Annotated in this window: 150 protein-coding genes, 8 tRNA genes and 4 pseudogenes (1 of these 162 cut by a window edge); 80 read left to right on the top strand and 82 right to left on the bottom strand. The window is 74.1% G+C overall.

Annotated elements, in window-relative coordinates; all coding sequences use genetic code 11:
• The 3 genes from AC067J_RS24720 to AC067J_RS24730 all read left to right on the top strand — a co-directional run.
• On the top strand, positions 1 to 408 hold the 3' end of the coding sequence (locus AC067J_RS24720; protein ID WP_478302597.1) for a benzoate/H(+) symporter BenE family transporter. It extends 828 nt beyond the left edge of the window; only the last 408 of its 1236 coding nucleotides appear in the window; the start codon falls outside the window, past its left edge; its stop codon occupies positions 406 to 408.
• A 184-nt stretch (positions 409 to 592) separates the two neighbouring features.
• Complete coding sequence (locus AC067J_RS24725; protein ID WP_478302600.1) at positions 593 to 1825, top strand: M64 family metallopeptidase; 1233 nt, start codon at positions 593 to 595, stop codon at positions 1823 to 1825.
• A gap of 131 nt (positions 1826 to 1956) precedes the next feature.
• Positions 1957 to 3366 carry an MFS transporter gene (locus tag AC067J_RS24730; protein WP_478302602.1) on the top strand — a complete coding sequence of 470 codons (1410 nt, stop codon included), beginning with the start codon at positions 1957 to 1959 and terminating at the stop codon, positions 3364 to 3366.
• Positions 3367 to 3618: 252 nt separating this feature from the next.
• Here AC067J_RS24730 and AC067J_RS24735 read toward each other — a convergent pair whose 3' ends face one another.
• The 3 genes from AC067J_RS24735 to AC067J_RS24745 all read right to left on the bottom strand — a co-directional run bounded on the left by AC067J_RS24735 (position 3619) and on the right by AC067J_RS24745 (position 5290).
• On the bottom strand, positions 3619 to 3990 hold the full coding sequence (locus AC067J_RS24735) for a hypothetical protein (protein ID WP_478302604.1): 372 nt from the start codon (positions 3988 to 3990) through the stop codon (positions 3619 to 3621).
• Positions 3987 to 4304 carry a BRO-N domain-containing protein gene (locus tag AC067J_RS24740; protein WP_478302605.1) on the bottom strand — a complete coding sequence of 106 codons (318 nt, stop codon included), beginning with the start codon at positions 4302 to 4304 and terminating at the stop codon, positions 3987 to 3989. The genes AC067J_RS24735 and AC067J_RS24740 overlap by 4 nt, the downstream gene beginning before the upstream one ends.
• A 164-nt stretch (positions 4305 to 4468) precedes the next feature.
• A complete protein-coding gene (locus AC067J_RS24745) occupies positions 4469 to 5290 on the bottom strand; it encodes a maleylpyruvate isomerase family mycothiol-dependent enzyme (RefSeq protein WP_478302607.1) in 822 nt (273 codons plus the stop codon).
• A gap of 173 nt (positions 5291 to 5463) precedes the next feature.
• Here AC067J_RS24745 and AC067J_RS24750 point away from each other — a divergent pair, with 173 nt between their 5' ends.
• From AC067J_RS24750 to AC067J_RS24760, 3 genes are all read left to right on the top strand, one after another.
• On the top strand, positions 5464 to 6261 hold the full coding sequence (locus tag AC067J_RS24750; RefSeq protein WP_478302609.1) for a carbon-nitrogen family hydrolase: 798 nt from the start codon (positions 5464 to 5466) through the stop codon (positions 6259 to 6261).
• Positions 6262 to 6419: 158 nt separating this feature from the next.
• Entirely contained in the window at positions 6420 to 7577 is a 1158-nt protein-coding gene (locus AC067J_RS24755) for a GntR family transcriptional regulator (RefSeq protein ID WP_478302611.1), read from the top strand.
• A gap of 120 nt (positions 7578 to 7697) precedes the next feature.
• Positions 7698 to 8345: a hypothetical protein gene (locus AC067J_RS24760; RefSeq protein WP_327678959.1), complete on the top strand. Its 648-nt coding sequence runs from the start codon at positions 7698 to 7700 to the stop codon at positions 8343 to 8345.
• A 117-nt stretch (positions 8346 to 8462) separates the two neighbouring features.
• Here the strand turns inward: AC067J_RS24760 and AC067J_RS24765 are convergent, their stop codons facing one another.
• Positions 8463 to 9248, bottom strand: coding sequence for an SLATT domain-containing protein (locus AC067J_RS24765; protein ID WP_478302613.1), 786 nt, complete (start codon positions 9246 to 9248; stop codon positions 8463 to 8465).
• A gap of 461 nt (positions 9249 to 9709) precedes the next feature.
• Here AC067J_RS24765 and purD point away from each other — a divergent pair, with 461 nt between their 5' ends.
• The 4 genes from purD (at position 9710) to AC067J_RS24785 (ending at position 15934) form a co-directional block, all read left to right on the top strand.
• A complete protein-coding gene (gene purD / locus AC067J_RS24770; protein ID WP_478302615.1) occupies positions 9710 to 10957 on the top strand; it encodes a phosphoribosylamine--glycine ligase in 1248 nt (415 codons plus the stop codon).
• Positions 10958 to 11587: 630 nt separating this feature from the next.
• Positions 11588 to 13159, top strand: a complete 1572-nt coding sequence (locus tag AC067J_RS24775; RefSeq protein WP_478302616.1) for a M48 family metalloprotease — start codon at positions 11588 to 11590, stop codon at positions 13157 to 13159.
• A 227-nt stretch (positions 13160 to 13386) separates the two neighbouring features.
• On the top strand, positions 13387 to 14928 hold the full coding sequence (locus AC067J_RS24780; RefSeq protein ID WP_478302618.1) for a N,N-dimethylformamidase beta subunit family domain-containing protein: 1542 nt from the start codon (positions 13387 to 13389) through the stop codon (positions 14926 to 14928).
• Between the two features lie 106 nt (positions 14929 to 15034).
• The gene (locus tag AC067J_RS24785; RefSeq protein ID WP_478302620.1) at positions 15035 to 15934 is read left to right on the top strand and encodes a phosphoribosylaminoimidazolesuccinocarboxamide synthase; all 900 of its coding nucleotides are present in this window, start codon (positions 15035 to 15037) and stop codon (positions 15932 to 15934) included.
• A gap of 43 nt (positions 15935 to 15977) precedes the next feature.
• On the opposite strand, the gene AC067J_RS24790 is transcribed toward AC067J_RS24785, so the two are convergent.
• The 7 genes from AC067J_RS24790 to AC067J_RS24820 all read right to left on the bottom strand — a co-directional run bounded on the left by AC067J_RS24790 (position 15978) and on the right by AC067J_RS24820 (position 20586).
• Positions 15978 to 16598 (bottom strand): response regulator, encoded by a 621-nt coding sequence (locus AC067J_RS24790; protein ID WP_478302622.1) that lies wholly within the window; start codon positions 16596 to 16598, stop codon positions 15978 to 15980.
• Between the two features lie 23 nt (positions 16599 to 16621).
• The gene (locus AC067J_RS24795; RefSeq protein WP_478302624.1) at positions 16622 to 17845 is read right to left on the bottom strand and encodes a sensor histidine kinase; all 1224 of its coding nucleotides are present in this window, start codon (positions 17843 to 17845) and stop codon (positions 16622 to 16624) included.
• Between the two features lie 92 nt (positions 17846 to 17937).
• Positions 17938 to 18771 carry an ABC transporter permease gene (locus tag AC067J_RS24800; RefSeq protein ID WP_478302626.1) on the bottom strand — a complete coding sequence of 278 codons (834 nt, stop codon included), beginning with the start codon at positions 18769 to 18771 and terminating at the stop codon, positions 17938 to 17940.
• Positions 18768 to 19769 (bottom strand): ABC transporter ATP-binding protein, encoded by a 1002-nt coding sequence (locus AC067J_RS24805; RefSeq protein ID WP_478302627.1) that lies wholly within the window; start codon positions 19767 to 19769, stop codon positions 18768 to 18770. The genes AC067J_RS24800 and AC067J_RS24805 overlap by 4 nt, the downstream gene beginning before the upstream one ends.
• 176 nt (positions 19770 to 19945) lie before the next feature.
• Positions 19946 to 20021 (bottom strand) — tRNA-Gly (locus AC067J_RS24810).
• 43 nt (positions 20022 to 20064) lie between these two features.
• Positions 20065 to 20137: transfer RNA gene (locus AC067J_RS24815), tRNA-Gly, on the bottom strand.
• 131 nt (positions 20138 to 20268) lie between these two features.
• A complete protein-coding gene (locus AC067J_RS24820) occupies positions 20269 to 20586 on the bottom strand; it encodes a histone-like nucleoid-structuring protein Lsr2 (protein ID WP_030304494.1) in 318 nt (105 codons plus the stop codon).
• Between the two features lie 465 nt (positions 20587 to 21051).
• On the opposite strand from AC067J_RS24820, the gene purS reads away from it, so the two are divergent.
• The 4 genes from purS to AC067J_RS24840 all read left to right on the top strand — a co-directional run bounded on the left by purS (position 21052) and on the right by AC067J_RS24840 (position 25128).
• Positions 21052 to 21306: a phosphoribosylformylglycinamidine synthase subunit PurS gene (purS, locus tag AC067J_RS24825; protein ID WP_327678937.1), complete on the top strand. Its 255-nt coding sequence runs from the start codon at positions 21052 to 21054 to the stop codon at positions 21304 to 21306.
• Positions 21303 to 21980 carry a phosphoribosylformylglycinamidine synthase subunit PurQ gene (gene purQ, locus AC067J_RS24830; protein ID WP_478302629.1) on the top strand — a complete coding sequence of 226 codons (678 nt, stop codon included), beginning with the start codon at positions 21303 to 21305 and terminating at the stop codon, positions 21978 to 21980. The genes purS and purQ overlap by 4 nt, the downstream gene beginning before the upstream one ends.
• Entirely contained in the window at positions 21980 to 24235 is a 2256-nt protein-coding gene (gene purL / locus AC067J_RS24835; protein WP_478302631.1) for a phosphoribosylformylglycinamidine synthase subunit PurL, read from the top strand. Before purQ ends, purL begins: the two co-directional genes overlap by 1 nt.
• A gap of 65 nt (positions 24236 to 24300) precedes the next feature.
• Positions 24301 to 25128, top strand: a complete 828-nt coding sequence (locus AC067J_RS24840; RefSeq protein WP_478302632.1) for a maleylpyruvate isomerase family mycothiol-dependent enzyme — start codon at positions 24301 to 24303, stop codon at positions 25126 to 25128.
• 137 nt (positions 25129 to 25265) lie between these two features.
• Here the strand turns inward: AC067J_RS24840 and AC067J_RS24845 are convergent, their stop codons facing one another.
• The 4 genes from AC067J_RS24845 to fbaA all read right to left on the bottom strand — a co-directional run bounded on the left by AC067J_RS24845 (position 25266) and on the right by fbaA (position 28948).
• Positions 25266 to 26072 carry a hypothetical protein gene (locus AC067J_RS24845; protein WP_478302634.1) on the bottom strand — a complete coding sequence of 269 codons (807 nt, stop codon included), beginning with the start codon at positions 26070 to 26072 and terminating at the stop codon, positions 25266 to 25268.
• A gap of 75 nt (positions 26073 to 26147) precedes the next feature.
• Positions 26148 to 26960, bottom strand: coding sequence for a DUF3152 domain-containing protein (locus AC067J_RS24850; RefSeq protein ID WP_478302636.1), 813 nt, complete (start codon positions 26958 to 26960; stop codon positions 26148 to 26150).
• Between the two features lie 494 nt (positions 26961 to 27454).
• Entirely contained in the window at positions 27455 to 27868 is a 414-nt protein-coding gene (locus AC067J_RS24855; RefSeq protein WP_478302638.1) for a DUF3151 domain-containing protein, read from the bottom strand.
• Between the two features lie 57 nt (positions 27869 to 27925).
• Positions 27926 to 28948: a class II fructose-bisphosphate aldolase gene (fbaA, locus tag AC067J_RS24860; protein WP_478302640.1), complete on the bottom strand. Its 1023-nt coding sequence runs from the start codon at positions 28946 to 28948 to the stop codon at positions 27926 to 27928.
• A gap of 435 nt (positions 28949 to 29383) precedes the next feature.
• On the opposite strand from fbaA, the gene AC067J_RS24865 reads away from it, so the two are divergent.
• Positions 29384 to 30103 carry a DedA family protein gene (locus AC067J_RS24865; RefSeq protein WP_478302642.1) on the top strand — a complete coding sequence of 240 codons (720 nt, stop codon included), beginning with the start codon at positions 29384 to 29386 and terminating at the stop codon, positions 30101 to 30103.
• Between the two features lie 130 nt (positions 30104 to 30233).
• Here AC067J_RS24865 and pyrE read toward each other — a convergent pair whose 3' ends face one another.
• The 8 genes and pseudogenes from pyrE to AC067J_RS24905 form a co-directional block, all read right to left on the bottom strand.
• Entirely contained in the window at positions 30234 to 30770 is a 537-nt protein-coding gene (gene pyrE, locus AC067J_RS24870; protein ID WP_478302644.1) for an orotate phosphoribosyltransferase, read from the bottom strand.
• 41 nt (positions 30771 to 30811) lie between these two features.
• Entirely contained in the window at positions 30812 to 32053 is a 1242-nt protein-coding gene (locus AC067J_RS24875) for an SRPBCC family protein (RefSeq protein WP_478302646.1), read from the bottom strand.
• Between the two features lie 194 nt (positions 32054 to 32247).
• Positions 32248 to 33894 carry a polyamine aminopropyltransferase gene (locus AC067J_RS24880; RefSeq protein WP_478302648.1) on the bottom strand — a complete coding sequence of 549 codons (1647 nt, stop codon included), beginning with the start codon at positions 33892 to 33894 and terminating at the stop codon, positions 32248 to 32250.
• A gap of 136 nt (positions 33895 to 34030) precedes the next feature.
• Positions 34031 to 34558 carry a DUF2617 family protein gene (locus AC067J_RS24885; protein ID WP_478302650.1) on the bottom strand — a complete coding sequence of 176 codons (528 nt, stop codon included), beginning with the start codon at positions 34556 to 34558 and terminating at the stop codon, positions 34031 to 34033.
• A 475-nt stretch (positions 34559 to 35033) separates the two neighbouring features.
• Positions 35034 to 36194 (bottom strand): pyridoxal phosphate-dependent aminotransferase, encoded by a 1161-nt coding sequence (locus tag AC067J_RS24890; RefSeq protein ID WP_478302652.1) that lies wholly within the window; start codon positions 36192 to 36194, stop codon positions 35034 to 35036.
• Positions 36195 to 36335: 141 nt separating this feature from the next.
• Positions 36336 to 36899: a type III secretion system chaperone family protein gene (locus AC067J_RS24895; RefSeq protein ID WP_478302654.1), complete on the bottom strand. Its 564-nt coding sequence runs from the start codon at positions 36897 to 36899 to the stop codon at positions 36336 to 36338.
• A gap of 275 nt (positions 36900 to 37174) precedes the next feature.
• A complete protein-coding gene (clpB, locus tag AC067J_RS24900; protein ID WP_478302656.1) occupies positions 37175 to 39781 on the bottom strand; it encodes an ATP-dependent chaperone ClpB in 2607 nt (868 codons plus the stop codon).
• Positions 39782 to 40078: 297 nt separating this feature from the next.
• Positions 40079 to 40984, bottom strand: a pseudogene (locus AC067J_RS24905) (LysR family transcriptional regulator); the annotation flags it as partial.
• Positions 40985 to 41055: 71 nt separating this feature from the next.
• Between AC067J_RS24905 and AC067J_RS24910 the strand changes: the two are divergent.
• The 5 genes from AC067J_RS24910 (at position 41056) to AC067J_RS24930 (ending at position 46864) form a co-directional block, all read left to right on the top strand.
• Positions 41056 to 42198, top strand: coding sequence for a TDT family transporter (locus AC067J_RS24910; protein ID WP_478302658.1), 1143 nt, complete (start codon positions 41056 to 41058; stop codon positions 42196 to 42198).
• A 748-nt stretch (positions 42199 to 42946) separates the two neighbouring features.
• Positions 42947 to 43990 carry a LuxR C-terminal-related transcriptional regulator gene (locus tag AC067J_RS24915; protein ID WP_478302660.1) on the top strand — a complete coding sequence of 348 codons (1044 nt, stop codon included), beginning with the start codon at positions 42947 to 42949 and terminating at the stop codon, positions 43988 to 43990.
• Positions 43977 to 44912: a LuxR C-terminal-related transcriptional regulator gene (locus AC067J_RS24920; RefSeq protein ID WP_478302662.1), complete on the top strand. Its 936-nt coding sequence runs from the start codon at positions 43977 to 43979 to the stop codon at positions 44910 to 44912. Before AC067J_RS24915 ends, AC067J_RS24920 begins: the two co-directional genes overlap by 14 nt.
• A complete protein-coding gene (locus AC067J_RS24925; RefSeq protein ID WP_478302664.1) occupies positions 44905 to 45873 on the top strand; it encodes a LuxR C-terminal-related transcriptional regulator in 969 nt (322 codons plus the stop codon). The genes AC067J_RS24920 and AC067J_RS24925 overlap by 8 nt, the downstream gene beginning before the upstream one ends.
• Positions 45866 to 46864, top strand: coding sequence for a LuxR C-terminal-related transcriptional regulator (locus tag AC067J_RS24930; protein WP_478302666.1), 999 nt, complete (start codon positions 45866 to 45868; stop codon positions 46862 to 46864). The genes AC067J_RS24925 and AC067J_RS24930 overlap by 8 nt, the downstream gene beginning before the upstream one ends.
• A 7-nt stretch (positions 46865 to 46871) precedes the next feature.
• Here AC067J_RS24930 and AC067J_RS24935 read toward each other — a convergent pair whose 3' ends face one another.
• The 6 genes from AC067J_RS24935 to dnaK form a co-directional block, all read right to left on the bottom strand.
• Positions 46872 to 47498: a TIR domain-containing protein gene (locus AC067J_RS24935; RefSeq protein ID WP_093861139.1), complete on the bottom strand. Its 627-nt coding sequence runs from the start codon at positions 47496 to 47498 to the stop codon at positions 46872 to 46874.
• 511 nt (positions 47499 to 48009) lie between these two features.
• Positions 48010 to 49014, bottom strand: a complete 1005-nt coding sequence (locus tag AC067J_RS24940; RefSeq protein ID WP_478302668.1) for a hypothetical protein — start codon at positions 49012 to 49014, stop codon at positions 48010 to 48012.
• A gap of 195 nt (positions 49015 to 49209) precedes the next feature.
• Positions 49210 to 49737: a heat shock protein transcriptional repressor HspR gene (locus tag AC067J_RS24945; RefSeq protein WP_478302670.1), complete on the bottom strand. Its 528-nt coding sequence runs from the start codon at positions 49735 to 49737 to the stop codon at positions 49210 to 49212.
• A 7-nt stretch (positions 49738 to 49744) separates the two neighbouring features.
• A complete protein-coding gene (gene dnaJ, locus AC067J_RS24950; RefSeq protein ID WP_478302672.1) occupies positions 49745 to 50899 on the bottom strand; it encodes a molecular chaperone DnaJ in 1155 nt (384 codons plus the stop codon).
• A 143-nt stretch (positions 50900 to 51042) separates the two neighbouring features.
• Complete coding sequence (gene grpE / locus AC067J_RS24955) at positions 51043 to 51681, bottom strand: nucleotide exchange factor GrpE (protein ID WP_478302674.1); 639 nt, start codon at positions 51679 to 51681, stop codon at positions 51043 to 51045.
• A complete protein-coding gene (gene dnaK / locus AC067J_RS24960) occupies positions 51678 to 53516 on the bottom strand; it encodes a molecular chaperone DnaK (protein ID WP_478302676.1) in 1839 nt (612 codons plus the stop codon). Before dnaK ends, grpE begins: the two co-directional genes overlap by 4 nt.
• 347 nt (positions 53517 to 53863) lie before the next feature.
• Between dnaK and AC067J_RS24965 the strand changes: the two genes are divergently transcribed.
• The 4 genes and pseudogenes from AC067J_RS24965 (at position 53864) to AC067J_RS24980 (ending at position 59814) form a co-directional block, all read left to right on the top strand.
• Positions 53864 to 56083, top strand: coding sequence for a (Fe-S)-binding protein (locus AC067J_RS24965; protein WP_478302678.1), 2220 nt, complete (start codon positions 53864 to 53866; stop codon positions 56081 to 56083).
• Positions 56084 to 56394: 311 nt separating this feature from the next.
• A pseudogene (gene manB, locus AC067J_RS24970) lies at positions 56395 to 57468 on the top strand (mannose-1-phosphate guanylyltransferase); the annotation flags it as partial.
• Positions 57469 to 57712: 244 nt separating this feature from the next.
• Positions 57713 to 58738: a Yip1 family protein gene (locus AC067J_RS24975; RefSeq protein WP_478302680.1), complete on the top strand. Its 1026-nt coding sequence runs from the start codon at positions 57713 to 57715 to the stop codon at positions 58736 to 58738.
• Positions 58739 to 58923: 185 nt separating this feature from the next.
• Complete coding sequence (locus tag AC067J_RS24980; protein WP_478302682.1) at positions 58924 to 59814, top strand: alanyl-tRNA editing protein; 891 nt, start codon at positions 58924 to 58926, stop codon at positions 59812 to 59814.
• A 110-nt stretch (positions 59815 to 59924) separates the two neighbouring features.
• Here the strand turns inward: AC067J_RS24980 and dcd are convergent, their stop codons facing one another.
• Together dcd and AC067J_RS24990 are read right to left on the bottom strand one after the other, a co-directional pair.
• Positions 59925 to 60500: a dCTP deaminase gene (gene dcd / locus AC067J_RS24985; protein ID WP_478302684.1), complete on the bottom strand. Its 576-nt coding sequence runs from the start codon at positions 60498 to 60500 to the stop codon at positions 59925 to 59927.
• 82 nt (positions 60501 to 60582) lie between these two features.
• Entirely contained in the window at positions 60583 to 60819 is a 237-nt protein-coding gene (locus AC067J_RS24990; RefSeq protein WP_327678876.1) for a hypothetical protein, read from the bottom strand.
• Positions 60820 to 61086: 267 nt separating this feature from the next.
• On the opposite strand from AC067J_RS24990, the gene AC067J_RS24995 reads away from it, so the two are divergent.
• Positions 61087 to 61160 (top strand) — tRNA-Gly (locus AC067J_RS24995).
• A gap of 84 nt (positions 61161 to 61244) precedes the next feature.
• On the opposite strand, the gene AC067J_RS25000 is transcribed toward AC067J_RS24995, so the two are convergent.
• Entirely contained in the window at positions 61245 to 62153 is a 909-nt protein-coding gene (locus AC067J_RS25000) for a GlxA family transcriptional regulator (RefSeq protein ID WP_478302854.1), read from the bottom strand.
• A 144-nt stretch (positions 62154 to 62297) separates the two neighbouring features.
• Between AC067J_RS25000 and AC067J_RS25005 the strand changes: the two genes are divergently transcribed.
• Positions 62298 to 62891: an MBL fold metallo-hydrolase gene (locus tag AC067J_RS25005; RefSeq protein ID WP_478302686.1), complete on the top strand. Its 594-nt coding sequence runs from the start codon at positions 62298 to 62300 to the stop codon at positions 62889 to 62891.
• Between the two features lie 156 nt (positions 62892 to 63047).
• Positions 63048 to 65222: a sensor histidine kinase gene (locus AC067J_RS25010; protein ID WP_478302687.1), complete on the top strand. Its 2175-nt coding sequence runs from the start codon at positions 63048 to 63050 to the stop codon at positions 65220 to 65222.
• A gap of 116 nt (positions 65223 to 65338) precedes the next feature.
• On the opposite strand, the gene AC067J_RS25015 is transcribed toward AC067J_RS25010, so the two are convergent.
• The gene (locus AC067J_RS25015) at positions 65339 to 65947 is read right to left on the bottom strand and encodes a response regulator transcription factor (RefSeq protein WP_478302688.1); all 609 of its coding nucleotides are present in this window, start codon (positions 65945 to 65947) and stop codon (positions 65339 to 65341) included.
• An 86-nt stretch (positions 65948 to 66033) separates the two neighbouring features.
• Between AC067J_RS25015 and AC067J_RS25020 the strand changes: the two genes are divergently transcribed.
• Positions 66034 to 66768, top strand: coding sequence for an ABC transporter ATP-binding protein (locus tag AC067J_RS25020; protein WP_478302689.1), 735 nt, complete (start codon positions 66034 to 66036; stop codon positions 66766 to 66768).
• A complete protein-coding gene (locus tag AC067J_RS25025; protein WP_478302856.1) occupies positions 66765 to 69251 on the top strand; it encodes an ABC transporter permease in 2487 nt (828 codons plus the stop codon). The genes AC067J_RS25020 and AC067J_RS25025 overlap by 4 nt, the downstream gene beginning before the upstream one ends.
• Before the next feature lie 179 nt (positions 69252 to 69430).
• Here the strand turns inward: AC067J_RS25025 and AC067J_RS25030 are convergent, their stop codons facing one another.
• From AC067J_RS25030 to AC067J_RS25040, 3 genes are all read right to left on the bottom strand, one after another.
• Positions 69431 to 70102 (bottom strand): TetR/AcrR family transcriptional regulator, encoded by a 672-nt coding sequence (locus AC067J_RS25030; protein WP_478302691.1) that lies wholly within the window; start codon positions 70100 to 70102, stop codon positions 69431 to 69433.
• 588 nt (positions 70103 to 70690) lie between these two features.
• Positions 70691 to 71335, bottom strand: a complete 645-nt coding sequence (locus AC067J_RS25035) for a response regulator (protein ID WP_478302692.1) — start codon at positions 71333 to 71335, stop codon at positions 70691 to 70693.
• Positions 71332 to 72726 carry a sensor histidine kinase gene (locus tag AC067J_RS25040; RefSeq protein WP_478302694.1) on the bottom strand — a complete coding sequence of 465 codons (1395 nt, stop codon included), beginning with the start codon at positions 72724 to 72726 and terminating at the stop codon, positions 71332 to 71334. The genes AC067J_RS25035 and AC067J_RS25040 overlap by 4 nt, the downstream gene beginning before the upstream one ends.
• A 258-nt stretch (positions 72727 to 72984) precedes the next feature.
• On the opposite strand from AC067J_RS25040, the gene AC067J_RS25045 reads away from it, so the two are divergent.
• From AC067J_RS25045 to AC067J_RS25080, 8 genes are all read left to right on the top strand, one after another.
• Positions 72985 to 73545, top strand: coding sequence for a GlcG/HbpS family heme-binding protein (locus tag AC067J_RS25045; protein WP_478302695.1), 561 nt, complete (start codon positions 72985 to 72987; stop codon positions 73543 to 73545).
• 195 nt (positions 73546 to 73740) lie between these two features.
• Complete coding sequence (locus AC067J_RS25050; protein WP_478302858.1) at positions 73741 to 74157, top strand: PPOX class F420-dependent oxidoreductase; 417 nt, start codon at positions 73741 to 73743, stop codon at positions 74155 to 74157.
• 43 nt (positions 74158 to 74200) lie between these two features.
• Entirely contained in the window at positions 74201 to 74626 is a 426-nt protein-coding gene (locus tag AC067J_RS25055; protein ID WP_327678850.1) for a YunG family protein, read from the top strand.
• A gap of 166 nt (positions 74627 to 74792) precedes the next feature.
• Complete coding sequence (locus AC067J_RS25060) at positions 74793 to 75677, top strand: NAD(P)-dependent oxidoreductase (RefSeq protein ID WP_478302698.1); 885 nt, start codon at positions 74793 to 74795, stop codon at positions 75675 to 75677.
• Between the two features lie 190 nt (positions 75678 to 75867).
• Positions 75868 to 76452 carry a flavodoxin family protein gene (locus AC067J_RS25065; RefSeq protein WP_478302699.1) on the top strand — a complete coding sequence of 195 codons (585 nt, stop codon included), beginning with the start codon at positions 75868 to 75870 and terminating at the stop codon, positions 76450 to 76452.
• Between the two features lie 354 nt (positions 76453 to 76806).
• Positions 76807 to 78141 (top strand): LPXTG cell wall anchor domain-containing protein, encoded by a 1335-nt coding sequence (locus tag AC067J_RS25070; protein WP_478302701.1) that lies wholly within the window; start codon positions 76807 to 76809, stop codon positions 78139 to 78141.
• A 256-nt stretch (positions 78142 to 78397) separates the two neighbouring features.
• The gene (locus AC067J_RS25075; protein WP_478302860.1) at positions 78398 to 79567 is read left to right on the top strand and encodes a hypothetical protein; all 1170 of its coding nucleotides are present in this window, start codon (positions 78398 to 78400) and stop codon (positions 79565 to 79567) included.
• Positions 79568 to 79882: 315 nt separating this feature from the next.
• The gene (locus AC067J_RS25080; RefSeq protein ID WP_478302703.1) at positions 79883 to 80680 is read left to right on the top strand and encodes a MerR family transcriptional regulator; all 798 of its coding nucleotides are present in this window, start codon (positions 79883 to 79885) and stop codon (positions 80678 to 80680) included.
• A gap of 99 nt (positions 80681 to 80779) precedes the next feature.
• On the opposite strand, the gene AC067J_RS25085 is transcribed toward AC067J_RS25080, so the two are convergent.
• Positions 80780 to 81817 (bottom strand): DJ-1/PfpI family protein, encoded by a 1038-nt coding sequence (locus AC067J_RS25085; RefSeq protein ID WP_478302705.1) that lies wholly within the window; start codon positions 81815 to 81817, stop codon positions 80780 to 80782.
• A 399-nt stretch (positions 81818 to 82216) separates the two neighbouring features.
• On the opposite strand from AC067J_RS25085, the gene AC067J_RS25090 reads away from it, so the two are divergent.
• Positions 82217 to 82750 carry a SigE family RNA polymerase sigma factor gene (locus AC067J_RS25090; RefSeq protein ID WP_478302862.1) on the top strand — a complete coding sequence of 178 codons (534 nt, stop codon included), beginning with the start codon at positions 82217 to 82219 and terminating at the stop codon, positions 82748 to 82750.
• On the top strand, positions 82747 to 84267 hold the full coding sequence (locus tag AC067J_RS25095; RefSeq protein WP_478302707.1) for a hypothetical protein: 1521 nt from the start codon (positions 82747 to 82749) through the stop codon (positions 84265 to 84267). The genes AC067J_RS25090 and AC067J_RS25095 overlap by 4 nt, the downstream gene beginning before the upstream one ends.
• Before the next feature lie 136 nt (positions 84268 to 84403).
• Here the strand turns inward: AC067J_RS25095 and AC067J_RS25100 are convergent, their stop codons facing one another.
• A complete protein-coding gene (locus tag AC067J_RS25100) occupies positions 84404 to 85906 on the bottom strand; it encodes an aminopeptidase P family protein (RefSeq protein WP_478302709.1) in 1503 nt (500 codons plus the stop codon).
• Between the two features lie 274 nt (positions 85907 to 86180).
• On the bottom strand, positions 86181 to 87812 hold the full coding sequence (locus AC067J_RS25105; protein ID WP_478302711.1) for a PP2C family protein-serine/threonine phosphatase: 1632 nt from the start codon (positions 87810 to 87812) through the stop codon (positions 86181 to 86183).
• Between the two features lie 792 nt (positions 87813 to 88604).
• On the opposite strand from AC067J_RS25105, the gene AC067J_RS25110 reads away from it, so the two are divergent.
• Complete coding sequence (locus tag AC067J_RS25110) at positions 88605 to 89258, top strand: bifunctional DNA primase/polymerase (protein ID WP_478302713.1); 654 nt, start codon at positions 88605 to 88607, stop codon at positions 89256 to 89258.
• A gap of 226 nt (positions 89259 to 89484) precedes the next feature.
• Here the strand turns inward: AC067J_RS25110 and AC067J_RS25115 are convergent, their stop codons facing one another.
• The 4 genes from AC067J_RS25115 to AC067J_RS25130 all read right to left on the bottom strand — a co-directional run bounded on the left by AC067J_RS25115 (position 89485) and on the right by AC067J_RS25130 (position 94236).
• A complete protein-coding gene (locus AC067J_RS25115; RefSeq protein WP_478302714.1) occupies positions 89485 to 90471 on the bottom strand; it encodes a DUF5926 family protein in 987 nt (328 codons plus the stop codon).
• Positions 90472 to 90839: 368 nt separating this feature from the next.
• Positions 90840 to 91433: an ATP-binding protein gene (locus AC067J_RS25120; RefSeq protein ID WP_478302716.1), complete on the bottom strand. Its 594-nt coding sequence runs from the start codon at positions 91431 to 91433 to the stop codon at positions 90840 to 90842.
• A 336-nt stretch (positions 91434 to 91769) separates the two neighbouring features.
• On the bottom strand, positions 91770 to 92594 hold the full coding sequence (locus AC067J_RS25125; protein ID WP_478302717.1) for a glycerophosphodiester phosphodiesterase family protein: 825 nt from the start codon (positions 92592 to 92594) through the stop codon (positions 91770 to 91772).
• Between the two features lie 169 nt (positions 92595 to 92763).
• Positions 92764 to 94236, bottom strand: coding sequence for a purine-cytosine permease family protein (locus AC067J_RS25130; protein WP_478302719.1), 1473 nt, complete (start codon positions 94234 to 94236; stop codon positions 92764 to 92766).
• Between the two features lie 430 nt (positions 94237 to 94666).
• Between AC067J_RS25130 and AC067J_RS25135 the strand changes: the two genes are divergently transcribed.
• From AC067J_RS25135 to AC067J_RS25170, 8 genes are all read left to right on the top strand, one after another.
• Positions 94667 to 96397: a S1C family serine protease gene (locus AC067J_RS25135; RefSeq protein ID WP_478302721.1), complete on the top strand. Its 1731-nt coding sequence runs from the start codon at positions 94667 to 94669 to the stop codon at positions 96395 to 96397.
• A 67-nt stretch (positions 96398 to 96464) separates the two neighbouring features.
• Positions 96465 to 96552 (top strand) — tRNA-Ser (locus tag AC067J_RS25140).
• 221 nt (positions 96553 to 96773) lie between these two features.
• A complete protein-coding gene (locus AC067J_RS25145) occupies positions 96774 to 97883 on the top strand; it encodes a peptidoglycan-binding protein (RefSeq protein ID WP_478302722.1) in 1110 nt (369 codons plus the stop codon).
• Between the two features lie 127 nt (positions 97884 to 98010).
• Positions 98011 to 98841: a MerR family transcriptional regulator gene (locus tag AC067J_RS25150; protein ID WP_478302724.1), complete on the top strand. Its 831-nt coding sequence runs from the start codon at positions 98011 to 98013 to the stop codon at positions 98839 to 98841.
• Between the two features lie 58 nt (positions 98842 to 98899).
• Positions 98900 to 100294 (top strand): MFS transporter, encoded by a 1395-nt coding sequence (locus AC067J_RS25155; RefSeq protein WP_478302726.1) that lies wholly within the window; start codon positions 98900 to 98902, stop codon positions 100292 to 100294.
• 342 nt (positions 100295 to 100636) lie between these two features.
• Positions 100637 to 102001: an FAD-binding oxidoreductase gene (locus AC067J_RS25160; RefSeq protein WP_478302728.1), complete on the top strand. Its 1365-nt coding sequence runs from the start codon at positions 100637 to 100639 to the stop codon at positions 101999 to 102001.
• Between the two features lie 427 nt (positions 102002 to 102428).
• Complete coding sequence (locus AC067J_RS25165; protein ID WP_478302730.1) at positions 102429 to 102758, top strand: hypothetical protein; 330 nt, start codon at positions 102429 to 102431, stop codon at positions 102756 to 102758.
• Between the two features lie 490 nt (positions 102759 to 103248).
• Complete coding sequence (locus AC067J_RS25170) at positions 103249 to 104031, top strand: pyridoxine/pyridoxamine 5'-phosphate oxidase (protein ID WP_478302732.1); 783 nt, start codon at positions 103249 to 103251, stop codon at positions 104029 to 104031.
• A gap of 218 nt (positions 104032 to 104249) precedes the next feature.
• Here AC067J_RS25170 and AC067J_RS25175 read toward each other — a convergent pair whose 3' ends face one another.
• Complete coding sequence (locus AC067J_RS25175) at positions 104250 to 105323, bottom strand: EamA family transporter (protein ID WP_478302734.1); 1074 nt, start codon at positions 105321 to 105323, stop codon at positions 104250 to 104252.
• A gap of 152 nt (positions 105324 to 105475) precedes the next feature.
• Here AC067J_RS25175 and AC067J_RS25180 point away from each other — a divergent pair, with 152 nt between their 5' ends.
• Positions 105476 to 106354, top strand: coding sequence for a DUF1906 domain-containing protein (locus AC067J_RS25180; protein ID WP_478302736.1), 879 nt, complete (start codon positions 105476 to 105478; stop codon positions 106352 to 106354).
• Between the two features lie 544 nt (positions 106355 to 106898).
• Positions 106899 to 108560, top strand: coding sequence for a long-chain fatty acid--CoA ligase (locus tag AC067J_RS25185; protein WP_478302737.1), 1662 nt, complete (start codon positions 106899 to 106901; stop codon positions 108558 to 108560).
• Between the two features lie 153 nt (positions 108561 to 108713).
• On the opposite strand, the gene AC067J_RS25190 is transcribed toward AC067J_RS25185, so the two are convergent.
• The gene (locus tag AC067J_RS25190; RefSeq protein WP_478302738.1) at positions 108714 to 112502 is read right to left on the bottom strand and encodes a response regulator; all 3789 of its coding nucleotides are present in this window, start codon (positions 112500 to 112502) and stop codon (positions 108714 to 108716) included.
• A gap of 179 nt (positions 112503 to 112681) precedes the next feature.
• Between AC067J_RS25190 and AC067J_RS25195 the strand changes: the two genes are divergently transcribed.
• The 3 genes from AC067J_RS25195 (at position 112682) to AC067J_RS25205 (ending at position 113237) form a co-directional block, all read left to right on the top strand.
• A tRNA-Ser gene (locus tag AC067J_RS25195) sits at positions 112682 to 112772 on the top strand.
• Positions 112773 to 113054: 282 nt separating this feature from the next.
• Positions 113055 to 113130: transfer RNA gene (locus tag AC067J_RS25200), tRNA-Arg, on the top strand.
• Positions 113131 to 113161: 31 nt separating this feature from the next.
• A tRNA-Arg gene (locus AC067J_RS25205) sits at positions 113162 to 113237 on the top strand.
• A 72-nt stretch (positions 113238 to 113309) separates the two neighbouring features.
• Here AC067J_RS25205 and AC067J_RS25210 read toward each other — a convergent pair.
• Together AC067J_RS25210 and AC067J_RS25215 are read right to left on the bottom strand one after the other, a co-directional pair.
• A complete protein-coding gene (locus AC067J_RS25210; RefSeq protein WP_478302740.1) occupies positions 113310 to 114512 on the bottom strand; it encodes a globin domain-containing protein in 1203 nt (400 codons plus the stop codon).
• A gap of 11 nt (positions 114513 to 114523) precedes the next feature.
• Complete coding sequence (locus tag AC067J_RS25215; protein ID WP_478302742.1) at positions 114524 to 114940, bottom strand: globin domain-containing protein; 417 nt, start codon at positions 114938 to 114940, stop codon at positions 114524 to 114526.
• A gap of 323 nt (positions 114941 to 115263) precedes the next feature.
• On the opposite strand from AC067J_RS25215, the gene AC067J_RS25220 reads away from it, so the two are divergent.
• The 3 genes from AC067J_RS25220 (at position 115264) to AC067J_RS25230 (ending at position 121431) form a co-directional block, all read left to right on the top strand.
• Positions 115264 to 118869, top strand: coding sequence for an Ig-like domain-containing protein (locus tag AC067J_RS25220; RefSeq protein WP_478302744.1), 3606 nt, complete (start codon positions 115264 to 115266; stop codon positions 118867 to 118869).
• 184 nt (positions 118870 to 119053) lie between these two features.
• Positions 119054 to 120328, top strand: a complete 1275-nt coding sequence (locus AC067J_RS25225; protein WP_478302746.1) for an SPFH domain-containing protein — start codon at positions 119054 to 119056, stop codon at positions 120326 to 120328.
• Entirely contained in the window at positions 120325 to 121431 is a 1107-nt protein-coding gene (locus AC067J_RS25230) for a C40 family peptidase (RefSeq protein ID WP_478302748.1), read from the top strand. The genes AC067J_RS25225 and AC067J_RS25230 overlap by 4 nt, the downstream gene beginning before the upstream one ends.
• Positions 121432 to 121519: 88 nt before the next feature.
• Here the strand turns inward: AC067J_RS25230 and AC067J_RS25235 are convergent, their stop codons facing one another.
• Positions 121520 to 122485, bottom strand: a complete 966-nt coding sequence (locus AC067J_RS25235) for an aldo/keto reductase (RefSeq protein ID WP_478302750.1) — start codon at positions 122483 to 122485, stop codon at positions 121520 to 121522.
• Between the two features lie 221 nt (positions 122486 to 122706).
• On the opposite strand from AC067J_RS25235, the gene AC067J_RS25240 reads away from it, so the two are divergent.
• Entirely contained in the window at positions 122707 to 122901 is a 195-nt protein-coding gene (locus AC067J_RS25240; RefSeq protein ID WP_478302752.1) for a hypothetical protein, read from the top strand.
• Between the two features lie 42 nt (positions 122902 to 122943).
• Here AC067J_RS25240 and AC067J_RS25245 read toward each other — a convergent pair whose 3' ends face one another.
• The 8 genes and pseudogenes from AC067J_RS25245 to AC067J_RS25280 form a co-directional block, all read right to left on the bottom strand.
• Entirely contained in the window at positions 122944 to 123984 is a 1041-nt protein-coding gene (locus tag AC067J_RS25245) for an endo alpha-1,4 polygalactosaminidase (RefSeq protein ID WP_478302864.1), read from the bottom strand.
• A 213-nt stretch (positions 123985 to 124197) separates the two neighbouring features.
• Positions 124198 to 124899, bottom strand: coding sequence for a spherulation-specific family 4 protein (locus AC067J_RS25250; RefSeq protein WP_478302753.1), 702 nt, complete (start codon positions 124897 to 124899; stop codon positions 124198 to 124200).
• Entirely contained in the window at positions 124896 to 125801 is a 906-nt protein-coding gene (locus tag AC067J_RS25255; RefSeq protein WP_478302755.1) for an NAD-dependent epimerase/dehydratase family protein, read from the bottom strand. Before AC067J_RS25255 ends, AC067J_RS25250 begins: the two co-directional genes overlap by 4 nt.
• Before the next feature lie 137 nt (positions 125802 to 125938).
• Positions 125939 to 126646 (bottom strand): annotated as a pseudogene (locus AC067J_RS25260) (nucleotidyltransferase family protein); the annotation flags it as partial.
• A 71-nt stretch (positions 126647 to 126717) separates the two neighbouring features.
• Positions 126718 to 127710 (bottom strand): SDR family NAD(P)-dependent oxidoreductase, encoded by a 993-nt coding sequence (locus AC067J_RS25265; RefSeq protein WP_478302757.1) that lies wholly within the window; start codon positions 127708 to 127710, stop codon positions 126718 to 126720.
• A gap of 87 nt (positions 127711 to 127797) precedes the next feature.
• Positions 127798 to 129330 (bottom strand): hypothetical protein, encoded by a 1533-nt coding sequence (locus AC067J_RS25270; RefSeq protein ID WP_478302759.1) that lies wholly within the window; start codon positions 129328 to 129330, stop codon positions 127798 to 127800.
• Positions 129331 to 129367: 37 nt separating this feature from the next.
• A complete protein-coding gene (pelF, locus tag AC067J_RS25275; RefSeq protein ID WP_478302761.1) occupies positions 129368 to 130873 on the bottom strand; it encodes a GT4 family glycosyltransferase PelF in 1506 nt (501 codons plus the stop codon).
• Between the two features lie 105 nt (positions 130874 to 130978).
• Positions 130979 to 133366, bottom strand: coding sequence for a hypothetical protein (locus tag AC067J_RS25280; RefSeq protein WP_478302763.1), 2388 nt, complete (start codon positions 133364 to 133366; stop codon positions 130979 to 130981).
• A 415-nt stretch (positions 133367 to 133781) separates the two neighbouring features.
• Here AC067J_RS25280 and AC067J_RS25285 point away from each other — a divergent pair, with 415 nt between their 5' ends.
• Entirely contained in the window at positions 133782 to 134690 is a 909-nt protein-coding gene (locus AC067J_RS25285) for a tyrosine-protein phosphatase (RefSeq protein ID WP_478302765.1), read from the top strand.
• A gap of 65 nt (positions 134691 to 134755) precedes the next feature.
• On the opposite strand, the gene AC067J_RS25290 is transcribed toward AC067J_RS25285, so the two are convergent.
• The 8 genes from AC067J_RS25290 to AC067J_RS25325 all read right to left on the bottom strand — a co-directional run bounded on the left by AC067J_RS25290 (position 134756) and on the right by AC067J_RS25325 (position 139904).
• Entirely contained in the window at positions 134756 to 135748 is a 993-nt protein-coding gene (locus AC067J_RS25290; protein WP_478302767.1) for an RNA polymerase sigma factor SigF, read from the bottom strand.
• A gap of 191 nt (positions 135749 to 135939) precedes the next feature.
• A complete protein-coding gene (locus tag AC067J_RS25295; protein ID WP_478302865.1) occupies positions 135940 to 136722 on the bottom strand; it encodes an RNA polymerase sigma factor SigF in 783 nt (260 codons plus the stop codon).
• 380 nt (positions 136723 to 137102) lie between these two features.
• Positions 137103 to 137396, bottom strand: coding sequence for a Dabb family protein (locus tag AC067J_RS25300; protein ID WP_478302769.1), 294 nt, complete (start codon positions 137394 to 137396; stop codon positions 137103 to 137105).
• Between the two features lie 61 nt (positions 137397 to 137457).
• Positions 137458 to 137598 (bottom strand): hypothetical protein, encoded by a 141-nt coding sequence (locus tag AC067J_RS25305; RefSeq protein ID WP_199839657.1) that lies wholly within the window; start codon positions 137596 to 137598, stop codon positions 137458 to 137460.
• 483 nt (positions 137599 to 138081) lie between these two features.
• Positions 138082 to 138171: transfer RNA gene (locus AC067J_RS25310), tRNA-Ser, on the bottom strand.
• Positions 138172 to 138308: 137 nt separating this feature from the next.
• A complete protein-coding gene (tadA, locus tag AC067J_RS25315; protein ID WP_478302771.1) occupies positions 138309 to 138818 on the bottom strand; it encodes a tRNA adenosine(34) deaminase TadA in 510 nt (169 codons plus the stop codon).
• A 57-nt stretch (positions 138819 to 138875) separates the two neighbouring features.
• Positions 138876 to 139376 (bottom strand): tRNA adenosine deaminase-associated protein, encoded by a 501-nt coding sequence (locus tag AC067J_RS25320; protein WP_478302773.1) that lies wholly within the window; start codon positions 139374 to 139376, stop codon positions 138876 to 138878.
• 291 nt (positions 139377 to 139667) lie between these two features.
• A complete protein-coding gene (locus tag AC067J_RS25325; protein ID WP_478302775.1) occupies positions 139668 to 139904 on the bottom strand; it encodes a hypothetical protein in 237 nt (78 codons plus the stop codon).
• 173 nt (positions 139905 to 140077) lie between these two features.
• Between AC067J_RS25325 and upp the strand changes: the two genes are divergently transcribed.
• Positions 140078 to 140713: a uracil phosphoribosyltransferase gene (gene upp, locus AC067J_RS25330; protein WP_327678765.1), complete on the top strand. Its 636-nt coding sequence runs from the start codon at positions 140078 to 140080 to the stop codon at positions 140711 to 140713.
• A 74-nt stretch (positions 140714 to 140787) separates the two neighbouring features.
• Here the strand turns inward: upp and AC067J_RS25335 are convergent, their stop codons facing one another.
• Both AC067J_RS25335 and AC067J_RS25340 read right to left on the bottom strand, forming a co-directional pair.
• Complete coding sequence (locus AC067J_RS25335) at positions 140788 to 141459, bottom strand: LytR C-terminal domain-containing protein (RefSeq protein WP_478302777.1); 672 nt, start codon at positions 141457 to 141459, stop codon at positions 140788 to 140790.
• A gap of 266 nt (positions 141460 to 141725) precedes the next feature.
• Positions 141726 to 142022, bottom strand: a complete 297-nt coding sequence (locus AC067J_RS25340) for a type II toxin-antitoxin system VapB family antitoxin (RefSeq protein ID WP_030061387.1) — start codon at positions 142020 to 142022, stop codon at positions 141726 to 141728.
• Positions 142023 to 142328: 306 nt separating this feature from the next.
• Here AC067J_RS25340 and AC067J_RS25345 point away from each other — a divergent pair, with 306 nt between their 5' ends.
• Positions 142329 to 143945, top strand: coding sequence for a helicase HerA-like domain-containing protein (locus AC067J_RS25345; protein WP_478302779.1), 1617 nt, complete (start codon positions 142329 to 142331; stop codon positions 143943 to 143945).
• 213 nt (positions 143946 to 144158) lie between these two features.
• Here the strand turns inward: AC067J_RS25345 and AC067J_RS25350 are convergent, their stop codons facing one another.
• Together AC067J_RS25350 and AC067J_RS25355 are read right to left on the bottom strand one after the other, a co-directional pair.
• Positions 144159 to 145322, bottom strand: coding sequence for a hypothetical protein (locus tag AC067J_RS25350; protein ID WP_478302781.1), 1164 nt, complete (start codon positions 145320 to 145322; stop codon positions 144159 to 144161).
• A gap of 129 nt (positions 145323 to 145451) precedes the next feature.
• Entirely contained in the window at positions 145452 to 146117 is a 666-nt protein-coding gene (locus AC067J_RS25355; RefSeq protein WP_478302783.1) for a rhomboid family intramembrane serine protease, read from the bottom strand.
• 115 nt (positions 146118 to 146232) lie between these two features.
• Between AC067J_RS25355 and AC067J_RS25360 the strand changes: the two genes are divergently transcribed.
• A complete protein-coding gene (locus AC067J_RS25360) occupies positions 146233 to 146751 on the top strand; it encodes a YbhB/YbcL family Raf kinase inhibitor-like protein (protein ID WP_478302785.1) in 519 nt (172 codons plus the stop codon).
• Between the two features lie 217 nt (positions 146752 to 146968).
• On the opposite strand, the gene AC067J_RS25365 is transcribed toward AC067J_RS25360, so the two are convergent.
• Positions 146969 to 147937 carry a helix-turn-helix transcriptional regulator gene (locus tag AC067J_RS25365; RefSeq protein WP_478302787.1) on the bottom strand — a complete coding sequence of 323 codons (969 nt, stop codon included), beginning with the start codon at positions 147935 to 147937 and terminating at the stop codon, positions 146969 to 146971.
• 155 nt (positions 147938 to 148092) lie between these two features.
• Here AC067J_RS25365 and AC067J_RS25370 point away from each other — a divergent pair, with 155 nt between their 5' ends.
• Positions 148093 to 149562: an MFS transporter gene (locus tag AC067J_RS25370; RefSeq protein WP_478302866.1), complete on the top strand. Its 1470-nt coding sequence runs from the start codon at positions 148093 to 148095 to the stop codon at positions 149560 to 149562.
• Between the two features lie 173 nt (positions 149563 to 149735).
• On the opposite strand, the pseudogene AC067J_RS25375 reads toward AC067J_RS25370, so the two are convergent.
• A pseudogene (locus AC067J_RS25375) lies at positions 149736 to 149924 on the bottom strand (TetR/AcrR family transcriptional regulator); the annotation flags it as partial.
• Positions 149925 to 149989: 65 nt separating this feature from the next.
• On the opposite strand from AC067J_RS25375, the gene AC067J_RS25380 reads away from it, so the two are divergent.
• Positions 149990 to 150172, top strand: a complete 183-nt coding sequence (locus tag AC067J_RS25380) for a DUF4345 family protein (RefSeq protein WP_478302789.1) — start codon at positions 149990 to 149992, stop codon at positions 150170 to 150172.
• A 199-nt stretch (positions 150173 to 150371) separates the two neighbouring features.
• Positions 150372 to 150710, top strand: a complete 339-nt coding sequence (locus AC067J_RS25385; protein ID WP_478302791.1) for a DoxX family protein — start codon at positions 150372 to 150374, stop codon at positions 150708 to 150710.
• Between the two features lie 78 nt (positions 150711 to 150788).
• Here the strand turns inward: AC067J_RS25385 and AC067J_RS25390 are convergent, their stop codons facing one another.
• The 3 genes from AC067J_RS25390 to AC067J_RS25400 form a co-directional block, all read right to left on the bottom strand.
• Positions 150789 to 151403, bottom strand: a complete 615-nt coding sequence (locus tag AC067J_RS25390) for an HhH-GPD-type base excision DNA repair protein (RefSeq protein ID WP_478302793.1) — start codon at positions 151401 to 151403, stop codon at positions 150789 to 150791.
• 366 nt (positions 151404 to 151769) lie between these two features.
• Positions 151770 to 152324 (bottom strand): class IV adenylate cyclase, encoded by a 555-nt coding sequence (cyaB, locus tag AC067J_RS25395; protein WP_478302795.1) that lies wholly within the window; start codon positions 152322 to 152324, stop codon positions 151770 to 151772.
• 73 nt (positions 152325 to 152397) lie between these two features.
• Positions 152398 to 153231 carry a TetR/AcrR family transcriptional regulator gene (locus AC067J_RS25400; protein ID WP_478302797.1) on the bottom strand — a complete coding sequence of 278 codons (834 nt, stop codon included), beginning with the start codon at positions 153229 to 153231 and terminating at the stop codon, positions 152398 to 152400.
• Positions 153232 to 153399: 168 nt separating this feature from the next.
• Here AC067J_RS25400 and AC067J_RS25405 point away from each other — a divergent pair, with 168 nt between their 5' ends.
• The 4 genes from AC067J_RS25405 to AC067J_RS25420 all read left to right on the top strand — a co-directional run bounded on the left by AC067J_RS25405 (position 153400) and on the right by AC067J_RS25420 (position 158521).
• Positions 153400 to 154101 carry an NAD(P)-dependent oxidoreductase gene (locus tag AC067J_RS25405; RefSeq protein ID WP_478302799.1) on the top strand — a complete coding sequence of 234 codons (702 nt, stop codon included), beginning with the start codon at positions 153400 to 153402 and terminating at the stop codon, positions 154099 to 154101.
• A 250-nt stretch (positions 154102 to 154351) separates the two neighbouring features.
• The gene (locus tag AC067J_RS25410; RefSeq protein WP_478302801.1) at positions 154352 to 156967 is read left to right on the top strand and encodes a terpene synthase family protein; all 2616 of its coding nucleotides are present in this window, start codon (positions 154352 to 154354) and stop codon (positions 156965 to 156967) included.
• A gap of 256 nt (positions 156968 to 157223) precedes the next feature.
• Positions 157224 to 158030 (top strand): VOC family protein, encoded by an 807-nt coding sequence (locus tag AC067J_RS25415; RefSeq protein ID WP_478302803.1) that lies wholly within the window; start codon positions 157224 to 157226, stop codon positions 158028 to 158030.
• Complete coding sequence (locus tag AC067J_RS25420; protein ID WP_478302805.1) at positions 158027 to 158521, top strand: DinB family protein; 495 nt, start codon at positions 158027 to 158029, stop codon at positions 158519 to 158521. The genes AC067J_RS25415 and AC067J_RS25420 overlap by 4 nt, the downstream gene beginning before the upstream one ends.
• On the opposite strand, the gene AC067J_RS25425 is transcribed toward AC067J_RS25420, so the two are convergent.
• Complete coding sequence (locus tag AC067J_RS25425) at positions 158484 to 159230, bottom strand: ArsR/SmtB family transcription factor (protein WP_478302807.1); 747 nt, start codon at positions 159228 to 159230, stop codon at positions 158484 to 158486. The genes AC067J_RS25420 and AC067J_RS25425 overlap by 38 nt on opposite strands.
• A 65-nt stretch (positions 159231 to 159295) precedes the next feature.
• Here AC067J_RS25425 and AC067J_RS25430 point away from each other — a divergent pair, with 65 nt between their 5' ends.
• The 4 genes from AC067J_RS25430 to AC067J_RS25445 all read left to right on the top strand — a co-directional run bounded on the left by AC067J_RS25430 (position 159296) and on the right by AC067J_RS25445 (position 164316).
• Positions 159296 to 160876, top strand: coding sequence for a cytochrome P450 family protein (locus tag AC067J_RS25430; RefSeq protein WP_478302809.1), 1581 nt, complete (start codon positions 159296 to 159298; stop codon positions 160874 to 160876).
• Positions 160873 to 161709 carry an isocitrate lyase/PEP mutase family protein gene (locus AC067J_RS25435; RefSeq protein ID WP_478302811.1) on the top strand — a complete coding sequence of 279 codons (837 nt, stop codon included), beginning with the start codon at positions 160873 to 160875 and terminating at the stop codon, positions 161707 to 161709. Before AC067J_RS25430 ends, AC067J_RS25435 begins: the two co-directional genes overlap by 4 nt.
• 300 nt (positions 161710 to 162009) lie before the next feature.
• A complete protein-coding gene (gene dacB / locus AC067J_RS25440; RefSeq protein WP_478302813.1) occupies positions 162010 to 163614 on the top strand; it encodes a D-alanyl-D-alanine carboxypeptidase/D-alanyl-D-alanine endopeptidase in 1605 nt (534 codons plus the stop codon).
• 237 nt (positions 163615 to 163851) lie between these two features.
• Positions 163852 to 164316, top strand: a complete 465-nt coding sequence (locus AC067J_RS25445; protein ID WP_478302815.1) for a MarR family winged helix-turn-helix transcriptional regulator — start codon at positions 163852 to 163854, stop codon at positions 164314 to 164316.
• Positions 164317 to 164417: 101 nt separating this feature from the next.
• On the opposite strand, the gene AC067J_RS25450 is transcribed toward AC067J_RS25445, so the two are convergent.
• Positions 164418 to 164819, bottom strand: coding sequence for a hypothetical protein (locus AC067J_RS25450; RefSeq protein WP_478302817.1), 402 nt, complete (start codon positions 164817 to 164819; stop codon positions 164418 to 164420).
• A 134-nt stretch (positions 164820 to 164953) separates the two neighbouring features.
• On the opposite strand from AC067J_RS25450, the gene AC067J_RS25455 reads away from it, so the two are divergent.
• Complete coding sequence (locus AC067J_RS25455; RefSeq protein ID WP_478302819.1) at positions 164954 to 165982, top strand: sigma-70 family RNA polymerase sigma factor; 1029 nt, start codon at positions 164954 to 164956, stop codon at positions 165980 to 165982.
• A 115-nt stretch (positions 165983 to 166097) separates the two neighbouring features.
• Here AC067J_RS25455 and AC067J_RS25460 read toward each other — a convergent pair whose 3' ends face one another.
• From AC067J_RS25460 to AC067J_RS25470, 3 genes are read right to left on the bottom strand one after another with little or no spacing between them, the layout of a single operon-like run.
• A complete protein-coding gene (locus tag AC067J_RS25460) occupies positions 166098 to 166805 on the bottom strand; it encodes a response regulator (protein WP_478302821.1) in 708 nt (235 codons plus the stop codon).
• Positions 166802 to 168007, bottom strand: coding sequence for a sensor histidine kinase (locus tag AC067J_RS25465; protein WP_478302823.1), 1206 nt, complete (start codon positions 168005 to 168007; stop codon positions 166802 to 166804). Before AC067J_RS25465 ends, AC067J_RS25460 begins: the two co-directional genes overlap by 4 nt.
• Before the next feature lie 17 nt (positions 168008 to 168024).
• Positions 168025 to 168804, bottom strand: a complete 780-nt coding sequence (locus AC067J_RS25470) for a hypothetical protein (protein ID WP_478302825.1) — start codon at positions 168802 to 168804, stop codon at positions 168025 to 168027.
• A 198-nt stretch (positions 168805 to 169002) separates the two neighbouring features.
• Here AC067J_RS25470 and AC067J_RS25475 point away from each other — a divergent pair, with 198 nt between their 5' ends.
• Both AC067J_RS25475 and AC067J_RS25480 read left to right on the top strand, forming a co-directional pair.
• Positions 169003 to 169842, top strand: coding sequence for an NmrA family NAD(P)-binding protein (locus tag AC067J_RS25475; protein WP_478302827.1), 840 nt, complete (start codon positions 169003 to 169005; stop codon positions 169840 to 169842).
• A 171-nt stretch (positions 169843 to 170013) separates the two neighbouring features.
• The gene (locus AC067J_RS25480; protein WP_478302829.1) at positions 170014 to 170937 is read left to right on the top strand and encodes an APH(6)-I family aminoglycoside O-phosphotransferase; all 924 of its coding nucleotides are present in this window, start codon (positions 170014 to 170016) and stop codon (positions 170935 to 170937) included.
• 106 nt (positions 170938 to 171043) lie between these two features.
• Here the strand turns inward: AC067J_RS25480 and AC067J_RS25485 are convergent, their stop codons facing one another.
• The 3 genes from AC067J_RS25485 to AC067J_RS25495 all read right to left on the bottom strand — a co-directional run bounded on the left by AC067J_RS25485 (position 171044) and on the right by AC067J_RS25495 (position 173783).
• The gene (locus AC067J_RS25485) at positions 171044 to 171736 is read right to left on the bottom strand and encodes a DUF6882 domain-containing protein (protein WP_478302831.1); all 693 of its coding nucleotides are present in this window, start codon (positions 171734 to 171736) and stop codon (positions 171044 to 171046) included.
• Positions 171737 to 171987: 251 nt separating this feature from the next.
• On the bottom strand, positions 171988 to 172656 hold the full coding sequence (locus AC067J_RS25490; protein WP_478302833.1) for a response regulator: 669 nt from the start codon (positions 172654 to 172656) through the stop codon (positions 171988 to 171990).
• Positions 172653 to 173783, bottom strand: coding sequence for a sensor histidine kinase (locus AC067J_RS25495; RefSeq protein WP_478302835.1), 1131 nt, complete (start codon positions 173781 to 173783; stop codon positions 172653 to 172655). Before AC067J_RS25495 ends, AC067J_RS25490 begins: the two co-directional genes overlap by 4 nt.
• A 120-nt stretch (positions 173784 to 173903) precedes the next feature.
• On the opposite strand from AC067J_RS25495, the gene AC067J_RS25500 reads away from it, so the two are divergent.
• From AC067J_RS25500 to AC067J_RS25520, 5 genes are all read left to right on the top strand, one after another.
• A complete protein-coding gene (locus AC067J_RS25500; RefSeq protein ID WP_478302837.1) occupies positions 173904 to 174089 on the top strand; it encodes a hypothetical protein in 186 nt (61 codons plus the stop codon).
• A 16-nt stretch (positions 174090 to 174105) separates the two neighbouring features.
• Positions 174106 to 175092 carry an ABC transporter ATP-binding protein gene (locus AC067J_RS25505; RefSeq protein WP_478302839.1) on the top strand — a complete coding sequence of 329 codons (987 nt, stop codon included), beginning with the start codon at positions 174106 to 174108 and terminating at the stop codon, positions 175090 to 175092.
• Positions 175089 to 176081, top strand: coding sequence for a hypothetical protein (locus AC067J_RS25510; protein ID WP_478302841.1), 993 nt, complete (start codon positions 175089 to 175091; stop codon positions 176079 to 176081). Before AC067J_RS25505 ends, AC067J_RS25510 begins: the two co-directional genes overlap by 4 nt.
• A gap of 317 nt (positions 176082 to 176398) precedes the next feature.
• Positions 176399 to 177604 (top strand): PP2C family protein-serine/threonine phosphatase, encoded by a 1206-nt coding sequence (locus AC067J_RS25515; RefSeq protein WP_478302842.1) that lies wholly within the window; start codon positions 176399 to 176401, stop codon positions 177602 to 177604.
• Between the two features lie 228 nt (positions 177605 to 177832).
• Positions 177833 to 178078: a hypothetical protein gene (locus tag AC067J_RS25520; RefSeq protein WP_400664596.1), complete on the top strand. Its 246-nt coding sequence runs from the start codon at positions 177833 to 177835 to the stop codon at positions 178076 to 178078.
• Between the two features lie 446 nt (positions 178079 to 178524).
• Here the strand turns inward: AC067J_RS25520 and AC067J_RS25525 are convergent.
• Positions 178525 to 178746: hypothetical protein (locus AC067J_RS25525; protein WP_478302844.1), on the bottom strand; the 222-nt coding region annotated here is incomplete at its 5' end.

Below are 178746 nucleotides of genomic sequence, written 5' to 3' on the forward strand. Positions count from 1 at the left end.
CTGCTGGCGCCGTTCGGCTCACCCGGCATCAACCTGGCGGCCATCACCGCCGCCATCTGCGCCGGCCCGGAGAGCCACCCCGACCCCCGGCGTCGTTATGTCGCCGGGATGTCGGCGGGCCTGCTCTACCTGCTGGTGGGCAGCTTCGGCGGCGTCCTGGTGAGCCTGTTCACCGGGCTGCCGAAGGAGCTCGTCGCGGTGGTCGCGGGGGTGGCGCTGCTGGCCTCGCTGCAGGGCAGCCTGGCGGCGGCGGTGGCCGAGGAGCGCGGCCGGGACGCGGCGGTGGTGACCTTCCTGGCCACCGCCTCCGGGATGAGCCTGTACGGCATCGGCTCGGCGTTCTGGGGGCTGCTGTTCGGCCTCGCCACCCACCTGGTGCTGGAGGTGCGGCCGGGCCGGGCCGGCTGAGGTCACGGCCGGTGGTGATCATCCACCTGACAAGACTCATAGGTATGACTGGTGAGGTCCTCGTCGTTCGGCCAGGTCGGTGACTTTTGCGCTGATCGGTGAGGGCGACACGCCGGTCCGGGTACGTCTTCGCGTCCACCACCCGGGCGACGCCGGGTGACCGGAACGTCGAGGACGCACCCGTATGCCGCCTGGCAACCCTGGCCGGATCGTCCGGAGTCTGGCCGCGCTCGTGCTGGTGTCCACCGCCGTGCTCCCGGCGGCACTGGAACTGGTCGGCCCCTCACCGTTCGGGGTGATCGGACCCGGCGCCCCCGCCGACCGGGCGGTGCCGCCGCATGCCGCGCTCCGGGCCGACGCGCGCGCCGCCGGCACCGCGCCGACCGTCGACATACGGCGGACCGGTGACCCCGCCAACCGGATCACCCTCGTCCTGCTCGGCGACGGCTACACCACGGAGGAACAGGAGCTGTTCCGCGAACAGGCGGACCGCGCCTGGCACGCGCTGATGGAGATCGAGCCGTTCCGCAGCTACCAGGGGTTCTTCAACATAAGGCGGGTCGAGGTCGTCTCCCCGGTCTCCGGCATCGCCGAGACGGAGAACCGCGGCCGCCGGCCCGCCACCCCTCTCGGCATGCACTTCTGGTGCGAGGGCACCGCCCGGCTGCTCTGCGCCGACGAGGACGCCACCGCCCGCTACGCCGGCCGGGGCGACGGGCCGCAGTACCTGATCGCGCTCGCCAACTCCGGCGAGTACGGCGGCGCCGGCGGCACCGGGGTGACCACCCTGGCCGGCGGCAGCCCGGACGCGGGCCGGATCATCCAGCACGAGATAGGGCACACCGTCGGCGACCTCGGCGACGAGTACGACAGCGCGCCGGACGACGCCGACTACCCCAACCTCTCCGCCGAGGACGCCGAGGAGATGCGCCGCAAGCAGGTCAAGTGGTGGCGCTGGCTGGGCGCGGAGTCCCCGGACGGCGCCGGGACGATCGGGGCGTACCGCAGCGCCAACGGCGTCTACCGGCCCACGCCGGACTCCGTGATGCGGACCCTCGGCGGCGCGTACAACCTGCCCTCGCGGGAGGCGATCATCGAGGAGATCTACCGCCGGATCAGGCCGACGGACACCCCGGTGCCGCTCCCGGGCGACGTCACCGGGCGGCCCCGGCTGGACGTCCGGCCGCTGCCGCTGACCGGGGCCCGGCAGCTCCGGGTCGACTGGACGGTGGACGGGGTGGCGGTCGAGCCGCAGGCACCGGACCGCAGCTGGCTCGACACGGCGGTGCTGGCGCTGGAGCCGGGGCACAGCGCCACCGTCACCGCCACCGTCCGGGACACCACGGACTGGGTCCGCGACGAGGCCTTCCGGGACCGGTACATGACGCGGTCGGTCTCCTGGACGGTGGTCGGGTGAGGGCAGGTGAGGGCAGGTGAGGCCGGGTGAGGTGGGCCGGGCAGGAGTTGGCCGGATCAGGATGGTTCGTGTCCGTCCCTGCCGACCCCGGTCTGGGCGTCCAATGATGGGATGACTACGCTGGGCCCACTATGACCGTGGAGCCCGCCAGTTCAGCCCGCCCCCTGTCAGCCACCGCTCCCCGAGCCACCGCCGCCGCACCCCCGGCCGCCGCCCACCCGCCGGGCGGACGGGCCGCCTGGCTGGCCTGGTCCATCGGCGTCAGCGTCTACGTCCTCGCCGTCATCCACCGCACCAGCCTCGGCGTGGCCGGACTGGACGCCGCCGACCGCTTCGGCATCGGCGCCTCCGCGCTCTCCACCTTCTCGATCCTCCAGGTCCTGGTCTACGCGGCCATGCAGATACCCGTCGGCCTGCTGGTCGACCGGTTCGGACCGCGCCGCGTGCTGCTGCTCGGCGTCCTGCTGCTCAGCACCGGACAGCTCGCCTTCGCCTTCTCCGACGCCTTCGCCCCCGCACTCGCCTCCCGGGCGGTGCTGGGCTGCGGCGACGCGATGACCTTCATCAGCGTGCTGCGGATCGCCGCCCGCTGGTTCCCGGCCGCCAAGAACCCGTTCGTCGCCCAGCTGACCGGCCTCGCCGGGATGGGCGGCAACCTCGTCACCACCGTGGTCCTCGCCCAGGCCCTGCACAGCAAGGGCTGGACACCCACCTTCACCGCCATCGCCCTGCTCGGCATCGCGGTCTTCGCCCTGGTCGCGCTCTTCCTCCGGGAGGCGCCGGGCGCCGCCGGGCCGACGGCTGTGGCTGCTGTGCCGACCGGGTCCACCGGGTCAGCCGGGGCCGCCGGGTCCGCCGGGTCCGCTGTGTCCACCGGGGCCGCCGGGTCCCGGCCCGGCATCGGGCGGCAGGTCCGGGAAGCCTGGCAGGAGCCGGGCACCCGGCTCGGGCTCTGGGTCCACTTCACCACCCAGTTCCCCGGCAACGCCTTCGGCCTGCTCTGGGGCCTGCCCTACCTCGTCGAGGCACAGGGCATGACCCGCACCGAGGCCGGCGGCCTGCTCACCGTGCTGGTGCTCGCCAACATGAGCTTCGGCTTCCTCTTCGGCCGGCTCCTCTCCCGCACCGCCCGCGCCCGGCTGCCGATCGTGTTCACCGCCATCGGTGCCACCGCCGTGCTCTGGGCCGTCGTCCTCGCCTGGCCCGGCGGCCACCCGCCGCTCTGGCTGCTGGTCGCGGTGATCCTGGTGATGGGCACCAACGGCCCGGCCTCCCTGGTCGGCCTCGACTACGCCCGCGCCCGCAACCCCGTCGAACGCCTCGGCACCGCCTCCGGCATCGTCAACATGGGCGGCTTCATCGGCACGATGATCACGCTCCTCGGCATCGGCGTCCTGCTCGACACCCTCAGCCCCTCCGGCGCCGACACCTACTCCGCGACGGCCTTCCGCTGGGCGTTCTGCTGGCAGTACGTGCCCCTCGTGGTCGGCACGCTGATGATCCTGCGGCTCCGCCGAAAGCTGACGGCGGCGGAGGCGTAGGGTCTCCGACCTGCGGAAACGCGATTAACCTAACTTCCAGCAAGGGTATTCGGGCGCTACTCCCGGCTGGGCCAGGGGTGGCACCCGAACGCCCGTCGGGTCACTTCCCGTGTTCGCGCATCAGCTCGGCGATCTGCGAGGGCGAGCCGTAGACGCGGTTGATGCGGCCGCTGTCGACCTCCGCGTACATGAGTCCCCGATCAGGCTGCGGCGCAGTGGCGGGCTCCGTTCGGACGTCGTCCCGCAGGCGGATCAGGTCCGCCAGCCCCAGCCTCGGGCAGCCCGGGACCACCCGGCTTCCCCGGATGCCGACCCGCCCCCTCCGGGGCAGGCGAAGTGCGCCCCGAAGGGCGGCCCGCTGTCGTCCTCGGCACCGGGCAGGTGGAGGAGCATCTCCCCGTGCCGGCAGTGGACCGTCCCGTCCGAGCGGACGGCCAGGCCCGGCCAGTCCTCGTGCTCGATCTCGGCGACGACGTACACCTGCTGCCCGATCGCCTCGCCCAGGGTCTCCCCCATCCGCCGCTGCTGCGCGGGGACGTCGGTGTCACCGCGGCGGACGGAGGGGAGCAGGTCCTCGGCGACCCACTTCCGGAACGGTCGGGCGCTGCTCTTGTCCGACCTCATGAGCAGGCCGTAGAGCCTGCCTCGCTCACCACACCGAGCAGCGGGTTGCCCCGTTGATAGGCTTTCTGACCTGCGGAAACGCCAAATGCCTCGTTCGGCCCGACGGTTACCGCCCGCAGATCGAGGGTTCGGTGCTGGTGCGGTTCCAGCACCTTCACCGCATCGGTCGGGTTGCCCCGCCCGAGGATCCGGCACACGTCAGCCGTGACGAACCACGGCTCTCCGTCGATCATCACGACCCTGATCGGCTGCCCCGTGACCGGGAAGCTCGACCGCACCATCACCATCTCGGTTCCCGTCTGTTCGTCGTCCATCCGGACGCCCCTCCTTCTTCCGGTTGTCGGCTGACCGGAACAACGAGGCCGAACGCGTGCGGTACTGGTGCCAAGGTGACGTACGGGAGCACGAGGCGCGCGGGCCCGGCGCACACGGTGCGTGTACGCCGGGCGGGTGACGGCGGGGCTACAGGGCTACGGGGCTACGGGGTGACGGCGAAGTTGGCGAGGACGCGGTCGGCGAGCTCCTTGTCGCCCTCGACGGTGACCGGCCCGGGGCGGCCGCGGCCGCAGGCGAGGCGGACGTAGGTCTCCCAGTCGAGGGTGAGCTGCACGTCCGGGGCCAGGCTGATGGACTCGTCGACGGTGCCGCGGCCGGCGGAGTCGACCCGGACGGTGCGCAGGAACTCGACGCGGCCGGTGACGTCGACGACCAGCGCGGTGCCGGCCGGGGCGCCGGCCTGGTGGGCGACCGCCTTCGGCAGGGCCTCCAGCAGGACGTCGCGGGCGATCAGCGCGGCCGGGGAGTCCAGGTTGCCGGGCAGGTCGAGGGCGCGCCGGAGGTCCTGCTCGTGCACCCAGACGTCGAAGGCCCGCAGGCGCAGCAGCTCGTGGTACGGCACCTCGCCGCCGTGCGTGCCGCCCGGCCGGCGGACCCGCTCGGAGGGGGTCTGCTTGGCGTTCCGCAGCGCGCGGGAGCGGCGGATGATCGTGTACTCCAGCTCGCTGGTCATCTCCAGCGCCGTGTGGCAGCGGCGCTTGTCGACCGGCAGTTCGATGTAGCGGGCGTACTCGGTGGTGACGTGGCGGAGGTCGCGGGGGAGCGAGTGGATCGGACGGGGGTCGCCGAGCAGTTCGGACTCGACGGCGATGACGTGCGAGACGATGTCCCGGACGGACCAGCCGGGGCATTCGGTGGCCCGGTTCCAGGAGCCCTCCGGCAGCGGGCTCACCAGCTCGGATATCGCCTCGATGGACTGCGTCCACGCGTCGGTGTACGCCTGCACGGTCTGGTTGTCCGTCACGGGAATCTCCGGCCCTCCGTCAGCTGCCTTGCCACGCGTGCCCCGGGTTCGGGGTCGGCCGGGAAGGTCCGGCTTCCGGGCGCACACGCTAACCGCACGTTACGCTGCCCGGTGAGAGCAGGGCAGCGCTTTCGGGTGACGATCGTAGGACTCTTGCCGTGGACGGTGGTACTGTGCGCGCTTCATTGATCCAACTCGGGGTATCCGACGCCGAGCCGCCCGCCGAGCGGCGGGCCCGCGCGGCCGCGCTGGTCAGGGCCCAGCAGGGGGCCGACCTGGTCGTCCTGCCGGAGCTGTGGCCGCTCGGCGGTTTCGCCTACGACCTCTGGTCGGACGGCGCGGAGGCCCTGGACGGGCCGACCTCGGACGCGATGGCGGCGGCCGCGAGAGCGGCCGGTGTCTGGCTGCACGCCGGTTCGATCGTCGAGCGCGATCCGGACGGGCCGATCTACAACACCTCGCTGCTGTTCGCCCCGGACGGCGAGCTGGTGCACACCTACCGCAAGATCCACCGCTTCGGCTTCGACAGCGGTGAGGCGGTGGTGATGGGTGCCGGGCAGGAGATCGTGACCGCCGCGACGGACGTCGGCACGCTGGGCCTGGCGACCTGTTACGACCTGCGCTTCCCGGAGCTGTTCCGGGCGCTGCTGGACGCGGGTGCGCAGCTGCTGGTGATCCCGGCGGCCTGGCCGGCGCGGCGGCGGGAGCACTGGACGCTGCTGAACCGGGCCCGTGCGGTGGAGGAGCAGGCGTACGTGCTGGCCTGCAACACGGCGGGGACGCACGGCGGGGTCGAGCAGGCGGGGCACAGCATCGTGGTGGACCCGTGGGGCCGGGTGCTGGCCGAGGCGGGGGCGGGGGAGGAGGTGCTGACGGTGGAGTTCGACCCGGCGGAGGTGGCCAAGGCGCGCGCGGAGTTCCCGGTGCACCGGGACCGGCTGCTGGGCATTCCGGCGCCCGTCCAGCGGTAGCCGGGGGCCGGGGGCGCGCACGGGGGCGCGCCCGGCTTATGGGGGGCTTGTACGCGACGGTGTCCTTTTTGAGAAGATGAGGCTTCGTCGTGTTACCAGCTGTTCCACCGCCGGTCTGTCCCCGTCAGGCCGTCCAGCCCGCCGAGGAGGTCGCGCGCGTGTTCGGCACCGGCCCAGGCGACGCCCGCCCCGTGATCCAGCGGAACAGCCTGCGCGAGCAGATCGCCGGGGCGCTGCGCGAGGAGATGATGGCCGGCCGGCTGGAGGCCGGGCGCAACTTCACCGTCAAGGAGATCGCCGAGCTGTACGGGGTCTCCGCGACCCCGGCCAGGGAGGCGCTGGTCGACCTGTCCGCGCAGGGGCTGCTCCGGGCCGAGCACCACCGCGGCTTCACGGTGCCCGAGTTCGGCTGGGGCGACTTCCTGGAGATCTTCGAGTCCCGGGTGCTGATCACCGACAGCTACTTCCGGCAGCTGGCCGCGCGCCCCGGCCGGGCGGACGAGAGCCGGCTGCCCTCGCTGCGCCGCCGGGCGGACGCGGCGGTGCGGGCGGCCCGGGCCGGGAACCTCGACGTGATGGTGGGGTGCGACCGCCGGTTCTGGCAGGAGGTCGCCGGGCTGCTCGGCAACCGCCGGATCGCCGACTACCTGGACTGGCTGCGGGTGCAGTCCTGGATGTTCGCCGCGCCGCACCTGCGGGCGATGTCCAAGCTGGCCGGGGTGTGCTGGGACAGCCACGTCGAGCTGGTGGACGCGATCGAGGCGCGGGACCTGGCGGGCGCGCACCGGATCGTCTGCGAGTACAACCTCTTCACCGTCCGGCTGCTGGCCGGGCTGACCGGCCAGGCGGTGGAGACGGTGGGCGTGCTGGCCCTGCTGGCCGGCCGGCCGGGTCCGGTCGGGGACGTCGCGCCGGACGACCGCCTCACCGGCGGCACCGCGCCCGGCGGCGCCGGTCCGGTCGGTGCCCTGCCCGGCGGCGCCGGCGCGGGCACCCCGGACGGCCCGGGGACCGCCGTCCCGGTGGAGCCCCCGTCCGGCGGCGGGGCGGGCCCGGGGGAGCCGGAGCACGACGCCGCCGCGCCCCGCCCGGGCGAGGCGGTCCGCGGTCCCGGTCCGTCCCGGCCGCCCGGCGGCGCCCGGAGCCGGGAGCACGAGCTGGGCCGGGAGCTGGGCCGCGAACTGGGCCTGGGCCTCGGCCTGGTGCCGCAGCCCCGCTCCGTCCCGTACGGGCGGTTCGGCCGCCGGCTGCCCGAGTCCTCGCCCGGCCAACTGCCCGAGGGGCGGCCCGGTCCGCATCGCGCGCCGGGCCGGTAGGGTGGGCGGTCGTCCGCCCCGGCCGGTCCTCGTACGGACCGCCCGGTCGGCGACCCGCCCATCCGCCGTCCGCCGCCCCGCGCGGCCGGCCCCCGCCGCCCGGAGAGGAAGAGCCGGCCCATGGCCTGCGACCTCTGGCTCGTCCCGCTGGTGGACGTGCTGAGCCACAGCCCCGACAACCCCTTCCGGGACGACCTCGCGCTCTACAACCACGTGCTGGCCTCGTACGGCCTGCCCGAGGTCCCGGTGTACCAGTACGTACCGGGTCTCAGCGGGGCGGTCGAGCCGATAGCCGCCTTCGACTACGACTCGCTGCACTTCCTGCGCCGGGCCTACCTGCTGGGCCTGACCGGTCTGGACATCACGCCGGTCGACGAGCTCGGCGGCGACTACGAGCAGCTGCTGGAGATGTTCGAGAGCAGCGCCGAGCAGTCGCACCTGGTCTGGCACTTCGACCACGCCGGCGCGTACGTGCCGATCGAGTTCGCCGTCCCGCTGGTGGACGAGGCGCTGCTCGCCTCCGGCGGCCCGCTCGGCTCCAGCCACGGGCTGCTGCGCGAGCTCCAGGCCGTCGCCCCGGCGCTGGGCATCGACCCGCTCGACCCGCCGGCCCCGACCCGGCCGCTCGGGCCGACCGGCCTGGAGCAGCCGTTCGGCCCGCCGCTGGACGACCTGCACCCGTTCGCCCGGGAGCGGCACGCCTGGGCGGGCCTGTACGCGGCGGCGGCCCGCAGCCTGCACCAGGGCTCGATGATCGTCTTCGCCTGACCGCACGGCGCGGGCCCGTCCGCCTCCCGGCGGGTGCCGGGCCGGATCCGCAGGACCCGCCCGTGCGGCCCGCCGTCCCGGACCGGACGCGCCGCCCGCGGACCGCGCCGGGGGCCGCTACCGCAGCGGCCCCTCCGGCGGCCGCTGGCGCGGCATGGTCGGCCGGGTGCCCGGCGGCGGCAGCACCCGCACCTGGGCGCCGACGCCCGGCTCGGTGCGCCCGCCCCAGCTGCCGGCGGCCTGGGTGGGTAGCTGGGTCATCCCGGCCCGGAACTCCAGCATCCACTCCGAGGTCTCGGTGCGGACCATGTCCGAGATGTCCTCGCAGAACCGCCGCAGCACCCCGAGGCACCGCTCGGCGGCCTCGCCCGCGGTGCCCTCGGTGGGGCCGAGCACCTCCCGCACGCACTCCGACGCCCAGTCGAACTGGAAGGCCTCCAGGCGGCGTTGCAGCGCCTGCGCGGTGGACACGTCCCGCATCCAGCCGGAGGTCAGGCCGAACACCCGGTCGGCGCCGTAGCAGGCGGCGGCCAGCGCCAGCCCGACGTAGCCCCAGCTGCTGGCGTGCGCGACCGTCCCGGTCAGGTCGACCAGCGGGGCGGTCACCCCGCCGATCGCGAAGCCGGCGGTGCCGAACCGCAGCACCCGGGCCCAGCGGCGCTTCCAGACCCGGTCCCGGCGGTACCACTCGATCGCCTCGACCGCCCGCTCCTCGGACCAGCGGTAGAGCTCCTCCAGCCGCTCGGCGGGCTCGCCCCAGTCCCCGAGCGGGAACTGTCGGGTGCTCAGATCGGACCGGCCGCGGGTGGAGGCGCGGCGCGCGACGGTCGCGGTCGGCGGGTCCTCCTCGCCGACCTCCTTGCCCCAGGCACTCTCCTCGGGCTGCATTTCCGGCTGGCTCACCTGTGGGGCTCCCTGTGGCGGGCGGACTGCTGGGTCTGACTGTGCGCCGCCTGACGTGTCATCGGCCTGACGGCCGGTGGAACACCGGACGGCGCGTCGGACACGCGTCGGTCCGGGGCGGGATCGGATGCCCCGGGGCGGCGCCACCGGCCGGCTGCCGGTGGTGGTCCAACAGCACTTCTTACCGCCAAATGGCTGACCATGTGGGTGCTTCGCCAATGATCGTTACCGGATTCGGCCACCGGATCCCGAGGTGGGAGGGTTGCGGCGGGCGGCGAGATTTCACCCTTCCGAGCGAGGCGCCGGTGACCCGCTGTCCTGACTCGGACACCCCGGGCTCACCGTCCGGGCCGCGCACTGGAGGATCCTCCGATGCCGTGCGTGTACCGGCACCCTCCGGTTGTGCCTTCGGACGGGACCGGAGAGCGGCCCGAACCGGCCACCGGCTACCCTTGCGCAGCGTGAAGGTCCTCGTCATCGGCGGCGGCGCCCGCGAACACGCCCTGTGCCGCTCTCTGTCCCAAGATCCCGCCGTGACCGAGCTGCACTGTGCCCCGGGCAACGCCGGGATCGCGCAGGTGGCGACGGTCCACCCGGTCGACCAGCTGGACGGCGCGCAGGTCGCGGCGCTCGCCCGGCAGCTCGGCTCCGACCTGGTCGTGGTCGGCCCGGAGGCCCCGCTGGTCGCGGGCGTCTCCGACGCCGTGCGCGCGGCCGGCATCCCGGTCTTCGGCCCGTCCCGGGAGGCCGCCCTGCTGGAGGGCTCCAAGGCCTTCGCCAAGGACGTGATGGCCGCCGCCGGCGTGCCCACCGCCCGCTCCTACGTCTGCACCACCGCGGAGGAGGCGGCCGAGGCGCTGGACGCCTTCGGCGCGCCCTACGTGGTCAAGGACGACGGCCTGGCCGCCGGCAAGGGCGTCGTGGTCACCTCCGACCGCGAGGCCGCGCTGGCCCACGCCACCGCCTGCGAGCGGGTGGTCATCGAGGAGTTCCTGGACGGCCCCGAGGTGTCGCTGTTCGCGATCACCGACGGCACCACCGTCCTCCCGCTCCAGCCGGCCCAGGACTTCAAGCGCGCGCTGGACGGCGACGAGGGCCCCAACACCGGCGGCATGGGTGCCTACTCGCCGCTGCCGTGGGCCCCCGAGGGCCTGGTCGAGGAGGTCCTGGAGACCGTCCTGCAGCCGACCGTGGACGAGCTGCGCCGCCGGGGCACCCCGTTCTCCGGCCTGCTCTACGCCGGCCTGGCGCTGACCTCGCGCGGCACCCGGGTGATCGAGTTCAACGCCCGGTTCGGCGACCCGGAGACCCAGGTCGTGCTGGCCCGGCTGCGCACCCCGCTGGCGGACGTCCTGCACGCCTCGGCCACCGGCACGCTGGACCAGCTGGAGCCGCTGCGCTGGGACGAGGGCGCCGCGGTCACCGTGGTGATCGCCTCCGAGGGCTACCCGGCGGCGCCGCGCACCGGCGACCCGATCGAGGGCCTGGCCGAGGCGGAGGCCGCCGACGGCACCGCGTACGTGCTGCACGCGGGGACGAAGCTGGACGAGGACGGCCGGGTGCTCAGCGCCGGCGGCCGGGTCCTCTCGGTCACCGCCACCGGCACCGGCCTCGCCGAGGCGCGGGACCGGGCGTACCGGGCGCTCGACCGGATCTCGCTCAAGGGCGGCCAGCACCGGACCGACATCGCGCTGAAGGCCGCGGGCTGACGCCTCCCCCTTCCGCACCCCCTGGGCCCCCGGCGAGCGACCGCCGGGGGCCCGGGCGTTCCCCGGCGCGGGTTCCCCGGCACGCGTGCCGAGCACGCGTCCCCGGCGGGGCGGAAAGGGGCGCGGGACAACCCCCATGGACGCAGCACCGACCGGCGTTTCGGGGGCGGGAGGGGCCGGAGTGGTTCCGGTGGCCGACGCACCGTTCGGCGGCCGGATTCCAGCCCATCGAGTGACAGCGTCCGCATCCGGCTGACGTAACCGTGCGCCCGGCCTTATGGTGCGCTGGATCGCAGCGCCCCGGGCCGCGCCGCTCCCGGCCGCCGCCGGGTAGCGGCGGTCGCGCGGGGAGATGCTGGACGGCGTCCGGCCGGGTCACAGGCCCGGGGCGCTTCGCACGCCGCCCGGTGCGGTCGTCCGGAATCCGGACGGCGTCACCGGGAAGAGTGGAAACCGGGGCGATCCGGAACACCCACCCGGACACGGGCGTCGAGAATGTCAGAAGCGCCACGCAGCATGCACTACCGGGGATCGGACGTCACCGTCCCCCGGTCGGAACTGATCGTTTTCGAGTCGGCTCAGGCTCCCGTCACCGGGCGCCCGAGGGCTCCGAAGGGGGTGCCGCACCGTATGGCCGTTGTCGACACCGCGCGCGCTCACGCCCAAGCGGTCCTGCGGATCCGAGGTCTGGCCCTGGCGGCCGCCGCACTGCCCGCCGCCGCCGCGGCGGTGCTGCTCGCGGGCCGGTTCACCGGTCGGCTCGGCGCCCCCGGTTCCCCGGACGCCGCCGGGTGGGACGCCGCCCGCTGGGTGCTCTGCGCGGTGGCCGCGCTCACCCTGCTGGTGGCCGGGCTGGCCGCCCGGACCTACCGCAGGGCCGTGCCGCCGCAGACCCCGGCCGTCCCGCTCGACCGGAGGCAGGCACCCGAGCTGTACCGGCTGATCGACGAGCTGGCCGACCGCCTGGAGGTCCCCGCGCCCTCCGCCATCGCGCTCACCCCGGACTGCGACAGCTGGCTGGAGGACGTCCAGGCGCCCCGCCCGGCCGGCCGCCGGTCCCGCCGGGCCGACCACGGTCACCCCGCGCCGGTCCTGGTGATCGGCTCGCCGTTCCTCTGGTGGATGCGGGCCGGCGAACTGCGCGCCCTGCTCGCCCCGGTGGTGGCCGGCACCGCGCCCGCCGCCGACCCCGAGATCGCCGCCGCCCGCCGGTTCCTGCGCGCCCTGGACGCCAGCCTGGACGCCGCCCCCGCCTCCGGCCTGGCCTGCGCCCCGGCGCCCGACGGCCCCCGCCCGGCCCGGCGCGGCCCGGCCGGGCTCACCGACCGGATCACCCGCCGGCTGCTCGGCGCCTGCCGGGGCCACGCCGCCGAGCTGGAGCGGGCCGTCGCCGGCTGGGCCTCCGAGCAGGCCCGCGGCGTCGACTACGGCCTGCGGATCGCCGCCCAGGAGCAGGTCGGCCTCGCCTACGCGGGCTGGGACCGGCTGCTCACCCGGGTCGCCCTGCCCGCCTGGCGGCTCGGCCGGCACCCCGCCCACCTCAACGCCGGCGTGGTCGCCGCGCTCACCGAGCTGTCCCGGCGCGACCGGCTGGCCGACGGCTACGGCAGCCGGCTCGGCGACCGCCCCGCCTGCGACCTGCTGGAGGAGCCCGGCGCGGTGGACGCGGCGGTCTCCAGGCTCGCCGCCGAGCTGTTCTTCGGCCGACCCGCCTCCGGCGCCTGGCGCGAGCTGGAGTGGGTCGACTACCCGGTCGACGTGGTGGACGCCGGCTGGCGCGCCCGGGCCGCCGACCTGCAGTCCGCGCTGGACCGGCTCGCCCCGCAGTCCCGCCCCGGCGCCCCGACCCTGACCCGCCTGCTGGTCCGGCTCGCCGAGGGCGACGGCGAGCGGCTGGCCGCCGCGCTCACCGCCCAGCTGGCCCGCACCACCGCCCCCGTGCCGCTGCTCGAACCCGTCCGCACCGGGCGGGACGTGCTGGTCGACCACGTCACCGCGATGGTCTGCTGCGCCTCCGTGGACACCGCCGGGGCCGTTCCCGGGCTGGACTGGCTGGACGGTCCGGTCCTGCAGCTGGGCGGGGTCCGCCGCACCGACCTGGCCGAGCCGGTCGCGCAGGCCGTCGAGCAGGGCCAGGACGGGCCGCTGCGGGCCTGGCTGGACGCCGCGGGCGTCCGGCTGGAGAAGCCGGTCCGGCTCTGACCGACCGGCACCCGGGGGCGCGTGCCCCCGGGGTGAGCGCCCCCGGACCGACCGGCCGCCCCGGGTCTTCGCAGGCCGGAGGCCCTCCGGCCGCCGGACCGGGAGATTCACCACCACTAGTTGCTACCGTAGGGTGACGCAGCGCCAGCACTGTGTGGTGTATTAGACCGCACGCACATCCGGGAGGCACATGCCAACCGGCGGAGGTGCACCTGGGAGGGGCGCGCGTGGGGACCGAACTCAACCGCCGCTGGGAGTCCGGGACGCACGCGCACAGCGTCTCCGACCCCTTCGGCCAGGGCCCGCTGCCCTGGCTGCGCAGCCCGGACCAGTACCTCGCGGGCGCCGAGGGCGCCGTCCCCTGGTACGTGTCGGTGGACGCCCCCGGACAGCGGCCGCTGTCCGCCGGCCTCAGGGGCAAGCCGCCGGTCGGCACCCCGCTCGGCTCCAACGACGAGGAGCAGCAGATCAAGGGCTTCGCCTCGGCCGGCGTGGTCCGCCCCGGCGGCTCGGTGGACTTCCGGGTCACCGTCAACCCGCCCCGCGAGTTCACCGTCGACGTCTACCGGATCGGCCACTACGCCGGTGACGGCGCCCACCACATGACCTCCAGTCCGCTGATCGCGGGCATGGTCCAGCCCGCCCCGCTGGTCGCCGGGCGGACCGTCTCCTGCCACCACTGGTGGCACACCTGGCGCCTGCAGATCCCGGCCCACTGGCGGCCCGGCGCCTACGTCGCCGTGCTCACCACCGCCGACATGCTGCACCGCAGCCACATCCCGTTCACGGTCCGGGACTTCGAGGACCAGGCGCGCGCCGCCGAACTGCTGCTGGTGGTCCCCGACGTGACCTGGCAGGCGTACAACCTCTTCCCCGAGGACGGCCGCAGCGGCGCCAGCCTCTACCACGCCTGGGACGACGGGGGCCGGCTGGTCGGCGAGCCCGAGGCGGCCGTCACGGTCTCCTTCGACCGCCCGCACGCCACCGCCGGGCTGCCGCTGCACGTCGGCCACGCCTACGACTTCATCCGCTGGGCCGAGCGGTACGGCTACGACCTCTCCTACGCCACCGCCACCGACCTGCACGCCGGGCTGGTCGACCCCTCCCGGCACAAGGCGCTGGTCTTCCCCGGCCACGACGAGTACTGGTCCGAGCCGATGCGCCGGGCCGCCGAACGGGCCAGGGACGGCGGCACCTCGCTGGTCTTCCTCTCCGCCAACACCATGTACTGGCGGGTCGAGCTGAGCGCCGCGCCCTCGGGCGAGCCCAACCGGCTGCTCAACTGCCGCAAGCGGCAGAAGGTCCAGCCCGGCAGTCCGGCCACCGGGGTCCCCGGCGCCGCCAGCGCGCTCTGGCGGGACGCCGGCGAGCCCGAACAGCACCTGCTGGGCCTGCAGTACTCCGGACGGGTCGCCGCGCCCGTCCCGCTGGTCGCCAGACACACCGGCCACTGGCTCTGGGAGGGCACCGGCGTGCAGGAGGGCGACGAGCTGCCCGGCCTGGTGGCCGGCGAGGCCGACCGCTACTACCCCAAGGTCGCGCTGCCCGCCCACGGCGAACGGGTGCTGCTCGCGCACTCCCCGTACCGGGACCCGGCCGGCCGCACCCGCTACCAGGAGACCTCGCTCTACCGGGCGCCCAGCGGCGCCTACGTGTTCGCCTCCGGCACCTTCGCCTGGTCGCCCGCGCTGGACCGCCCGGGGCTCACGGACGAGCGGATCCAGCGGGCCACCGCCAACCTGCTCGACCGTCTCTGCAAGAACGGCTGAGCCGCCCGGGCAGCGGTCCGCGCGGGCGGTCGTGACAGACTCGGTCCCAGTGACCTCCCCTTTCGCGCCCCACGCCCGCGAACGACCCCTGAGGACTGAGACGACCTTGAGCGGATTTGTCACCAAGCCCGAGCCGGTCCAGGTGCCCGGCCTGGTCCACCTGCACACCGGCAAGGTGCGCGACCTCTACCGGGCCGAGTCCGGCGAGCTGGTGATGGTCGCCAGCGACCGCACCTCCGCCTACGACTGGGTGCTGCCCAACGAGATCCCGGACAAGGGCCGCATCCTGACCCAGCTCTCGCTGTGGTGGTTCGACCGGATCGCCGACCTGGTGCCCAACCACGTGATCTCCACCGAGGTCCCGGCCGGAGCCCCCGCCGACTGGAAGGGCCGCACCCTGGTCTGCCGCGGCCTGGACATGATCCCGGTCGAGTGCGTCGCCCGCGGCTACCTGGCCGGCTCCGGTCTGGAGGAGTACCGCGACTCCCGCACGGTCTGCGGGATCGCCCTGCCCGAGGGCCTGGAGGACGGCTCGGAGCTGCCCGCCCCGATCTACACCCCGGCGCTCAAGGCCGAGGTCGGCGAGCACGACGAGAACGTCCCGTACGAGGAGACCGCCCGCCGGATCGGCGCCGACCTGGCCGCCCAGCTGCGGCAGACCACCCTGGCCGTCTACTCCCGGGCCCGGGACATCGCCCGCGAGCGCGGCATCATCCTGGCGGACACCAAGTTCGAGTTCGGGCTGCTCGACGGCGAGCTGGTGATCGGCGACGAGGTGCTCACCCCGGACTCCTCGCGGTTCTGGCCGGCCGACCAGTGGGAGCCGGGCCGTGCCCAGCCCTCCTACGACAAGCAGATCATCCGCGACTGGCTGACCTCTCCGGCCTCCGGCTGGGACCGGAAGAGCGAGCAGCCGCCGCCGCAGCTGCCCGCCGAGGTGGTCGAGAAGGTCAGCGCCAAGTACGTCGAGGCCTACGAGCGGCTGACCGGCCTCAGCTGGGCCTGACCCCGTCCGGCTGCGCCCGCGGGTGCGGCGGATCGGCTCCGGCTCAGATCCAGCCGTGCTCGCGGGCGATCCGCACCGCCGCGTGGCGGTTCTCGGCGCCCAGCTTGGCGGCCGCCGAGGAGAGGTAGTTGCGGACGGTGCCCTGGGAGAGCGACGCGCGCTCGGCGATCTCCGCGATCGAGGTGCCGTCGGCGGCCAGCTCCAGGACGTCCGTCTCGCGCGGGGTCAGCGGGGTCTCCCCGGCGGCGATCGCGTCCGCCGCCAGCTCCGGGTCCACGTACCGGCCGCCGGCCCGCACCGTGCGGATGATGCCGGCCAGGTCGGCCGCCGAGACGGTCTTCGGCAGGAAGCCCCGGATCCCGACCTCCAGCGCCCGCTTCAGGTAGCCCGGCCGGCCGTGGCCGGTGACGATCATGCAGCGGCAGTCGGGCAGCAGGGCGCGCAGCCGGGTGGCCACCTCGATGCCGTCCAGCCCGGGCATCTGCAGGTCCAGCACCGCGACGTCCGGCCGGTGCGCCTCGGCCATCGCCAGCGCCTCCGGCCCGGAGGCCGCCTGGGCGACCACCGCGATGTCCTCCTCCAGCGCGAGCAGCGCGGCCAGCGCGCCCCGGATCAGGTGCTCGTCGTCGGCGAGCAGGACGCGGACGGGCGCGGTGTCGGTCATCGGTGGTGCCTTCCGGGAGCGGTTCAGATCGGGACGCTGGCGAGCAGCCGGAAGCCGCCCGGCGCGGCGTCCGGCAGGGTCAGCTCGCCGTCGTGGGCGGCGAGCCGCTCGCGCAGGCCGCGCAGCCCGGTGCCGCTGCCCTGGGAGGGCAGCGGGACGGCCGGCACCCCGTCATTCTCCAGCTCCAGCACCGCCCGGTGGTCCTCTCGGCGCAGCCGGATCGAGCAGCGGGCCGCCTCGCTGTGCCGCAGCACGTTGGTGGTGGCCTCGCGGATCACCCAGCCGAGCACCGACTGGACCGCGGCCGGCAGCTCGTGGGCGTGCTCGCCGAGGTCGATCTCGCAGGCCACGTCGGCCGCGCGGAGCACCGCGCGGGCGCCGATCGCCTCCGCGTGCAGGTCCGCCGTGCGGTAGCCGCGGATCACGTCCCGGACCTCGCGCTGGGACTCCTGGGCGATCTTCTGCACCTCGGCCATCTGCTCGGCGGCCTCCGCGCGGCCGCGCCGGGCCAGCTGGACGGCCAGCTCGCTCTTCAGCGCGATGGTGGTGAGGTTGCGGCCCATCACGTCGTGCAGGTCGCGGGAGAACCGCAGCCGCTCCTCGGCGACGGCCAGCTGGGCCTGGGCCTCGCGGGCCGTGTCCAGCTCCCAGACCACCGACTGCAGCCAGGCGAAGCTGCGGCAGCTGCAGCCCATGAAGACCATGACGGCCGCGGTGGACACCAGCATCCCGCAGGTGGTCGGCAGGTCCACGCCGGCCAGCATGAGCGCGGGGGCGACGGCCAGGAGTGCGGCGAGTCCGCCGAGGGCCGCCGTGCGAGGCGGCAGTCCGACGGCGGCCGGACCGAAGGAGGAGAAGAGCATGGCGACCACGATGGGGGCGGTGAAGGGCGTGCTGTCCTGGACGTCGCCGGTCCGGGGGCCGATCAGCATGACCGCCCATGAGCCGGCCACCGCGACGCCTCCGGTGATCAGGAGCCAGCGGGGGTGGTCGGCGGGCCGCTTCAGGTAGTGGTCCAGCGAGGTGCGGTAGGCGCGGAGGGTGACCAGGACGAGGGCGAGGCCGACGACCAGGCTGACCTGGATCGAGGCCGGGTAGCGCCGGTTCTCCGGGGCGGAGGTGGTGCTCAGCAGGGCGGCCGGCAGCGGGGCGAGCGCCATCAGGTAGAGCGACCAGCGGAGGTAGAGCTCGGAGCGCTGGGGCTTGCCGAGGCCCCGCCACTTGCGCACCGGGTTCACGACGTCCATCTGTTCCCCTCCCCGTTCGACCATGATCGTGCTGCTGTCTTCTTATCAGAGGTGGAGCGGGGAGCGGGCCTTCGGTTCCGGGTACCCGCCGCTCAGCGGCGCGGCTCCCAGCGGAAGTACCGGACGGCGCCCCAGGCCGCGAGGGCCAGCCAGACCGAGCCGGTGACCAGGTGCGGGGCGGCGGTGGACCAGGAGCCGGCGAAGCCGGTGGCGGCGGCCGAGCCGTCGGTGCCGAACCAGCCGACCCGGATCAGCTGGAAGGCCGGGGTGGTGGGCAGCAGCCGGCAGACGTCGGCGAGCCGGTCGGGCATGACCTCCAGCGGGAAGAACAGGCCGGAGCCGAACTGCGAGACCAGCAGGACCGGCATGGTGGTGATGCCGGCGCTCTCCACGGTCCTGGTGAAGGCGCTGGAGACGGCGGCCAGGGCCATCAGGGTGCCGACGGCCAGGACCAGGCCGACGACCAGCAGCAGCGGGTTGACCGGCACGGTCAGGTTCAGCACCGAGGCGCCGGCGACGGCGACCACCGAGCACATCAGCAGGGCCAGGGCGACGGAGGGGACGGCGGTGCCGGCCAGGATCTCGATGTCCCGGGCCTCGCCGGTGCGCAGCCGCTTGAGCACCAGCTCGCCGCGGCGGGCCACGTAGGCGGCGGTCAGGTTGTAGTAGACGACGAAGGCCAGCACCATCCCGACGGCGCCGTTGATCAGCAGGGAGTCGACGTCGAGGCCGGGGTTGGTCTCGGCCTGCTGGTCGAGCACGTTCTTCAGCCCGCCGATCAGCAGCAGGGGCAGCAGCAGGGCGGTGAACAGGGCGGTCCGGTTGCGCAGCAGCAGGATCCCCTCGGCCCGGCCGAGGGCCAGCAGTCGGCGGGTGACGGTGCTGCGGGGGCCGGCGGCGGTGGCGGGGACGGTGGCGGTGGTCATCGGGCGAGTCCCATCAGGCGGCGGCGGGCGGTGGGGGCGGCGGGGGCGTCGGCCTGGGGCCGCTGGGCGGCCTCGGAGGCGATGGCGAGGAAGGCCTCCTCCAGGGAGGCGCTGCGGGCGTCGAGCGCGCCCAGCTCGATGCCGTGGTGGTTGGCCCAGCCGAGCAGGTCGGTGAGGGTCGCCTGGAGGCGCGGGGTCTGGACGGTGATCTTCCGGCCGTCGGCGGTCAGGGTGGCGCCGGCCAGCTGCGGCAGCGAGGTGCCGGAGTACTCGGGGAGCTGGAAGGAGATCCGGGACGGCCGCCCGGCGATCACCTCGGCCACCGTGCCGGTGGTGACGACCTGGCCGCCGTGCATGATCGCCAGCCGGTCGGCCAGCTCCTCGGCCTCCTCCAGGTAGTGCGTGGTGAGCAGCACCGTGGTGCCCTGGGCGCGCAGCTCGCGGACCAGCCGCCAGACGGCGACCCGGGCCTCCGGGTCGAGGCCGGTGCTCGGCTCGTCCAGGAAGAGCACCTCGGGCCGGCCGAGCAGGGCCATCGCCAGGTCGAGCCGGCGGCGCTCGCCGCCGGAGAGCTGCTTGACCCGGACGTTGCGGCGGTGGGTGAGGTCGACCAGGTCCAGCGCCTCGTCCAGCGGGCGGGCGTTGCTGGTCATCCCGGCCCAGGAGCGGCCGGTCTCGGCGACGGTGAGGTCGCCGGGGAAGCCGCCCTCCTGGAGCATGATGCCGATCCGGGGCCGGACGGCGTTCCGCTCGCGGTGCGGGTCGTGGCCGAGCACCCGGACCGTGCCCTCGCTCGGGGCGGCGAGGCCCTCGATCAGCTCCATGGTGGAGGTCTTGCCGGCCCCGTTGGTACCCAGCAGGGCGAACAGCTCGCCGCGGCCGACGGTCAGGTCGACGCCGCGGACCGCGTGGTAGCGGGAGGTTCCGGTGCCGTAGTGACGGTGGAGGTCGGTGACCTCGATCACGTGGTCGCCGTGGAGGGGCTGGCTGGTTTCCATGTTCCAAGCCTCCCGTCGCCGGGGCGCCGCGGGCAGTGCGCGGCTTCACGGGAACGGGGTGCGGATCCACGGGTCGGCCATGACAAATGTCATCGGCCGGAGCCGGCGCCCCGGAAGCGGACCGGGGAATGCCGGAAACGCCGAAAGGCCCTCTCGACCGAGAGGACCCTTCGTACTGGAGCGGACGACGAGATTCGAACTCGCGACCCTCACCTTGGCAAGGTGATGCTCTACCAACTGAGCCACGTCCGCAGGATGGAGATATCGAGTTGTTGTGCTGTGCTCGCGCACTGCGAGCGGACGACGAGATTCGAACTCGCGACCCTCACCTTGGCAAGGTGATGCTCTACCAACTGAGCCACGTCCGCACGGTGCCTGGTGGGGCACCGGCCGCCTCTCCGGATCTCTCCGTTGCGGCGACGAGGAATACTCTACAGCATCCGTCGGGGTGGTCGCCCCACCCTTTGGGTTCGGGCGGGACGACCGGGTACCGCGGTGGTCAGTTCGCCTCGGCGAACGCCTCGTACACATGCTTCGGGATGCGGCCGCGGGCGGGCAGCTCCATGCCGCGGGACTGGGCCCAGGCGCGGACGGCGGCGGGGTCCGGGGTGAGCGCGGTGCGCCGGAAGGACTTCCCGGTACGGCTCTGGCGGCGGCCGGCCGCGACGAACGGGGCGAGGGCCTCCCGCAGCTTTTCCGCGTTGTCCACGGACAAATCGATCTCGTACGACTTCCCGTCGACGCCGAAGTGGACGGTTTCCGCGGCTGCGCCGCCGTCCAGGTCGTCGGAGAGCGTGACAACTACACGCTGAGCCATGGGTGTCAATCCTCTCGGGCAATTCGGCCGCCGGGCGCGGGCGCGCTCCGGGGCCTTGTGTGCACCGCTAGCGCAAGCGCATACGGGCAGGCCCGATGGCATGCCGGATACGCAGCACTTGCCGCAGCAGGTGGCCCTATTCTGCACCCGAAGCGGGGAGAAATCGAAGAGTCCGGCTTTCTTTTCCGGATATTCACGTGTCTTCGCCGTCGCGCCGGATACCCGGGCACTCGGCTGGGGGATCTGTCCCGGACTGGCGGTATTCGGGTGCTCTTCGGCTGTTCTCGCTGGGGCCCGGGAATCCGGCGAAATGGGACGGTGTGCGGGGGGTGTCCCGGGGGCGGAGCCCTTGCGGCGTAAGGGTCTCGGGTCTACGCGCGTCGCCCTCCCCGGCCAGCAATCCCGCCCGAAACCCCCGGTAGTCTGGAGTTCCCCCGCCTCACGAAGACACCACCGGGAGTGCCAGTGGCACGCGTCGTAGTCGACGTCATGCTCAAGCCGGAGATCCTCGACCCCCAGGGACAGGCGGTGCAGCGCGCACTGCCCCGTCTCGGATTCACCGGGATCGCCGACGTCCGCCAGGGCAAGCGTTTCGAGCTGGAGCTGGAGGGCCCGGTCGACGACGCCGCGCTCGCCCGTATCCGCGAAGCCGCCGAGACCTTTCTCGCCAACACCGTGATCGAGGACTACACAGTCCGCGTCGAGGAGGAGGCGAAGTGACCACCCGCGTCGGCGTCGTCACTTTCCCCGGCTCCCTCGACGACCGCGACGCCCAGCGTGCGGTCCGCCTGGCCGGCGCCGAGCCGGTCGCCCTCTGGCACCGTGACAAGGATCTCCACCAGGTCGACGCCGTCGTCCTGCCGGGCGGATTCAGTTACGGCGACTATCTGCGCTGCGGCGCGATCTCCCGCTTCTCGCCGGTGATGGACACCATCATCGAGCAGGCGAAGCTGGGAATGCCCGTTCTCGGTATCTGCAACGGCTTCCAGGTGCTCTGCGAATCGCACCTGCTGCCCGGTGCCCTCACCCGCAACGACTCGCTGCACTTCGTCTGCCGCGACCAGAAGCTGCGGATCGAGAACAACGGCACTGCCTGGACCCGGGATTACGCGGTCGGCCAGGAAATCGTCGTGCCGCTGAAGAACGGTGAGGGCCGCTTCGTCGCCGACGGGCACGTCCTGGACGAACTGGAGGCCGAGGGCCGGGTGGTGGCCCGTTACCTGGACCTCAACCCCAACGGTTCGTACCGCGACATCGCGGGCATCAGCAACGCCGCCGGCAATGTCGTCGGCCTGATGCCGCACCCCGAGCACGCCGTGGAGCCGCTCACCGGTCCCACCACCGAGGGCCTGGGCTTCTTCACTTCCGTCCTGAAGCAGCTGGTGAACGCCTGATGAGCCTCGACACCGTCAAGAACGCCGAGCAGACCCCGGACGCCGGTCAGCCCTGGGCCGAACTCGGCCTCAAGGAGGACGAGTACGCGCGGATCCGGGAGATCCTCGGCCGCCGCCCGACCGGCGCGGAACTCGCCATGTACTCGGTCATGTGGTCCGAGCACTGTTCGTACAAGAGCTCCAAGGTCCACCTGAAGCAGTTCAGCGAGAAGAAGCCGCAGACCGACGCGATGCTCGTCGGCATCGGCGAGAACGCCGGTGTGGTCGACGTCGGCCAGGGCTACGCGGTCACCTTCAAGGTCGAGTCGCACAACCACCCGTCGTACATCGAGCCCTACCAGGGCGCGGCCACCGGCATCGGCGGCATCGTCCGCGACATCCTGGCGATGGGCGCCCGCCCGGTCGCCGTGATGGACCCGCTGCGGTTCGGTGCGGCCGACCACCCGGACACCCGGCGCGTGCTGCCCGGGATCGTCGCGGGCATCGGCGGCTACGGCAACTGCCTGGGCCTGCCGAACATCGGCGGCGAGGTCGTCTTCGACTCCTGCTACCAGGGCAACCCGCTGGTCAACGCCCTGTGCGTGGGCGTCATGAAGCACGAGGACATCCACCTCGCGCAGGCCTCCGGCGCCGGCAACAAGGTCATCCTGTACGGCGCCCGGACCGGCGGCGACGGCATCGGCGGTGTCTCGGTGCTCGCCTCCGAGACCTTCGACGCCACCGGCCCGGCCAAGCGCCCGGCCGTCCAGGTCGGCGACCCGTTCCAGGAGAAGCTCCTCATCGAGTGCACCCTGGAGATCTTCCGGGAGAAGCTGGTCAAGGGCATCCAGGACCTCGGTGGCGCCGGCCTGTCCTGCGCCACCAGCGAGCTGGCCTCGGCCGGCTCCGGCGGCATGCGGATCGAGCTCGACACCGTCCCGCTGCGCGACCACACGCTCTCGCCCGAGGAGATCCTCATGAGCGAGTCGCAGGAGCGCATGTGCGCCATCGTCGAGCCCGAGAAGGTCGACCGCTTCCTGGAGATCTGCGAGAAGTGGGACGTCATCGCCACCGTCATCGGTGAGGTGACCGACGGCGAGCGCCTGGAGATCTTCTGGCACGGCGAGCTCGTCGTCGACGTGCCGCCGCGCACCGTCGCCCACGAGGGCCCGACCTACCACCGCCCGTACGCCCGTCCGAGCTGGCAGGACGCGCTGCAGGCCGACGCCCCGACCGGCGAGCGGCTGGCCCGCCCGACCACCGGCGAGGGCCTCAAGGCCGACCTGCTGAAGGTCGCCTCGCACCCGAACCAGGCCTCCAAGTCCTGGATCACCGACCAGTACGACCGCTACGTGCTCGGCAACACCGTGCTCTCGGTCGGCGAGGACTCGGGCATGATCCGGATCGACGAGGAGACCAACCTCGGCGTCTCGGTCGCCACCGACGGCAACGGCCGGTTCGCCAAGCTGGACCCGTACACCGGTGCCCAGCTGGCCCTCGCCGAGGCGTACCGGAACGTCGCGGCCGGCGGAGCCAAGCCGCTCGCCGTCTCCGACTGCCTCAACTTCGGCTCCCCCGAGGACCCGGACGTGATGTGGCAGTTCGCCGAGGCCACCCGCGGCCTGGCCGACGCCTGCCTGGCGCTCGGCACCCCGGTGACCGGCGGCAACGTCTCGCTCTACAACCAGACCGGCGACGTCGCCGTCCACCCGACCCCGGTGGTCGCGGTGCTCGGCGTCATCGACGACGTCACCCGCCGCACCCCGGTGGCCTTCGCCGAGGAAGGGCAGCTGCTCTACCTGCTCGGCGACACCGAGGACGAGCTGGGCGGCTCGGCCTGGTCCGAGGCGGTCCACGCGCACCTGGGCGGCCTGCCGCCCAAGGTCGACCTGGACCGCGAGCGCCTGCTCGGCGAGATCCTGATCGCCGCCTCGCGCGACGGCATGATCGACGCCGCGCACGACCTCTCCGACGGCGGCCTGGGCCAGGCGCTGGTGGAGAGCTGCCTCAAGGGCGGCCACGGTGCCCGGATCATCGTGCCCGAGGGCCAGGACCCGTTCGTGTTCCTGTTCTCCGAGTCGGCCGGCCGCGCTGTCGTCGCGGTGCCGCGCAGCGAGGAGCTCCGGTTCAACGACATGTGCACCGCACGCGGCCTGCCGGCCACCCGGATCGGCGTGGTCGACGGCGATGTGCTGGACGTCCAGGGGCAGTTCACCGTCTCGCTGGCCGAGCTGAAGGACGCCCACACCGGCGTCATCGAGGCCCTGCTCGCCTGATGCGGCTGCCCCGAGGGGCGGACGGTTCCGCGGAACCGTCCGCCCCTCGGCGTATGTTGGGGCGCATGCCTGCCAAGTCCCGTACGTACCAGCACCCCAAGGTCAGCGCGGCGCTCGCGGAGCAGACCGCCGCGCTGCGAGCCGCCGTCCGGGACCTCTGCGCCCGCCCGGACGCGGCGGAGCTGCTCGCCCGGCCGACCCGGCTGGGGGAGTGGACGGTGCGCGAGCTGGTCGCGCACCTCGCCGTGCAGATCGACTGGGTGCCCGCGCACCTCGGCGACCCGCTGGAGGGCCGGCCCCCGCTGGACCTGCTGCAGTGGGTCGCCCGGGTCGGCACGGTCGCGCCGCTGCTCGACGCCCAGGCCCGGGAGAAGGCGGCCGGCGACTTCGGCGGGGACCCGGCCTCGGTGGCGGAGGCCTTCGACCGGGCCGCGGACGGTCTGGTCGCCGCGCTGGCCGGGGAGGACGCCCGCACCCCGGGCCGGCGGTTCGAGATCCGGCTGGGCTCGATGACGCTCACCGACATGCTGGTGACCCGGCTGGTCGAGACGGTCGTGCACGCCGACGACCTGGCCGACGCGCTCGGCCGGCCCGACTTCCCGCACGCCCGGCAGGCGGTGGCCGCCGTCACCCGGCTGCTGGCCGACGCCTTCGCCGACCGTGCACCCGGCGGCGCGGTGGAGCTGCGGGTGCCGCCGTTCGCGGTGGTGCAGGCCGTGGAGGGCCCGCGGCACACCCGCGGCACCCCGCCGAACGTGGTCGAGACCGACCCGCTGACCTGGATCCGGCTGGCCACCGGCCGCACCGGCTGGGCGGACGCGGTGGACGCCGCGGCGGTGTCGGCCAGCGGCGAGCGCAGCGACCTGCGGGGCCACCTGCCGGTGCTGGGCTGATCCTGCCGCCCGCCCGCTGTTCGTCGCCTGCCGCCTGCTGCCTGCCACTCGCTGCCTGCCGCCTGCTGCCTGCCACTCGCTGCCTGCCACCTGCCGCCTGCCACTCGCCGCCTGCCGCCCGCCCGCCGGCCGATCGCTCAGGGGCGCAGCTGTGCGGCGAGCCGCTCGGTGGCCTTGCGCAGCGGTTCGCCGGTCAGGGCGGACTCGGTCGGGGCGTCGTGGGTGTCCTGGGTGAGGGTGAGCGCGAGGTCGCCCCTGCCCTGGACGGCCGGGCGGGCGACACCGACCAGGCCCGCCCCCGGGGTGACCTTGGTCTGCCCGGTGGTGGGCTGCGCGTCGGCGAAGCCCTGGAGCTGGTCCACGCCGAGGTTCCCGAAGCGCTGGATGTGCGGGAGCATCATGGCGATCGCGGGGCCGTGGTCCGCGACGGCGATCAGGTCGATCCGGACCGGGGTGGCGCCGACCGTGTAGTGGCAGGTCACCCGGGCCTGTGCGGGTGTGGCCGGCATCGTGGGCATCGACGGCGGCGGGGTGGCCCTGGAGGGCCAGGGCTGCCCCGGGACCTCCTCGGCGAGGTCGGCCTCGGCCGTCGGCCGGTCCTTGGCCCCGGCGCTGACCGGGCGGTCGATGCCGGCCCCCTTGAGGGCCGCCGCGAGGTCCAGGCCGAACGGGCAGGGGCCGGAGTCGTGGAGGTCGCGGGCGGTGGCCCGGGCCTGGTCGTAGGAGAGTCGGCCCGCCCCGGCCGTACCGGTGCCGCCGTCGGAGCCGCCGTCGGAGCCGCAGGCGGACGCGCCGAGCAGGATCCCGGCGGCGCCCGCGAGGGCGAGCATCCGGTGGCGGCCGGACACGGGGCGTCCCGGGGCGGGGCTCCCCGTCGCGGCGCGGTCGGACGCGGTGCTGGTGGTCGCGGGTCGGTCGGCGGTCGGGTCGGTCGCGCTGGTCATGCCGGTCAGCCTAGGAGAGGTGCCGTCCCGGTCGTACGCTGACCGGGTATCAACTCCGTACCGAATCGAGGGGGTTCAGGGGACCGCCGGTCCGCCCAGGTAGCTGCCCTCGGCGCTGTACGGCCAGGCGTTGGGCACGCAGCCCTTGAGGCCGTAGATCTGCTGCATCATGGCCGGCGCGGGCTTGCCCTGGCCCGGGCAGGTCTCGTGCCCGTGGCCGATCCGGTGCCCGACCTCGTGATTGACGATCAGCGCCCGGTACTCGTCGATCGGGCCGCTGAACTGGGGGGAACCGATCGTCCAGCGCTTGACGTTGACCAGCACCTGGTTGCCGACGTTGCAGTTCACCTCGCCGTGGGTGTCCAGCCCGGCGGCGCCGCAGATCCTGTCCACGGTGGCGGGCGAGGCGATCTTCACGGTGAAGTCGTAGGCGCCGCCGGCGACCAGCTGGAAGCCGTTCTTGCGGTCGCTGGTCCAGCCGCGCTTGTCGGCGAGGATCGCCTGGACCTGTGCGGCGGCGGCGGGCGGGTCGATCCCGATGCCGTCCTCGACCTCGACCCGGTAGCGGCGGACGGTGCCCTTGCCGACCGGGGCGGCGGAGCCCTGGGCGATGGTGAAGGTGCCCGCGCCCTTGGTGGGGCCCGGGTCCGGGGCGGTCTGCTCCGGGGTGGGTGTGACGGTCGGTGTCGGGGTGGGCGTGGGGGTGGGCGTCGGAGTGGGTGTCGGGGTGGGGGTGACGGGGGCCGCGGTCGGGGCCGGGGCGGTGCCGTCGGCCGGGGCGACCCGGCCCTGGGCGGTCCGGTCGGCGCCGGGCAGGGCGTCGGGGCGGTTCAGCACGAACAGCGTGCCGCCGAGTATCGCCAGCGCGGCGACCAGCGCGGCGATCATGCCGGGTCCGAGCCGGCGGCGCGGTCTGCGGCGGCGGCGCGAGGACGACCGGGAGCGGGAACCTGCCCTGCCGGCCCGTGCGGCGCCGGGCCCGGCGGTACGGGAGGTGCGGGCACCCGGTCGGGCGCCGTTCGCACCGGAGCCGCGCGGACGGTTGCCGCGGGGGGCAGGGCTGGCTGCTGGCACGCTGGGGCTTCCTGTCGACCGGTGGGGCCGCAGTGGCTCGAACTGATGTGTGCCCCCTCGCGGGCCCACCCTGGCACGGCGGACCGGCGGGTGTCCACATACCGGGTATGCAGGGCGGGACAAAAGCCGCCCCCGCTGCCGTTCCGGGCAGCGGGGGCGGGGGTCCCGGGCACGAGCCCGGCGCGGGCCTGCGCGCGACCGGCGACGGACGGCGACGGGCAGCGACGGGTGGTGTCGGACGGTGTCGGGCGTCCGTGGACAGGAGCCGGGGCCGGGACCGGGACCGGGGCTGGGACCGGGGTCGGACGTCAGCCGAGCGTGGCGGCGGCGGTCGGCGAGCTGTCCCGGAGGAACTGCGAGCAGCGCTCCGCCTCCTCCTTCTCCTCGATCGCGGCGGCGGCCCGGCCGAGCGCGTGCAGCGCCCGCAGGAAGCCCCGGTTCGGCTCGTGCTCCCACGGCACCGGGCCGTGGCCCTTCCAGCCCGCCCGGCGCAGCGAGTCCAGCCCGCGGTGGTACCCGGTGCGGGCGTACGCGTAGGACTCGACGGTGCGGCCGGCGGCGAAGGCGTCGTCGGCGAGCTGGGCCCAGGCCAGCGAGGAGGTCGGGTACTTCGCCGCGACCTCGGCCGGGGAGGCGCCGCCGGCCAGCAGCTCCAGCGGAGCGGGCTCGGCGGGCAGGTGCGTCGGGGGCGGACCCCCGAGGAGGTTCTGGTGAATGGTCATGCCCCCCAGTGAACCACTGGGGGGCATGACCGCAGACCCTGCCGTGGGGCGGGGACCTTACTTCAGGCGGTTGCCGGCCGAGCGCAGCTGCTGCGCGGCCTCCAGCACGCGGGCGGCCATGCCGGCCTCGGCGAGCTTGCCCCAGGTGCGCGGGTCGTAGGTGTTCTTCTTGCCGACCTCGCCGTCGACCTTCAGGACGCCGTCGTAGTTGCGGAACATGTGGTCCACGACCGGGCGGGTGAAGGCGTACTGGGTGTCGGTGTCGAGGTTCATCTTCACGACGCCGTTCTCCAGCGCGGTGGCGATCTCCTCGGCGGTGGAGCCCGAGCCGCCGTGGAAGACGAAGTCGAACGGGTCCGACTTGCCGTACTGCTTGCCGATCGCGTCCTGCAGCTCGCGCAGCAGCTCCGGCTTCAGCACGACGTTGCCCGGCTTGTAGACGCCGTGCACGTTGCCGAACGAGGCGGCCAGCAGGTAGCGGCCCTTGTCGCCCAGGCCCAGCGCCTCGGCGGTGCGGACGGCGTCGTTGACGGTGGTGTACAGCTCGTCGTTGATCTCGTGGGTGACGCCGTCCTCCTCGCCGCCGGTCGGGGTGATCTCGACCTCAAGGATGATCTTGGCGGCGACGGCCTGGGCCAGCAGCTCCTCGGCGATGGCCAGGTTGTCGTTCAGGGTCTCGGCCGAGCCGTCCCACATGTGCGACTGGAAGAGCGGGTTCCGGCCCTGGGCGACGCGCTCGGCGGACAGCGCCAGCAGCGGGCGGACGTAGCCGTCCAGCTTGTCCTTCGGGCAGTGGTCGGTGTGCAGCGCGACGGTGATGTCGTACTTGGCGGCGACGATGTGCGCGAACTCGGCGAGCGCGACGGCGCCGGTCACCATGTCCTTGTTGTGCTGGCCGCCCAGGAACTCCGCACCACCGGTCGAGATCTGGATGATGCCGTCACTCTCGGCCTCGGCGAAGCCGCGCAGCGCGGCGTGCAGGGTCTGCGAGGAGGTCACGTTGATCGCCGGGTAGGCGAACTTGCCCGCCTTGGCCCGGTCCAGCATCTCGTTGTAGACCTCGGGAGTTGCGATGGGCATGCGAATCCGCTCCTGTCGGGTTTTTCGGCGTACGGACGGTGCTGTCCGACGCTGTGTACGCCTGGTGACGACTCCGGGGTACCGGGGCAGCTGCGCGGCTCTGCGGTGCGGCCTGCCGGTACCAAGGTTCGAGGCAACCGCCGCGGGTCGGCCATGAGGGTGGTGCCACCGCGGACCGGGCGCCCGTGCCATCTTCCCAGAACGCCCACCGGCTCCACCATGTGGCCCGCCAGTCGGGACGGCGGGCTTCCCCGGACGCCCCCCGGTGGGCGCCGCAGGCCGTACGGGAGCCGTCCTGAAGCCGTCCGGAGGCCGTCCGGCGGCGCCCCGGCGGCGCCGGACGGCGGGTGCGGCGCGGTGTACGACGAAGGGATGAGGGCCCGCTCGACCCCGGGGGCGAAGCTTTGGTAAAGACAAGCCCGCTATTCTGCGCCCGTGGACTACAACCAGCTGGCCGTCAATCTGCTCGACGCCAAATCACTGATCTCGTCCCTCGGTGCCATCGGGCTGATCGCGATCATCTTCGCGGAGACCGGCCTCCTGGTCGGGTTCTTCTTCCCGGGTGACTCGCTGCTCATCATCGCCGGTGTCGCCGCTTCGGACGCCGCCTCGTCGGTCCTCGGCGACGGTGCGAAGCTGCCGATCGCGACCCTGCTGATCGGGGCCCCGATCGCCGCCATCGTCGGCGCCCAGCTCGGGCACCAGATCGGTGTGAAGGTCGGGCCGAAGATGTTCGACAAGCCCGAGTCGAAGATCTTCCGCCGCGAGTACGTGCTCAAGGCCGAGGAGTACTTCAACAAGTTCGGGCCGGGCAAGGCCGTCGTGCTGGCCCGCTTCATGCCGATCGTCCGCACCTTCCTGAACCCCGTCGCGGGCACCCTGGAGATGCCGGCGAAGACCTTCTTCCTGTGGAACGTGATCGGCGGTGTGCTCTGGACCGAGTCGATGCTGCTGATCGGCTACTTCTTCGGTGACGCACTCGCCCCGGTGATCGACAAGTACCTGATCCCGGCGGTGCTGCTGATCGTGCTGCTCTCGGTCTCGCCGATCCTGGTCGAGATCGTCCGCGAGCGCCGGAAGAAGAAGGCCGGCGGCGACGTGGCCGAGGACGACGAGGCCGTCCAGGCGGGCGGCGGGCGGCACCGGCGCGGCTGAGGACGCGGCCGGACGACGAACGGACGGAGAACGGCCGGGGCCGGTCCTGTTTCACGTGAAACAGGACCGGCCCCGGCCGTTCCGTTGCGGTGGGGGCGACGCCGGGCCGCGGGAGGCGGCGGCCGGGGGCTCAGAGGCCCAGGTCGTCCAGGGTGTACGCGGTGACGTACGGCAGGCCGGCGGCCTCGATCGCGGGGGCGGCACCGCGCTCGACGATCACCGCGACGCCGACCACCTCGGCGCCCGCCTCGCGCAGCGCCTCGACGGCGGTCAGCACCGAGCCGCCGGTGGTGGAGGTGTCCTCGACCGCCAGCACCCGGCGGCCCTTGACCTCCGGGCCCTCGATACGGCGCTGCAGACCGTGCGCCTTGCCGGCCTTGCGGACCACGAAGGCGTCCAGCTCACGCCCGCGCGCGGCGGCGGCGTGCAGCATCGAGGCGGCCACCGGGTCGGCGCCGAGGGTCAGCCCGCCGACGGCGTCGTACTCCAGGTGGGAGGTGGCGTCCAGCATCACCCGGCCGACCAGCGGGGCGGCCTGGCCGTCCAGCGTGATCCGGCGCAGGTCGACGTAGTAGTCGGCCTCCTTGCCGGAGGAAAGGGTGACCTTGCCGTGGACGACGGCCTTGTCCTTGATCTGTGCCAGCAGGGCGTCGCGGTCGTTGCTCATGAGCGTCCAGTCTAGGGCCTGCCTCCCGGGGCCGCTCCCGGCTAGCGGCGGCGCAGGGCCCTGACCAGCACCACGGCGCCGCCCAGCAGGGCCACACCGCCGCCGATCACCCACGGCACCGCGCTGCGGCCGCCGACACCCGGCACCACGATCCCGCCGGCGTCGCCGCCCCAGCGGGAGGCCGCCCGGGCCCTGGCGCTGCGGGCCGGCAGGGCGGGTGCGTACGGGCCGCGCGGCGGGGCGTGGTCGACCTCCTCGGCGGAGCGGCCGACGATGCTGCGGCGGACCGGGCCGCCGAGCACGGGGTCCTGCTCGTACTCGAAGGGCAGCTCGGTGGGCAGGTCGGCGGAGACGGCCTCCTCGGCGGCGGCCGCGGCGGCGTCGGTGTCCTCGGGCTCGTCGACGTCGCCGATGGGGAGGCCGAAGCGCTCGGCGTCGGCGTCCGAGAAGGCGATCAGGTCGGAGAGGTCGTCGTCGAGGTCGTCACCGGGCTCGTCCTGGCGGTCCTCCTGGTGGTCCTCCAGGAAGACCACGGTCGCGGTGCCCGACTGCTCCTCGGCGGGCTCGTCGGCGGCCTCGTCGGCGGGCTCCTCGCCGGCCTCGTCCTCGGTGGCCTCGGCGGCGGTCCCGTCTTCGGCGGCCTCGTCCGCAGGCTCCTCGCCGGCCTCGTCCGCAGGCTCCTCGCCGGCCTCGTCGCCGGGCTCCCGGGCCGCGTCCGCGCCCGTGTCCTCGGCGGCGTCGGCTTCCTCGGCGGAGTCCGCCGCTGCCTCCGGAGCCTCGTCCGCGTCCGTGTCCGTGTCCGCGCCCGTGTCCTCGTCCGGGCCGGTCTCCGCCGCGCCGTCGGGGGAGGCGAGGGCGGCGGCGAAGCGGTCCAGCAGCCGGCGGCCGGCCGCGGCGAGCGTCTCGCCGTCGAACTCGGTGAGCCGCCCGGTGGCGGTCAGGTCGCCGGTGAAGCGGACCACCGCGGTGCCGTCCTCGGCGCCGTCGGCGACGCTGACCCGGACGGTGGCGGTGGCCTCGCCGCTGCCGCGCGCCTCCTGGCCCTCGGCGAAGGCGGTCAGCACGCCCTCGCGGCCCTCGATCAGCGACAGCACGCCCTTGTAGGTGATGGTGGAGGTGCCGATCCGCAGCTTCAGACGCCCGCCGATCTCGTCGGCCGGGCCGCTGCCGACGGCGGCCGGTTCGGTGCTCAGCCCAGGCACGGAACGCGCCAGCAGCGCCGGATCCTGCAGGGCCTGCCGGACCAGCCCGGCCGGCATCGGGACGACAACCTCATGCTCCATGCCACGGAGCCTACCGACCGAACCCGTTCCCGGCCCCGCCCCGTCCCCTACCTGTCGCACGAGCCCCGCGCCGGCCCCGGCCGGGCCGTGTCCGGTCACCCCGCGGACGCCCCCCGCGCGCGCCCGGAAGGAACCCGGCCCGACGGCGCCGCCGCAGGGGCCCGCCGGCGCCGGAACGGGGCCGGTGCCCGGGCTCAGCGGGGGCCGAGCAGGGTGAGGGCGGCCGGCGGGCGGGCCGGCCGGGCGGCGGTGAGACGGGCGGCGGAGGCGCGGAGGGCGTCGGGGGTGAGGGCGCGCGGCGGCGGCGCGTCGGGGCCGAGGGAGAGCGGCGGCTGGGCGGCCGCGGCGAGCAGGAAGGTCTGGCCGCCCTCCGGTCCGGGCCGGCAGCTGGCGGTGGCGCTGCCCGCGACCGCGTACGGGACGGTCCGCAGCCCGGCGGCGCGCAGGCCCGACTCGACCTGCCAGAGGCCCTGCCGGCCGTTCTGCTCGTCGCCGCCCCGGACGGCGAGCCGCCCGCCGGGGGCGAGCAGCCGGGTGGCGAGGCCGTAGAACTCCTGGGAGTGGAACTTCGCCGGGCCGCCGTCGGCGGGGGCGGGCAGGTCGGCGAGGACCACGTCGAAGGCCGGGCCGGGAGCGGGGCGGACGCTGCGCAGCCACTCCAGCGGGTCGGCCTCGGCGGTGCGGACCCGGGGGTCGTCCAGCGAGCGTCCGGAGAGCGCGGCGAGGCCCGGGTCGGTCCGGGCCAGCCGGGGGAGCGCCGGGTCGGGGTCGACGACCAGCACCGAGCGGACCCCGCTGTGCCGCAGCACCTCCCGCAGGGCCAGCCCGTCGCCGCCGCCGAGCAGCAGTACCCGGCCGTCCGGGCCGGCTCCCATCGCCGGGTGGACGAGCGCCTCGCTGCCCCGGTACTCGTCCGGTCCGCAGACCGCCAGCCGGCCGTCCAGGTAGAGCCGGAGCGGGCCCTCGGCCGGGCCGGTGAGCACGATCTCCTGGTACCGGCCGTGGGCGTACCGCACCTGGCCGCCGTACAGCGCCTGCCGGGCGGCGCGTTCGACCGCGCCGGACCAGGCGGCGGCCGCGGCGAGCACCGCCAGCACCAGGGCGCAGCCGCCCCAGAGCAGCAGCCGGACCCGGGGGGCCGGCTCCTCGCGGAACAGCCAGAGCACGACGGCGGAGCCGGCGACGGCGTTGACGGCGCCGGTGACCAGGGCGCCGCTGCCGGGGCCGAGGGCGGGCAGGATCAGGAACGGGAAGGCGAGCCCGCCGATCAGCGCGCCCACGTAGTCGGCGGCGAAGAGGTCGGCGGCGGCCCGTCCGGCGTCCTCCCGCCGGATCCGTTGGATGAGCGTCATCAGCAGGGGGATCTCGGCGCCGATCAGCACTCCGATCAGGCAGGTCATCCCGACCATGGCGGCCTGGTAGCGGCCGATCCAGGCCCAGCAGGAGTAGAGCGCCAGGACGGAGAGGCCGCCGGTGAGCGCGAGCGCGCACTCGACCAGGGCGAAGGCGGTGGCCGGGCGGCGGGTGAACCGCTTGGCGAGCAGGGAGCCGAGGCCCATCGCGAACACCATGACGGAGAGCACGACGGAGGTTTGGGTGACCGAGTCGCCGAGCAGGTAGTCGCCGAGTGCCACGAGTTCCAGCTCGTAGACGAGTCCGCAGGCCGCGCAGACGAACGCGGCCAGCAGGACGGCCAGCCGGGCGAGCTTGGGGCGGGCACGCAGCCGGGACCGACGGCGGGCGGGCAGGGGGGTCAGGCTCCGCCCGAGCCGTGGTGGGCTGCCGTCGTCGAGGTCGAGGCCCGGCTGTGCGGGGGGCGGACCGGCCGGATGGTTGATCACGAACAAACGCTAGGCGACGTTCGGGACGGACGGCTGCGCCCATTCGACGGACAGCTGAACACGACAGGTTGACGAATCGTTCCTGCGTACGAATGAAGGATCTCGACCGGGGCTATGGAGGGTTCGGCCGTCTCGGTCACCGGGACACCACCAGCGAGGACCGGGTGCAGACCAGCTGCCCCTCCTGCGGGTAGGCGTGCCAGGTGCGCCAGAGCAGCCGGTCCGCGCCGCCCTGGGTGACCAGCGCGGTGAAGGCGCTCGGGTCGCCGGGGAAGACGCCGGCCAGGCCGCGCGGGTGCCCCTCGACCAGTGCCAGCAACTCCTGGGCGCGGGCGGCGAAGTCGTGCGGCGGCAACGCCTCGATCCGGGCCGCGAACTCGTACTCCCACCCGTCCACCTGTTTGGCGACCCGGGCCGGCAGTGGTGTTCTGCGGCCGGGCAGGCAGGCGACGGTCTCCAGGCAGTGGCCCGGGCCCGCGGTGATCACCACCTGGTGCGAGGCGCCCAGCAGTCGCAGCTGGAGGGTGCCGGGCGGTCCGGGGTGGCCGGGGCCGTCGAGTCTCAGGTCGCGGACCGCGAGAGCGGGCAGCGGGTCGCCGCCCAGGCACCAGGCCAGGTCACCCGCGCGGGTGTCCGTGTAGGAGGTCTGCAAAGTGGTGAGCATGCTCGGCTCCGCGTTTCAGCTCCGTGCGCGCCCGCCGAGCAGCAGCGAGTTGGCCTAGGCAAGGGCGAGGCTGTTCGTGGCTGTACGGTCCAGGGCGCGGCCGACCGTGGAAGGAAGGATTCCGGCTGGAGATTCAGCAGCAGAGAAGCACGAATACGCCGGGTCCGTCGGTGATTTACCCAACTTTGTCAAGCATTCACCGTTTCGAGCACATCTGCTTCCCTGCTCTGATCGACCCGGTGTGCGACTATGCACCGCGCGCGCCCCTCGCCCCGGATCGCACGCCGTGTGCGCTGGTCATGCGCTGTCCGCACGACCTGTACGCCCCTGACCCGGACGCGCCCGGCGCACGGTACCCGGACCGGGCCGCGGATTGCCGCCAGGGCACGCCGGATTGCCTGGTGAGCATCGAACGGCCGTGTCCACCAGGTGAGTTGACGAATCGTCGGAGCGTGCGAGAGATCCCGCAGATCGGTCAGAGCCGGGCCAGCCGGGTGACCGCCTCCTCCAGTACCTCGACCTTCTTGCAGAAGGTGAAGCGGACGAGCGGCCGGCCCGCGTCGGCGTCGTCGTAGAACACCGCGTTGGGGATCGCCACCACCCCGCACCGCTCGGGCAGGGTGCGGCAGAACTCGATGCCGTCCTTCTCGCCCAGCGGAGTGATGTCGGTGGTGATGAAGTAGGTGCCCTCGGGGACGAAGACGCGGAAGCCGGCGGCGGCCAGCCCGTCCGCCAGCAGGTCGCGCTTGCGCAGCAGGTCGGCGCGGAAGCCGGCGAAGTAGTCGTCGGGCAGGCGCAGGGCCTCGGCGACGGCGTACTGGAACGGTCCGGCGCTGACGTAGGTGAGGTACTGCTTGGCGGTGCGCACGGCCGCCACCAGGGGCGCCGGGGCGGTCACCCAGCCGACCTTCCAGCCGGTGAACGAGAAGGTCTTGCCGGCCGAGGAGATGGAGACGGTGCGCTCGCGCATGCCGGGGAGGGCGGCGATCGGGTGGTGGGCGCCGCCGAACACCAGGTGCTCGTAGACCTCGTCGGTGACCACCAGGAGGTCGCGCTCGACGGCGAGTTCGGCGATCGCGCGCAGTTCCCCGGGGGTGAGCACCAGGCCGGTGGGGTTGTGCGGCGAGTTGAGCAGCAGCAGCCGGGTACGCGGGGTGACCAGGCCGCGTAGCCGGTCCAGGTCGGGGCGGAAGTCGGGGGCACGCAGCGTGAGCGGGACGCGGACGGCGCCCGCCATCGCGATGCAGGCGGCGTACGAGTCGTAGAACGGCTCCAGGGCGATCACCTCGTCGCCCGGCTCCAGCAGCGCCAGCAGCGTGGCGGCGATCGCCTCGGTGGCACCCGCGGTGACCAGCACCTCGCCGTCGGGGTCGTACGCGAGGCCGTAGAAGCGCTGCTGGTGCCCGGCGATCGCGGCGCGCAGTTCGGGGACGCCGGGGCCGGGCGGGTACTGGTTGCCGAGCCCCTCGCGCAGTGCGCGGACGGCGGCCTCCCGCACCTCCTCCGGTCCGTCGGTGTCGGGGAACCCCTGGCCGAGGTTGATCGAGCCGGTGGCCACGGCCAGCGCGGACATCTCCGCGAAGATCGTCGTGCCGAGTCCCTCCAGCCGACGGTTCAGCAGCGGCCTCTCACCCATCACGGCTCCTCACGCCTCGGTGGTCGGCCCCCATCCTCGGTCCAGGGGAGGGCCCGGGACAAGGACCGCCCGCCGGGAACCGCGGCGGCCCGCCACCGGAGTGCCGGTGGCGGGCCGAGGGGTGGCCGGGAGGGCGCGGGCTCAGGCCTCGTCGGTGCCCTCGGAGGGCTTCTCCTCGCCGTCCTCGCCCTCGATCTCCTTCTGCAGGCCGAGGCGCTCGACGATCCACTGCTCGAAGCCCACCGCGGCCTGGGTCCAGTTGGCGGTGGTGGTGACGAAGTAGTCCAGGTTGACGCCGGTGCCGACGATCATCTGGGCCTCGCCGATCAGGCGGACCACGCCGTCCTCGTGGGTGTGGGTGTACACCTTCGGCCAGAGGGTCTCGCGGTTCCACTCGTCGATCAGGTCGAGGATCTCGGCCTTGTCCTCGAGCGGGTAGGCGCGGTCGTAGAACGCGCGGACGGCGAAGAGCTCCTTCTGCTCACCGCGGAACATGTAGTAGACGCGGAAGCCCTCCCAGGGAGCGGTGAGGTCGCCCTCCTCGTCGACGACGTGCTTGAGCTGCATCTGGTCGAGGAGCTGGCCCACCAGGGCCTGGTCCGGGACGATGATCGGCGGCGGGCCGGCCGGGCGGCCGCCCTGGCCGCCGGGCTGTCCGCCCTGGGGCACACCGAACGACGGGATGGACGACGGGTCGATGCTCATGGGGTCCTCTTCCTCAGTGCACGTGGTGGTCGGCAATGAGAGGCCGCCCTTCCACCTCCCATCCTGCCTCATCGGGGCCCTGCCTCACAGGGGCGACCGCGGTCCGGCCGGGCATGGCCGGATCAAGGTGGCGCCCGGTGACCGGGCCCGGTCACCGGGGGTGCACAAGGGCCGGTCACGGGGGGTGTCCGGGGGTCGGCAACCGGGAGCGCCGGAGGTCGGCCGCCCTGGTCGGGGGGCCTCCTCCGGCGCTGTTTCCGGTGCCGTTCCCGGCGCTACTTCTCCAGCGGGCCGCGGGCCCGGACGGTGAGGCGGTCGGCGTCCTCGTCCCGCTCGACCAGGACGGTGTCGCCGTCGTGCACCTGGCCGGCCAGGATCGCCTTGGCCAGCTGGTCGCCGATCGCCGACTGCACCAGCCGGCGCAGCGGCCGCGCGCCGTACGCCGGGTCGTAGCCGGTGAGTGCCAGCCAGTCGCGGGCGGCCGCCGAGACCTCCAGGGTGAGCCTCCGCTCGCGCAGCCGGTCGCCGAGCCGGGCCACCTGGAGATCGACGATCCTGGTCAGTTCGGCGGTGCCGAGCGGGTCGAAGACCACGATGTCGTCGAGCCGGTTGAGGAACTCCGGCTTGAAGGCGGCCCGCACCGACTCCAGGACCAGGTCCTTCTTCCGCGCCTCCGGGGTGGCCGGGTCGACCAGGAACTGGCTGCCCAGGTTGGAGGTGAGGATCAGGATCGCGTTGCGGAAGTCCACCGTGCGGCCCTGGCCGTCGGTGAGCCGGCCGTCGTCCAGCACCTGGAGCAGGACGTCGAAGACCTCGGGGTGGGCCTTCTCCACCTCGTCCAGCAGCACCACGCTGTACGGGCGGCGGCGGACCGCCTCGGTGAGCTGGCCGCCCTCCTCGTAGCCGATGTACCCGGGCGGGGCGCCGACCAGGCGGGAGACGGAGTGCTTCTCGCCGTACTCGCTCATGTCGATGCGGACCATGGCCCGCTGGTCGTCGAAGAGGAAGTCGGCCAGGGCCTTGGCGAGTTCGGTCTTGCCGACGCCGGTGGGGCCGAGGAAGAGGAAGGAGCCGGTCGGCCGGTCCGGGTCGGCGATGCCCGAGCGGGTGCGCCGGACGGCGTCCGAGACGGCCTGGACGGCCTCCGCCTGGCCGATCAGGCGGCGGCCCAACTCCTCCTCCATGCGCAGGAGTTTGGCGCTCTCGCCCTCCAGCAGGCGGCCGGCCGGGATGCCCGTCCAGGAGGCGACCACGTCGGCCACGTCGTCCGGGCCGACCTCCTCCTTGACCATCGAGGCGGAGGCGTCCTGGCCGGCGGCACGCTCCTGGGCGTCGCTGAGCTCCTTCTCGGCGGCCGGGATCTCGGCGTACATCAGCTTGGAGGCACGCTCGAAGTCGCCGTCCCGCTGGGCGCGTTCGAGCGCACCGTGCAGGTCGTCCAGCCGTTCCTTGAGCTCGCCGACCCGGTTCAGGCTCTTCTTCTCCTGCTCCCACCGGGCGGTGAGGACGCTCAACTGCTCGTTCTTGTCGGCGAGATCACGGCGCAGCTTGGCCAGCCGGTCGACCGAGGCGGCGTCCGACTCCTTCTCCAGTGCCAGCTCCTCCATCCGCAACCGGTCGACGGAGCGCTGGAGTTCGTCGATCTCGACGGGGGAGGAGTCGATCTCCATCCGGAGCCGGGAGGCCGCCTCGTCGACCAGGTCGATCGCCTTGTCGGGGAGGAAGCGGGAGGTGATGTACCGGTTGGAGAGCGTCGCCGCGGCGACCAGCGCGGCGTCCGCGATCTGCACCTTGTGGTGCGCCTCGTACCGGCCCTTGAGGCCGCGCAGGATGGCGATCGAGTCCTCGACGCTGGGCTCGCCGACCAGCACCTGCTGGAACCGTCGCTCCAGGGCCGGGTCCTTCTCGATCCGCTCGCGGTACTCGTCCAGCGTGGTGGCGCCGACCATCCGCAGCTCGCCGCGGGCCAGCATCGGCTTGAGCATGTTGCCGGCGTCCATCGCGGAGTCGCCGCCGGCGCCCGCGCCGACCATGGTGTGCAGCTCGTCGATGAAGGTGACGACCTGGCCGTCGCTCTGCTTGATGTCGTTCAGGACGGCCTTCAGCCGCTCCTCGAACTCGCCGCGGTACTTGGCGCCGGCCACCATCGCGCCGAGGTCCAGGGCGACCAGGCGCTTGCCGCGCAGCGACTCCGGCACGTCGCCGGCCACGATCCGCTGCGCCAGGCCCTCGACGACGGCGGTCTTGCCGACGCCGGGCTCGCCGATCAGCACCGGGTTGTTCTTGGTCCGGCGGGAGAGCACCTGGACCACCCGGCGGATCTCCTGGTCCCGGCCGATCACCGGGTCGAGCTTGCCGTCCCGGGCCGCCTGGGTGAGGTCGGTGCCGTACTTCTCCAGCGCCTTGTAGGTGCCCTCCGGGTCCGGCGAGGTGACCTTCCCGCTGCCCCGGACGTCCTTGAACGCGGCCAGCAGCGCCTTGGGGGAGGCGCCCTGCCGGACCAGCAGCTCGGCGACCGGCCCGCCCTCGGCGGCCAGGCCGACCAGCAGGTGCTCGGTGGAGACGTACTGGTCGTCGAGGTCGTCGGCGCGCTTGCCGGCCTCGGTCAGCACCGCCAGGGTGTCGCGGGCCAGCTGCGGCGCCGCGACGGTCGAGCCCATCGCGCTGGGGAGCCCGGCCAGCAGGCGGCGGGCCTCGGCCTCGACCCGCGGCACGTCCGCGCCGACCGCCTCCAGGAGCGGCCTGGCGATGCCCTCGGGCTGTTCCAGCAGGGCGATCAGGATGTGCACCGGCTTGACGTCCGGGTTGCCCGCGCCCCCGGCCTGCCGGATCGCGGCGGACAGGGCGTCCTGCGTCTTGGTGGTGAACTTGCTGGCGTCCACTGCTGGGGTGTCCTCCCTTGTCGTGCGTCGAATCTGCTGTCTACAGCATGCACTAAGTTGAGTCTATTCCGCTCAACTTTCAGATGAACGGTCGGGGCGGGCGCTCGGAGCGGGCTTCCGGGCCCCCGTCGCAGGGGCCCCGGCGGCCGGCGGCACCGCCGAGCGCGCACCGGCCTCCGGCTGCGCACCGGCCTCCGAGCGCGCACCGGCCGCCTGTCGGGCGGCGGCAGTCTGCCGCGACCCCGTGGCCAGGCGCGGGCCCGTCGCCAGCCGCGCCCCCGCCGACCGCCTCGGGCCGGCCGTCCGCCGGGTCAGCGTCAGCAGCTCCCGGGCCGGTCCGCTCGGCCGGCGGCCGGCCGGCCAGACCGCCCGCAGCGGACGCCGCAGGTCCAGCCCGTCCGCCAGCGGCACCTCCACCAGCCGCCGGGTCGCCAGCTCCTCCACCACCGCCAGCTCGCTCAGGCAGACCGGCCCCGCGCCGGTCATCGCCGCCGCCTTCAGCGCCGTCGACGAGGCCAGCTCCAGCCGGGGCCGCGCCGCGCCCCCGTACGGCGCCAGCGCCATCTCCAGCACCTCCCTGGTCCCCGACCCGGGCTCCCGCAGCACCAGCGGCGTCTGCGCCAGCTCCGCCGCGGTCAGCGGGGAGCGGCGGCGCGCCCAGGGGTGGTCCGGCGCGACCACGACCACCAGCCGGTCCGCCGCCACCACCGCGCCGGCCAGCCCGGGCGGGGCGGACGGCCCCTCGACGAACCCGAGGTCCGCGTCCCCGGCCAGCACGTGCCCGGCCACGTCCGCCGAGTTGGCGGTGCGCAGCGTCACGGCCGTCCCCGGACTCGCCTCGTGCAGGGCCAGCAGCCAGCCGGGCATCAGGTACTCGGCGACGGTCAGGCTGGCCACCACGGTCAGCCGGGCGTCCCGGCGCTCCCGGAGCGCGTCGATCCCGGCGTCCAGCGCCTGCGCGGCCTCCACGACCTGCCGCGCCCACTCGACCACCAGCCGGCCCGCCTCGGTCGGCCGGGAGCCGCGCGGGGAGCGGTCCAGCAGCGGGACGCCGATCTGCCGCTCCATGCCCTTGATCCGGGCGCTGGCGGTCGGCTGGCTCACCCCCAGTTCGGCCGCGGCCCGGCCGACGCTGCCGAGCCGGGCCACTGCGAGCAGCAGCTCCAGTGCACCGAGTTCGGGGACGCGCGGGGAGAGGGCCATAGATTCAGGCTATGTCCTCATAGAGCGTGCGGCGCTACCGGCCGGGGGCGCCCCGGGAGACGGTTGGTGCCATGGCCACCCTGATCAGCCCCCGTCCCAGTCCCAGCCCCCGCCCGCGACCCCGTCCCCGGCTCCGCCCGTCGGACCGCGCCCGCCGCCTCGACCTCGCGCAGCTCGGGCCCAACTGGTACGCGGTGGTCATGGGGACGGCGATCATCGGCAACGGCGCGGCCGCCCTCCCGGTCCGGCTGCCCGGCCTGATCGGCTTCGGCGAGCTGATGTGGGCGCTCGGACTGGCCGGCCTGCTGCTGCTCGGATCCGCCCGGCTGGTCCACCTGACCCGCCACCGGGAGGCCGCCCGCGCCCAGCTGCTGGACAACCCGGCCACCGCCGTCTTCTACGGCTGTCCGCCGATGGCGCTGCTCTCGGTCGGGCTCGGCACCCTGACCATCGGCTCGCGCGTCATCGGCACCGGCCCGGCCGTCGCCCTCGACGCCGTGCTCTGGACGGCGGGCACCGGGTACGCGCTGCTGGTCGCGGTCGGCATCCCGTACCTGATGATCACCCGGCACGCCGTCTCCCCGCTGGAGGCCAACCCGACCTGGCTGCTGCCGGTGGTCGCCCCGCTGGTCGCCTCCGCGAGCGGTCCCGCGCTGATCCCGCACCTGCCCGCCGGCACCGCCCAGCAGGCTCTGCTGTACGGCTGCTGCGCGCTGTTCGGGGTCGGGCTGCTCGCGACGCTGGCGCTGCTGCCGGTGGTGCTCACCGGCCTGGTGCACACCAAGCTGCCCACCCTGGTGCTCACCCCCTCGCTGTTCCTGGTGCTCGGCCCGCTCGGCCAGTCCACCACCGCCGTCCACCAACTCGCCGACGCCGCCCGCCCGGTGACCCCCGCGGTCGCGCCCGTCGCGCTGGCCCTCGCCGAGCTGTACGGGGTGGCGGTGCTCGGCGTCGCGATGCTCTGGCTGGCCCTCGCCGTGGCCGCCAACCTGCGGGCCCGGCGGGCCGGCATGCCGTTCGCGATGACCTGGTGGGCGTACACCTTCCCGGTGGGCACCTGCGTCACCGGGGCCGCCGCGCTCGCCCGGCACACCGGCTTCCCCGGGTTCACCGGGCTCGCCACCGGCCTGTTCGTGCTGCTGCTCGCCCTCTGGGCCCTCGCCGCCGCCGGGACGGCGGCCGGACTGGCCGGCGGCCGGCTGCTGGCCCGCTGAGCCGGGGGCCCGCCGAGCCGGAGCCCGCTGAGTCGGAGCTCGCTGAGTCGGAGCTCGCTGAGCCGGAGCTCGCCGAGCCAGGGGACCGGCGGCGGGCTCCGGCTCGTCCCCACGCGGCTCCGGCTCCTCCCCACTCGGCTTCGCAGCGTTCCCGTCCGGCTCCGGCCGGTTACCGAGCGAACACGGCCGGACCGGACGACGGTCGTCCGTCACCGACCGGCCGACCGGTTGAGTTTCCGCCGTCGCACCGCGCTGACCTGCGCATTCGCAGAAACCGGAAGCGGTCGCCCGCACATCCGGCCGCACCGGCGGTGCAGGTTTCTGCAATTGCGAGAACATGCAGTCGGGCGGCACTTGTTCACCGGCCGTCACGCTGTGAGGGTGGAGTCACGCCAGGTCGCCCGGGCATCCGCAGCCCGATGACGGCGACTTGCTCTTCATTACTGGATGCGACCGGTACGTCCGCACGTGCCTGCATATCGGGGGGAAGAGCGCCGGCCGGGACGCCATGTGTGGTGATGGCACCCGGGACCGGAGCCGGCGAGGCGTTGCTGCTCCGCCTCGCAGGAAGCGCTGTGACCGTGGCGTACGACCGGCGGCCCCCCGGGCCCGCGTGCGACGGCACCCGGAGTCCGGGGGCCCGCCGGTCCCCAGTACCGTGATCACGCCCGGCGGACGCGCGCGGCGAACGCGCGCGGCGTGCGAGGAGCACACACATCCGCGAGACATCCGGCAGGGAGCGTTCGACGTGACGTTCGAGGGGACGGCGGATCCGGCGACCGCTCCGGAGACCGGCACCGAGGCGGACCCCGCCCCCGGCCCGGCCGCGTCCGGCGGCGAGCCCGACGAGGCCGCCCGCCGGCTCTACCTCGCCATCCTGGCCGACGGCGGCCGCGTCCCCGTCGCCGACGTCCCCGAACCGGACCGGCCCGCCATGCGCCAGCTCGTCGCCATCGGCCTGCTGATGCCCAACCCGATCGACGCCTGCTACACCGCCGTCAGCCCGCGCTCGGTCAGCGACCGCCTCGGCGCCGAACTCCGCAGCGAGGCCACCCGCCTGCTGGTCCGCGCCGAGAACCTGCCCGGCGCCCTCGACGCCCTCACCCGCGCGTACGACGCGATGCCCCGCCCGCCCCAGCGCTCCGGCGGCGCCGTCTACATCGAGGGCCACACCCACATCCGGCACCGCATCTCCCAGCTGGTGTCGGACTGCCGCACCGAGGTCCTCACCGCCCAGCCCGGCCACCGGCCCGCCGACGCGCTCCAGGGCGCACTCGTCCAGGACGTCCAGCTCCTGCAGCGCGGCTGCACCCTGCGGACCATCTACCAGCCCGTCGCGCTCTCCGAAACCGCCGCTCTCGCCTACGCCGAGGAGGTCACCCGGCACGGCTCGCTGATCCGGACCCTGGACGAGCCCTTCCAGCGCCTGATGATCTTCGACCGCTCGGTCGCGGTGATCTCCGCGAGCGACGACCACAGCACCGCGGCCTTCATCACCGACCGCGCCGCGATCGCCTTCATCGTCAACGCCTTCGAACGCGACTGGGCCCGCGCCGACGCCACCGACTGGACCGCCGCGCTCACCCACGGCCCCGCCCACAACACCCACAACGCCCCCGACCGGGTCGGCCGGCTGCTCGCCCGCGGTCTCACCCAGCGAGCCGTCGCCACCCGTCTCGGCCTCAGCGAGCGGACCGTCGCCGCCCACATCTCCCGTCTGCGCGACCGGTACGGGGCGCAGACCCTGTTCCAGCTCGGCTGGCTGATGCGGGGCGGCCGTGGCGACGGATGAGCCCACCGCGGCCGAACGCTCCCTCTACCTGACCGCCGTCGCCAACGGCGGCCGCCTCGCCCCCGGCGACCTGGTCCACGCGGACCCGGCCGTCCTGGACCGGCTGCTCCTCCTCGGCCTGCTCTCCCGCACGGCCACCGGGTACACGGCCGTCAGCCCGCGCTCGGTCGGCGACCGCCTCGGCGCCGAACTGCGCACCGAGGCCACCCGCCTGCTCGTCCGCGCCGAACGGCTCCCCGCCGCCCTCGCGGCCCTCACCGACGCCTTCGACGCCGTGCACGACCCCGCCCCGGCCGCCACCGAGGCCACCCGCGTCGAGGGCCGGGACGCCATCCGGCACCGCATCTCCCTCCTCCTCGCCGACTGCCGGCAGGAACTCCTCACCGCCCAGCCGGGCCTGCGCCTGGCCTCCACCCTGCAACTGGCCCTGCGCCAGGAGCTGCCCCTCCTGAAGACCGGCCGCAGCATCCGGACCGTCTACCAGCCCGCGGCCTGCCACCAGCCGGCCGCGATCGAGTACGCGGAGGCGGTCACCCGCCACGGCTCGCAGATCCGTGTCCTGGACGAACCGTTCGACCGCATGATCATCGTCGACCGGGAGGCGGCGGTCGTCTCCGTCGATCCGGATCACGGCGTCGCCGCGTTCATCACCGACCCGGCCACCGTCGCGTCCCTGGTGGCCGTCTTCGAACGCGACTGGGTCCGCGCCACCGCCGTGGAATGGTCCGGTCCCGGCCCCCACCCCACCACGACCCGCGTCGGCCGCCTGCTCGTCCAGGGGCTGACCCAGCGCGCCGTCGCCACCCGGCTCGGCCTCAGCGAGCGGACGGTGGCCGCTCACATCTCCCGCCTCCGGAACCGCCACGGCGCCCGGAACCTCTTCCAACTCGGTTGGCAGATGCGAGGGGAGCGCCATGGCTGAAGACGACATCCGACTGCCGGGCGAGGCCGCCCGCGAGCTGTACCGGACGATCCTGCGCGAGGGCGGCCGCGTGCGGATCGCCGACGTGGGGGAGGAGGACGCCGACGGTGTGCGGCAGTTGGTCGACACCGGCCTGCTCCACCTGCGCGTCGCGGACGGCATCTACAGCGCGGTGAACCCCCGCGCCGTCGGCGAACGGATCGGCGCCGAACTGCGCCACGAGAGCACCCGGCTGCTCGCCCGGGCCGCGGCCGTCCCGGACCTGCTCGACGACCTGACCCAGGCCTACGACGCCGCTCCCCGCCGCTACGACCTCGTGGGCGGGGTCCGGCGGATCGCCGGGATGGAACAGATCCGGCACCTCGTCTCACAGCTCATCGAGGACCATCCGCACGAGAGTTGGGCCGCCCAGCCCGGCGGAGCGCGGCCCCGCGAGCACCTGAAGGACTCCCTGGAGCACACCCGCCGCTTCGCCGCGCGCGGAGGCGTCATCCGCACCATCTACGAACCGGCCGCGCGCCAGGACCAGGCGACCGCCGAGTACGCGGCGCGGTCGACGGAACTGGGCTGCCTGGTCCGGGTCCTGGCCGTCCCCTTCGACCGCGTCCTGATCTTCGACCGCACGGTGGCCCTCATCCCGGCGGTACCGGACAACACCGTCGCGGCGCTCGTGGAGGACCCGGCCATGGTGGCCTTCCTGGTGAACGTCTTCGAACAGCACTGGCAGCAGGCCGAGGGCGTCAACTGGGCCGCCCTGGTGGCGGGTACGGGCGACCCGGCCGCGGTGCAGGAGCACGTGGGCCGGCTGCTCGCGCAGGGGTTGACCCAGCGGACCATCGCCTCCCGCCTGGGCCTGAGCGAGCGCACCGTCGCCGGCCACATCGCCCGGCTGCGGGAGGTCCACGACGCGGAGACGCTGTTCCAGCTCGGCTGGCAGATGAGGGGAGCCCGCGATGCCTGATCCGGAGACGCCGTCCGACGTGCTGACCTCGGCGCTGCCGGACGCCGCTGCCCGCGAGTTCTACCTCGCGGTCCTGCGCGAGGGCGGCCGGATCCGGGCCGCCGAGGTGGACCCGGGGGACCAGGGCGCGCTGGAGGAACTTCTCCACCTGGGCCTGCTGGTGTCGCACGCACTGGACTCGTCGTACGTGGCCGTGAGCCCGCGGGCGCTCGCCGACCACGTGGCGGCGGACCTGCGGGCGGAGGGGGTCAGGCTGCTGCAGCAGTCCGAGCGGTTGCCGGACCGTCTGGACGAACTCATCCAGGCCTACGAACGCACCTCGCGCCACCTCGACGTGACGGGAGGGGTGGAGCACGTCGAGGGGGTGCCGGAGATCCGCTCACTGCTGACCTGCCTCGCCAAGGAGTACCCGCACGAGTCCATGACCATGCAGCCGGGAGGCGCCCGTCCGGCCGACGTCATCGCGGACATGCTCCACCACACCAGTGCCTACCTGCGCGGGGGCGGCAGCATCCGGACGATCTACCAGCCGCCGGCCAGGCTCGACCCGGCCACGGTCGGCTATGCCGCGGCGGTCACGCGACTCGGTTGCGCGATCCGGACGCTGGCCGCCGACTTCACCCGTCTGGTGATCTTCGACCGTTCGGTGGCGGTGCTGCCGGAGGGCGCCGACGGGACGAAGGCCGTGCTGGTGACCGATCCGGCCGTGGTGGCGTTCCTGGTGGACACCTTCGAGCAGCACTGGCGGCACGCCGAAGGTGTCAACTGGGCCGCGCTGGCCGCCGGTTCGGCCGAGTCCGCGGTGCACGAGCAAGTCGGCAGACTGCTCGCCCAGGGGCTGACCCAGCGGGTGATCGCCTCACGGCTGGGACTGAGCGAGCGGACGGTGGCCGCGCACATCTCCCGGCTCCGGGAGCTGTACGACGCGGAGACGCTGTTCCAACTGGGCTGGCAGATGCGCGGAGCCCGGGCGGGGGAGCCCGGTGAGTGAGCCGCGGTCAGCCGGTGGCCGCGCCGGTGGGCCAGTAGCCGGTCGGGCCGACGGCGGGGGGCTGCTGACGGGGGACGGTGAACTGCTCGCCGGGGGCGGTCCAGAAGCCCTCGCGCAGGGAGAGCGCCATGCCGGCCCAGTCGAGGGCGGTCTCCACGGTGTGGTGGAGGGCCTCCTGGGACCAGGTGTCGTCGAAGACCAGCGGCAGGACGGGGGCGACCTGCTCGATGGTGGCGATCAGCGGGTTGTGGGTGATGGCCTCGTCGACGAGCAGGACGATCGGCTTCCGCAGCGCCGACGCCCAGCCCAGCTCCAGGCTGACTCCGGCCGACAGGGGCGCGCCGACGTAGGCGAAGACCAGGTCGGCGGACTGCAGGGCGCGGAAGTCCGACGGCACGCGCGGCTCGGGGGCGCGGCCGGCCACGGTCCACGCGTCGCTGTGGTGAGCGCTGTACACGGCGGCGCCACTGCGGAGGAGGGTGGTGCGGAGGGTCGTCAGCCGCGTCCGGCTGGCGAGCGTCACCACACTGTCCGCCGGGCCGGTCAGCCGCATGAGCGGCGCGGCCAGGAAGACTCGTGCACGCCGGCCCTCGGGGGCCTGGCTGTCGTGGTGACGCAGGTAGGGCTCGGTCATGTCGACTCCGGGGGGAGTAGTCGGCGAGAGGAGGGCGTATCCGACTGGCCTGTGGGTGTGGTGAGGTGATCAGCAAGGTCGGGTCGAGCAGTCGCTGACCGCAATTTGAATGTACATAGGCAACGAATCGACCTGACCCGTCGACAGCGAACTGATCGTCCATCTGTTGCGCTGCCGTGGTCCAGCGGCGCCAGATGTCATCTCGCTGCATGGCAGCGAGATGACACACTCCCCGGCCTATCCATACTGTTGTGCGGTAGGACAGGATCTATCCTGTACTGGCCGTCTGGTGAAGGTTTGCCGTATCTCGCTGAAGGGAGTGCTGTCGTGCGCTACGCGCGTCGCCTCATTGTCTCTGCGCTCCTTATAGGCCTTGCGCTGTTTTTCGGATCCTCGCTCGACGACTCGGACAGTGGTTGGCAGGGCCCGAACCCCACGACGGTGGCACTGTCCATGTCGGACAGTGGCTGGCAGTAGACCGCAGTGGGGCTTGTCCGCCGCGTAGGCCTGCTCAGGTGATCGAGCCGGCCTCGCTTTCCTGCTGGGCGAGTTTCCAGCCCAGCTGGAACAGCGTGTCGACTCCGTGATCCTCTCGCATCTCGGCTATGTGCCGGGCCAGAGTTCTTTCGCTGAGCCCGAGGTTTCTCGCGATGACGCGATGGCCGATGCCTTGGAGCATGAGCCTGACGACTTGGCGCCTCAGGCTGGAGAGCACCTGCGGAGGCACCTCGCGACTGCCGGGAAACGGGATCGCCCGTTCCCACAGGGCGTCGAATGTCTGGACGAGATACGTCACGACCGCTGTGTCCCTGATGAATGCGGCCATGGTCATGTCCTCGCTGGCCGGAATGATGGCGACCTTGCGGTCGATCACGATCATGACGCTGAATGGCTCGTCCAGTGTGCGGACATGACTGCCTTCATGGGTCATGGTCTCGACGTACTCGAGCGTAGGGCTGGAATATCGCGCACTCGGTTGGTAAATGGTCCGGATCGTGCCGCCGCGCTGCAGTACGCCCAAGTCCCGCTCCATGGCGGTGCGGACGGTCTCCGGCCTGCGTCCGCCGCCGGGCTGGGCGGTCAGCAGCTCCGTGGAGCAGCGCTCGACCAGGGCGCCGAGACGCTGATTGATCAGCACTTTGCCGCTGATGTATTCGATCGGGCCGCCCGTCTCGGGTTTCTTGGTGTGCTCGTTGTAGGCGTCGCCCAGGTCTTGTAGTTCGCTGACCAGATGGGCGGAACGGGAGAGCAGTTGTAGTGCTTTCCGCTGCCAGGTGGCGCTGAGTGCCGTTGACAGTCGATTGGGGTCTGCCACCACGAGGGATTGGTGATCGTCCAAGTCCTGCACAAGCAGACCGAGTTCCAGTAGTTCCCGAACCTCCGACTTCGCGTCTTCTTGTGCGTCGGCGGTCAAACGCCCGCCGGAATGCACTGCGGCCAGGTAGAGCTTTCGCGCGTTGTCGGAGAGGACCTGCTCCCCGGGGTGGAAGTCGTCCCCGTTGGCGACTGGGCTCACTTGTAGCTCCTCTCCACGTCAGGTCCCGAGCAGCGCCTGGTAGCCACTGAGCTTTACGGATGATATGCAATCGGCGTGCTCTGCTGTGGCGGTTGCTCCGGGCGAACCCACTTGCGCACTCTCTCACCAAACGCCGCGCCGCCGGCACCCCCCGACCAGAGGGAAACCGGCGGCGGGAGGCCGTCGTGCGGGGGGTCAGCGCCGGGGGCGCCAGACCACCAGGGCGCTGGAGTGCGGGGTGGGCGGCTGGTAGGGGACCAGGTCGCGGCGGTAGGAGGCGTGGATGGTGGCTTCGCGCTGCTGGAGGGCGGTGGCCGCGCCTTCGAGGGAGTCGGCCAGCTCGGCGACCCGGGACTGCAGGGCGGCGACCTGGTTCTCCAGTTCGATGATCCGCTTGATGCCGGCCAGGTTGATGCCCTCGTCCTGGGACAGCCGCTGGACCTCGCGCAGCTGCTGGATGTCGCGGGCCGAGTAGCGCCGGCCTCGGCCGGCGGTCCGGTCGGGACAGACCAGGCCGAGGCGGTCGTACTGGCGGAGGGTCTGCGGGTGCAGGCCGGAGAGCTCGGCGGCCACCGAGATCACGTAGACCGGGGTGTCCTCGGTCAGGACGTACTGGGGCTGCGGGGCGGCCCGGCGGGCACGCGGGGTGCCGCCGCCGGGGAGTCCCTCGCCGATGCCGGGGCCGATCGGGCCGTGGCCCGCGCCGGTGTTGTCGGGGATCATCTGGTCGTCACGCTCCCTTCGCCGCTCGGAACAGGGCGGCTCGTGGGTCGTCGGAGGCGGTGGCCTCGCGGTACTGCTCCAGGGCGGCCAGCGCGTCACCGGTGACGTGCTGGGGCACCACGACCTCCACGGTGACCAGGAGGTCGCCGCGGGTGCCGTCCTTGCGGGTGGCGCCCTTGCCGCGGGCCCGCAGGGTCAGGCCGTTGGCGCTGCCCGGCGGGAGCTTGAGCTTCACCGAGGGCCCGTTGAGGGTCGGCACCTCGATGGTGCCCCCCAGCGCGGCCTCGGGGAAGGTGACGGGGACGGTCACCGTCAGGTTGTCGCCCTTGCGTCCGAAGACGGGGTGCGGATCGACGTGCACGGTGACGTAGAGGTCGCCGGGCTGGCCGCCGCGTTCGCCCTGCGCGCCCTTGCCCTTGAGGCGGATGCGCTGGGCGTCCTGGACGCCGGCCGGGATCCGGACCTGCATGGTGCGGGCGGAGCTGGCCCGGCCGCTGCCGTGGCAGTCGGTGCACGGGTCGTCGACGATCATGCCGCGGCCGCGGCAGTCCCGGCAGGGCTCGGAGAGGGCGAAGGCGCCCTGGCCGCGGCTGACGGTGCCGGAGCCGACGCAGGTGGGGCAGACCCGGGGGGTCGTGCCGGCCTTGGCGCCGGTGCCGTTGCAGAGGCGGCAGGGGGCCTGGCTGGTCATCCGGAGCGGGACGGTGGCGCCGTCGACGGCCTCCTCGAAGGAGAGCGTCACCTCGGTCTCGACGTCGGCGCCGCGCCGGGGCTGGGCCTGCCGGGTGCCGCCGCGGTTGAACAGGCCGCCGAAGACGTCACCGAGGCCGCCGCTGCCGCTGCCGGTCTGGTTGCCGCTGAACAGGTCGCCGAAGTCGAAGCTGTAGTTGCCGTTGCCGGCGTTGCCGGCGCGGAAGCCGCCGTTGGCGAAGAGGCTGCGGGCCTCGTCGTACTCCTTGCGGCGCTTCTCGTCCGAGAGGACGTCGTACGCCTCGGAGATGTCCTTGAACCGCTCCTCGGCCGCCGCGTCGCCCTTGTTGGCGTCGGGGTGGAACTCGCGCGCCAGCTTGCGGTAGGTCTTCTTGATCTCGGTGGCGGTGGCGTCCTTGGGCACGCCGAGGACCTTGTAGTAGTCCTTCTCCACGTAGTCCTTGCCGCTCATGGCTGCCGCCACCTCCCGAGGTCCATCGTCACAGAGCTGTCAACGGGCCGGCCGTGGCCCGTCGACAGCGCGCTGCGGAGCCGGCCGCCGTACTGGCCGGCGTACGACTCCGCAGCGCACAGGTTGTCAGCCGTCACCGGTGGTCAGCTGTCCGAGCCACCGTCGGCCTGGTCCTTCTTGTCGCCGCCCTTGGCGGTGTCGGCGTCCGGGCCGGACGTGGTCTGGGTGCCCGGCTGGGGCTCCGCGACCGCGACCATCGCCGGGCGGATGATCCGCTCGCCGATCCGGTAGCCGGGCTGGAGGATCTGGACGCAGGTGTCCTCGGTGACCTCCGAGGAGTAGCTGTGCATCAGCGCCTCGTGCATGGTCGGGTCGAAGGGCTCGCCCTCCTTGCCGAACTGCTGCAGGCCCAGCTTGGCGACGACGGTCTCCAGCGACTCGGCGACGGACTTGAAGCCGCCGGTCACCTCGCCGTGGTCGCGGGCGCGGCCGATGTCGTCCAGGACCGGGATCAGCGACTCCAGGATGTTGGAGACGGCGATCTCGCGGACCGTCAGCCGGTCGCGCTCGACCCGCTTGCGGTAGTTCTGGTACTCGGCCTGGAGGCGCTGGAGGTCACCCGTCCGCTCGGCCAGCTCGCGCTTGGCCGTGGCGAGGTCGTCCGACCCGCCGGCCGCGGCCGAATCGGCACCGGCCGCGGCGGCCTCCTCGGCAGCCTTGATCACGGCCTCCTCGGCGGCGGAGTCGTCGCCGGGCTCAGCACCCTGCGGCTTCTCCGTCATGCCGCACCGCCCTTGGGCTTCTCGTCGTCCACGATCTCGGCGTCGACGACGTCGTCGTCCTTGGCACCGGCGGCGTCACCGGCCGGGGCGGCGCCGGCGGCGTCGGCGTTGGCGTAGAGCGCCTGGCCGAGCTTCTGCGCGGTGGTGGACACCTTCTCGGAGGCCTCGCGGATCTTCGCGATGTCCTCGCCCTTCAGGGCCTCCTTGAGCTCGCCGATGGCGGTCTCGACCTCGGTCTTGACGTCGGCCGGCAGCTTGTCCGCGTTGTCGGCGATGAACTTCTCGGTGGAGTACACGAGCTGCTCGGCCTGGTTGCGGGTCTCCACGGCCTCGCGGCGCTTGTGGTCCTCCTCCGCGTACTGCTCGGCCTCGCGCATCATGCGCTCGATGTCGTCCTTCGGCAGCGCGGAGCCGCCGGTGACGGTCATCTTCTGCTCCTTGCCGGTGCCCAGGTCCTTGGCACCGACGTGCATGATGCCGTTGGCGTCGATGTCGAAGGTGACCTCGATCTGGGGCAGGCCGCGGGGGGCCGGCGGCAGGCCGGTCAGCTCGAACATGCCGAGCTTCTTGTTGTACGCGGCGATCTCGCGCTCGCCCTGGTAGACCTGGATCTGCACGGACGGCTGGTTGTCCTCGGCCGTGGTGAAGATCTCGGAGCGCTTGGTCGGGATCGTGGTGTTGCGCTCGATCAGCTTGGTCATGATGCCGCCCTTGGTCTCGATGCCGAGGGACAGCGGGGTGACGTCGAGCAGCAGGACGTCCTTGACCTCGCCCTTGAGGACACCGGCCTGGAGCGCGGCGCCGATGGCGACGACCTCGTCCGGGTTGACGCCCTTGTTGGCGTCCTTGCCGCCGGTCAGCTCGCGGACGAGCTCGGCGACGGCCGGCATGCGGGTCGAGCCGCCGACGAGGACGACGTGGTCGATCTCGGAGAGCGCGATGCCCGCGTCCTTGATCACGTTGTGGAACGGGACCTTGCAGCGCTCCAGCAGGTCGGAGGTGAGCTGCTGGAACTGCGCGCGGGTGAGCTTCTCGTCCAGGTGCAGCGGGCCCTCGGCCGAGGCCGTGATGTAGGGCAGGTTGATCGAGGTCTCGGAGGACGAGGACAGCTCGATCTTGGCTTTCTCGGCGGCCTCGCGCAGACGCTGCAGGGCCATCTTGTCCTTGGACAGGTCGACGCCGTGGCCGGCCTGGAAGACCTTCACCAGGTGGTCGACGACCTTCTGGTCCCAGTCGTCGCCGCCGAGATGGTTGTCACCGTTGGTGGCCTTCACCTCGACGACCCCGTCGCCGATCTCCAGCAGGGAGACGTCGAAGGTGCCGCCGCCGAGGTCGAAGACCAGGATGGTCTGGTCGTCCTTGTCCAGGCCGTAGGCCAGGGCGGCCGCGGTCGGCTCGTTGACGATGCGCAGGACGTTGAGGCCCGCGATCTCACCGGCCTCCTTGGTGGCCTGGCGCTCGGAGTCCGAGAAGTACGCCGGGACGGTGATGACGGCGTCGGTGACGGTCTCGCCCAGGTACGCCTCGGCGTCCCGCTTCAGCTTCTGCAGCACGAAGGCGCTGATCTGCTGGGGGTTGAAGTCCTTGCCGTCCAGGCCGATCTTCCAGCTGGTGCCCATGTGGCGCTTGACCGAGCGAATGGTGCGGTCAACGTTGGTGACCGCCTGGCGCTTGGCCACCTCGCCGACGAGCACCTCGCCGTTCTTGGCGAAGGCGACGACGGACGGCGTGGTCCGAGCGCCCTCGGCGTTCGTGATGACGGTGGGCTCGCCACCCTCCAGAACGCTGACGACCGAGTTCGTCGTGCCGAGGTCGATGCCGACCGCGCGTGCCATCGTAGATACCTCCACGGAAGAGTTGAGCTTTACGGGCTCAAGGATGCACGACGGGGCGGGGAGCGTCAACAGCCATGAGTCCGGCTCGCTCAACTTTGCTGAGCCGGATGCCCGAGGGAGGCCCCCGGCGGACCGTCCGGCCGGGGCTCCCGTGACGCGGGGCGGTGGTCGGCGGCGCACTTGCCGGGTGGCAGGGTGCACTTACGTGACTGCCGCCATACCTTGAGCATCTTCAGGAGAAGTGTTAACGAGCGGTAATGTCCGGCCCGTCGGCCCTGGAAGTTACCGACGAGTACAATCACCCCGAGAGTCTGCAAACCCAGCAAGCCGCAGGAGACGGAGAGCCGATGCAGCTAGCAGCGATCGTCATCTCGCTGGTCACGTTCGTGGTCGGCACCGCGCTCGCCGCCCGTGCGGCGCTGTACATCTACAAGGTGGTGCGGACCGGCCAGCCGGACGCGTCCCGGTTCGGGCAGCCCGCCCAGCGCGCGAAGACCGTGGCGGTCGAGTTCGTCGGCCACACCCGGATGAACCGCTGGGGCGTCGTCGGCGTCGCCCACTGGTTCGTCGCGGTCGGCTTCTTCACCCTGGGCCTGACCCTGCTGACCGCCTTCTTCCAGCTGTTCGACGCCGAGTTCGTGCTGCCGGTGCTCGGCGGCTGGCTGCCGTACGAGCTGTTCACCGAACTGGTCGGCACCCTCACCACCCTCGGCATCGCGACCCTCATCGTGATCCGCCTGCTCAGCCTCCCCGGCCGGGCGGGCCGCAAGTCCCGCTTCGCCGGCTCGATCGCCTGGCAGGCGTTCTACGTCGAGTACACGATCCTCGGCATCGGCCTCTGCATCATGATCCTGCGCGGCCTGGAGGGCGCGCTGGAGCACGTGGGCTCGTACGAGGTGAAGTACCTGGTCTCCTACCCGCTGGTGCTGGCCTTCAAGGGCCTGTCGCACGGCACCCTGGAGAACCTGGTCTACCTCTTCGCGATGCTGAAGATCTGCACCTCCTTCGCCTGGGCCATCACCATCGGCATCAACCCGTCGATGGGTGTCGCCTGGCACCGCTTCCTCGCGTTCTTCAACATCTACTTCAAGCGCGAGGAGGACGGCGACGTCGCCCTCGGCGAGCTCCGTCCGATGACCAGCGGCGGACAGCCGATCGACTTCGAGGACCCGGCCGACGACGCCGTCTTCGGCGTCTCCCAGGTCGAGCACTTCTCCTGGAAGGGCATCCTCGACTTCTCCACCTGCACCGAGTGCGGCCGCTGCCAGTCGCAGTGCCCGGCCTGGAACACCGGCAAGCCGCTCTCGCCCAAGCTGCTGATCATGAGCCTGCGCGAGCACGCCTTCGCCAAGGCGCCCTACCTGCTCGCCGGCGGCGGCAAGGACATGGAGGGCGAGGAGCGGGCCACCGCCGAGCAGCTCGCCGACGTCCCCGCGGCCGCCCTCGCCGAGGCCGAGCGCCCGCTGATCGGCACCGCCGAGGAGAACGGCGTCATCGACCCGGACGTGCTGTGGTCCTGCACCACCTGCGGCGCCTGCGTCGAGCAGTGCCCGGTGGACATCGAGCACATCGACCACATCGTCGACATGCGCCGCTACCAGGTGATGATCGAGTCCTCGTTCCCGACCGAGGCCGGGGCGATGCTCAAGAACCTGGAGAACAAGGGCAACCCGTGGGGCATGGCCACCAAGGCCCGCCTGGACTGGGTCAAGGAGCTCAAGAAGGAGACCGGCATCGAGGTGCCGGTCATCGGTGAGGACATCGACCCCGCCGAGGTCGAGTACCTCTACTGGGTCGGCTGCGCCGGCGCCCTGGAGGACCGCGCCAAGAAGACCACCAAGGCCTTCGCGGAGCTGCTGCACACCGCCGGCGTGCGGTTCGCCATCCTCGGCAAGGAGGAGTCCTGCACCGGTGACTCCGCCCGCCGCCTCGGCAACGAGTTCCTCTTCCAGATGCTCGGCGCGCAGAACGTCGAGACGCTGAACGCCGCGCTGGAGGACGCCCCGGTCAAGCGGATCGTGGCCACCTGCCCGCACTGCTTCAACACCATCGCCAACGAGTACCCGCAGCTGGGCGGCCACTTCGAGGTCATCCACCACACCCAGCTGCTGCAGCACCTGATCGACGAGGGCAAGCTCGTCCCGGTCAACCCGGTCGAGGGCCTCATCACCTACCACGACCCCTGCTACCTGGGCCGCCACAACAAGGTCTACAGCCCGCCGCGCGAGATCATGGACAAGGTCCCGGGTCTGCGCCAGCAGGAGATGCACCGCCACAAGGAGCGCGGCTTCTGCTGCGGCGCCGGCGGCGCGCGGATGTGGATGGAGGAGCGCATCGGCAAGCGGATCAACACCGAGCGCGTGGACGAGGCGCTGTCCCTCGACCCGGACATCGTCTCCACCGCCTGCCCGTTCTGCCTGGTGATGCTCTCCGACTCGGTCAACGGGAAGAAGAACGAGGGCGCGGCCAAGGAGCACCTGAAGGTCGTGGACGTGGCCCAGCTGCTGCTCGACTCGGTCAAGGCGGCACCGCCGGCCGAGGCCGAAGCCGAGACCGTCGACGCCTGAACGGGTCGGCGACGGCCCTAACTGGACTCTCCTGACGCCCAGTTGTTCGACAGTTCTGCAACAACCGCCCGGCCCGGCGGGTGCCACGAGCGCCCGCCGGGCCGGGCTTTTCGGGTGCGAATCCGTCGGACGGCGTGCCAACCGCCGGACCGACGGGCGGCGTCCCTGTCAGAAGGAAATACAGTAGGCGCCGGACCGGCCCTCGTGCCGGTCGATCCGTTCCGGCTCCCGGAACGGCTTTTCTGACCACCGACGGAGGTATCGGCCCGCCGGGCCGGGCCGTAGAGACCACAAGGGGAACAGCGCAGACCATGACCGAGGCGATCATGCTGGTCGGTGGTAAGGGCACGCGACTGCGTCCGCTGACCACCCACACCCCCAAGCCCATGCTGCCCGTGGCAGGCGTCCCGTTCATCGCGCACCAGCTGGCCCGCGCGGCAGCGGCCGGGGTCACCCGCGTGGTGCTCGCGACCTCCTACCTGGCCGAGGTCTTCGAGGACCACTTCCAGGACGGCACCCCGTACGGCATCGAGCTGGTCTACCTGACCGAGCGCGAGCCGCTCGGCACCGGTGGCGCCATCCGCAACGCCGCCACCGGCCTGACCTGCGGCCCCGACGAGCCGGTCCTGGTCTTCAACGGCGACATCCTCTCCGGCGTCGACATCGCCGCCCTGCGCGACGGCCACGTGGCCGCCGGGGCCGACGTCACCCTGCACCTCACCCGGGTGGAGGACCCGCGCGCCTTCGGACTCGTCCCGACCGACGAGCACGGCCGGGTGCTGGAGTTCCTGGAGAAGCCGGAGACGCCGGAGCAGATCGTCACGGACCAGATCAACGCCGGCTGCTACGTCTTCACCCGCTCGGTCATCGACCGCATCCCGGCCGGCCGCGAGGTCTCCGTCGAGCGCGAGACCTTCCCCGAGCTGCTGGCCACCGGCGCGCTGCTGCGCGGCGTCGTGGACACCTCCTACTGGCTGGACCTCGGCACCCCGGCCGCCTTCGTCCGCGGCTCGGCCGACCTCGTGCTCGGCAAGGTCGACTCGCCGGCGGTCCCCGGCCCGACCGGCGACGCCCTGCTGCTGCCCGGCTCCACCGTCCACCGCGGCGCGGTGCTGAGCGGCGGCACCGTGGTCTCCGAGGGCGCGGTCGTCGAGGCCGGCGCGATCGTCGAGGGCAGCGTGATCCTGCCCGGCGCGGTCATCGGGTCGGACACCCTGGTCAAGGACTCGATCGTGGGCGCCTACGCCACGGTCGGCGAGCGGACCGCGCTGGACGGTGCGGTGATCGGCGACGGGGCGGTCGTCGAGCCCGACAACGAGCTGCCGAACGGCATCCGGATCGCCTGCGGCACCCTGCTGCCGGCCGGCGCCGTCCGCACCTCGGCGGGCCCCGGCGGCTGCCCGGCGGGCACCAGTGCCGCAGCGGCGGTGCACGGCCCGAAGGTCGGCGTCCAGCGCTAGTTCCGGGTGGCCCGGTGGCCCCGCGGGCCCCTGGTGGCCCGGCGGCCCCGTGCCGTCCGCAGGCCCCGCCGGCCGCACCCGTTCCGGCGGGCGTCACAGGCTCGCTGCAAACCGGACCCGGTCCGGTGCCCGGCCGCCACGGAACCGGCCGGGCGGGTACCTTCAGAGCGTGGCTGGCAATCGATACGACAGCGGTCAGGGCGCCGATCCCCGTGGCGGGTGGTCGGCGCCTCCGCAGCAGCAGGCAGCGCCCGGGGGGTACGGGCCGACGGACGGGCCGGAGTACTTCACCGGCCCGCAGAGCGCTCCGCAGCAGGGCGGCCCGTACGCCTCCCAGGGCCCGTACGCCCCTCAGGGCCCGTACGCGTCGCAAGGCCCGTACGCCTCCCAGGGCCCCGGCCCCGGCACCCCGCAGGCTCCGCACGACCCGTACGCCGCCGACCAGCCGGGCCACACCCGGGCGTTCCCGGTCGGCAGCGACCCGTACGCGGGCGAGCCGTACTACTACGACGAGCACGGGCAGCCCTACCGGGCGCCGTACGGGCAGGAACCGTACGGGCAGGAGCAGGCCCACCCCGACGAGCAGGCCTACGGCGGGGACAACGTCGCCGTCTACCGCGCCGGCGGCCAGTCCGCGCCGCACGCCGCCGGGCCGCGGCCGACCTGGCGCGAGCTGCTGGCCGGCCTCTTCCGCACCCCCACCGCGATCTTCGACCGCACCCGCGACCACCAGGTCTGGCTGCCCGCCGTCACCGTCTCGCTGCTGTACGGCGCCCTCGCCGTGCTCGGCATCGGCATGACCCGCGACGACGTGGTCAACTCGACCTTCACCGTGGCGCTCACCTCGCTGCTCGCGGCGGCGATCGGCTTCACCCTGGCCGGCGGCATGCTGGGCGCGGTGACGTACGCGCTCGCCCGGCAGTTCGGCGGGGACGGCCCGTGGAAGTCGACGGTCGGCCTCGCCGTGCTGATCGGCTGGACCACCGACGCGCCTCGGCTGCTGCTGGCGCTCGCGCTGCCCGCCGACAACATCGTCGTCCAGGTCGTCGGCTGGGCCACCTGGCTGTTCTGCGCCGTCCTGCTGACCACCATGGTCCGCCGGGTGCACGACCTGCCGTGGGGCAAGGCGGCCGGCGCGGCGGCGCTGCAACTGCTGGCGCTGCTGGTGCTGATCAAGCTGCCGACCCTGGGCTGAGCCCGTCCGGCCCCCGTTCCCCGCAGTTCTCCGCAGCTCTCCGCAGCTCTCCGCAGCTCTTCCCACCTCTCCCCAGCTCCCCCTGCCGCTCCGGGCCGGGGGAGAATGGTCGACGGGCCCCGCCTACGGGGCCCGTCCGCTTTTTCCGCATCGCAGTGTCCACCCTCACCCGCACGGAGCCAGGCATGACCCTCCCCACCACCCACGTCAGCTTCCCGGCCGGGGCGGTGACCGGCGAGTCGACGGTGCTCGCGGTGCACCCGCTGGACGGCGGCCGCCACGCCGTCGTCACCGGGGCGACCCCGTTCCACCCGCTCGACCACACCTGGCCCGACCAGCCGGCCGACCTCGGCACCCTCACCGTCGACGGCGCCGTGCTGGCCGTCGTCGACTGCCTCACCGGCGCCGTCGGCCCCGAGGGCGGCGACCCGCTGGTCGGTGCCGACATCCCGGTCCGGCGCGGCGACGAGGAGTGGTCCTGGCTGGTGCTGCACGTGGTGGCGGCCGACCCGGGCGACATCGTCGGCCGGACCGCCGTCCTCACCGTCGACGCCGAGCGCCGGGCCGCGCTCTGCGCCTCGCACAGCGGCTGCCACCTGCTGGCCCTGGCCCTGAACGAGGCCCTCGCCCCGCGCTGGCGCAAGGACCCGGGCCGCTCCGACGCCTTCGGCCACCCGGACTTCGACAGCCTCGCCATGGCGAGCTCCGTGATGGACACCGAGGCGAGCACCGACACCTACCGGCTCGGGAAGTCGCTCCGCAAGAAGGGCTTCACCGCCGAGGCCACCGAGGAGTACCCGGCGCTCGCCGAGGCCCTCCCCGCCCTCACCGAGGCCGTCAACCGGCGGCTGGCCGCCTGGGTCGCCGCCGACGCCCCGGTCCGCATCGACGTCCCCGGCCCGGAGCTCACCGCCCGCCGCCAGTGGCACTGCGAGCTGCCCGAGGGCCCGGCGCAGATCTTCTGCGGCGGTACCCACCTGCACCACCTGGGCGAGCTGAGCGAGCTCCGCACCGAGCTGCGGCTCTCCGAGGACGGCAGCGAGCTGGTCGCCGTCACCCGCCCGAAGCGCGCCTGACCACCGGCGCCGCACCCGCGGAACGCCCGTGGGCGGTCACCCCGGTCGCCCGGAGTGACCGCCCACGTCGGCGTCTGCTCTGCTGTCGCGCGCCGGCTGCGGCGCGCGCCTCAGGTGGTGGTGCGGTGGAAGTTCAGGTAGGAGCGGGACGGCGTCGGGCCGCGCTGCCCCTGGTAGCGCGAGCCGTAGCGCTCCGAGCCGTACGGGTGCTCGGACGGCGAGGAGAGCCGGAACAGGCAGAGCTGCCCGATCTTCATCCCCGGGTAGAGCTTGATCGGCAGCGTCGCGACGTTCGACAGCTCCAGCGTGACGTGCCCGCTGAAGCCCGGGTCGATGAAGCCGGCCGTGGAGTGCGTCAGCAGCCCGAGGCGGCCGAGGCTGGACTTGCCCTCCAGGCGCGAGGCGACGTCGTCCGGCAGCGTGATGACCTCGTAGGTCGACGCCAGGACGAACTCGCCGGGGTGCAGGATGAACGCGTCGTCGCCCTCCGGCTCGACCAGCCGGGTCAGGTCCGGCTGCTCCTCGGAGGGGTCGATGTGCGGGTAGCGGTGGTTCTCGAAGACCCGGAAGAAGCGGTCCAGTCGCACATCGATACTGGAGGGCTGGATCATCGCGGGGTCGTACGGGTCGATCACGACCCGGCCCTTGTCGATCTCGGTCCGGATGTCCTTGTCAGAGAGCAGCACGCTTCGAGGTTACGTGCACGACGCGGCCCCGGACGAATCGCCCGGGGCCGCACCTGTCACTCCCGTCCCGCGGTCGCCCCTGTCAGGCCAGGAACTCCGCGGCCTCCAGCCGCAGGGCCCGGGCCAGTTGCGGCCCGGACAGCTCCCGCACGTCGGCCAGCACCGAACTCCTCATCCGCCCGCACTGCGGGCAGCGGATCAGCCGCCCGGGCCCGAGCCGGCCCGGCCCGAGATTCTGCATCGGGAACGTGGTGGTGCTGAACAGGTGCCCCTCGGCACAACGAACGACGGCGCGCTGCTCCATCGATCCCCTTCCCATCCTTACCCCGGTACTCACCCGTACTCGTCGCGCCCCGAACGGGCGAAAGCCCCCGGGACCAGCGTCACATTAGGGGATGTTCCGGACATTCCACACCAAGGCTCGCCGCCCCGCGCCCCACCCGCCGCGGCACTCTCACGCGGCCCAAACAGTACGCCTCCGCCCCCGCCTCCGGCGGCTCCGCCACGACCCCGGACCACTTGTGCAACGGGTGTCACCCATGGGGTACAGTGAATCCAGATCGAGCGGTCTCTGACAGCTCGTCAGGCGGGCGTAGTTTAATGGTAGAACATGAGCTTCCCAAGCTTAGAGCGCGAGTTCGATTCTCGTCGCCCGCTCCAGAGGTAAAGCCCCAGGTCGACGACCTGGGGCTTTTCCGTTGTCCGAGGTGGGTCGGGGCGGTGCGGGGCGGCTCCGGCCGGGGGTCACGGGGTGCGGGTGAAGGAGCGGCGGTAGGAGCGCGGTGGTACTCCGCGGCGGCGCACGAACTGGGCGCGGAGGACGGCCGCGCTCCCGTAGCCGACCAGGCGGGCGACCTCCTCGACCGGCAGGTCCGTGGTCTCCAGGAGTTCCTCGGCGCGGCTGAGCCGCAGGCCGAGCAGCCAGGCGTGCGGGGTGGTCCCGGTCGCGGCGCTGAAGCGGCGGGCGAAGGAGCGCCTGCTCATCAGTGCCCGCCGGGCCAACTCCGCTACGGGGAGCGGCTCGTGGAGGTGCTCGCGGGCCCAGGAGAGCACCTCGGCGAGCCGCTCGTCCTGGCAGTCCTCGGGGATCGGGGTGGCCAGGTACTGGGCCTGGCCGCCGTCGCGGTGGGAGGGCAGGACGAGGTCGCGGGCGATGGTGTTGGCCGTCACGGCTCCGTGCTCCCGGCGCAGCAGGTGCAGGCAGAGGTCGAAGCCGGCGGCGGCGCCCGCGCCCGTGATGATCCGGCCCTCGTCGATGTACAGGGCTTCGGGTTCGACGGTGACGGCCGGGTAGCGGTCGGCCAGCAGGGCGGCGAAGCGCCAGTGGGTGGTGGCGCGCCGGCCGTCGAGCAGCCCGGCCGCCGCGAGCGCGAAGGTGCCGACGCAGTGCCCCGCGACCAGTGCGCCGCGTTCGTGCGCGGTGGTCAGGGCTTCGAGCACGGCGGGTGCCGGGGGCGTGCGGAAGTCCGCCCAGGGGAGGGCGATCACCAGGTCGGCGGCGGCCAGCCGGTCCAGGCCGTGCCCGACCAGGAGCGGGAGGCCGACGTCGGTGCGGACCTGTCCCGGCCGGTCGGTGCACAGGGCGAAGTCGAAGCCGGGCAGGCCCTGGCCCCGGGCGTCGAACACCTCGGAGGCGATCCCGGCCCCGAGCATGCCCACGCCGGGCGGGGCGTAGGCGGCGACAGTCACGAATGGCGGCACGTGGGGAGTCTGGCACGGTTCCGCTGGCACGATTCCTGCGATCGGTGGCAGCAGGGCCACTCGTGGCTGGGCGGCCCGCCCGGAAGACTCTGAGTCATGACAGACGCCCCGCTCGGCCGCAGCGCCGTGTACACGATCCTGACCACCGGCTACACCCTCTCCACCGGTCCCGGTGTCGCCGCCACCGTCTCCTACGTCACCGACGGGGAGCACCACGTGATCGTCGACCCCGGCATGGTGGCCGGCCGGGACCGGATCCTCGGCCCGCTCGCCGAGTTGGGGCTCGGCCCCGACGACATCACCGACGTGGTGCTGAGCCACCACCACCCGGACAACACCATGAACGTCGGCCTGTTCGGCCGGGCCCGGGTGCACGACCACAAGGCGATCTACCGGGACGACCAGTGGACCGACCGCGACGCCGAGGGCTACGAGCTCACCCCCTCCCTGCGGCTGATCCGCACCCCGGGGCACAGCGTCGAGGACATCACGCTGCTGGCGGGCACCGACACCGGCGTCGTCGCCTTCGTGGGCGACCTGTGGTGGCGGCCCAACGGTCCGGTGGACGACCCGGTGGCGCCGGACCACGACGTGCTCCTGACCTCCCGGCTCCGGGTGCTGGCCTCGGCGGACGTGATCGTGCCCGGCCACGGTCCGGCCTTCCCGGCCGACGACACCGCACCGCGCTGAGCCGCGCCCTCCCGGCCGCGTCGCGGACCGGGACGACGGCGGCGAGGGGGTTCCGGGCACCGGCGGCCGCACGGGGGTCGGCCGCCGGAGCGCAGGGGCCGGCCGGGGGCGGCCGCACCGGGGCGGAGTCGATCTTCCCCGGCGTACCATGCCCGGGTGGAGGGGGTCTCGGGCGGCGATGTCGCGTCGCGGTTGTCACGTGCGCTGGTGGTCGGGGTGGCCGCCGCCGTGGCCTCGGTGCACTTCCTGAAGGGGCTGGCGCGGGTGCCCGCGGAGCCGGGTGCCGGGCTGGTGGTCGTCGTGGCGTGCGTGGCGCTGGTGGCGGTGCAGCTGCGGCACGTCTCACCGGGGGTGCGGCGGATCGTCCCCGGGGCGGCGCCGGTGGTCTGGACGGTCGCGGAGGCGGCCGTCGGCTGGCTGGCGGTCGTTCCGCTCGGCGTCTCGATCGGGCTGCTGTGCCTGCCGGCCGCCTCGCTGCTGGTGGAGCGCCGACGGGTGCCGCTGCTCCTGCTCGTGGGCGCGGCGGCGCTGACCGAGGGCGTGCGGTCGGGCAGCGCGCGCGACACCCTCGACCTGACGCTCATCCTGGTGATCGGCGGCATCATGCTCTACGCCGTCACCACGCTCGCGCTGCTAGCGACGCGGGTCCACGCCGCGCGGCTCACCCTGGCGGCCTCCGCGGTGACCGCCGAACGCCTGCGCATCGCTTCCAGCCTGCGGACCGGCCTCTCCGAGGGCCTGCGGGAGGTCCACGGCCTGGCGCTCCGGGACGACCCGGCGCTGCTGGACACCCTCATCGCCACGGCGCGCAGGACCCTGGCGGCGACCCGCGCCACGGCGGCCGAGCTGCGCAGCCTCTCGCTGGCGCCCGAGGCGGCCAGCGCCCGGGCCCTGCTCGCCTCCGCCGGCATCGCCGCCGACCTCCGCATCGGGCACTCGGAGCCGCTCGGCCCGGCCGGGACGGTGCTGGCGACGGTGCTGCGCGAAGCGGTCACCGCGGTCGTGCGGGTCGGTGACGCGCGGCGGTGCGAGATCGTCACCGGAGAGCGGGCCGGCCAGGTGGTGCTGCGGGTGGTCAGCGACGGGGTGCCGACGGCCGCGCTCGGGGCCGAGGTCCTCGACGGCCTCGCCGACCGGGTCCGCGGCGTGGGCGGCTCGCTGACGGCGGGGCTGGAACCGGACGGGCGCTTCGCCGTCGAGGCGGCGGTCGCGGCCACCCCCGCGCCGGCGGACTCCGCCGATCCGCCGGAGCTGCGGACGGTGCTCGGCCTGTACGTCGTCGTCCTGGGCACCTTCTGCGTCAAGGCCCTGCTGTTCATCCCCGTGCCGCTGCTCGGCCTCGGCGTTCCGTGCCTGCTGCTCCTCTGCGGACTCCAGATCCGCTTCTCGACCCTGGACACGGCGCGCCCCGCCCGTCTGCTGCTGCTCGCCTCGGCGGCCCTCGCCTTCCTGCCGCTGCCGTGGTTCGGGCGGAACTGGATCGGTGCGGTCGGCATCCTCGCCGGCGCGCTCCTGACCGCCCTGCCGCTGCGGGCCGGACTGGCGCTCGCGGCCGCCGCGGCGGCGGCCGGCGGCCTGATCACGGGCGCCGCGATCACCGGCGGCACGCTCGCCGGTGACGCGGTCGCCGCCGGCGGTGGTGCGGTGCGGGGGCTGTTCGCCGCCGTCGACGTCCTGATCAGCTGCGTCGTGGTCCACGGGATGCTGCGCCTGGTCCGCCTGGTGCGGGAGCTCCAGCGGGTGGGCGCGGGGCTGGCCCGGGCCGCCGTGGTGACCGAGCGCCTGCGCGCCGCCCGCGACCTGCACGACCTGCTCGGCCACGGGCTGACCGCGATCCTGCTCAAGGCCGAGCTCGCCCGGCGGCTGGCGGTCGCGGACACCGGTCGCAGCCGGGCCGAGCTGCGGGACATCGTGCGGCTGGCCGAGCGCGGGGACACCGAGCTGCGGACGGTGGCCGGTGACGGCCTCCGGCTGTCGTTCGCCGCGGAACTGGTGTCGGCGACGGCGGTCCTGGAGGCGGCCGCCATCAAGGTGGAGGTCGACGACGAGCCGGTGCCGGCGGCGGCGGGGGCCGTCCTGAGCGTGGTGCTCCGTGAGGCCGTCACCAACGTCCTGCGGCACAGCTCCGCGCGCCACGTGCGGATCGCCACCTCGTCGGACGGGGCGCGGGTGCGCCTGGAGGTGGAGAACGACGGGGTGCCGGACGGCGTCAGCGCACCCGGTTCCGGGGTCGGCGGGCTGACGGTCCGTCTCACCGCGATCGGCGGCACCCTGGCGGCCGGTCCGGACGACGGCTGGTACGTGCTGCGCGCCGAGGTGCCGCAGGGCTGACGCCCACCGCGACCCCGGCGGACACCCCCCGCCCGGCCACGCGCACAGCCGTCCGGCCGCGCGGCGCCCGGCGCCGCGTCACAGCCAGCCGGCCTCGCGGTCCGCCCGGCCCCGCGTCACAGCCAGCCGGCCTCGCGCGCGATGCGCACCGCGTCCGTCCGGTTCCGGGCGTCCAGCTTGCCGACGACCGCGGTCAGCACGTTGCGGACGGTCCCGGTCGACAGGTGCAGCCGTGCCGCGATCTCCGGCGGTTCGGCGCCCTCGGCCAGCTCCCGCAGCACGTCGTTCTCGCGCGGCGTCAGCGGGTTGTCGGCGAGGTCCCACGCCGCGACGGCGAGCCCCGGGTCCAGCACCCGGCCGCCGCCGGCCACCTGCCGGATCGCCGCCACGAGCTCCTCCGGCGGCGCGGTCTTCAGCAGGAAGCCGTCGACCTTCGCGTCCAGGGCCCGGCGGAGCAGGCCGGGCCGGCCGTTCGAGGTGAGCATCAGCGTCCGGCAGCCGGGGAGCTTCTCCTTCAGCGCGGCGGCCGCGTGCAGACCGTCCAGCCGCCCCGGCATCTCGATGTCGAGCACCGCGACGTCCGGGGTGAACACCATCGCCCGCGGCACCACGTCGTCGGCGGAACCGGCCTGCGCGACGACCTCCAGGTCGGGCTCCAGCTCCAGCAGCGCCACCAGCGCGCTGCGCACCACGTGCTGGTCCTCCGCCAGCAGGAGTCTGATCATGCGACGACCCTACCCGTGACGATGTCACGGGTGGCTCGTGACGCCGTCCCTGCCGGTGGGGGCCGCGGGCCGGAAGGCTTGGGGCCATGAGCGAAGCGATCAGTCTGGAAGCCGTGAGCAAGGTCTACGGCAAGGGTCGGGGCGCGGTCGCCGCGCTGCGGGAGGTGACGGTGCGGCTGCCCAAGGGCGGGTTCACCGCCGTGATGGGGCCGTCCGGGTCGGGCAAGAGCACGTTCCTGCACTGCGCGGCCGGCCTCGACCGCCCGACGTCCGGGACCGTCCGGCTGGGGGACACCGACCTGTCCCGGCTCAGCGAGACCAAGCTGACCGAACTGCGCCGGGAGCGCGCGGGGTTCGTGTTCCAGGCCTTCAATCTCATCCCCTCGCTGACGGTCGAGCAGAACATCACGCTGCCGCTGCGCCTGGCGGGCCGGCGCGCCGACGCCGCCCGGCTGACCGAACTCGTCGGCCGGGTGGGCCTGCAGGAGCGGACCGGACACCGCCCGGGCCAGCTGTCCGGCGGCCAGCAGCAGCGCGTCGCCATCGCCCGGGCGCTGATCTCGGCCCCGGAGGTCCTCTTCGCCGACGAACCCACCGGCGCGCTGGACACCATGACCGCCCGTGAGGTCCTGACCCTGCTCCGGCAGACCGTCGACGAGCTCGGCCAGACCATCGTCATGGTCACCCACGACCCCGTCGCCGCGTCCTACGCCGACGACGTCCTGTTCCTGGCCGACGGCCGGGTCGCCGACACGATGTCCGGGCCGACCGCGGCCAAGGTCGCCGACCGCATGATCCGCCTGGGAGCGTGGAACCGATGATGCTCAGCTTCGCCCTCGCCACCCTCCGGCACCGCAGGGCCGGATTCGCGGGCGCCTTCGTCGCCCTGTTCTGCGCCGCGGCCCTGGTCTGCGGCTGCGGAACGCTGCTGACCACGGGGCTCCTCGGCAGCGTCGAGCCCGAGCGGTACGCGGCCGCGCCGATCGTGGTCACCGGGGACCAGGACGTCCACCACGTCGAGGACCGCGGCGAGGGGAAGACCAAGGAGAAGGCCAAGCCGATCACCGACCGGGCCTGGGTGTCCGCCGCCCTCGCCGGGCGCATCGCGGCCCTGCCCTCGGTCGGGACCGTCACGACCGAGGTGATGTTCCCGGTGCTGCTGCCCGGCGGCCGCACGCGCAACTCGTGGGGCCACGGATGGGAGTCCGCGCCGCTGGCCGGCCTGACGCTGGCCTCGGGAAGCGCGCCGTCGGCGGCCGACGAGGTCGTGCTGGACGCGGCCACGGCCGCCCGGGCCCACCTGTCCGCCGGCTCCACCGTGCGGGCCCGCACCGCCACGGGGACGCTGGACCTCCGCGTCGTCGGCGTCACCGCACAGGGGTTCGCCAGCCAGGCCGCGGTGTTCTTCGCCCCGGAGCAGGCCCGCCGGCTCGCCGGCCACGACGGCGCGGTCAGCGCGATCGGCGTGTTCCCGGCCTCGCCCTCGGCCGCCGCCGACGTCAGGGCCCTGCTCCGGGGCGGGGCGGTCCCGGCTGCCGGGGGAGGCCCGGCCGCCGTGGTCCGCACCGGCGACGACCGCGGCCGGGTGGAGTTCCCCGACGCCGCCAACGCCCAGGTCCGCCTGGTCAGCATGGGCGCCGTCCTGGCCGGCACCTCCCTGATCGTCGCCCTGCTGGTCGTCGTCGGCACCTTCGGCCTGTCGATCCAGCAGCGCCAGCGCGAGATCGCGGTGCTGCGCGCCGTCGCCGCGACCGGGCGGCAGATCCGGAAGATGATCGGCGGCGAGGCGCTCGTCGTGGGCTTGGCCGCCGGAACCCTCGGCGCCGTCGCGGGCCTGCCGCTGGGCGGCTGGCTGCACGACCGGTTCGTCACCCTGGACGTGATCCCCGCGAACTTCCCGGTGGTCCTCTCCCCGTTCCCCGCGGTCGCCGCGGCCGCCGCCACCCTGCTCGCCGGCTGGGGCGCGGCCCGGATCTCGGCCCGGCGGGCCACCGCCATCAAGCCGGTCGAGGCCCTCGGCGAGGCCGAGCTCAAGCCGCCGCGGATCGGCTGGGCCAGGATCGTCTTCGGCGTCCTCGCCACCGCCGGCGCCGTCGTGCTCACCGTCCTGCTCACCGCGCTGCACTCGGACCAGGCCTCCACCCCGGTCTGCTTCAACGCCGTCCTGCTGTGGTGCACGGCGCTCGCCCTGCTCGGCCCGCCGGTCGCCCGGGCCGCTGCCGCCGTGCTGGGCCTGCCGCTGCGGGCCTCCCGGGTGGGCGGCTACCTCGCCGCGCACAACCTGCGCGCCGCGGCGCACCGGCTGGCCTCGGTCGTCACCCCGCTGACCCTGCTGATCGCGATGGCCTGCACCATCCTCTTCACCGAGACCACCGTGGACGGGGCCACGGGTGCGCAGCGCGACCGCGGGAACGTCGCCGACTACGTCGTCGGGCCCCGCGTCCCCGCCTCCGCCGCCGCCTCGGTGGCCGCCGTCCCCGGCGTCCGGACGGTGACCCGGGTGCTGCACACCCAGGTGCGGGACGGTCTGACCAAGCGCAGCGTGCAGGCGGTCACGCCCGGGCGGCTGTCCGACACCCTCGACCTCGGCGTGACCGCGGGCGACCTCGGCGGGCTGGCGGAGGGGACGGCCGCGGCCGCGGACGGGCTGGGCTACCGGGTCGGCCAGCGGGTCCGGCTCACCCTCGCCGACGGCGTCCCGGCCGAGGTCACCGTCGTCGCCCTGTACGCCCGGGGCATGGGCTTCGGGGACCTGACCCTGGCGCACGGCCTGGTCGCCGCGCACGTCGACGTGCCCCTCGACGACAGCCTGCTCGTCCGGGGCGAGGGCGTCACCCGGGAGGGCCTGGCCGCGGCGCTGCGGGCCGAGCCCGGCATCGGGGTCCTGGACCGGGTCACCGCCCAGTCCGCGGGCAACCGGACGAGCGCCCAGATCGGCTACGTCACCCTCGGCCTGATCGTCGCCTTCGTCGCCATCGCCGTCCTCAACACGCTGGCCATGAGCATCACGGACCGCCGCCACGAGTTCGCCGCCCTGCGGCTGACCGGTGCGACCCGCCGCCAGGTCCGCCGGATGCTCGGCTGGGAGACCGCGGCCTCCGTCGCGATCGCCACGGTGCTGGGCCTCGGCATCGCGTTCGGGGTGCTCACCACCTACGCCCAGGGCATCACCCGCGGGACGGCCCCGGTCGCCGTACCGCTCGGACAGCTCGGGGTCGTCGTCGCCGGCGGTGCGGTGCTCGCGGCCCTGGGGACCTGGCTTCCCGCGCGTGCCGCGCTGAGGAACCGGGAGCGGTCGGCCTGAGGGCTCGACCTGAGGGGTCGGTCTGAGGGGCCGGCCGCCCGCTCCGGCCGCCCGCTCCACGTCGCAGAGCCGCAGGTCCTCGGACCCGCGGCTCTCTTCGTCGCGGGCACCCGGTGGGGCGGCCCGGACGGCGGACCGGGACGGCGGGGCGGTCGGGACGGCGGGGTCAGGGGGCGGGGTCAGGCGTCGGCGGGGCGGGGGGTGGCGCGGCGGTAGAGGCGGAGGAAGGCCTGGACGCCGGTGCCGACGGTGGTGTGGAGGGCGGCGTCGGAGATCGGGACGGCGCCGTAGAAGGACTGGTCGGCCGCGCCGCTGAAGGTGAGCAGGGTGAAGTGGGTGGCGGCGAGGTCGGGGTCGTCGACCGTCAGCAGGTCCTGGCCGGCCAGGCGGGCGAGGTGGGCGGCGAGGTCGCGCTGGGAGGCGAGCGGGCCGGCGGCGAGCCAGGCGTTCAGGACGTCGGGCGGGATGTTGCCGGCCTCGGCGCGGATGGTCCGGCCGAGTGCGTAGTGCTCGCCGGCCGCGAGAACGGCCTTGGCGCGGTCGACGGCGAAGGCGACCAGGTCGGCCTCCAGGTCGACGATCTTGTGCAGGTGGCGGTCGGCGAGGACGGCGACGATCTCGGTGAGTTCGCCGGCGGTCTCCAGGGCGACGGAGAGGAAGAGCTTCTCCTTGTCCCCGAAGTGGTTGTAGATGGTGCGCTTGGACACCCCGGCCTCGGTGGCGATCGCGTCGACGCTCGCCCGGGTGTAGCCCTCGCGCCCGAACACCGTGCTCGCCGCGCGGGCGATGGCCTGCCGTTTCTCCGGCATCCGGCGTGAGCCGGCGGTGGATGCCGGGTTCGCTGCGCTCATCGGGCGGTCCCCTCCTCGGGCTTGTGTTGCACTACTCGGTGCAGTTTACCCGGATGGGCGCGGCGGGGCGCAGCGGAAGTACGGGGGAGGCGCAGGGGAGGCGCAGGGTGAGCGGTGGCGGCGGGGATGCCCGGCGGTGGGGAAGAGCGGCGGTGGGGAAAAGCGGCGGTGGGGAAAAGCGGCGGTGGGGAAAAGCAGGGAGGCGCGGGGCAAGTCCCCCCGGACTCGCCCCGCGCCGCGTTCGCGCGACTCGATACGTCGCTCCCCCCGACTCCCCTGGACTCCTGCCGTCCCCCCTGGCGCACTCTCCGGCGAGAGCTCTCCGCACAGGCCCGGCAGGTCCCCTGTCTGCGGGGCGTCGTTGATCGTTACGGTAACAAACCGCATGGTTGGTTTGTCAATAGCCGAATCCACGAAACATCCACATTCTGCGGGCTGGAGCCCGCCCTGGGAAGTCGTTTGCGGGAAAGGGCCGTTCGCACGAGGAGCGGAACACGGGTCGGGAGGGGTCGGGAACGGGCCGTCCGGACCGCTTCGGAATCCGACATTCCGATCGGCTGCCGATACGGAGCGGGTCCGTTCGGACGCTCAGCGCAGCAGGCGGCGCTCCTTGGCGACGGCCACCGCGCCCGCCCGGGTGTCGACGCCCAACTTGTCGTAGATCCGGCCCAGATGGGTCTTCACGGTCGCCTCGCTGATGAACAGCGCGCGGGCGATCTCCCGGTTCCCGAGCCCCTGGGCCAGCTGGGCGAGGATCTCCAGTTCGCGCTCGGTGAGCTGCGGCGCCGGGGCCCGCATCTGCGCCATCACCCGGGAGGCGACCGGCGGGGAGAGCACCGTCCGGCCCTGCGCGGCCGAGTGCACCGCGGCGAACAGCTCCTCCGGCCGCTCGGCCTTCAGCAGGTAGCCGGTGGCGCCCGCACCGATCGCCCGGGTGATGTCGGCGTCCGTGTCGTACGTGGTGAGGACCAGCACGTGCGGTGCACCCGGGGCGGCGGTGATCCGCCGGGTCGCCTCCACCCCGTCGATGCCGTCGCCGAGCTGGAGGTCCATCAGCACCACCTGGGGCGAGAGCCGGGCGGCCAGTTCGACGGCCTCCTCGCCGTTGCTCGCCTCGCCGACCACCTCGATGTCACCGGCGCTGGCCAGCAGGGCGAGCAGCCCGGCCCGGACGACGGCGTGGTCGTCGCAGACCAGCAGCCGGACCGGGGACGCTGCGGGGGCGGTGTTCATCGGGGCTCCGGGGCTTGTCGGCGCTGCTCGGCGGGGGCCGGGTGCGGACGGGGGGCGAGCGGGATCGCGGCGGAGACCACGGTCCCCTCACCGGGGGCGCTCTCCACGGTCAGGGTGCCGCCGAGCTGGCGCAGCCGGGCGCGCATCGCCGGCAGGCCGTGGCCGCGGTTGCCGGCGGGCGCGGCCGTGCCCGGCACGGCGGGGGTGCCGGTGCCGGGGGCGTCCGGGTCGAAGCCGCGGCCGTCGTCGGCGACGTCCAGCACGGCCTGGTCGCCGAGAAAGGAGAGGGTGAGCGCGGCGGTCGACGCCCCGGCGTGCTCCCGGACGTTGGCCAGCGCGCCCTGGGCGATCCGCAGCAGCGCGGACTGCGCGGCGGCCGGCAGCGGGGCGGGGGTGCCGTCCAGGTGGAACCGGACCGGCAGCCCGCTCTCGGCGGACTCCCGTTCGGCGAGCGAGCGGAGCGCCTGGTCGAGCGTGCGGCCGTCGGCGAGCTCGGCCGGCGCGAGGTCGTGGACGAAGCGGCGGGCCTCCGCGAGGTTCCGGGCGGCCACCTCGGCGGCGGTGCGGACGTGGGCGCGCGCGGTCGCCGGATCGCCGTCCCAGGTGCGGTCGGCGGCCTGGAGCAGCATCTGCTGGCTGGAGAGGCCCTGGGCGAGGGTGTCGTGGATCTCCATCGCCAGCCGTTCGCGCTCGGCCAGGGTGCCCTCCCGGCGCTCGGTGGCGGCGAGCTCGCGCCGGGTGTGGACCAGGTCGGAGATCAGCGCCCGCTGCCGCTCGGCCTGCCGCTCCATGTAGAGGAAGACCGAGGTGGCCAGGGCCGCGACGGCGGGCGGCAGCAGCAGCAGGTTGGCGTCGACCCCGCCCGGCAGCCGCACCTCGCCGACCACCACCAGCAGGGTCAGTGTCGCGACCAGCGGGATCGCCGCCCGGGCCGGCAGGGTCCGCAGCGCCGTGTAGACGAGCGGGACGGCGCACCACGCGAAGCTCGGCGCCAGCAGCACCAGGACCACCCAGAGCACGATCACCACCGTCAGCGGCCAGAGCCGGCGGCGGCGCCCCGGGGCGGGCGGGCGGTGGTGGGCCAGCCAGGAGCCGACCGGCTGGACGACGGCGAGCGCGATGCCCAGGCCGAGCACCCAGGGGAGGCGCGGGTTGCCCGGGTGGTGGGTGAGGAAGCGGCTGAGCGAGGTGGCGAGCAGGAGCAGGAAGGCGGAGTCGAGGAGGACGGCCAGCCGGCCCGCGTCCCGGTCGGGGAGGCGGGGGTCCTGCTCGGCGGCGTCGTGCTCGGCGGCGTGCTCGGCGGCGTGCTGCTCGGCGCCGTGCGGGGCGGCGCCGTGCGGCCCGTGCGCCCGGGCGCCGGGGGCGCGGCGGGGGCGGCCGTGGTGGTCCATGGGGCCGCTCCTCACTCCGCCGGCTGCTGTTCCGTCCGTCCGTCCGCCCGGTCCCGGCCGCCGCGCGCGGGTACGGCGCCGAGCTGCGCCGATCCCTCGATGGTGACCCGTTCGGCCCGGGCGCGCATCAACCGATCGGCTGACGGGTCCGTCGTCCATGATGCCTGCGGGCGGTGTCCGGAACGCCGATGTGGCGGAGGGGGCCGGGACCGGAGGATCGATCCCGTCCCCACCACCGATCCCACGAGGAGCCGGACCATGAAGAAGACCTCCGTTCGCACCAAGGTGCTGACCGGCACCGTCGTCGCCGCCGCGCTGGCCGCCGCCACCGTGGGCGCCGTCTCGGCCAGCGCCGAGTCCACCGAGACCCCGGCCGTCGCGGCCGCCGTCAAGGCCGACACCCAGAACCGGAACCTCACCCAGACGACCGGTCTGACCGTCGAGGCCGCCACCAAGGCCGCCCAGGCCACCCTGGACGCGGCCACCAAGGCGGGCCAGCACGTCTCGGTCGCGGTGGTGGACCGCGACGGCATCACCCGGGTCCTGCTCAAGGGCGACGGCGCCGGCCCGCAGTCCCCGGAGTCGGCCGAGCGGAAGGCGTTCACGGCGGTCTCCTGGAACGCGCCCACCTCCGAGCTGGCCAAGCGGCTGGCCCAGGCGCCGAACCTCAAGGACATCCCGGGCACGCTGTTCCTCGCCGGCGGTGCCCCGGTGCAGGCCAAGGGCGCGCCGGTCGCGGGGATCGGTGTCGCGGGCGCGCCCAGCGGCGACCTGGACGAGCAGTTCGCGCAGGCCGGCGTCGCGGCGCTCGCCAAGTAGCGGGGGCGCCCGGCACGGACGTGCGTGCCGGGGCGGGCCCCCGACCGCCCCGGCGCGCACCGGACGTACAGGCCGGGCCCGGCGGCACGGGAACCCGTACGGGCCCGCGCACTCCGGCGCACTCCGGCGCGTACGAGCTTGCCGGACATCCGCGCGCCGCACCGCCCGACCGGTCAGGATGGGTGCATGGCAGACATGAACGAAGCCGAGTGGCGCGCCTTCCTCGCCGCCGGCACCCGCACCGCCAAGATCGCCACCACCCGGGCCGACGGCCGCCCGCACGTGGCGCCGGTCTGGTTCCTGCTGGACGGTGACGAGATCGTCTTCAACACCGGCGCCGCCACCGTCAAGGGCCGCACGCTGGCCCGCGACGGCCGGGTGATGCTCTGCGTGGACGACGAGCGGCCGCCGTTCTCCTACGTCCTGGTCCAGGGCACCGCGCGACTCGTCGACGACCTCCCCGAGGTACGGGAGTGGGCCACCAGGATCGCCGCCCGGTACATGGGCGAGGACCTCGCCGAGCAGTACGGCGCCCGCAACGGCGTCCCCGGCGAGCTCCTCGTACGGGTGAAGATCGAGAAGGTCGGCGCAGAACACGGAGTTGCCCACTGAAAAGCCTGTGCCGCTGTCAGTGGCGCGTGGCAGGCTTCCCGCTATGACGGCGTGGACCCTCAACGACATCGAACGTGCGATCCGCTCCTCCTGGGGTGTCGACACCTGCGCGCCCGAGGACCTGGCCCACTGGCGTCCCGACAACCCCGCCCGCGGCCAGTGCGGGGCGACGGCCCTGGTGGTGCACGACCTGCTCGGCGGCGAACTGATGATGGGCGAGGTGTACGTCGGCGGCGTCCGGACGGACCTGCACTGGTGGAACCGGTCCGCCGCCGGCGTCGAGGTCGACCTCACCCGTTCGCGGTTCGGCCCGGACGAACGGGTCGGCCCCGGCCGTCCGGTCGCCCGCCCGCAGCGCCCGGGCCGGCTCCAGGCCCAGTACCAGCTGCTGCGCGGCCGGGTCGTCGCGCACCTGGAGGCCGGCCGGGCGGTCACCGCCACCCGGCTGCCGGAGCGCGCCTGCGCCTGAGCGGCGCCCGCGGCCCGGGCGGGCAGCGGCCTGCCGCAGGTCCCGTCACGGGCGGCAGCGGGCCCGCAGCGGCACGTCCTGCCCCCGGGCCGGTGCGGCCGGCTGACGTACAGTCGGGTGCATCGTGGGCGGACGACCGTCCACCGGGCGACGGCGGGAGCGTGTGATGGGCGGGACGACGGTCGGCTTCGTGGGACTCGGCGCGATGGGCCGGGGCATGGCCGCGAACCTGCTGGAGGCCGGGCACGCCGTCCGGGTCTGGAACCGTTCGCCCGGACCGGTGGCCGAACTGGTCGCCCGGGGCGCGCAGGCGGCCGACGGTCCGGCCGAGGCGTTCGCCGCCGAGGTGGTGGTCTCGATGCTCGCCGACGACACGGCCTTCGAACGGCTGCTGCTCGACCCGGAGCTGCTGGCCGGCGCCGCCGCCACCGTGCACGTCAACATGGCCACGGTCTCGGTGGCGCTCGCGGAGCGCGCCGGAGCCCTGCACGCCGAGCACGGCATCGGGTACGTCGCCGCGCCCGTCCTCGGCCGGCCCCCGGCCGCCGCCGCCGGAGCGCTCGACATCCTGGCCGCGGGGGACGCCGGGGCGCTGGCGGCGGTCGAGCCGCTGCTGGCCGCGATGGGCCGGCGCACCTGGCACTTCGGCGAGCGCCCGGCCCAGGCCAACGCCGCCAAGATCAGCACCAACTTCCTGCTGGCCTGCGCGATCGAGTCGCTGGCCGAGGCGTGCAGCCTGGCCGAGGCCAACGGGGTCCGGCCGACCGACCTGGTCGAGATGCTCACCGGCACCCTCTTCCCCGGGCCGGTCTACACCGGCTACGGCTCGATGGTGGCCGAACGGCGCTACGAGCCGGCCGGGTTCAGGCTGCCGCTGGGACTCAAGGACGTCGGCCTCGCCCTCGACGCGGGGGCCGCGGCGCACGTCCCGCTGCCGTTCGGCAGCGTGCTGCGGGACGCCTTCCTGGACGCGCTGGCGCACGGGGACGGCGAGAAGGACTGGGCCGCCGTCGCGGCGGTCGCCCGCCGCCGGGCCGGTCTTCCGGCGTAGGGGCGGTCCCGGCGCCGTCGGGGAGGGGCCCGGCCCGGTCCGGTCGGGCCCTGGGCCGAACCGGTCCGGCCGCGCCGCCGGAACAGATCGACGGCGCCCGGGGTTGGTGTGGGGCGTCAGAACCGGTGGGGCGGGTGTGACGGAACGGACCCGGCCCTCCGGTCGTCCGGCTGTCCCACGGGGGTCCCGAATGTCCGAGCACCGCACCGACGCCGCCGCGCCGCGCTCCTTCCTCTTCCTCGACGCCGGTGCGCGGGTCGGGGGCAACTCGGAGCAACTCGCCCGGCTGGCCGCCGAGGCGAGCCTGCCCGCGGGGGCCGAGCAGCGGTGGCTGCGGCTCGCCGACCACCCGCTGCCGCCGTTCGAGGACCGCCGGCACACCGGCGACGGCCGGTACGAGCAGCCGACCGGCCACGAACGAACCCTGCTGGACGCCACATCGGCCGCGACCGACCTGGTCTTCGTCGCCCCGCTGTACTGGTACGCCCTGCCGACCAGCGCCAAGCTCTACCTCGACCACTGGTCGGCGTGGCTGCGCGTCCCCGGCGCGGAGTTCCGGGCCCGGATGGCCGGCGGCACGATCTGGGCCGTCACCGCCTACGCCACCGAGCCGGACAAGGCGGACCCGCTGATCGGCACGCTGCGGCTCACCGCCGACTACATGGGCATGCGCTGGGGCGGCGCGCTGCTCGGCAACGGCACCCGGCCGGGGGACGTCCTCGGGGACGAACAGGCGCTGATCGAGGCCAAGTCGTTCTTCGCGGACGCCGGCTGACGGGGGCGGGGCGAACGGGGGTGTGACCGGACGGGCGGAACCGTCCGGGCCCCGCAGGCGTTGGAGGCATCGGATTCAAGCCACCGGGGCCATGCGATACGGTCACCCCGGGCGTGTACCGGTCACTTCGTGGGCACCTGACGGAAGGTCGTAAAAGCCCTGCCAGGCGGCGGAGTTGGAACAATTCGGCAGATTTCGGACGGGCTGCGGAACAACACGGCACCCGCCTTTCCGAGTGGCTGGTTCCTTCGGTAGTCTCCGTCGGACTTTCAGCTTCGCGGGGGGAAGGCAGCTCGGACAGCAGCGTCCGCCCGCGCTCCCGGGTCCTGCCCGGACACTCTCGTGAGGTCTCCCTTGTCCATCGCCATACCTCGCAGTCTCGCCCTCGCCGGCGCCACCGCACTGGCCGCCTCGATGGCCCTGACCGGCGCCCAGGGTGCCGTCGCCGCCGCCACGAGCTCGCCCTCGGCCGCCGCGCCGCAGGCCGCCAAGGCCGCCCACCGCCAGCTCGACCTGTCGTTGGACGGGGTACCGGGCACCTTCACCGCGGGTGGCGAGTCCAAGCAGTTCAGCTTCACGGTCGACAACGACACCAAGACGGACTTCGTCTTCTACCCGCTGCTCAAGTTCAAGAACGCCAAGGGCAGCCTGCGCGCTGAGCACCTCAAGGTCGAGTACCAACTGCCCAAGGGCTTGGACAAGACGGAGGCATGGCAGCCCGGTGTGGTCGCACCCGGTGGCGAGAGCGAGGACAACAGCGTCCTGTTCCTGCTCGGCAAGGTCGTCGACGGGGTCACCCCCGACTTCGAGAACTCGCTGCTCGCCGTCAAGAAGGGCAAGAGCGTCACCCTGACGGTCCGCGTCTCCCTCACCAAGGACGCTCCGCTCGGTGTGGCCGCCCTGGCCTCGGTCGTGTTCGCGGCGAAGGCCGAAGGCACGGAGCCCGTCGAGCCCGGCGACTTCAGCTGCGAGGACGTCACGAGCTTCACCATCGTGCCCGGTGGGGGCAAGCCCAGCCCGACCGCGACGCCGTCGACGACGAAGCCGACCACGCCCAGCGCCACGCCGACCGTGAAGCCGACCGGCAGCCCGTCGACGACCGGTTCGCCGTCGGCCACCGCGACTCCGAGCACGACGCCGACCGCCACCGGTTCGCCGTCCGCCACCGCGACGCCGACCACGACTCCGAGCACGACGCCGACCGCCACCGGTTCGCCGTCCGCCACCGCGACGCCGACCACGACTCCGACCGCGACGCCGACCACGACCGGTTCGCCGTCCGCCACCGCGACGCCGACCACGACCGCCACGGCCTCGCCGTCCGCCACCGCCACGGCCTCTCCCTCGGCCACCGCCACCCCGAGTGCGAGCGCCACCGCGACGGCCTCTCCGTCGGCCTCCGCGCCGACCGCCTCCGTGTCGCAGAGCCAGTCCCCGGCTGCCGGCGGCAGCGGTGACCGGCCGGCCGTCGACTTCCCGGTGAACGTGCCGGCGATCGCGCCGCTGCCGATCACACCGGCGGCCGTCGCGAAGGCCAAGGCGAACGCGGAGAACGCCGACAAGGCGCTCGCCACCACCGGTGGCGGTGACAACACCACCGCCATCGCGATCGCGGGTGGCGCCGTCCTCGCCGCCGGTGTCGGCACCCTGGTGGTGCTCCGCCGCCGCCGTTCCGCGCAGCAGGGCTGAGCCCCGCACCGGTGAGGAACCCGGCCGACGCCGACGGCCGGGGCCCGACCTCCGACGTACACCGCCCGTGCCCCGCACCCCGGGGCACGGGCGGTGTACGTCGTTTCGCCTAGGATGACGGGCCGAGGGGGCGGAACGGCGGACGAGGTACGGGGTGCGGGGACAGGGCGCGGGGCGCCGGGAGCGGTCGGGGCGTCCGGAGCGGTCGGGACGGGCCGGAACGGACTACGGGGCGGCCACCGGCCGGATCGCGGGCCTGCCGGTCCGCAGACACCACGTGCTGCTGCTCGCCTGGACGGTGCTCTGGTTCCTCCTGGTCGAACCGAGCGGCGGCTTCTCCTGGCACTACTTCCGCCAGGGCGAGGAACTGCTCTTCAGCGACCGCCCCGACGGCGGCCTCTCGCTCTACGCGCACCACCCCGAGCTGCAGATCGGCCCGGTCAGCCTGGCCGTCGCGCGGCTCTTCAGCCCGTTCCCCGCGCACACCGGCGAGGTGCTGGCCGAGGCGGTGATGTCCGGGCTGGGCCTGGCGATGCTGGTCCTGGTCGGCCGCACCGCGGCCCGGCACTACCTGGGCACCGGCACCAACCACCGCCGGCTCCAGCAGCGGCTGCTGATCGCCGGACTGGCGTTCATCCCGATGTGGGTCGAGGTGTCCGTCCGCTTCGCGCACCTGGACGACGTGCTGGCGCTGTTCTTCACCACCCTCGCCGTGCACGAGCTGAGCCGGGGCCGGGCCTGGCTGGTCGGCGTCTGGCTGGCGATGGCGGTGGACTCCAAGCCGTGGGCGCTGGCGTTCGCGCCGCTGATCCTCGCGCTGCCCCGACCGGCCTGGCTGCGGACGGCGCTCTGGTTCGCCGGGCTGGTGGCCGTCGCCTGGCTGCCGTTCTACCTGGGCGACCTGGACACCATGGCCGCCGCCAAGTTCACCATCCCCAACCAGCCCGCGTCCGCGCTGCGCTGGTTCGGGGTGACCGACCCGGCCACCCCGTGGTGGGACCGCCCGGCCCAGTTCGCGCTCGGCCTCGCGCTGGGCGGTCTGGCGGTCCGGCGCGGCCGCTGGCCGGCCGTCGTCCTGCTGGGGGCGGACGCCCGGATCCTGCTCGACCCGAGCGTCTACACGTACTACTCCGCGTCGATCCTGCTCGGCACCCTGCTCTGGGACGCGGTGGGCCAGCAGCGGCTGGTGCCGTGGTGGAGCTGGATCGCGCTGGTCTCGCTGTACGGGGGCACGCTGCTGCTCCCGTCCGATCCGGCGCGCGGGCTGGTCCGGCTGGCCTTCGTGGTGGTGTCGGCCGGGTACGTGCTGCTCTGGCCCACCCAGCGGCGGCGCGGGCCCCGGGGGCCGGGGCGGAGGGGGCCGGGGCGGCGGGGAACGCGCTCCGTCCGGCAGCCGCAGCAGGTGCGGGAGCCCGCGGCGGTCTGACCGCCCGCTGCCGGGCGCCGGTCCGAGCGGCCGTCTGCCGCCGGTCTAACCGGCCGCCTCCCGCCGTCCGCTGCCGAACAGCGGGCCCGCCTCCGCGACCAGCCGACGGTGCAGGGGCCGAGCGGGGGGCGTGGTCATGCGCCACATGCTGGCGGCCGGCGGTGCGGCCCGGCAATTGGCGGGACCCTCCAATTCGGACCGGCGAGCGGCCCGTCCGCTCGGAGACTCGTCCACCGGCCGGTGCGGCGAGACTGGACTTGACCCTCACGCAACGGGAGGAAGGAGGGTCGTGGTCAGCACGAAGGGAGAACCCGGATGAACGGCGGCGAAGGAGCCGACGGCGCGGGGTACGCGGTCGGCGCGGTGGCGAGGCTCGCCAAGGTGACCGTCCGCACCCTGCACCACTACGACGAGATCGGGCTGCTGTCCCCCCGGGGCCGCACCCGGGCCGGCTACCGCCGGTACGACGGGGGCGACCTCAACCGGCTGCAGCGGATCCTGTTCTACCGCGAACTCGGGTTCCCCCTTGAGGAGATCGCGGCCGTCCTGGACGACGACTCGGTGAGTCCGAGCGAGCACCTGCGTCGGCAGCACCGGCTGCTGACCGACCGCATCGCCCACCTCCAGGAACTGGCCGCGGCCGTCGAACACGCCATGGAGGCAGAGAAGATGGGCATTCAGCTGACCCCGGAGGAGAAGTTCGAGGTCTTCGGCGACTCCTACCGGGAGGAGTGGGAGACGGAGGCCGAGCAGCGCTGGGGCTCCTCCGAGGCCTGGGCGGAGTCGCAGCGCCGCACCGGCGGCTACGGCAAGGCCGACTGGGAGCGGATCAAGGCGGAGGGCGACGCGCTGAACGCCCGTCTGGCCGAGGCCTTCACCGCCGGTGAACCGGCCGACGGCGGCCCGGCGACCGACCTCGCCGAGGAGCACCGGCAGCAGATCACCGGCAACTTCTACGAGTGCGGCCACGAGATGCACTGCTGCCTCGCCGAGATGTACGTCGCCGACCCGCGCTTCACCGCCGTCTACGAGCGGCTCGCCCCGGGCCTCGCCCAGTGGCTGCACGACGCCATCCTCGCCAACGCGGCCCGCCGCACCAGCGGGCAGGCCTGACCAGGTGACGGAGTGACGGTAGCCCCCTGACCACCTGACCACCTGGCACCCTGACCGCCGGACCCCGCCGCTGCCCCGCCGCCCCGGGGACGGGCTGGGTCAGGCGGCGCCGCGGCCGAAGGAGCGGCGGTAGGCGGTCGGGGAGGTGCGCATCACCCGGCCGAAGTGGTGGCGGTAGGTGGCGGCGCTCTCGAAGCCGACGGCGGCGGCGACCTCCTCGACGGTGCCGTCCGGCGATTCGAGGAGGGGCAGGCTGGCGGCGACGCGCTGGCTGATCACCCAGCGCATCGGGCTGGTGCCGTTGCGGGCGGTGAAGTGCCGCAGGTAGGAGCGGTCGGACATCCGGGCGGCCCGGGCCAGGAGCGAGACGGTCAGCGGCGAGGCGAGGTGGTCCAGCGCCCACTGCATGGAGCGGGCGATCCCGTCGTCCTCCTCCTCGACCGGCCGGACGGCGGCCTCGATGAACTGGGCCTGGCCGCCGTCCCGGTGCGGCGGGACGACGAAGCGGCGGGCCACGCTGTTGGCCACCCGGGCGCCGTGGTCGCGGCGGACCAGGTGCAGGCAGAGGTCGATCCCGGCGGCGCTGCCGGCGCTGGTCAGTACGGAGCCGCTGTCCACGTAGAGCACGTCGGGGTTGACCCGGACCGCCGGGTGGCGCCGCTGGAGCAGTTCGGCGTACCGCCAGTGGGTGGTGGCCTCGCGGCCGTCCAGCAGGCCGGCGGCGGCGAGCGCGAAGGCGCCGGAGCAGATCGAGACGATCCGGGCGCCGCGTTCGTGCGCGGTGCGCAGCGCGGCGACCAGGCCGGGGGAGACCTCGCCGCTGAAGGCGTTGGGCACGCCGGGCACCACCACGGTGTCGGCGGCGGAGAGTTCGTCCAGTCCGTGTTCGGCCGTGAGGGAGAAGCCACCGACGGAGCGGAGCGGTGTGCCGGGCCGGTCGGCGCAGACCCTCAGCCCGTACCAGGGGGCGGCGAGCAGTCCGCTCAGCTCCGGCCGGGCGAGCCCGAACACCTCCACCACCACGCCGAGTTCGAAGGGCGTCATGCCGTCGAAGGCGTACACGGCGACGTCGTGCACCGGGTCCGGCCGCCGTCCGATGGTGACGGCCACCGGCCCGGTGGTCTGCTGGTCGGCCATGGGGTCCCCTCGGGGCTGGGCTGGGCTGGGCTGGGCTGCGGTTGGCGGGATGCGGGGGAGTGTAGCCGTTCCGGCCAGATCGAATTTCCTTCGTCCGCACTGCAACCCCGGCGATCGCCGGACGTCTATCGGACGGGGGCGGACGGATCCGGAAAAGCCGGTACGACAGTATTCCCGCAGATCACAACCTTGATCACTGTCCTGACGGGCCGGCACGCGCCGGAAGCCGTCCCGGGGGAAAGCAGAACGTACATGTCCATGGCCATCGGGCCGATCGCGGGACCGGGTAGGGGACGGGGACTCTCCCTCGCCGGGTTGGCGGGGCTGCTTTTCGGCGCGCAGGAGGTCGACGAGGCACCCGTCGGTGCGGCCCCGGAGCAGGAAGTGACGCAGCGCCGGATGGGCTTCCGGCTGCTGCGGGGCGGCCGGTCGGCCGCCGGGGAGGAACGCCCGACCCTGACCGACCTCTACCACGCGCACCGGCTGGGGCTGGTGCGGATGGCGGTACTGCTGGTCGACCATCAGGACCTGGCCGAGGACGTGGTCCAGGAGGCGTTCGCCCAGCTCTACCAGCGGCACGGGGAGAAGCTGGAGGATCTGGACAACGCTCTCGGGTACCTGCGCACCTCGGTCGTCAACGGCGCCCGGTCGATGCTGCGCCGCCGCAGGACCGCCCGCGAGTACGTCCCCCCGCACGAGGCCGACGCGCCGTCGGCGGAGGACCACGCGGTGCTCAACGACGAGCACCGCCGGGTTCTGGTCGCCCTGCAGGAGCTGACCACCCGCCAGCGCGAGGTGCTGGTGCTGCGCTACTGGTCCGACCTTTCGGAGGCACAGATAGCCGAGACCCTGGGGCTCTCCCGGGGTGCCGTGAAGTCCACTGCCAGTCGGGCACTGGACGCCCTGGAAAAGCATCTGGAGAAGGTTCGATGACCGACAGGCTTCCCCGCCGGTCCGGCGGCGACGGCGACGAGCCGGACGAGACCCCGGTGGAACGGCTGCTCCGCGAGGCGATGGGCGCCCGCGCGGCGCAGATCACCCCGCACGGCCTCCGTCCGGCCGCACCGCCGAGCCGGCGGGTGCGCCGGCTGCGGCCGGTGTACGTCGCCGCCGTGCCGCTCTTCGGTCTGGCCGCCGCGCTGGCGTTCGGTGTGCTCGGCTTCCGGGGCGACACGGTCGCCAGGCAGCAGGACCCCGGCCCGGCCGCCACCCTGTCCGCCACGGCGGACCCGACCCCGGTCCCGACGCCGACCGGTGAACCGAGCCCCGCGCCGAGCCCGGCGGACACTCCGCTCGCGGAGCCCTCGCCGTCGGCCGACGCGCCGGAGGAGGGCGAGGGCGGGGACGGCGCGTCGAAGGGCGACGAGTCGAAGGACGACAGGACGAAGGGCTCGACGGGCGCGCCGCTCGGCAGCCCCGTGCCGCAGAACTCTCCGAGCGGCACCCCGTCGGGCACCGGTACGGCGAGCAGCAGCGCCCCGCCCCAGTCGGCGGCGACGCCGTACACCTTCCGGGGCGTCAAGTTCAAGGTCCCGGCGGGCTGGCGGGTCGTGCCGCCGGTCGAGAACTCGATGCGGCTCTGCGTCCTGAGCCCGGGCGCGCCGGCGGCGGCGACCGCCGCGGACTGCGCCCCGTACGGAGTGCAGCTGGCGGTGTTCGACGAGGAGGCGCAGACCTGGCCGGCGATGTCCTTCCTCGGGGTGCGGGGCGGCTGGGGCGCGCAGCCGTACTGCCCGGTCTGGGGGAACCCGCACGTCCCGACGGCGGCCGACTCGATGTCGGAGGGCGCGCCTGTCACGACCAGGGACATCGTGGCCGGGCGGGCCGCCCAGAAGTCGCAGTGGCAGGTCAGCTGCAACGCCAAGGAGTCGTTCACGGCCCAGCTGTGGGGCCTGCCCGAGGACCAGGTGTTCATCTCGGCCATCGGGCTCAAGGCGGAGTACCAGACGGCCCTGGTGTCGATCCTGGACACCCTGAACGTCAGCGGGCACCCGGCACCGCTGCTGTCGCCGCACCAGAACGACGTCAGCGTGAGCGTCGAGGGGGTCGGCGTGGGCCAGCAGGTGCCGAACGACGGCAGTACGGTGCCGGTCACGGTCACCTACCGGAACACCAGCCAGACCGACTACGCGGCGATGGTGCCGCTCGTGTTCGCCGAGCCGTACGCGGGGGCCGCCACCGGCGTCCGGGGCACCGTGGAGCGGCAGGACGGCGCCGGCGCCTGGCAGGCGTCCGACATCGGGGTCGACAAACCCGCCGGGGACGGGGCCAACGGGGCCGTCGCCCTCGCGCCCGGGCAGAGCGTGACGCTGAAGTACCGGCTGAAGCTGACGGCCCAGGACGGCGCGGGGGTGATGCCGGTGACCTTCCGGGCGATGGTGGTGCCCAAGCAGGGGACGGTGAGCGTCGTGGGCGGCCGCACCATCCCGGTGCGGGTGGTCGTCAAGTAGGGCCGGAACGCACGGGGCCCGGCCTCCCCCTCGGAGAGGGAGGCCGGGCCCCGCGGCGTTCACCGCGTTCACGGCGTCCGAAGGGCCGGTGGCGCCCGGCGGACGGCGGACGGTTGGCGGACGGCCGGCGGCGGGCTCAGGCGAGCGAGGCCATCCACGCCTCGACGTCCTCGGCCCGGCGCGGCAGGCCGGCCGAGAGGTTCTCGTTGCCGTCGGCGGTGACCAGGATGTCGTCCTCGATCCGGACGCCGATGCCGCGGTACTCCTCGGGGACGGTCAGGTCGTCCAGCTGGAAGTACAGGCCGGGCTCGACGGTGAGCACCATGCCCGGCACGAGCAGCGCGTCGACGTGCTCCTCGGTGCGGGAGTGGGCGCAGTCGTGGACGTCCAGGCCGAGCATGTGGCCGGTGCCGTGCAGGGTCCAGCGGCGCTGCAGGCCCAGCTCCAGGACCTTCTCGACGTCGTACACCGAGGCGTCCAGCAGGCCCCAGGCGAGCAGGCGCTCGGCGAGCACGCGCTGCGAGGCGTCGTGGAAGTCGCGGAAGCGGGCGCCGGGCTTCACGGCCGCGATGCCGGCCTCCTGCGCGTCGTAGACCGCGTCGTAGATCTTCCGCTGCAGCGCGTCGAAGCGGCCGTCGATCGGCAGCGTGCGGGTGACGTCGGCGGTGTAGAGGGTGGTCGTCTCGACGCCGGCGTCGAGCAGCAGCAGCTCGCCGGGGCGGACCTCGCCGTCGTTGCGGACCCAGTGCAGGGTGGTGGCGTGCGGGCCGGCCGCGCAGATCGAGCCGTAGCCGACGTCGTTGCCCTCGACACGGGCCCGGCGCCAGAAGGTGCCCTCGATCCAGCGCTCGGAGGTGGCGACGGCCTGGCCGAGCTCGCGGACGCAGTCGGTGAAGCCGTTGACGGTGGCGGCGCAGGCGGCACGCAGCTCGCCGATCTCCCACTCGTCCTTGACCAGCCGCAGGCCGCTCAGGAACTCCTTGAACTCGGCGTCCCGGTCGGCGTCCAGCACCTCGGCGAGCGCGGCCTCCAGGCCGGCGTCGTAGCCGCGGACGATCCGGGTCGGGACGCCGCCGGCCTTGGCGCGCTCGGCCAGCTCGTCGGCGGCCTTGCGGACGTCGCGGGCCGGGAGGCCGAGCAGCTGCTCCTGCTCGGTGAGGCTGTGCCGGCGGCCGACCCACAGCTCGCCGTAGCCGTCCAGCCAGAACTCGCCGTTCTCGCGGTCGGAGCGGGGCAGCAGGTAGAGGCCGAACTCGTGCCCGGTGTCGCCGGTGGGCTCGGCGACCAGCACGGCGTCCTCGGTCTGGTCGCCGGTGAGGTGCACGTACTCGCTGGCGGCGCGGAAGCCGTAGTCGGTGTCGTTGGCGCGGACCTTGAGGGTGCCGGCGGGGACCACCAGGCGCTCGCCGGGGTAGGCGGCGGAGAGCCGGGCGCGGCGCTCGGCGGCGTAGGGGGCCTGGGCGACCGGGGTCAGGCCGTGCAGCTCGGTGTCGGCCCAGCCGGACTTCATCGAGGCGGCCAGCTCGTCGGAGACCTCGGAGTAGAGGCCGTTCTTGCGGCCCTTGGACTGCTGGGGCTCCTCGTCGCCGCCGGCGGCCTCGGGGTTCTCGGCCACCGCGGGGGTGCGGTCCTCGGTCACGTACGTCGCCTCCTTGCGGGTGGTGCCGCCTCGGTCGTGTCGGATCGCGACACACGTGGGCGGCCGTGCGTCCATGGTACGGACGCCCGGCCGCTCGACTGTTCGGGGCCGTTCGGGGCCGTTCGGGCCGGCCGCCGGGTGGCTCCGCGGGGTCGGCTCTGCAGCTCGGCAGCGCAGCTCGGCTCTGCGGGGTCGGCCGGATCCGCCGGTCCTGAGCCGCCGGTCCGGAGCCGCCGGTCCTGAGCTGCCCGTCCGGGCGGCCGGACGGACGGCGTCACTCGAAGCGGGCGGCCAGCAGCATCAGGTCGTCGGTGGCCGGACCGGGGGCGGGCGAGTCCGGGCCGGCCGGGGCCTTCGCCTCCCGTCCTGCGCAGACCGCCAGCAGGTGCGCGCAGAGCCGGTCGGGGTCGATCCGCACGTCGCGCGGTGCGTCGGCGGCGGCCCGGCGCAGGTTGGCCTGCCCGGCGTGCAGGGTCGGGCCGAACCGGCGGGCCAGGCCCTCGGTGTAGAGCACCAGCGAGTCGCCCCGCTCGGCGGTCAGCTCGACGCCGGGCGCCTCCCAGCAGGACAGCATGCCGAGCGGCGCGGAGAGCGAGGTCTCGACGAACTCGGCGCCGTGCCGGGTGACCAGCACCGGCGGGCAGTGGCCGGCCCCGGCGAGGGTGATCCGGCGTTCCTCCGGCTCCACCCAGGCGTAGACGGCGGTGGCGCTGCGGGCCGGCTCGGTCGTCTTGAGCAGCAGTTCGAGGTCGCCGAGGACGGACACCGGGTCCTCGCCCTCCAGCACCGCGTACGCCCGCAGCGCGGACCGGACCCGGCCCATCGCGGCGGCCGCACCGGGGGCGGAGCCCGGGCCGGCGCCCGGCCCGTCGCCGGACACCGAGCCGACGGTGAGGCCGACCGTGCCGTCCGGCAGCGGGATGGCGTCGTACCAGTCGCTGCCGGACGAGCGGTCCAGCCCGGCCGGGACCAGCCGGGCGGCCAGCCGGAGGCCGGCGGGCTGGGGGAGGCGGTCGGGCAGCAGGCCGCGGCGCAGGGCCTCGGTGGTGCGCCGGACCTTCTCCGCGTCCAGCTGCTTGGCCAGCAGGGGGGAGGCCACATCGCAGTACCGGCGGGCCAGCTCGCGCTGGCGCTCGGTGGGTTCGGCGGGCTCGTCGTAGAACCAGAGGACGGCGGCGAGCGGGCCGTCCTCCTCGGTGACGAGCGGCAGGCCGTAGCAGCCGCCCAGGCCGAGGCCGGCGGCGAGCTCGCGGAGCCGGGCGCCGACGGCGGGGTCGCGGGCGAGGTCGTGCGACTGCAGGTGGGAGGGCCGGTCGTGCTCGCGCAGCAGCCGGGCCACCAGGCTCTGGTCGGGCGGGACGGTCTCCAGCGAGCCGAGGCTGGCGCGGTCCAGGCCGAGGCCGAGCGGCTGGCTGGGACCGCCGCCGGGCAGCGCGGTGACCAGCAGGGCGCGGCGGGCACCGAGCAGTGCGGTGCCGGAGGCCAGTACGGCGGCGAGGGTGGCGTCGAGGCCGCGGGCGCGGGCGAGCAGCTCGGTGTGCTCGTGCAGGCTGGTGAAATCGGACAGCCGTCCGGCCAAACGGTCCTGCACCGCGGACGGGGGTGCGGTCGGGCCGTCGGCCGAGCCCGGCCCGTCCGGTGCGCCGGGCTCGCCGGACGCGCCGGGCTCACCGGGCGTGCCCTGCTCGCCGGCCGCGGTCCGGTCGCCGGTCGCGGCCTGGTCGTCGGACGTGCCGTCGGTGCCGTCGGACGTGCCGCCGGTGCCGTCGGGCGTCGCGGTGCCGCCGGGTGTCCCGGTGCCGGGCACCGGGCCGGTGAAGCCGGGCGGGTCGAGCACGGAGAGCCCGCTCGCGCCGCCGGGCTCGGCGGGCTCGGAGGAGGTCGACGGGGGGTGGGACTCGGTCATGCCGCCACTCCTGACGCGGTGGTACGTGTCACGCGGATCATGCGGAACCCCCATGTACGGCCGTTTGGAGCGATCACGGCCGAAAGGGCGCGTTTCGCCTCGATTCGCTACTACTCGTCATTGATCGACAGCAATGCCACCACTTCTACACAGGCCATTCGGGGCATGTCCAGAGCCATGACAAGGCTGGTGGCCGGTTCGCCGTGCTCCCGGGCCCGGCCTGGGGGCGTGTTCGGTTCGTGCGCGCGCCGGTCGTTCGCCTCAGGGCGCTCGCGGGTCTCCACCCCGGTCGCGGCCCGCTCGCCGGCCGGGCGCTCCCCGGGCGCTCCCCGGTCGCGCTCCCGGTGCGCCGGCCTCCTCGCTCACGGGCGCGACGGGGTGTGACCGGCCCGTCGCCCGAGCGCGACGGCCCCGCCGTCCGGGCATGGAGCAGCCAGGGAGCGGGCAGAACCGTGAGGACGGCTCCGGCGGCCGTCCGGATCGTATGCTTTCGCCGTCCGCTGGCCGGGTCGGCCGGAAGTGACTCACTCGTACGGTGGAACCAACCGCGCCCGGGCGGCGTCCATCCGGTCGCATACGGGATTCTCGTTCCAAGGGCTGTTCTATTCCGCGGCCCTTTCACATCCTGCTCCACTGCGTGCTCCACGCCCGCACCGCCGTTCACCCTGCCGTTCGCCCTGCCCGCCGCCCGGTTCCGGGCCGGTGCGGGCGTTCCCGGACGCGCGCCGGCGGGCCGGTCCGGAGCCCGCGGTCCGGAGCCAACCGAGCGGTCACGGAAAGGAACGGGTGCCAATGCGCGACAACCCCATGCGCGACAACCCGGGGAGCCGGTCGGCGGCCCGGGCGGCCAGGCTGGCCGCGGCCCTGACGGCCGCCACCGAGCACCGCTGGCCCGTCGTCCCCGGCACGTCGGTCGTCGGCGGACAGTGCTCCTGCGGTGATCCGGACTGCCCCGTGCCCGGCGCCCACCCGCACGACCCGCCGCTGCTCGCGGCCACCACCGATGCCCGGATGGTGCGTTGGTGGTGGGAGCGGCGCTTCCCGGACGCCCCGCTGCTGGTCGCCACCGGCCGGACGGTCTCGGCGGTCAGCCTGCCGGCGGCGGCCGGGGCCCGTGCGCTCGCCTATCTCGCCGCGCTCCGGCTGCCGCTCGGACCGGTGATGGCGATGCCGGGCCGGTACGCGATGCTGGTCGTCCCCTACTCGCTCGACGCGCTCGGCGAGATGCTGGCCCAACTCCCTTGGGTTCCCGGCTCGTTGCGCTACCACGGGAGCGGGGGCTTCCTGCCGCTGCCGCCCGGCGGCGGTACGGGCGACCGGGTGCGGTGGGTGCTGCCGCCTCGTCAGGGAGCGGACGGTGGCATCTGGCTGCCCCAGGTCGGGCCGCTGCTGGGCGAGTTGGTGGAGGCTGCGGTCCAGCTGGACAGCGGTCGGTCCACGTACTGATCGGGCACGGTCCACTCGTTCCGGGGTGGGCCGGCCGGAAAAACAAAAGATCCGGCCGCTGGCGACGGGGGATGCACCAGCGACCGGACTCTTTAGACAGTAACAAGGATCTGCGCCCGCGCCAATTTCCAAGACGCCCTCGCAGCCCGGAAATTGCGGGTCACGGCGGACAATGTGACGCGTATCACGTGGATCTCCGCGTGGCCTGTCCGCCTCCTGTACACCTTTAGTTCAAAGTGACCTGACGGTTCACCAGGTTCGCCCGGGCGCGCCGCTCCTCGGCGGTCAGCGGCGCCGGGTCGGCGAGCGTCTCGGCGAGCCGCTCGGCGAACTCGGCGGCCGGCTTCTCGCAGTCGGCCGCGGTCATCGACAGCGGCAGGTCCCAGACCGGAACGGTCAGGCCGTGCGCGCGGAACGAGCCGACCAGGCGGGTGTCCTGACCGAGCGAGGACCGCTCGGCGGCGGTCAGCCGGGCCAGCGCGTCCAGCAGCTGCTCCTCCGGCACGGTCATCACCCAGCGCAGGTGGTTCTTGTCCGGGGTGCCGCACCAGTAGGCGGAGTCGACGCCGGTGAGCTTCTCGGTCGGGATGGCCGAGGCGTTGGCGCGCTCCAGCGAGGCTGCCACCTCGCCGGTGGCGGTCTCGGCGTCCTCCAGCCAGAACTCGAAGCCGGTGTGCACGGCCGGCTCGAAGGGGGCGTCCGCGTCGAGCAGGTCCTGCAGCCGTCGGCCGCCCGGGACGGTCCGGCGGGCCGGCACGGGGGTGCCCGGCTCGGCGGCGAGCGCCAGCTCCAGCGCGTCGGCCAGGTCGCGGCTCAGGTCGCCGGAGGCCGACTGGGTCTGCAGGCCCAGCAGGATCGAGCCGTCCTGGCGGCGCAGCGCCGGCCAGGCCAGCGGCAGGACGGTCGCCAGCGTCACCGACGGCACCTCGCCCACGGCGGTGGCGGCCACACCGGCGGCCAGCGTCAGCGGGACGGTCGCGGCCGGCACCAGCTCGCGCAGCGCCACCCAGTCGGCTTCGCCCGACAGGCCCTCGAACGGGCGGTGCACCAGCTCCTGCACCGCGTGCGAGGCCTCCCGGCCGTGACAGGCCTTGTACCGGCGGCCCGAACCGCAGGGGCAGTTCTCGCGGGCCCCGACCACGGGGATCTCACCCGTGACGGCGGTGGTGGACTGGCTGCGCTGCGGCGCCTTCTTGGCGGCCTTCTTGCCCATGGTGCGGCTCTCCCGGGGACGGTGGTGTTGTGCTCCGGGCAGCCTACTGACGTTCTCCGGGCGCGTGGGCGCACGCCGGGGCGCGGGGGCGCTGGTCCGGGCGGCACCGCCGCAGGCCCGGCGGGGTGCGGCGAGGTGCGGTGGGGTGCGGCGGGCTCGGGCGGACGGTGTCCGGCGGTCGGGCGGTCCGGCGACGGGTCGGCCGGGCGGCCCGGGCGCTTCGGTGCCGGGCGGCGGTGCCGGTGCCCGGTGGCCGGAACGGTGTGCGGCGCCCGGACGGCCGTGCGGTGCTCGGTCCGTGGCGCCCGGACGGCCGGACGGCCGTGCGGCGTGGCGCGTGCTGCTGCGGTGCTCAGGCGATGCGGTGCTCAGGCGCTGCGGGGTTCGCCGCCGGTCCGTCTGGCGTGGCGGGCCCGGGCGGGCAGCGCCGCCCACACCGTCACCTCGCCGGGCGCGTCGCGCACGCCCCAGTCACTGGCCAGCTGGTCCACGATGCCCAGTCCGCGACCGCCGTGCGAGGTCAGCGACGGGCTGGCCGGCGAAGGCCGGGTCTGTGCCCCGCCGTCGGTCACCTCCAGGGTGAGCACGCCGTCGGCGTGCATCTGCCAGCGGACCAGGACGCCGCCGCTCTCGTCGTCACCGCTGCCGTCCGAGCCGCTTCGGCCGGTGCCGCCGCCGTTGCCGCTGCCGCCGCCCGGAACGGCGGCACGGTCCTCGCCGGCCCCGGCCGTCCGGGACGGTACGCCGACCAGCAGCGGCTCCACGACCTCGGCCCGGGCGCCGCGCCCGAGGGCGGGCAGCGGGCCGAGCGGTCGCGCGTAACGACACGCGTTGCTCAGCAGTTCGGAAAGGATCAGAACAGCATCATCGATGACCGGTTCCGGTATCTGCCGGTCACCCAGATCTCGACGCAGTCGGCGCCGCGCGGCCCCGACGCTCGCTGGGCCGTGCGGCACTGCCATGGTCGATGAAGTCGGCACTTCACGCGCCACCATCAACGCCACCCCCGGACCTCCTTCAGCGTATGCCGAGGGATGGATGCCCCTTGGCAATACGTCGGAAACGACCGGACGGCGATCCCGCACGGACATTTCAAGCCGGTCGACAGACGGTGCTCGACAGGTGATTCGATGCTCACCCTGCGTCGTGAAAGTGCCGTAATTGCGTCAGAAATCGGCGTCGGAAGGTTTGAGTCCCTACCAAGACGATCAACGGGTCCAGGTGGTTGAACGGTTCACCGCACGGTTCCGTACCGGCGCCGCCCGGCCGGATCGGTATTCCGCAGACGGGCCGGACCGTCACCGGCCGAGCTGGGCCAGCACCTCCGCCGGGCGGTTGGTGATGATCGCGGACACCCCGAGCTCCAGGCAGAGCTCGACGTCGGCCAGCTCGTCGACGGTCCAGACGTGCACCTGGTGGCCCAACTCGCGCAGCCTGGTCACCAGCCCCGGCCGGGCCCGCACCAGCTCGATGCCGGGGCCCGCGATCCGCGCGCCGCCCGGCAGGGGCGCCCCCGGGCGCAGCCGTCCGCGCAGCGCCAGGCCGCGCTCGAACAGGAACACCCGGGGGTACTCCGGCGCGGCGGCGCCCACCCGGGCCAGGGCCAGCGAGGAGAAGCTCATGATCCGGGCCCGGGCGCGCCCGCCCTCCCCGGTGCCGCCGATCCCGAACCGGTCCAGCATCCGCAGCAGCTCGGACTCCACCCGGCCGCGGAACCGGACCGGGTGCTTGGTCTCGATCGCGAGGTCCACCGGGCGTCCGCAGTCGGTGACCAGCTCCAGCAGGCTCTCCAGCCGCAGCACCCCGCGCAGCTCCGGGTCCTCGCTGGGCCGACCGGTCTTCCAGGCGCCGAAGTCGTGCGCCTCCAGCTCGGCCAGCGTCATCGCGGAGACGGTGCCGCGGCCGTCCGACACCCGGCCGATCCGGCGGTCGTGCACGCAGACGAGCTGCCCGTCGGCGGTCACCCGGACGTCGCACTCGAGCGCGTCCGCGCCCTCGGACAGCGCCCGGCGGTAGGCGGCGAGGGTGTGCTCGGGCAGGGCGTGCGAGGAACCGCGGTGGGCGATCACCTGGACGGTCGGCGCGGTGCGCGCCGTCGCGGGCGAGAGGTCTGGGCTGGTCACACCGTCCACGATAGGCCGCGGAAGTGACACGAAAGCGAAGACGGCCCCAACCTGCGGGGCCGTCTTCGGGCATGCTCACGGTCGTGGACGCGGCGGTCGGCCGGCCCCGTACCCGGGCGGGTCGGCGCGCGGGTACGGGGCCCGGGTCGGCGCGCGGTGGCGCCCCCGGTCAGCGCGCGGCGGCGCCCCGGGTGAGCGGGGTGAGCGCCCAGGTGGCCAGGGCCGGGACCAGGAAGCCGAGCAGCGAGGCCGAGGTCCACTCCTGCGGGGTGAAGTGCAGCGCCTCCTGCGCGGAGGTCCAGAAGTCGGTCCACCAGCCGGCGACGGCGGTCGGGGCGATCAGCTGGTACGTGGCGAAGCCGAGCGCCCACGGCAGCAGCATCAGCCAGCGGGACGGCGCGTCGGCGGAGAGGTTCCAGCCGCGCCGGCCGGCGCCGAGGAAGTAGTCGACCGCCAGCACCGCGAACATCGGCACGAAGATCGAGCCGATCAGGCCCAGGAAGGCGTAGTACGAGTCGGTGAACTCGGTGATCTGCAGGGCCAGCACGGTGATCAGCAGCCCGGTGCCGCCGGTCAGCACCCGGCGGTCGACCTTCGGCAGCAGGTTGTGGACCGACATCGCGGTCGAGTACACGTTGGCGAACGACTGGTCGGTCTCGCGCAGCACCAGCACCAGCAGGAACAGCCAGCCGGCCCAGACGCCGAGGAAGGAGTCGAAGATCCGGGCGGGGTCGCCGTCCGCCTGGAGGAGCGCGACCAGGCCGAGCACGTAGCACCAGACCTGCGCCACGGTGTAGCCGGAGAAGCTGCCCCAGAACGCCGAGCGCGGGGTGCGCGAGTGCCGGGTGTAGTCGGCGGCCAGCGGCACGAAGGAGATCGACACCGCGATCATCGCGTCGGTCGCCTTCAGGAAGCCGTGCCAGTTGCCCGCCCCCGGGTCGGACACGCCGTTGCGGCCCAGCTGGACGGTGAGGTAGACCATCGCGACCGCCACCGCGGCGGCGACGAAGCGGCGCAGCACCGCGATCGCGCCGAGCGGCCAGATGGTCAGCGCGGTGGTCACCGCGCCGGCCAGCACGATGAAGATCCAGCGGTAGCCCTCGGTGCCGACGACGGTCTGCGCGCCCATCGCGATCACCAGCAGCTCGTACACGCCCCAGCCGATGCACTGGACGATGTTGAGCACCGTCGGCACGTACGAGAGCCGCGTCCCGAACAGTCCGCGCAGGTTGGCCATGGCCGGCGCGCCGGTCCGCGCGCCGATCAGGGCGGCCACCCCGAGCATCGCGGTGCCGACCACGGTGCCGGCCACGATCGCGGTCACCGCGGCGGCCAGCGACAGTTCGCTGCCCTGGGCGCCCAGCACGGTGGCGGCGGTGGTGAAGCCGATGAGCGAGACGCCGAGGTTCATCCAGAGCGCGAAGTGGTCGCGGAAGCGGAGCGTGCGCGGCGGCTCGGTGTCCAGCACCAGCGGCGCCTCGACGCGGGCGCCGTCCGCGGCCGCGGGGCGGTCCAGGACGGCGGTGCCGCCGGAGCGGGCGGCCTCCCGGGAACCGGGGACGGTGCTCCCGGCGTCCGACGACGGGGGGAGACCCTCGGAGGAGGGCGCACCCGGGGACGAGGATGGCGAAGCAGGCGGCATGGCCGATACTCCCTACGCCGGCATTACCCGGACAGGTTCCGGCGGTCAGCGCCCCCTCGACGCCCCGCCCACGGATCCCGTGGCGTACGGTCGACCGGCGCACTCTCAGCCTGGTGGGTCCAAGCTCCCGCGTGTCAGTTTGGAGCGACAGGCTAGCGGCCGCGGCGGAGAACGCCAAGGCCAGGGGACCGTGCTCCGGGGCCGGCGGGGTGCGACGGGGGAGCGGCGGAGGCGTTGCGGGGGGTGCGGCGGAGGCCGCGGTCCGGGTGCGGCGCCGAGGCGCGCGGAGCCCGTCGGGAGGGGCGTTCCACCAGGCTCTGTCTGGCCTGGCTAAGGATTCTTATGACTTCTTCAGAAGGGTCCTTACGGCAATCGAATCGAGTGTGCGAAAAACTATGGTTGTTGGTCCTGTCAGCTATGGAGGTCGTCCGTGAGCACCGAGCGCGAGGTTGGGTCCACCGGGCCGCAGGGGGAGCAGCCCTCCGGCGGCCAGGGGGTGGTGGGTCCCGCTCCAGACGGTCCGGCGCAGCAGTCTGCGGCCGGCCCCGCCCCCGTGGCGACGCCCCACGACCAGTACCCGTCCGCTCCGGGCGCCGCGCCCGCCGAGGGAGGCAACGGAGGGTTCACGCCCACGCTGGCTTTCGGCAAGGTCGGCGCGCCGGAGCCGGCGCCCGCCGCCCCGGCGGCCGACACCGGCTACCTCGACGCCCCGCCGCCGGTCCTGCCGCCCGCGCCGGCCACCCCGGCGGCTCCGGCCCCGGTCGCGCCCGCCGCGCAGGTCGGCAACCCGTACGCCACCCCCGCCCCCGGCACGCCGGTCCCGCCGGCCGCGCTCGCGGCCCACGACCCGTACGGCGCCCCGGCCGCTCCGCAGGCCCACGGCACGACCGGCCAGCACCACCCGTTCGGCGCAGGCCAGCCGCTCGGCGGCTGGGGAGGGCACGACATCACCCCCGGCGGCCCGGGTGCGCCCGGCGGCCCCGGCGGTCCGCTCGGCTACCCGGCCGAGTACCCCGGCGCCCCGTCGCCCGGCGGCCCGCGCAAGAAGCGCGGCGGCCTGATCGCCCTGGTGGCGGCCGTCGCCCTGGTCGCCGGCGTGGCCGGCGGCGCGGTCGGCGTGCTCGTCGCGGACCGTGACGACACCAGCGTCAGCGCCGCGGCCGACCGCACCAGCACCACCGTCCAGGCCAACAACTCCCAGAAGAACGAGGCCGCCCCCGGCTCGGTGGCCGGCATCGCGCAGAAGGCGCTGCCCAGCGTCGTCACCATCAAGGCGCAGGGCAACGGCGAGTCCGGCACCGGCACCGGCTTCGTCTTCGACACCGAGGGCCACATCCTCACCAACAACCACGTGGTCGCGCCCGCGTCCAGCGGCGGCAAACTGACCGTCAAGTTCGCCGACGGCTCGTCCTACAACGCGTCCGTGCTCGGCCGCGCCGAGGGCTACGACGTGGCCGTCATCAAGCTCGACAGCCCGCCCAAGGGCAAGCTGACGCCGCTTCCGCTGGCCGACTCCGACAAGGTCAACGTCGGCGACTCCACCATCGCCATCGGCGCGCCGTACGGCCTGGAGTCCACCGTCACCACCGGCATCATCAGCGCCAAGGACCGCCCGGTCGCCTCCGGCGACGAGACCGGCTCGCAGGCCTCGTACATGAACGCGCTGCAGACCGACGCCTCGATCAACCCCGGCAACTCCGGCGGCCCGCTGCTCGACTCCGCCGGCGCGGTGATCGGCATCAACTCGGCGATCCAGTCCAACTCCTCCAGCACCGGCCGGGCCGGCTCCATCGGCCTCGGCTTCGCGATCCCGATCAACCAGGCCAAGTGGGTCGCCGACACCCTGATCAAGACCGGCAAGCCGGTGTACGCCAAGCTGGACGTCCTGCGCAACGACGACTACAAGGGCGACGGCGCCCAGATCCAGACCCGCGACATCCAGGGCACCCCGGCCGTCACCCCCGGCGGCGCCGCCGACCAGGCGGGCCTCAAGCCCGGCGACGTCATCACCAAGCTCGGCGGCAGCCCGATCGAGAACGGCCCGGCCCTGGTCAGCAAGATCTGGACGCACAAGCCCGGCGAGACCGTCGACGTCGAGTACACCCGCAACGGCCAGACCCTCAGCACCAAGGTCACCCTCGGCACGCGCGTCGGCGACTGACCCCCGCCCCGACCCCGAAAACCCGGTGCACCGAACCCCGCCGGACCCGTTAGGCTGACCTCCGCCTGGAGAGCTGCCCGAGCGGCCTAAGGGAACAGTCTTGAAAACTGTCGTGCGGTGACCCCGTACCGTGGGTTCGAATCCCACGCTCTCCGCTGGTTGGAGAAAACCACCTGCTCAAGGCGGGTGCCGGCATCGAGCCGGCACCCGCCTTCGGTGTTTTCGGGGGCGGGGTGGAGGTGGGGCGGGCGGGGGCGGAGTGTCCGGTTTCACCTGAACGGGGGGTTTGGGGACGAGGTGTCCTCGTGTGGGGGTGTGGGTCTCGTTTAGCCGGGTGCAAGGGGCGGACTGCCCTGGGCCTGGCGAGGAGAGACGGATGGCCTGGTACCCCGGCGCGGAGAAGATGGAGCTCCAGCCCGAGTCGGACGAGCAGACGGCGATCACGCCGACGCAGGTGATCTTCCACAGTGTGGCGGCGCCGTGGACGCCGCGGCGGATGTACGAGTACTGGCGGGACTCGACCAACCTGGAGTCGCACTTCGGGGTGGGGTACGACGGCAGCGTCGGGCAGTTCGTCGGCACCGAGACCCGCGCCGACGCCAACATGCACGCGAACCGCCGCGCCGACGGCACCGGGGCGGTGAGCATCGAGTCGGCCAGTGACGACCGGAGCACCGACCCGTGGACGGACGCCCAGCTGGCGGCGCTGATCGCGCTCGGGGCCTGGCTGCACCAGCGGCACGGCGTCCCGCTGCGCGCCTGCCCGTCGTGGGACGCGCCGGGGTTCGGGGTGCACCGGATGTTCCCGGAGTGGTCGGACGGCGGGACGGCCTGTCCCGGGGACGTCCGGGCGCGGCAGTTCCGCGAGACCGTGCTGCCCGGCATCGCCGCGGCGGCGGGCGGCGCACCGCTGCCCCCGCCGCGCGCGGAGTCCGGCCCGGCCCGGTACCGGGTGACCGTCAACGGGCTGGAGTACGGCTACGGAGCGCACGGGCCGCACGTCCTGGAGGTGGGGCAGGCGCTGGTCCGGCAGGGCTTCGGACGGCACTACCAGTCCGGGCCGGACGAGGACTGGCGGGACGCCGACACCCTCAACTACCAGGACTTCCAGCACGGTCTGGGCTACTCGGGGCCCGACGCGGACGGGGTGCCGGGGGAGGGGTCGCTCCGCCGGCTGCTCGGCCGGCTGCCCTCGCCGCGGCGGGTCTCGGTGGCCCACGTGGCGGCGGCGGCGCGGACCGACCCGGGGGCCGAGCAGGGGCACCAGACGTACGGCGGCGAGGTCCGGATCGTCGAACAGGCGCTGGCCGACGAGGGGTTCCTGGAGCAGCGCTGGGTGGACGGGTCGCTCGGCACCCGGACGGTGCAGGCGTACGCCGCGTTCCAGCGCAGCCTCGGCTACTCGGGCACGGACGCGAACGGGATCCCCGGGCAGCGGAGCCTGCGGGTGCTGGGGGACCGGCGGGGGTTCGACGTGACGGACTGAGCGGCGGGGACGGGAGAAGGGGGAGGGGAGGGGAGGGGAGGGGAGGAAGGGGCGGAGAGGCGGCCGGCGGTGGCGGAGCTCCGGTGCTTGACCATGACACGGTGTGAGGGTCTGCACTGGAGGCATCATGTTCAACATCGGAGACTTCGCCAAACACGGCCGGGTGTCGGTCCGCATGCTGCGTCACTACGACGCGATCGGGCTGCTCCGGCCGGCCCGGGTCGATCCGGCCAGCGGCTACCGCTGCTACGAGGCCGCCCAACTCGCCCGGCTCAACCGCGTCATCGCCCTCAAGGACCTCGGCTTCACGCTGCAGCAGGTGCGGGCCGTCCTGGACGAGGAGGTGGACGCGGTGGAGCTGCGCGGGATGCTGCGGCTGCGGCGGGCCGAGCTCGCCGCGGCGATGGCGGCGGACGCGGAACGGCTGACCCGGGTCGAGGCGAGGCTCCGGACGATCGAGAGCGAGGGGACCATGTCCACGCACGATGTCGTGGTGAAGCGCGTACCGGCGGTGCGGGTGGCCGAGCTGACGGCGGTCGCGGCGAGTTACGAGCCGGAGGACGTCGGGCCGGTGGTCGGTCCGCTGTTCGAGGAGCTCTGCGGCCGGCTGGCCGCGGCCGGGGTGGCGGAGACCGGGCCGTCCTTCGCCTGCTACGAGGACGTCCCGGACGGGGACGGCGCGGTGCTGGTCCGGGTGGCCGTGCCGGTCGGGGCCGCGGTGGCCCCGGGCGGGAAGCAGGGCTTCGCGGTGGTCGACCTGCCGGCCGTCGAGGAGGCGGCGACCGTGGTGCACCGCGGGTCGATGGACGACGCGCTGGGCTCCTTCCAGGCGCTGGCGCGGTTCATCGACGAGAACGGCTACCGCTCGGCCGGGTACGCCCGGGAGCTCTACCTGGAGTGCCCGGACGACCAGGCCGGGTGGGTGACCGAACTTCAGGAGCCGGTGGCCCGCGGGTAGTCGTCCCACGGGGTGGCGCTTGCCCTCAAGCGGGTCGAGGGTCCTAGCGTCGGCCGACATGACGATCACCGGCGCCACCGCGCCCGAGGGAGCCGACCGCCCGGACCTCAGGGCCCGGGCCGACCGCCGGGGCCGGGCGGCGCTCCCCGGGCCCTACCTGCTCTGGCTGGTCGGCGCCCAGGCCGGCGCCCTGGGCGACGCGGCCCTGTTCTTCGCCCTGGGCTGGGCCGCGGCCGCGCACGGCGGCGGCGCCGCCGGCCTCGTGCTCACGGTGATCACGGTGTGCCGCACCGCCCTGGTCCTGCTGGGCGGTGCGCTGGCGGACCGGCTGGGCGCCCGCCGCGTGATGCTCGTCGGGGATGCGGTGATGCTGGCCGCGACGCTCGCCCTGGCGGCGGCCGCGGGCTGCCTGGGCACGCCGCTCTGGCTGCTGGTCGCGACGGCGGCCGTGGTCGGGGTGGTCGACGCGTTCTACCTCCCGGCGAGCGGGTCGATGCCGCGGCGGCTGGTGGACGCAGATCAGCTGCCGCGGGCCCTGGCGCTGCGTCAGGCGGGCGGGCAGACCGCCGCCCTGCTGGGGGCGCCGCTCGGCGGGGCGCTGGTCGCGGTGGGCGGGCTGCCGGGGGCGGCGCTGGCGGACGCGGCGAGCTTCGCGGTGCTCCTGCTGGTGCTGCTGCGGGTGCGCGTCCGGGCCGACGAGGTGACGGTCCCGAAGCCCTCCCCGAACGCCTCTCCGCATGCGTCCCCGGAGGGTCCGGCAGCCGCGCCCGGGCTGCTGCGCGAGGCGGCCGCCGGGGTGCGGCTGGCGGTGGGGGACCGGCTGCTGCGGGCGGCGCTGCTGCTCACCGGGGCTGCGGCGGGGGCGCTGCTGCCGGTGGTCTCCCTGCTCGTGCCGCTGCTGGCCCGGGAACGCGGGTGGGGTGCCGGGGCGACCGGGCTGGTGACGGGCGGGCAGGGGGCGGGGGTGCTCGCGGTGGCGGCCCTGCTCTCCTGGCGCGGTGACGGGGGCCGGGGCGACTCGCGGCGGCCGGCGGGGCGGCCGACGTCCGGGCACGGGACAGGAACGCGGTCGGGCGCGGGGTCGGGCGCGTGGGCCAGGGCGTGGGTCGGTGCGGCCACCGGGCTCTGTACGGCGGCGGTGGGCATCGCGGTGCTGGCCTGGGCACCGGGCCCGCTGGTGGCGGCGGCGGGCGGGGTGGTGACGGGGGCGGGCTCGGGGTTGTTCGCGTGCCGGCTCGGCCCCCTGCTGCTGGAGGGCGCGCCGGACGGACATCTCGCCCGGGTGCAGGCGTTGCTGACGCTCGTCCAGAGCGCGGCGCTGGTGCTCTCGACCGGGCTGCTCGGACTGCTCGCCGACGCGGCGGGGGCCCGGGTGCCGACCGTGCTCTGCGCGCTGGCCACCGGTGGGGCCGGGCTCGCCGCGCTGGGCTCCCGGGCGCTGCGGCGGGGCTGACCGCCGGCCGGGTGCCTCTCGGGTGCGCGGCGTCCGCGCGGCGCCGGCGCGGACCGGGTGCGGCGCGGACCGGGTGCGGAGCGGCGTACTTGCCGGGCGGCCGGGTGCCGGGCAGAGTGCGAGGGCCGGACGCGGTCACCCGGCGGGTGCGGAGCGGCGGACCTGCCCCCGCCCGGACGGCCCCGGTCGCTGCGCCGGTGGCGTCGGCGTCGGCGACGGCCGAGGCGGTACGGAAGCGAAGCAGCACGAGCAGCACGAGCAGCACGAGCAGCACGAGCAGCACGAGCGGCAACAACGGCGCCAGCGGTGCGGTGGGACCGGGTGGCGCGAGCGGAGGCGGCGATGAGTGACCTGACGGACCGGCTGGCGGAGGGCCTCCCGCCCGGCGCACTGGCGGTGGACCCGGACGTGACGGCTGCCTACAGCCGCGACATGGCGGGCTTCTGCGCGGCCGGCACCCCGGCCGTGGTGGTCTTCCCGGAGACGGTGGAGCAGGTGCAGCACGTCATGCGGACCGCCACCGCCCTGCGGGTCCCGGTGGTCCCGCAGGGGGCGCGGACGGGTCTGTCCGGCGCGGCCAACGCGGTGGACGGCTGCATCGTGCTGTCGATGGTGAGGATGAACCGGATCCTGGAGCTCGATCCGGTCAACCGGATCGCGGTGGTCGAACCCGGTGTGGTGAACGCCGAGCTCTCCCGGGCGGCGGCCGCGTCGGGGCTCGCCTACCCGCCGGATCCGTCGAGCTGGGAGTCCTGCACGATCGGCGGCAACATCGGGACCGGGGCGGGCGGGCTGTGCTGCGTCAAGTACGGCGTGACCAGCGAGTACGTGCTCGGGCTCGATGTGGTGCTGGCGGACGGGCGGCTGCTGTCGACCGGGCGCCGGACGGCCAAGGGGGTCGCCGGCTACGACCTGACCCGCCTGCTGGTCGGCTCGGAGGGCACGCTGGGCGTGGTGGTCCGGGCCGTGGTGGCGTTGCGGCCGGCGCCCGAGCCGCAGCTGGCGCTCGCGGCGGAGTTCCCGAGCGCGGCCGCGGCGGGTGAGGCGGTCTGTGCGGTGATGGCGCGCGGGTTCACGCCGTCGCTGATGGAGCTGATGGACGCGGTGAGCGTACGGGCGGTCAACGAGCTGGCGCAGATGGGTCTTCCGGAGTCCACCCAGGCGCTGCTGCTGGTGGCCTTCGACGGCCCGGACCGGGTGGACCAGCTGGCCGCGGTGGGCGATCTCTGCCGGGCCGCCGGGGCGGCCGAGGTGGTGCCGGCCGAGGACCAGGCCGAGTCGGAGATGCTGCTGGAGGCCCGCAGGCTGGCGCTGCCCGCGCTGGACCGGCTGGGCACCACGATGATCGACGACGTGGCGGTACCGCGCTCGCGGCTGGCCGAGATGCTGGCCGGCGTCGCGGCGATCGCCGAGCGGCACGGGCTGACGATCGGGGTGGTGAGCCACGCGGGCGACGGCAACACCCACCCGATCGTGATCTTCGACGGGGCGGACGCCGAGCAGTCGGCGCGGGCGCAGCGGTCCTTCGACGAGATCATGGAGCTGGGGCTGGAGCTGGGCGGCACGATCACCGGGGAGCACGGGGTGGGCCTGCTCAAGCGGGAGTGGTTGGCGCGCGAGCTCGGCCCGGTGGCGTCGGAGCTGCAGCGGCAGCTGAAGGCGGTCTTCGATCCCTTGGGCATTCTCAACCCCGGTAAAGCGATCTGACCGTATTCTCGGCGGACCGCAGATTCGGCGAATCACCGGATTTTCAGACTGTCGCAGAATGGCTGGATATGTCGACACGGTGACGCGACCCTACTTTTGGGGGGCGCGTTCGGGGGTTCTTCGCGCCAGGGTGGTGCGCCGGGTTGTCCGTGTGCTCCCCTTCGCGCGGCCGTCCGAGCGTCGGTCGTGTCCGACCGTTCGGGCGACATCGCAGGTGAGCGGCGGTGTGTCGGCGCGCTTTCCGTTCGGGCGCCGGTTATGCGCCGGGCTGCTGGATATCACGCTAAAGGGCGAAAAGGCCGCCGGGAGGTGGTGCTTTGTCGATTTGTTGCGGAAGTCTTTCCCTCGGCGTCGCAGCCCGCAGGTGTTCGTCTGGCCGGCGAACTCCCGCACACATTGCACGATTTACCGTTTCTTGGAGGCTCTCATGGCTCGCATCCGCACCCGTAAGGTGGCCGGTCTTCTGGTGGCGGCCCCGCTCGCGGCGGGGCTGCTGCTCGCCGGTGCCGGCGTCGCGGCCGCCGACAACGGCGCGCTCGCCAACGACGGGTCCAACAGCGGCGTGGTGTCGAACATCGGGACCGGCAACATCTTCGGCTCGGTCGACGGCAACTACGTCTCGAACCAGCAGACGGCCTCCGGGGCCGGTGCCTCGAACCAGGCCAACACCCTCGCGGTGAAGGACAACTCGGGGGCCGTCCTGGCGGGCCAGTCCAACAAGAACTTCAGCGTCGTCTTCGCCCCGATCTTCAACTGAGCGTCGGTCGACCGGGAGCCATCGCCGGCGGGGGCGCCGGAGGTGGGTGGCCGTGGGTGAGCTGAGCATCCGCGGCGGGGTTCGAAGCAGACAGTGAAGTGAATCGAAGCGAAGCAGTCGGAACAGATCGCGAAAAGCGCAACCGGGTAGCGGAAAGGGTCACCGCGAACCGGTCCCGTGGGCGGCACCGCAGGTCGGTGCCGCCCACGGGCGCGTCCGGGCGCCGGGCGCCGGTGGCCGGTGGTCGACAGCCCGGGGCCGCTCGGGGCCGCCCGGGGCCGCCCCGGGACCCCGACCGCCGCCCCGGGACCCCGACCGCCGCCCCGGGGCCCGGCCTGGGCCCCGGAACGAGCCCCAGTCGAGGGCCCGCGCCCGGGCCCGTCACCGCGCGGCGGTACGGTTGCGCTCCGACAGCGCACCCCCGCGCCCGGGGCCCCGGTGGCCCTCCCGGCGAGGGGCTGCGGCCGCGGCAACCGGAAGGAAGGGCGCGATGGCAGCGGAGGAGGAGGGCCTGACCGGCCCGGACGAGACCAGCCCGGTACCGGGCCCGGAGGCAGCTGCGGAGCCGGCCCCGGCGCCGGGGCCGGAACACCGTCCCGAGCCCAGGTCCGTGCCCGAGCTGCTGCTCGGACGCCCGCCGATGACCCGTCCGCTGCCGGCCTTCGACGCCGAGGCGGCCCCGGTCGAGCCGGGCCCGCTCTTCGTCGACTGGCTCGCCACCGCCCTCGACGCCGGGGTGCTGGACCCGCAGGTGGTCACGCTCTCCACCGTCGACGCCGACGGCATGCCGGACGCCCGGGTGCTGGTGCTGCGCGACGTCGACTCCTCCGGCACCGGCTGGGTCTTCTCCGCCGCCGCCGACAGCCCGAAGGGCCGCCAGCTCGGCGACCACCCGGCCGCCGCGATCACCGTTTATTGGCCGCAGCTGGGCCGCCAGGTGAGGGTCCGCGGCACCGTCGAGCGGGCCGCCGACCAGGTCGCGGCGGCCGAGTTCGCGACCCGCTCCCCGGCGGCGCGGATCGGCGCGCTGGTCGGTCGGCAGAGCGAGCCGCTGGCCTCGCCGGCCGAGTACGAGGAGGCGGTGGCGGTCGCCCGCCGCAGGCTGGAGACCACCCCCGACACGGTCGCCGCCGGGCACGCCGTCTTCACGCTCTGGGCGCACGAGGTGGAGTTCTGGCAGGGCCACGCGGACCGCCATCACGTCCGGCTCCGCTTCACCCGGACCGGCCCGGTCCGGACGCCGGAGTGGTCGCGCACCCTGCTCTGGCCGTAGGGCCGTAGGGCCGGGGAGCCGGCGGACCAGCGGGCCAGGGCACCAGAGGACCGACGAGTCGGGGCGCGTACCGGACCGGTAAGCGCCCCTTCTCACCTCGGCCGTTCCGGGCCGGCGCCTTCGGGCGTCCGCCGCGGACGGGCCCCGGCCGCCCGGCCCAGGCTCCGTCCGCGCGCCGTCCGCGCGCCGTTCAGCAACACCCGTTCAGCAACACCCGCTCAGCGCCGCCCGGTCAGCGTGGCCCCGACGCTCGCGGCCACCACGCAGCCGATCCCGGCCAGCTGCGGCGCGCCCAGCAGCTGCCCCAGCACCACCAGCCCGACGAGTGCGCTGACCGCCGGCTCCAGGCTCACCAGCACGCTGAACACCCGCTGCGGCATCCGCCGCAGCGCCGTCATCTCCAGCGCGTACGGGATCACCGGCAGCAGCAGGGACACCCCGGCGACCGCGAGCAGCAGCATCAGCGGCGAGGCGCCCGGCTCGGTCAGGCCGTCCCAGGCCTCGCCGAGCCCGAACGGCGCCACCGTGAGCGCGCCGACCGTCATCGACACGGCCAGTCCCTGGAAGCCCTGGAACGCGGCCCCGACCTTGTCCGTGAACAGGATGTACGCGGCGTAGCAGGCGGCCGCCCCGAAGGCGTACACCAGGCCGACCGGGTCGAGCCCGGCTCCGCTCCCGTCCCCGGCCTCGCCGAGCAGCGTCAGCAGCGCCACCCCGCCGGCGGCGAGCAGCGCCCACAGCAGGTGGCTGGCGCGGCGGGCGAAGAAGAGCGCCACCGCGAGCGGGCCGAGGAACTCGATGGTCGCGGCGGTGCCCATCGGCAGCCGGTCGACGGCCCCGGCGAACAGCAGGGTCATGCCGGCCGAGGCCATGCCGAGCAGGGCGGCGGCGGCCAGGTCGCGCGGTCGGCGCCCGCGCAGCCGCGGCCTGGTGGCGGCCAGCAGGATGACCGCCGCGAAGCTCAGCCGGAGGAAGGTCGTGCCGCTCACCCCGAGCGGGCCGAAGAGGGGCTTGGAGAACGCGATCCCGGTCTGCACCAGGAACATCGCGGTCAGACAGAGAAGCGGCGCCGGGATTCGCTCCGGGCGCCGCAGGAAGTTCGGGAACCGTCGGCCGGACGGTCGGCCGGGTCGTGCGTCCGGTGGCAGCCCGTCGCCGGGCGCGTCGCCTCGTCGCCAGCCACCGCGCTCGCCGGCGGGCTCGCCCTTGGGGGCGGGCGGCATGGCAAGGGCCTCGGCGACGGCTGCGGCCGACGTCGGGACGGCGGTTTCGGTGGGGTTGGGCGTGGGCATAGTGGCGAGTTTGCCGTAAGGAGCCACTGGGCGGCAAGCTCGTTACAAAAATCGGGACGGATGCGGACGGGTGCGTCCGAAAGGGTGAGCTTCCGGGGCGCATGCGGCGCGGCAGCCGGGAAGGCCCGACGGTCCGTCAGTATCAAGGCGGCGTGCGCTATCTCCGCCCCGCGGCCCTCGCCGCCGCCTCCCTCGTCCTCCTGCTGGCCGCCGGCGGGCCGGGCGCGAGCGCCGACGAGGCCGCCCCGGCGGCCGCCGCCGTCCCCCGCATCCGCCCCACCCTCCTCCCCGACCGCCTCGGGCCGCCCGCCCTCCGCACCCGCGACCTCTACACCGGCGCCGCCTTCGACGCCTGCACCGCGCCGCCGCTGGAGACCCTGCGCGCCTGGCGGGGCGCCTCGCCGTACGGCGCGCTCGGCATCTACACCAGCGGCGGCCAGCGCGGCTGCACCCAGCCGCGGCTCACCGCCGACTGGGTCCGGCAGGCCCGCGAGATGGGCTGGCGGTTCCTGCCCGTCCACGTCGGCCTGCAGGCGCCGTGCAGCGACCTGAAGCGCAAGCCGAAGCGGATCGACCCGGCCCGCGCCGTCCAGCAGGGCCGCGAGGAGGCGGCCGAGGCGGTCGGCGGGCTGCAGGCGGTCGGCCTCGGCGCGGGCAGCCCGGTCTTCCTGGACATCGAGGCCTACCCGATGAGCGACCCCGCCTGCGGTCAGGCCGTCGTCGACTTCACCCTCGGCTGGACCCAGGGCCTGCACACGGCCGGCTACCGGTCCGGCTTCTACTCCAGCCTCGACTCCGGCATCGCCGACCTCGCGGCGGCCGCCCGGGCCGGCAGCTCGCCGCTGCCCGACACCCTCTGGTACGCGCGCTGGGACGACCACGCCGACACCGTCGGCGGCGGGCCGCTCAGCCCCGACCTCTGGGTCGACCACCAGCGCGTCCACCAGTACCGCGGCAACGTCGAGGAGACCTACGGCGGTGCGACGCTCACCGTGGACCGCAACCAGGTCGACGCGCCGCTGGCCGGCTGACGGCCGGGGCGCGGCGGCCCGGGCGCACCCGTCGGCCGGGGAGCACCCGACGGACCGGGCGAGCCGGGCACACCGCGCGCCCGGCTCCGGCTCCCGCTGCTCCGGCTACTCCCTCAACTCCAGCGCCAGCCAGCCGCTGCCCTCGCAGTAGCGGCAGGTCTCCGGGATGTACCCCGTCCCGGTCCGGTCCCCCCGGACCCCCGCCCGCGCCTGCGTCCGCACCCCGCCCGAGCAGCACGGGCACGGCAGCCTGAATCCCGCCGGCCCACGCCCCACCCGCCGTTCGCCACGTCCGTCACCCATGCCCCCAGTATCCCGCCCGCCCCGCACCCCACCGCCGACCCTCCAAACACTCGCGGCCGGGCCCGGGGGGAACGGGACGAAGTCGTGACGGGGGCAACGGGGCCTGGATGCTGACATCGGGCAGGTGGCGGGGCACAATCGGGCTCGGTTGCCCGCATTACCGCCCAGTAGCCGCCCGGCGGCCGGGGACGGGAGTCAGGGGCAGCAGCAGCCGCAGTGCCGCCCAGGTCGAGGAGGACCCGTGTTCAGCACGATGCAGGACGTACCGCTCACCGTCGCCAGGATCCTGGAGCACGGGTCGACCATCCACGGGCGTTCGACCGTCACCACCTGGGACGGGACCGGGCCGGTGGTCCGGACGTACGCCGAGGTGGGGGCGCGGGCCGCGCAGCTGGCCTGGGCGCTGCGCGACGAGCTCGGCGTGACGGCGGACGACCGGGTCGCGACGCTGATGTGGAACAACGCCGAGCACCTGGAGGCGTACCTGGCGGTGCCGGCGATGGGCGCGGTGCTGCACACGCTCAACCTGCGGCTGCCGGCGAACCAGCTGTCGTTCATCGTCAACCACGCCGCCGACCGCGTCATCGTCGTCAACGGCACCGTCCTGCCGCTGCTGGCCGCGGTCCTCCCGGAGCTCGCCCCGACGCTCAGGCACATCGTGGTCAGCGGCCCCGGCGACCGGTCCGTGCTGGACGGCTTCGCGGGCACCGTGCACGACTACGAGGAGCTGATCGCCGACCGGCCGACCTCCTACCCCTGGCTCACCGACATCGACGAGCGCCAGGCCGCCGTGCTCTGCTACACCTCCGGGACCACCGGCGACCCGAAGGGCGTGCTCTACAGCCACCGCTCGGTCTACCTGCACTGTCTCCAGGTGAACACCGGCGACAACTTCGCCTTCACCCCGCGCGACATCGCGCTGCCGGTCGTCCCGATGTTCCACGTCAACGCGTGGGGCATCCCGCACGCCGCCTTCATGTCCGGTGCGAGCCTGCTGATGCCGGATCGTTTCCTCCAGCCCAAGCCGATGGCCGAGATGATCGCCGCGGTCCGACCCACCGTCAGCGCCGCGGTGCCGACCATCTGGAGCGGCCTCCTCGACGAACTGGACGCCGGCGACTACGACACCTCCAGCCTGCGCATGGTGGTCATCGGCGGCTCGGCCTGCCCGCCGTCGCTGATGCAGGGCTACGAGGAGCGCCACGGCATCCGGGTCGTGCACGCCTGGGGCATGACCGAGACCTCGCCGCTCGGTTCCTTCGCCCAGCCGCCGGGCGGTCTCACTCCCGAGGAGGAGTGGCCGTACCGGGTCACCCAGGGCGTCTTCCCGGCCTCCGTCGAGGCCCGGCTGATCGGCCCGGGCGGCGAGCGGATGCCGCACGACGGCGCCGCTGCGGGCGAGCTGGAGGTGCGCGGGCCGTGGATCGCGGGGGCGTACTTCGGGGGCGCGGGCAACGACCCGGAGCGCCCGGACGACAAGTTCTCCGAGGACGGCTGGCTGCGCACCGGTGACGTCGGCACCATCACCGCCGACGGCTACCTGACCCTCACCGACCGGGCCAAGGACGTGATCAAGTCCGGCGGCGAGTGGATCTCCTCGGTGGACCTGGAGAACCACCTGATGGCCCACCCCGATGTCGCGGAGGCGGCCGTGGTGGCCGTTCCGGACGAGAAGTGGGGCGAGCGGCCGCTCGCCACCGTCGTCCTCCGGCCGGGTGCCACGGCCGGCCTCGCGGAGCTGCGGGCGTTCCTGGCGGGGCGGATCGCCTCCTGGCAGCTGCCGGAGCGCTGGGCGATCGTCGAGGCGGTGCCGAAGACCTCGGTCGGCAAGTTCGACAAGAAGGTGATCCGCGCCGACTACGCGGCGGAGCGCCTGGACGTCACCCTGCTCGGCAAGGAGTAGGCGGCGGCAGGCGGCGAGGGCCGGCCACCCCGTTCCCGGGGGTGGCCGGCCCTCGCCGTTCCCGGAGGCCGGCCACGAGCAGCCTGGCGCCCGCGAGCAGCCGGGCGCCCGCGAGCAGCCGGGCCGCCACGAGAGCGGCCCGGCGGCAGCCCGTCAGCCGGCCGCGGCGACGCCCGCCTCGCCCATGGCGCCGATCCGCCCGAGCAGGTCGACGATCCGGGACTGGACGTCGGCGCCGGTCGAGCGCTCGGCGAGGAAGAGCACCGTCTCACCGGTCCGCAGCCGCGGCAGTTCGCGCGGGTCGAGGTCGACCGAGGTGTAGACGACCAGCGGGGTCCGGTGCAGCCGGTCGTTGGTGCGCAGCCAGTCGAGCAGGCCGACCCGGCGGCGGCGGATCTGGAAGAGGTCCATCACCACCAGGTTGGGCTGCACGCTGCTGGCCCGGGCGACGGCGTCGTTCTCGTCCACCGCGTGCTCGACGTGCATGCCGCGCCGCTCCAGGCTGCCGATCATGGCGGCGGCGATGTCCGGGTCGCCCTCGACCAGCAGGACGCGCGGGGCGTGGTTCTCGCCGTCGCGCGGGGCGAGGGCGCGCAGCAGGACGGCCGGGTCGGCGCCGTACGCGGCGTCCCGGGTGGCCTGGCCGAGACCGGCGGTGACCAGCACCGGGACGCGGCTGTTGAGCGCCGCCGTGCGCAGCGACTGCAGCGCGGTGCGGGTGATCGGGCCGGTCAGCGGGTCGACGAAGAGCGCGGCGGGGAATCCGGCGACCTGTGCGTCCACCTCCTCCCGGGAGCGGACGATCACCGGGTGGTAGCCGCGCTCCTGGAGCGCCTGCCGGGTGGCGGGGTCGGGCTCGGGCCAGACCAGCAGGCGGCGCGGTCCGCCGTCGGCGGCCGGGGCGGGCACCGGTGCGTGCCCGCCGGCCTCGTCGTGGGCGCTCGGTGCGGCGGGCAGCTCGGCCATCGGGCGCGGGGCGGGCCGGCCCTCGGCGGCGGGCTGCGGCGCCTCGGGGGCGATGGCGACGGGGGCGATCGGGGTGGCCCCGGGGGCGGGGACACCCGGCGCGCCGAGCGGGCGCGGCGGGGCCAGCTCGCCGAGCCCGGTGCCGACCGGCCGGGGGCCGTCCTCCCGCTGCTCACCGGGGGCCGGCAGGGCCGGGGCCGCCGAGGGCAGGGCGGGCAGCGCGGACGGGGCCGCCGGGGCGCCGTCCGTCGGCCCGGCCGTCTCGGCGCCGGGGCCGGGCGGGACGGCGAGGCGGCGGCGCCGGCCGGTGGGCGCGGCGGCCGGTTCGGGCTGGGCGGGCGCGGGGCCGACGGGCAGGGCGTGCTCCAGGCCCGGGTAGACGGGGGTGTCGGTGACGCCGGGCAGGGCGAACCCGCCGGAGGAGTCGTCGGAGCCCGGCAGCGCCCGGCGCCGCCGGGACGGCTTGGACTCCTGGCCCGCGTCGCCCTCCTGGCCGCCGGCCGCGGCGGGCGCACCGGCCGCGCCGTCGGTGCCGGTCCGGACGTCGCCGTCGGTCGGACCGTCGGCACCGGTCGAGCCGGTGCCCGGGCCCAGGGCGAACGGGCCGCGGGGGGCGGCGTCGCCGCCACCGCGCCGTTCGGGGTGCCGCTCGGTGTGCTCGTCGGAGCGTCCGGCGCCGACCGGCACCGCGTACGCCGTGCCGGAGCGGCCGTCGTCCTTGCCCCACGGGTCGCTCTCGGGGCCGGCCGGGCCGCCGAGGCCCTGCCGCCCGTACGCGGGGTCGTTGCCGGTGCCGTTCCACTGCTCGGGAACGGCCCGCTCGATCCGCGCCGGGGCGTTCGGCCACTGGTCGGCCGGGACGGCGGCGGACGGGACGGGGGTGGCGGGGGCGGGAGCGGCCGGGGCCTCTCCGGGTGCGCCGTCCTGGCCCGTGGCCCGGTCGGCGGGCCGGTCGGGCTGCCCCGGAGCGTGTCCGGGGGACGGCCGGTCCGCGGTCCGGTCCGCCGGGGCCTCCTCGACCGCGGGGCGTCCGCGGCGTCCGCGCCGTTCGGCGGGCGGCTCCTCGGCCGGGGCGCCGTCGGCGGCGCCCCGCTCCGGCCCGGCCGGTCCGGCGGGCAGGGCGATCCCGGCGCCCTCGGACCCGGCCGCCGGCTCGGCGCCGGGTGCTCCGGCTCCGGTTCCGGCCGCGGGCTCGGCGGCGGTCTCCTCGCCACGCGCGGTGGGCAGCTGCGGGATGCCGGGCAGGTCCGGCAGGACGGCGCTGTCGCTCTCCTTCGGCCGGTCGGACCGGCCCTCGGCGCCCGCGCGCTCGGCGGCCGCCTTCGCCGCGGCGGGGTCGAGCGGCAGCTCGACGACGTACGTGGTGCCGGTGCGTCCCGGCAGCTCGTGGGGCTGCAGCACGCCGCCGTGGCGCTCGACCACCGCGCGGGCTATCGGCAGGTGGACGGGGCTTCCGCCGCGGCCGGGGCCGCGGATCTCGACCCGGGCGACCTCGCCGCGCTGGGCGGCCGCGAGCACCACCATCGGTGCTTCTCCGCCGCCCGGGGGCAGGGCGGTCCCGCCGGCCGGGTTCAGCCCGGGGGAGGCCAGGCCGGGAGAGGGGAGGCCGGGCTCGGCGTCCAGCGAGAGCCCGACGCCGCTGACGTCGGCGACCAGGTGCGCCAGTGCCTGGGCGAGGCGCTGCTCGTCGGCGATCACCTCGACGGCGGCGGCGTGCACGGAGAACCGCACCCGGCCGGCGCCGACCAGCTCGCCCGCGTGCTCGACCGCCCGGCGGACCACCTTGTCCATGGCGACCGGTACCCGGTCGGCGGCCTTCTTCGCCGCCTTGCCCTCCGCCTTGCCGTCGGCGGGGGCGGATCCCGGGCCGCCGGAGCCCAGGGGGCCGCCGCCCGTGGCGCCGGAGCCGACGGCCCACTCGCCGGCCTCGGAGCGCTGGTGGGCGAGCACGCCGTCGATCAGCTTGCCGAACCGGCGGCACTCGTCGGCCAGCCGCCGCAGGGTCCAGTTCGCCTCCGGCCAGAGCTGGCCCGCCGGGTCGGCGGCGAGCGCGTCGATCCGCCGGTGCAGCGCGGTCAGCGCACCGCCCAGCTCGCTCTCCAGGACGGCGGTGAGGTGTTCGTTGCGGGCGACCAGGGCCAGCTCGCGGCTGCGGTCGGTGAAGGTCATCACCGCGCCGACCAGCTGGTCGCCGTCCCGGACGGGGGCGGTGGTCAGGTCGACGGTGACCGGCCGGCCGTCCTTGCGCCAGAGCACGGTGCCGCGCACCCGGTGCTTGCGACCGGAGGTCAGGGTGTCCAGCAGCGCGGACTCCTCCAGCGCCAGCGGGGTGCCGTCGGCCCGGGAGTGCTGGATCAGCGGGTGCAGCTCGCGCCCGCCCAGCTCGCTGGCCCGGTACTCCAGGATGTGCGCGGCGGCCGGGTTGACCAGGACGCAGCGGCCTTCGAGGTCGACGCCGAGCACGCCCTCGGCGGCGGCCCGCAGGATCATCTCGGTCTGCTTGTGCTGGCGGCGCAGTTCCGCTTCGACGCCGAGCCGGCTGGAGAGGTCGCGGACCAGCAGCAGGAGCAGGTCGGAGGAGCGGGAGCCCTCGCGGTACGGGTCGTAGGGCGCGAGCGCGTAGCCCCGGCCGTCGCCGGTGCCGGTGCCGTCGTCGTCGAAGTCGTTGCCCGAGACCTCGACCGGGAAGGTGCTGCCGTCGGTGCGCCGTGCGGTCATCCGCACCGGCCGGTCGAGGGCGTCGTCCTCGCGGGCGGCGGGCCGCATGGAGCCGGGGATCCGGCTCGGGTCGAATTCGGGCAGGAGGTCCAGCACGCCCATCCCCACCAACGAGGTGCCGGGCGTCTGGAGCGCGTGGACGGCCGCGTTGTTGGCGTCGACGACCGTCCCGTTGCTGTTCACCAGCAGCAATGCGTCAGGCAGGGCGTCGAGTATGGCGGCGAGGCGAGCAGCGCCTCGGATCGGCCTGCTGCTCACGTCGACAGGTCTCCTCGGCTCAGGGCAGCTCTCTCCGGAGAAGGCAGTATCTCATTCTTCTTTGCGGCGGGGACGACCCGCCTAGTAACGTTGTCGGCGGTTGGTGCCGGGCCCCCGGGTTGTGGCATCATCACAGGCACAGGGAACGAGTCCGCGCACGCGGGCTTGGTCCATGTGGAGGAGGCTTCGCCTAGTCCGGTCTATGGCGCCGCACTGCTAATGCGGTTTCGGGGTTATTCCTGATCGAGGGTTCAAATCCCTCAGCCTCCGCAGCCGGGAGCCCCGTCGACGATTGCGTCGGCGGGGCTCTTCGCATCTCCCGGCCCGGTTTTCGGTGCGCCGGGGTTCCGGCTCGGCTCCCGGCCGGCTCCTGGTGGGGCCGGTGGTGGGGCTGCAGGTGGGGCTCCCGGGCGCCCCGGGGCGTCGCACGGGAGCGGTGGCGGTGCGGCCGGACGGCCGCTGTCCGGCGCCCGGATCAATCGATTTCGCCCCGCGTCACAGGTCATGTAATGTTGTCCCCGCACCGCCCCGGTGGCACGTTCACCAGGGCGAGCGCTCATAGCTCAACGGATAGAGCACTTGACTACGGATCAAGAGGTTGCAGGTTCGAATCCTGCTGAGCGCACCAAACCCCGCAAGACCGGGTCCGCCCGGTACTTGCGCTCATAGCTCAACGGATAGAGCACTTGACTACGGATCAAGAGGTTGCAGGTTCGAATCCTGCTGAGCGCACCATCGAGGAGCCCCCGGCCACCGGCCGGGGGCTCCTCGCGTTCCCGGCCCGCCCGGGGCGGGGCGGAGCGGTGGTCACCCCAGCTCGGTCCGGTTGATCCACGGGACGTCCCGCCGGTCCAGGAACCAGTCCGAGGAGGTCAGCGGCCTGGCCCGGTTGAAGGTCACCGGTGCCGGGTCGTGCCGGATCAGGTCCGGCTCGGCGCCCAGGTCGGTGAGCAGCGCGGCCAGCTCGGGGGCGAGGCCCGGCGGTCCGCTGAGGTGGACGTCCCAGCCCGCCCAGTGGCCGTGCCGGACGAGCGCGTCACGGACCAGGGCGACGGCGCCCTCGGGCCCCTCCCCGCGCGCCGGCGCGGCCAGCAGCACCCGCAGCCGGCCGTACCGGGCGAGCAGCCGCTCCACCGCCGGCAGGTCGTACTGCTCGGTCTTCGAACGGGTGGCCAGCAGTACGGTGACGTCGCGGTCGGCCGGGCCGGCGGCGAGCTGTTCCAGCAGGGCCCGGGTCTGCCCCCAGCCGGTTCCGCCGGCCACCGCGAGCAGGGGGCGGCGCGAGTGCGGGTCGAGCACGGCGTCGCCGAGCGGGGGCCCGAGCCGCAGCAGCTCGCCGGGCACGGCGTCGTCGACCAGGGCGGTGCTGAGCAGCCCGCCGGGCACCCGGCGGACGTGCACGTCCAGGGTGCCGTCGGAGCGCGGCGCGTTGGCGATCGAGTACGGGCGCCAGACCTTCGGCACCCGGGGGCTGCTGAGCGTGAGGTACTGGCCGGGGACGAAGGGGTACGGGCGCATCGGCAGCAGGGTGAGGACGACGATGTCGGCGGCGGCCCGGCGGCGGGTGGCCACCTCGGCCTCCCACCAGGCGGGGGCCTCGGGTTCGGTCTCGGCGGCGGCCCCGGTCATCGTCTGGGCGATCACGGTGTAGGCCTCGGTCCAGGCCTTCTCGATCCCGGGCGTCCAGGAGTGCCCGGAGAAGTGCCGCAGGGCGGCGATCAGGCTGGCCCCGACGGCGGGGTAGTGCTCGGGCGCGGCCTGGAACTTGCGGTGGTCGCGCCCGAGCGCCCGCAGGTACCCGGTGAGCTGCTCGGGGTCCTCCAGCCGGAGGACGATCTGGGTGAGCGCGGCGAAGAGCCGGTCCCGTTGCTCGGTCATCTCCCGGGGGAAGAACGCCCGTACGCCCGGGTTGTGGGCGAACAGGTGGGCGTAGAAGTACTTGGCCATGTGGTCGGCGCGGCGCTCGACGACGGCGAAGCTGGCGCGGATGACCGCGGGGTCGAAGGGCACCGCGGCGCACCCTAGGCGTTCTGCGCGGTGGTGAGCGCCTGGCCCATGGTGTCGGTGATCACGCCGTAGACCGCGGTCCAGGACCCCTCGGTCTCCTCGGTCCACGCCTCGCCGGCGAAGTGCGCCAGGGTGGCGAGCAGGCTGGCGCCGACGGCCGGGAAGTGCTCGACGAGCGCCCCGTAGCGGGCGTGCCGGGCGCCGAGGTCGCGGAGGACGCCGAGCAGGGTGTCGGTCTCCTCCAGGTGGGAGACCACCACGCCGAGCGCCGCCCAGAGCCGGTCCCGCTGCTCGTCGATGTGCTCGGCGAAGAGCCCGCGGACGCCGGGAGCGTGCTCGAACAGGTGCTGGTAGAAGTACTCGGCGACGACGGCGCCGTGCGGTTCGACGACCGCGAAACTGCTCTTGATGAGAACGGGGTTGATGGTCACGGGCCCCGACTCTACTGAGCGTGCCGGTAATTCGAACAGAGTTGTCCGATGAATGGTCAGGTACCGGGCAGTGGCATCGGGTCGGATTCGTCGGCATTCCCCGCGATACGCCGCCTAATGGATGAAATACAGCCCTTTCGGGTACATCCCGTCCTGCCGGTCGGAGGGCCGCCAATCGGGTGTCATACGGCCAATAGTGCAGGTGTCGCAGTATGACCGGCCCAGGATCGTGATTCCGTTTTGTCAGATCTTGTGTCCAGTCTTGTGTCCAGACTGCCCGGCGATCCCGGCGATGCCGGCAGCCGATACCGAAGGAGAGCCGGATGAGCCGACAGTTCCCGGCCGCGGCCGGCACCGCCGTGGTCCTCGCGGCCGGGCTGCTGATCGGCTGGAACCCGCCGCCCTCGGCCGCCCAGCAGTCCCCCGGCGCCTGGTCGGGGGAGCACCGCGCGGTGCTGCCCTCCGGGCTCTCCGTCCAACTCGATTTCTCCGCCTCCCCCGGCGTGGCCGTCACCGCCGAACCCGGGGAATTGGCGGACCGCGCCGGGGGCGGCCGCGCCGCCGCGCTCTACACCGACGGACTCCGGCCCGGAGATCCCGCGCAGGCCTTCCGGATCTCCGAGAACCGTCCGCAGACGGACGGTTCCTGGCGAACCGTCGGAACGCTCCGGCTGGCATTCTCCCGGGCCGTCCGGAATCCCCGGCTGCACCTCAGCGGACTGGCCGGAATCGCCACCGGGAAATCCGGTGCCACCAGCACCGCGGCCCGGCTGACCCTCACCGGCGGCTCACCGAGTGGGCCCACCCTGGTCAACCGCACCGACTGGCCCGGCTGGACGGTCGACGGCAACGTGCTCGCCCCCGCCGGCGCGGACGGCGCGGCGGACGGTGCGGCCGGGTCCGCCGCCGAGGGCAGCGTGGAACTCGCGGGCACCTTCACCTCGGCGGTCTTCCGGGTCGAACAGCGCTCCACGGCGCGGGCCGGCTCCACCACCGCCCCCGCCCCGCTCACCCTGGCGTCCACCGTCACCCTGGACGAGGGCGTCGGCACCGCTCCGCAGCGCTACGGCAACGCCTCCCACCTGCTCTCCGACCTCTACCTGGGCGGTGACGCCACCCAGGCGGCCCGGGCTGCCGGCCGACGGCCCGCCGGGCTGTTCCAACGACCCGACGCCGGCCGCGCGGAGGCACCGTCGGAGGCACCGGCGGACCAGGCGGGCGAGCCGCTGGTCCGCACCGACCACGGCGAGGACGGCCGGAGCGTCTGGTCCAGCCCTCCGCCGCCCCAGCTCCAGCCCGGGCGCGGCGAGTACCAGGGCGCCGACCCGGCCGTCAGCTACCCGACGGAGGCGGCGATCGGCCGCTACTACCGGCTCGTCGTCCCGGTCGCGGTCGGGGACGGGTCCGCCACCCTGGCGGGCTGGGTCGACTTCGACCGCAACGGGCGGTTCGACCCGGCCGAGCGGGTGCAGACCGAGGTCACCGCCGGGGAGCGCAGCGCCGCCCTGGAGTGGACCGTCCCCGGCGGCGCCGCGTCCGGCGAGACCTGGGCCCGGCTGCGGATCGGCCGGGACGCCGCCCAGCTGGTCCCGGCGGGCGGATTCGCCGACTCCGGGCAGGTCTCCGACCAGCGGATCCGGCTGACCGTCGGGGCCTCCCGGCCGGAGATCGCCGAACCGGTCGACGGCACGGCGACCGCCGACACCCGCCCCTGGATCTCCGGGGAGGGCGCGGTGGCCGGCGCCACGGTGGAGATCCGCGAGGGCGACACGGCGATCTGCCGGAGCAAGGTCGTCCGGGGCGGCGGCTGGTCCTGCCGCCCGGACGCCGCGCTCTCCGGCGGCGCACACAGCCTCACCCCGGTGGAGACCACCGTCGGCGGCCTGGTGCTGCGCGGCGAACCGGTCCGGATCACCGTGAAGACCGCGCCGCCCGCCGCGCCCGCCCTCACCCTCCCCGAGTTCACCAACGACCCGGGGCTCCAGCTGACCGGCACCGGCGAGCCGGGCAGCACCGTGACGGTCACCGACCGGCCGGCCGACGCGCCCGCCGACGCGCCCGCCGGGGACGCGGCCGAACTGTGCAGCACGGCCGTCGGCTCCGACGGCGGCTGGTCCTGCCTGCCGGTGGAGAACCTCGCCGACGGGCGGCACCGGCTCACCCCGGCCGCCGCCGACTTCGCGGGGAACCGGACCGCCGGGCGTCCGGTCACGCTGGTCGTCGACACCGTGTCCCCGGACCGTCCGGTGCTCACCGAGCCGGCCGCCGGGGAGACCGTCCGGGCCGCCCGGCCCCGGCTCGCCGGGAAGGCCGAGCCCGGGGCCCGGGTGATCGTCACCGCGCGTTCCGGCAGCGAGGCCTCCACCGAGCGGATCGTGGCCTGCGGGGCGACGGCCGCCATCGACGGCAGCTGGACCTGCACGGCCAACCGCGACCTGCCGGACGGGGACCAGTGGCTGGTCGTCACGGCCACCGACCAGGCGGGGAACGGGACGGCGGGCGACGCGGTGGCGGTCCGGGTGGAGGCGGCGGGCGTCCAGCCGCCGACGGTCCCGGCGCCAACGGCCGTGCCGACGGCGACGGCCGCTCCGACGGCTGTGCCGACCGCTGTGCCGAGCGCTGAGCCGAGCGCGACCGTGGTGCCCACGGCTGTGCCGACGACGACCACGGCACCGACGGCGACCGCTGTGCCGAGCGCTGTGCCGAGCACGACCGCCGGGCCGACGGCGGTGCCCACGCAGGCTCCCGCGCCGACTGCGGAGGCGGCGGCCCCGGCGTCCGCGACCGCGTCGGCCGCTGCTCCGGCGACGCCGTCGGCCGCGGGCGTCGCACCGTCAGCCGCGGTGCCGACGGGGGCGGTGTCCGCACCGGCCCCGGTGACGCCCACGGCGGCCGCGCCGTCGGTCCCCGCCGCACCGGCTTCCACGCCGTCGTCCGGGACACCGTCGCCGGTCGTGCCGGGCGTCGGGTCGCCCGCATCCGGTGCGCCGAGCGCGCCCCGGCCTTCGGCCGTCACCTCTGCTTCCGCCGCTCCCTCGTCGGTGCCGGCGGCCCCGTCTCCGGGTGCTCCCGCACCTTCGGCACCCGCTCCGTCGGGGCCGGCCGGTACGCCCTCGGCTCCTGCCCCGTCCCCGTCCGTCCCGGTCGTCCCGACCCCGGTCACTCCCTCCGGAACCTCGTCCGCGCCTGCGCCGGAGCCCGTCCTCGACCCCGTCCCACCGGGCCTGTTGCCGATCTTCGTCCCGCCGGTCACCGGTCCGGCCGTCCGGCCGGTGGCAGCGCCCTCGGCGCACCCCGTGACGGCGTCTCCCTCGCCGACTGCGCCGACCTCGCCGTCTGTGGCGACCTCGCCGACTGCGGTGACGGCGGCGACCTCGGCGCCTGCTGCGTCCGCGGCGGCCGGAACGGCGAAGGCGAGCCCGGCCGCAGGTCCGTCCCCGAGTCGGTCCCACTCGTCCGCCCCGTCCCCGTCCCCGGTCCCGTCGCCGTCCCCGTCGCGGGTGCCGTCCTCACCCCCGTCCTCACCCCCGTCCCCGTCCCCGTCCTTGTCGCAGGTCCTGTCCCCGGTCCCGTCCCCGTCCTCGCCCCCGATCACGACCCCGGCCGTCACCCCGGTGCCCACGGTCACCGCGTCCGCTCCGGTCACCGCGTCCGCTCCGGCGGCCGGGGCTGAGGCGGCACGGCCCGCCGGGCAGGTGTCCGCGGAGGAGGACACCTCGGCCGATGGCGGCCGGGCACTGGCCGCGCCGCCCGCGCCGGAACAGCAGCAGCCACCCGCCGGGGCGGGCACGTCGTCACCCACGGCGTCCGACCGGAACCGGTCGGACGGCTGGCGCGGCGCGCTCGCCGGAGTCCTGCTGGTGCTCACCGGCGCCGGGCTGATCACCCGCCGGGTGCTCACCCGTGGCCCGGGTGCCCGACGGCGCTAACCGCTCCCACCATCCGCTCATGTGCCTGCGCGTCAGGTCCGGCTTCAGATGATTCGTCAGTAAATGTCGACACGCAGTAGCTCAAATGTCGCATTTGATGACGTATGAACTTAGCCTGACTCTGGCACTGCCCGTCAGATCCGGGCCGCCCGTTGCGCGACACACTGAACCTGAGGATCCGTGCATGGACGTCACCCGCGATTCTTCGCAGCGACCCGACAACCCGCCCAAGGCGCTCACCCCGGCGCTGCCGGAACGTTCCGCCTCCGGCTCCAGTCCGCTGGCCAAGGCGCCGAAGCCGCCCAAGCCCGCCATGCCGGCCGACAACGGTCCGGCCACCACCCCGCTGGCGCTGGTCCCCGGACCGGCCGGCACCCCGGTCGACCTGCGCGATCCGCTGGAGACGGCCGAGCCGGCGGAGCCGGGCGGAGCGGTGGAGCTCGATGTGCTCCCGGCGGGCGCGCCCGCCGCCGTCACCTCGCGCCGGCCCCCGCGCGCCGACCAGGCGCTGCGCGAGCACGCCGCCGCCGCACTGCCCGGCTGGGTCGCCCTGTTCGGGCTGCTGGTCGGCACGGCGGCCGTTCTGCTGGTGCTGCTGCGTGACGGCGTCATTCCGCACTGGGACGCACTCCCCGACCTGCGCACCGCCGCCGTGAAGGCCGGCGGCACGGTCGAGGTGACCACCGGTTCGGTGGCCGCCGTCACCGCCGCCGGGCTGCTGGTGGTCCTCGCGCTCGCCGGACTGCTGGCCAACGCGGGCGGTGAGACCCGGGTGCTGACCCGCTGGGGCCGCTACCGGGGCACCGTCCGCCGCACCGGCCTGGTCTGGGTCAACCCGCTGCTGCGCCGCCGCCGGGTGGACGTCCGGCTGCGGCACTGGCGCAGCGAGCCGGTGAAGGTGGTCGACCGCACCGGCACCCCGATCGTCGTCCGGCTGCTGATCGTCTGGCGGGTCAAGGACACCGCCCGCGCGATGCTGGCGATCGAGGATCACGAGAGCTACCTGCGCGAGCAGGTCCAGGCGGTGCTCACCCGGACCGCGTCCACGCTGCCGTGCGACAGCAACGCCGCCCCGGGGCCCGCGCTGCGTGACGGCCAGTGGTTCGCCGACGAGCTGACCCGGGCGCTGGCCGCCGAGGTCGCCCCCGCCGGGCTGGAGGTGTACTCGGCTCAGCCGCTGGCGCTGGACTACGCGCCGGAGGTGGCCGAGTCGATGCGCCGCCGCCGGCTGGCCGACCTGGACGCGGGCCTGCGCACGGTGCTGGTGGACGACGCGGTGGAGGCGGCGGCACTCGCCGTCCGCCGGCTGGAGCGGGCCACCGCGCACGAGCTGGACGAGGCCGCCCGCAGCGCGCTGATGGAGCAGTTGCTGGTCGCCTTCGTAGCCCCGGCCGGAGTGGCCGCCTCGGTACCGTCCCCGGCCGTCCGGGCCGGGCGGAAGGAAGGACGACCGGCATGAGGATAGCCACCGGCCCGGACGCCGGATTCGCGCTCGACTCCGGATACGCGCTCGACGCCGAGCCGGCGCTCGACGCCGAGCCGGTGTCCGGCTCCGGGTTCGCGCTCGACGCGGACGCGGCGCTGATCGGCTTCGAGGAGAGCCTCGGCAGCGGCCCGGCGGTCGTGGGCTGCGTCTGCCCGGACTGCGCGGCCCGGCCGCGCACCGCGCGTACGGCGGAGCCGTCCGGCGGCGGGCGAATACACCGCGCGGTCCGCAGCACCTGTCTGGCCACCACCGTGCTGGCCGGCGCCGGGGTGGTCGGTCTGACCGCCGGCGCGGGGGCCGCGCAGGCGGCGCCCGGCAAGCAGGGCTGGGACGGTTCGAAGTACTGGTTCAAGAACGGCAGCGGTGAGTGGCGGTACACCGGCCACTACGACGTCTACCTGAGCCGTACCGGCCGCACCGGCGGCACGGGGGGTTCCGGCGGGACGGCCCAGGCCGGATCCGGGGCCGGTGCCGGCTCGGCGACCGGTGCCAGCGGGAAGGCGATCGTCTCCAACGGCGCGGCCACCGGCTCCTCCGGGACGCGGCAGGGCTGGGACGGTTCGAAGTACTGGTTCAAGAACGGCAGCGGTGAGTGGCGCTACACCAGCCACTACGACGTCTACCTGAGCCGCACCGGCCAGTCCGGCGGCGGCCCGGCGCCGGCGCCCGCGAAACCGGCCACCCGCCCGGCCCAGGACGGCGGGCAGGCCTCCGGGAAGCCGGAGCCGGCACTCGACTACGCGCTCGCCCAGCTCGGCAAACCGTACGTCTGGGGCGGCAACGGCCCCTCCGGCTACGACTGTTCGGGGCTGGTGCAGCAGGCCTACCGGCGGGCGGGCATCAACCTGCCGCGAGTGGCCGACGACCAGTACGCGGCGACCACGCCGATCACGGCGGGCCAGCTGCGCCGCGGCGACCTGCTGTTCTGGTCGGACAGCGGCCGCGCCTCGGGCATCCACCACGTGGGGATCTACCTGGGCGGCGGCAAGTTCGTCGAGGCGCCGCGGCCGGGGAAGACGGTCCGGGTGTCGACGATCAGCAGCGGCTTCCGCCCGACCCACTTCGGAAGGCCGTAGCGCGGCCGCGTTGTCCACAGGCTGTGGACGGACCCCGCTGCCCCGCGCGGGTCCGTCCACAGCCTCCGTGCCGCCGGGGGCGCGGCGCTCAGGCTGAGGCGGCGTCCAGCAGGGCGGTCTGCGCCGGGGTGAGCTCCAGCGCGGCGGCGGCCAGCAGCGGCGGGAGCTGCCCGACCGTGCGGGCGCTGGCGATCGGGGCCGCGACGGTGGGGCGGGCGGCGAGCCAGGCCAGGGCGACGGAGGCGGGCTCGGCGTCCTGCTCGGCGGCGACCGTGTCCAGCGCCTCCAGCACCTTGGGACCGCGCGCGTCGGCCAGGTAGCGGCTGGCGCCCTCGGCCCGGGCGCTGTCCACACCCTCGCCGCCCGGGCGGTACTTGCCGGTGAGGAAGCCCGAGGCGAGCGCGTAGTACGGCACGGTGGCCAGGCCGTGCTCGGCGACCACGTCGGCCAGCGGGCCCTCGAAGGTGCCGCGCGAGACCAGGTTGTAGTGCGGCTGGACGGCGGCGTACTTGGCCAGGCCCTCGCGCTCGGCGAAGGCGAGGGCCTCGGCGAGCCGCTCCGCACCGATGTTGGAGGCGGCGACGGCGCGCACCTTGCCCTCGCGCACCAGCTCGTCCAGCGCGGTGACGAACTCCTCCACCGGGGTGTCGTCGTCCTGGTGGGTGTAGTAGAGGTCGATGTGGTCGACGCCGAGGCGGCGCAGCGAACCCTCGGCGGACGCCTTGATGTTGGCGGCGCTCAGACCGCGGGCCTCGGGGTGGAGGCCGACCTTGGTGGCGATGACCACGGAGTCGCGGTTGCCGCGCTTGCGCAGCCAGTTGCCGATGATCGTCTCGGACTCGCCGCCGGCGTTGCCGGGCACCCAGGAGGAGTAGGTGTCGGCGGTGTCGACGAAGTTGCCGCCGGCCTCCGCGTAGACGTCGAGGACGGCGTAGGACTGCGCCTCGTCGGCGGTCCAGCCGAAGACGTTGCCGCCGAGGGAGATCGGGAACACCGAGAGGTCGGACGTGCCGAGCCGCACATAACGGGGGGCGTCGCTGTGGATTCCGGTCATGATCCGAGTCAACCGGATCGGGTGGGTGGGCATTCCGCGGTCCGGGCAGACTTCACAGGCTATTCGCACGCCCGTAGCGCTGGGCCCGGTGTGGGGCGGCGCCGGTCCGGGCCGCGTGGGAACCGGCCGGACCGGCGCCGGACCGGGACGGGTGCCCGGGCGGTCGCGGGAGGGTACACCGGGGTGTCGGCCCGGTCCCGGGATTCGTTAGAGTCCGTGCCATGGCTGACAACGACTACGACCCCGCCGGCAGCACCCAGATGTTCCGGGCCTTCGTCGACGAGACCCCGGCACCCCAGGCGCCGGGATCCGTCAACACCTACGGCACCAGCGGCAACCGCACCGGCGTGATCGCGCTGGTCGCCGTCGTCGCCCTGGTCGTGGTGGGTGCCGTCATCTGGCTGGCGGTCAAGTAACCCTCGTGGTGGAATGCCTGGCGGCCAGGCAGCCCTACTCCCTCAGCAGGGCTTCCGCCAGGCGTCCAGTTCGAGCTTCTTCTGCATCGAGCTGAGGCCCAGCGCCTTGGACTGGGCGCAGAACCGCTCGGTGCCGAGCTTGTACTCGACGTGGAAGACCGCCTTGCCCGCCTTGATGAAGGGGGACAGGCGGGCGCACTCGTCGAACTCGGCGCACTCCTCGTTCACGGCGAAGTCGAAGTCGGCCAGCAGGGCCGGGATCTGCTCCAGATCGTTCTTCAGGCCGATCGCCAGGCCGCGCTCGTGGGCGAGCGAGGCGAGCATGCGGTTGTAGCGGAGCTGGTCCTCGGCGGTCAGCGGGAAGCCGCTGTTCTGGTTGTACGCCTCGATGGTGTCGGGCTCGACGGCGTCGAAGCCCTTCTGCTTGCACATGTCGAAGCGGGCCGCCATCAGCGGCTTCAGCTGGTCGAGCTTGCGGATGTCGAACCACTTCTCGCCCTTCCAGCCGTTGCCGGAGCCCTGCAGGGCCTTGGCGAAGGCGGCGGAGTCGGGGCGGAAGTCCTCCCACGAACCGGCGTTGATGTAGCAGATCACCTTGCGGCCCTTGGCGTGCAGCGCGGCGACCACCGAGGCGTCGGTCTCGAAGCCGTCGACGTCGTAGACGGGGACGTCGACGGACTGGTCGACGCCGCCGCCGAGCTGCCACTGCCAGGCGAGGCCGGGGGTGGGCTGCCAGCGGGCGCCGTTCGCGGTGCCGTTGGGCGTTCCGGTGGTGGTGCCGGGCGGTGTGCCCGGCGTGGTGCCCGGGGTCGTGCCGGTCGGCGTGCCGGGCGTGCCCGTCGGGCTTCCCGGGGCGGTGCCGGTCGGGGTGCCGGGGGTTCCCGGTGCGGTGGTGCCGGTCGGGGTGCCGGGCGCGGGCGGAGTGGTGGCCGGGGTCTCGGCCGGGGCCGACGAGGCGTCGGCCGGCGTGGTCGGGCTGCCCGGGACCGGGGCCGCGGTGGCTGCCGGGGGCTGGGCGCCGGTGGCGTCGGCCGAGGGATCGTCCTCGTCCTCCGGACCGGAGCTGCTGCACGAGGTCGCCAGCAGGGTGGTGGCGAGGGCGAGGGCGGCCAGCAGGGGCCGGGTACGGCGGGTCACGGTGCTCGAACTCCGGGTCGGGTCAGGTCCGTTCGGCGACGGGCAGGTCGGTGACGGTCGATCGGTTCGTGGTCGGGCCGGCGGCGGCCGGTCCGCGGGTGGTCGATGCGGCGGCGGCCGGTCCGGCGGCGCGCGGTCGGCGGTGCGGGACCGCCGGTGTCACGCCGGGGACGCCAGGTCGGGGGCGCTCAGGTCGTGCGGCAGCGTGCTCCAGGGGTTCTCCCCGGAGCCCGGGACCGCGCAGCCCGCGCCGGCCCGGCGGGCGGCGATCAGTGCGGCGGCCTCGCGCGCCCGCTCGGCGGGCACGTCGTAGACCAGGTGGCAGAACCGGGCGGCGGCGTGCCGGCCGGTCCAGAGCGGCAGGGTGAGCGACTGGTAGGCCGCCCAGTCCCCCTCGAAGGTGACCAGCAGGTCGGCGATGCCCACCTCGGCGTACCCCGGGTCGGGGTGGTCGCCGTGGCCGAACACCACGGTGGCGCAGCCGGCGGCCCGGGCCGCCGTGGCGAGGCGCCGGTAGTGCGGCAGGGCGCCCGGCGCTGTGGACACCTGGTCGAGGTAGACGCCGGTGATGCCGTGCCGTTGACGGTAGGTCAGGATGTCGTTCACCACGGCGGCGTGCGGCCGCCGGCCGTAGTCGGTGTCGGCGTAGCCGAGCAGCGGCAGGCCGGCCTCGCGGAGCCGCTCCGCGGCCTCGGCGAAGACGCCGTCGGGGTCGCCGGGGCCGTCGGCGAGGTTGAGCACGACGGCGGCGATCCGCTTCGGGTCGGCGGCGGCGACCGCCTGCCAGGCCGCCGGGTCCACCGCGGGGTGGACGTACAGCGGCACCAGCAGGCGGCCGTCGTGGTGGCTTGCGCCGGTCATGCGGAGACCAGTGGTTCGGTGGAGAGCCAGAGGTCGCGCAGCGTCTCGTCGAGACCGGTCTCCGGCCGCCAGTCGAGCACCCGGGCGGCGGCCGACACGTCGGCCTGCTGCCAGGAGACGGCCGCGGACCGTTCGGACCCGGCGCCGCTCTCGTCGATCCGGCCGGTGAAACCGGCCGCCGCGACCAGGCCGTCGGCGATCGCCCGGACCGGCCTGGCCGTTCCGGAGGCGAGGTTGAGCACCCGGGGCAGCGCGCCCCGGGCGGTGACGGCGAGGCCGACCGCACGGGCGATGTCCCGGGCGTCGACGAAGTCGCGGTGGGCCGAGAGGTCCCCGACCTTCACCACCCCTCCGGCGCCGTCCGGGGCGGCCCGGCGCAGCTCGGCGGCGAGCCGGCCGGGCAGCGAACCGGCCGGGGCCCCCGGGCCGACCGGGTTGAACACCCGCAGCACCACGGCGTCCAGCGGCGAGCCGGCCACCGCGAGGGAGCCGGCCAGCTTGGTGGCGCCGTAGACGCCGACCGGGCGGGCGTCGGCGTCCTCGGCCAGCGAACCGCCGGGGGCGCAGACGCCGTACTCGCCGGCCGAGCCGATGTGCACCAGCCGGGCCTCCGGGGCGCCCTGTTCGAGCGCCTCGCAGAGCACGGCCGGGCCGCGGGCGTTGACCTCGGCGAGCTTGACGGCGCTGCCGGCCACCGCGCCGGCGAAGTTGACCACCGCGTCGGGGGCGAGCGCGGCCAGCTCCTCGCCGAGCGGGCCGGCCTGGGCGGTCGCCAGGTCGAGGCGCAGGTCGTGCTCGGGCCGCCGCCCGGCGGTCAGCACGGTGGCCCCGGGCAGGGACCGCAGGACGTCGGCGGCGTGCCGGCCGAGGAAGCCGTCGGCGCCGAGCAGCAGGATTCTCACGCGGCCCGTCCGTCGTTCTCGGAACCGGCCTGACCCACCGGGGCGGGCTGGTCGGCGGTGGCGTCCGGGGCGGTCCGGGCGGCCGGGATCGGCAGCTCCTGCCCGCTCGGGACGGCGTACAGGCCCTCGGCGGCCTCGCCCGGGAGGAGCAGCGACCGGTTGAGCGTGAACTCGGCGTTGGCCCGGTCGTAGTCGTCCGGGCGGCCGATGTCGAGCCAGTAGCCGCCGAACTCGTAGGCGGCCGGCGGGGTCTTCGCGGCGAGCAGGTCCAGGACCAGCTCGTCGAAGCCGAGCGGCAGGCCCGGGGTGTACTTGGCCAGCGCCGAGCGCGAGACGCCGTACACGCCCATCGAGACCCGGTAGTCGATGGTCGGCTTCTCCTGGAAGCCGGTGATCGAGCCGGACTCGGTGGTCAGCACACCGAAGTCGATCTTGACCTGGCGGGCGTAGGTGGCGATGGTCAGCGGCGCCCCGGACGCCTCGTGGTGCTTGAGCACCCCGGCGAAGTCCAGGTCGGTGAGGACGTCGCCGTTCATCACCAGGAAGTGCTCCGGCAGCCGGTCCTGCATGGTGAGCAGCGGGCCGAGGGTGCCGAGCGGGCTGTCCTCGACGGCGTAGCCGACCCGCAGGCCCCACTGGGAGCCGTTGCCGACGTAGGCGCGGATGATGTGGCCGAGGTGGCCGATGGCCAGGGTGACGGTCTTGAAGCCCGCGGCGGCGAGCTGGCGCATCACGATCTCCAGGATCGCGTGCTGGTCGCCGATCGGGACGAGCGGCTTGGGAAGCGCAGTGGTGTACGGGCGGAGACGGACGCCCTTACCACCGGCCAGGATCACTGCGTGCATGGTGTTTCCCCCACGGAAGTCGGTGCGACAAGGGGCCTTCGATGCCGGGAGCGGACGGAAGGCGGGCTGGGTCAGACGTTGTAGATGTCGGTCTTGTAGCGGGCCAGGTTGGCCGGGTCGCGGAAGAACTCGATGGTCTGCTCCAGGCCCTCTTCCAGGGAGTACGCCGGGGCCCAGCCGGTGGCGGCGCGCAGCCGGGTCGCGTCGGCGACCAGGCGCATGACCTCGGAGTTGGTCGGACGGATGCGCTGCTCGTCCTCCTTCACCGTGACGTCGACGCCCATCAGCTTGCCGACCAGGGCGACCAGGTCGCCGACCGAGATCTCGCCGCCGGTGCCGGCGTTGAAGGTCCGGCCGACCACCGACTCGGCGGGGGCGGTGCCGACCGTGCGGAAGGCCAGCGCGGTGTCCTTGACGAACATGAAGTCGCGGGTCGGGCGCAGGTCGCCGAGGGTGATCTCGGTCTCGCCGGCGGCCAGCTGGGCGATCACGGTCGGGATGACGGCGCGCATCGACTGGCGCGGGCCGAAGGTGTTGAACGGGCGCAGCGTGACGACCGGCGTCTCGAAGCTCGCGTGGTAGCTGTCGGCCAGCCGGTCCCCGCCGGCCTTGGAGGCGGCGTACGGGGACTGCGTGTTGATCGGGTGGTCCTCGGAGATCGGCACGGTCTGCGCGGTGCCGTAGGTCTCGCTGGTGGAGGTGTGCACCAGGCGGGGGATGTCCAGGTGGCGCACCGCCTCCAGCACGTTGAGGGTGCCGGTCACGTTGGTCTCGATGTACGAGTGCGGTGCCTGGTACGAGTACGGGATCGCGATCAGGGCGGCCAGGTGGTAGACCGCCTCGGTGCCCTTGACCAGGCCGTTGACCGAACCGGGGTCGCGGACGTCGCCGAGGACGATCTCGACCGAGTCCAGCACCTCCTTGGAGAGGGTCTCCAGCCAGCCGAACGACGAGAACGAGTTGTACTGGACCATCGCGCGGACGTGATGGCCGTCGGCCACCAGGGCCTCGACGAGGTGGGAGCCGATGAAGCCCTCGGCTCCGGTGACGGCGACGCTGCTCATGCGGTGATTCGCTTTCTTCTCTCTGGGGACTTGTTTGCTCGGACCCGGCCGGGTGTGTGAACGGTGTGGTGACCCGGCCGGGGTCGTTCAGCGGTGCTTGGTGGTGCGGCCGAGCACGGGCCCGGCGATGGCGGTGAGGACCGCGGCCGCGGCCCCGCAGCCGATCAGCTGCAGGACGGTCGGGTCCGCACCGGTCAGCAGCCCGGCGCACTCGGCACCCGCGGCGGCCAGACAGATGAGGGCGGTGCTCCAGCTGAGCCCGAAGGCGTTCAGCAGCAGCGCCAGCCAGAGCGAGCCGCCGAGCAGCAGCAGCGCGCCGAGCTCCGGGACGCCCAGCGCCGGGGCGCCGGGCCAGAGCACGGTGGCGGCGGCGTCCAGGGCGGCCACGGTGGTGAGGTAGATGAAGAGGCAGCCGAGCAGCACGCCGCCGGTGCGCCGGACGAACTCGATCGGCGTGTGGCTGGTCCGCAGCGCCGCCACCGCCATCGCCCGGTACCGGAACAGCAGCCACTCGGCCAGGCCGAGGCTGAGCGTCAGGGCGATCATGGCCGGCCCCGTCGGGCTGGCCGAGGCGCCCTCGGCGGCACCGGTGCGCACCGCTTCGTGCACGGTGACGCCGAGGCCGGCGATCATGGTCAGGGTGCCGACCGCCAGGCCGAACAGCAGGTGCGGCACCTCCTTGACGAGCGGCAGCCGCAATGGCACCGGCTCCGGGTCGCCGCGCCGGCAGCGCACCAGCTCCCTGGCGGCCAGGCCGATCGCCAGACCGAGCGAGGCCAGCAGCACCGAGGTGCGGACGATCTGCGGCACGTCCACGGCGAGCACCACGCCGGCGCCGACCGCGGACGGCGCCAGCGCCAGCAGCAGGAACTTCTCCCGGCCGAGCACCAGCAGCACGGTGGCCGCCGCCAGGTAGCCGGACTGCCCGGCGGCGAAGCAGAGCGCGCCCAGCGGCCCGCCGACCACGTACCCGGAGGTGGCCGCGACCAGCGCGCCCAGCGGCGCACCGATCGCCAGGCAGGACCCGGCGGACCGGCGCCGGCCCCGGCCGAGCCAGGCGTAGGCGCGGTGCGCCAGCGCCTGGTTCCAGGCCCAGCTGACCAGCGTGGCGACGGAGAGCGCGAGCATGCCCGAGGGCAGCCCGAACCGCATCCGGTCGGCGGCGAACAGGTTGGCACCGAGCAGGTAGCCGAGGCCGGGCAGGGCGAACACCAGGCCGCGGACGACGCAGCGCCAGGGGTCGGCCCGCCAGGGGTTGGCGAACTCGGCGCTCGGGCCGGGGTAGCGGCGCTCGACCTTCTCGAACAGCTCCGCGGCGACGGTGAAGGAGTCGGGGCGGCCGTACAGCAGCGCCGCCTGTTCGTCGGACAGGCCGTCGGACTCCAGGAAGGCCGCGATCTCGTACGGGTGGACGGCGTCCGCGCAGACGTCGCGCAGCCGCTCGGCGAGCTCGTCCAGCGGGTCGGGGGAGAGGTCGAGCGCGTCCTCGGCCGGCTCGGGGCGCTGCTCGGGCAGGGCCGGACGGCGCCGCCCCCGCGGGGGGAGGGTGCGCAGCTGCACGGTCTGCTCGGCCCAGTCGGGTCCGGCCTCGTCGGGGACGAGGCGGAGGGGACCGCTCATGCGCCCACCTCGCTGCACTCGGCGGCGGTGTACTCGCTCATGCCGTGACCTCGCTGCGCTCGTGCTCGGACGGCTGCTCCCAGTCCGGGTCCGGCGGGCCGTCGGTGACGGCGACCACGCCCTCCGGCAGCCAGCGGGAGGTGCCCAGCAGCTCGGTGTAGATGCCGCGGAAGCCGTCGATGTTCTGGCGGAGCGTGAACTGCTCGATGACGCGCAGCCGGGCCTGCTCGCCGAGCCGGGCCCGCCGTTCCGGGTCGCGCAGCAGCTCGATCGCGGCCGCCGCCATCGGCTCGGGCTCGCGCGGCGGGACGACCAGGCCGGTGTCGCCGACCGCCTCGCGCACACCGCCGACGTCGGTCGAGACGGTGGAGCGGCCGCAGGACATCGCCTCGATCAGGGTGAACGGGAAGCCCTCGCTGATCGAGGAGAGCATCACCACGTTCCCCGCCGCGTACGCGTCGGTGATGTCCGCGACGCGGCCCTCGAAGGCCACCGAGTCGGCGATGCCGAGCTCGGCGGCCAGGGCTATGCAGCCGTCGCGGTACGCCTCGCCGCCCTTGGGCGTGCCGCCGAACAGCCGCAGCCTCGCCTCGGGTATCTCGCGCTGGACGATCGCGAAGGCGCGGATCAGCGTCTCCAGGTCCTTGATCGGGTCGACCCGGCCGGCCCAGCTGAGCGTGGGGGTCTCGGGTTCGGGCCCGGCGGGCGGGAACGCCGCCGGGTCGACGCCGTTGTAGACGGTCCGGATGTGCGCGGAGGGCGTGCCGCCGCGCTCCTCCCAGCGCCGGTTGTACCGGTTGCCGGGGGTGACCAGCGCGGCCCGCCGGTAGCTCTCCTCGGCGAGCATCCGGTAGAAGCCGAGCAGCAGGGCCTTGACCGGCCAGCGGTACGGGCCGGTGCGGTAGCCGAGGTAGCGCTCGCGCAGGTAGATGCCGTGCTCGGTGAGCAGAAACGGTACGCCGTACTGCTGGGAGGCGATCAGGCCGGGCAGGGTGGCGAGGCCGCCGCTCGCGGCGTGCGCCACGCCCTCGCGGGGCGGCTCGGCGGAGAGCGGCCGCAGCGCGTGCTCCAGCAGGTCGGTGGCGTTCAGCGCGTCGTGCAGGGTGGGCCGGGAGACGGCGGTGGAGAGGTAGTCGCGGGTCCAGACGTGCTGGAGGGTGCGCAGGGCGCGCTCGCTGCGCAGCGCCGGGCTGAGCAGCCCGCGCCGGGCGAGGTCGGCGAAGCCGTACAGCTCGGTGCCGAAGTGGGTGGTGTAGACCGGATCCAGGATGGAGTGCAGGAAGCGCTCGTAGGCGTTGAGGAAGCGGCGCATCTCCTTGCCGCGCGGCGCCCGGCCGTCGGCGGCCGGGCCCCAGAGCGGTGCCGTGGTGACGGACCGCACGTTGGCGGGCAGCTCCCAGGCCAGTGGCTCGTGGCCGGTTCCGGTGACGGCGATGATGTCGAAGTCGACGTCCGGCATGCCCTGGACGAGCTGGTCGCACCAGACGCTGACACCACCGTGCTGGTGCGGGTACGTCCCCTCGGTGAGCAGGGTGACGCGCATCTCTGTCCCCCCTCCTGTTCTTGCGTCAAGCACCCGGCCGTGGTGGCCGGGTCGGGTGGTTCCGGTGGCGGGCCGGGAGGACCGGCCCGCCACCGGGTCACCTGTCTAGCGGGTGCCGGACTGGCCGGCGGTCTTCTTGGCGGGTTCGGCCTTCCCCCCGGAGGCCTTGCCGTGCTGCTGGGTGGTGCCCTTGCCGGCTGCCTTCCCGGCGGTACCGGTCGTGCTACCAGCAGTGGTACCAGTGGCCGCGCCCTTGCCGGCCACCGGGGCCCCGCTTCCGGGGACCAGGGTCGGCGCGTCGGTGCGGTCGGTGTCGCCCGGGCCGGCCGGGACGGCGTCCGCCGTGCCCTGCGGGACGATCTTGGTGTCGCTCGGGGCCGGTGCGGTGACCGACTTGGCGGCGACGCCGGGAGCGGCGGCAGGAGCCGAGGCCGGGGTGGCGGCGGCCGGCAGCTTCAGCTGGACGCCGCTCTGCAGCTGGCCGGGCTTGACCCAGCCGGAGAGCGCGCCGGCGTAGGCGGTGCCGAACGCGGCGGTGCCGATCGCGAGCTTCTGGACGGTGCCGGTCGGCACGGTCGCCTGGACCTGGACGCCGGCCGGGGCGTTGACCGTGACGGTGTCGCCGACCCGGTAGGCGGTGACCTGGCCGGCGGTGATCGCCGTGTTCCAGGCCGCGCGGCGCTGGAACTCGACGCCGAGGTCCTTCTGCGCCAGGTTCACGATCGGGGTGTTGTCCGCGTGCAGCGAGCGGTAGGTGGAGAGGATCCGCTCCAGCACCGGGTAGACGATCCGGTCCTCGGCCAGGTTCGACTGGTGGATGAAGTGCGGCCGCGGGTCGTTGCTCAGCACGTGGCCGAGGTCGATCCGGGCCTCCAGCGGAACGATGTACGAGAGGTAGCCGGTGTTCACGTCCAGCGGCGTCGGCAGGCAGGTGGAGTTGGCGTTGTTCTCGCAGACGCCGCTGCCACCGTTGGCCGCGCTGGTGTAGATCCAGTTGTACTCGTCCGTCTGCTCCTTCGCCGTGCCGGCGTTGTAGAAGACGTTCATCGGGTAGCGCGGGACGGTCAGCACGCCCGAGCCGATGGACCGCTGGGCGGCCTCGCGGGACGCGTCGCTGGCGGTCCACTTGACCCCGTTGGCGGCCAGTGCGGGCGCCAGGAAGGGGTTGTCGCTGGTCTCCTGCGGGGCGGTCAGCAGGCCGGAGTGCTCGCCGGTGACGAGCTCCGTCTTGTCCAGCGTGAGGTTGCGCGCCGCGGCCCAGTCGAGGTTGTTCTTGACCTGGGCGTTGATGGTCGCCTGGTCGATCCAGACGGTGTTGCCCGCGCCGTCCTTGGTGCACTTCCACGGGACCACCGACACGTCCTGGAGGCAGCCCAGGTACGGGTGGGTGTAGGTGTGGTTGACCCACCGGTAGCTGGTCTGGTCGGCGATCATCTGGTCCACCACCGGGTCGGTGGTGGTCTCGTGGTCGGCCTTCCAGTCCTCGCTGCCGCCGCCGTTGAACACCATGTCCATGGTGAAGTTGTTGGCGGTCTGCCACTGCTTGGCGTACTGCGCGTCGGCGACCGACATCCGGATCGGGTTGGCCGTCTCGGGGGTGCCGGGCGGGCAGGTGACGTCACCGGGGGTGCACTTCAGGACGGTGTCCCAGCGGTCGTCGGCGAGGAAGACGTCGTCGACGTGGGCCGCGAAGTAGTTGCGGTCGTAGCCGAGGTGGACGCCCTGGGTTATCCAGTCGACTATGCCGCGGGCCAGCAGGCGGTACTGCTGCTGGTACTGGTTGTAGACGAAGGTGACGACCAGCTCCTTGCGGCCGTCGTGGCTGTACTCGCCGACCAGCGAGCCCTTGGCGGTGCTGCCGGGGATCGGCACCTCGACGAGCGGGGTGAAGCTCGCTCCGGCGGGCAGCGTGGCCAGCGGGGTGGCCAGGTAGCCGTAGCTCTCGGAGACGGCCGGGTCGTTGTCCTCGAACGGGACGGAGCCCTTGAGGTACCCGAACGGCCCGCTCAGACCGGCCGCGGTGACCTGTCCCTGGTGGCCGTCGAGGGTGCCCATGTAACCCGGGTCGACGGCCCAGTTCAGGCCGACCTCGGGCCGGGCGTAGGTGTAGGCGTCGACCTGGCGGACGTTGAACGCCGCCTCGTACGCGGCGATCGCGGTCATCTCGGCGGAGCCGGCCGCGAACGGGTTGTCGTTGGGCAGGACGATGCCCTGGTACTTGCCGCGCGGCTGCCCGTTCAGCGTGTCGCTGAGGAAGGCGGCGTCGATCACCGGGCGGTTGGCGTCGTTGAGATCGACGAGCTTGTACGGGGTGCCCTGGCTCTTGAGCTCGGCGGCGATCGCCGCCGTCGCCGGACCGCCGTCACTGATGACCAGGACCGTGAGGTCGATCCGGGGCGTGGTGGTGGCACCGTGCGCGAGGGACGACTGCAGGCCACCGGCCAGCAGAACGGCTGCCGCGCAGGCGGCAACTCTTCGGGTCGCTCGACCCATGTTGTCTTTCCTCCCCTGGGCAGGGCGCTCCGCTGCTCGGCGCTCACCTGCCCTGTCGCTGTTCGCGGGCAGCAGGCTGCCCGGCGCCCATCCTGGTGGAGACTCCGTTCCAGGTGGGACCAAATGGGCAGGAGTGCAGCGAATCTGTTACCAACGTTCATGGTTGGGCCATGAAAGCGCTGATTGTGGCCGGAACCGCACCGGCTGCGCAAATAATCAATTAAAAATTAAAACCCGGAGCCTGAGCGTTACCGCTGCTCACCCACCGTGCCGTCCGGGCGGGCGAGGGGGACCCTACACTGGCGGCGTTGCGCGTCACACTCTCGCACGTCCTGGCGTTTCAGTGGGCAGGTTCATGCAATATCGCGCAGGGTTGTGCCACGTCACCGTCCGAATATCCAATGGAGGCCGCCGCGTGACCGAGCAGCAGACCGAGACCGTCGTTTTCCCGGCCGCCCGCAGCCTCGGCCTGCTCGGCGCGGTCAACGCCCGCGACCTCGGCGGCTACCCGACGGTCGACGGCCGGGTGCTCCGGTCCGGTGTCGCACTGCGCAGCGACGGCCTCAACCGGCTCACCGGCGAGGACCTGGGCCTGCTGGCCGGGCTGGGCCTGCGGCAGGTCGTCGACCTGCGCAGCCTGGAGGAGGTCCGCGAGGCGGGCCCCGACCGGGTCCCCGGCCTGCCGGTCGCGGTGATCTCCGCGACCGAGTGCTCGGCCACTCCGATCATGGTGGAACGCGCCGCCCCCGACGGTATGACCCTCCATCACCTGCCGGTTTTCGCCGTCGACTTCGACATTTACGCGGCACTGCGCGAAGCGCTCGCCGATCGCAGTCCGGAGAAGCAGCGCGCCCTGCTCGGTGACGGCCGGGCGGGCGCGATGATGACCGGCCTCTACCGCTGGTTCGTCACCGACCGGATCGCCCGCGAACGATTCGCTGCCGTCCTGCGCCTGCTGGCCGCACCGGACGGCGCGCCGCTGCTCTTCCACTGTTCGGCCGGAAAGGACCGCACCGGCTGGACGGCGGCGGTGCTGCTCACGGCGCTCGGCGTGGACCGGGAGACGGTCTACGCCGACTACCTGCTCACCAACGAGCGCTCGGCCGCGATCGTCACCTCGATCGTGGAGGGCTTCCGCGCCCGCGGGCTGATGAGCGAGCCCGAGCTGTTGCTGCCGGTCTTCCGGGCCGAGCGCGGCTACCTGGACGCGGCGTTCGAGGAGGTCGAGGCCGGCTGGTCCGGCTTCGAGGCGTTCTGGGCGGACGGCCTCGGGCTGGACGACGAGGTGCTGGCCGGTCTGCGGGTCAACCTGCTGGAGCCGTAGGGCGCGGCCGACGGCCCGGGCGCCCGGCGGGGCCGTCGGCCGCGCCGCCGCGCCGGGAGCCGGTGTCACCCCTCGCTGATCAGGCCCTCGCGGAGCTGGGTGAGGGTCTTGGTCAGCAGCCGGGAGACGTGCATCTGGGAGATGCCGATCTCCTCGCCGATCTGCGACTGGGTGAGGTTGCCGAAGAACCTCAGCATGATGATCCGGCGCTCGCGCGCCGGCAGCTTGGCCAGCAGCGGCTTGAGCGACTCCCGGTACTCCACGCCCTCCAGCGCGAGGTCCTCGTAGCCGAGCCGCTCGGCCAGCGGCCCGTCGCCGTCCTCCTCGCCCGGGCTGGAGTCCAGCGAGCTGGCGGTGTACGCGTTGCCGACCGCGAGGCCCTCGACCACGTCCTCCTCGCTGACGCCGAGGCAGGCGGCCAGCTCGGCCACGGTGGGGGAGCGGTCCAGCCGCTGGGAGAGCTCGTCGCCGGCCTTGGTGAGCGCGAGCCGCAGCTCCTGGAGCCGCCGGGGCACCCGGACCGACCAGCTGGTGTCCCGGAAGAAGCGCTTGATCTCACCGACCACCGTCGGCATCGCGAAGGTCGGGAACTCGACCCCGCGCTCCGGGTCGAACCGGTCGATCGCCTTGATCAGGCCGATCGTGCCGACCTGGACGATGTCCTCCATCGGCTCGTTGCGGCTGCGGAACCGGGCCGAGGCGTACCGGACCAGCGGCAGGTTGAGCTCGATCAGGGTGTCGCGGACGTAGGTGTGCTCGGTGCTGCCGGGCTCCAGGGCGGCCAGCCGCAGGAACAGCGAGCGGGAGAGCGTCCGGGTGTCCAGCCCGGAGCCGGACTGGGCCGTGGCGGCCTCCGCGGCCGGATCCGGGGCCTCCTGCGCAACGGCTCCGGTGGCGGCCTCCGCGGGCGTCGCCGGTCCCGCCCCGCCGGGGGGCGGCGGCGCTTCGGCGCCGGGCGGCGCTGCCGGGTCCCGCCGGAACGGGAACCGGTCGACGGCGACCGTCGCGCCCTGGGCCTGACCAGCGTGGATCTCCGCAGTGCCCAGCTCTCCGGACATGCACCCACCCCCTTGTGACTGACAGTTGAACGGGCGCCCCGGCCCGGCGGTTCCCGAGCGGGGTCCTCCCCCTCCATACCGGAACACGGTCTCCGGCAAACCAGGGGGTCGCAAGACGTCACGCGCCGGTAACGCGGAGCGATCCTGCCGTTGCGCGGCGCTTCGCCCCGTTCTGCCGGGGATTGTGACGGTCAGTCTTCCCAGGAGTTGCCGGTCCGAAGCCTGGTCAGGATCCGGGAGAGCAGCCGGGACACGTGCATCTGGGACATCCCAAGCTCGGTGCTGATCTGCGACTGCGTCAGGTTGGCGAAGAACCGCAGCATGACGATCCGTCGCTCCCGCTCGGGCAGCTGCACCAGCAGGTGGCGGACCATGTCACGGTGCTCCACCTCGGCCAGCGCCGAGTCCTCGTAGCCGAGCCGGTCGAGCAGGGCCAGCCCGCCCTCGTGCTCCTGCGCGGCCTCCAGGGAGGCCGCGTTGTACGCCCGGCCGGCATCCAGGCAGGCCCGGACGTCCTCCTCGGGGATGCGCAGGCTGGCGGCGATCTCCGGCACCTTGGGGGCCCGGCCGTGCGTCACCGTCAGTTCCTCCATCGCGCCGCTGACCTGGACCCAGAGCTCCTGGAGCCGGCGCGGGACGTGCATGGTGCGGACGTTGTCCCGGAAGTAGCGCTTGATCTCGCCGAGGATGGTCGGCAGCGCGTAGGTCGGGAACTGCACCCCCCGGGTGGGGTCGAACCGGTCGATGGCGTTGATCAGGCCGATCGTGCCGACCTGGACGACGTCCTCCATCGGCTCGCTGCGGCTGCGGAAGCGGGTGGCGGCGTACCGGACCAGCGGGATGTTGACCTCGATCAGCGCGGCCCGCACCCGCTCCCGCTCGGGGGCGTCCGGGGGCAGTTCGGCGAGCCGCTCGAAGAGCACCCGGGTCAGGGTCCGGACGTCCACCGCCGGTCGGCCGCCGGGGCCGCGCAGGCCGTCGGGCCGGAGCTCGCCGGCGGGGCTGATCACGGAGGCCAGTACTTCGTCGTCCGGCGCGCTCCCTGGTGTCCGCACGGGCACGTCACCCTTCCCAAAGTCGACAACGGTGAGACCTGTGGACCGGGTGTCGTCGGGTTTCGTGCACCACCTCGCGATGTCCGGCAAAACCGGTCATAGCATCACAAGGCGGGCGCACGTCGGGCAAGTACCGCGTGGAGGTGTGTTGGTGCTGTGCTGGGGCTTCACCGGGCCCGCCGGAGGCTCGGCGAGGGGATCGTTCCGGGACAGAGCAAGGCGCCCCGCCCGGGCTCCGGGCGGGGCGCCGCGGCCGTCCGGGGGACGCGCCGGGGGCGCGTCCGGACGGTCCTCCGGGCTCAGACCTCGATGTCGGCGATCACCCAGGTGGCGAACTCGCGCCACTGCCCGGCCGCGGCCTGGTGGGCCGGGTGGGTGAGGTACGCCTGCAGGGCCTCGCGGTCCTCGACGAGGCTGTTGATCGCGTAGTCGTAGGCGATGTCGCGCTCGGTGGTGTTCCAGCCGCACTCCCACTCGCGGAGCTCGGGGACGACCGGACCGAGCTCGGCGAAGGCCGCGGCGCCGGCGATCGCGCGCGCGTCGTCCTTGCCGACGCCTTCGTTGAGCTTGAACAGGACCAGGTGCCGGATCACGATGCCGCTCCTCGCGGACGGGGGTGGAGGTCGGGGCCCACCGTAGCCGGTGGGGCCGCGGCTACTTCACCAGCCCCGTCATGAAGGTGCCGATCGCCTTGGCGGCGTTCGAGATGCCTTCGAAGCCCAACTGGACCAGCTCGGCGGCGCGGGCCGGCGAGGTGATGATCGTGTAGAGCACGAAGATGAGCAGGAGGACCATTCCGATCTTCTTCGCCTGCGCCATCCGGTGACCTTCCTCCCTGCTGTGGGCCGCCGCCATCCGGTCCCCGAGCGGTCCTCTGCAGTGGGCAGCTTATCCACCCGGACGGCCTATCAGGTGTGCGACGCGTTCACCCGGCGGGACGAAGGTCCCCGCGACTGGGGCCTTTCTCCGGATGCCCGCCCGCGGATCGGGCGGCAGGATGGTTGACGTACCGAGGATCTGGCAGGAATCCCCGGTGCGTGGATCCGGAGCTCCCCGCTGTGGGACCGGGTGTCGCGACTTCCCCCCGAAGCGACTCCCGGTTGTGGGACTCCGCCGGGGGAGCGGTCAGTCCCCCCGAGCCGCTCCCCCCTTCCAGGCTCCGTACTCGACCGGGCGTTGGTGGTCATCGGCCCCCGGGTGCGGAGCCCTTTCCGCGTATGAGGGTGCGCGGAAACGCCGAGGGCCCGTCCGGACTTCCGGACGGGCCCTCGGGCTTTCTGGCGGTAGCGGTGGGATTCGAACCCACGGTGAAGTTGCCCCCACACACGCTTTCGAGGCGTGCTCCTTTGGCCGCTCGGACACGCTACCGAGGGGAACTCTACCGGACGGGTGGCGCCGTCACGAAATCCGTATCGGGGGAGGGTCGGCGGCGGTCCGCGCGCGCGGTGCGCGGGGGCGTCCGTCGGGGTGCCCGGCGGCGGTTTGGCGGGGGTCCGGCGGTGGTTCTAGCGGTGGCCGTCGAAGAAGGCGCGGAGCTGCGCGCCGCACTCGTCGGCGAGGACCCCCGGGATCACCTCGGGGCGGTGGTTGAGCCGGCGGTCGCGCATCACGTCGAAGAGGGAGCCGGCCGCGCCGGCCTTCTCGTCGAGGGCGCCGTAGACCACGCGGTCGATCCGGGAGAGCACGATCGCGCCCGCGCACATGGTGCAGGGCTCCAGGGTGACGACCAGGGTGCAGCCGGCGAGGCGCCACTCCCCGAGCTTCCCGGCGGCCTGGCGGATGGCGACGACCTCGGCGTGGCCGGTCGGGTCGCCGACGGCCTCGCGCTCGTTGTGGCCGCGGCCGAGGACCTCGCCCCCGGGGTCGAGGACGAGCGCCCCGACCGGGACGTCTCCGGTGGCCGGCGCCAGCGCGGCCTCGGCGATGGCGAGGCGCATCGGCGCCGCCCAGCGGTCACGGACCGGGTCGGGGCGGAGCGGGGCGGGCAGCGGCGGGATCGGGCGGGCGGACTGCATGGCATCCAGTGTCGGGCATGGCGGCCGTCCGGCCGTCCGGGCGGCGGACACGGACCGTTACCGGACCGCCTCCAGGACCTCGCCGCAGCCGAGCGCCTCGGCGATCTCCTCCAGGGCGTCGCCCGGCACCGCGCCCTCGCCGCTGAGGGCGAGCAGGTCGTCCGCGGCGAGGCCGAACTCGGTCAGCAGGTGGGCGTCGCCGAGCGGGCCGACCGGGACGCCGCCGCGGACGCCGGCCTCCTCGTCGTCGTCCTGCTCCTCGGCCTCCGCGTCCTCCTCCAGCTCGGCGACCAGGTTGTCGAGGTCGCCGAACTCGCTCTCCCCGGCCTGGTCGACCAGCTCGTCGGTGAGGACGGAGCCGTAGGAGCTGCGGGCGGCGGCGGCGCCGTCCGACACGAAGATCCGCGGGTCCTCCTCGCCGTCCACCCGGACGATGGCGAACCAGGCGTCCTCCTGTTCGATGAAGACCAGGACGCTGTCGTCGTCCTGGGTCGCCTCGCGGGCCAGGTCGGCCAGATCGGCGAGGGTTTCGACGGCGTCGAGTTCCGTCTCGCTCACATCCCACCCGTCCTCGGTGCGAGCAAGCACTGCAGCGAAGTACGCCACCAGGGACACTCCCAAGATCTCGGTCTCGGCTGTCGGCGCTCTCGGGCAACGCGGAACTGGCCGCCCCCGCGCCAGAGGCGGTCCGCTGTTCGGACCGTCCCATCGGAATCGTGACAGAAAGCCCGGCTCTGCGGGGGGTGTTCTGCAGCGCGTCTTTGCAGGTCGTGTCGGAAGGGTTGGCTGCCGGACGGCGAACGGGCGACGGGGCGGGAGGAGGAGTGTGGAGAAGCCGTGGAGGGCTTGTCAGATCCGGAAGGTTCGCATCCGCATCGCCTCGCGCATCCGACGCTCCTTGGTCCGGCGGGGCTGGACCCGCTCGCGCAGTTCGCGCGCCTCGGTGAGCTCGCGCAGGAAGACGGCACGCCGCTTGCGGCGTTCCGCCTCGGTCTCCGGGTGGTCCGGAGGCGGGCTGAAACGGCCGCCCGACGAGGTCGCGGCCTCGTCCGCCGAGCCGTCCCCGCTGTTCGGGTTGCTCGTCATAAGACGTGACTTTCCCAGATCGGCCCGGTTGATACCACAGGAGGCGGGTCCGTCCGGACGTTCTCGGTGCGTCACGGCGTGTCACGGCCGAGTGGGGGACGGACCGGGTGCGGCGCGCCCGCGCCTGGCACGGTGTGTCGTACGGGCGTCCGGGCGCGGGCTAACCTCGATGCATGCGGATCCACGTCGTCGACCACCCCCTGGTCGCCCACAAGCTCTCCACCCTGCGCGACGAGCGCACCGACTCGCCGACCTTCCGTCGCCTGACCGACGAGCTGGTGACCCTCCTCGCGTACGAGGCCACCCGGGACGTCCGCACCGACGAGGTCGAGATCACCACCCCGGTGGCGGTGACCACCGGCACCCGGCTGTCCTACCCGCGCCCGCTGGTGGTGCCGATCCTCCGGGCCGGCCTCGGCATGCTGGACGGCATGACCCGGCTGCTGCCGACCGCCGAGGTCGGCTTCCTCGGCATGGTGCGCAACGAGGAGACCCTGGAGGCCTCCACGTACGCCACCCGGATGCCGGACGACCTCTCCGGCCGCCAGGTCTACGTGCTCGACCCGATGCTGGCCACCGGCGGCACGCTGGTCGCGGCGATCCGGATGCTGATCGAGCGCGGCGCCACCGACGTCACCGCCGTGGTGCTGCTGGCCGCCCCCGAGGGCGTCGCGGTGATGGAGAAGGAGCTGGCGGGCCTGCCGGTCACCGTCGTCACCGCCGCCGTCGACGAGCGGCTGAACGAGAACGGCTACATCGTCCCGGGCCTCGGCGACGCCGGCGACCGGCTGTACGGCACGGCCGGCTGAGTACCCCGTACGTGAGGAGAGCCCCCCGGCACGGTGCCGGGGGGCTCTCGTCGTCCGCTGTCCGGGCCGGCGGCTCAGCAGCTGCCGGTGGTGCTCGGGGCGGGCGTGGGCTTGGTGGCGAGGGCCAGCGCGGCGGCGGCCTGGGTCTCGTCGAGCAGCGCGTTGTAGCTGTCGCCGATCACGAAGTCCACGGTGCCGTCGGTGCGGGCGTCGGCCGTGCTGGTGGCACCGGCGATCACCGATCCGACCAGGGTGGACGCCCCGGCGCCGGCCGGGCCGGCGATCACCTGGGCGGTGCCGGGCACCTTCTTGTCCAGCTCGGCGGGCGCGTTGCCGACCTTGCCGATGGTGAAGCCGCGTTTCTTCAGCTCCTCGGCGGTCCGGGCGGCCAGCCCCGCCTTGGCGGTGGCGTTGTAGACGTTCACGGTGACCGCGGCCGGCTGCGGGATCGCGTGCGGGTCGACGGGGGCGCCGGGCGTTCCCGGCGCGGTCGGCGAGGCGTCCGGGGCGGGTGCGGCCAGTGGCTTGCCGGAGGGGGTGGCGCAGGCCTGGGCCGAGGCGTGCTTGCCCTTGCCGCTGAAGATGTCCCAGAGCTGGACGCCGCCGAGGCCGATCAGCGCGAGCGCGAGCAGCGCGCCGATCAGGGCGAACACCTTGCGGCTCTTCTTCGGCGGTCGGCCCAGCCGCGGATAGGCGTTGCCGGTGATGCGGTACTGCTTCCCCTTCAGGCCTTGGGGAGTCAACATGCTCACGGTTTGTCTCCCCCTCGTACCAGGGCGGGGATCGGGTGACGGGCCGGCCGGGGCGCGGTGTCGGAACGGGGCCGCGGCCGTAGTCAGCAGATTAGTGCCGTACGGCTGCGAAGGTACTAAACGATCATCATCTGGAGTACCCCGGCACCCGAAAGGGTGTACCCGGGTACGAACGGACCGCCCTCCGGTGGTGACCGGAGGGCGGTCCGACGTCGCGTGGAGGGCCGGCTGGCCCGACTAGTCCGCCGGCGGCCGGTCCGTCATTCCATTTCGAGGACACGGGCGTGCAGCACCTGGCGCTGCTGCAGCGCGGCGCGGACCGCGCGGTGCAGCCCGTCCTCCAGGTACAGGTCGCCGTGCCACTTCACGACGTGCGCGAAGAGGTCCCCGTAGAAGGTGGAGTCCTCCGCGAGGAGGGTCTCCAGGTCCAGCTGGCCCTTGGTGGTCACCAACTGGTCGAGTCGCACCGGGCGCGGGGCGACGTCCGCCCACTGGCGGGTGCTGGTACGGCCGTGATCCGGGTACGGCCGCCCATTGCCGATGCGCTTGAAGATCACACGGAAAGCCTACCGTTTGGGCGGCGGATGGCGCAGCAGCCGCGGCGCCGCCACGCGCTCGGGTGCGAGCTGCGGGCGGCGGATTGCGGCTGTTTCATGGGAAATGTCGCGAAGGTCCATCCGCTGTTCTGCCCTGGAGTGTGCCCGATGTCCCCTGCCGAGCCGCCTTCTTCGCCGCCGTCCTCCACCGGCGTGTCCCCGGGCGGCGGGCCCTCCGCGTCCTCCGCTGGGTCGTCCGGTGGGACATCCGGTGGGACATCCGGTGGGACATCCGGTGGGTCCGCCGGCGCGTCGTCCGGCGGTGTCGTGCCGGCCGCGGTCCGGGAGATCGCCGACGGCTACGCCTTCACCGGACCCGCGCTCGACCTCGGCGCGGTGCTGCTGGACGGCACGGCCTACCCGGACGCCCAGGTGCGGGTGCCGCTCGGGGTGCTCAACCGGCACGGGCTGGTGGCGGGCGCCACCGGCACCGGCAAGACCAAGACCCTCCAGCTGATCGCCGAACAGCTCTCCGCCCAGGGGGTGCCGGTCTTCCTCGCCGACATCAAGGGCGACGTGTCCGGCGTGGCCGCGCCCGGCACGCCCGGCGAGCGGACCGCCGCCCGGGCCGCCGAGGTCGGGCAGGACTGGCGGGCGCGGGGCTGCCCGGCCGAGTTCTACGCGCTCGGCGGCCTCGGCACCGGCATCCCGGTCCGGGCCACGGTGACCAGCTTCGGCCCGCTGCTGCTGTCCAAGGTGCTGGACCTGAACGAGACCCAGGAGTCCTCACTCGGCCTGGTCTTCCACTACGCCGACCGGAACGGCCTGGAGCTGTACGACCTCAAGGACCTCACGGCGGTGATCACCTTCCTCGCCTCGCCCGAGGGCAGGGAGGAGCTGAAGGGGATCGGCGGGCTCTCCGCCGCCACCGCCGGGGTGATCCTGCGTTCGCTGACCATGCTGGAGAACGAGGGCGCCGGCGCGTTCTTCGGCGAGCCGGAGTTCGACACCGCCGAGCTGCTGCGGACGGCGGCGGACGGCCGGGGCACGGTGTCGGTGCTGGAGCTGCCGGCGGTGCAGGACCGGCCGCGGCTCTTCTCGACCTTCCTGATGTGGCTGCTGGCCGACCTCTACCAGGAGCTGCCCGAGGTGGGCGACCTCGACCGGCCCAAGCTGGTCTTCTTCTTCGACGAGGCGCACCTGCTGTTCAAGGGCGCGTCCAAGTCGTTCCTGGAGGCGATCACCCAGACCGTGCGGCTGATCCGGTCGAAGGGGGTCGGCATCTTCTTCGTCACCCAGACGCCGAAGGACGTGCCGGCGGACGTCCTGGCGCAGCTGGGCAACCGGGTTCAGCACGCGCTGCGGGCCTTCACCCCGGACGACGCGAAGGCGCTCAAGGCGACCGTCTCGACCTTCCCCAAATCGCCGGCGTACGACCTGGGGGAGGTGCTGACCTCGCTCGGGACGGGCGAGGCGGTGGTCACGGTGCTCTCCGAGAAGGGTGCGCCGACGCCGGTCGCGGCGACGCGGCTGCGGGCGCCGCAGTCGCTGATGGGGCCGATCGAGCCTGCGGCGCTGGCGGCGGCGGTGGACGGTTCGCCGCTGGCCGCGGCGTACCGGGACGCGGTCGACCGGGAGTCGGCGTACGAGAAGCTGGCGGCGCGGGCGGCCCGGCCGGAGGCGGAGCCGGTGCCGGGGACGGGACAGGGGTCGAGTCCGGGGCAGGGTCCGGGGCAGGGCGCGGGTGCGGGGGAGGAGCCGCGGCGGGAGTCGCGGGGGGCGCGGGAGGGCGGCCGGGAGGGCGGCCGGGAGAAGGAGGGCGGCGGGCTGCTCGGGTCGCTGCTGAGCAACCCGGCGCTCAAGTCCTTCGCCCGGTCCGCCGGGACGCAGCTCGGGCGGGAGATCTCCCGGAGCCTGTTCGGGACGTCCCGGCGGCGCAGGTGAGCCGGTCCCGGGGCCGTCCGGTGCTGCCGGCCGCGGCCCGGAGCGGGACCCGTTACCGGGCGGGTCGGGCGCCGAGGTGGACCCGGGCGGCCGAGATCGGGCGGTCGGCGACCCTGCGCGGGGTCGGCGAGCTGACGCTCCACCGGTAGCCGGCGACCTCCCGTTCCCGTTCCGGTCCCCCTTCGGCCCCGGAGGGGCGGGGGCCTCCGGGGATCAGGCGAGCGCGGCGCCGATCCGGTCGAGGGAGGAGAGCCGCATCAGCCCGTAGTTGTAGAACTCGACCTCCGGCACACCCAGCTCGCGCAGGACGGAGATCTTGGCCGCGAGGTTCGCCGGGCCGTCGCAGTCCGAGGCCATCGGCCGCAGGATCACCGCCATGTCCTGCGGACGCACCCCGTGCAGGGCGAAGGCGGCGATCTTCTCCCGGACCGCCTCCGGGGTGCGCGCGTAGCCGAGCGTCTCGATCTGGTGGGCCGCCTTGGCCAGACCCGGCAGGTCGATGCCGGAGAGCCAGCCGGTGCCCGGCCCGCCGCCGTCCATGAAGCTCAGCCGCATGCCGTGCTGCCGCGCCGCCTCGGCGACCTCGGCGGCCAGCGAGGTCACCGTCGCCGCGGAGGCGTCCACGTAGGCGGCGACGGCGCCGCCGGCGAGCTCGTCCAGCGCGGCCGGCTCGGCGGCGGCCGCGTCGTCGGCCAGCCGGCGGCGCAGCTCGGTCCGGACCGCCCCGGCCACCTCGTCGGCGGGCACGCCCGCGCGGACGGCGGCGGCGCGGCAGTGGTCGCAGAAGCAGAGGCCGAGCAGCGCCTCGGCGGCCGGGCCCAGCTCCTCGAAGTAGCGCTCGTGGTGGTAGCCGTGGCGCAGGCCGTGGAAGTGCAGCGACTCGGCCCGGATCGCGTCCACCCCGTACCGGGCCAGCTCGGCCACCAGGGTGAGGGCGTACGCGCGGACCTCCGGGTTGGCCGGACAGAGCTCGGTGAGGTGGCGGTCGCCGAAGGCGTTGGCCGGCGCGCAGTCCGGGTACTCGAAGCCGAGGCGGTCGTTGTGGCAGAAGACCGTCCAGGCGTGGAGCTTCATGCCCCGGCGGCCGGCCTCGGCGGCGGCCTCGGCGAACGGGTCGCGGTCGCCGATCGCGGTGGACGGTACGGGCCGCAGCCGCCTGCCGGACCAGAGCGCCGGGTCGGGGCGGAAGTAGGCGGCGCCCGGCTCCAGGTAGCGGATCACCCGGTGCGGGTTGTGCGGGAAGACGTCGCGGGCCTCGTGGTAGACCGAGGCGAGGGTGACGCCGCCGACCCCGGCCCGGTCGGTGAGGTTGCCGAAGAAGGTGTCGGCCCCCTCGTCGATCAGATCGGTGGCGAAGGCGAGGACGGACGACTCCACGGTGCGGCTCCGGAGCAGGGGGCGAGGTGCGTACTCACGCTAACCGCAGGGGCGGGAATGGTCTATACCTGACCTGCCCGTTCGGGCGCGCGGGGCACGTCCGACCCGGTCCGCGGGGCACGCCGGTCCTCAGATGCCCAGGTCGTCGAGTTCCTTGAGCAGGGCCGTGCCGGGGCCGGCGGTCGCGGGTGCGCTCGCCGGGGCGCCGGGCCGGGGCTTCGGCGTGCGGTCGCGCAGCAGCCAGGCGCCGGCCAGTCCGCCGACCAGCCCGCCGAGGTGGCCCAGCCAGCTGACGCCCTGGGCAGTCGGCAGGACGCCCAGCAGGAGGTACGAGTACAGCGCGCCGACGACCACGCCGATGGCCGTGTCCACCAGGTTGCGGTCGAAGATCCCGCGCAGCGCCACGTAGCCGAAGTACCCGTAGACCAGGCCGCTGGCACCGGCCGTCACGGCGTCCGGGCGCTCGAAGAGCCAGACGGAGAGCCCGCCCGCGACCACGATCAGCAGCGTCGCGAGCAGGAACCGCTTGATGCCCCGGTACGCGGCGAGGAAGCCGAAGGCGAACAGCGGCCAGGAGTTGGCCTGGATGTGGTCCCAGCCGAAGTGCAGCAGGGGCATGGTGAACATGTCGGGCAGCTCGTCCAGCCGCCCGGAGCTCATGCCGTACTCGTAGGAGAGCCGGTAGTCGTCGAGCCGGTTCGCCACCTGGACCGCCCAGATGACGGCCAGCACGCCGAGCATCGTGAACAGCGCGAGGCGGGAGTCGCGGAGCAGACGGGCGAATCGGGGGGCCATGGAACCGACTGTAGAGCCGGGCCACGGGATCGGTCACCCCACTAAGGTGAATCGTGTCGATCAACCCGGGCCTGACCCGGGGCCGTTGCCGACCCGTCGAGAGGTGATCCTCCCCATGAGCGTCCGTCCGCCGCTCCCGTACGAGTTCCTGCCGCAGGTCCCGTCCTTCGAGCTGACCAGCGAGGACATCACCGAAGGCGGCACGCTGGCCGAGGAGTTCATCCACGCCGGGGCCAACCTCTCGCCGCAGCTGGCCTGGTCCGGCCTGCCCGAGGGCACCCGCTCCATCGCCGTCACCTGCTACGACCCGGACGCCCCGACCGGCTCCGGCTGGTGGCACTGGCTGGCCCTCGACCTGCCCGCCGACGCGGCCGGCCTGCCGCGCGGCGCCGGCGCCTCCGACGCCGACCTGCCGGGCGAGCGCTCCTTCCACGGCCGCAACGACTTCCCCGGCAACAAGTACGACGGCGCCGCCCCGCCGCCCGGCCCGGCCCACCGCTACGCCTTCGCGGTGCACGCGCTGGACGTGGACACCCTGGACGTCGCCGCGGACCTCCCGCCGGCCCAGATCGGCTTCAACATCACCTTCCACACCCTGGCCCGCGCGGTGCTCACCGCCGAGTACGGGGTCTGAGGCCCGCCCGCCCGGCCCACTGCCGTCGCCGACGCCGCCGCCCGTTCGACCGCGGGCGGCGGCGTTCGGCGTTCCGGGCCGCGTTCCGGGCCGCGCTCCGGTGCGTGGCGTCGGTGCGTGGCGGCGGTGCGTGCCTCCGGGGCTGCGTCGGTGCGGGCGTCGGGTGGGTGTTTCGGCGCCGCGTCGGGCGGCTTCCGGAGGTGGGGCCGGGGCGAGGTCAGCTCCCGGCATCGGCCGCGCGCGCGGCGCGGCCGGCGAGGGCGCGCAGGTGGGCGTGCATCTCGGGTGGCTCGTGCACCTCGAAGTCGCAGCCCAGCATGAGCAGGCGCATCGCGAGCCACTCCAGGGAGTCGGCGCGCGAACGGAGCCGGCAGGTGTGCTCGTCGATCGGCTCGACCTCGCTGTCGCCGTTGTGGTTCAGCCAGCGCTCGACGTCGGCGGCGGGCAGGTGCAGGGTGGCGTCCAGGGTGTAGGTCGGGGCGAGGCGGCGGAGCTTCTCCGCGACGTAGGCGGCCGCGTCCTCGGCGGGGAGCGGCCGGGGGGTGAACCGGGCGCCGGTGGCGAAGGGGTCGGTGATCCGGTCCACCCGGAAGAGCCGCCAGTCCGCGCGGTCGAGGTCGAAGCCGACCAGGTACCAGCGGCGGCCGGCCGAGACCAGCCGGTCCGGCTCCACCTGCCGCCGGGTCTCGGCGCCGTCGCCGGCCCGGTAGCCGAAGCGGAGGCGTTCGTGGTTGGCGACCGCGTTGGCGAGCACGGTGAGGTCCTCCGGGTCGACGGTCGGTCCGTCGCCGCTGAGCAGCGGGAGGGTGGCCTTGTCGAGGGCGGAGACCCGGTGGCGGAGGCGGCCGGGCAGCACCTGGAGCAGCTTGCCCAGGGCGCGGACCGAGGCCTCCTCGATGCCGACCACGGCGTGTCCGGCCGCCGCCCGGAGTCCGACGGCGATGGCCACCGCCTCCTCGTCGTCCAGCAGCAGCGGCGGCATCGCGGTGCCCGCGACCAGCCGGTAGCCGCCGATCGGCCCCATGGTGGCCTCGACCGGGTAGCCGAGCTCGCGCAGCCGGTCGATGTCGCGGCGGATGGTGCGCGGGCTGACCTGGAGGCGCCCGGCCAGCTCGCTGCCGGGCCACTCGCGCGGGGTCTGGAGGAGGGAGAGCAGGCTCAGGAGTCGTGCCGGAGTGTCGGTCATGGGATCCAGGGTGCCGGAAGTCTGGGACAGGATCTGGCCTAGATGCCTCCTACTGTCGTCCCGTGCTGAGGAACGGCGACGAGGAGCGTGCGGTGGGTAAGACGGTTTCGGACCGGGCGGCGGACCGGCGGAGGTGGATCGCGCTGGCGATCGTGATGACGGCCTCCTTCATGGACCTGGTGGACGTCACGATCGTGAACATCGCGATCCCGAGCATCCAGGAGTCGACGGGCGCGTCGTTCTCCGCGGTGCAGTGGGTGACCGGCGGGTACGCGCTGGCGTTCGCGATCGGCCTGATCACCGGTGGCCGGCTGGGTGACATCCACGGCCGGAAGCGGGTGTTCCTGATCGGGATGGGCGGCTTCACGCTCGCCTCGGCGCTCTGCGGGCTGGCGGGCGGACCCGAGATGCTGGTCGCGATGCGGATCCTGCAGGGTGCGACGGCGGCGCTGATGGTGCCGCAGGTGCTGTCGATCATCCACGCGACCTTCCCGGCGGAGGAGCGCGGCAAGGTGTTCGGCCTGTTCGGCGCGGTGGTCGGGCTGGGCGCCGTCACCGGTCCGTTGATCGGCGCGCTGCTGACGGAGTGGGACGTGTTCGGGCTGGGCTGGCGGCCGATCTTCCTGATCAACCTGCCGGTCGGTGTCGCCGGACTGCTGCTCGGCCGGGTCTTCATCGGCGAGTCGAAGGCCGAACGGGCGCTCAAGCTCGACCTGGTGGGCGTGGTGCTGGCCAGCGCCGCACTGCTGATGCTGATCTACCCGCTGACCCACGGCCGGGAGGCCGGCTGGCCGCTCTGGGGCCACCTGACGATGGCCGGGAGCGTGCCGGTGTTCGCCCTGTTCGTCGCCTACGAGCGGGTGAAGGAGCGGCGGGACGGCTCGCCGCTGGTGGAGCTGTCGCTGTTCCGGGTCAGGAGCTTCGCCGCCGGGATCGGCGTGCAGCTGACCTTCGGGGTGGTCTCCGGGATCTTCTTCCTGGTCTGGACGCTCTACATGCAGCTGGGCCTCGGCTGGAGCCCGCTGAAGGCCGGTGCGACGGGCATCCCGTTCTCGATCGCGGTCTCGGTCGCGGCCGGGGTCTCGGTCCAGCAGCTGGTGCCGCGGTTCGGGCGGAAGGTGCTCCAGGCGGGGGCGCTGGTGATGGCGGCGGGCGTGCTGCTGTACATCGGCGAGGCCGAGCGGTACGGCACGGGCATCGCGCCCTGGCAGATGGCGCTGCCGCTGGTGGTGATGGGCGCCGGGATGGGCCTGATCGTCGCGCCGATCACGGACGCGGTGCTGGCGGAGGTGCCCCGGGAGCACGCCGGTTCGGCGTCCGGGCTGATCAACACGGTGAACCAGGTGGGGCTGGCACTGGGGCTCGGACTGGTCTCGGTGGCGTTCTTCGGTGCGATTCCGGCTGCGGCCCCCTCGGCGGGGGACGCGTTCGGGGCGGCGTTCGTGCACGCGATGTGGTGGGTGCTCGGGGTGCTGGTGGTGGTCTTCCTGCTGATGTTCGCGCTGCCGGCGCGGCGGCCGGTCGATGCGGGGGGCGCTGACGGAACGGGGGCCGTGGACGGAACGGGGGCTGCCGCCGGGTCGGCTGACGCCGCGTCGGCAGGGCGGGAGCCGGTGCTGGTCTGAGCGTTCCCGGGGTGGACGGCGGGCTCCGGTCGCGATCTGCGGCCGGGGCCCGCCGGCGTGTCCGCCGGTTTCGTCCCCGGCCGGTCGGCGCGGCCAGCCAGGGGCGCGGCCGTCAGACGTGCGGCCAGTCGGGGGCGCGTCCGCCAGGGGCGCGTCCGCCAGGGGTGTGTCCGTCAGGGGTGCGGCCAGTCGGGGGCGGGGTCGGCGGGGAGGAGGGGGCGCAGGGCGCCGAGGACGGCGCCCACGCAGACGTCACGCAGTTCGGTGCGGGTGCAGGTCTCCTCGGTGAGCCAGTCGACGCAGAGGACCTGGACGAAGACCAGCCAGCTCTTCAGGACGCCGGAGACCGCCCGCCGGGCGTCGTCGTCGGGTACGGGGGCTGGCGTGGCTCTGGGTCGCCAGGCAGGCGCCGGTCCCGGCGCGGGCGGTGCGGTGGCTGACCGGGGCCTTCCTGCTCGGCGCGCTGGGGCGGGTGCTGTCGCTGGTAGTGGAGGGTCGGCCGAACGGGTTCCAAGTCGCCCTGATGGTACTTGAGTTGGGAATCTCGCCGGTGCTCCTCTGGCTGGCCGACGTGGACGAGCGACGGGTGCGGAGCGTGCTCGGCGCGTAGGGCGTGGCGGCCCGGTGGCGCGCGGCAGGGCGTGGCGGGGTGCGGTGGTGGGGTGCGGTGGTGAGGCCGGGCGGGGTGGCGTACGGGGGGGGCGAGGCCGGGCGGGGAAGGTTTCTCCGGCGCGGCTGTCACACGTGTGCGGTCCGGCGGGTCAGAGAAGCGAGAACGCAGCGAACACCCACCGCACGAGGAGCCCCCGATGTCCATCGCCTTCATCATCGTCACCGTCGTCGCCGCCCTCATGGCGGGCTTCTCGGGCTGGTCGGTGTTCACCCGCGCCGCCTACGTCGTGGAGCCGCTCGCCGAGTACGGCGTGCCCCGTTCGTGGTGGAACCTGCTCGGCGCGGCCAAGGTCGCCGGGGCGCTGGGCCTGCTGGTGGGCCTGTTCGTGCCGGTGATCGGAGTGCTGGCGGCGATCGGCCTGGTGCTCTACTTCGGCGGCGCCGTGATCACCGTGCTCCGCGCCCGCTCGTACGCCCACGTCCCCTTCCCGCTGATCTACATGGCGCCGGCCGCCGCCTCGCTGCTGCTGATCTGAGCGGCGCGGTGGGAGCTTCCGTCACCGCCGGTACCCGGCACTCCGTCGCGAGTGCCCGGTACCGGCGGTGACGGGCGTTCAGGCCCTGACCTTCGCCTTCGCGTCGGCCGCCGCCTTGGCCTCCTTGGCGGCGCGCTTCACCTCCTGCTTGTGGGCGCGCACCTGCTCCAGCGACTCCGGGCCGGTGATGTCCGCGACCGAGCGGAAGGCCCCCTCCTCGCCGTAGCTCCCGGCGGCCTCGCGCCAGCCGTCCGGCTGCACGCCGTACTGCTTCCCGAGGAGAGCGAGGAAGATCTGCGACTTCTGTTTCCCGAACCCGGGAAGGGCGTTGAGCCGGCTGAGCAGTTCCTTGCCGGTCACGGCGCTCCGCCAGAGCGCGGCGGCGTCCCCGTCGTACTGGGCCACCAGGAACTGGCAGAGCTGTTGCACGCGTTTGGCCATCGCCGCCGGATAGCGGTGCACGGCCGGCTTCTCGGACAGCAGCGCGACGAACGCCTCCGGGTTGTACGCGGCGATCTCGTGCGCGTCGAGGTCCTTGTGCCCGAGTCGCTGTGCGATGGTGAGCGGCCCGGCGAACGCCCACTCCATGGGCACCTGCTGGTCCAGCAGCATCCCGACGAGCGCGGCGAGCGGGCTCCGCCCGAGCAGTTCGTCGGCCTCGGGCTGCTGGGCAAGCCGCACGGTGACGTTCATGGGGATGACCTCCTCGGAGCATGGACTCGGGTCGCCGCCCAGTCTGCTCGACGGGGGAGGAGGCGACGGCGTCAACACGCCAGAAGGGGTGGATTGCCCGGAGCGAGCGGATGGTTCGTCGGCGGAGTTGTTTTGCTGTCGAGAAGGAGGGGGTGAGCGCGGCGACGTTCCTGGTCGACACGGGCGTGCTCGCGCGCCCGAGGCATCCGACGGGGGATTCGGCCGGGCCGTGCCGCTGCCGCCGGGTCGATCGCGACCTGCCCGGTCACCGAGCTCGAATTCCTCGGCGGCGCGAAGGTCGCCGGGCAGGTGCCGCAGTGGTACGGGCCCGAAGCCGGCGGGTGATCCGGCGGGGGGCTTCGCCGTTCACTCCAGGCCGAGGGTCAGGTGGGGGTAGCCGAGGTGGATGCGGGGCCCCAGCGGGGTGTCGAGCGAGGCGATGAACGCCTCCAGGCGGGCGGTGGCCTCCTCGACGGTGCGGGCGTCCCCCTTGAACTCGAACTCGACGAAGTCGCCCAGGCCGGCCACGGTGTCGAAGGCGACGGCGACCCCGTCGACATGCCACTCCTCGCGGGTCTTGTCGACCACGGTCAGTTCGGCGAAGTCGAGGGCGTCCAGCAGGCGGCGGACCGCCTCGGCGTCGGCGACGGCGGTCTCGTACTCGTCGCAGTGCGTCTTGACCGGCTCCGGGAGCGGGTGGAAGCGCTTGAAGTTGAGGGAGGAGGAGCCGTCCTCGACGCGGACGCGGAGCCACTCGGAGACCACCCGGTTGTCGAGGAAGTCCCGGTGCGGCGCGTTGTAGTAGGTGTCGACCTGGCGGCTCGGGCGGCCGGCGGTGGCGCCGCGGGCGGTGAGCCGGTCCTTCAACTCCCCTGGGGTGCAGAGGAGTCGGAACTTCTGCTCGATCTCGGTGTACTCCACGGCTGACGCCCCCACGGGTCGGCGGCGGGCGGGGGTGTCCGCCCGTCCGGGTGATCGGTCACCCGACACTCTGTCAGCCGGTCGGCGCCGTCAGGCCCAAGGAGCGGACGAGCGCGCCGAGTTCCTGGTCGAAGAGCTTGTCGGGGCTGGTGGTCTGCCGGCTCAGGTGGCCGTAGACCTCCAGGGAGACCATGCCGTGCAGCGAGCCCCAGATGCGCAGGGCCAGTGCCACGCCGGCCGGGGGGAGGTCGGGGTAGGCCGGGCGGACCTTGGCCAGGAGACCGGGGTCGAAGTCGGACCAGTCGAAGCCTGGCGAGTCGGTGTCGGTCGAGTCGGCGGTGGCCGGGCCGGTGGCCGGGCCGGTGGCCGATTGGGCGGCCGGGCCGGCGGCGGGTGGGGCGAACCCGGCGTCCGCGTGGAGGTGCCCGGCGTGCGGCCAGGCGGCGTCGGCCAGGCCGGCGAGTCCGGTGCAGACGCGGTGTGCGGCGTCCGGGGCGGCGCCGCCCTCGGGGGCGCGGTAGCCGGGGACGGGATCGCCGTAGATGAGCCGGAAGCCCGCGGGGTTGCTCAGCGCCCATGACCGGAAGGCGTGCGCCCAGGCGCGGATCCGGGTGGCCGGCTGCTCGGCCTCCGTGGCGGCCCACGCGGCGTCGACGGCGTCGGCCAGGGCCGTGTAGACGTCGTCGATCAGTGCGGTGACGAGGTCGTCGCGGGTGGCGAAGTAGCCGTAGATGGCGTTGGCCGTCATGCCCATCTCCCGGGCGATGGCCCGAAGGGTGATGGCGTCCGGCCCGCCCGACGCCATCAGGGTCAGCGCGACGCCCTTGATCTCCGCCGTCGTCTCGGCGCGCAGCCGCTCGCGGCGCCCACGGGTGCTTCTCGTCGTCGTGCTCTCCGCGCTCTCCACGCCGGTCACTGTACAGCGCCACGATTCTGATTGCCGCATCAAAACTTCACGCCGTATAGTTTCGCCACGCCGTATCGAATGAGAGCCGGACGCACCGGGCGCATCGGACGTGCCAGACGTGCCGGATGCACCGGACGTGCCGGACGTGCCGGACCACAGGGGAGAGCCATGCACATCGGAGTCATCGGAGCCACCGGGACCATCGGCAGTCGCGTCGTCGCCGAAGCCCTCGCGCGGGGGCACCTGGTCACCGCGTTCAGCCGGGACGCCACCTGGATCCACGAGGAGCGGGAGAACATCGTCTGGCGGAGCGTCGACGTCCTCGACCCCGGCAGCATCGCGGCCGTCCTGCCCGGGCTGGACGTGCTGATCAGCGGCTACCAGCCCGGCAACGCCGCCCGGGACATGGCCGACACCCTGCGCCGGTCGATCGCCGACCCCTCGGCCTACGCCACCGCGGCCCGGGCCCTGCTGAAGGCGCTGGAGACCCACCCCCGCACCCGGCTGATCGTCATCGGCGGCGCCGGCAGCCTGGAGGTCGAGCCTGGCCTCGTCCGGGCGGACTCGGACGAACTCCTGCACGAGACCCTCGACGGGATCGGCCTGCCCCGGGACTACGCCGCCGCCGTGCGCGGCCACCGGGACGCCCTGGACGTCCTGCGGACCTCCAACCGGCTCTGGACGTACTTCAGCCCGGCGGAGTCCATCGCCCCCGGCGAGCGCACCGGCCGCTTCCGGGTCGGCGGCGACCAGCCCGTCCTCGACGCCAACGGGCACAGCCGCATCTCGGCGGAGGACGCCGCCGTCGCCCTCGTCGACGAGGCCGAGCTGCCCCGCTTCGTCCAGCGCCGCTTCACGATCGGCTACTGACCCGCACCGGCGGCCGCGTCCGCACAAGGGTGGGGTGGGGCCGATCAGTCGTACAGGTGATCCAGTGCGGGGCCGGTTTTTGGGCGGGTGTTCGAGTCGGTCGGGTTATCTCATATGACTGTTCCGGTTCGCCGGTCGAGATCGTTGGTGACGGGTAATGCTGAGCCGACCGGGTGGCGGGTGCCGTGCAGCGGAGCTCCGTTTCGCCGTGCCGGTCGGCCTAGTCGACGCGCCCAGAAAGGCTCGCCCGGTGACACAGCCGTTCGAACTCCCGTCCTTCTACGTGCCGCACCCGGCGCGTCTCAACCCCCACCTGGAGCAGGCCCGTGCCCACTCCGCCGAGTGGGCACGGGAGATGGGCATGCTGGAGGGTTCGGGCATCTGGACCCGGGCCGACCTGGACGCCCACGACTACGGACTGCTCTGCGCCTACACCCACCCCGACGCCTCCGCCGAGGCACTGTCCCTGGTCACCGACTGGTACGTCTGGGTGTTCTTCTTCGACGACCACTTCCTGGAGATCTACAAGCGCACCAACGACCGGGAGGGCGGCAAGGCCTACCTCGACCGGCTGCCGCTCTTCATGCCGGCCGACCCGGACGCGCCGCTGCCCGAACCCACCAACCCCGTCGAGGCCGGGCTCGCCGACCTCTGGCGGCGCACGGTGCCGTCGATGGGCGAGGACTGGCGGGTCCGGTTCGCGGAGAGCACCCGCAACCTGCTCAACGAGTCGCTCTGGGAACTCGCCAACATCAACGCGGGCCGGATCGCCAACCCGGTCGAGTACATCGAGATGCGCCGCAAGGTCGGCGGCGCGCCCTGGTCGGCCGGGCTGATCGAGTACGCGGCCGGCGCCGAGGTGCCGGCGGAGGTGTCCGGCGCGCGTCCGCTGCGGGTGCTGATGGACGCCTTCTCGGACGGGGTCCACCTGCGCAACGACCTGTTCTCGTACCAGCGCGAGGTCGAGGACGAGGGCGAACTCAGCAACGGCGTCCTGGTGTTGGAGAAGTTCCTGGAATGCACCACCCAGGAGGCGGCCGAGGCCGTCAACGACCTGCTCACCTCGCGGCTCCAGCAGTTCGAGAACACCGTGTTCACCGAACTCCCGCAGCTGTTCGCCGACTCCGGGCTCGACCCGGCGGGCTGCGCCAAGGTGCTGGCGTACGTCAAGGGCCTGCAGGACTGGCAGTCCGGCGGGCACGAGTGGCACATGCGGTCCAGCCGGTACATGAACGGCGGCGGGGCGGCGGCCGGCACGGCGACCTGGTGGGACCCGTTCGCGATCGGCGGGGTCGGGACGTCGGCGCTGGACGTGCTGCGCTCCGGGGCGCTTCGCGATCTCGCCGACGAGCTGGGCTCGTTGAGCCGCTCCGGGCCGGCGTCGCAGGCCCCCGTGCCACCGGGGTCCGGGGCGGCCGGGTTCCCGTTCGCTTCGCTGGAGTCGCCCGGGACGGGGCCGGTCGGCGGTTCGCGCGGCGGCGTCGATCCCGGCGTGCGGCGGGCGCGTTCGCACGCCCACGTGCCCTTCCAGGAGGTCGGTCCCTCCCGACTGCCGGAGTTCAAGCTGCCGTTCACCGTGGAGCTGAGCCCCTACCTGGACCTCTCGCGGCTCGAAACGGTCGAGTGGGCCCGTCGGATGGGCATGCTGGAGCCCCAGCCCGGTGTCCCCGGCTCGGGCATCTGGACCGCCGAGAAGGTCGCGGACTACGACTTCCCGCTCTGCGCGGCCGGCATCCACCCCGACGCCAGCGCCAACCAACTCGACCTCACCTCCGCATGGTTGACCTGGGGCACGTACGCGGACGACTACTTCCCGGCGGTGTTCGGACGGGCCCGCGACCTGGCCGGGGCCAAGGCGCTCAACGCGCGGCTCTCGGACTTCATGCCGATCGACGGCGAACCGGCCCCGATGCCGGGCAACGCGCTGGAGCGCGGGCTGGCCGACGTCTGGGCGCGGACCACCGGACCGATGTCGGTCGAGGCCCGGCGGCAGTTCCGCGCGACCGTCGAGAAGATGACGCTGAGCTGGATCTGGGAGCTCAACAACCAGGCGCAGAACCGGATCCCGGACCCGGTCGACTACCTGGAGATGCGCCGGGCCACCTTCGGCTCCGACCTCACCATGAGCCTCTGCCGGCTGGCCCACGGGCAGATCGTCCCGGCCGGGGTCTACGAGAGCGGCCCGATGAGCTCGCTGGAGAACGCGGCCGCCGACTACGCCTGCATGATGAACGACCTCCACTCGTACCAGAAAGAGGTGCAGTTCGAGGGCGAGGTGCACAACGCGGTGCTGGTGGTGCAGAACTTCTTCGACTGCGACTACCCGGCGGCGGTCCGGATCGTCGACGACCTGATGCACTCGCGGCTGGCCCAGTTCCAGCACGTCGCGGCGAACGAGTTCCCGGTGCTGTACGACGACTTCGAGCTGGAGCCGGCCGCGCGGGCGATGCTCGACGGGTACGTCAAGGAGCTGGAGAACTGGCTGGCCGGGATCCTGATCTGGCACCGGGACTGCCGCCGGTACCGGGAGGAGGACCTGCTGCGGCACTTCGGCGACGGAGCGGCCGAGGCGGAGGGCGAGGCGGCCGCGGGGGACGTGGCGGTGGTGGGAGACGCGGCGGCTGCGGGAGACGTGGCGGCTGCGCTGCCGGAGCCCGTCGGGGCCGGGTTCGCGTGGTTCGGCCCGACCGGGCTGGGCACCTCCTCGGCGCGGCCGGCGGCGTCGGTGGCCCGGGCCGGGGCGGGGGCGGCCGCCGGTGCGGCGGAGGCGGCGCCGCGCCCGGGTGCCGTCCCGGCGGGCCCGACCGGGTTCGGCACGGTGGGGGCGCAACCGCTGCCGGTCGCGGGGGTCTCGCAGGTCGGGTAGCGGGTAGCGGGTGGCGGTTGGCGGGGTGACGTGGACGTGCGGCGGTCCGTCGGGAGTGTTCCCGGCGGGCCGCCGTCCCCGTTCGGGCGTGGAGGGGAGGGGAAGGGGGCCACCGGGGAGTCGGAGGGTGCGAGGGCGGCACGCGAGGGCGGTGCGCGTAGCCGGTGAGCGAGGGGCCGGCCCGGTGGACGCGCGGGTGGCCGGGGGACTGGCTAGTGTGGCAAAAGGGACAAAGCGCCACACGAGAGGCTTCGCCATGCCTGTGCTACCCGAGGGAACACCCTGCTGGGCCGACGCGATGTTCACCGACCTGGAGGGCGCGAAGGCGTTCTACGGAGACGTACTGGGCTGGACCTTCGGCGAGTCCTCGTCCGAGTACGGCAACTACACGCAGGCCTACTCCGACGGCAAGGCGGTCGCCGCGATCGTCCCGCCGATGCCGGGCCAGGACGGCGACACGGTCAAGTCGGCCTGGTGCCTCTACCTCGCCTCGCCGGACGCCGCCGCCACGGCGGACAGGATCCGCGCCGCCGGCGGCGAGGTCCTGATGGGCCCGATGCAGGTCGGCGACTTCGGCTCGATGGTGATCGCCAAGGATCCGGGCGGCGTCGTCTTCGGTGTCTGGCAGGCCGGCGTCCACGAGGGATTCGAGAAGCAGGGCGCCACCGGCGCCTACACCTGGGCCGAGCTGGTCACCCGCGAGCCCGGCCGCGCCGACGCGTTCTTCCCCGCCGTCTTCCCCTACACCGTCCAGCGGATGGAGGCCGGGGACGTCGACTACAAGATCTTCCAGGTCGGCGCGGCACCGGCGCTCGGCCGGATGAAGGCGGGCCCGGACGACCTGGCGCCCGAGGCACCCAACTACGTCAGCGTCTACTTCGCGGTGGACGACTGCGACGCCACCGTCGCCAAGGTCACCGGGCGCGGCGGAAAGCTCTACTTCGGCCCGATGGACAGCCCGTTCGGCAGGTTCGCGGCGGTCGGCGACCCGCAGGGCGCGGCGTTCGGCGTGATCGACCTCGGAAAGGCCGTCGGCGACATGCCCGCGATGGTGGCCGAATGAGCGGGAACACCGAACGCGCGGACCTGCTGCAGACCCTGGACAAGCACCGGGGCTTCCTGCGCTACACCGTCCGGGACCTCACCGACGAGCAGGCCGCCCGGCGCACCACGGCCAGCGAGCTGTGCCTCGGCGGCCTGATCAAGCACGTCTCCGGGGTGGAGTCCCGCTGGATGAGGTTCGCGATCGGCGGCGCGACCGCGATGGAGGCCGAACCGGTCGACTGGGCGGGCCAGTTCAGGATGGGCGACGGCGAGACCCTGGCCGGGCTGCTCGCCGCGTACGCGAAGGTCGCGGCCGACACCGACGAACTGGTCGCCACCCTGCCCGACCTCGACGCGGCCCACCCGCTGCCCCAGGCACCGTGGTTCGAGCCGGGCGCCTCCTGGTCGGTCCGGCGGGTGCTGCTGCACGTCATCGCCGAGACCGCGCAGCACGCCGGGCACGCCGACATCATCAGGGAGTCGCTGGACGGCGCGAAGACGATGGGCTGAGCGGGCCCTCCCGGTCCTCGAACTCCACCCCGAGCAGCTCGCGCAGCGCCCGGTCGCCGTCCGGCGTCACCCGCAGCGCCCGGCCGGAGCCGATCCGCTCCACCCAGGCCCGGTCCAGCGCCGTCCGGCACAGCGCGGCCCCGAACGCGCCGCCCAGGTGACCGCGCCGCTCCGTCCAGTCCAGGCAGCTGCGGACCACCGGGCGCCCGCCCCCGCGTCCGGGCCGGGCGGGCAGCTCCACACCCAGCTCGGCCAGCCACGACCGCCCGCGTTCGGTGAGGGCCAGCCCGGCGTCGTCCGTCACCAGCCCGCGCGCCAGGACGGCGTCGCTGACCGCCACGCCGAGCCGGCCCGCCAGGTGGTCGTAGCAGGTCCGGGCCCGCGCCTCGGCGCTCATCCGGGTGGACTCGCGCAGGGAGCGCGGCACCGGGGCGGTCGCCGGGGCGGCGGGCGAGAAGGTCGACAGGTCCTCGATCAGTGTGGCCACCGCCGGGCCGGCCAGCCGGACGTACCGGTGCCGGCCCTGCCGCTCCTCGGCCAGCAGGCCGCCGGCGATGAGACGGGACAGGTGCTCGCTCGCCGTGGACGGCGCCACGCCCGCGTACCGGGCCAGCTCGCCGGCGGTCCAGGCCCGACCGTCGAGCAGGGCGGTGCAGAACGCGGCGCGGGTGGGGTCGGCGAGCAGTCCGGCGAGCTGGGCGAGCGACATGGCTCCATGGTGCCGCGTGGACGTTTCGGCGGGCACCGAAGCGTTCCGTCCCTAGCGTGAGGGCCATGCGTACCCCGGTCGTTCGTGCCGCCGCCCCACCGCCCGCCGTCGGCCGCCGGCCGGCCGGCCCTCAGCCCGTCGGCCCCCCGCCTGCCGCTGCTCCGCCTGTCGCCGCCGGCCGGGCCCCCGCCGAGGCGGTACCGGCCGCGCCGGTCGTATCGCCCACCCCGGCCGCGGTCCGGTTCGACCGGTACGAGGACGTCACGGCCGCGCTCGCCGACCCCGCCCTGGTGCCGGTACCGGCAGCCCCCGGAGCGGTCGGCGGCATGGCCTGGCTGCGCGCGACGGTGGCCCGGTTCAGCGCGGGCGAGCGGCACGCCGTACGCCGGGCGGGCGTCGAGGCGGACCTCGCCCGGCTCGACCCGGACGCGCTGCGGGTGGCGGCCGCCGCCGGCTTCGAGCCGGACACCCGGCTGCGGGCGGTCCGCGTCCTCGCACAGGCGCTGGGGCTGGACGAGCCGGAGGCGGTCGCACGGGCGGTCACCGTGGTGGCGCGGGCGTACTTCGTCGAGGAGCCGGACGACCCGGAGGCCGACGCGGCGGTGGCCTGGCTGCTGCCCCGGATGCGGTCCGGGGACGGGGCCGCCGGTGGTGGGGCCGCCGGGGCTGGGGCCGTCGGGGACGGGGCCGTCGGTGGCGGTGCCGCCGGTGGTGAGGTGCTCGGGGACGATGTGCCGGCGACCGGTACGCCGGGCGACGGGGAGCGGGCCGCCAACCGGATCGGCCTGCTCGTCCAGGCCTGCGACGCCACCGCCGCCCTGGTCGACCACGCCCGCCGCGCCGTCGGGAGCGCCGTCGACCCGATCGACGCGGCGCTGCGCCACGACCCGCCCGTCCGGGCGATGCGCCGCCACGCCACCCGGGACACCGAGGTGGGCGGCGTACCGGTCCCCGCCGGGGCGCAGGTGGTGCTCGACGTCGCCGCCGCCCAGGCGGGCCGCCCCGGACTGCCGCCGCTGACCTTCGGCGCCCCGCCCCGGCTCTGCCCCGGCCGCACGCACGCGCTGGCCATCGCCTCCGGCATCCTGCACGGCGCCTCGGACCCGGCCGGGCCCGCACCCGCCTCCGCCTCCGCACCCACCTCCACCTCGGCCTCCGCCGGCGAGCTCCCGCGCACCGACGACCGCGACCCCGCAGGACTCGTCCCCGCTATGGTCGACCACGTCCTCGCGCTCGCCGAGACCTGGACCGGCTGGGACGGACACCCGGTCACCGCCGACGGCCGTACCTGGACCCCGCACAAGGCGATCCGCCGGGTCACCGACCACCTCCTCGACCACCTGGCCGAGTTGGAGGCGAGACTGGCCGGCGAGCCGACCCGGCCCGACCACTGGCACGCCTCCGCCGTCACCACCCCGGCCGACCTCGCGCCGTTCACCGCCGCCGACCTCGACGAGGCCCGCAGCCGGCTCACCCGGCTGGCCCGGATCTGGGCCGCCCGGTTCGCCGCGCTCACCCCCGACCAGCTCGACCACTCCCCGGGAACCGGCTGGTCGTTCCGCCGACTCGCCTTCCACGCCGCCGAGTCCGCGTACTACGCGGACTCCGTCGGCGACCTCCGCCCGTACGAGAGGACCACCCGATGAGCGCCTCAGCGCCCACCCCGTTCGCCGCGCTCCACCGCCGGCGGGGCGAGCCCCTGCTGCTCCCCAACGCCTGGGACCACGCCTCCGCCGCCCTCCTCGCCGAGCAGGGGTTCCCCGCCGTCGGCACCACCAGCCTGGGCGTCGCCGCGGCCGCCGGACTGCCCGACGGCGCCGCCGCCACCCGCAGGGAGACCCTCCGGCTGGCGCGCCGCCTCGGCCGTACCGGCCGCTACCTGCTCTCCGTCGACGTGGAGAACGGCTTCAGCGACGACCCCGAGGAAGTAGCAGCCCTCGCAGTCGAGTTGGCCGAAGCCGGAGTCGTCGGCATCAACCTGGAGGACGGCCGCGCGGACGACACGCTCGCCCCCATCGCCCTGCACGCCGCCAAGATCGCCGCGGTGAAGGCCGCCGCCCCCGGCCTCTTCGTCAACGCCCGCACCGACACCCACTGGCTCGCCGTGCCGGATCCGGGACCGGAGACCGACCGCAGGCTCGCCGCCTACCAGGAGGCCGGTGCGGACGGGGTGTTCGTCCCCGGCCTCGCCGATCCGGCCGTCATCGAGGAACTCTGCGCCGCCCTCGACGTCCCGCTGAACATCCTCTACAGCCCGGCCGGTCCGACCGTCCCGCACCTCGCCGACCTCGGTGTCTCCCGGGTCAGCCTCGGCTCCCTCCTCTACCGCACCGCGCTGGCCGCCGCCGTGGCCGGCGCCACCGCGATCCGGGCCGGCGCCCCCGCCCCGAGCCCCGGCGCCGCCGTCCCCGGCTACGCGGCGGTGCAGGCGTTCCACCACGACCGGCCCGGCCCGGGCGCCCCGTCCGACGAGGTGTGACGGGGGGCGTCGCCGCCCTGCCCGGGTGACCGGCCCAGCCGGGCAGGACGCCGACCATCTCGCGGCCGTCACCCGGTCCCCCGGGTCCCCGTTCGCCCGGCTCGGCCGACCGACGGCTGCGCCCGTCCGCCCGTCCGCCCACCCGGGCCGCCTCACCATGCCCGCCCCGGTCCGGCTGACGGTCGAGCGAGTGAACTGCGCCCCGGAAGGTTCGATCACGGACGCCGGTGAGGTATCCCTGCCCGGGACCTGCGCAACCGTCAGATCGGCGCCGAAGCACGGCCCGGGACAGGTGGATCCATGAGTTCGACCGTCAGACAGAGACGCATCCGGGCCGGCGCCCTCTCCGTCCTCCTCGCCGCAGCGACGCTCGGCACAGCCGCCCCCGCCTCCGCCGCAACCGAGGACGACCCCTACCGCTCCCTCAGCCCCGAGATCCGGGCGATCATGGCCAAACCGGCCTACCAGCACGCCCAGTGGGGCCTGTTGGAGATCGACGACACGACCGGCGAGGTCATCCACTCGATCTACCCGGACCAGTTCTTCATCCCCGGGTCGACGGCCAAGCTGGTCAGTGTGTCCGGCGCCTGGTACACCCTCGGCGGCGACCACCGCTTCACCACGCCCGTCCAGGCGGTCGGCAGCCGGGACGGGGAGGTCCTGGACGGATCCCTCGTGGTGATCGCCCAGGGCGACCTCACGATGGGCGGCCGGACGGCTCCCGACGGTTCCGTCTCCTTCACCCCGATTGACCACACCTACGCGAACGACGTCCCCGGGGCGACCCTCACCCCCGAGAACCCGCTCGCCGGGCTCGACGAGATCGCCGGGCAGGTGCGGCAGGCGGGCATCACCGAGGTCCACGGGGACGTCGCCGTCGACTCCCGCCTCTTCACCTCGTTTCCCGAGCTGGACCCGAGCCCCACCCCGCTGATCATCAACGACAACGTCATCGACCTGCTCACCACCCCGACCACCCCCGGTCAGACCGCCCAGCTCAGCTGGCGCCCGCAGGTCGCGCCGTACCAGGTGGAGTCGACGGTGCAGACGGTCGCCGCGGGCGGTCCGACCGAGCTCGCCGTGTCCGCCTCGCCGGACGGCACCCACATCACGCTGTCCGGGACGATCGCCGCCGACGCGCCCCCGACACTCCGGATCTCGCCCGTCCAGGACCCGGCCGCCTTCGGCCGCACCGCCCTGATCGAGGCCCTCGCCCGGGCGGGCGTCACCGTCACCGCCCCGCCGACCGGCCCGAACCCGGTCGGCACGCTGCCGGACTCCTACGACGGCACCCAGCGCGTCGCCGCCTACGTCTCCCCGGTCTTCGCCGAGTACACCCGGCTGATCCTGAAGGTCAGCCACAACCTCGGCGCCAACCTGAGCATCTGCCTGATGGCCGTGGCGGCCGGCAGCCACCAGTGCGAGGACGGCTTCCCCGTTCTCAACGCCTTCCTCCGGCAGGCCGGCATCGACCCCACCCAGGTACAGCTCCTCGACGGGCGCGGCGGCAACCCCGTCGACCGGGTCACCCCGCGCGTCGAGAACCAGATCCTCCACTACTGGCAGGGCACCCCCGAGGCGACCCGCTTCCGCGAGGCCCTCCCGATCCTCGGCGTCGACGGCAGCCTCGCCTCCGTCTGCGAGGGCTGTCCCACCTGCCCCGGGAAGGGCAAGGTGTGGTCCAAGCCGGGCACCGTCGCCGGCTTCGACGCCGTCAACAACCGCCTCGCCGTCGGCGCCCAGACCCTGGGCGGCTACCTCGACGCGGGCCACGGCCGCCTCCACACCTACTACCTGGCCGTCAACGGCGCCTCCGCGGCGGACATCGAGGGGGTCGTCCAGCTCATCAACGACGAGGCGCTCATCTCGGGCCTCCTCCAGCAGCAGGCCGAGGCCCGTTCCTGACCCCGGCCCGTCCCCGTACGGTCCCCCGTACAGCCTTCCTTCCGTACGGTCCGAAGGCCCCGGCCGCCCCCTCCGGGCACGGCCGGGGCCTTCGGCCGTTTCCGCGACCGGCCGCCCGCCGTGTAGGACTGGGACCTGGCGGCCGCGCCGGGACCTCCGGCCGGGCCGCCGTCCCGCAGCCACTGGACGAACACCGCCCTTCCCCCGCCGGGAACGGGCCACGGAGAGGGGGAGCCCGTGTCAACGCCCGCCATGCGGTCCGACGCGAGCGAGGTCTACCGCCGGTACCTGAGCGCCGTGCTGCTCCACGGCCACGCGAGCGCCAAGGCGTGCGAGCTCGGTGCCACCGACCTGTACGCGCTGAACATCCTCCAGCTGTCCGGGCCGATGACCCCCGGTGAGCTGGCCACCCGTACGGGACTGACCACCGGCCCGACCACCCGCCTCGTCGACCGGCTGGAGCAGGCGGGCTACGTGCGCAGGACGGCCGATCCCGGCGACCGGCGCAAGGTGATCGTCGAGCCGGTCGGCGGGCCCGCCGACCTCGACCGGGTCATGGACCCGGCCCGCCGGCGGGTCGGCGAGATCCTCGCCGGGTACTCGCCGGAGCAGCTCGACGTCCTCTTCGACTACTTCGCCCGCGCCGCCGACGCCTACCAGGACGCGGCCGACCAGCTCCGCACCGGTCCCGCCGGGGACTGACCGCGGCGGCCGCCGGCCCCGTCCGCCGGCCCCGTCCGCCGATCGCGTCCGCCGATCGCGGGCGGGGCCTTCGCGCGGGCGGCGCCCGCCCGGCGCGGCCGCTACGGCCGGATGCCGGAGCGCCCCGACGTGCGGGCGGACAGGCTCTGGGCCAGCACCAGCATGCTCAGGCCGAACATCAGGACGCCCAGGGGGACATGGACCGACGGAACGTGCGCGACACCCAGCACCACCTGCGCCGACGCCAGGACGAGGAAGCCGGACGCGTACAGGATCGGCCGGGCCGGTCCGCCGCCCGGCCGCCACGCGAGGACCGCGGCGAGCACGTACAGCATCGACGCGCCGTACATCACGCGTGCTCCCACGCTGTGCAGCGTCTCGCCCTGGGGCGAGGTGAGCAGCAGGCCGGCGGTGGCGGCCTGGAAGAAGACGGCCAGGGTCTGCAGGGCTGTCGCGACCTGCACGAACGTGAAGCTGCGGTGTTCCGTCGTCTGCACGGCCATGGTGCGGTCCCCTCTTCTGCCTCGCGGCGGTGATCGGTACTGTCTCGGTAGTCCGACGACGCGGGCCCGCGAAATGTGAGGCGGGTCGGCGGAGCGGACGGGAACAACCGAGGAACCAGGGAGCGGTCGCGGCCATGAGCACCCCATCCGGGCCGGGGTACGACCGGTCCGAGCCGGTCCCGGGCGAGGTCCTCGCCGGCGAGCGGCGACACCTGATCAATCTCGCCTACCGGCTGCTCGGTTCGCTGGCCGAGGCCGAGGACGCCGTGCAGGAGACCTACGCCCGCTGGTACGCGATGTCGCGGCAGCGGCAGCTGGCCGTCGAGTCGCCCGGCGCCTGGCTGACCACGGTGGCCGGCCGCATCTGCCTGGACCAGCTCGGCTCGGCGCGGGTCCGGCGCGAGCGCTACGTCGGCGAGTGGATACCCGAGCCGCTGCCCGACCGTGCGGAGTGGATCGTCGGTTCGGCGGGCGGCGGCACGGCCGAGGCGTCCGATCCGGCCGACCGGGTCACCCTCGACGAGTCGGTGAACATGGCCTTCCTGGTGGTGCTGGAGACGATGACGCCGGCCGAACGCGTGGCGTTCATCCTGCACGACGTCTTCCGGTACCCCTTCGCCGAGATCTCCGGGATCGTCGGCCGGACGCCGGCGGCCTGCCGGCAGCTCGCGTCCTCGGCCCGCCGGCGGGTCCGCGCCGCGCAGGTTCCGGTGGCTCCGCGGGGAGCGTACGCGGGGCGGGCGGGGCAGGTGGGGCAGGCGGGAGCGGTGGGCCAGGCAGGAGCGGTGGGGCAGGCCGGGCAGGCCGTTCTGGTGCGGCACTTCAAGGAGGCGTGGGAGGCCAGGGACATCGAGGCCCTCGTCGGCCTCCTCGACCCCGACGCCACGATGATCGCCGACGGCGGCGGCCTGGTCGGCGCGGCCCTCCGCCCGGTGGAGGGCGGCGAGCGCATCGCCGAGTACCTGATCCACATCGCCGCCAAGGCCCCCGGGCTGAGGCTCCTGGAGCGGACGGTCAACGGCCGGCCGGGCCTGGTCGCCCAGCACGCCGGCGTCACCGTGACCGTGGCGGCGTTCGGCCTCGCCGGCGGCCGCGTCACCCGCATCTGGGCGGTGCGCAACCCGGAGAAGCTCCGCGCGTGGGCGGGGGACGGACCGGGCTGACCGGTCGTCGCCGCGCCCTGAGTCCGTGCTCTGAGTCCGTGCTCTGAGTCCGCGCCCTGACGGTCCGGGGTCGGGGGCAGGCGCCCTCGCCGCACCCTGCCGACGGGGCCCGGGCTCAGGGCACCAGGCCGCCGTCGGAGGCCGACACGACTCCCGACTCGTACGCCGCGATCACCAGCTGGGCGCGGTCGCGGGCGGCCAGTTTGGCGAGGAGGCGGCCGATGTGGGTCTTCACCGTGCCCATGCTCAGGTGCAGGCGCGCCGTGATCTCGTGGTTCGACAGGCCCCTCGCGATCAGCTCCAGGACCTCGTGCTCCCGCTCCGTCACCCCCGCCAGCGCGGCCGGGCCGCGTCCGGGACCCGGGCCGGGACCCAGGTCGGGACCGGGGCGGCGGGTGTACTGCTCGATCAGACGGCGGGTGACCGACGGGGCCAGCAGGGAGTCGCCGGCGGCGACGACCCGGATCGCGGCCAGGACCTCCGTGGGCGGTGAGTCCTTGAGGAGGAAGCCCGCCGCGCCCGCCCGCAGGGCCGCGTAGACGTACTCGTCGAGGTCGAACGTGGTGAGGATCAGCACCCGCACCCCGGCGGTCTCCGGGGAGCCGGAGATCCGCCGCGTCGCCTCGATGCCGTCCATGACGGGCATCCGGACGTCCATCAGAACCACGTCCGGTCGGTGCAGCCGGGCCAGTTCGACGGCTTCGGCCCCGTCGCCCGCCTCCCCGACAGCGGTGAGACCGGGCTCGTTCTCGACGAGGATCCGGAAGGAGCCCCGCAGCAACACCTGGTCGTCGACGACGAGCACACGGGTCGCGTCGGTCATTCGGTCCTCCTCGTGGCGTCCTGCGGCAGACGGGCGGAGACCGCGAAGCCCCCCTCGGGGCGCGGGCCGGCGCCGAACGTCCCGCCGTACATCATCACCCGCTCCCGCATGCCGACCAGGCCGTGGCCGCCGTGGAGGCCTTCCCCGCGGTGGAGGCCGTGCCCCCCGTGGGGACCACGTCCGCCGTCCCGGCCGCCGTCGTCCGTGACGTCGATCCTCACCTCGCCGGCATCCGCCTCGACCGCCACCCGGCAGCGGGCGGGAGCCGCGTGCTTCACGACGTTGGTGAGGGACTCCTGGACGATCCGGTGGACGGCCAGCGCGATCCCGGCGGGCAGGCCACCGTCCGGGACCCGGACCGTCAGGTCGACCGTCGCGCCCGCCCGTCGGGCCTGCTCCGCCAGACGCGGGAGGTCCTCGATCCCGGGAGCCGGGCCCAGCGGGACGTCGGCGGTGTCCGCGCGCAGCACACCGAGGGTGCGGCGCATCTCGGTCATGGCGGCCCGGCTGGTCTGTTCGATGACGCGCAGCGCCTCCAGAGCCTCTTCGGGGCGGTGCCGGGCGACGTGACCGGTGACGCCCGCCTTCACGGCGATCAGGCTGAGGCTGTGCGACACGATGTCGTGCAACTCGCGGGCGATCCGCAGCCGTTCGTCGACGATGGCGCGCTCGGTGCGGCGGGCCGCAACCTCCGCTTCCCCGGCCCGGCGCGAACGAACCGCGAAGCCCGCCACCCAGCCGCCGCCCACGACGAACCAGACGATGGCGGCGACCCCGGCCGCCCCGCTCCACGTCTCGGCCGGGGTCACCACGGCCTCCCCGGTGAGGACGGCGGCCGCCGAGGCGGCGAGTGCGGTGGCGAGCACGGGCACGGAGCGGCGCGGCGGTTCGGCGAGGGCGACCGGGTACAGGGCGAGGCCGACCGCGAGGTACGGCTCGTGCGTGATGTCCAGGAGGGTCGCGGCGACGGCTCCGGCGAGGGCCGCCGTCGCCGCCGGTATCGGCCACCGCCGGCGGAACGCGACCGGCAGTCCGACCGCCGCGGCCACCAGCGCGCCCGCCCACGCCGGCCCGGTGAAGGCGGGTTGGGTGCCGCTGCCGGACATCCGGGCGAAACCGGCGTACACGACGGTGATCAGGAGCGCGCACGCGAGGTCGAGCGCGAGGAGGTGGCTGCCGGGTGGCCGCCGGGGGAGACGCATGGCCCGACCGTACATCGTCAACCTGCCTGTCCGATCAGCGCCATGAGAACCGCGGTGGTGGTGACGGCGGCGGTCCAGCGCAGGATGGTGGCGCGGCGCGGCACCGGGCCGTCGCGCAGCACGGTGACCCCCAGCGGGACGAGGGCGAGGCAGAGCCCGGCGACGGCCACGACCGACAGCGGGGTGGTGCCCTTCAGCACGCCGAGCGGCAGCGCGGCGGCCGCTGCGAGCGCGACGGCACGGACCGGGCCGAGCACCCGTGCCCGCCAGGCCCCCACGGCGAGGAGCAGCCAGCCGCCCATGATCGCGAGGTTGAGGGCGCTGAACACGTGGAAGGCACCGTACGTGTCGCCGACGAGCCGGGTGGCGAACTGCGCACCCTGCCGGTCGGTCAGCTGGAAGGCGAGGTGGTCCACACCGGCGTGGAAGGTCCGGGCGAAGAGCCCGAGGACGGCGAGGATCCCGCCCCACAGGGCGAGCCCGGGGCGGCTGCGGCCGATCCGGGCCGCGAGCGCGGCCACGGCCGGCCACAGCAGGACGGTCCCCGCGGCGAAGGCGCCGTAGGAGGCCGCCATCAGTCCGGGGTGCTCGGTGCGGGCGGCGAGTTGCTCGGGGAAGAAGAAGTGGAAGGGCAGCCGCAGCACCACTCCGGTCCCCAGCAGCAGCGGGCCCGCCAGCAGCGAGACCCCGCCGGCCCACCGGCCGGGGAAGGGCGCGTCGCCGGACCAGTCGACCGGCAGCAACCGGCCCTTCGCCGGGGTGGTCTGCGGTGAGGGTGCGTCCTGTGTCGTCGTCATGCCCCGAACGATGCCGCCCGGAAGGCCCCCGCCGCGTCGGAGCACGGTCTGCTCCCCGCCGTCAGACCCAGGTCTGACCCGGTCGGCCCGAAACGGAACATGGCCCGTCCGCTCTTCCTAGGACGGAAACTGTCCTAGAAGGCCCCTACTGTCTGTCAGGAAGGCAGAGACCGGAACGGTTATTCGGAGGGATCCGTCATGATTCTTGTGATCGGCGCGACCGCGCACTTCGGGCGGCAGACGGTGGAGGCGCTGGCGGGCGCCGGACGGCAGGTCCGAGCCCTGTCCCGCACCCCTGAGCGGGCCGGACTGCCCGAGGGCGTGGAGGTGGTGCGCGGTGACCTGGCCCTGCCGGCGACGCTCGGGCCCGCGCTGGACGGCGTCACCGAACTGTTCCTGGTGCTGCCCTACGGCATGGACGCACGGCCGCTGCTGGACCGGGCGCGGCAGGCAGGGGTGCGGCAGATCGTGTTCCTGTCCTCGGGTGCCGTCGTCGACGGCGCGGACCCGCAGCCCGATGTGATCGCCGCCTACCACGCGCAGGTGGAGCAGGAGATCAGGGCGACGGGCGTCGACTGGACGTTCCTGCGGCTGTACTTCCCGGCGATCAACTCGCTTGCGTGGGCGATGCAGTTGCAGGGCGGCGATGTCGTCCGCGGGCCGCACGCCGCGGCCGCCGCCTCGGTGGTGCACGAGCACGACGTCGCCGAGGCAGCCGCCGCCGTGCTCGGCAGCGCCGAACACTTCGGCCGGGCATACGAGCTGACGGGGCCTCAGTCACTCACCCAGACCGAGCAGGTCGAGGTGCTCGGCCGGGCCCTGGGCCGTGAGCTGCGCTTCGAGGAGGTGCCCGAGCAGGCCGTGCGGCAGCAGCTCAGCCAGTTCATGGACGCCGACTTCGTGGGCGCCCTGCTGGACTTGATGGCGGCCACGGTCGGCAAGCCGGCGCCGGTGAACGACACCGTCGAGAGGCTGACCGGCCACCCGGCACGCCCGTACGCGCAGTGGGCCGCGGATCACCCGGCGGACTTCCGCTGACCGGCCGCCCCACCTCGCTCCGCCTCGCCTCGCCTCGCTGATGCGTGGCCGGGGGGGCGACGAAGGCGGGCCCGGACCGTGCCACACGGTCCGGCCCGCCTTCGTCGTTCCCCGGCCACGAGATTCGATAGGTTGCGACGGGAACCCGAACCCCGTTGAAGGAAGCCAGATTTGACCGAGTTGGAAGAGGTCGAGGTCCCGCAGCGCCTGGCCGTGTCGTACGCCAGGGGCTTCGGCGAGGAAGGGCGGGCGTGGATCGCCGGACTGCCGGCTCTCGTCGGGGAGGCACTGGAACGCTGGGAGTTGAAGCGGGACGGCACGGTCGGAGCCGGCGAAGCCTCGCTGGTGCTGCCGGTGCTGCGCCACGACGGAACGCGCGCCGTCCTCAAGCTCCAGATGCCCAGGGAGGAGACCACCGCCGCACTGGTCGGACTCCGCGCCTGGAACGGCGAGGGGACGGTGCGGCTGCTCGACCACGACCCCGTGAGCAGCAGCATGCTCCTGGAGCGGCTGGACGGGGCCCGCACGCTGACCTCGATCGAGGACGACGACGTGGCGATGGGCATCCTCGCCGAACTCCAGGCCCGGCTGGTCTCCGTCCCCGCGCCGCAGGGACTGCGCAGCCTCGGTGACATCGCGACCGAGATGCTGGAGCAGGTCCCGCAGGCGGTCGCGGCTCTGGCAGACCCGGCCGACCGGCGACTCCTGCGCGGCTGGGCGTCGGCGGTGGCCGAGCTGCTCGCCGACCCGGGAGACCGGCTGCTGCACTGGGACCTGCACTACGACAACGTTCTCGCCGCGCAGCGTGAGCCGTGGCTCGCCATCGATCCCGAGCCGCTCGCCGGCGATCCCGGCTTCGACCTGTGGCCCGCCCTGGACAGCCGGTGGGACGACGTCGTGGCCGGGGGCGACCCGCTGCGCGTGGTGCGACGCCGCTTCGACCTGCTCACCGAAGTCCTCGGCCTGGACCGGGCACGCGCGACCGGCTGGACGCTGGGCCGGCTGCTGCAGAACTCGCTGTGGGACATCGACGACGGCGAGACCGCGCTCGCCCCGTCCGCCGTCGCCATCGCGGAGTCGCTGCACAAGCGGTGACCCCACCCCTTCGAGAGGCCAGGATCCACCGCGGAGGCCGCAGCCGGCCGACCGCAACCACGGAACACCGAAGGCCCGGACCGCGTGTTGCGGTCCGGGCTGCTGGTCAGTTGCCGTTCACGTTGCCGTTGATCGCTGCGATCCGGCCGAGTGCGTCGAAGGTCACCTCGGCTGTGCTGCCGTCAGGCAGACGGACGCCGATCCGATCGGCGTCCAGGTCGGCGGCTATGCCGTGGTGGGCGAAGTAGCCGGTCACCACCTCGTACGGGGAGTGCCCGAACAGCCCGGAGCCGGTCAGCAGGAAGCGAGGCATGGTGACCGGATTCAGTTCCGCATGGGGGATCTGCGGGTCGTCGGGGGCGAAGTAGACCCGGGTGTCGGGCCCGGCCGACTGGCCGATGTAGCCCGCCGCGCCCAGCACGCCCATGCCGACGAAGGCGAGCGCTTCGGCGGCCCGGCGCGGATCGGCGAAGCCGGCCAGGTCCACTCCCGAGTCCTGCAGTTCGGGGACACCGTTGCGGCGTCCGAACTCGGCGATCCGCTCGCTGGCCGCGACCACCGCGCTGCCCTGCAGGCCGGGGTTGGCCCACGCCCAGAGCCATGACCGCTCGGACTCGTCGTACGTACCGAGAAGCCCGACCCGCACGGTGCGGCCGGCGGACCGGTAGACGCACTCGTCCAGGTCGGCCGTCCACGGGCCGGCCGGCAGTACCCCGTCGAGTGCCTCCAGTTGCTCGGCTCCCCAGGCGGCATGGTGCTCGGCGGTGCGTAGGAAGGCATCGGTGAACGTCGACATCATGAGGTCACCCTAGTGATGCCGTACGACGCCGAAGGCCCGGGCCGCGTGCTGCCGTCCGGGCCTTCGGCCGGCGGCGGACACGAGATCCGAACTCGCGAGGGGTCGCCCCCCAGCACGCCTACCAATTCTCCCGAACGTCGTCCGCCGGGGTTCACACCCGTTCCGACCTGCGGCGGAGCGAGCCGCCGGCCGGCAGTCGAATCCGGCCGGACGGTGGCGGTCGAGACCGGAACCGAGACCGCGGCATGGCCTCAGGAGCCTCCCCCGGCGGAGTCCATGAGGCGGCTCTCCCAAGCCCAGGCGGCGATCTCGACGCGGTTGCGGACGCCGAGCTTGTTCTGGATGGTCGCCAGGTGGCTCTTGACGGTGCTCAGCGTGATGAAGAGGGCGCCGGCGATCTCCTGGTTGGTGCGGCCTCGCGCGATGGCCAGGATCACCTCCGTCTCGCGGGCCGAGAGCGGCTGGGCGGGGCGGGCGACGGGCCTCGTCCGGGTGGGGGCGAGGTTGCGGAGCAGTCGCAGGGTGATGGACGGGGAGATCAGGGCGTCCCCGGCGTGTGCGGCACGGACGGCTTCGACGAGCAGCGCGGGCGCGGCGCCCTTGAGGACGAAGCCGACCGCCCCGGCGTGCAGTGCGCCGTGCACGTACTCGTCGAGGTCGAAGGTGGTGACGACGACAACCCGCAGCGGGTCGGTGACGCCGGGACCGGCCAGGGCGCGGGTGACGTCGATGCCGTCGAGTCCCGGCATGCGGATGTCGACCAGGCACACGTCGGGTCGCAGCCGGCGGGCGAGTTCGACCGCCTCGGCGCCGTCGGCGGCCTCACCGACCACGGTGATGTCGTCCTGGTCCTCCAGGATGAGCCGCAGGCCGCCGCGGATCATCGACTGGTCGTCGGCGAGCAGGACGCGGATGCTCAACGCGGCGCCTTCCCGGAGAGGGGCAGGGCCGCGTGGACCGACCACCCGGTGTCCGGCGCAGGGCCGGCGGACAGGTGGCCGCCGAGTGCCTCGACCCGCTCCCGCATGCCGATGAGGCCGTAGCCGCCGTGGTGCTTGCGCGGAGGGCGGCCGGGCGGGGCGTCGTCGGTGACCGTGACACTCACGGTGGCCGGACCTTGGACGATGTCGACGACGGCGGTGCGAGCGTGTGCGGCGTGACGGGCCACGTTGGTCAGAGCCTCCTGGACGATGCGGTGGACGGTGGTGGCCACCTCGGGCGGCCAGGGTGCGGGTTCGGCGGGCAACCGCATGCTCACCTCGGGGCCGTGCCCGTCGAACCGCGCTACGAGTTCGGCCAGTTGCTCCGGACCGGGTGCGGTGGGGGCGGTGCTGGCGACATCGTCGGTGTCGCGCAGCAGGCCGACCACGCGGCGCATCGCGGCGAGCGCTTCGCCGCCGGCTTCCTCGACACCGGCGAGGGTGGTGTCCAGGTTCTCGGGCCGACGCCTTGCCACGATCCGAGCGGCCTGCGTCTGGACGACCATGCCGGTGATGTGGTGGGCGACCACATCGTGCAACTCCCTTGCCAGGGCAAGACGTTCCTCCTGGCGAACCGCCTCGGCGGTCGCGCGGCGGCGGTGGTCCAGGAAGCGCAGGCCGAGCCCGGCGCCGAGCGCGAGGATCCAGACCTCGATCCCCACCCGGAACGGGGTGCCCGGCGCCTCGGCGGTCAGCAGGCCTGCCGTCATCAGGGCCAACCCGGCCACCGCGACGGCGGCCGCCTGCCGCCAGGCGAGCGCCCGGACGGCGGAGCCGCCGAGGACGAGCAGCCCCAGCACCGCGGCGGCTCCGGGCTCTCCCGGCAGGTGGGCGAACCGGGCGACGACCGCTGCCACGCCCGCCACCAGAAGCCCGAAGACTGCCGCCCGGCCCCGGTGCCGCCCGCGGCCGATCGCGAGCGAGCACACGACGGAGCCGACTGCCGCGTCGAAGGCCCAGACTCGGCCCTGAGCCGCGTACTGGGCGGCCATGACGACCAGGGCCAGGGCGAACAGCAGCCCCAGTGCCGCGTTGACCAGCGCCGTCGGGCGCTTCGTTGAACTCACCCACGTCACGCTAGGCGATACCCCGTCGGCCTCGAACCGGCCGAAAGTACGACTCGGCGGTCGGCAGACCGTCCCTTCGGCCGCTGCGGCGGGCGCCGGGGCCCCCGCAGGCTGGGCCCCATGGTTGATCTCATCTCCGCACCCACCCTGCTCGCCGCAACGGTGGCGGCCCAAGCCGAGAAGACCGAGCGAAGCCCGCTGCTCTACGCCTGGTGGGCGCTCAATCTGGCCGTCCTGATCGCGGTCGGCTACGGCGTGTACCGCCTCGTCCGGTCGCGGCGCGCCAAGCCCGCCCGGCGCGGCTGACCCGGGGGGAGCGGACATGACGCCAGTCCTCGAAGCCGTGAAGCTGGGCAAGCGGTACGGCCGCCACCACGCGCTCACCGACGTCGACCTGAACGTCCCGCCCGGCCGGGTGATCGGGCTGGTCGGCCCGAACGGCGCCGGCAAGTCGACGCTGCTGCAACTGGCCTGCGGACTGATCACGCCCAGCTCGGGCACGATCCGCGTGCTGGGCGACACCCCCGCCGCCGGGCCGTCCCACCTGGCGAAGGTCGGCTTCGTCGCCCAGGACACCCCGGTCTACGCCGACCTGTCCGTCGCCGACCACCTGCGGATGGGCGCCCGGCTCAACCCCGGCTGGGACGCGGACCTCGCCCGTCGCCGACTCGCCCGGATCGACCTCGACCCACGGCAGAAGGCCGGCCGGCTCTCCGGCGGCCAGCGTGCCCAACTCGCCCTGACCGTCGCCGCGGCCAAACGGCCCGAGCTGCTGATCTTCGACGAGCCCGCCGCCGCCCTGGACCCGCTGGCCCGACACGCCTTCCTGGACCACCTGATGGAGTCCGTCACCGAACTCGGCGCCGCCGCCGTCCTCTCCTCCCACGCCCTCCCGGACGTGGCGCGGGTGTGCGACCACCTGATCGTGCTGGCCGGCTCGCGCGTCCAACTGGCCGGTGACGTCGCGGACCTGCTCGCCGGCCACGTCCGGGTGACCGCCCGTCCGGCGGACCTCGCGGCCCTGCCCGCCGGTGTCGAGACCATCCTGCGCACCGACCGCACCGACCGCACCGACCGCACCGACCGCACCGACCGCACCGACCGCGCCGGCCGGACCGAACAGGAGAGCACCGCCGTCGTGCGCGCCGACCGCCCACTACCGGCCGGTGGCCCCTGGGCCGTCGCCGAGGTCGGCCTGGAGGAGCTGGTCCTCGCCTACCTCGGCCGGGCGGAACAGTCCGACGCCCGACCCGCCCCCAGCCTTCGGCCGGGTGTAACCCCATCGACCGTTGCAGAGGTTCACCGATGATCTGGATGACCTGGCGCCAGTTCCGCGCCCAGGCACTCGTCGGCCTCGGGGCACTCGTGCTCCTGGCCGCCCACCTGGTCGTGCTCGGCGGGCAGATCCACGGCGCGTACGACGACACCCTGGCCCACTGCCCCACCCGCGAGGCGTGCACGGGACCGCTCGGAGCCTTCGCCGACCGCTACAGCCTCCAGACCGACCTTCTCGGCTACCTGCTGCTCGCCGTCCCCGGCGCCATCGGCGTCTTCTGGGGCGCCCCGCTGATCGCCCGGGAACTGGAAGCCGGCACCCACCGCCTGGCGTGGAACCAGAGCGTGACCCGCGGCCGCTGGCTCGCCGTCAAACTCGGACTGGTCGGCCTGCTGAGCGTGGCGACCGCAGGCCTCTACAGCCTGCTGCTGACCTGGGCGGCCGGCCCGGTCACCACCGTCCTCGACAACCGCTTCGAGCCGGCGCTCTTCGCCGCCCGCAACCTCACCCCGCTCGCCTACGCCGCGTTCTCCTTCGTCCTGGGCGCCACCCTGGGCCTGTTCCTGCGCCGCGCCGTCCCGGCCATGGCCGCCACCCTCGTGGTCTTCGCCGCCCTCCAGATCGCCGTCCCCGCCCTGATCCGCCCCCACTACCAGGCACCGACCCGCACCTCGGTCCCCCTCACCGCCGAACTGATCGGCCGCCTCACCAAGATCGGCACGTACGGCGACATCGGCGGCCTGCGTATCCCCGGCGGCCCCTGGGTCGTCGAGACCAGCGCCATCCTCGACTCCTCCGGCAAGGAGGTCGGCCACACCACCTGGTTCCAGGACTGCATGGACCACAGCTCGCTCTCCGAACTGCCCACCTGCCTCGCCAAGGGCAACGTCCACGTCGAGATCGCCGAACAGCCGGCCGACCGCTACTGGACCTTCCAGTACCTGGAGACCGCACTCTTCGCCGCCCTCACGGCCGTCCTGGCCGCCCTCGCCTTCCGCCGAATCCGCAGGCACCCCGTCTGACGGAACCCATCGCGCCCCGCCCCCGGCTCCCCGAACACGCCGAAGGCCCCGACCGCTGGGCGGCCGGGGCCTTCGTGCCGCCATGGCCGGCAGAGGCGAGTAGCGGGAGGTGAATGCCACCAGAACCGCAACCACGGTGGGAGCTGTGCTCCGCCCGGCCCGGCGGTCGTGCCTGCGGGCGACCGGGGGCGCAATGCCCAGTCGTCGGGCGTAATGGAAGGACCTGCCCCGGGCGAACTGCACCTGCACCGGGGTGTCGGGGCCGATCGAGCCGGTGCCGAGTGCCCGCGACGGGAGTAGGACGGCGGTGAGCGAGGATGAGCGGTGAGCGGCCGTCCGGCGCAGTGGGGCCGGACCGGTCGGAGGGGCGCGGCGAACGTCTGCTGGGCGCGCTGCTCGATCGGGCCCATGAGCTGCCGCCCCAGCTGATCGCGCCGCTGGTCGCCGACGTGGTGCGCGGGTTCGGCGGCCGTGATCCGCTGCTCCTGCTGCAGGACTACGGCCAGCTGATGCTGGTGCCGCTGCCGGGGCGGGGGTTGGCAGCGGGGGAGCCGTTGCCGATCGACGGTTCCCCGGCGGGTGCGGCCTTCCTGTGCGGTGTTCCCGTCGAGGAGTGCGAGGCCGGCGGGGTACGGGTGTACCTGCCGCTGCTGGACGGCGGCGACGAGGTGGGGGTCCTGGCCCTTACGCTGGATGCCCTCGACGAGGACGACCGGCGCCTGCTCCGGCGCCTCGCCGCCCTGGTCGCCGATCTGCTGGTCACCAAGAGCGGCTACACCGACCGGATCTTCCAGGCCCGGCGCCTCGAACCGATGAGCGTGGCCGCCGAGATCCAGTGGTCGCTGCTGCCGCCGCTGTCGATGTCCGTTCCCCGGGTCGCCGTGGCCGGCATCCTCGAACCCGCCTACCAGGTGGCCGGTGACAGTTTCGACTACGCACTCAACGACGGCCTCCTGCACGTGGCCACGATCGACGCGATGGGTCACGGGCTGGACGCCGCGACCATGGCGACCGTGGCCATCGGCGCGTACCGGCACGCCCGGCGTGCCGACATCGGGCTGGCCGAGGTCTACGCGTTCATGGACCGGGCCATCGCCGCGCAGTTCGGGCCGGACCACTTCGTCACCGCGCAGATGATGCGCCTGGACACCGGGACCGGCCAGCTGCAGTGGGTCAACGCCGGTCATCCTCAGCCGCTGCTGATCCGCGACCATGTCGTCGTCGAGCGGCTGGAGAGCGCCACGACTCTGCCCGTCGGGTTCGGCGGTGAAGAGCCGGTGATCAGTGAGCGGGTGCTGCGGCACGGTGACCGGGTCCTGTGCTTCACCGATGGCCTGGTCGAGGAGCGCGAGGCCGGCGGGGAGCAGTTCGGGGAGGAACAGCTCATCGACTGGGTCAACCGTGTCGAGCGTTCGCATACCGGGGTGCGGGCCGTGGTGCGCGCGCTCTCCCACGTCCTGAAGGAGAAGCGGGGCGGGCGCACGAGCGACGACGCCACCCTGTTCCTGATCGAGTGGCGCTGAGATACCGGCACCCCTGCCGCGGCTCTCCTCAGGGGCCGGATCGGCCCGGCGCGGGCGGAGTACCGTGGGGATACCGGGGCGGCGGCGAGCGTTGGGGGCGAGCGTTGAGCTGGACGCGGAAGCCTGGGACGACGTGCCGGCCCGGCTGGCGTCGACGGCTGGGCGGTGCACATCGACCGCTACCCGGTCGGTGACGACGCGGGCAGACAGGAAAGGCGGGACGGAGAGATGTCCGTCTACGTGAAACTCTCGGCCGACGCCCGGGCGCCGGAGGAGCCGTCGAAGGGGCCGTTGGACATGCAGTACGAGGACGGTGCGGACGGCGTCACCTTCGAGTACGACCTGCATCCGAGCGGTGCGCTGCGCGTCCTGCGGGTCTTCGAGGACACGCCGTACCGGATCGAGGTCTGCTTCGGCCCCGGGGCGTGGCTCCAGGTCGTGGGCAGCTACCTGCGAAGTGGCGCCGAGTACTGACGGCGTTCCGTTCCGGGTGCACCGCAGGCCCTCGGCGGCGGTTGCCCGGCTGCTCGGGGCGGTAGCCGAGCGGAGTCCACCGGTCGCGGCTGGTCCGCCCCGCCCATACCGTCGTGTCCGGGGGCGGGAACGTCGGCACGGGAGGCCAGGACGCGGCACTACCGATGGGTTCTGGAGACGCAGGACGACGACGGCCGCTGGTCCCGTCACGACGGCGGCTCCACCGCGGACCCCCTGGAGTACGACGGGCCGCCCCAGCGGGCGGCCAACCACCTGCGGGACGTGTTCGTGCGCACGCTCTCCCGGCCCGCTCCCGGCCCCCGGGCGATCAGGATCCGCCTCTGGGACGGGGCCGATGCCGTCGGCCGGCCCCAGGCCGAGGCCGAGTGGTCACGCGAATGACGCACCCGGCCCTGCGGCCGTAGCGGGCGCCGCCCGTCCCGTCGCTACGCGGTCACCGGCCACGAGGCGGCCCGGCTGCGGGCGACATCCGCCCGCCTGCCGGCCGCACCGGCGCCGCCGGCGGGAGTGGCTGTCGACGGCAGGAATTCGGAACGGGACTCCGGCTCCGCCCCACCGCGACCCTTGTCCGCGGCGAGCAGGTCGGTCGCGGTCCGGGTGTCGGCCGGGTCGGTGGCCTCGGACATCAGCCGGGCGGCGTCGACGGC

Source organism: Kitasatospora sp. NPDC042419 (assembly GCF_056437345.1).

Bases quoted from the DNA above. Each gene is read 5' to 3' on its own strand.
- AC067J_RS24725 (WP_478302600.1), top strand. From the start codon at position 593: ATGCCGCCTGGCAACCCTGGCCGGATCGTCCGGAGTCTGGCCGCGCTC.
- AC067J_RS24730 (WP_478302602.1), top strand. From the start codon at position 1,957: ATGACCGTGGAGCCCGCCAGTTCAGCCCGCCCCCTGTCAGCCACCGCT.
- AC067J_RS24735 (WP_478302604.1), bottom strand. From the start codon at position 3,990: ATGAGGTCGGACAAGAGCAGCGCCCGACCGTTCCGGAAGTGGGTCGCC.
- AC067J_RS24740 (WP_478302605.1), bottom strand. From the start codon at position 4,304: ATGGACGACGAACAGACGGGAACCGAGATGGTGATGGTGCGGTCGAGC.
- AC067J_RS24760 (WP_327678959.1), top strand. From the start codon at position 7,698: ATGGCCTGCGACCTCTGGCTCGTCCCGCTGGTGGACGTGCTGAGCCAC.
- AC067J_RS24775 (WP_478302616.1), top strand. From the start codon at position 11,588: ATGGCCGTTGTCGACACCGCGCGCGCTCACGCCCAAGCGGTCCTGCGG.
- AC067J_RS24790 (WP_478302622.1), bottom strand. From the start codon at position 16,598: ATGACCGACACCGCGCCCGTCCGCGTCCTGCTCGCCGACGACGAGCAC.
- AC067J_RS24795 (WP_478302624.1), bottom strand. From the start codon at position 17,845: ATGGACGTCGTGAACCCGGTGCGCAAGTGGCGGGGCCTCGGCAAGCCC.
- AC067J_RS24800 (WP_478302626.1), bottom strand. From the start codon at position 18,771: ATGACCACCGCCACCGTCCCCGCCACCGCCGCCGGCCCCCGCAGCACC.
- AC067J_RS24805 (WP_478302627.1), bottom strand. From the start codon at position 19,769: ATGGAAACCAGCCAGCCCCTCCACGGCGACCACGTGATCGAGGTCACC.
- AC067J_RS24820 (WP_030304494.1), bottom strand. From the start codon at position 20,586: ATGGCTCAGCGTGTAGTTGTCACGCTCTCCGACGACCTGGACGGCGGC.
- purL (WP_478302631.1), top strand. From the start codon at position 21,980: ATGAGCCTCGACACCGTCAAGAACGCCGAGCAGACCCCGGACGCCGGT.
- AC067J_RS24840 (WP_478302632.1), top strand. From the start codon at position 24,301: ATGCCTGCCAAGTCCCGTACGTACCAGCACCCCAAGGTCAGCGCGGCG.
- AC067J_RS24845 (WP_478302634.1), bottom strand. From the start codon at position 26,072: ATGACCAGCGCGACCGACCCGACCGCCGACCGACCCGCGACCACCAGC.
- AC067J_RS24850 (WP_478302636.1), bottom strand. From the start codon at position 26,960: ATGATCGCCGCGCTGGTCGCCGCGCTGGCGATACTCGGCGGCACGCTG.
- AC067J_RS24855 (WP_478302638.1), bottom strand. From the start codon at position 27,868: ATGACCATTCACCAGAACCTCCTCGGGGGTCCGCCCCCGACGCACCTG.
- fbaA (WP_478302640.1), bottom strand. From the start codon at position 28,948: ATGCCCATCGCAACTCCCGAGGTCTACAACGAGATGCTGGACCGGGCC.
- pyrE (WP_478302644.1), bottom strand. From the start codon at position 30,770: ATGAGCAACGACCGCGACGCCCTGCTGGCACAGATCAAGGACAAGGCC.
- AC067J_RS24875 (WP_478302646.1), bottom strand. From the start codon at position 32,053: ATGGAGCATGAGGTTGTCGTCCCGATGCCGGCCGGGCTGGTCCGGCAG.
- AC067J_RS24885 (WP_478302650.1), bottom strand. From the start codon at position 34,558: ATGCTCACCACTTTGCAGACCTCCTACACGGACACCCGCGCGGGTGAC.
- AC067J_RS24890 (WP_478302652.1), bottom strand. From the start codon at position 36,194: ATGGGTGAGAGGCCGCTGCTGAACCGTCGGCTGGAGGGACTCGGCACG.
- AC067J_RS24895 (WP_478302654.1), bottom strand. From the start codon at position 36,899: ATGAGCATCGACCCGTCGTCCATCCCGTCGTTCGGTGTGCCCCAGGGC.
- AC067J_RS24910 (WP_478302658.1), top strand. From the start codon at position 41,056: ATGGCCACCCTGATCAGCCCCCGTCCCAGTCCCAGCCCCCGCCCGCGA.
- AC067J_RS24925 (WP_478302664.1), top strand. From the start codon at position 44,905: ATGGCTGAAGACGACATCCGACTGCCGGGCGAGGCCGCCCGCGAGCTG.
- AC067J_RS24930 (WP_478302666.1), top strand. From the start codon at position 45,866: ATGCCTGATCCGGAGACGCCGTCCGACGTGCTGACCTCGGCGCTGCCG.
- AC067J_RS24935 (WP_093861139.1), bottom strand. From the start codon at position 47,498: ATGACCGAGCCCTACCTGCGTCACCACGACAGCCAGGCCCCCGAGGGC.
- AC067J_RS24945 (WP_478302670.1), bottom strand. From the start codon at position 49,737: ATGATCCCCGACAACACCGGCGCGGGCCACGGCCCGATCGGCCCCGGC.
- dnaJ (WP_478302672.1), bottom strand. From the start codon at position 50,899: ATGAGCGGCAAGGACTACGTGGAGAAGGACTACTACAAGGTCCTCGGC.
- grpE (WP_478302674.1), bottom strand. From the start codon at position 51,681: ATGACGGAGAAGCCGCAGGGTGCTGAGCCCGGCGACGACTCCGCCGCC.
- dnaK (WP_478302676.1), bottom strand. From the start codon at position 53,516: ATGGCACGCGCGGTCGGCATCGACCTCGGCACGACGAACTCGGTCGTC.
- AC067J_RS24965 (WP_478302678.1), top strand. From the start codon at position 53,864: ATGCAGCTAGCAGCGATCGTCATCTCGCTGGTCACGTTCGTGGTCGGC.
- AC067J_RS24980 (WP_478302682.1), top strand. From the start codon at position 58,924: ATGACCCTCCCCACCACCCACGTCAGCTTCCCGGCCGGGGCGGTGACC.
- AC067J_RS24990 (WP_327678876.1), bottom strand. From the start codon at position 60,819: ATGGGAAGGGGATCGATGGAGCAGCGCGCCGTCGTTCGTTGTGCCGAG.
- AC067J_RS25000 (WP_478302854.1), bottom strand. From the start codon at position 62,153: ATGCTCGGGGCCGGGATCGCCTCCGAGGTGTTCGACGCCCGGGGCCAG.
- AC067J_RS25005 (WP_478302686.1), top strand. From the start codon at position 62,298: ATGACAGACGCCCCGCTCGGCCGCAGCGCCGTGTACACGATCCTGACC.
- AC067J_RS25015 (WP_478302688.1), bottom strand. From the start codon at position 65,947: ATGATCAGACTCCTGCTGGCGGAGGACCAGCACGTGGTGCGCAGCGCG.
- AC067J_RS25020 (WP_478302689.1), top strand. From the start codon at position 66,034: ATGAGCGAAGCGATCAGTCTGGAAGCCGTGAGCAAGGTCTACGGCAAG.
- AC067J_RS25025 (WP_478302856.1), top strand. From the start codon at position 66,765: ATGATGCTCAGCTTCGCCCTCGCCACCCTCCGGCACCGCAGGGCCGGA.
- AC067J_RS25030 (WP_478302691.1), bottom strand. From the start codon at position 70,102: ATGAGCGCAGCGAACCCGGCATCCACCGCCGGCTCACGCCGGATGCCG.
- AC067J_RS25035 (WP_478302692.1), bottom strand. From the start codon at position 71,335: ATGAACACCGCCCCCGCAGCGTCCCCGGTCCGGCTGCTGGTCTGCGAC.
- AC067J_RS25040 (WP_478302694.1), bottom strand. From the start codon at position 72,726: ATGGACCACCACGGCCGCCCCCGCCGCGCCCCCGGCGCCCGGGCGCAC.
- AC067J_RS25045 (WP_478302695.1), top strand. From the start codon at position 72,985: ATGAAGAAGACCTCCGTTCGCACCAAGGTGCTGACCGGCACCGTCGTC.
- AC067J_RS25050 (WP_478302858.1), top strand. From the start codon at position 73,741: ATGAACGAAGCCGAGTGGCGCGCCTTCCTCGCCGCCGGCACCCGCACC.
- AC067J_RS25055 (WP_327678850.1), top strand. From the start codon at position 74,201: ATGACGGCGTGGACCCTCAACGACATCGAACGTGCGATCCGCTCCTCC.
- AC067J_RS25060 (WP_478302698.1), top strand. From the start codon at position 74,793: ATGGGCGGGACGACGGTCGGCTTCGTGGGACTCGGCGCGATGGGCCGG.
- AC067J_RS25065 (WP_478302699.1), top strand. From the start codon at position 75,868: ATGTCCGAGCACCGCACCGACGCCGCCGCGCCGCGCTCCTTCCTCTTC.
- AC067J_RS25080 (WP_478302703.1), top strand. From the start codon at position 79,883: ATGAACGGCGGCGAAGGAGCCGACGGCGCGGGGTACGCGGTCGGCGCG.
- AC067J_RS25085 (WP_478302705.1), bottom strand. From the start codon at position 81,817: ATGGCCGACCAGCAGACCACCGGGCCGGTGGCCGTCACCATCGGACGG.
- AC067J_RS25090 (WP_478302862.1), top strand. From the start codon at position 82,217: ATGGGCTTCCGGCTGCTGCGGGGCGGCCGGTCGGCCGCCGGGGAGGAA.
- AC067J_RS25095 (WP_478302707.1), top strand. From the start codon at position 82,747: ATGACCGACAGGCTTCCCCGCCGGTCCGGCGGCGACGGCGACGAGCCG.
- AC067J_RS25105 (WP_478302711.1), bottom strand. From the start codon at position 87,812: ATGACCGAGTCCCACCCCCCGTCGACCTCCTCCGAGCCCGCCGAGCCC.
- AC067J_RS25110 (WP_478302713.1), top strand. From the start codon at position 88,605: ATGCGCGACAACCCCATGCGCGACAACCCGGGGAGCCGGTCGGCGGCC.
- AC067J_RS25115 (WP_478302714.1), bottom strand. From the start codon at position 90,471: ATGGGCAAGAAGGCCGCCAAGAAGGCGCCGCAGCGCAGCCAGTCCACC.
- AC067J_RS25120 (WP_478302716.1), bottom strand. From the start codon at position 91,433: ATGGCAGTGCCGCACGGCCCAGCGAGCGTCGGGGCCGCGCGGCGCCGA.
- AC067J_RS25130 (WP_478302719.1), bottom strand. From the start codon at position 94,236: ATGCCGCCTGCTTCGCCATCCTCGTCCCCGGGTGCGCCCTCCTCCGAG.
- AC067J_RS25145 (WP_478302722.1), top strand. From the start codon at position 96,774: ATGGCCTGGTACCCCGGCGCGGAGAAGATGGAGCTCCAGCCCGAGTCG.
- AC067J_RS25150 (WP_478302724.1), top strand. From the start codon at position 98,011: ATGTTCAACATCGGAGACTTCGCCAAACACGGCCGGGTGTCGGTCCGC.
- AC067J_RS25155 (WP_478302726.1), top strand. From the start codon at position 98,900: ATGACGATCACCGGCGCCACCGCGCCCGAGGGAGCCGACCGCCCGGAC.
- AC067J_RS25160 (WP_478302728.1), top strand. From the start codon at position 100,637: ATGAGTGACCTGACGGACCGGCTGGCGGAGGGCCTCCCGCCCGGCGCA.
- AC067J_RS25165 (WP_478302730.1), top strand. From the start codon at position 102,429: ATGGCTCGCATCCGCACCCGTAAGGTGGCCGGTCTTCTGGTGGCGGCC.
- AC067J_RS25170 (WP_478302732.1), top strand. From the start codon at position 103,249: ATGGCAGCGGAGGAGGAGGGCCTGACCGGCCCGGACGAGACCAGCCCG.
- AC067J_RS25175 (WP_478302734.1), bottom strand. From the start codon at position 105,323: ATGCCCACGCCCAACCCCACCGAAACCGCCGTCCCGACGTCGGCCGCA.
- AC067J_RS25220 (WP_478302744.1), top strand. From the start codon at position 115,264: ATGAGCCGACAGTTCCCGGCCGCGGCCGGCACCGCCGTGGTCCTCGCG.
- AC067J_RS25225 (WP_478302746.1), top strand. From the start codon at position 119,054: ATGGACGTCACCCGCGATTCTTCGCAGCGACCCGACAACCCGCCCAAG.
- AC067J_RS25230 (WP_478302748.1), top strand. From the start codon at position 120,325: ATGAGGATAGCCACCGGCCCGGACGCCGGATTCGCGCTCGACTCCGGA.
- AC067J_RS25235 (WP_478302750.1), bottom strand. From the start codon at position 122,485: ATGACCGGAATCCACAGCGACGCCCCCCGTTATGTGCGGCTCGGCACG.
- AC067J_RS25240 (WP_478302752.1), top strand. From the start codon at position 122,707: ATGGCTGACAACGACTACGACCCCGCCGGCAGCACCCAGATGTTCCGG.
- AC067J_RS25250 (WP_478302753.1), bottom strand. From the start codon at position 124,899: ATGACCGGCGCAAGCCACCACGACGGCCGCCTGCTGGTGCCGCTGTAC.
- AC067J_RS25265 (WP_478302757.1), bottom strand. From the start codon at position 127,710: ATGAGCAGCGTCGCCGTCACCGGAGCCGAGGGCTTCATCGGCTCCCAC.
- AC067J_RS25270 (WP_478302759.1), bottom strand. From the start codon at position 129,330: ATGAGCGGTCCCCTCCGCCTCGTCCCCGACGAGGCCGGACCCGACTGG.
- pelF (WP_478302761.1), bottom strand. From the start codon at position 130,873: ATGCGCGTCACCCTGCTCACCGAGGGGACGTACCCGCACCAGCACGGT.
- AC067J_RS25280 (WP_478302763.1), bottom strand. From the start codon at position 133,366: ATGGGTCGAGCGACCCGAAGAGTTGCCGCCTGCGCGGCAGCCGTTCTG.
- AC067J_RS25290 (WP_478302767.1), bottom strand. From the start codon at position 135,748: ATGTCCGGAGAGCTGGGCACTGCGGAGATCCACGCTGGTCAGGCCCAG.
- AC067J_RS25305 (WP_199839657.1), bottom strand. From the start codon at position 137,598: ATGGTCCTCCTGCTCATCTTCGTGCTCTACACGATCATCACCTCGCCG.
- tadA (WP_478302771.1), bottom strand. From the start codon at position 138,818: ATGCAGTCCGCCCGCCCGATCCCGCCGCTGCCCGCCCCGCTCCGCCCC.
- AC067J_RS25325 (WP_478302775.1), bottom strand. From the start codon at position 139,904: ATGACGAGCAACCCGAACAGCGGGGACGGCTCGGCGGACGAGGCCGCG.
- upp (WP_327678765.1), top strand. From the start codon at position 140,078: ATGCGGATCCACGTCGTCGACCACCCCCTGGTCGCCCACAAGCTCTCC.
- AC067J_RS25335 (WP_478302777.1), bottom strand. From the start codon at position 141,459: ATGTTGACTCCCCAAGGCCTGAAGGGGAAGCAGTACCGCATCACCGGC.
- AC067J_RS25355 (WP_478302783.1), bottom strand. From the start codon at position 146,117: ATGGCCCCCCGATTCGCCCGTCTGCTCCGCGACTCCCGCCTCGCGCTG.
- AC067J_RS25360 (WP_478302785.1), top strand. From the start codon at position 146,233: ATGAGCGTCCGTCCGCCGCTCCCGTACGAGTTCCTGCCGCAGGTCCCG.
- AC067J_RS25365 (WP_478302787.1), bottom strand. From the start codon at position 147,937: ATGACCGACACTCCGGCACGACTCCTGAGCCTGCTCTCCCTCCTCCAG.
- AC067J_RS25370 (WP_478302866.1), top strand. From the start codon at position 148,093: ATGACGGCCTCCTTCATGGACCTGGTGGACGTCACGATCGTGAACATC.
- AC067J_RS25385 (WP_478302791.1), top strand. From the start codon at position 150,372: ATGTCCATCGCCTTCATCATCGTCACCGTCGTCGCCGCCCTCATGGCG.
- AC067J_RS25390 (WP_478302793.1), bottom strand. From the start codon at position 151,403: ATGAACGTCACCGTGCGGCTTGCCCAGCAGCCCGAGGCCGACGAACTG.
- AC067J_RS25405 (WP_478302799.1), top strand. From the start codon at position 153,400: ATGCACATCGGAGTCATCGGAGCCACCGGGACCATCGGCAGTCGCGTC.
- AC067J_RS25415 (WP_478302803.1), top strand. From the start codon at position 157,224: ATGCCTGTGCTACCCGAGGGAACACCCTGCTGGGCCGACGCGATGTTC.
- AC067J_RS25420 (WP_478302805.1), top strand. From the start codon at position 158,027: ATGAGCGGGAACACCGAACGCGCGGACCTGCTGCAGACCCTGGACAAG.
- AC067J_RS25425 (WP_478302807.1), bottom strand. From the start codon at position 159,230: ATGTCGCTCGCCCAGCTCGCCGGACTGCTCGCCGACCCCACCCGCGCC.
- AC067J_RS25430 (WP_478302809.1), top strand. From the start codon at position 159,296: ATGCGTACCCCGGTCGTTCGTGCCGCCGCCCCACCGCCCGCCGTCGGC.
- AC067J_RS25435 (WP_478302811.1), top strand. From the start codon at position 160,873: ATGAGCGCCTCAGCGCCCACCCCGTTCGCCGCGCTCCACCGCCGGCGG.
- dacB (WP_478302813.1), top strand. From the start codon at position 162,010: ATGAGTTCGACCGTCAGACAGAGACGCATCCGGGCCGGCGCCCTCTCC.
- AC067J_RS25450 (WP_478302817.1), bottom strand. From the start codon at position 164,819: ATGGCCGTGCAGACGACGGAACACCGCAGCTTCACGTTCGTGCAGGTC.
- AC067J_RS25455 (WP_478302819.1), top strand. From the start codon at position 164,954: ATGAGCACCCCATCCGGGCCGGGGTACGACCGGTCCGAGCCGGTCCCG.
- AC067J_RS25460 (WP_478302821.1), bottom strand. From the start codon at position 166,805: ATGACCGACGCGACCCGTGTGCTCGTCGTCGACGACCAGGTGTTGCTG.
- AC067J_RS25465 (WP_478302823.1), bottom strand. From the start codon at position 168,007: ATGCGTCTCCCCCGGCGGCCACCCGGCAGCCACCTCCTCGCGCTCGAC.
- AC067J_RS25470 (WP_478302825.1), bottom strand. From the start codon at position 168,804: ATGACGACGACACAGGACGCACCCTCACCGCAGACCACCCCGGCGAAG.
- AC067J_RS25475 (WP_478302827.1), top strand. From the start codon at position 169,003: ATGATTCTTGTGATCGGCGCGACCGCGCACTTCGGGCGGCAGACGGTG.
- AC067J_RS25485 (WP_478302831.1), bottom strand. From the start codon at position 171,736: ATGATGTCGACGTTCACCGATGCCTTCCTACGCACCGCCGAGCACCAT.
- AC067J_RS25500 (WP_478302837.1), top strand. From the start codon at position 173,904: ATGGTTGATCTCATCTCCGCACCCACCCTGCTCGCCGCAACGGTGGCG.
- AC067J_RS25505 (WP_478302839.1), top strand. From the start codon at position 174,106: ATGACGCCAGTCCTCGAAGCCGTGAAGCTGGGCAAGCGGTACGGCCGC.
- AC067J_RS25510 (WP_478302841.1), top strand. From the start codon at position 175,089: ATGATCTGGATGACCTGGCGCCAGTTCCGCGCCCAGGCACTCGTCGGC.
- AC067J_RS25515 (WP_478302842.1), top strand. From the start codon at position 176,399: ATGAGCGGTGAGCGGCCGTCCGGCGCAGTGGGGCCGGACCGGTCGGAG.
- AC067J_RS25520 (WP_400664596.1), top strand. From the start codon at position 177,833: ATGTCCGTCTACGTGAAACTCTCGGCCGACGCCCGGGCGCCGGAGGAG.